Source organism: Truepera sp. (assembly GCA_032027045.1).
In the GTDB taxonomy this organism is placed as follows: domain Bacteria; phylum Deinococcota; class Deinococci; order Deinococcales; family Trueperaceae; genus JAAYYF01.
Genome location: JAVSMU010000001.1, coordinates 2,003,448 through 2,233,388, shown reverse-complemented (window position 1 = coordinate 2,233,388; position 229,941 = coordinate 2,003,448). Strand labels below are relative to the sequence as shown.

Sequence of the window (229,941 nt, the reverse complement as noted above, 5' to 3'; positions counted from 1 at the left end):
CCGCCGTGGGCGAAGGTGAACGAGGCGAAGCGGCTGGCGTCGGCCGACATCTCGTAGCCGATGGGCGAGCCCGACGCCGTGGCGCCGGAGAACGGCGTGTTAGAGGCGGCGCAGGCCGCGGCGGTGAACTGTTCCGGCGTGACCGGGGGGCCGTCGAAGTCGATCTTGCCTGCGGCCTTCAGTTCCTTGAGCCAGTCGGCGTTGTAGTACATCATCTCCATCGAACGGTTGGGCGCGAGGCCGAGTCGCTTGTTGTCGAAGGTCGGGAAGATGTCGGAGTTCCAGAAGCCGGGGAAGAAGTCGGCCTGATCCTCGGGCGATATGCCCCACTTAGGCGAGTTGACCAGCGGGCTCATGTCTACCAGGCCGTCGACCAGCTCGTAGGTGGCCGCCTGGTTCTGGTAGGCCACGACGAGGTTGGGCGTGTCGGCGGTGCCCAGGAGCGAGACCATCTTCTTGTAGATGTCGTTGTAACCGCCCTGGTACTCGGCGTCGACGGTGATGCCCCACTCGTTGGTGTCGTTGAACTCCTGGACGATCTTCTCCAGCGCCGTCTCACGGTCGCGCGTGTGCTGGTGCCAGAACGTCACCGTCTGGCCGCTTGGGTCGACGTTCTCCCAGTCTTGCGCGAAGGCCGGGGCGGCCAGCAACAGAGCCAGCACCACCCCAAGGGTCGTAACGCTTCTCTTCATCTTCTCGCTCCTTTCAGCGATCTTCCTTGGTGGCTCCGCGCCGCCCGAGACGAACGCGGTGGACGATGGTTCACGTGGTGGCCGGCGGCCGCCACGGCACGAACGGGCGCCTCGCGCCCGCTGACGCCTAGAGAGAAGGGCATGAACTCCAGCACGCTCAACCCTTGAGCCCCGAGGTGGCGATGCCCTCGGTGAACTGCTTCTGAGTGAAGAAGTACACCACGAGCACCGGAATGACAGTGATGACCGTCCCGGCCATCAGCAACTGCGTCTCGGGGCCCGCCTCCGAGATGAAGGTGTAAAGGCCCACCCCGAGGGGGCGCCACTTGGGGGTGGTGGTCACGAGCAGTGGCCAGAGGAACTCGTTCCAGCTGGTGACGAACGTGAGCAGCGTGGCCGTCATCATGACCGGCCTCGACATGGGGATGACGACCGCGGTGAGGAAGCGCAGGTGCCCCGCGCCGTCGATGCGGGCGGCGTCGAAGAGCTCGCCGGGGATGCCGACGAAGAACTGCCTGAGAAGGAAGATTATGAAGGCCGTGGCCATGAAGGGCACCGTCAGGGCCGGCAGGCTGTTCATCCAGGAGCCCCAGGGGATGATCTGGCCGCGGATGAGCAGGAGGTTCGGGATGAACGTCACGGTGCCGGGGATCATCAAGGTGGCGAGCAGGACGCTGAAGAGGAACTCCCGGCCGGGGAACTCGATGCGCGCGAAGGCGTAGCCGGCCAGCGTGCACGTGAACAGCACGCCGATGATGACGACGGCCGTGATGATGACGCTGTTGCGGAAGTAGAGCGCGAAGTGCGACTCGTTCCAGGCGATCTCGTAGTTGACGAACTGCGGCGAGGCCGGCAGCAGGACGCGGTTGATCGTCTCCCCCAGGGTCATGAGCGAGGTGGAGACCATGTAGAAGAACGGCGTGACGCTGACGATCGCCCCCACGAGGAGCAGGAAGTAGACGGGGAGGTGGGAGGGCTGGAAGTGATAGGCCTCGCGCATGCGCGGGCGCACCACGCGCTCCACGCCGCCTATGACCTCGGTGGTGGCGACGGGCGGCTTCGTGCGCCGGGAACGGGTCGGAGCGTCAGGCACCTAGGGCCCTCCTCCCGAACATGCGGCTCTGCAGGAGCGTGAGGAACAAGATGATCACGAACAGGATGACGGACTGCGCCGCCGCCAGGCTGAAGTTGTTCAGCTTGTAGAAGGTGTCGAAGATCACGATGCTGGCCGTGTCGACCGCGTCGCGCGTGGCGGGCGCCCGCATGACGTAGATGTGCGTGAACGCCTGGAACGTGCCGATGAAGCCGAGCACCGTCAGGTAGAAGGTGACGGGCGCGAGGAGCGGCACCGTGATGAAGCGGAACTGCTGGGTGCGGCCGGCGCCATCGATGGCCGCGGCGTCGTACAGCTCCTTCGAGATGCCACCCAGGCCGGCCAGGAAGATGACGGCGTTGTAACCCGTGAAGGTCCAGATGCCGTAGATGATGATGGTCACCAGCGCCAACGAAGGGCCGGCCCAGAAGCCGGACCAGTTGGCGTTGGGGAACAGGCCACCGAAGAGGAGCTGCGTGACGGGCTTCGTCTCGAACAGCCACCGCTGCGGCGGGATGCCGAGAAAACCGAGCACCACGTTAGCCAACCGCTCCTCGCGGGGGCTGAAGAGGTTGCGGAAGATGGCTCCCCCGGCCACGGCCGGAGTTATGTACGGCAAGAAGTAGAGCATGCGGAAGAACTCCTGTCCGCGGATCTTCTGGAACAGGAGCGTTGCGATCACCAGCGCCAACACGATCTGGACCGGCACCGAGCCGAAGCCGTAGTACACGGTCCTGACGAGCCCCTTCAGGTAGCCCTTGTTGCCCGCGTCCACCATCAGGCCCCAGCCGAGCGCGATCGAGACGCCGGCGCTCAGGAGCGTCAGCGCGGCCACGACCCGCAGCGCGGCGGGGACCCTGGCGCGCTCGCCCTTGAAGGCGTCGGTCCAAAGCCAGTGCGCCACGAGGATGAGGGCCAGGCCACCGAAGAACGCGAGCGCGCCCCACCAGTCGCCGATTACGGACTCGTAGTTGCGCAGGCCGATGAAGGCGCCCTTGCGCACCCTCCAGGTGTAGAGGCTCATGTACACGGAGTAGCCGATCGGGAAGAGGCCGAAGACCGCTATGAGCAGTGTGGCCGGCAGCACGAACAGGTAGGCGGTAAGCCAGTTCCTACGCTGCTGGCGCGTTGGACCCCGTGGGCTGTCCGCCGGAGCCTTGGCTACTGTCACGACCCAACTATAGCGAACCCTCTAGCCTGGCTGGTCTTTGCCGCGGCCTTGCCGGGCCAACGGTGAAGCCCGGAGCCACTGCTAGCATGTGCGGGTGGCCTCTCGTCGCTACTTCCTGGAGGTGCCGGGCGGCGTCGAGGCCGTGACGCGCGGCGAACTCAAGCGGCTGGGCGTGAGGGGGCTCCAGCTCGTGCCCGGCGGGTTCAGGCTTTCAGGCGCCGACGGCGCGGCGTTGGCCAGGGCCTCCCGGGCCGCCACTATCTCGGCCACGTACCTGTCGCTCACCTTCGACGTCCCGCGGCCCAAGGCCCTGCTCGGAGACGCCGCCTTTCGCGAACTCGTCACGGCGGTGAAGGGCGTGCTCGAGGGGGGCGGGTTCGATGGCCTCCGGGTCTCGGCGGCGGGCGCCGACTCGCCCACCTTCACGCGCTTCGCCCGAGAACTCTGCAAGGCCACCGGGCTAGAGCACGATCAGGAGGGCGGTGAACTCCTGGTGCGGGTCCGGCCCGACCCTGAAGGCGGTTGGGAAGTGCTCGTCAGGCTCACCCCGAGGCCGGCCACGACGCGCGCCTGGCGCGTGTGCAACCGCCCCGGTGGGCTAAACGCCGCCGTGGCGGCGGCCATGAACGAACTGGTGGGGCTCGGCGCCGATGACGCCTACCTCAACCTGATGGCCGGCTCCGGGACTCTGCTGATCGAACGCGCCCTGCGGGCGCCCGCGAGGCGGCTGGTGGGCTTCGACGTCGACCCCGAAGCGGTCGCGTGCGCCGAGGCGAACGCCGCCGCGGCGCGGGCACCCGCGTGCGAGTGGCGGCTGGGCGACGTGACCGATGCCGCCTTCATGAGGGGCTTGAGGGCCACGACCAGTGACTACTTCGACGCGCTCACCGCCGACGCGCCCTGGGGCGACGCAGTAGGCGCTCACGCCGCGAACCGCCGGCTGTACCCCCAGATCCTGACGGCGGCCGCAAGCGTGGCGCGGCCCGGCGCGCGTTTCTGCCTGTTGAGCCACGAGATCAAGCTCCTGCGGGCCGTGGTGGGCGGCCAGTCGGCGTGGCGGATAGAGCGCGAACTCCAGGTGGCGCATGGCGGCCACAACCCCCTCGTGCTGCTGCTCTCGAAAGCGCAGGAATGACGTCCTGGCCGGTAACGATGGCATGCTAGACTTCGGCCGGTGAGAGGCGGAAGCCGAGGGTCCCCGTGGAGCGTGATTGCCGGCGTGAAGCCAGGCTGGTACGTCCTCGTGGGCCTGTTCCTTTACTCGGTGGTCGTCACCGTGGTGTTGCTCGGCCGCCCCGCCGGTGCGGGGCCGCGCCAGACCGCTGCGGACGGCGCCACGAGCGCGTCGCAGGGCTCCGCCGGTAGTGGTGGCGTGACGCCCGCCTCGGGGGCCACCTCGGGCCGTGACGCCCAGTCGGCCTACGGGCCGGTCGGCCTCTGGTTCCCGGTTCCGGGGGCGCGCCTCCCGGCGTCGGACGACAACCTGCCCAACGCCGCGCGCCCTTATCGCCAGGGCGTCAGCCAGGGGTTCGATTTCTACGGCGACGATTCGGGGATACCGATAGTGATGGGCACTCCCGTGGTGGCCTCGCAAGCCGGTCAGATCGTACGTGCCGACGTTGCCTACACCGAGATGGACCCGCGGGCCTGGGAGGTACTGATGGCCGACGTCGCGCGTTCGGGGGCCACGGACGAGCAACTGGACCGGCTCAGGGGGCGCCAGGTCTGGTTGCGCCTCGAAGGTGGCACCGTTCTCCGCTATGGTCACCTGGCAGCCGTACGCGACGGCATCCGCACGGGCACGATGGTCTACCGCGGGCAGGTCATCGGTTTCGTCGGCAACTCAGGCACCGACGTCGCGGTGGCGGGCCGCTCCGACCAGGCGCGGCTTCGCTTCGAGGTCTGGACGACCGGCGACACCTTCTTCGGCGCCGGCATGGAGCCTGAGGCGGTTCGCATGGCGGCGGCATCGTTGTTCGTGGGACCATGAAGGGCGAGCATGACGGCTGAGGAGACACCGAACGACGTGACGCCGGCGCCGCGGCAGCCCGACCCGGGCGCCGAGGCCACCGCCATCGAGACCGTATGGCGCAACGTGTGGGTGCGCGCCGTGAGTTACGTCGCGTTCGCGATCATCCTCGTCCTCGTGCTCTGGCACCTGCGAAGCGGCTACGCGTTCGCGCTGCAGGTGGGCGTGATCGGATTCCTGATCGCTTACATCCTCAACCCGGTCGTCGGCTGGCTCATGAAGCTGCGCATGAGGCGGGCGCTGGCCGTCGGCATCACGTACGCGTTGCTGTTGCTGCTGGTGGCGTTCGGCTCGGTGATCGTGAGCCAGGTGGTCGTCGAGATGGGCAAGTTCGTGCAGTTGGTGCCCACGGCGATCGAACAGGTCACGCACTGGTCGGGCCAACTGCAGAACTGGATCGCGACGTTCTCCGACCGGCTGCCCAGCTTCCTGTCTGACCGCCTTGGCATGCCCGACGAGACGGGCGCCATCAGCATCCAGGTGAAAGAGCAGATCGCCTCGTTCCTGCAACAGCTTGGGGAGAGCCTCAAGAGGCTGCTCGAGAGCCTCGTGGCGGGCGGCCCCGGACTACTGCTCACGGGCGCCACCGCCGTCATCTCCACCACTTTCCAGGTGTTCCTGATCTTCCTCGCCGGCGCCTACTTCCTGTACGACTTCCCGCGCTTCATCGCCAACTTCCGGCGCTTCGTGCCCGTGCGCTACCGGAGCCTGGCCGCGGACCTGGGCGCAAAGGCCGACCTGGCGGTCGGCGGCTACCTGCGCGGCCAGCTTCTCATAACCTTGATCCTGGGCGTGATCATCTGGGCCGGGCTCAGCATCATCGGCATCCCGCTGGCCACCGCCATCGCCTTCTTGGCGGCCGTCTTCAACCTCGTGCCCTACCTGGGCCCGATCTTGGGAGTCACGCCGGCCGTCCTGCTGGGCTTCACGGTCAGCCCCTTGGCCGCCGTACTGGCCGCGCTCGTTTTCCTGGTGGCGAACCAGCTGGAGGCCCACCTGTTCGGCCCGCTCATCCTCTCGCGCAAGACGAACCTCCACCCCGTAACGGTGATGCTCGCAATCATGGCCGGCATCGGGCTCATGGGACTGCTCGGGGCACTGCTTGCCGTCCCCGTGGTGGCCCTCGTAAAGGTCGTGATGGAGGACTACGTGTTGTCCAGGCCCACTTTCAAGGAAGTCGCTCCGGTCGAGGTCGACGTGCCGGTCGCGCCCGACGGCGCCGACGAGTAGGACCCGCCCCGGGGGCGGCGCCTGGAGGTACCGTCGGCCGCTCGCTTCTCGGTGTACATCTTGTGGTCGGCGGAGCCCAGTAGCGTCTCGCGGTCGAGGCCGTCCACCGGATAGCTGGCGACGCCTATGCTCGCCTTCACCGGCACACCGTTGGTCTCCACCTTCTCGAGGAGCTGCCCCACACGCTTGACGGCTGCTTGGGCCTCCTCGGGTTTCACGTCCGGCAGCAGCAGGGCGAACTCGTCGCCGCCCCAGCGGAACACCTGGTCCGTGGCCCGAACGGCATTCCTCAACACACTTGCGACTGCGATGAGGACCTTGTCACCCTCGGCGTGGCCGAAGCGGTCGTTGATCTGCTTGAACTTGTCGAGGTCGATCAGGACCAGGTTCAGGCGGTGCTCGTAGCGCCGGGCCCTGGCCAGTTCCTGTTTGAAGGCCCGCTCGAACCCGGCACGGTTGCCTAGTCCGGTAAGTTCGTCCGTGACGGCCGAACGCTCGAGGTCGAGCATGTGCTCCGCCTCCCGCACCACCGCCGTCACGTGCTGAGCAAAGGCCTCGGCGATGCGCACTGCGTCGTCACTGAACGCGTCGGGGGTCGAGAAGTTGTCGACGTTCAGGAGTGCCACCACGACGTCGCGGTCGACGATGGGTACGGCCAGTTGGCACTGCATCGCGCTCACCCGGGTCTCGACCTTGTTCGCTGGGCTGTGCGCCGCAGACGAACTGGTCTCGAGGATCTCGGAGCCTCTCAAGATCCGGCCGCGCCCCGCCTCGAAGTACTCCGAGGGGTGCCGGTACCAGCCGAGCATCTCGCTGTAGCTGAACGGCCCCGCCTCGGTCTGCAGGAACTCGAGCTCGTAGCCGACGGCCGCCTCGTAATAGAAGTCGTCGCCGTGGCGGACCAGGATCGAGACGGCCTCGGCGTTCCGGACGAGTTCGAAGGCCGACTTCGCGGCGTGAAGGTAGAGGGCCTCCGGTCCATCGGCCGACCTGAGTTGCTTGATAGCGTCGAGGGTCGCGACGAGCTGACGGTTCAGGGTGGCCCGGCTGAACGCGGCGCCCAACGGCACGGAGACCGTGGCGAGGAGCTCGCGCATGTTATCTCCCCACCGTGGCAGCGGTTCGCGGTAACGAGTCATCACCAGCAGGGCCTGCATCTGACCCGCGGGGTCGACGATCGGCACGAGAGCGACCGCTCGGGCCTCGGTGCTGGTGGTCCAGGTGGGGTGTTCCGAGATGTCGTCGATGAGCACGATCTCGCGGGTTTCCCACGCGTGGCGCAAGACGCCTTCGAACGGGAAACCATCGCGTACCCGTGCGGCGAGCCCCGGCGGGGGATCGCCCCGGACCGCGGTCGGGCGCAACTTTCCGTCGTGCAGCTCGAGCAGGACGCCCATATCCAGCTCGAACATCTCGAGCACCTCGTCGAGCGCGGCCTCGGCGACGTCGTTGGAATCGACCGCCAGCAACAGGCGCTGGTTGAGCCGTGCCATGAACTGCTGGAAGGCAACCGTCTCGGCCAGGGCCGTCGTGGCGTCGATGCGCTCCAGAACTTCCTCGATCATCCTTACGAACGCCGCGAGCGCAACGTGATCGGCCTGGGAGAATGCGTCCACCTCGACGTGCTCCAGGTTCAATACTCCCCGCACGTCCTTGCCGACGATCAGCGGCAGCGCCAGCTCGGAACGCGTGGCTTCCGCCGCGGGCGCCGAGACGTAGTCCTGGTCGAGGGCCGTGTTGGCCACGTACTGCGGTTCCCGCGCGAGCAACGCGCGTCCCATGACGCTCGCCAGTGGCACCTCGAGGCCCGGGTCGGGGTGCCACCGCCAGGTGCTGGCGAGCTGGAGGCCTGTGCCCGACGGCACGAAGATCGAGGCATGGGCGAACGGCAGGATGTCGGAGAGGAGCCGCGGCGCCGCGGCGAAGAGGCCCGCCTGATCTGTCTCATGGTTCAGGTCGACCGCCGCCTCTTGTAGCAGTTTCGACCGGCGCTCCGCGTGACGCGCGAGCTGTTCGGTGCGGCGCCAAACGTCGTAGAGGCCACTGCCCGCGAAGGTGGCCACGGCCAGCCCCATCGCCAGCAGGAGATGGTCCGTCGCGTCGGGCGCCTTGCCCTCGAGCGCGGTGCGCGCCCACATGAGCAAGACGGCGAAGGGAGCAAGGACCACTCCCGCCTTCCACCCCAGGCCCGCCGTTGCAAGCAGGAACGGTGTGGCGAGCAGGAGCCCGTGCGGAACCCCCAGATGGCCGAGCGGGTAGGAGGCGAAGTACACGAAGAGGGAGATGGCGGCCCACATGACCGGGCGGGCGCTGAGGCGCACGCGCTGCCGTAGGTCGCTGGAAGCCGGGACCATCGTCCTCATGGCTACGATCTTGGTCCACGAGGTATCACGGCGTCCTTACCAATTGTCACTTGTGCCGCCGTCCGTTTCGCGCCCTACAAGCGTGGGCGGTCGGGTTCTCGGAGCGGGGTACCGCGTGGAAATGACCTCCAGGCGCGGTTGACGCGGGCGGTAGACTAAGGGAAGTGAAGAAGCGGGCCCGCCGGGAACGGAAGCGCAGCGATGGCCACCGCCTCGACATAGAGGCGGTGGGCCTCGTCGTCCTGACCACGGGTGCCTTCCTTGCGGGCGTGCTCGTCCCGCAGCTGCCTTCGGGAGAACTCGGCCGGACCGTACGCGAGGGCCTGACCGGCCGCCTCGGCGTGGGCGCCTACGCCCTGCCGCTGCCCTTCATCGTGCTCGGCGCGCTCTTCCTGGTGCGACGAAACCCGCGCTGGTGGCCGCGCGCAACGGCCGGTTACCTGCTCACGGCAGCCGGGGTGTGGGGCTTGGTCGTGGCGGGTCTGCCCGACGCGGCGGGTTCGTGGGGCGGCAACCTGCGGGCGTGGTTGGGAGGCGCGTGGGGCGCGCTCGCCGCCGTCCCCGCCGTGGTGGTGGGAAGCGTCGGGGTGGACCTCCTTGCAGGCTGGCCACCGACCCGGCTGCTGCGCATGGTGCTGGGGGCGATCATCACGGGCCTCAAGCGGACCTGGCGCTGGCTCGTCAGGACCCGCGAGACGGCCAAGCGTAAGGCGGCGTTCCAGGCCGACGTGGCGCAGGCCCGCCGCGCGCTCGCCGACCTCGGCCGCGACCTGGAGGCGTTGGCCGAACTCTACCCGGGGAGCCGCGAGCTGGAGCACTGGCAAGACGACGTGAAGAGCTGCCGGGCCCGCCTGGGTAGCGCCACGCCCGCCGTGTTGCGCGAGGCTCGCGCCGACCTCACCGCCTGGCAGGGCGCGGTGGTGGGCTTCGCGAAGGACCGCGCCGCCGAGCTGGCCATCCTGGTCGAATCCGAGTCGGCCCTGCCGCCTGCCGGTGCCGATCCGTTCGGTGCCCGCGCGGCCACCTTCGACGTTTGGGGCAACGACGTCAAGCGGCTGCTTGGCGACCCCGTGCCGGAGCGTGCCCGCGCGGCCGACGCCCTCGAGCGCCTGCGCAAGAGCCTGCTGCTCGAGGTGACGGCCCTCCTCGAGCGCAACCGACGCCTGGGGCGCGAGCGTGATCTCGACCGTCGTGCCCTCAAGGGGATGACCCCACGCCAGTTGGCCGGGGCGTCGCAGGCGCATCACAAGCGCCTCACTCAGCTGCGCGCCCTCGAGTCGGAGGCCGAAGGATCGGAGGGGGCGAGCCTGCGCTTCGACGCCTGGCGACCGCTCATGGCCGAACTGCAGGAGGCGCTCGAAGCGTTCCCGGACCACGCCCTCCTGGCCGATTTCCACTCCACCCTCGCCGCGGAGCTCGACTCGAAGGGACGCAAGCTCCTGGGCGACCTGGATCACGTGCGCGAGGCGCTGCAGGCCGTGGCCGGCCGCGCGGCGGCCGACGCCGAGGCTGCCGAGGCTGCCCTGATCCGCGAGGCGGAGGAGCTCCAAGAGGCTCTGGAGGCCGAGCAGCGTGGCTCGGCTGCGGGGGTAGCGGGCGGCGGGGGCGCCGCGTCGGTGGGCGGTGGCATGCAGCGTAGCGCCGCCGGGCACGTTGGCGGTGCCCTGCACGTTGGGGGTGCCGAGCATTCTGAGGGCGCCGGACACCTTGGCGATGGTGCGCAGGCTGGAGGCGCCGCGCAGGCCTCCGGCGCCTTCCCCCAAGCCGCCGACTTCCTGGGCGAGGGCGCCGATTGGGGTTTCGCGGAAGGGCCAAGCGCGCGAGAACCGGGGGGAGACGCCGCCTCCGCCGTGATGGCCAGGGATCCGCGGCTCGAACACGCGCTCATCCATGAGGGCGAGTTCCCGACCACCGGCTCCGAGGAAGCTCCCCAGCCCAGTGCGCGCGAGCCGCAGGCGGTGGGCGCCATCCCCATCCAGATCCCGCCGCTCGAGCTGCTCGACGAGCCCGAGGCCCCCAGCCTGGACCCGCGCGCCGTCGCCGCCGAGAGCAGGGCGCGGGCGCGCCAGATCGACGAGACCCTCGCGAGTTTCAAGCTGGGCGGACGCGTCACGTCTTCCGTGCGCGGCCCGAGCGTCACGCGCTTCGAGGTAGAGCCCGCACCGGGAGAGAAGATCAGCCGCTTCGCGAACCTGGCCGACGACCTGGCGCTGGCGATGGCCGTCGGCTCCGTGCGCATCGAGGCGCCGATCCCCGGCAAGAGCGTGATAGGCCTCGAGGTCCCGAACGCGCACCGCGAACTCGTGCGCTTCCGGGAGGCCGTTGCCAGCAACAGCTACCGGCGCTCCAAGGCCCGCATGCCCATCGTGTTGGGCCGCTCGATCGACGGTGAGATGCTCGTCGGCGACCTGACCCGCATGCCGCACCTGCTGATCGCGGGTTCGACCGGCTCGGGCAAGTCGGTGGCCGTGAACACGCTCGTGTCGTCGCTCCTCTACCGCTTCCTGCCCACCGAGATGCGCTTCTTGATGATCGACCCGAAGATGGTCGAGCTGACGCCCTACGACGGCATCCCGCACCTGCTGCGCCCCGTGGTGACCAACCCCGCGGACGCCGCCGGCGTGCTCCTGGGAGCCGTCGCGCACATGGAGCGGCGCTACAAGATGATGTCGAAGGTCGGCGCCAAGAACCTGGACCAGTACAACGAGAAGGCCCGCAGCCTCGACCTTCCGCCGCTTCCCTTCATCGCCGTGATCATCGACGAGCTGGCCGACCTCATGATCACCAGCCCCAAGGAGGTCGAGTCCGCCATCATGCGCCTGGCGCAGATGGCGCGCGCCACCGGCATGCACCTGATCCTGGCGACGCAGCGCCCGTCCGTCGACATCCTCACGAGCCTGATCAAGGTCAACGTGCCGGCGCGCATGGCGTTCGCGGTGTCCTCCAGCCACGACTCGCGGACCATCCTCGACACCATGGGCGCCGAGCGGCTGATAGGCATGGGCGACATGCTCTTCTACCAACCCGGCCTGGTGAAGGCCGTGCGCCTGCAGGGCCCGTTCGTGAGCGAGAACGAGATAGCGAGGCTGGCCGACCTGCTCCGCCGGCAGTACTTCGACGACGACTTCGTGGAGGCCTACGGCGCCGACTTCGACCCACCCTCGCCCGACGAGTCGACCGCCATGGGGCTCATCGACTGGAACGACGACAAGCTGCGCGCGGCGGCCGAACTCGTCGTGAACGAGGGTCAGGCGAGCGTGTCCAGGCTCCAGCGGCGGTTGTCGGTGGGCCACGCACGCGCGGGCAAGCTGATGGACTCGCTCGAGGCGCTGGGGGTGGTCGGATCGCACCAGGGGAGCAAGCCGCGCGACGTGCTGGTCGAGTTCGCGGAGCTGCCGGAGATCTTCGGCAAGTAGCGCAGTTGCCCGACCGAGGCACCCTCCCGCGTTGGTTACACTTGACGCGTGCGCCTCGTGCTGTTCTACCTGATTCTCATCGTGGCGCAGGGCTTCTTCGCGGCGCTGCTGGCGCCCATCCCGGCACCCGACTTCTTCCTCCTCGCCGTGCTCACGCTGCTGTGGCGCATCCAGCCCTGGCAGCTCGTGCTGGTCGCTTACGGCGTGGGCCTGTTGCAAGACGTCATCGGTAGCGGCGTGCTCGGAACCCATGCGTTCGCGCTCGCAGCGGCGGCACTGGCGGGCTCCATGGTGCGGGCGCAGCTCTCCAACGCCGGCGTGCTCGAGCGCATGCTCGTCGTGTTCGTGGCGAGCATGGGCAAGTGGGTGGTGATGGCGGGAGTCGTCTTCTGGCTTTCCGGCAGCGTCGGGCGCTGGGGCGCCGTCGGGGGCGTCGCGCTCGTCGAGAGCGTGCTCACCGTCGCCGCCGGCCTCCTCGTGCTGCCGTGGGGCTCGGCGCTGTTGGAGCGCAGCCGCGTGTTGCAGAAGGAGCTCCTCTGATGCAGGGCCGCATGAAGCTGCTCCTGGCCGGGGTGTTCACGATCCTGGCGCTGTACACGGCCCGGCTCATGTACTTGCAGCTCGTGATGGTCGACGAGTTCACGGCCCGCTCCGAGCAGAACGCCATCCAGCAGCGCCATATCGTGCCCCTGCGCGGGCGCATCCTGGCGCGCGACGGCACCGTTCTGGCCGACGACCGCGTGGCCTACGACCTGCTGTACCGCGGTGGGCCGATAGCCGACTGGGAGCACCTGAGCGCGCTGCTGGGCCTCGGGAGCGAGCCGCGGCAGCCGGACCGCACCAAGGCGGAGGAGGTTCAGAACGGCACCGTGGTCGCCTGGAACATCCCCGATCAGCTCGTCAGCGCCGTCGAGGAGCGCGTGGCCGCGAGCCCCAACCTCTACTTGAGAGAGCGCCTGGAGCGCACCTACCCCACCAACCTGGCCGCGCAGACCATCGGCTATACCTCGCAGGCCGACCCGGGGCGCAATCCCGGCTACTCGAACAACGACCTGGTCGGGGTCATGGGGCTCGAGGCGGGCCTCGAGCCCGTGCTCTTCGGCGCCCCGGGCACGCGTCAGGTGGAGGTCGACAACCGGGGAGCCGAGGTGGCCTCCAAGGTCGTCTTCACCGCCCAGCCGGGGCAGGACGTGACGCTCACGCTCGACCCGAAGATCCAACGCCTGGCCGAGGACGTGCTTGCGGGGGCGCTCGGCTACGTGAACACCGACCGCGCGCGCGTGAAGCTGCCGCCAGAGGACGTGTTGCGCGGGGCCATCATCGCGCTCGACCCTCGCACCGGCGAGATCCTCGCGATGGCGAGCGCGCCCACCTTCGACCAGAACGTCTTCACCCGGCGCCCGTCCGACCCGGAGGCCGTGACGGCCATCCTCTCGGACGCCGTTCACATGCCACTGTCCAACCGGGCCGTGGAGGCGTACGCGCCGGCGTCGACCTTCAAGATCGTCACGTCTTCGGCCCTGCTCGAGAACCACTACGTGGGCCCCAACACCGAGTACCAATGTTCCGCGAGCTTCACCTTCGGCGGCCGCACGTGGCGCAACTGGGACACCTACGGCAAGGGCGGTTACAACGTCAAGGAGGCCATAGCCGACAGCTGCAACACCTACTTCTGGCACGCCGCGGCGGTGACGCCCGACTTCGGGGTGGGCTGGGCTCCACTGATCAGCGACGTGGTGGACAGGGCTCACGAACTTGGGTTCGGGGCGCGGCTCGACATCGGCCTGCCGGAGGAGAAGGCGGGGCGCGTGCCCGATCGGGCGTGGGTGCGGGCGCAACCCCAGTACCAGCACGGCTGGTTGCCGGGGTTCACGCTCAACACGATCATCGGGCAGGGCGACGTGCTGACGACGCCCCTGCAGCTTGCCCAGCTCATCGCCACCGTCGCCATGAACGGGTTCGACGCGGAACCGCACCTGATAGCCAAGGTGGGAGACCACCCGGTCGAGACCACCACCAGGCAGATCCCCGGCGACTACTACTCGACCCTCAAAGAGGGCATGCGGATGATGTTCACCGACTTCCCCTCGCGCAACACCCTGGGGCCGCGTGTCTTCCCGGTGAGCGTCGCGGGCAAGACGGGCACGGCGCAGACGTCGCGGGGGGGCGACTACACGCACGCGTGGTTCATGGGGTTCTCACCTTACGAGGCTCCCGAGGTCGCGGTCGTGGTATTCATCGAGTACGGCGGTTCCAGCTCACGCGTCTCCGTCCCCATCGCACGGGACTTTCTCGCGGGGTACTGGAGGCTGCGTGGCGTGGAGGTGCCGGAGAAACCATGAAAGCCAGAGGAACCCGCGGCGGAATCCTGCTGAGCCTGGAAGCCGGTGACGACGTCGCCAGCGTGGCAGACTCGCTCGATGCGCACGCCGAGTTGCTAGTGGACAAGGTGTTCGTCGAGATCGGCGAGCGCACCCCATACGCGCTTCTGGCGGCCATCGCCGAGCGCGTGGGCGCCGCCGGCGGCACGCTGGTCGACGTGAGGCCGCCCACGGCCATCATGCAGGCGCGCGGCGAGACCGTCATAGTGTCTCGCACCGTGCGCAGCGGCGGCAAGGTGGACTCGACGGGCTCCGTCGTGGTGCTGGGCGACGTCAACGCCGGCGCTGAGATCCTCGCCAACGACGACATCATCGTCATCGGCGCGCTCCGAGGCCTGGCACACGCGGGCGCCAGCGGCAACGAGAAGGCCGTCATCTGGGCCGAGCGCATCCTGAGCCCGCAACTGAGGATTGGCAACGCCCTGGCCCAGGCCGGGGGCGACAGCGAGCCGGGAGGGGACGGGCCCGAAGTGGCGTACCTCAAGGACGGCGCCATCGTGGTCCGGCCCTGGCACACGAACTGAGCGCGCCTCGTCACCGTGGCACGCCGGCGCCCGCTCCCCCGCAGTAGGAGGAACACGCAGTGCACGACGTCGTCATTACCACCGCCATCCGCACCCCCGTAGGGCGCGCCCACAAGGGGATGCTCAAGGACACTCGCCCGGACGACCTGGCCGCACTAGTGATAAACGCGGCGCTCGAGCGGACCCCGGGCCTGGCGCCGACCCGCGTCGACGACGTCCTCGTGGGCAACGCCCACCCGGAGGGCGAGGCGGGATACAACCTCGCGCGCATCGCAGTCCAGATCGCCGGACTGCCCGACGAGACCGCCGGCGCCACCATCAACCGCTTCTGCGCCTCTGGACTGCAGACGATAGTCCAGGGCATTCACTCCGTGGCGCTCGGCATGAACGAGGTCGTGCTGGCCGGCGGCAGCGACTGCACCAGCCGCGTGCCCATGGGCGGGCACCACATGTCGCTCAACCGCGACCTGGTCCGCAGCAAGCCCGGCGCCTACCACACGATGGGCCAGACGGCCGAGGAGGTGGCGCGGCGCTACGGCATCACGCGCGAGCAGCAGGACCGCTTCGCGCTAGCGAGCCACGAGAAGGCGCTGGCGGCACGCGCCGCCGGCCGCTTCGACGACCAGGTGGTGCCCGTCGCCACTCGGGTGAAGGACGAGGCGGGCGCGTGGCACGACGTGGTGGTCGAGCAGGACGAGGGTCCGCGCGCCGGGTCGAGCCTCGAGAAGCTCGCGAGCCTGCCGACGGTGTTCGCCCAGGACGAGGCCGCGACCGTGACCGCCGGGAACTCGAGCCCCCTCAACGACGGCGCCGCCATGAGCGTCATCATGCGGGCCGAGGAGGCAGGCGCCCTTGGCCTGAAGCCACTCGCGCGGCTCGTGCAGGCCGCCGTGGTGGGCGTGGCGCCGGAGATCATGGGGATCGGGCCCGTGCCTGCCATCCGCAAGCTGCTCGCCAAGACGGGCATGACGCTCGCCGACGTGGACCTGATCGAGATCAACGAGGCCTTCGCCAGCCAGGCCTATTACTGCCAACAGGAACTGGGCATCCCCGACGAGAAGCTCAACGTGAACGGCGGCGCCATCGCCATCGGCCACCCGCTCGGCGCCACCGGCGCGCGCATAGCGGCTGACCTCTTCGCCGAGATGCACCGCCGCGGCTCCGAGTACGGCATCGTCTCCATGTGCGTGGGCGGCGGGCAGGGCATGGCCGCGCTCTTCCGGCTGGCTTGAGTGGCTTGAGCCGCGGGCGCTACCCCTGGCGCGTTACCCCTGGCGCCCGGGGCCCTCGGGAGGCTCCGTGTCCGCCGCGGCCAGGAGCGCGGCCACCACCTCCTCGAGGGGCACGCGGTAGGCGAAGCGCGTCCGCAGGTACCACAACTCCAACAGCCGCGTCAGCTCGGCCGGGGGCAGGCCCGACTCGCGCCACCCCGGCCGCAGGCGGTCCAGGTAGGTGGCCGCGCGCGTGACGGCAAGGGTGGAGAGTTCCGTGCGTGACATCCGCCCCGACGATAAACCGGCACCTTGGCCGTTGTTCAGGGGCCGTCCCTTGGCGCGAGAAGCCGGGCCCGCTAGCCGCCGTTCCGACTGCGGACCTCGTACCCCGCTGCGCGCAAGGACGCGGCGCCGCGCACCAGCTCGTCGGCGGTCTCGAACGCCAGCCGGATGGCGCCGCCCGCCTCGCGGATGCTCAACACCTCGATGTCCTTGACGTTGACGTTGGCGTCGCCCAACGCGTTGGTGATGCGGGCCAGCTCGCCGGGCCTGTCGGGTACGGCGAGGACCACCTCGTGCCGGGCGGGCAGCAGGCCACGGCGCACGATGGGGATGCCATCGCGCGTCCGCTTGGCGGCCTCGCCGGCAGCCAGCAGGAAGTCCGGGTCGTCGAGCAGCGCGTCCAGGTGCTCCAGCTGATGGCGATAAGCGCTCAACGCGCCGCGCACCGCCTCACGGTTGCCCGCCACCATGTCGCGGCTCATGACCGGGTCACCGCTAGCGACGCGGGTGAGGTCGCGGAAGCCGCCCGCGGCCAACAGCATCATCAGCGAGCGCTCCTCGCCCTCGTCCACCAGCGCGGTCAGCGCCACCGCGGCCAGGTAGGGAAGGTGGCTGACGGTGGCAACCAGGCGGTCGTGCTGGGCGGGACTCACCTCGATGGGCCGGGCCCCGAGCCCCTCGACGAAGGCCCTCACGAGGGACAGCGCCGCCGGGTCCGTTACGCCCTCCTCGGGCGTGAGCGCCCACACGGCGTTCTCGAGCAGTGCCGCGTCGGCGTTGAGGATCCCGCCGCGCTCGCTGCCGGCCATGGGGTGGCCACCCACGAAGCGCGGCGCGCGCATGCCGTCGACGACGGCGCCCTTCACGCTGGCCACGTCCGTGACGACGGCGTCGGGCCTCAGGTGGCCCCGGAGCTGAGCACCGAGCGCGACGACGGAGCGCGCGGGTGCCGCGAGGACGAGCAGGTCGACCTCCTCGAGCCAGGGGCCCTCCGCCAGCTGCGCCTCGTCGATGGCGCCCAGGCCGCGGGCGGCGTCCAGCACCCCCGGGTCGCGGTCGTAGCCTATGACCTTGTCTGCCAGGAACCGCTGCCGGGTGCCCAGCGCCACCGAACCCCCGATGAGCCCCACGCCGGCGACGACGACGGTGCGGAACATCGCCCTCGGGCGCACGGCCTACAGGGCCTTGCCGAGCGCGGCGACCACCCCGCGCAGGCGCGCCATCAGCTGCCCGAACTCCGCGTCGTTCAGCTGCTGGGCGGCGTCGGACTTCGCCTCTTCCGGCTTGGCATGCACCTCGATGATGAGGCCGTCCGCCCCGGCGGCGGCGCCGGCCAGGGCCAGCGACGGCACGAGGGCCCGGCGGCCGGCGGCGTGGCTCGGATCCACCCACACCGGCAGGTGAGACAGCTCCTTGAGGACGGGCACGGCGCTGACGTCGAGGGTGAAGCGGGTGCTCGTCTCGAAGGTGCGGATGCCGCGCTCGCACAGGATGACGTTGGGGTTGCCCTGGCTTAGGACGTACTCGGCCGCTTGCAGGAACTCGCTGATGGACGTGCTCATGCCGCGCTTGAAGAGCACCGGCTTGCCCGACTTGCCGACCTCGGCGAGCAGGGCGAAGTTCTGCGTGTTGCGTGCGCCGATCTGGAGCATGTCGGCGCTGGCGGCCACCGACTCGACGAGTTCGGGCGCAGTGACCTCGGTGACGATGGGTAGGCCGGTGGCCGCGCGGGCCTCCTCGAGGATCCTGAGACCCTCCGCGCCAAGGCCCTGGAAGGAGTACGGGCTCGTGCGCGGTTTGTAGGCGCCGCCGCGCAGCACGGTGCCGCCGTGTTTCTTGACGATGGCCGCAGCGTTCTGGAGCTGCTCGGCGCTCTCCACGCCGCACGGGCCGGCGGCCACCACGAAGTTCCCGTTGCCGGTCTCGACCTGACCCTGCCCTGGCCTGCCGATCGTGACCTTCGAATCGTCGTGTCGGAACTCGCGTGACGCCAGCTTGTAGGGCTGCGTGATGCGCATGACGGTGTCGACTCCCGGCATCGCGGCCAGGTGTTCGCGCACTTCCTCCGTGGGAGCGGGGCCGATGGCGCCTATGAGGGTGCGCGACTCGCCCTCGCTTACGTGCGGGGTGAAGCCGAGCGACTTCACCTCGCTCAACACACGGTCTAGGACTTCGGTGGGGGCGTTCTTGGCCATGACGATGACCATGGGGCAACTCCTGGCTGCGCCTTGGGGCGCTATGTGGGGTGCGGTCGACGGTGCACCGCGTGGGACCGGACCGCTGGGCCGGCGGGCCGCTTGGTGCGGCGTGGGCCACCAACGACCGGAGGCTTGCTGCGTGTAAGTGAGGGCGCCCCGGCGTTGAACCTAGGCGCTGCCGCCGTCTACGGAGGGTCGGGCGAGCTGATACGCGTAGCTATAGTCATAGCCATCGTCCACGGCACCACCTCCGGATAGCGAGATTCATGGCGCAGAGTCTAACAGGTGGCGTGGCTTCGTATACGGCAGGGCGGCAACCGATCCGACCAGGCTCACTGACGGGCGGCCCGAGGCCCCTTACCATCGACCGGTCGATCTTCCCCGGGGGGCGACGCGAGCAAGAAGGAAGCGAGGATTTCTCATGGCAAGGTTCGATCCTTATTTCAACTTCGCAGGTAAGGCCGAAGAGGCCATCAGGTTCTATCAGACGGTCTTTGGTGGCAAGGTGGATGTGGTCCGGTTCGCGGACTTCCCGGGGGGAACTGCCGGCTTGTCCGAGGCCGAAGGCGGCCTCAGCATGCACGCGTCCCTCCAGCTACCAGGTGGCGGGTTGCTCATGGCCAGCGACGTGCCCGAGCAACGTGGGGGTGTCACCTTCGGCAACGCCACGCACGTGATGATCGGGGCGGAGAGCGCAGCGGAGGCGCGGCAGGTATTCGAGCGCCTGAGCGACGGCGCCGAGCGCGTGACCGAACCACTGGGCGAGACGGGGTTCGCCGAGCTGTACGCCAGCCTGCAGGACCGCTACGGGATCCATTGGATGGTCTTCTTCGCCGGGAACAAGGCGCCGAGCTGAGGCGGCCTCACCGCACCTGCATATGCCGCCCCGTCGTCAGCTCTGGTCGCGTCTTGGAGCGGCCGAAGTTGTAACCTCTAGCGCATGTCGCGTGACCTGGAAACGGCCGGCCGCAACCCCGACGCCAACGGCGGCGCGATGAGCGCCCCCACGACGGCGGCGCGATGAGCGGCGCAGCGGGCGGCCTCGAAAGCGCACCCGACTGCGACCGCGACAGCGTCGCCACCTCGGACACGGAGGTCGGGTACGTTGCCCCGTCGGCCCCGGGCGCAACCAAGACCGAGCGTTACGTCACGTTGCGTGGCTACGTGCACGCCCTCACGGACGGCGAACCCGATTGGTTGGCGAACCTGGCGAACGCCGCCGCCGCGATCTTTGATCACGTACCGAACCTCAACTGGGCCGGTTTCTACCTCATGAAGGACGGCGAGCTCGTCCTCGGGCCGTTCCAAGGGCGCCCCGCCTGTGTGCGCATCAAGGTGGGGCGCGGGGTGTGTGGGGCGGCGGTCGTCGAACGCCGAACGCAGGTGGTGCCGGACGTGCGGGAGTTTCCTGGTCACATCGCGTGCGACGCCCGCTCGCGTTCCGAGATCGTGGTTCCTATCGTAAGTGGCGGGGAAGTAGTGGGCGTGCTCGACCTGGACAGCGCTCAGCCGGCGAACTTCGACATCGAGGACCGGCGGGCACTGGAGACGATCGTCCGTGACCTCGTTTCGCGCGTGGACTGGCGGGCGGCAACACACTCTCAGCGCCTGGGGACGTAGCGGCCGCCCGGGTTGAGCGCGGGGACCTGACTGCCACGCTTCCTCGGCGCGGTAGGGCAGGCAGCCCTGACCTTCGCGCGGTGGAACCTTGGTTGTCCCGGGTTCAGGCCAGGGCGTTCATGACCGCCACGGCGTCCAACAGCAAGTTGAACGGCGCGAGGTGTTCGGGATGCTCGCGGTAGGACATCTCGGGGTGCCACTGCACCGCCAACACCCAAGAACCGCTACGCTCCTCTACGGCCTCGGCCAGGCCGTCACCGGCGTGCGCCACCGCCCTCAGGCCCGCGCCGACCGTGTCTATCGCCTGGTGGTGGTAGCTGTTCGTGCGCACGCTGGTGGTGCCGAAGGCGCTCGCCAGGCGGCTGCCGGGCTCCAGCTTCACGGGGTGAAGCGGCGTCCCGCGCAGGTCCCGTTGCTCGTGCTGCCAGGCCTGGGGCAGAGCCGGGATGTGCTGGTGAAGGGTGCCACCCTCCGCGACGTTGATCACCTGGAGCCCGCGGCACACGCCGAGCACGGGCTTGCGTAGGGCGCGGAAGGCACGGTAAAGGGCAATCTCGAAGGCGTCGCGCCGCTCGTCCACGCTGCCCAGGCCCGGCTCGGGGTAAGCGCCGAAGGCGGCGGGGTCGACGTCGACGCCACCGGTCAGCAGTAGGGCGTCATTGATCGATGCGTACTCGCCCGCAAGCCTTTCGTCGAGAACGGCCACCATCGAAGGCAGCCCCCCGGCGGCCACCACGGCCTGCGAGTAGTTACGGCCGGTCAGCGCGTCCTCGCGCATGAGGCCCGTGGAACGGATGCTGGTGCTCGTGCTCAGGAGAACGCGAGGCCTGTTCGACTCGTGCATTCGCACAGGGTACTCCTGGCCGGGGCGCCGCGCTAGCCGTAACGGCACCGCCCCGCGCTAGCCGTAACCGCCGCGGCCCAACGCGGTGGCATAGCCCGGCCCGAACGTACTCCTGGTACGCTGCCTCACGGTCGACGCGCTTATGGCAACGTGATGACGCGGCGGCAGTGGAGGGTCGATGCCTGGAATCGCGATGATCGGCGCCCAGTGGGGCGACGAGGGCAAGGGTAAGGTCGTCGATGCGCTCGCAGCGGAGGCCGACTACGTCGTTCGTTACTCCGGCGGCGCCAACGCCGGGCATACGGTGGTCGTCGGGGGCGAAGTGTTCAAGCTTCACCACCTGCCCTGCGGCACGCTGCACGAGCGGCCCACCTCGGTCCTGGGCGGCGGCATGGTCGTAGACCCGTGGACCTTCCTGGACGAACTCGCGGGCCTCGAGGCCAGACGCGACCCGGGCACGGTGCTCATCTCCACCGAAGCACACCTCGTGCTGCCGCACCACAAGAAGAACGACGAGGGGGGCGGCTTCGTCGGCACCACGGGCCGCGGCATCGGTCCGGCCTACTCCGACAAGGCCCGGCGGATAGGCGTTCGTGCCGGCGACCTACTCGATGACGGGCTGCTGGGCGAACGCCTGTCGCGCCTGATCGAGGCGAAGCCGAACTCGACGGCGCGCGTGGGTTGGGTGAACGTCGAGGCGGCGCTCGCGGAACTCGAGGAGGTTCGGGGGCGCTTGGCGCCGCTCGTCGCCGACACGGGTGCGCTGGTGCGCGAGGCGCTGCTGGAGGGCCGGCGTGTCCTGTTCGAAGGCGGGCAGGGGACGATGCTCGACCTCGCCTACGGCACCTACCCGTACGTGACCTCGAGCCACCCCACTGTGGGGGGCATCCTCGTGGGCGCCGGCGTGAGCCACAAGGCCCTCGACGCCGTGTACGGGGTCGTGAAAGCGTTCACGAGCAGGGTCGGGCACGGCCCGTTCCCGACCGAACTGACCGACGACGCCATGGCCCTGCGGTTGCGAGGCAGCGGCGCCAACCAGTGGGACGAGTACGGCACCACCACCGGCCGCCCCCGCCGCGTGGGCTGGCTCGACCTGCCGCAACTCCGTTACGCCTGCGAGATCAACGGGTTCGACGCCCTCGTGATCACCAAGCTCGACGTCCTCTCGGGCATCGGCGCCGTCCGCGTTGCCGTGGACCACGGACCGGCGGGCCCCGTCTACGAGGACTTGCCGGGCTGGGGCGAGCTGCGGGGGTTGGGCAGCCGCGCCGCGCTGCCCCGCGAGGTGCTCGACTACCTCGCACTCATAGAGGAGCACACGGGCGTGCCCGTCGCCATCTTCTCGACCAGCCCGGACCGCGAAGACACCTACGGCACCGTCTCTTGGTGACGCCCAGGATGCTGCTGTGGTCGGTCGTCGCGTTGCTGGTCCTCGCCGCCGTCATCGTCGCGGGGGTGGGCTGGGTGCTGTCCGGGCGCGTCATCGTGCCCAAGCCATACGGACTCGAACCCGAGTTCGAGCTGGCCGCCGTCCGCGACCTTGGCGGCGGCGCCTACGCCGTGACCATCCCCGAGCCCGGGGACACCCCCGCACAACACGCCAACCCACGCGTGGAGGGCACCTACGCCCTCATGTGGGACGGAGGGTACGGGGCGCTGGGAGAAACGACCGCCGAGGGGGACGGAACGGTCACCCGCACGCTCACCACGCTGCATGGCGCCGCGCCGACCTCGGGAGCGCCGGCGCGGATCGACAACTTCTACTACCGGCAAGACCCCAAGGCAGACCTCGGCCTGGAGTTCGAGGACCTGACGCTCGAGGGCCCCGTCGGCGAACTGCGCGCCTGGTACGTTCCGGCCGAGCAGCGCACCGCCGTGCTGCTGCTGCATGGCCGGAGACGGGGCGAGCTGATAGAGACGCTGCGTTTCACCAAGGCGCTGAACGAGCTGGGCCTGCCGGTCCTGGCGCTCGCGTACCGCAACCACGACGGCAGCGACGAGAGCCCGGACGGCCTCTACCACTACGGTGGCAGCGAGTGGCAGGACGCGCTGGTTGGCGCGCTCGAACTCGCCAGGCGCGGCCACGAGCGCGTGATCCTCTACGGGCTGTCGATGGGAGGCGCCGTTGCCCTCGAGGCGCTGGAGCGCTGGCCGGAGGCGGCGCCCGAGGTGGTCGCGGTCGTCCTCGACTCGCCGCTCGTGAGCCCGGCCGCGGTGGTCGAGCTGGGGGCGAGGAAGGCCGGCATGCCGTTACAGGGCGCCCTGGCGCGCCTCGCGCTGCTGGTGGCGCGCATCAGGACGGGCGTCGACTTCGCCGGGTTGGAGCAGCGGACCTCGGCCCCGGGCATCGGAGTCCCCGTGCTGCTGATAGCCGGCGAGGACGACTCGACGGTTCCCATCGGGGCGGTCGACGCCTTCGCGGCGGCCGTCAGTTCCCCCATCACCTACTTGCGGTTGCCGGGCGTGGAGCACGTGGAGGCGTGGAACCACGACCCCGCACGGTACGCGCAGTGGCTAGGGGAGTTCGTCCGGTCGCTGGAGGTGCGCGCGCTAGCGGGCCTCAGCGCTCGTCGACGGGCTTGAACTTGAGCCCCATGGGCCCGGAGTAGGCGAGGCGCGGGCGCATGATGCGGTTGTCCGCGTACTGCTCGTACAGGTGCGCCATCCACCCGGAGATGCGAGCGACGGCGAAGATGGGCGTGTACATGTCGCTCGGGAAACCGAGCATGCGGTAGACGGACGCCGAGAAGAAGTCGACGTTCGGCTTCACCTGCTTGCCGCGCTGGGTCATCTCGCGGTCCATGACGCGCTCCATCTCCAGGCTCATGTCGAACCACTTAGAGTCGCCCGACTCCTCGGCCAGCTTGCGGCTGACCTCCTTGAGCACTTGGGCGCGGGGGTCCAACACCTTGTAGACGCGGTGCCCGAAGCCCATCACGCGGCCGCCGGGCTTGGCGAGGATGCTCATGACGTAACGCTCCACGGCCTCGACGCTGCCGATGCCCTCGAGCGCGTTCATGACGGCCGTGTTGGCGCCGCCATGCAGCGGTCCCTTGAGCGTGCCGACTGCCGCCGTGATCGCGCTGTAGGCGTCGGTGAGGGTGGACGCCGTGGCGCGAGCCACGAAGGTGCTGGCGTTCGAGCCGTGCTCGGCGTGGAGCACCAGGGCCACGTCCATGACGCGCGCCGCGGCCTCCGAAGGGACCTCGCCGCTCAGGGTGTAGAGGAAGTTGGCGGCAAGGCCGAGGTCGGACCGGGGGGGAACCGGGTCGAGGCCCCGCCTGACGCGCTCGTAGGCCGCAGTGAGGGTCGGGAACTGGGCGAGCAGTTTGGAGCCGATGCGGCGCACGTTCGCGTCGCCTACGTCGTCGGGATCCTCGTCGTACGACCCGAGCATGGAAGCGGCGGTGCGCACAGCGTGCATGGGCGAGTGGCCCGGTGGCAGGTTGCGGTACATGTCGTAGATCGCCGTCGGCACCTCGTAATGAGGCACGAGGTCGGCCTTGAAAGTCTCCAACTGCTCGCGGTTCGGAAGCGAGCCGTGCCACAGCAGGTAGACGACCTCCTCGTAGCTGGCCTTGTCCGCCAGTTCGTTGATGTCATACCCACGGTAGACCAGTTGGCCCTTTGCTCCGTCGATGAAGCAGACGGCGCTAGTGTCTATGTAGACGCCGTCGAGTCCTCGGTTGATGGTCTGCTCCATTATTCCTCCGCGTCTTTACCGAAGGCCAGTTTACCCGGAAGTGCGGGCTTTTCGGGCAGCCCATGGCCCGATCGGGCTAACGCCGTAGCCGGAGAGCCAAGACGGCCGCGGCCACGGCTGCGGCCAGGCTCGCGGCCAGGTACCCCCGGGCTCCCGCCGCCGCGAGCGTGACCACTGCGCCGATGCCCACGAAGGCCACCCCGAACACGAAGGCCCAGTGACCCCGTCGCTGTTCGATCCCCTCCACCATCAGCGCGGCCGCACCGACGCTCACGAGGAACGCCCCCTGCCACCTGAGGGCCACCTCCAGCAGGATGCCCACGGCGGCACCGGTCAGGAGCGCCCCCGTCAGCAGCGCGGCGTAACCGCCGCTACGCGCGTACAGGAGCAGAAAGATGACCCCGGCGAGCAGTAACCACAACCACGCGGCGCTCGAAACCAGGGCGGCGAGGAGGACCAGCCCGGCCAGCACCGCCAGGCCCAACAGTGCGCGTGCAACGTTTGACATCAGCCCCGGTACCCCGTGTTGCCCTGGCGGCCACGAACTCCGGCGGCGTCACCAGAGCCGGGGTCAGCGGTGCGGCCGGCGTGGAACTCACCGTTTAACCGCTGCCACCACGTTCGCCCCCACGTCATGCCCTCTCATACCACCGCCAAGGCCGCTCGGGCCCACGTTCGTGGGCGACCGGTAGCTAGCCGCGCCTGGCGGCGATGCACGCGCTCTCCGACCCCACGTTCGTGGGCTACCTCTGGGTTACCCCGGTGGGAAGTCTGCTACGGCCCGGATGGGGGTCGGGTGGTAAGCTTTCCTCAGCGCTCGAAGCAGCGGCCGGAGCGTGCCTGCCGGTCAACCAGGCCCGGCGGTCCGCGGAAGGTCGCCTGCCGCCCTAACGACGACACCGGAAACGGAACCCGGACATGGCCAAGCAACACTTCTCCAATGACTGCGCGCACGAACACCGCCAGGCGCCTTCGTGGACCGCGGCGTCGGTGCCGCGGGCTGTGCAGGTACCGGAGATGATCGGCCGACTACAAGGAATCAGCCTGCCTGAAGACCCGACCATGCCCGCCTCGGCGCCAACCAGCCGGGGCGTTCGCCTGTCATGGGTCGCCCCTGCGGGTGGGCAGGACACGAACGAAGGGAGGCCCGCATGATCGTCGAATCTCAGCTCTTCCAACCTTTCACGGATGAGCCGATCTCGGTCATCAGTCAGGCCGGCGAGTGGATCGCCCCGTTCGAGCTCGACCTGGGCACCGAGCAGCTGGTCGAGATCTACCGCCACATGCTCCTGGGGCGCGTGGTTGGAGAGAGGCTTGGTCGCCTCCAGCGCCAGGGCCGGGTGAGCTTCGTGGCTCCCAGTGCCGGCCACGAGGGGGCGCAGGTCGGCGTCGCGCACGCAATCAAGCCCGGCTTCGACTGGGTGTTCCCCTACTACCGCGACGTCAGCCTCCTGATGGCCATCGGTCTGCCGCCGGTCGAGTTCATCGCCCAGGCCATGGGGACCCTGGCCGATACGAGCCGCGGACGGCAGATGCCCTATCACCCGGCCTCCAAGGAGTTGAACATCTTCTCGGTGGCGTCTCCCATCGGCTCGCACGTCCCGCCGGCAACCGGGGCCGCCATCAGCATGAAGCTGCGCGGCACGGGCCAGGTGGCCATCTGCACCTTCGGCGACGGCGCCACCAGCGAGGGCGACTGGCACGCCGGCGTCAACTTCGCCGGCGCCCAGGGCGCTCCCATCGTGTTCGTCTGCCAGAACAACCGCTACGCGATCAGCGTGGGCTTCGAGAAGCAGACCGGCTCCGAGAGCGTCTACACGAAGGCGCACGCCTACGGCATGCCCGGCTACTACGTCGACGGCATGGACGTGTTGGCCTGCTACTACGTCATGCGCGAGGTGGTGCAGCGCGCCCGCGACGGCGTGGGCCCCGCGCTCGTGGAGATGCTCGTCTACCGCTACGGTGGCCACTCCTCGGCCGACGACGACTCGAGGTACCGCCCGCGCGAGGAGGTCGAGGCCTGGCGCAAGCGCGATCCGCTGGCCCGCATGCGCCGCTTCCTGGAGCGCCGCGGCGAGTGGGACGCGGACGCCGAAGAGTCGGCCAAGGCCGAACTGGAAGCCCTGGTGACGGCTGCCATCGAGCAGGCCGAGGCCGCGGGCGCGGTACCGACAGAGGTCATGTTCGAAGACGTTTTCGCCCAGGTTCCACCGCGCCTCGTAGAGCAGCGCGCAGACCTGCTCGGCTGACGGCGGAAGGTTGGTTCTCTGATGAGCGCCATGACAATGGTTCAAGCCATCGCGCGCACCCTCGACGAGGAGATGGCGCGCGACGAGCGCGTCGTCGTCGTGGGCGAGGACGTGGGCAAGCGGGGTGGGGTCTTCCTCGCCACCGATAAGCTCTTCGACAAGTACGGTCCCGACCGCGTGATCGACTCGCCGCTCTCCGAGGCGGCCATCATCGGCGCCGCGCTGGGCATGGCCGTGCACGGCCTGCGCCCCGTGGCGGAGATCCAGTTCGCCGACTACGTCTTCCCGGGCTTCGACCAGTTGGTATCGCAGGTGGCGAAGCTGCGGTACCGCTCCGGCGGGCAGTTCACCGCCCCCATGGTGGTGCGCATGCCGGCCGGTGGCGGCGTCCGGGGCGGCCACCACCACTCGCAGAGCCCGGAAGCGCACCTGGTTCACACGGCCGGCCTCAAGGTCGTCTTCCCCTCCACGCCGTCCGACACGCGCGGGCTCCTCAGGAGCGCCATCCGCGACGAGGACCCCGTGGTGTTCCTCGAGCCCAAGCGCCTCTACCGCGCCGTGAAGGAGGAGCTGGATGACGACGTCGAGCACCTCATCCCGATCGGCAAGGCGGCCGTCAGGCGCGTCGGCGACGACGTCGTGCTCGTGAGCTACGGCGGCTCCATGGCCGAGACGACCCGCGCCGCGGACGAGCTGGCGCTTCAGGGCTTCTCGCCTCACCTGATCGACCTCCGGTCGCTATCGCCGTGGGACGAGGAGACCGTGCTCGAGGCCGTCGCTCGCGTCGGCCGCGTGGTGCTCGTAAGCGAGGCGCCCCGCAGCGTGAGCGTCATGAGCGAGGTTGCCGCCACCATCGCCGAACAGCTACTCGACCAGCTGCTTGCCCCGCCGCTGCGCGTGACGGGCTTCGACACCCCTTACCCTTACGCTCAGGACCGCGAGTACCTGCCGAGCCCCGCGCGCATCATGAAGGCAGTCCAGCGCGTGCTCGATTACTGACGACCGCCGCCTGGGCGCCCCGCTGGCGCCGCGGCCCACGAGGAGTAGAGCATGGCTAGAGAGTTACGGCTTCCAGAACTGGCCGAGTCGGTCGTAGAGGGCGAGATCATCCGCTGGTTGGTCGCCGAGGGCGAGACCGTCGCGCACGACCAACCGGTGGCGGAAGTGCTCACCGACAAGGCCACCGTGGAACTGCCGAGCCCTTACGCCGGCGTGCTCATCAAACATCTGGCCGCCGAGGGGGACGTGGTGCAGGTCAACAGCGCCATCGCCCTCTTCTCCGACGCCGAGGCGCCCACCGAGGCCGCCGGCGCCGCCGCCGGTCCGAAGCGGGCACTCAACGTCCAGGCGGCGGAGGAGCGTTCCATAGTGGAGCCTGCCGCGGGGGCCGTCGAGGAGGACGAGGGTGAGCGCCTGAGCCTCTTCAAGCCCGGCGTGGGCGGGGCGAACGAGACGCTCCCACAGTTGAGGCGCGGCGCCCCGGGCGGCAGTGCGGCCGTAGCGCCGGCCCCCGCGCCGCCGGCGGTCAAGCCCGCCGCTCGCGGGGCGTTCGGGCGCGTGCTGGCGGTGCCCGCGGCCCGTAAGTTGGCGCGCGAACTCGGGGTGGACGTCGAGCAGGTCGTGGGCAGTGGCCCGCACGGCCGCGTGCGCGTCGAGGACGTCCGCGACCACCGGGCCGCGCCCGCGGCCGCCGGCGTGGCCGGCATGGCCGGCATGCCGGCGCCGGTGGCTTACCACACGCCCGCCGGCTACGAGGAACTCGAGGAGCGGGTGCCGCTGCGCGGTCTGCGGCGCGTCATAGCCAACCAGATGGTGGCCTCGCACCTGCACGCGGTGCGCACCCTGCACGTGGACGAGGCCGACGTCACCGACCTGGTCGCACTCCGCGAGAAGCTCAAGCCTCGCGCCGCCGCCCGTGGCGTGAAGCTCTCGTACCTGCCGTTCGTGATGAAGGCGGTGGCCACGGCGCTGTCCGAATACCCGGCACTGAACTCCAGCCTCGACGACGTGAACGGCGAGATCGTGCGCAAGCGCTACTACAACCTCGGCATGGCCGTCGCCACCGACGCCGGCCTGGTCGTGCCCGTGCTGCGCGACGTCGACCAGCGCACCATCATGGAGCTGGCAGCCGAGGTCAACCGCCTGGCCGAGGTGGCGAAGGCCGGCAAGCTCACCATCGAGGAACTCAAGGGCGGCACCTTCTCGATCACGAACATCGGCAGCCTTGGCGGGCTGTTCTCGTTCCCCATCATCAACGTTCCCGAGGCGGCCATCCTGGGAGTTCACTCGATCAAGAAGCGCCCCGTGGTGCTGGAGGACGACTCGATAGTGGCGCGGCAGATGCTCTACCTGAGCCTGTCGTTCGACCACCGCCTGGTGGACGGCGCCGAGGCCTCCTTGTTCACCAGCCGCGTGATCGACCTGCTCGAGAACCCCGAGACGATGATGCTCGACCTTTGAGCGGGCGCCCGACAACCGGGCCCGCGCCCAACGCACCGTAGAATCGAGTAGTGAAGCGCGGCGACCTGCCGGTACTACCGACATCGAGCGGCTGTTACCTGTTCCACGCGGAGGACGGAACCGTCCTCTACGTGGGCAAGGCCGTGAACCTGCGCAGCCGCGTCGGCAGTTACTTCGGGCGCCAGGCAGGCCAGAAGGCCCGGCTGCTCACGCACTCCGCGCACCACCTCGACTTCATCGTCACGCAAGGCGAGGTCGAGGCGCTCATCCTCGAAGCGAACCTGATCAAGGAGTACCAGCCGCACTACAACGTGCTGCTGAAGGACGACAAGAGCTACCCGTTCCTCAAGCTCACCAACGAGGAGTTCCCGACGCTGATCTTCACGCGGCGGGTGGTGAAGGACGGCGGCATCTACTACGGGCCCTACCCGAGCGCCGGGGCCGTGCGGCAGGTCCTCGACCTTGTCTACAGCGTCTTCAAGCTGCGCAAGAACAGCGGCGTCCCCATGGAGAGGCGCAAGCGGCCGTGCCTGCGCTACCACATGGGCCGCTGCTTCGCGCCGTGCATGGGCTGGGCCGACCCGGTCGCCTACGCGGAGGTGGTGGTCGACGTGAAGGCCTTCCTGGAGGGCCGGGTAGCCGACGTGGTCGAACGGCTCGAGGGGCAGATGAGAGACGCCGCCGAGCGTCGCGATTTCGAGCTGGCCGCCACCTACCGCGACCGCCTCGACGCCCTGCAACGCATCACCGGCTACGACAGCAGCATCGTGCAGACCGGCGCCGACGATCTCGACTTCCTGGGCGTGGCCAAGGCGGGCGACCTGGCCATGGTGCAGATGTTCCAGATGCGCAACGGGCGCGTGGTGGGGCGCGACAAGCGCCTCATGACCAACGCCGAGAACGCCACCGACGGCGAGATCCTGGAACGCTTCATGGGCGACTATTACGGCCTGGCCACGCAACTGCCGCCGCTCGTGCTGTTGCCGCCCTCGGACCTCGACCTGGGCGTGTGGCACAAGTTCTTCGCGGCGCGCGCGGGCAAGAAGGTCGAGGTGAGGGTGCCGCAGCGCGGCGAGAAGCTCGAGTTGGTCGAACTGGCGAACCGCAACGCCGTTACCGGCGTGGAGGCCGAGATCGCACTGCTCGAGAGGCGCGGCGAGGCGCCGGGCGTGGGCGAGCTGCAGCGCCTACTGGAGCTGGAGAACCCGCCGTGGCGCATCGAGGGCTACGACATCTCGAACCTGATGGGCACTCACACCGTGGCGAGCATCGTCGCGTTCGAGGGCGGCCGCTCCAAGAAGAGCGACTACAGGCGGGTACGCATCCGCGACCTGGACAAGCCGGACGACTTCTACAGCATGCATCAGGTGGTGTACAGGCGCTTCACGGGCGCGCTTGCCGACAAGCTGCCGCCCCCGGACCTGCTCCTGATCGACGGCGGCAAGGGGCAGATGACCGCCGCCAAGCGCGCACTCCGGGAGGCCGGCATGAAGGTGCCGCTCGTGGGCCTGGCCAAGAAGCAGGAGACGCTCATCACGGAAGCGGGGGAGGAAGTCCTCGTGCCCCTGAGCCACCCCGCGCTGCGGCTACTCATGCACGTTCGCGACGAGGCGCACCGCACGGCCGTCGGCTACAACCGGCAACGCCGCGGCAAGTCGGCAACGCGGTCGTTGCTCGAAGACGTGCCCGGGATCGGGCCCAAGCGCCGCGACGCGCTGCTGGCGCACTTCTCGAGCCTCGACGAACTCCGCGGCGCGGACCTGGAGACCCTCGCCGCGGTGGCGGGCGTCGGGCCGGCGGCGGCACGCGCGGTCAAGAACTACTTCGAGGGCGAGAGTGAGTGAGGGAGCGAGAGCTACTGAGGGGGCGAGGGCAGGTGACATTGCGCGGCGGCCGGCACTCAGACGAGGCCCGCCTTCGAGGGCCCCAGCACGCGAGGCGTGGAACCCGGGTGCCAGTCCGAGCGCGGCAGGCTCATGCGGATGTCTACGCGCCCCGTCGCGTCGACGCGCCGTTCGACCTCGTGGAAGCCGACCTTCTTGAAGGCGCGTTGGGCACGCACGTTGTCGCCGAACGTGTTGAGGCGCACAGTGTGCAGGCCCAGGACCTCGAAGGCGTAGCCGAGAAGCGCGTGCATGGCCTCGGGGCCGTAGCCGCCGGCCCAATGCGTGCGCTCGCCGATGATTATCCCCAGCGTGCCCTGGTCGCCCCGCACGTCGTAGAGCTCCGTGGTGCCGATGTACTCGTCGCGCTCGTCGAAGATGCCGAAGGTGGCGCGGTCGTTGCGCTTAGCGTCGGTCTTCAGCAGGCGCTTCAGGAGCCATAACGGCATGCGGTTTGGCGGCGTGCCGTTCAGGTAGGCGATCTCCGGGTCGCGGAAGTGGCTCTGCAGCCGCCGCCAGTCGGCGTCGGAGAACTCCTCCAGCGGCCGCAGGGTCACACGCCCGTAAGCCGGTCTCATACGCGCTCAAGTCTAACCGCAAGCCCAGGACCGCGCGGCAATTGACGAGGCAGGACGCGAGATCGCTGGCGCCGCGGCTATACTCCCCCTACTCACCGCGCCCTCCGGCCCAGCGCCGAGGCCTGCGGCATTCGAGGTAACCATGTCAGACGCCGTCACCCCCAGCACCACCGCCGGCACCAGCACCGCCCGCCTGACGGGCGAGGACTTCGCCCGCGACTTCCATGAACTCGTCAGGACGGTCTCGTCCGTCATCGTGGGCCAGGAGCGCACGGTCGAGGACCTGCTGGTAGCGGCCCTGGCTCGCGGTCACGTGCTCATCGAGGGCGTGCCGGGTTTGGGCAAGACCAAGCTCGTGCACACGTTCGCGGACGTCTGCGCGCTCGCGTTCTCGCGCATCCAGTTCACCCCCGACCTCATGCCCGCCGACGTCACGGGCACCAACGTGTTCATAGACGCGGGGCAGCAGAGCCGCTTCGAGTTCCAGCCGGGGCCGGTGTTCACCAACGTGCTCCTCGCCGACGAGATCAACCGCGCCACCCCCAAGACGCAATCGGCCCTGCTCGAGGCCATGCAGGAGCGCGCGGTCACCGTCGCCGGCAAGCGCTACGCGCTCGACGAGCCGTTCATGGTCCTGGCCACTCAGAACCCGCTCGAGATGGAGGGCACCTACCCGCTCCCGGAGGCCCAACTGGACCGGTTCTTGTTCAAGATCCTGATCGAGCGGCCGGACGCCGCCACCTTGCAGCGCATCCTGCTCATCACCACCGGCGGCGAGGAGACGGCGCTCGAGCCCGTCATCAGCAAGGAGCGCCTGCTCGGGCTCCAGGCCATGCTCCGGGCCGTGCCCATCGCCGAATCGGCCCTCGACTACGTGGTGCGCCTGGTCGAGGCCACCCACGCTCACAAGCTCGTGCGGCTGGGTGCCAGCCCCCGCGGGGCCCAGGCCGTCACGCTCGCGGCCAAGGGGTACGCGCTGGCGGCGGGCCGGCCGCACGTGGAACTCGAGGACCTGCGGCGCGCCGCCGGCCCGGCCCTGAGGCACCGGCTGCTGCTCAGCTTCGAGGCCGAGGTCGAGGGGCTCACGGCCGACTTCTTGCTGCGCGAAGTGCTGGAGCAGGTCGACAAGGGCGGCTGAGGGGTGCTGGCGGGTAGAACGCGGGCGCTGCTCGACCGTTACGCCCTGGCGTCGCGCGCACTGTCACGAGTCGGTGGCGAGCGCAGCGCCCTGGAGCCGGGGCAGAGCGTCGAGTTCCACGACTTCCGGCCCTACCAGCCCGGTGACGAGCTGCGGTACGTGGACTGGCGCGTCTACGCGCGCACCGGGCGCCTCTACACCCGCCTCTACCAGGCCGAGCGCGCCGTCCGCCTGCACCTGGTGCTCGACACCACCATGAGCATGGCCCAGGGCGGCAAGCTCGACTACGCCCGCACGCTCGTGCGCCTACTCTCCTACGTCGCCCAACGCGACGCCCCCACGCAGGTCCACTTGCTGGACGGCAGTTCCACCCCACGCGCCAGGGGGCGGCTGGGCATGCTCGAGACGTGGCGCTTCATCGACTCCGCGCCTCCGCTCCCAGGCGCCGGCGTCGGCCCCCTGACGGGCCTGGTGCGCTTCGCGACCAGCCTGCCCACCGTACAAGGGCGCGCCCTCGTGCTCGTCGTCTCCGACCTGCTCGAGGACGTCCCCATCGAGCCCAGCCTCGTGGCGCTCAGGGCGCGGGGCTTCGACGTCGGCTTCTTGCAGGTCGTCTCCGCCCAGGAGCTCGACCCCCCCGCAGGCCTGTTGGAGCTCCACGACGTCGAGACGGGCGAGCGCCTGCCCGTGGGGCCCGAAGAGGTGCGGGCTTACCGAGAGGAGGCGCGCAACTACCTCAAGCGCATCCGTGCGGCGGTCCTTAAGGCCGGCTACCGCCACCAGTTGCTCGAGCTGGCGCCGGGCGCCGAGGGCGCGGACGAGACCGCCGCGTTCGCGTCGCTGGTCCGGCTGGGGTTGCTCGTCAAGCGCTGAGCGTTCGCCGACCGACCCGACCCCGTAGCGGCGGCGCCGGCGGAACGTATGATGGCGCCCGTGAACGAACGCGTGGCAGTTGTGGTGCTGGTGGCGCTGACGGCGCTGGCAGTCGTCTTCGCGCCGTGGGCCGCGGTGAACCGCGAGACGGGCGCCCGAAGTTCCTTGGTGCTCCTGCCCAACCGCGTCGTCGACTTCACCGGCCGCACCCAGCCCGTCGACCTGCCTCAGCAGGGCGCGGTGCTGGTCCTCACCCTGGCGGGGCTGGCCATGGTCGGCGCTGGCAGCGCCCTGCGGCAGCGGCCGCGGCAACTGGCGTGGTTGCTGGGCGGCCTGGTCCTCGTCGTGGGCACGAGTTGGGGCCTGAGCCACTTCACCGCGTCAGTCGACGAGGCACGCTTCCAAGCCTTCGTGGGGGAGGTTCGAAACGCCACCCTCAAACCGAAACCCAGTTACGACGTCGACAAACTGCAGGCCGCGTTGGCAACGGTCGACGAGCGGAGCCTCGCCGAGAACCTGGCCGTGGTGGACGACGCCGGCCTGGTGATCAGGCGGTTGCCCTACACCAACGCCAGCTTCGGCCTCACGGCATTCCTCGCCCTCGTCACCGGCGGCTTCGCGCTCCTCTTCGGAAGCCGCATCCTGCCCGCGGCGTCGAAGTTCGTCGATCGCCTGCTCCATGCGGCCGCGGTGCCGGCCACGGCCATCATGTTGGCCCTGCTGGCGGCGGCCGTCGTGATCCTGGTGCTGCAACCGACGCCGATGGGCTCCGCGGCCCAGGTCGGCGGCATCTTCGATACCCTCGTGGGGCGGCTCGACACCCTCTGGTACGCGTACTATTCCATGTTCCACGACTCCCTCGGCACCGTGAACGGCTTCGCCGAGTCGCTGAAGTTCTCGACGCCGCTCATCTTCACCGGGCTCGCGGTGGCGTTCGGTTTCCAGGCGGGCCTCTTCAACATCGGCGCCCCCGGCCAGATGGTCATGGGCGCCATCTTCGCCATGTTCGCGGGCATCTACATCCCGGGTCCCAAGATCGTGGTCATGCCCCTCGCCATCCTCGCCGCCGCTCTCGGCGGGGGATTGTGGGGCGCCTTGCCGGGTTGGCTGAAGGCGCGCTTCGGCGCCAACGAGGTCATCAACACCATCTTGCTCAACTTCGTGGCCGCGTCGGCGCTGCTCTTCATCCTGTCGGCCGGCAACGTCTTCGCCGCCGCGTCGCTGCGCATCCTGAGCGTCATCGGCGTGTTCGTGCTGCTCATGATCGTGTTGGCCTTAGTGAAGCCCGTCAGGCGCGTGATCGCCAGGGCCCCGCGAGTTGCGTTCGCCGTGGGCGCGGTGGTGCTGCTCGGCGCCTCGGTGGTCGCCGGCCTACCCCGGGAGGGTGACGCTCCCGTCACCGTTCAGATGCCGTTCAAGGTGCCGGGCAACGAGCCGAAGTCCAAGCCGCTCAGCATGGGGGCCCGCATTCCGCAGCTCCCCGCCGTGTTGGGCATCGAGGGCGGCGGCGTCAACGTGGTCAAGATCGATTACGCTGCGGTTCTGGCCCCGCTCGCGGCCCTTCTCGCCCTCTTCCTGTTGCCGCGCTTCCAGCGCTTCCGCCGCTGGCCCGCTCGCATAGTCGGCGCGCTGGTGGTGGGGGGTCTGGCCTACGGGGTCGGCGCCCTCCTGGGGCTGGCGGGGTTGGCGACGGCCATCCCGCCGACCAAGCTCAACCTGTCGTTCCTGCTCGCCATACTCATGGCGGTGTTCGTGCACGTCTTCCTCTTCAAGACCCGCTGGGGCTACGAGCTGAGGGCGGTCGGGTTCGCGCCCCGCGCCGCGCAGTATGGCGGCGCGCGCATCGCCAGGAACACGATCCTGGCCATGTCCATCAGCGGGGCGCTCGCCGGCCTCACCGCCACGCACTACGTCTTGGGGGGCGGGCTGGAAGACTACTCACTGCGCCAGTCGATCCCCACCACCGACGGTTTCGACGGCATCGCCGTCGCCCTGTTGGGCTTCAACCAGCCGGTCGGCATCGTGGCGTCGGCCTTCCTGTTCGGCGTCCTGAAGTACGGCGGCTCCGTACTGAACATCACGTTCCCGAAGCTCACCCGTGACGTCGTCAGCATGATCCTCGCGCTGGTCGTGCTGTTCATCGCCGCCCGAGGCTTCCTGCCGGCGCGGCTGCTCGACCCACTCAACTGGCGCGAGCGACGCGAGGGCCCGGTCGCCGAAGCTCCCCCGCACGCCGAGGAGGTCTGACGTGGACGTCGTCCTACTGCTGGCCCTCGCCTCGTCGATGCTCCGCGCGACGACGCCGCTGCTGTTGGCAGCCCTCGGCGGCCTCATGAGCGAGCGGTCCGGCATCGTGAACATCGCACTGGAAGGCATCATCCTCTTCGGCGCCATGGCCGCCGCCATCGTCACGCAGCTCGTGGAGGCGCCCTACCTGGCCGCGAACGCCAACGCCCGCGTATGGTTCGCCCCGTGGCTCGGCCTGCTGGCTGCCATGGGGTTGGGCGCCCTGGTCGCCGGCATCCACGCGCTGGTCTCCATCAAGTACAAGGCCGACCAGATCATCTCCGGCACGGCCATCAACCTCATGGGCCTCGGCATCCCCGCCGTCGTCCTGATGGGCCTGTACCACAACACGGCCACTTCCGATACCGTTCGCAACCGCCTGCCCGAGTTCATGCTGTTCGGCGTCCCCAGCCTCAAGTTCAGCGTGCTGGTCTACGTCGCGTTTCTGCTCGTGCCCGTCGTGTGGTTCGTGGTGTTCCGGACGCCCTTCGGCCTGCGCCTGCGCTCCGTGGGCGAGCATCCCGAGGCCGCCGACTCCTTAGGCATCAGCGTCACCCGCATGCGCTACACCGGCGTCATGCTCTCGGGCGTCCTGGCGGGGTTGGGAGGCGCCTACCTGTCGATAGGCAACCTCAACCAGTTCATCAGCGAGATGTCCGGGGGCCGCGGCTTCATCGCACTGGCGGCCCTCATCTTCGGCAAGTGGCACCCGCTCGGAGTGCTGGGGGCCACGCTGCTCTTCGGTGCCTTCCAGGCCACGGAGGTCCTGTTAGGCGGCGGCAAGCTGCTGCCGCCCACAGTCGTCCAGAGCCTGCCGTACATCCTCACCATGCTCGTGCTGGCGGGCTTCGTGGGCCGCTCGGTCGCGCCCAAGGGCCTCGGCAAGGCGTGGAACGAATGAGCTTAGGCGCGCGGCGCGCGGGGGTCATCTTGCACCCCACGTCCTTGCCCGGACCCCACGGGATCGGCGAGCTGGGGCGCGAAGCGTACGCGTGGGTCGACTTCCTCGAGTCGGCCGGACAGCGCATCTGGCAGGTCATGCCGCTGGGCCCTACGGGCTACGGCGATAGCCCCTACCAGTGCTTCAGCGCCTTCGCGGGCAACCACTACCTGATAGACCTCGCCGAGCTGGAGGGCGAGGGCCTGCTGACGGCGGACGAGCTCGCGCCACTTAGAGCCCTGCCGCGCGAAGCGGTCGAGTTCGGGGGGCTCATCCCCAAGAAGCTTCAGCTCCTGGCGCTGGCGGCCGAGCGCTTCGAGGCCAAGGCCACGCCGGAGGAGCGAGGGGCGGTGGCCGCTTTCGCGACCAGGCACGCCGGCTGGCTTGCCGACTACACGCTCTTCATGGCGCTCAAGGAGCGCCACGGCGGCCGCGCCTGGACGGACTGGCCCGACGAACTGCGCGACCGTGACCCCGGCGCGCTGGCGCGCGCGGGGTCCGAACTGGCCCCCGCCATGGCCAAGCACGAGCTATGGCAGTACTGGTTCTACTCGCAGTGGCTGCGCCTGCGGGCGTACGCCAACGAGCGGGACGTGGCCGTGCTGGGCGACATCCCGATCTTCGTCGCGCTCGACTCGGCCGACGCCTGGGCTCACCCCGAGCAGTACTACCTGGGCGCCGACGGCCGCCCGACCGTCGTGGCCGGCGTGCCTCCCGACTACTTCTCGGCGACGGGCCAGCGCTGGGGCAACCCCCTCTACCGCTGGGAGGTCATGGCGCAAGACGGCTACGCCTGGTGGGTGGCGCGCGTGAGGTCGGCCCTCGAGCTGGTCGATACGGTGCGCATCGACCACTTCCGGGGATTTGCAGCCTACTGGGAGATCCCGGCCTCGGAGCCGACGGCGGAGCACGGCCGCTGGCGCCCGGGTCCCGGGCAGGCGCTGTTCGACGCGCTGGCAGCGGCCCTGGGCCGGCTGCCCCTCGTGGCTGAGGACCTCGGGGTGATCACGCCGGACGTCGACGAGCTGCGCCTGGGCAACGGCCTGCCCGGCATGAAGGTGCTGCAGTTCGCCTTCGCCGGCGACGCCGACGACCCCTACCTACCCCACAACTACGACCGCGACTGCGTGGTCTACACGGGAACGCACGACAACGACACGACGGTGGGTTGGTTCGAGACGGCCTCCGAGGCCGAGCGCGACATGCTGCGCCGCTACCTGGCCAGGGACGACGCCAACGTGGCCTGGGAACTGGTGCGGCTGGCACAGGCCTCCGTGGCGGAAACGGCAGTGGCTCCCCTGCAGGACGTGCTGGGACTGGGGAGCGAGGCGCGCATGAACACCCCGGGGAGCGCCTCGGGCAACTGGAGCTGGCGGTTCGACTGGGCGGACGTGCCCTACTGGGTGGCGCCGCAGCTCCGCGAGCTGGCGGTGCTCTACGGTCGCCTGCCGGGCAGCGGCGGCGCTGACACGCCCTACCGCCAGTCGGTCACCGACGACCTCAACTCCTGAAGATCACCGATTCGCGCTGGAAGTTCCTGAGCGCGAACCGTAACAAGATGAGGACGGCCACGAGCATGACCGCCCACGTGACGAGCATCTCGCTGCCGACGGCGGTGCCCCGCACGACGTTGTCCATTAGCAGCAAGGTGTTGAGTACTGGCACGTAGTAGACGGAGTCGGACACGCCGATGAGGTCCTTGAACTGCAGCCCGACCGCAGGCAGGATGAAGAGGAACGAGAGCGGCGCCACGTAGCTCTGCGCCTCCTTGAACGAGCGGGCGAACATCGCCACGCCGAGCAGGAGCGCCGACACGAAGGCGGCCAGGAGCACCGCGCTGACGAGGAGCTGGACGATCGCGAGGGGCCCGACGGCGATGCTGCCCCCCATGACGCTCACGATCGAGTCGGCCTGGTCACCCAGGCGGGGCACGAACACCCTCTGCATGACGAGGCTGCCCACCAAGAAGCCGACGATCGCCATGGTCGCCGCGCTGAGGCCGAAGAGCATGGTGGCGATGAACTTGCCGGCCACCACCTCCGAGCGGCGCACGGGCGCGACGAGCAGGACCTCGAGGGTGCCCCGCTCCTTCTCGCCCGCCGTGGCGTCGATGGCGGTCATCTGCCCGCCCGTGAGCGTCCAGATGGCGATGAAGAACGGGATGAGCCACGAGAGCTGGCCGCTGCTGCGCTCGGCCTTGCTGCTGGCATCGACGGTCTTCACCGTCACCGGATGCAAGACGGCCGTGTCGAGGCCGGCCGACTGCAGTCGCGCCGCCACGATCTCCGACTGGTAGGCGCTGACCGCCTGCTGCACCTTGGAGGCGTTGAGCTCGCTCTTCATGTTGCCGACCTTGGACACGAGTTCCAGCTGCGCGCTGCCGCCCGACGTGATGAGCCGCTCGATGTCGTCCGGCACGACTACGGCAACCGTGACGGTGCCGTCTTGCACGGCCTGGGTGGCGTCGTCGACCGGCTTTAGCCCGAGGTTGCCTGCCTTGAACGCCTCGAGCAGCTTGGCGGGCGCGTTCTCCAGGCCGACCACGCCCACCTCGGTGACGGTCACCTGCTCGCGCTCGAAGAGGCCGCCCAGCAAGAGTGGCAGGCCCAGCATCATCAGCGGAACGAGGAGCAGGGGGATGAGCAGGTTCGACACGATGGCGCGCGTGTCGCGCAGCGTGGAGACGATCTCCTTGCGCGCCAGGCGGGAGATGATCCCCGGCCTCACGCCGCCGCCCCCGTCGACAGGTCGAAGCGCTTGATGAGCTGGAAGAACGCGTCCTCGAGACCCTTGCCCTCGCCCGCCGCCGCCAGCTCCTTCACGGTGCCCTCGGCAATCTTGCGGCCCTGGTAGATGATGCAGGCGCGGTCGCAGAGCTCCTCCACCTCGCCCATGACGTGAGTGGAGTAGATGACGGCGCGGCCGGCGCTCGGGTATGCCTTCACGAAATCGATGACCGCGCGGCGGGCAACGACGTCCAGGCCGCTGGTGGCCTCGTCGAAGAAGATGATGGTCGGGTCGTGCAGCACGGCGCGGGCCACCACGATCTTCTGCTTCATGCCCGTCGAGTAGCCGCCGGCCCGCCGGCTCAGCGTGTCGCCCAGTTGCAGGAGCTCGTCCAGTTCCTCGATGCGGCGGTCGATGTCGGCGCGCTTCATGCCGTAAAGGCCACCGAAGTAGTGGAGGATCTCGCGGCCGGTGAGGCGGTCGTAGAGGCCCATGCCGCCGTTGACGACGCCGATGGTGCTGCGGATGGCCTCCCCCTCACGCTTCAGGTCGTGGCCCGCGATGGTGGCCTCGCCGGCGTCGGGCGTGAGGAGGGTGGCGAGGATGCGCAGGGTCGTGGTCTTGCCGGCTCCGTTGGGCCCGAGGAGGCCGTAGACCTCGCCCGACGAGACCGAGAAGCTCAGGTCGGCTACCGCCTTGACGGCGCCGAAGCTCTTGTCGATGCCGCGTACGGAGATCAGTTCGGACACGGCGGCGATGTTACCAGACGGCCCCGGCGCCACTCCCCTCGCGGGCTCCGCGGGCGCAGGCTTGCTATCATCGAGCGGTGACACAGCGCGATTTCGCCGCGTTGGACGGCTATCAGTTCCTCCCGCGCGGCCTGCACGACGTGACGAGCGTCGACATGGCCGCTCATGCCTTCGGGCTCGCGCTGTCCTCGCCGATCGTGCCGCGCCGGCGCCGCGGTGACGGCGTGGCAGGCACGCAGCTGATCGCGCTGCCCGCCGAGGTGGCGCTTACGCGCGGCGAGAGGCACCCCGCCGCCGCCACGCTCGCCGTCATGCAGCCGCGCGGGATGGCCGAGTTGCTCTCGCAGGTCAAGCTCCTGGCTGCGCAGCGCGTGGCCGCCGTGGGCATCGATCTGGCGCCCCTCGCCGACGGCGCACCCTTCGGGAGCGTGGAGTGGCGCCCGCTTTCCCGGGAGGACCTCGCCGAACTCAGGGCGGCGGCCGGCTGCCCGCTGTGGCTGTTCGGGGTGGCGTCGGCGGCCGATGCGGAGGTCGCCGCCGAGGCGGGGACCGACGGGGTCGTCGTGAGTGGCGGCCTCGGGAGGCGCGTCGGTGCCCCGGCCGCGATCGAGCTGCTTCCGGAGGTGGTGGACGCCGTAGGAGGCATGGTGACGATCGCCGCCGGGGGACCTGTGCGCGACGGCGTCGACGTGCTGCGGTACCTCGCCGTAGGCGCCGAGCTGGTGGTGGTCGAGGGCGACCGCGACCTCACCGACCTCGCCGCCGAGCTGGCGTACGCCATGCGGTTGACCGCCTGCGCCAACCTTGGCGACGTCGGCTACGACTCGCTCTTCGCGCCCCTCTTCGACGAACCGTGATCGCCTTCTTGGACGGCCAGGTGGCCGAGATCAGCGAGGTCAGCGTGACGCTGGCGGTGGGCGGCGTTGGCCTCGAGGTGCTGGCGCCAAGCTCCACACTGGCTCGCTGCGCGGTGGGGGAGACCATCCACCTGCGCACGCAGCTCATAGTGAGAGACGAGCAGCCGAGCCTCTACGGCTTCCACATGAACGAGCAGTTGCAACTCTTCAGGCGCCTGTTGGAGGTGGGGGGCATCGGGCCTAAGCTGGCGCTGGCGCTGCTCTCGCACCTGCAGGTGCCACTGATCGTGACCGCGGTGGTGAACGCAGACCCCGGCCTGCTCACGAGCGCCCCGGGCGTCGGCAAACGCACCGCGGAGCGGATCGTCGTCGAGCTCAAGGGGCGGCTGTCGGACGAGCTCCTGGCCCTGGGCGCCGGCGGTGCCGCTAGCGGGATGAAGGGAGCGGGCGAGGACGCCGCTGCCGCCCTGCTCGCCCTCGGTTACCGCGAGTCGCAGGTGCGCGGCGTGGTTGCGGAACTCGTGGCGCAGGGCCCGGACGACCCGGCGGAGGCCCTCATCCGCAAGGCGCTCGGCCGCCTGCGCTGAGGCCGGGGCACCACCGCCGGCAGGGGCCGGAGTAGGCCTAGGTGGTTACGGCCGGGGCCGGGTTGGGCCAACGCGGTCATGGCCTGAGCCGGCCTTGGTCTAGGCGGTCACGGCCTGAGCCCGGAGCGCGGCCGCGGGGTCCTGCGTCGCCGCGCCGAGCGCCCGACCGACGGCGGGGTGCGTGATATTGCCCGCGTGAACGTTGAGGCCGCTAAGGAAGGCCGGGTCGTCCAGCAGCGCGGCCGTTCCCGAGGCCGCCAGGCGCAAGGCGTACGGCAGCGTCTGGTTGGACAGGGCCCTGGTGCTCGTGTTGGGCACGGCGCCCGGCATGTTGGCCACGCCGTAGTGCACGACGCCGTCGACCTCGTAGGTGGGGTTCTCGTGCGTGGTGGGGTGGATGGTCTCGATGCAGCCGCCCTGATCCACTGCCACATCGACGATGACCGTGCCCGGTTTCATGAGGCTCAGCATGTCGCGGCTGACCAGGCGCGGGGCGCGGGCGCCGGGGATGAGGACGGCGCCGATCAGCAGGTCGGTGGTCGGGAGGAGTTCGCGGATGTTCCCCACGTTGCTGGAGAGCGTCTGCACGCGGCCGTTGAACACGTCGTCGAGGTACTGCAGGCGCGCGTGGTTGACGTCGAGGAGGTTCACCCTGGCGCCCAGCCCGAGCGCCAGCTTGGCGGCGTTCGTGCCCACCACGCCCGCGCCAAGGATGGTGATGGACCCGGTCTGCACTCCGGGGACGCCCGCCAAGAGCACGCCCTTGCCGCCGTGCGCTCGCTCCAGGAAGTGGGCGCCGACCTGTGGCGCCATGCGTCCGGCCACCTCGCTCATGGGCGTGAGGAGCGGCAGTGACCCGTTGGGCAGCTGCACGGTCTCGTAGGCCACGGCCGTGGCGCCGCTGGCGACGAGGGCCTCGGTGAGGGGCCCGTCAGCCGCGAGGTGCAAGTAGGTGAACAGGATCAGCCCTTCGCGAAGGTAGTGGTACTCCGACGCCACCGGCTCCTTGACCTTCATCACCAGCTGCTGCGCCCAGGCGTCGTCGGCCGTGCCCAACTCGGCGCCGGCGTCAAGGTACTCGTCGTCGGTGAAGCTCGAGCCCAGTCCGGCGCCGGCCTCCAAGACGACGCGGTGCCCGGCGCCGACGAGCGCATGAACGGAGCCGGGGGTGCAGGCCACGCGGTACTCCTGGGCCTTGATCTCTTTCGGAATGCCGATGTTCATCTGTCGCTCCCTGAAGCCGCTTGACGCCAACCACCGCGGCCGGCGCCCATTGCAGGCTGGTTCATTGGTCGTTACCTGAGTCTAGCGAGTGTGGGGCACCTCTTGGGCGCCTCCAAGGACGGCCGAGTATCCCGCGGGTGGGCTCAGGGCGCGAGGTCGCGCTGCCACACGCGCAGGTAGCGCATGCGCCCCGCGCCCAGCGGCTCGACGACGGCGGCCAGCGCGCCCGTCTCGTCGAACAGCGCGGTCGTGCCGGCGATGTCCAGGTCGAGCTGCTTGCCGTGTCGCGCGGCCTCGGCGGTGGCAGCGTCCAGCCGCAACTGCGGGAAAGGGAGGACGGCGGCGGGGTCGAGCGGCGTCGCCATTGCCAGCTCGTCGAGGCCGCCGCAGTCGGTCAGGTCGACGGCGCCGGCCGCCGTGCGCACCAGGCCGGACAGGTGGGCCGGGACGCCCAACGCCGCGCCCAGGTCGCGTGCGAACGAGCGGATGTACGTTCCGGCCGCCACCTTGAGGGCGATGAGGGCGGTGGGCAGCTCGCCCAGCTCGGGAGGCAACGTGGGCGTCCACCCGGCCCTGTCCGGCGTGGGGCGCCAGCCCTCCGCCACGCGCGCGAACGAGTTGGGCAGGCCCGCGCGGCGTGGCGCGAAGCCCAGGAGTTCCACCTGACGGTAGCCGACGGGCCGGGCCGGCGGCTCTTCGGCCGCGCCGCTTCTGGCCGCGGCGTAGCTGCGCACGCCGGCCCGCTGCACCGCCGAGTAGGCCGGCGGCCGCTGCGTGGTCACTCGAAGGAAGGAGGCTGCGGCCGGCGCGACGTCGGCGGCCCCCAACCGCGCGAGGTCCCGAGGCTCCGCACGGCTCAAGGCGCCCGGGTCGGCAGGCGGTTCCGCGTCGAGCGTCGGGGTGCCGAGGCCGAAGGCCACCCAAGCGAGGTACTCCTTGTCGCCCGCGCTGAGGAAAGGGGAGAGCTTGGTCGCCTCGTGCGACAACAGCACGAGCACGCCCGTGGCCAGCGGATCTAGCGTCCCAGCGTGGCCCACCTTGCGCGTGCCAAGCAGCCGCCGGCTCCGCGCCACGGCGTCATGCGAAGTGATGCCGAGGGGTTTGTCAACCGCGAAGATTGGCATCGGGAGGTTCTAGGTGCCGACGGCGCGAACGAGCGGCCGGGGGCAGGCGGGTAAGCGTGCCCGGCTAATAGAACAGTGCCCGTACCCAAGGACTCACCTGGGCGGCAACGAGCAGGCCGACGTGCAGCGTGAGCTGGGCAACGAGCACCTCCCAGCCGCTGCGCCGCCGCCGGTAGGCGTCCGCCAGCAACAGCCCGAACGGCAGGAGCAGCACCAGCGGGGTCCCGAACGTGAGCGCGTAGAGGGCCGCGGAGCCGACGGTGGCTATGGTGGCGTCGTAGCGCCGCGTGAACGGCGGGATCACGAACGACCGGAAGTAGATCTCGGAGAGCGGCACGAGCAGGGCCGCTGCCACGACCAGCGGCGTATTACGCACGTAGTCGAGGTAGAAGCGGCCGAAGGCGCCCCCGCCGCCCACGTAGTGCAAGTACGCCAGGGTTGCGGCCAGGAACAAGATGCCCCAGCCCAAACCGTAGATGACGTGGCCGGGACCGAGGAGCGTCTCCAGCGCGTCGAAGCCGTTCGCCTGCACGCGGCGCCATGCCAGCAACGCCAGGGTCACGGCGAGGACGAGGACGAAGAGCGCGCGTGTCTCGCCGGCAAGCGGCGGCGTGAGGAACGCCAGGACGTTGTCGTAGCGGACGAGGCCGTAGATGATCGTCACGAACAGGGCTACCAGCAGCGAGGCTATGAGCGTGCCGTACACCTGGCCGACGCTCCAGTCGCGCGGACCCTCCACCACTTCGAGCGTCGAGGAAGAGGCGATGCGGCTCTCCCCGATGAGGTGCGCCCCGACGAGGAAGAGCAGTAGCAGGAGCCAGAGCAGCGTGTTGCCGCGGAGGAACGACGACAGGTTCTCCCGCTTCAGCGACTCGCGCAGCGCGAGGCCGCCGGAGTCGAGGTCGCCCCTGGCGTAGGCGATGAACGCCAGTGCGCGCAGATCGAGCGCTTGGGCTTCGATGTTGCGCGCGCCACGCAACTGGTGCGCCGTGGCGAGGTTGCCGTTGGCGGCCTCCAACTCGCCCTGCGCCCACTGGGCGCGGCCCAGGAGTGACCGCACGTCGGCGTTGCGGTCGTCGCCAGTCAAGTTCAGGTAGCTCTGGAGCTGCTTCTCGGCCGAGGCGGCCTCACCGAGCCGCAGCCGCAGCGCGGCGTCGGCCAGGCGATAATCGGCGTCGAGTGGGTTGCCCAGGATGGCGGCCCGGTAGGCGTCCAGCGCCTCCTGGAAGCGGCCCTGCGACTGCATGATGCGTGCCCGGAGGAACGACACGCGCCCTTCCAACTCGACGTTGCCTTGCTGGGCAAGGCGCGCCTCGGCCTCCTGCAGCAGGGCCTCGGCGTCGGACGGGCGTTCGCTTGCAAGCGCCGCCTCGGCCAGGAGCACCAGCGGCTCCGCGGTGTCGATCTTGTCGCGGACGCGGCGCAGGCGGTTCTCGGCGCTGGCCACGTCGCCGAGCTTCAGTTCGATCCGGGCGAGGGCCAGTTCGGCGGCGGCGAAGTTCGGCCTCACTTGGAGAGCGTTCAGGCACGCCTGCCGCGCGGTCTCGAGGTCGCCGCCGGCCTCGAAGAGCAAACACTGTTGGAAGTAGCGGTTCTCGTCGAAACCTTGGGCGTGCGCCGTGTGAGCCGCGAACGCTATGAAGAAGGCGACGGCCAGCGCCAACACGGCCGCGTGCCTCGCCCTTCGAGCCCCTCCCAGGTTCATCCTCATGCGTTTCCTTCCGAGCAGCCTAGCAAAATCCTGCCGCCATGATTACGCGAAGCCTATGCCACATGGGGTTACTTCGTTCACTAATCGAGGAGGTGCGTCCTGGAGGAACGCCGTGCCGGTTAAGGTTCCCTGAAGCGCTGCCCCTTGGGCGTATCACGTGCCGCTGGTAGCATCTGTGAATGACACGGAAGTGGCCCGGACCTGGATTCGCCCGGGAGGGCCGATGAGCCTAGCCTTCTTCTTCATGCTCGCGCAGGCAGGGTTGCAGCTGCCGGCGATGCCGGAGGGGACCGAGGTGAGGCTCGTGTCGGTTGACCTGCTCACGGTTTACGTCTCGGCGCGCGTCGAGGACGGACACCTCGTGTTCCGGGAGTTCCCGCCGCCGGGTACCCGGGTCCGGGTGTTGATCTTCCCGCCGGGAGAGGACCTTCGTGGCCAGGCGGCCGCCCTTGCGGGCGCAACCGCCTACAAGGGCCATATCACCGACAGGGGCAACGACGTGCTGCTGGCGATAGACGGCATCGATCACCCGGTCTCACTGCGTGAACTCCTCCTGGAGGAGCGCGACGTGTGGCTCGACCTGCCCTTGGGAAGGATCCAGTGATGGTGACCAAACGTATCCTCATCGTCGAGGACGACGTAGACATCCTGCGCCTCCTCTCGCGCGAGCTCGAGGACGCCGGCTTCGAGGTCCTGGCCTACGATAGTGGCATGCGGGGCCTGACTGCGGTGCGCGAGTCCAACCCCGATCTGGTCATCCTCGATCTGGGGCTGCCCGACATCAGTGGCCAGGAGATCGCCAGGCGCCTGCGGCACACCGGGAACATCCCTATAATCATCCTGACTGCCGCCGACGAGGTGGGCACCAAGGTCGAGATGCTCAACGCCGGGGCCGACGATTACCTCGCCAAGCCCTTCCACGTCGAGGAGTTGGTGGCGCGCGTCAACGTTCAGCTCAGGAAACGGACGCTCGGGGTGGCGCAGAAGATCGGCGAGCTGACCATCGACCCGGCCCGCCGCCAGGTCTTCTGGGTGGCCGAGGAGATCCGCTTCAGCCCCCGCGAGTACGAGCTGCTCCACTACCTGGCGGGTCAGCCGGGGCGGGTGTATAGCCGCAAGGAGATCGAGAACAACGTGTGGGGCGAGGAGCTGCCGCCGTCTTCGAACGTGGTCGACGTTCACATCGCCAACATCCGGGGCAAGCTGCGCGACGCGGGAGGCTACGGAGTCATCCGGACCGTCCGGGGGGTGGGCTACGCCCTCAAGTCCTGAGGCGCCGCCCGCTTAAGCTCCGCCATTGCCACTCCTGAAGACCCCCCGAGTAGCGCTCAAGTGGCGCGTCGCGCTACTGGCCGCGGCCGCCACCGCGTCGCTGGCAGGCTTGACGATGGTGGTGGCGTACGAGGTGGTTAGGGGCGGCCTCTACGCCGAGGTCCGGCGAGCCCTGAAGAGCGACGCGGCGGTGGTGGCCAACCTCTACAACTCTGGTGAGGGCAGCGCGAGCACGACGCTCAGCGGCCCGACCGGCGGCGTGGTGCTGCAGGTCTACGACCCTAGCGGGCACCTGCTCGTGGCGAGCCGCCCGGAGTTCGAGCGCGCGGAGATGGCGCTGCCGGCCGCAGACGTCATCAGCGGCATGGGCGTGCCGACCTCCTGGAGCGGGACCATCGGCGGCAAGAAGATGGAAGCGGCGCTGGCGCCGTTCGAACTCGGCGTGGTCGCGGTGCTGACGGATCCCTCCTATATCGGCGCGCTGCTCACAGACCTGTCGCGCAACCTGCTCGTGGCCGCCGTGTTGCTCGTGGTGGTCAGCCTGCTCGTCGGCTACGCCGTGGCCGCAGCCTCGCTCAGGCCCCTCACGCGGCTCGCGCGGCTGGCGTCCACACTCGGGCCCGAGCGGCTGGACGTCATCGAATACGACGGGCCGCGAGACGAGATCGGCCGGCTGACGGCCGCGCTGAACGGGCTCGTGGGCAGGCTGCGCGAGGCCCTCGACTCCCAGAGGGTGTTCTTCGCCGAGACCAGCCACGAGTTGCGGACGCCGCTCACGAGCCTGAGGGGCTTCCTGGACCGCGCGGTAAGGCGCACCACGCCGGAGGCGCGCGACGACCTCATGGACGCGCAGCGCGTCGCCGGAAGCATGGCGCGCCTGGTGGAGGACCTGCTCCAACTCTCGCGCGGGGAACTCATCGTGGACCCCAACCCGCACTTGGTCGAGCTCCGCAGCGACGTCCTCGTCCACGTGGCCGACGAGTTCCCCGGAGTGGCGGTGACGGGCGGGCTGCCTGCCCTCGTGCTCGGGGACCCGCAACGCCTCATGCAGCTCGTGCGCAACCTGACCGCCAACGCGGTCAGGGCGGCAAGCGGGCCCGAGGGCGTGGTCCTCGGCCTCGAGGTGCTCGGCGCCGAGGCGGTGGTGAGCGTGACCGACGACGGGCCGGGGATAGCGCCCGAGTCGCTGGAGAGGATCTTCGAGAAGTTCTACAAGGGCCCCGGCGGCGGCTCCGGCCTGGGGTTGGCGATCGCCCGCCAGGTGGCCGAGCGCCATCATGGGTCCATAGAGGTGAGCAGTCGGCCGGGCGCCACCGTCTTCAGGGTGCGGCTGCCGCTGGCCGACGCCGACGAGGACGATTGAAGCCCTGCCGACTCAGAGCTTTGGCAACGTGACGCCCGTCTGACCCTGGTACTTGCCCGCGCGTTCGGCGTACGTCGTCTCGGGCCTCTCGCCCTGGAAGAACAGCAGCTGCACGATGCCCTCGTGGGCGTAGACCTTGGCGGGCAGCGGCGTGGTGTTGGAGAGCTCCAGCGTGACGTGACCCTCCCAGCCGGGCTCCAGTGGTGTGACGTTGGCCACTATGCCGCAGTTCGAGACGAACACGCCGGCGTCGAGCGCGAAGTTCCCGGTCTCGGGCACCGTGAGGCAGTAGACGTCGTGGTCGCCCTTCAGTTCCTGCACGCGGGCCACCTTGTGGTTCCTGTAGCGCCGGTCCTCGAAGGGCTGGTAGGTCAGCGGTCCCTCGAGAGTGGGCGTGCGGTATAGCGGCATCAGCGCGTCGCCCGGCCTAAGGTCGGCGGCCGCGGCCCAGCTGCCGTCCCGGCGCATGAAGTCGTGATCGGGCGTCGCTTCGATGCTCGCGCCGTTACCGAGGGTGATGAGCAGGAGGGAGTCGCGGCCGATGAACCGCGGGGCGCGCAGGTGCGAGGTCACCACGCGGCCGCTCGCCGCCATCGAGTAGCCGAGAGGGGGTTCGTCGCCCGCCCGCCGCGACGCCAACTCCTCGAGAGTGGGAGCCGTTCCGTCGGCCAGGGCCACGCGGGTGTCTGCGCTGAAACACCTGGCGTACGAGGACTTCCCGAGCGCGATCACCATAGTGTCGTCGGGTATGCGCAGGCGCTCGACGGACCTCGTAAGCACGAAGCTGTTGGGCGGGATGATGCAGGTGTCGCCGCCATACTCGACCAGGCTGCTGGTGTCGAAGTTCTTGGGGTCGACCACCGTGTTGAAGGCGTTGACGAATATGCGCCATTCGGGTGCGGCCCTCAGGTCGTAGCCGAAGCTCGACAGGCCGTAGCTGATGACGCCTTCGCGCACGAGGCTCTCCTCGAAGGGGACGATCATCCCCTCGCGCGCCCTCTCGCGGATCCACCAGTCCGGTTTGATGCTCATGCCGGCACTTTACCAACGGGCCTCATCCAGGAGGCACGGGCGGCATGTTATGTTGGGCCGATATCGCGCTGATATCACGCGGATATCACACGGGAGGCGTAATGAACCAAGTCGTCGAGAGAGAAGCCGGAGCCGCCAACGGCTTCCTGGGGTTGACCGTGACCGTCGTCCTGCTCCTGGGTGGAACGGCGCTCGTCGTTTACGGCGGTTCCAGCGAACTCGTCCTTCCCCTCGTCGCGGGCCTGCTGGCGCTCGCCTTGGGCGCCCTGCTTGCCTTCGGGCTCCAGGCCGTGCAGCCCAACCAGGCGCGCGTCCTCACGCTGTTCGGCTCGTACGCCGGCTCGTTGCGCAGCGCCGGCTTCTGGTGGGTGAACCCCTTCACCAGCAAGAAGCCGGTCAGCCTGCGGGTGCGCAACTTCACCAGCGAGCGCGTGAAGGTGAACGACGCCGACGGCAACCCGGTCGAGATAGCCGCGGTGGTGGTTTGGCGCGTGGCCGAGTCGGCCAAGGCCGTGTTCGACGTGGACGACTACGAGCAGTTCGTCGGCATCCAGTCCGAGACCGCCCTGCGCGGGCTGGCAACCCGCTACCCGTACGACGCCTCGGGTCAAGACAGGCCATCGCTGCGCGAGAACCCCGACGAACTGGCCGACGCGCTGCGCAAGGAGCTCGAGCAGCGGCTCGAGGTGGCCGGCGTGGACGTCATCGAGGCGCGCCTCACCCACCTCGCGTACGCTCCCGAGATCGCGCAGGCCATGCTGCGGCGCCAGCAGGCGCAGGCGGTGGTGTCGGCGCGCCGGCTCATCGTCGAGGCCGCCGTCGGGATGGTCGAGGACGCACTCAACGGCCTGTCGGAACGCGGCGTGGTCGAACTCGACGACGAGAAGCGCGCCGCCATGGCGAACAACCTCATGGTTGCCCTGGTGAGCGAGCAGGCGGTGTCGCCCATCGTCAACGCGGGCACCCTGTACAGCGGTTGAAGGGAGAGACAACGTGAACATGCGAGCACTTTCGAGTGTTTGGCGAGCCGTCAAGGTTGCCGTGGTCCTGGGAGCCGGCGCGGCCTTCGGCCAGGGCGGCGACGCTCCGGCGCCGCTGCAGTTCGACATCCTCGTCGGCGGCAATACCGTCGGGGAGGCCGGGATGGCGCTAGTGCGCGAGGAAGACGGCACCCGGTCACACGGCACCGCCAAGGTGGCGAGCGGCTTCGACCTCTCCGACGTGCTCGTCACCGATGCCACCGGCGCAGCCAAGAGTTATCACCTCCAAGGGACCGTTCACGGGACCGAGGTGGTCATCGACGTCACCTTCAGCGCCACCAGCGCCGACTTCGCCATCGAGCAGGGGGGCCAGAAGCAGAACGTCTCCTTGCCGTTGACCGGCCCCGTTCACGTGCTCGACAACAACTTCATCGATGGCTACCAGGTCCTCGTCGACCAGGTATTGAAGGATGGGGTCGGCAAGACGTTCGACATCATCGTGCCGCAAGTGGCGATGCTCGGCACCTTCGAGCTCGCTGCGCCCGTCGACGACACCGTCAGTTACGGGGGCGAGGACGTGAGAGTCCGGCGCTTGGGCGGCACCCTGAGGGTCGGGCCGCAGAGCATCGACGCGGCCGCCTACGTCGACGACGGGGGAGACATCCTGGTCCTGACCACCACGCCGGGCAACGTGCGCATGGAGCGCAGGCAGGCGGGCGAGGCCAGTGGTGCCGCGGCAACCACGGTGGGGTCCGACCGGGCCGGGGTGACCGCGGCCCTGGCCGCCGCCGCCCCTTGCCTCGTAGAGCGAGAGCTGAGCGTGAGCAGCACCGGGGCCACCCTGGTCGGCAAGCTGACGCTGCCGAAGGCCGCCGCCGACGGCAGCGGCCCGGCGGCGCCGACGCTGCTGCTACTGCCCGGTTCGGGCGCCGCCGACCTGGATGGCAACGCGCCGCCGCTGCTCACCAACAGCGGCTATGAGCAGCTCGCCTACGGCCTCGCGTGCCGCGGCTTCGGCGTGCTGCGGGCCTTGAAGCTGGGAGTCCCGCCCTCGACCGGCGACGGCAACGCGGTCACCATCGAGACCTACGCCCAGAACGCGGCCGACTGGCTGGCGGCCCTGACGCGTCAGCAAGGGGTGGACGCTCGACGCCTGGGCCTCATCGGGCACTCCGAGGGCGGCATCATCGCGCTCTACGCCACCGCGCGCGGCTACGTGAGCCCCCGGGCCCTGGTGCTGATCGCCGCCCCCGGCAGGCCGCTCGACGTTCTGGCCCGCGAACAGCTGCTCGAAGGCGACAAGCGAAGCGGCGCCACCGAGGAGCAACTGGCCACCCTCGGTCGCCAGATCGACGAGGCCTTCGCGGCCATAAAGTCCTCGAGCGGCACGGCCCTGAAGCCGACGCCCGAACTCGCCGACAACCCGGTTGCGGCCATGTTCGCCCACGCCGCCGGGCTCCTCAGGAGCGAGTTCGCCGTCGATCCGCAGGTGGCGGCGCGCGGCGTCGAGGTGCCCGTGGCCGTCATCCAGGGCAGGAAGGATCTCTTGGTGAAGGTGACGGACGCGGAGTTACTTGCCGCCGGGGCGCCCCACGCCACGCTGTTCCTCCTGGATGACCTGACGCACAACCTCGTCGACACCGCCGGACCGGCGGCGTCGTTGCCGCTGCCCGGCCCTGACGCGGTCATCTCGCCGACGCTCGTGCAGGTCATCGCCACCTACCTGGCCGGCAACCTGCACCGGGGCCCCTGAGGAAGGCGGGCCGGGCCGGCCATGGCTGAGAAGAGGCGGTACCTGCTGCGGCTCGACGCCGGCGTGCACGCCGCGATCGAGAAGTGGGCCGCCGACGAGCTGCGGAGCGTCAACTCCCAGATCGAGTACCTGCTCACCGACGCCCTGCGCCGCGCAGGGCGCCTACGGGAGCGGCGCGCGGCCGACGCTGCGGACCCCGAAGGCGACGACGAACACGCAGGCTGACGCAGCGAACCAGGGAGCGGGGGCGGCGAACCTGCGAGGTATGGCGGCGAACCCTCGAGCCACGGCAGCTGGGCCGCGAACCCGCGAGCTAAGGCAGCTGACCCGCGAGCTAGCGCGCCTGACGTCCGCTGCGCAGGTAGCGCTCCACGTCCCGGTTGTGCGCTTCAAGGTTCGTGTTCGGCCTGAACACCGAGATGCCGCCGTCGCTGCCGTGGAGGAAGTAGAGGTACGGCGAACCCTTCGCGTCCAGGCGCTGCGGTGACAGCACCGCGAGCAGCGCCGCGGTTCCCGGGTTGCAGATCGGCCCGGCGGGCAGCCCCGGTCGCGTGTACGTGTTCCAGGGCGTGTCCTTCCTGAGGTCGCCTGCTACCGCGCTCAGTTCCGGCAGCGCCTTGCCCAAGCCATACGCGACGGTCGGGTCCGACTGCAGGGGCATGCCCTCGTCCAGGCGGTTGAGGAACACGCCGGCGATGATCGGCATCTCGCCGTCGGACGCGGCCTCCGCCTGGACCATGCTGGCGAGCGTCACCCAGTCACGCACGCGCAACTCCTCGCTAGCCAGCCTGCGGACGACCGGCTCCGTCACTTCCGCCTCGAAGCGCTCGACCATCGCGCCCAGCGCCTGTGACGCCGTCGAGTGGACGGGTAGGTCGTAGCTGGCCGGGAACAGGTAACCCTCGAGCGAGTCGTCGGCGGAGAGCCACGGCGGCGCCAGCTCGCCGGGTGAGCGCACCAGCGCCTCCAGCTCCGGCAGCTCGCCCAGGCCGTTGGCCGCCAACCGGGCGACCACGGCCGCGGCCCGCCAGCCTTCGGGCACCACGATGCGCACCGTGCGCGGGCGCCCGCCGGCCGCGAGGGCGGCGGCGAGCTGGCGGCTGCTCATGTCGGGCGAGAGGTCGTACAGGCCCTCGCCGACCTTTCTGTCCAGGCCCGTGGCGCGCAAGAGCAGCTCGAAGGCCAGGCCGGAGCGCACCAGGCCCGCGTCCTCCAGCGCCTGCGCGACGCGGGCGCCGCCCCAACCCGGCAGCACCTCGAACTCGACGGGTGCGTGAGTGGCGCTCACGGGAGAGAGCACGAAGCGCACCGCGCTGAGGCCGGCGGCGACGAGCACCACGAGAACGAGGAGCGCGATCGCCCAGTTGCGGCCGGCGCGTTTCGGGGTCGGTTCCTGGGTCACTCTTGGCCCTTCACGCGCCGAAGGTACGACTCCAAGATGAGCACCGCCGCGGCCTCGTCCAGGCGGCCCTTCTCCTGGCGCCGCGAGCGGGGCAGGCCCGAAGCTCCGACCTGCCGCTCGGCGATGCGCGTCGTGAGGCGCTCGTCCTCGAACTCCACGCGCGCGCCGGCGGCCCGCAGCTCGGCCGCGAAGCGGCGCACGCGTTCCGTCTGGGCCGACTCCTCGCCGCCCAGCCTCACGGGCAGGCCCACGACCACGGCGGCCATGCCCTCGTCCGCCAGCATGGCCAGCAGCGCGGCCACGTCCTTCCTGGTGCCCTGCCGCGTGAGCGAGCCGCGGCCGAACGCCAGCAGCGAGCCCACCGTGCCCGTGGCCAGGCCGATGCGAGCGTCGCCGACGTCGAGCGCCAGCAGGCGCTCGCCCTCTTCCAGCGGAGGGGCCGGGGCCTGGTCGCTCCGGCTCAGACCGCCACCTCGTGGCTGCCGGGTGCGGCCCGCAACCAGCTCTCTATCACCATTGCGACCCCGTCCGCTAGGTTGCTGGCCGTCACCAAGTCCGCGACCTCCAGCGCCTCCGGCTCGGAGTTGCCCATGGCCACGCCGAGGCCCGCCCAGGCGAGCATGCCGGCGTCGTTGTGTTGGTCGCCGAAGGCGGCCACTTCCTCGGGCTTCACCCCGAGCAGCCGGCACAACTCCGCCAGGGCGGCGCTCTTGTCGACGGCCGCGTGGTGGACCTCGAGGAGGAACGGCAGGCTCCAGGTGGAGTAGAGGTCGAGGCCCTCCAGCACCCGCGCCAGCCGCGACGGGTGCTCGTCGTCGTAGACGGCCAGCAGCTTGATGCGAGAGCCGCCGATGAAATCCTCGAGCGGGCCGACGGCCGTCGGTGGCCCGCCGTGGAAGAGGTGCGCCACGTTGCCGACGGGCTCGAGCGGCCCGCCGCCGGCGGCGCCGTCCAGCACCCAGCCCGAGTCGGTCTCCAGCGCCAGGGTGGCGCTCGGCGCCGCAGTGCGGATGCGGCGCAGGGCCTCGGTGGCCGCGCCCAGCTCGAGCTCGCCGAGGACCCGGAAGCTCCCGGCGTGTGACATGGCGGCGCCGTTGTAGGCGATCACCGAGTCGGTCGCACCCACCTCCTGGGCGATGGGCAGGGCCGTGCGCAAGGGCCTGCCGGTAGCGAGGACCACCTTGACGCCCAGCTCCCTCACCGCGCCGATGGCGGCGCGCGTGCGCGGCGTCACGAGCTTGTCGGGTCCGAGGATGGTGCCGTCGATGTCGATGGCTATCAGGCGCGGCAACGTCAGCCCCGAAGGGAGGCGTGGCGCGGTGCCGTCGAAGTGAGCGGGAGCCGGCATGGAGCCGCGCCTCAGCTGCCGGAGGCGAGCGCGTCGCCCACGGTGGCGAGGGCCTCGGCGAGGCGCCCCGGTTCCTTCACGCCGGCCTGGGCCATGTCGGCGCGGCCACCGCCGCTGCCGCCAACGCTGGCGGCCACGCTGCGCACCAACTTGCCCGCGTTGGCACCCCTAGCGACCGCGGCGGGGGATGCCTTGGCCACCAGCGCGCCGCCCGAGCCCAAGACCACCACGTCGGCGCCGCTCTTGGCCAGCAGCGAGTCGGCGGCGTTGCGCAGGGCGCCGGCGTCGAGGCCCTCGAGCAGGGCCGTCAGGTAGCTGAAGCCCCCGGCCTCTTGCACCTCGCTGGCCGCCGCACCCGAGCTCGTCTGGGCGCTTGCGAGGCGGTCACGCAGCTGCGCCGCCTCTCTCAACGCCTCCTTGTGGTCGGCTTGGAGCTTCAGCAGCCGCTCCTCGAGCTGCGCCGGCTTGCCGCCCAGCAAGGCGGCCAGCCGCTCCTGCGACCGGCGCAACTCCTCGAGGTAACGCAGCGCGGAGGCGCCGACGCGGGCCTCCATGCGCCTGACCCCGGCCGACACGGCCTCCTCGCTCACGATGACGAAGGCGCCGATCTGCCCGGTGCGGCCCACGTGCGTGCCCCCGCAGAGTTCGGTGGACACCTCGCCCATCTTCACCATGCGCACGTTCTCGCCGTACTTCTCGCCGAAGAGCATCATCGCTCCGGCCGCGCGGGCCTCCGAGATGGGCACGACGCGCCAGTCGACGGCGAGGTCGGACTGCACCCAGCGGTTCACCAGTTCCTCCACGCGCAACTGCTCCTCGGCCGTGACCGCGTGAGGGTGGGAGAAGTCGAAGCGCAGCCTGTCGGGCGCCACCAGCGAACCGGCCTGGGCCACGTGATGGCCCAACACGGAGCGCAGCGCGGCGTGCAGGAGGTGCGTGGCCGAGTGGTGCTTCTGAGTCTCGCGGCGCGCGGGGTCCACGCGGGCCGTGACCGCCTGTCCTGCCGCCAGCCTGCCGCGCACGACCCGCGCCTGGTGGAGCGTCAGGCCCTGCCGCGACTTCTTGGTGGCGGACACCAGGGCCTTGCCGCCCGGCCACTCCAGCACGCCGGCGTCGCCCACCTGACCGCCGCCCTCCGGGTAGAAGGGCGTTCGGTCGAGCACCACCGTGCCCGCGTCGCCCTCGGTGAAGGCGTCCTGCTCCCTCGCGTCGTCGCCCGGCGTGACCAGGGCCACGACCTTCGCGGTGGCCTCCTCGGCCTCGTAGCCGAGGAACGTCGTCTCGCCGACGCGCTCGGCGACCCTGCCCAACGCGTCGCTGGCGGCCTTGAACAGCTCGCGGCCCGCGCCGCCGGCCCTCGAGAGCTCGCGCGCTCGTTGGCGGGCCACCTCGTAGCCCGCCGCGTCCACCTCGAGGCCGCGCTCCGCGGCCATCTCGCGGGTGAGGTCTAGGGGGAAGCCGTAGGTCTGCCACAGGTCGAAGGCCACGGCTCCAGGGAGCACGGCGCCGTCGAGCCCGTCGAGGATAGTGCTCACCCGCTGTATCCCGGCCTCCAGGGTCCTGAGGAACTGCTCCTCCTCGGCGTGGATGATGCCCTTCACGCGCTCGGCGCCGTTCTTGATCTCGGGGTACGCCTCGCCCATCGACTCCACCACCTGGTCGACGAGCGCGTGGAGGACGGGCTCGCGCAGCCCCAACAGCCACGCGTGGCGCGAGGCGCGGCGCGTGAGCATCTTCACCACGTAGCCGGCGCCGTCGTTGGCGGGCAGGACGCCGTCGGAGATGGCGAACGTCACGGCGCGCACGTGGTCGGCGATCACGCGGTGCGACACCGACTTGGGGCCCGCGTAGGGCACGCCCGAGAGGGCGGCGACGCGCCGGATCGTCGGCTGGAACAGCTCGGTCGCGTAGGCGTCCTCCTTGTCCGTCATCACGGCCACGAGGCGTTCGAAGCCCAGGCCGGTATCGATGTTCTGTTGCGGCAGGGGCACCAATTGCCCGCCGTCCCGGCGGTCGAACTGCGTGAAGACGAGGTTCCAGAACTCGATGAAACGGTCGCCCGACCCCGTGTTGGGTCCCGTCTCCTCGGCCGTGCCGAAACCGGGACCGCGGTCGTAGAAGATCTCGGAACAGGGCCCGCACGGCCCGTTGGGGCCCTTGCTCACGGCGTTGGCGGGCCAGAAGTTGTCGCTCTCGCCCCAGCGGCTGATGCGCGCCTCAGGCACGCCCACCTCTTCGTGCCAAATGGTGTAAGCCTCGTCGTCGTCCTGGTAGACCGTCACGAAGAGGCGTTCGGGGTCCAACCCCAGGTACTCCTTCGAGGTGGCGAACTCCCACGCCCAGGCGGAGGCCTCCGACTTGAAGTAGTCGCCGAACGAGAAGTTGCCCAGCATCTCGAAGAACGAGTGGTGGCGCAGCGTCACCCCGACGTTCTCGACGTCGTTGATCCGCAGGCACTTCTGCGCCGTGGTGACGCGGTGCCAGGTGCCCTCGTGGCCCGCGAACTTGGGGGTGGCACCCAGGAAGTACGGCTTGAACTGCACCATCCCGGCACTGGTGAACATGAGGGTCGGGTCGTCGCTCTTGACGGACGCCGAGCCGTAGACCAGGTGGCCCCGGGACTGGAAGAAGCGCAGGAACTTCTCGCGCAAATCGTTGATCTGTTGGATGCCGTCTACCACGGGTGCCTCCGAGCGTCGCCGAGGTGTAAGTATACCGAGCGGGCGGTGACACCCGGAAGCGTGCCGGGTCCGGCCCGGCGCGGTAACGTGCCTGCTGCATGGCGACCCCGAAAACCGTTTCCCGCCAGGCCATCTTGTGGTTGAGCTTCGCGGTGTTCCTCCTCATCGGGGCGCTCCAGGCGCTCTACGGCCCGTCGTTTCCCATGCTCCGGGAGCGTTTCGGGATCGGGGTCGAGGCCGTGAGCATCGTGGTGAGCGCACAGTTCCTGGGTTCTTTCCTCGGCATCGTGGTCTCGGGTTTCCTGCTGCGGGCGCTGGGTTACAAGCGCGTGCTGTTGACGGCCGCCGGCGTACTGGCGGTCGGCGCGGGCGCCATAGCCCTCGCGCCAACGTGGGTCCTGGTACTGGCGGGCGCCGTCCTGGGCGGTGCCGGGGCCGGGCTCCTCAACGTCACGTCCAACCTCATGGTGGCGGTGGCCTTCAGTCCGAAGGCGGCTCCCGCCCTGAACCTGAGCAGCGCCCTGTTCGGCGTCGGGGCCGTGGTGGGGCCCCTGCTCGTGACCGCCTTCGAGCCGCGCTTCGCGCCGCCCTTCTTGTTCATTGCCCTGGGCGCCCTGGTGCTCCTGCCGTGGGCGGCTACCATCCGTGCGCCCGAGGTCGCGCTCCCCGAGCTAGGCGCGGCGCCCGTCGCCTGGACCAGCCTGGCCGGGTTCGTGCTCCTCTACGTCTTCTACGTGTCGGCCGAGGTCGGCGTCACGTCGTGGGAGACGGAGTTCCTGACACCGCACTTCGGGGCGCGGGCGGCGGCCTTCACGTCGCTGTACTGGCTGGCGATCGTGGTCGGCCGCGTGCTGGCGGCACCCATATCCTCGCGCCTCAAGTCGCACTCGATGGTCCTGTACAGCGCCGGCGCGGCGCTGGTCTTCATGCTGGCGGCGCACCGGGTGGAGTCGGCGCCGCTCGCCTTCGTGCTTGTGGGCCTGAGCCTGGCCCCGATCTTCCCGACGACGCTCGCCTGGCTCACCGAGGTGTTCCCTCAGCGGGCCGAACAGGTCACGCCGGTGGTGGTCGCGGCGGCCAACCTGGGCCCCGCGCTGACCGCCCCGCTGATCGGCCGCGTGGTGCAGGCCGATGGCCCGCAGGTCATACCGACGGCCCTGTCTGGGCTGGTCCTGTTGCTCCTGCTGACGGTGGTGTGGCTCTGGTTCCGTACCCGAGGTCGAGCCTGAAGAGGGCAAGCAACGCGACCAGCGCCGGCCCCAGGCTCGTGATCGCCGTGGCGTAGAGGGCCCAGGGCCCGGCCCAGGCGCGGGGCCAGACCGGCGTAAGGGTCACGAGCGCCGCGAGCATCAGGGCCACGGTGGCTACGAACGCCCAGGCGCCACGGAACACGCCCGGGCCCCACGTGGACCTGACGGCGAACAGCAGCGCGAAACTCACCGCGCCCAGCAGGAACGCGTGCAAGAAGAGGATGTGGAGCGGCGCGGCGAAGAGCCACTGCCGCACCGCCGGCGGCGCCCCGGCGAACTCGACGGCGCCCTTGAGCATCAGTAGCGCCAGTGCGATCTGGCGCAGCCACAGGGTGACGCCCGCCAGCGACGGTACGGCGGTCTCGGAGGGCGGCCAGACGACGAAGACGAGCACCAGCCAGACGAGAGCCGCCAGGGCGCTGGTGGCGGCATCGATGCCGCCGGCCCAGACCCACCCCGGCCCCGCCACGGCGAAGCGCGCCGCGCTGCGCAGGGCGATGGCCGCCACCAACGTCCACACGAGAAGCCCCAGGGGGTAGCGGGAGAGCCGTGCGGGCCGTGAGAACCGCGCCGCCAGACCGACCACGCTCAGGCCGAACCAGCCGTCCGCGAACGCCGTCAGGAACCATTCGACGAGGGCGAGCATGGTGGGCCTTTGCACCTGGCCGGTGGCGCCCAGGAACGCGAGGCCTCCGATGGCGAGCGAGGCGACGACCATGAGGGCCAAGGCGCCGTCGAAGAGCCGCAAGACCGGCCAGCGCCGCACCTTCCACGTGGCCACCACGTAGGCGAACAGGAAGAGGAACCAGGCGAAACCGTTGAAGCCCGACACGAACATCGAGATGGGCAGCGGCTTGCCGCCTCCTAAGCTCATGAGGTGGTAGCCGCTCTTGAGGAACGGCAGGTAGGTTGCGAGCCCACTGAAGACGGCGATGGTGGCCGCCAGGCCGAAGGCCCTGGTTCGCAGCCCGCGGCGCCGCAGGTGGGCACCGATCAACAGCATGAGGGGCGGGGTTATCCACGAGAAGAACATCAGGTGCGAGTGAGCGTGCCTTATGTACTCGAGGACCCCGGGGAGCCGGTGGATGAGCGCGAAGCGGAAGTAAGTGCCGGTGCCGGCGGCCAGAACGAAGCTGGCGAGGCTGACGCCCCACACCCAACGGCCTTTCACGTTCCTCAGTCTGGCATCTTCAGGAGCACTCGTAGCTGGGCCAGGAACGCGGCCTCGTCCTCGCTGATGCGCGGCCTCAAGAAACCGCCGGCGGCCTTCGACACGTGCTCGGCCAGCTCGAAGAGGAACCGCTTGAACTCGGCGCCCTCCTCGTCGTCTTTCACGAGCTCGCCGACCTCGCCAAGCCGCTCGAGCAGGCGCTCGCGCGTGAGGGGCTCCTCCGAAGCGTTGGCCTCGCCGGCTTCCGTGCGCTGGAAGAGCGCCGTCACCAGGGCGTTGTCGGCGTACTTCTGCCGCGCGTCGTACAGGTAGCGACCGGCGGCCATGATCTCGCGGAAGTAGCCGACGAGACCCGTGCGGTCGGCGGCGACGGTGGCTAGCAGCACCTCCGCGGCGGCGTCGAGCAGGCGTTCTCGCGTGGCTTCGGGGTAGTCGCTCATGGCCCGATCATGCCACGCGAGCGGGCCGGTCGTAGCACCGGCCGTTCGTGGTGGTGCAGCGCCGCGGTAGCGCTCAGACGAGCCGGCGCCGGATGCGCGAACTGACGGCGTCGACCACGATGATGAACCCGACGATCACGATGATGATCATCGAGACCTCGGCCCAACGGCGGAACTGCAGGCGCTGGATGAGGGGGAGGCCGATGCCGCCCGCGCCGACCATGCCGAGGACCGCCGCGGAACGCAGGTTGATCTCCAGCCGGTAGAGGACGTTGGAGGCGAACTCGGGCAGAACCTGGGGGACCACGGCGTAGAGGAACGTTTCCAGCTGGTTGCCGCCGGCGGCGCGGATGGCCTCCATGGGGCCCTGGTCGATGCCCTCGATGACGTCGGAGAACACCTTGCCCAGGTAGCCGATGGAGTGGATGCCCATCGCCATGATGCCGGCGGTGGGCCCGGGCCCGGCAGCCGCCACGAAGATGACGGCCAGGACGATCTCGGGGAAGGTGCGCACCGCCACGAGCACGGCCTTGCCGGGCAGCGCCCAGCGCGTGCCGCCCAGCAGGTTGCCGGAGGCCAGGAACGATAACGGGAAGGCGAGCGTGGCGCCCAGCGCGGTGCCCAGGAAGGCCATGAAGAAGGTGACGACCATCGAGTCCCACGCCAACCGGAAGACGCCGGTGTCGGGACGGATCAACCCCCTCAGGAGGGGTGCGGCGTTGTTCTGCAGACCCCTGACGACGCGAGACCAGGCGGGCAGGTCCATGGTCACCAGCGCCAGCACGAAGAGCGCCACCATCAGGAGGCCGCCCAGCGCGAGCAGGTTGCGGTTGCGGCGCACGTGCGCCGGCGCCGGCGGGATCTTGAGTCGCGTCTCTTGGAGGCTGCCCGTCATTGCCTAGATGAGCCGCGACCGGGCCCAGACGCTGAACCCGTCGATGATGAGAACGACGACGAAGATCACGACGATCAGTGCCCCCAGGCCGGTGTAGTCGAAGAAGTTGAAGTAACGCTGCAGCAGCAGCCCGATGCCGCCGGCGCCCACGAAGCCGATGACGACGCTCGCCCTCACGTTGATCTCGAAGACGTAAAGCATGTAAGAAACCATGGTGGCCGCCACTTGCGGGACGACGGCGAAGGCGATGGTGCGGTTGCGGCCGGCGCCCACGGCCCTGAGGGCCTCCAGGGGCCCCGGGTCGATGGACTCGACGGTCTCGGAACCCAGCTTGGCGAGCACGCCTATCGAGAAGAAGGTCAGCGCCACCACGCCGGGCAGGGCGCCGAGGCCAAGTACGGCGACGAAGAGGGCGGCCCACAGCAGGTCCGGGATGCTGCGCAGCACCGTCAGCAGCGTGCGCGCGACCCACATGCTGGCGGGGTTGACGGCCGTGTTGGCCGACGCGAGGAAGATGAGCGGGATGGCGATCAGGCTGCCGACGACGGTCGCCACGTACGCGATCTGGATGGTCTGGAGGAGCGGCCCCCAGATCTGCGGCAGCGCCGTGAAGTCCGGCCGCAAGCGACCGAAGAAGCGGAAGAAGTCGGCCGCGCCGGTGAACAGGGCCGGCAGGTTGAACTTCGTCTGCTGGAAGGCCAGCACGAACAGGCCGGCGACCGCCGCCAGCGTGAGCCACGTCTTCAGGCGCCCGGCCGCGGGTGGCCGTGAGACGGCGGGCCTAGCCACCGCGCAGGTCCTTGTCGTCTATGGGGCGGCCGTAGATCTCCTCGAAGGAGGCGTCGGTGGCCTCGTCCGGGGTGCCGTCGAACACGACCAAACCGTCGCGCATGCCGATGATGCGGTCGGCGTAGTCGCGGGCCATGTCTATGAAGTGCAGGTTCACCACCGTCGTGATGCCGTCCTCGCGGCTGATGCGCTTGAGGTCCGACATGACGGCGTGCGAGGTGGGTGGGTCGAGGCTGGCGACGGGCTCGTCGGCCAGCATGACCGACGGGTTCTGCGCGAGCGCGCGTGCGATCCCCACGCGCTGCTGTTGACCGCCCGAGAGGGCGTCGGCGCGCACGTAGGCCTTCTCGGGGATGCCCACGCGGTCGAGGCAGTCGTGCGCGTACGCCAGGTCCTCCCTGGGAAAGGCGCTGAGGACGCCGCGCCAGGCGGGCAGGCTGCCAAGGCGGCCCGCCAGCACGTTGCGGATGACGCTCGAGCGCTTCACCAAGTTGAAGGTCTGGAAGATCATGCCGATGTCGGACCGCGCGCGCCTGAGAGCTCGGCCGCGTGCGCTGGTGACGTCGGTGCCGTCGACCACCACGCGGCCGCTCGACGGCAAGACGAGGCTGTTGACGGTGCGGATGAGCGTCGACTTGCCGGCGCCCGAAAGCCCCACCACGACGACGAACTGACCCCGGGGTATGTCCAGGGTCACGCCCTTCAGGGCCTTGAGGCCGGTCTTGTAAACGACCTCGACGTTCTCGAAGTTGATATGTCCCACGACGGCACCAACGCTACACGGAATCGGCGGCCAGGGATAGACCCGGCCGCCGCCTGACGTGCGTTTCCGCCGGGGCGCCTTGACGCCCCGACGCCACTCAGCGCTGGAAGGTCTTGGAGACCTCGCGGACGATGTCGTAGGCCGACGCGTCGATGCGAGCGAAGTCCGTGACGTTGAACAGGGTCTTGGTGAGTTCCTTGCCCTCGGGGGTGGCGGCGATGTCGATCATGGCCTGCGTGATCTGCTCGACGAGCTCGGGGTCGAGGCCCTTGCGCACGACGACGCCGTCGTTGGGGATGTAGTCGGAGTAGCCGAGGATGCAGACGACGTCCTTGACGTCGGGGTACTCGGCTTCGATGGTCTCGCGGCCGTCGGAGCCGGGGGAGCCGCCGAAGGTGACGGAGACGTCGACGTCTCCGTTGTAGACGGCGAGGGCGGCGGCGTCGTGGGAGCCGGCGAAGATGGCGGTCATGTCCTTGTCGGGGTCGATGCCGTAGGTGTTCTTGAGGGTGACGTAGGGGAACTGGTAGCCGGAGGCGGAGCCGGGGTCGACGAAGGCGATGGTCTTGCCGCGGAGCTGTTCGAAGGTCGTGATGCCGCTGTCGCAGCGGACGTTGAACTGCGCGCGGTACGAGGTGGCGCCCCTGCGCACGGAGGCGAGGATGACCTGGGCGCCGTAGTTGTCGACGGCCTGCACGAGCGCCGCCGGGCCGAAGAGGCCGATGTCGACGCGGCCGGTGCCGACAGCCTCGACGAGGCCGACGAAGTTGGTGGACACGAAGGTCTCGACGGGGATGAGCAGGCGCTCGGAAAGCATGGCGGCGATCGGGTCGAGGCTGTCGACGATGGCGTCGGCCTCGCGGCTCGGGACCATGCCGAGGACGAGCTTGCTGGGTACGTCTCCTTGCGCTTGAGCGGTGCCCATGAACAGGGTCGCGCCCAGCACGAGGGCGATCAGGGTGGAGATCAGTCGCTTCACTTGGTGTCCTCCGACGTTGGCGGTCGCGGCGTGGCAAGGCCGCCGGTACGCTGCCGGTCGTCCCTCTCCATGCCTGCGTCGGCGCAGATTAGCATGCCCGCCCGCCGGACTACCTAACCCGACGTTAAGGAATTCACAGCTTTAACGAGGCGCGCGTAACGGCAGTGGCCTGACACCCGTCCCGATGGCCACCGCGGCCGCCACCAGCGCGTCCGTCGACGACACGAGCGGCACGTTCAGGCCCGCAGCGCTCAGGTCGTCGGCGTTAAAAACGAGTGGCACCTCCGTGCAGCCCGCCACGATTGCCTCGGCGCCGGCGTCCGTCAGCTCGCGCGCCAGCGCCAGCATGCCTTCGCGGACGCCCGCGCCCGTCTCGCCCGCCTTCACGCGGTAGAGCAGGCTCATGAACCTATTGCGGCGCTCCCCGACGGGCTCGAGGACACCGACGCCACGCGCCTCGAAAGCCGTGGCGTAAAGGCGGGCGTCCTGCGCCCCGGCTGCGGCCAGCACCCCGACCCTGCGCGCGCCCGGGGCGGCGGCCAGGGTCGCGTCGACCGTCTCGCCTACGATGCTCACGAGGGGCACGCTGACCGCGCTGGTGATGGCGTCCGAGAAAGCATGCGCCGCGTTGCAGACCATGAACAGCGCCTCGGCGCCGGCCGCCTCCAGCCTCACGGCCATGGCCGCAAGCTGCGGCGCCGGACTCGGACCCGTGCCGGCTACCGCCTCGTTGCGGTTGGGCACGCCCGGGTCGGCGTCGATGATCACGTGGAGGTGGTCCTGGTCGGTAAGTGCCGGCGTCGCCGCGACGAGCTTGGCGTAGAAGTCCACGGTCGCCGCCGGCCCGAGCCCGCCGAGGATGCCCAGGATCGGCCTGGATCGCCCCATCAGCCCGCCAGCACGTCCTGGTAGGCGTACAGGGCCGGGCTGCCGCCGGTGTGCAGGAAGACGACATCGTCGTGGCGGTCGAAGGCCCCCCGGCGCACGAGGTCGATGAGGCCCGCGGCCGCCTTGCCCGTGTACACGGGGTCGAGGAGCACGCCCTCCAGGCGCGCGAAGAGCTTGACGGCCTCGACCATGCCGGCCGTCGGGATCGAGTAGCCCTCGCCCACGTAGTCGTCGAGCACTGCCACGTCCGCGGCGGTGGGTGGTCGCTCCGACCCCGCGAGTTCGGCGGTGGCGCGGGCCAGGCCCAGGATCTTCTCCTCCTGCGGCGCCCTGGGCGCCCGCACGCTGATGCCGGTGATTGGCACTCCCGCGCTGGTGCCCGTCATCCCCGCCACGACGCCGCCGTGAGTGCCGCCGCTCCCGCTGGCCGTCACGAGGTGCGTCACGTTCAGGCCCAACTCGAACGATTGCTGCATGAGCTCCTGCGCGCACGCCACGTAACCGAGCGCCCCCAGGGCGTTGGAGCCGCCGCCGGGGATCACGTAGGCTCTCCGGCCCAGCGCCGCCACCTCGTCGGCTACCTGCTGCATGGCCGCCGACAGGTCCGTGCCCGCGGGCACGACCGTGACGGCCTCCACGCCCAGCAGGCCGAAGAGGAAGTTGTTGCCGCTGGCGTGCGCGTCGTAGCTGCCCGGCACCCGTTCCTCCAGGACCAGGCGGCAGGAGAGGCCCTCGTGGACGGCCGCGGCAAGCGTCAGGCGGCAGTGGTTGGACTGCACGGCCCCCGTCGTCACCAGGGTGTCGGCGCCGTGCTCGAGCGCGTCGGCCACCAAGAATTCCAGCTTGCGGGTCTTGTTGCCGCCGCCGGCGAGGCCGAGGAGGTCGTCGCGTTTGATCCACAGGTTGGGCCCGCCCAGGTGGGCGCTCAGGCGGGGCAGGCGTTCGAGCGGCGTGGGGCCGTCCGTGTAATGGCGGCGGGGGAAGCGGGAGAGTTGCATGGTCGACCTCCGGGGTACGCGGCGGCGCGGGCCAACGGAGCGTTATCGATACGCGGGCTGCCCGTCGCCTTCGCGCCAATCATAAGTGGAGGCCGGCCAGCACCGCAGAACGGTCGGCCGGCGCGGGAAAAGCCACGGCTACCGGGGTGTATGCTCGGGAAACTGCGGTCGGTGGCGCCGTTGACGCGCCAGAGGAGAGTAGGCATGGCCATCTCACGAATCGAAGTCGAGCCCGATGCGGGCGCCCGTGGGAGCGACTCCGTGGCTAGGACGTTCGCACCGTTGCCGCGCAACGAGGGCATGGCGCTGGAGCTCGACTGGGTTGAGGGCGTGCGGGTCAACCGCAGCGCCGTCGAGCGGCGCTCCGCCACCCTGACCACGCGCCGGAGCGTCAAGAAGGAGTGGCAGGCGGCCTGGCTCTTGAAGGCGGTCACCCTCATCGACCTGACGACGCTGGCCGGCGACGACACGCCGGGCCGCGTGCGGCGGCTGTGCGCCAAGGCCCTGAGGCCCGTCAGGCAAGACCTCCTCGACGACCTCGGCATGGGCAACGCGGGCATCACGACGGGCGCAGTGTGCGTCTATCACGACATGGTGCCCACGGCGGTGGCGGCGCTGCGCGGCAGCGGCGTACCCGTGGCCGCCGTCTCGACCGGGTTCCCCGCCGGCCTCTCGCCCCTGGAGACGCGCGTCGAGGAGATCCGCCGCTCGGTGGTGACCGGCGCAGCCGAGATAGACATAGTCATCTCCCGTCGCCACGCGCTGACCCAGGACTGGGAGGCGCTCTACGACGAGCTCCGCCTCTTCCGAGAGGCTTGTGGCCCCGCGCACATGAAGGCCATCCTGGCAACGGGCGAGCTCGGCACGCTGCGCACCGTGTACCGCGCCAGTCTGGTGGCCATGATGGCCGGCGCCGACTTCATCAAGACCTCCACGGGCAAGGAACCCGAGAACGCCACCCTTCCCGTGAGCCTCACGATGGCCCGCGCCATCCGCGAGTACCTGGAGCGGACCGGCTACCACGTGGGCTTCAAGCCCGCCGGTGGCCTCAGAACGGCCAAGGACGCCCTGGCATGGTTGGTGCTGATGAAGGAGGAGTTGGGCCGGCGCTGGCTCGAGCCCGACCTCTTCCGCATAGGCGCCAGCTCGTTGCTCGCCGACATCGAGCGGCAGCTCGAGCATCACGTGACGGGCCGCTACTCCGCTACCTACCGCCACCCCCTCGGCTGATGGGGCGAGAAGATACAAGGAGCCTCCGAGCATGAGCGTCAGGGAGATCTTCGACAGCATGGAGTACGGGCCCGCCCCCGAGGCCCAGGACGTGGCACGTGCCTGGTTGAAGCGCCACGGCAACCGTTTCGGGCACTTCATCGGCGGGCGCTTCGTCAAGCCCGCGTCGGGGGAGACCTTCGCCACGCACTACCCGGCGGACGCCAGCGAACTGGCCCAGGTGGCACAGGGCGACGAGCGCGACGTCGCCAAGGCCGTGAAGATTGCCCGCGCCGCACAGTCCGCCTGGCAGGGCCTCGGTGGCCACGGCCGCGCTCGTTACCTCTACGCCCTGGCCCGCCACGTGCAGAAGCACGCGCGCCTCCTGGCCGTGCTCGAGTCGCTCGACAACGGCAAGCCCATCAGGGAGACGCGCGACCTCGACGTTCCCCTGGTGGCGCGGCACTTCTACCACCACGCCGGCTGGGCGCAGCTCTTGGACACCGAGTTCCCCGACCAGGAGGCCGTGGGCGTGTGCGCCCAGATCATCCCCTGGAACTTCCCGCTGCTCATGCTCGCCTGGAAGGTGGCGCCGGCCCTCGCAGCCGGCAACACGGTCGTGCTGAAGCCGGCCGAGTTCACGCCCCTCACCGCGCTGCTCTTCGCCGAGCTGGCAAGCGAGGTCGGCCTGCCCGCCGGCGTCCTCAACGTGGTCACGGGTGACGGCCTTACGGGCGCGGCGCTGGTGGCGGCCGACGGCGTCGACAAGGTGGCGTTCACCGGCTCCACCGAGGTCGGGCGCAGCATCCGCAAGGCCACGGCCGGCCGCGGCATGAAGCTCTCCCTCGAGCTGGGCGGCAAGTCGCCGTTCATCGTGTTCGACGACGCCGACTTGGACAGTGCCGTGGAGGGCGTGGTCGACGCCATCTGGTTCAACCAGGGTCAGGTCTGCTGCGCCGGCAGCCGCCTACTGGTGCAAGAGAGCGTGGCCAAGCGCCTCGAGGCCAAGCTCATCGCCCGCATGGAGACGCTACGTGAGGGGCCGTCGCTCGACAAGGGCATAGACATCGGCGCCATCATCGCGCCCGTGCAGCTAGCCAAGATCGAGCGCCTGGTGGCGCAGGGCCGGGAGGAGGGTGCGCGCTGTTACCAGCCGAGTTGGAGCGCGCCCAAGGACGGTTGGTACTACCCGCCGACGCTCTTCACCGAGGTCTCACCGGCCGCGGTCATCGCCCAGGAGGAGATCTTCGGGCCCGTGATCGTGAGCATGACCTTCCGCACGCCGGCCGAGGCCGTCCAGCTCGCCAACGACACGCGCTACGGCCTGGCCGCCAGCGTGTGGACCGAGAACGTCAACCTCGCCCTCGACGTGGCGCCCCGCCTCAAGGCGGGCGTCGTATGGGTCAACTGCACCAACCAGTTCGACGCCGCGGCCGGCTTCGGTGGCTACCGCGAGAGCGGCTTCGGCCGTGAGGGCGGCCGCGAGGGCATGTTCGAGTACCTGAAGCCGAAGCACGAGGCGGGCCTGCCCAACTACGCCGCGTCCGACCTGGTAGCCCCCACACCCGCCGCCGACGTGACGGCGGGCCTGGGCGATGAGCGCTCCGCCTTCGGCATCGACCGCACCCCGAAGCTCTACATCGGTGGGCGGCAGAAGCGGCCCGACGGCAACTACGTCTACCCCGTCCTGAGCGCCGCGGGCGCCAGGGTGGGCGACGCCCCGTTGGGTAACCGCAAGGACGTGCGCGACGCCGTCGAGGCCGCCGTGAAGAACGGCGGCTGGACGAAGGCCACCGCTCACCTGCGCGCCCAGGTCCTCTACTACGTGGCCGAGAACCTGGAAGTGCGCGCCCCCGAGTTCGAGGAGCGCATCAGGAGCCTGACGAACGTCAACCGCCGCGCGGCCGCTCGCGAGGTGGGCAAGAGCGTCGAGCGGCTCTTCAGCGCCGCGGCCTACGCCGACAAGTACGACGGCCGCGTGCACCCCACGCCCATGCGCAACGTCACCCTGGCCATGAACGAGCCGTACGACGTGATGGCCATCGTCTGCCCGGACGAGGCCCCGCTCCTGGCTTTCGTCTCGCTGGTGGCACCGGCCCTGGCCATGGGCAACCGGGTGGTGGCGGTGCCCAGCGCGCGCTGGCCGCTCCTCGCCACCGACCTCTACCAGGTGTTCGACACGTCCGACGTCCCCGCGGGTGCCGTCAACATCGTGACGGGCGTGCGCGACGAGCTGGCGAAGGTGCTGGCGCAGCACGACGCGGTGGAGGCCATGTGGTACGCGGGCTCGGCGGAGGGCAGCGCCATGGTCGAGCGCGAGAGCGCCGGCAACCTCAAGGCCACGTGGGTCAACCACGGTAAGCAACGCGACTGGTACGACGACGCCCAGGCGTCCGGGCCCATGCTCCTGCGCCGCGCCACGCGCGTGAAGAACGTGTGGGTGCCCTATGGCGAGTGAGCGGCAGGCCTTCCTCACGGGCCTTAGCGACCAGCTGGAGGAGTTGCGCGCGGAGGGGCTCTACAAGGACGAACGCGTCATCGTGTCGCAGCAGCAGGCCCTCATCGAGATCACCGAGGACGGCGCCAGGCGCGAGGTCCTCAACCTCTGCGCCAACAACTACCTGGGGCTCGCGAACCACCCGGACGTCATAATCGCGGCCCAGCGCGGGCTCGACGAGCGCGGCTTCGGCGTGGCGTCGGTGCGCTTCATCTGCGGCACGCAGGACATCCACAAGCAGCTCGAGGTGCGCCTGAGCGCCTTCCTCGGCACCGACGACACCATCTTGTACTCGTCGTGCTTCGACGCCAACGGCGGCCTCTTCGAGACCCTGCTGGGAAGCGACGACGCCGTCATCTCCGACGCCCTCAACCACGCGAGCATCATCGACGGCGTGCGGCTCTCCAAGGCGAAGCGCTTCCGCTACGCCAACAACGACATGGCCGACCTGGAGCGCCAGTTGCAGGCGGCGGTGGCCGCGGGCGCGCGCTACAAGCTCATCGCCACCGACGGCGTCTTCTCGATGGACGGCGTGATCGCCGACCTGGAGGCCATCTGCGACCTCGCCGACGAGTACGGGGCGCTGGTGATGGTCGACGACAGTCACGCCACCGGCTTCACCGGCGCCGAGGGCCGCGGCTCTCACGAGGCGCGCGGCGTGATGGGCCGGGTCGACATCCTCACCGGCACACTCGGCAAGGCCCTGGGCGGCGCGTCCGGCGGCTACACGAGCGGGCGCCGCGAGATCGTCGAGTGGCTCAGGCAGCGCAGCCGGCCGTACCTGTTCTCGAACTCGCTGGCACCTAGCGTGGTGGCGGCCTCGCTGAAGGTCCTCGACATGCTCGAAGACGGCGCCCACCTGCGGGAGAAGCTGGCGGGCAACGCCGCCTTCTTCAGGCAGGCCATGACGTCGGCGGGCTTCAGGCTGGCCGGCGAGGGCCATCCGATAATCCCGGTCATGATCGGCGACGCGTCACTGGCGGGGCGGATGGCCGAGCGCATGCTGGAGCTGGGCGTCTACGTGGTGAGCTTCTCGTTCCCCGTCGTGCCAAGGGGCGAGGCGCGCATCCGCACCCAGATGTCGGCGGCGCACTCGCGGCTGCAGCTCGAGCGCGCCGTGGCGGCGTTCTCTCATGTGGGAAGAGAGCTCGGGGTCATCTAGGTGAGGGCCCTGTCCAAGCTGGAGGCGCGCGAGGGCATCTGGCTCGTCGACGCCCCCCAGCCCACTCCGGGGCCCAACGACCTGCTCATGCGCGTGGTGAAGACCAGCCTGTGCGGCACCGACGTGCACATCTACAACTGGGACGCCTGGTCGCAACGGACCGTCCCGGTCCCCCTCATAACGGGGCACGAGTGGGTCGGCGTGGTCGAGGAGGTGGGCTCGGAGGTAAGTGGCTTCCGGGTGGGCGACCGCGTGAGCGGCGAGGGGCACATCACCTGCGGGCATTGCCGCAACTGCCGGGCGGGGCGCCGGCACCTCTGCCGCAACGCGGTGGGCGTCGGCGTGCAGCGCCAGGGAGCCTTCGCCGATTACTTCGTGCTGCCCGCCTTCAACGCCTTCAAGCTCCCCGCCACCATCTCGGACGACCTGGGCGCCATCCTCGACCCGCTGGGGAACGCCGTGCATACGGCCCTCACGTACGACCTGGTGGGCGAGGACGTGTTGATCACCGGCGCGGGGCCCATCGGGCTGATGGCCGCCGCCGTGGCGCGCTTCGTGGGGGCGCGCAACATCGTCATCACCGACGTCAGGGAGTCGCGGTTGGCGCTGGCGCAGCGCATGGGCGCCACGCTGGGCGTGAACGTCGCCGACCCGGCCACCGACCTGAACGACGTCATGGCGTCGCTGGGCATGGCGGAGGGCTTCGACGTCGCCATGGAGATGTCGGGCGCGCCGCCCGCCTACGCTCAGATCCTCGACACCATCATCCACGGCGGCAAGGTGGCGCTGTTGGGCATCCCGTCGGCCGACATCGCCATCGACTGGAACAAGGTCGTCTTCAAGGGCCTCCACCTCCAGGGCATCTACGGCCGCCAGATGTTCGAGACCTGGTACAAGATGCGCAACCTGCTGCAGGCGGGACTCGACGTGACGCCCGTCATCACCCACCGCTTCGCGGCCGAGGACTTCCAGCAGGCGTTCGACGTCATGCGCGCGGGCGACTGCGGCAAGGTGATGCTGGATTGGCGCGGCGGCGCGTAGCGTCCGCCGCCCCAAGGTGACCCCGGATCGTCCGGTTCCGCCTTCGAGAACGCGGCTCGCCCGCGGCGACCCTCGCTGAGCCGACGGGGCGAGCAGTGCGCCCTGACCGGCTAGGAACCGGGGTTCCGGGCTACACTCCCCTCAACGGAGGGTGCGCTTCTCCTCGCTGATCAGTTGCAGGCGACCCTAGCTTCGAGAGCCCGTCATAGGGCGGTGACCGAAGCAACGACCGACGCCTTGACCAGGCGCGCAACTCCAAACGGACTAGAGAGGGGGCAGCCATGTTCGACCACCTCTTGTTGCCCTTATCGGGCACTCGACTAGATGACGAGGCGATCCACCACGCTCGGAGCCTGGCGTTGATGACGGGCGGCGACCTTCAGTTGATCTACGTACTCGAACCGCACCGTCGGGGAAACCAGTTCGCCCCCATCGACATCCTCGAGTGGCACGCCGTACGCGCAGATGCCGAGGCATACGTGAAGCGCGTGGCCGACGATCTACGTGACGCGGGAGTGAAGGTCGATTACTCGCTGCCCGAAGGCCAGACCACGGAGCACATCATCCACCAGGCCCATCAGGGCGTCGACCTGATGATCCTTCCGACCGGGGCGTTCGGGCGGGAGCAGGTCGGAAGCCTGGGCGGCCAGGTCCTGTGGCGCAGCTACGTGTCGACCCTGCTCGTGAGGGGCCGCGGGTGGAGGCGGTCGACGGATACCGAGCCGCGCAAGCCGACGACGCGGCCGGCCGACCGCGTGGCGCCGAGCGCCACTGGGCCGGGTGCGGAAGCGCCGGTGGAAGACGTAACTTCGGCGCCGGCCGCACCGGCTGCTTCAGCCGCGTCCGCCCCCCTCTTCCGTACCGTGCTCGTCGCCCTCGACGGCTGCACCCGCGCGGAGTGCGTGCTCCCGGCGGTGAGGTTCCTGGCACAAAAGAGTGGCGCGAAGATCATCCTCGCCCACGTCGTCGAGGAACCGGCGCTGCCGCGGCTCGTGCCGCCGACAGCGGAGGAACTCGAGTTGGCGAGGCGCCTCGTGGACATCAACACGGCCGTCGCCAAGGACTACTTGCTCGACGTTCAGGCGCGGCTGGGCTTCGACGTGGAGCGGCGCCTTGCCGTCGGGAGAAGCGCTGCGGCGGAGTTGCACAAGATGGTGGACGACGCCGGAGTGGACCTGGTGATCATGAGCGCCCACGGGTACGGCGGCGATCAGGAGTGGCCGTTCGGCGAGGTGGTGACGAACCTCATCGGCTACGGCGAGACGAGCCTCCTGGTCATCCATGACGTGCCCTGGACCGAACGAGCGGGCACCCATCCTGACGTGACGGACGAGGCATGGGGAAGATGAGCGGTGCCGACTCGGCGGCAGTGGAACCGGAAGCGGTTAGTCCGGAGGCTTCCGAAACCGAGCGCCTGGCGGGTGCCTGGGCGCAGGCACAACCGGTTGCGCCCGAGGCCGACGTTGGGGCCCTGGCGGCGCCTTCGCCCCAGGCCCGGCTGAGCGCCTGCACCAAGAAGCTCGAGCGCGCCCACCAACTGTTCAGCGTGCAGTCCGCGGCCACGGAGACCGAGAGCTACGCCGCCGAGTGGTTCCTCGACAACTACTACATGATCCGCGAGGCGGTCCGCCAGGTCATCCAGGACCTGCCCCTCGACTACTTCCGGCGCCTACCCCGCTTGGCGCCCGGCGCCGAGCTGGCGGGGTCGCCGCGCGCGTACGCCCTCGCGCTCGAGCTCCTGGAGGAGTGTGGCGGGCGCGTCGACGTCGGCAGGATGCTCGAGCTGATCGAGGCCTATCAGCACAGCGCGCCGTTGACGATGGGCGAGTTGTGGGCGTTGCCGTCGCTCGTCCGGCTGGCGCTTCTGGAGTGGTTGAGCGACGCCGCCGAGGAGATAACCGCGGCTCCCCCAGACGAGGAAGCCGGTTCGGAGCGCAAGCACGCCAAGCAACGCGTGGCCGACTGCGTCGTGGGCCTGAGGAACGTGAAGACCGCCGATTGGGCGGAGTTCTTCGAAGCGGCGAGCCTGAGCGACCGTGAACTCCGCAAGGATGCAAGTGGCGACTACGCGAACATGACCTTCAAGACGCGCGATCGCTACCGCAAGGTGGTCGAGCGACTGGCGGCCCGCAGCGACGCGGACGAACTGGCGGTGGCGCGCGAGGCGGTTCGGCTGTCCGTGGCCGCTGCCGCCGACCCTGGTTCCAGGCCCCGCACCCGGCACGTCGGCTACTACCTGATCGACTTAGGCGTCGAGGACCTCGAGCGCGCCTTCAGTTACCGCCGGTCCAACTCGGAGCGGCTCAAGGCCTGGGTGCTGGCGCACCCGACCTTCGTGTACTTAGGCAGCGTCGCGCTCGTCGGGGCGGCGCTCATGCTATGGGGCCTCGCGTACGCCGGCTCGCATGGCGCCGGCTGGTGGCTGGTGTTGATAGCGGGCCTCCTCATGTTGGTGCCGGCACTGACCGTGGCGGTAGCCGTGGTCAACTACTCGGTCAGCCACCTCCTGAGCCCGAGGCTCCTGCCCAAGCTCGACTTCCGCAAGGGCATCCCTGCGGGCAACCGCACCGCGGTGGTGATGCCCGTGCTGTTCGGTAGCCGCGAGGAGGTCGATGAGCTCGTCTCACAGCTCGAGCGGCACTACCTCGGGAACCCCGACCCGCAGCTCTCGTACGCGCTGCTCAGCGACTTCCCCGACGCCGATTCCGCCACGCTGCCGGGCGACGCCGACATCCTGGAACACGCCAGGCACAGGATCGATGCGCTGAACGCCAAGTACGGCCAACCGAGCCCGCGCATCCACGCCGCTTCGAACGAGGCTAGACCCCGGCCCTTCCACCTACTCCACCGCGGGCGCCGCTGGAACCCGCGCGAAGGTGTCTGGATGGGGTGGGAACGCAAGCGCGGCAAGCTCATGGAACTCAACCGGCTGTTGCGCGGGGCGCCCGACACGACCTACGAGGTCATCGTCGGCGACCCCACCGGCCTGGCCGACGTCAAGTACGTGCTCACGCTCGACGCGGATACGCGCCTGCCCTCGGGAACGGCCCACCGCCTGGTCGGCACGCTGGAGCACCCGTTGAACCGCGCCGAGTTCGGGGAAGACGGCCGCGTGGTCGCCGGCTACAGCCTCTTGCAGCCGCGCACCGACGTGCTGCCCGAGAGCGCCAACGCCTCCCGTTTCAGCAGGCTCTTCGTCGGCGAGAACGGCCTCGACCTCTATACGCTGGCGGTGTCGGACGTCTACCAGGACCTCTTCGGGGCCGCTATCTTCGTGGGCAAGGGCCTCTACCACGTGGACGCCTTCGAACGCGCGATGGCGGGGCGCGTGCCCGAGAACAGCCTCCTCAGCCACGACCTGCTCGAGGGCATCTTCGGCGGCGTGGCGCTCGTGTCCGACGTCGTTCTGTACGAGGACTACCCACCCACCTACCTTGCGCAGGTGCAACGCGCCCAACGTTGGGTGCGCGGCGACTGGCAGCTTCTGCCGTGGCTGGCCGCCACGTTGCTCGGGGTGCGCGGTGGCGGCAGGGGAGAGCGGCTCGGCCCGGCGGGCGCGTGGAAGATCGGCGACAACCTGAGGCGCAGCTTGGTGGCGCCGGCGCTGTTCCTCCTCTTCGTCGCGGGCTGGACGATCCTGCCGGGTTCCGCGCTGGTATGGACGCTCATCGCGCTCTCGACGTTGTTCGCCCCGCTGATGGCCGGCGCAGTCATCGCGTTCGTGGCGGGCCTCATCGAGAACCAAGCCGTACCCGGACGGCGCCGGCTTGCGGCGTGGCAGCCACTCAGCCAGGCTCTGGGCCGGTTCGTCATCACACTGACCTTCATCCCGTACGAAGCGATCGCCAGGGTCCAGAGCGTGACCGTGACCCTCTACCGGCTGTTCGTCAGCCACCGCAACCTACTAAGTTGGCGCACCGCCGCGCAGACCTACGCCGAAGTGACGCCCACGCTCTGGGGCAAGGTGCGCCGCATGGCGTGGGCCGAGCTCCTGAGTGTCGCCGCAGTGGCTCTCGTCGTGCTGGTCAGGCCGACCTCGCTGGAGGAGGCCGCGGTGGTGTTGCTGCTGTGGTTGGTGGCGCCCTTGACGGCTCACCTGCTTTCGGTCGCCTCCGACGCGAAACCGAGGCCTCTCGCTGCGGAGGAGAAGCGGCGGCTTCACGGCCTGGCACGGCGTACCTGGCTCTACTTCGAGCACTTCATCGGGCCGGAGGACAACTGGCTGCCGCCCGACAACGTGCAGCTGGATCCCAACCCCGTGACGGCGCACCGGACGTCACCCACGAACATCGGACTCATGCTGCTTTCCACGCTGGGAGCGTACAACCTCGGGTACCTGGGCGTGGTCGAGCTCTCGTTGCGGCTGCAGAACACGCTCGAGGTTCTCGCTCGCCTCGAGCGCTACCGCGGTCACCTGCTCAACTGGTACGACACCCGCAGCCTCGAGCCGCTCAACCCGCGGTACGTCTCGACCGTCGACTCCGGCAACATGATCGGGTCGTTCATGGCCTTGCGTCAGGGCTGCCTCTGGCTACTCGACCAACCGCTCGACCCGGCGGCTCACCTGGGCGGGCTCTGCGATTCACTCGAGGTGCTCGAACAGGTGCTCGCAGAGGCCATGCTCGAGGGCGCCGAGCTGACGGCAAAGGCCGCCGCCGTGCGCGCCAGGGTGGAGCGGGACGAGGGCAAGCGGGAGCGCTGGGCCGCGCTAGTGACCTACCTGAGGGACGAGGCCTGGGCGGAGCTTCAACAGGGGTTGGTGGCCGCCATCGACTCGGGCGACCTCTCGGGCGCGGACTTGGCGGCGGCGCGGCTCTGGGCCGAACGGGTACATCATGGGATCAGGGTCACGCTGGGAGAGTTCGACTCGCTGGCGCCCTGGGTGGGCGCGCTGGCCGAGGCAGGCGACTGGGCCAACGGACTGGCGGCCGACTCGCCGGCAGGCGCCGCCTGGCACGACGTGAAGGTAGCCTTCTCCACCGACCCCAGCCTGCGTTCCCTGGAGGAGTGGTCGGCCGCGGCGGCGGTGAGGCTGAGGGCGTTCAGGGACGCGGCCGGTGACAAGGGCGAGGAACGGAAGAAGTGGACCGAGGCCCTGGAGGCGCGCCTGGCGTCCAGCCGCAAGGCCGCCGCTGGCCTGATCGGCTCCTTCGAGGACATCGCCGACAGGCTGCGAGCGGAGATCGAAAGCACCGACTTCGCATTCCTCTTCGACTCCGAGCGGAAGCTGCTGCGCATCGGTTACAACGTCGACGCCGAGCACTTGGACGCCAACTACTACGACCTGCTTGCTTCCGAGGCGCGCCTCGCCAGTCTGGTGGCCGTGGCGAAGCACGACGTGCCGGTCAGCCACTGGGTACACCTGAACCGGCCGCTGGGTGACGTGAAGGGCCGGGCGACCCTCCTCTCATGGAGCGGGACGATGTTCGAGTACCTGATGCCACCGCTGCTCATGCGCCGTTTCGGCGCCACGCTGCTGGAGCAGAGCTGCATGGTTGCCGTGGACGTGCAGATGGCCTACGGGAAGCGGCACGGGGTGCCCTGGGGCGTCAGCGAGTCCGGCTACGCACGCGTAGACGCAGCGGGCAACTACCAGTACCACGCCTTCGGCGTCCCCGAACTGGCGCTGGACCGCTCTTACGAGGGAGACCTCGTCATCGCTCCTTACGCTTCGGTGCTGGCATTGCCCTACCGGCCGCGGGCGACGCTGGAGAACTTCGACCGCCTGACGGCCCTCGGCGCGCTCGGGCCCCACGGCTTCTACGAGGCCCTCGACTACACGCCCTCGCGAAGGCCCCTGGGTGCGGATTTCGCGCTCGTGCGCTCGCACATGGCGCACCACCAGGGCATGGCCTTCTTGGCGCTGGCCAACGCGCTCACGGACGACGCGATGATAGAGCGCTTCCACGCCGATCCGCGCATAGCGGCCGTCGAGCTCCTGCTCCAGGAACGGATCCCGCTAGAAGTGCCCGTCGTCGACGAGGTGCGCGTGGAGGACGCGGCCACCGCGCCCGTCACCGCCGCCGAGCTGGACAAGCCCTGGCCGGTCTCCATCGACACGCCCACTCCCGTGTGTCACCTGCTGTCGAACGGCACGTACACGGTGCTCACGAGTGCCGCCGGCGGCGGTTGGTCGGCAGCGGGTGACGTGGCCATCACGCGCTGGCGGCCCGACGGCACGCGCGACCTGGACGGCACTTGGCTGTTCTTGAAGGACGAGGAGGACGGGAGCGTCTGGTCCGCCACCCGCCGGCCGCTGCCCGCCGACGCTCGCGAGGAACGCGTCGTGTTCCACCCGTTCATGGTGGAGTACCAGCGGGAGGTCGCCGGGGTCTTCACGCGTTTGGAGGTCGTGGTCGGCGAGGAGAACGCCGAACTGCGGCGCCTCGTGATCGTCAACCGTAGCGAGCGCAAGCGCCGGCTGCGGGTGACGTCGTACGCGGAGGTCGTTCTGGGGCCGGCCTCTGCCGACGCCCGCCACCCGGCGTTCAGCAAGCTGTTCGTCGAGAGCAGCTTCGACGCCAAGCGAGCGGCCCTGCTCTTCCGGCGGCGCCCGCGCTCGTCGGCCGAGCCGGCGGTGTTCGGCGCACACGCCCTGATCACGCCACGCACCGTGCCGTTCGGGGGCGAGTTCGAGAGCGACCGCGCCGCCTTCCTGGGCCGCGGCAACGAGCTGCGAGACGCCCAGGGGCCGCGGGGCCCGCTCGGGGGTGGAGTCGGGGCGACGCTCGACCCGGTGATGGCGCTCGCCCAGGCCTTCGAACTGGCGCCCCACTCCCAGGTGGAGTTCACGTTCGTGACGGCCTTCGGCAAGAGCCGCAACGAGGTCCTCGGCGTCCTCGATCGCCTGCGGGGGTCCGGCATGGTCATCCGCGAGTTCGGCCTGGCACGCATGCGCGGCAGGGTCGAGCTGAGAAGGTACGGCCTCACGCCCGAGCAGGTCGAACTCTACGAGCGGCTCTACTCCGCGATCATCTACCCGAACCCGGCGCTGCGGGCGAGTTCGGCCACGCTGGCTGCGAACACGTTGGGCCAGTCGTCACTGTGGGGTCAGGGCATCTCGGGCGACTTCCCCATCTTGCTCGTGAGGCTCGACGACCTCGCGCAACTGCCACTGGTCGCCGACGTCCTCAAGGCCCACGCGCTGCTGCGCCGCCGCGGCGTCAAGGTGGATCTGGTGCTGTTGAACGCCCGGGACACCGCCTACGATCAGGGCCTTCATGCCAGGTTGCGGTGGCACCTCAGCCGCACCGGTGGCGACGAGTGGCTCAATGCCAAGGGCGGTATCTACCTGCTGAGGCAGGACCAGTTGGCGCCCGCCGACCTTACGCTGCTCGAGAGCAGCGCGCGGGTGTTGTTGACCGGCAGCGACGGCTCCTTGAAGGAGCAGCTGTTACCCCTGCGAGAGCCCGTGCCGGTGGGCCTGCCCCGCCTCTCGGCGAGCGTGGCGCCTTGGCCCGAGCCGGACCATGAACCACCCGCCATGGAACTGGCGTTCGACAACGGCTGGGGAGGTTTCTCGCAGGACGGGCAGGAATACGTCATCCGGGCGCGGCGCGGGGCGCTGCCCCCCGCGCCCTGGACGAACGTGATCGCCAACCCCACGCTGGGTTGCCTCACCACCGAGGCCGGCATGGGTACTACGTGGGCGATCAACAGCGGAGAGAACCGCCTGACCCCTTGGAGCAACGACCCGGTCTCCGACCCGAGCGGCGAGGCCGTCTACTTGCGTGACGAGGAGACGGCGGAGATCTGGTCGGCCACCCCGCACCCTGCCGGCGCCGCCGTGCAGTTCGAGGTGCGCCACGCCGCGGGCCGTACGACCTACCGGCACTCGAGCCACGGTCTGGAGCACGACCTGGAGGTCTCCGTCGCGGCCTCCGACCCCGTGAAGCTCGTGAGGCTCCGGGTACGCAACCTCCTCGACCGACCCCGCAGGGTGACCGTCACCTATTACGCCGAGTGGGTCCTGGGCGTGGACCGTGCGTCCACGAGCCTCTACGTCATACCCGACTACGACCCCGAGCGCTGCGTGCTCCTGGCGCGCAACCCGTACGCCGCGGACTTCGGAGAGCGGGTCGCTTTCCTGGCCAGCAACAAGTCGCCCCACGGCGTCACCACCGACCGCCGCGAGTTCTTGGGCCGACTGGGCAACCTCGCGGAACCCGACAGCCTCAAACGCATCGGCCTGAGCGGGTCGACCACTGCCGGCAAGGATCCCTGCGCGGCCCTCCAACTTCACCTCGACCTGGCGGCGGGGGGCACCGAGGAGGTGCTCTTCGCCCTGGGCCAAGGCGACGACAAGGACCACGCCCTGGGCCTCGCCCAGCAGTACCGGAACATGGCCGGTTACGAGGGCGTGCGCCAGGTGGCCGATGCGGCCTGGGAGGAGCGCCTCGGCCGCGTGCAGGTCAAGACGCCCGATGCCGCGCTCGACGTCCTCACCAACCGCTGGCTCGTCTACCAGACGATCTCGAGCCGCTATTTCGGGCGCACCGCGTTCTACCAGCCGGGCGGGGCCTTCGGTTTCCGCGACCAACTGCAGGATGTGGTGGCGCTGCTCCACGCCGCGCCGGAACTGGCGCGGGAGCAGCTGCTGCGCGCCGCCGCCCACCAGTTCGAAGAGGGCGACGTGCTGCACTGGTGGCACCCCCCGGCGGGGCGCGGCGTGCGGACGCGCATCACCGACGACCTGCTATGGCTCGTCTACGTGGCCGAGCGCTACGTCACGACGACCGGCGACACCGGCGTGCTCGACGAGCAGGTGCCGTTCCTTCACGGGCCGGCGTTGAAGCCGGATGAGGAGGAGCGCTACGACGCGTTCTCGGCGGGCGACGAGGCGGGGAGCCTGCTGGAGCACTGCCGCCGGGCGTTGGAGCGCGGCGCCACCAAGGGGCGTAACGGTCTACCGCTGATGGGCACCGGCGACTGGAACGACGGCATGAACCGCGTGGGCGTGGGTGGCAAGGGCGAGTCGGTGTGGTTGGGGTGGTTCCTGATCGACGTCATCCACCGCTTCGCAAGCGTGCTGGAAGGCCGCGGCCAGGAGGAAGAGGCCGGGACGTGGCGCGCGCGGGCCAAGGATTACGCCGCCGCCATCGAGAACAGCGCATGGGATGGCGAGTGGTACTTGAGGGCGTTCTTCGACGACGGCACGCCACTGGGGAGCCACACGAACGAGGAGTGCAAGATCGACTCCATTGCGCAGTCTTGGGCGGTGCTTTCCGGAGCGGCGCCGCGGGCGCGGGCCGTGCGGGCCATGCGGTCCGTCGACGAACTCTGCGTGAGACGCGAGGATCGGCTCATCAGGCTCTTCACGCCGCCCTTCGATCGCACCACCCGGGACCCCGGGTACATCAAGGGTTATCTACCCGGCGTCAGGGAGAACGGCGGCCAGTACACGCACGGCGTCATCTGGTCTGCCTGGGCCTTCGCGGAGCTGGGCGACGGCGACGCGGCTCACTCCCTCTACCAACTGCTCAACCCCGTCATGCACACCGCCGACCGCGCCTCCGCCGGGAGGTTCAAGGTCGAGCCTTACGTGATGACGGCCGACGTCTACAGCCTCGAACCCCACGTGGGGCGCGGCGGCTGGAGCTGGTACACGGGGTCGGGGGCCTGGTTCTACAGGTTCGGCTTGGAGGGGCTCCTGGGGTTGGAGCGCGTGGCTGACGAACTCCGCCTACGCCCGCGCGTGCCCAAGGCATGGCCCGGTTTCGAGGTGCGGTACTCGTTCGGAAGCAGCACCTACGTGCTGCGCGCCAAGCCCGGCGAGCCCGAGTCGGAAACAGCTGTGATCAAGCTCGTCGACGACGGGCAGGAGCACGTCGTGGACGTGATCTACGCTACCGGGCGGCCGTCAGAGGCCGGATAGGCGCGTGTTCTTCTCGATGTACGAGGCCCACTCCTCGGGCACGTCCATCTCGGGGAAGATGGCGTCGACGGGGCACGCCGGCACGCAAGCGCCGCAGTCGATGCACTCTTCGGGGTTGATGTAGAACTGGTCGTCGGCCTCGTAGATGCACTCCACGGGGCAGACGTCCACGCACGAGGCGTCCTTGACGCCGATGCAGGGTTCCGTAATGGTGTAGGCCATTTCCGCCTTCTTCCGGGCCAGGATCGCGGCCCCGTTTGTCGCCGGGCGCTTGCCGCCCGCCGGACTCGCGAGGGCCCAGCCCTCACTAAGGCTGTTCTAGCAGGTTTATCCCGGGACAAGCAAGAACCCAGGTTCAGCCTGGGGGTAGAACGCCCCTCGGAGTTCCTGGGAACCAAAAGCGAGCAACCCCGGCTGCCTTTTCTCCGCTCCGTCGGTGCCCGTCCTCTGGTGTTCTGTGCTTGGTCGGGTTACTCGGTCGAGCCTCTAGTGGCGCTAGGGTCGCTCTTTAAGAAGTGGTCTTCTGGGATCTCTATCTCGTAGACCTCCTTCCGCCTTCACGGTACTCCGCGCGCCTGAGTATGACTAGGGCCACACGTCCTAGTTTTCGTGTGGCCCTAGCAGTAGACTGAGAACTTGGGGCCGCCGAAGGGCCCCACCCTTGGGTCCCCGGTTCAGAACAGCAGCCAACCGCCTGCCGTCGCGATGATCCCCGCGAAGATGAGCGCCACCGTGTTGATGACCTTGATGAGCGGGTTGATCGACGGCCCGGCGGTGTCCTTGTAGGGGTCGCCCACGGTATCGCCGACCACGCTGGCGGCGTGCGCTTCGGAGCCCTTGCCGCCGTGGTTCCCGTCCTCGATGTACTTCTTGGCGTTGTCCCAGGCGCCGCCGCCGGTGCTCATCATGAGGGCCATCATGAGGCCCGAGCCGATGACGCCTATCAGCAGGCCGCCGAGGGCGAGCGGGCCGAACAGGAAGCCAACGATGAGGGGCGCAGCGACCGCCATGATGCCCGGCAACGCCATCTCCCGCAGAGCGGCGGCCGTGACGATGTCCACCGCCTTGCCGTAGTCCGGCTTGGCCGTGCCCTCCATGATTCCCTTGATGGTGCGGAACTGGCGCCGCACTTCCTCGATGACGGCGCCGGCGGCCTTGCCGACCGACTCCATGAGGAAGGCGCTGAAGAGGAACGGCAGCATGGCGCCGATCAGGAGGCCTACGAGTACGATCGGGTCGTCGAGCCTGAAGGCACCTATCCCGTAGCGCTCGGGGTCGACGAGCTTCAGGCGCTCGGCGAAGTCGGCGAAGAGCACGAGGGCGGCCAGTGCGGCGGAGCCGATGGCGTAGCCCTTGGTGACGGCCTTGGTGGTGTTGCCGACGGCGTCGAGCGCGTCCGTGTTGACGCGGACCTCGGCGGGTAGGTCGGCCATCTCCGCTATGCCACCCGCGTTGTCGGTGATGGGGCCGTACGTGTCCATGGCGACGACCATGCCGGTGACGGAAAGCATGGCCACGGCGGCCACCGCGATGCCGTAGAGGCCGGCCACCGAGTAGGAGAGGAAGATGGCGAGGACCAAGACGATCACGGGCAGGGCAGTCGACTGCATGCCAACGGCCAGGCCCGAGATGATGTTGGTGGCGCTACCCGTGATGGACGCCTTGGCCACGCGCCTCACCGGTGCGTAGCGGGTGCTGGTGTAGTACTCCGTGATGAACATCAGGGCCACCGTGACGACGATGCCGATGAGGCTGGAGACGAACAGCGACCCCCAGCCCATCTCGCGGCCCAGGACCGAGAAGTCGAAGTCGTGAAACATGGCGTAGGTCAGGCCGGCGAAGGCCACTACGCTGATGCCGGCGCTCACGAAGACACCCTTGTAGAGGGCGCCCATGATGTTGCTGGAGCCCTCGGGCAGGCGCACGAACTGCGTGCCGATGATGCTGGCGATGATGGCGATCGCGCCGAGCAGGAGGGGGTAGAGCACGAGGTTCGTTACGACGCCCGTGCCCGGTAACAGGTAGCCGAGGAACACGGCGCCGATGGCGGTCACGGCGTAGGTCTCGAAGAGGTCGGCGCCCATGCCGGCGCAGTCGCCCACGTTGTCGCCGACGTTGTCGGCGATGACCGCGGGGTTGCGGGGGTCGTCCTCGGGGATACCGGCCTCGAGCTTGCCAACGAGGTCGGCGCCCACGTCCGCGGCCTTGGTGTAGATGCCGCCGCCCACACGGGCGAAGAGGCTGATCAGCGAAGCGCCGAAGGCGAAGCCTATGAGTGGCTCGACGGGGTTCTTGAGGTCCAACACTATGTGAAACAGCCAGAAGAAGCCGGACACCCCTAGGAGTGCCAGACCCGCCACGGCGAGGCCGGCTACCGCGCCGCCATTGAACGCTATCCGGAGCGCCCCCGCGAGGCCGCCGCGCGCGGCCTGCGCCACGCGCACGTTGGCGCGCACGGCGACGCTCATGCCCACGTAGCCGCTGATGGCGCTGAACAGCGCCCCCACGGCGAAGCCGGCGGTGGTCCACCACCACATGGTGCGGTCGTGGTCATTACCCGACGTGAGCGCCACGACGGCGAAGATGGCCGCGATGATCACGGCCACCACCGTGATGGTGCTGTACTGGCGGTTCATGTAGGCGCCGGCGCCCTGGCGCACGGCGTCGGAGATCTCGACCATGCGCGCGTCGCCCGTCGGCGCGGCCATGACGTTCCGCGCCAGCAGGAAGGCCGCCAGCAACGCCACTACGGCGGCCAAGGGTACTAGGGTGATCAACAGATCCATGCTTCCTCCAGCGAGATGCCCGGGCGCCGTCGTTGCTGCGCGCCCACGGACTGTTATTCGAGGCAGTCGCGTAACCTGCGCCGGCGTGAGTGATCCTCGGCCAGGAGCGGCCACGCGCCCATGAGGCAGCCGCCAGCCTACCATTCACGGACTTCTCATAAGCGCGGTGGGTTTGGTCTGACGGGGCGCCGAGGGGCAACCGTTCCTGCGGTCACTAGTGGCAGGTTGTAACGTTGAGGAACGCGTCCGCAGCGTATCGGCCAGGTTGGGTCGTTCGCTGGACCGTCTGGAGGTCGATGCATGAACCGTAGCCCACTCGCCGGTCGCAAGGCGCCCAGGTCGCTTCTTATCGACGTCCCACGGCTCGTGACGGACTATTACGCACAGGCGCCCGACCCGTCCGTCGCCGCGCAACGCGTTTCTTTCGGCACCTCCGGGCACCGTGGCACGAGCGAGGATGGCACCTTCAACGAGGATCACATCCTCGCCATCTGCCAGGCCATCGCCGATCGGCGCAAGCGTGAGGGCCTGGGCGGACCGTTGTTCCTCGGCTCCGACACGCACGCGCTGTCTACTCCAGCGCTCGTCACGGCCCTCGAGGTGCTGACCGCCAACGGCGTCTCGGTCGTGGCCGCCAAGGGCTTCGCCCCGGTACCGACCCCCGTCATCTCGCACGCGATCCTCACGCACAACCTGGCTACGGGGCAGCACCCGGCCATGGTGCCGGCATCGCGCCGCGCCGACGGTGTTGTCGTTACCCCCTCGCACAACCCCCCGAACGACGGTGGCTTCAAGTACAACCCGCCCCACGGGGGCCCGGCCGACTCCGACGAAACGGGCGAGATCCAGCAGGCCGCGAACGCCTACTTGGAGGCCGGCCTGACCGGCGTCAAGCGCCAGTCGCTCGCCAAGGCCCGCGCCTCCGGCGCGTTCGAGGAGCGCGACTTGGTAGCGCCGTTCGTCAACGACCTGGGCAGCGTCGTCGACATGGAGGCCATCAGCGCCGCCGGGGTCAGGGTGGGGGTGGATCCGCTGGGCGGCTCCTCCCTCGCCTACTGGAACCCCATCGCCGAGCGCTGGAAGCTCGACCTGACGCTCGTCAACGACGTGGTGGATCCGACCTTCTCTTTCATGCCCGTCGATCACGATGGCAAGATTCGCATGGACTGCTCGTCGCCCGACGCCATGGCCAACCTGATCCACATGCAACACGACTTCGACGTGGCCTTCGGCAACGACCCCGACGCCGACCGCCACGGAATAGTGACGCCGAGCCATGGCCTCATGAACCCGAACCATTACCTGGCGGTTGCCATCGAGTACTTGTTCACGCATCGCAGCTACTGGCCCGGCGACGCGAAGGTGGGCAAGACCCTCGTGTCGAGTTCGATGATCGACAAGGTCGCCGAGTCTCTCGGACGCGAGGTCGCCGAGGTGCCCGTAGGCTTCAAGTGGTTCGTGCAGGGGCTCCTCACGAGCGCCTACGGGTTCGCGGGGGAGGAGAGCGCCGGCGCGGCGTTCCTGCGGAAGGATGGCGCGCCCTGGACGACCGACAAGGACGGCCTCATCCTCGGCCTCTTGGCCTGCGAGATCAAGGCCAAGACCGGTGAGGATCCTGGGCAACGCTACGCGAAGCTGACCGCGCGCTTCGGAGACCCCGCCTACGCGCGCATCGACGTGCCGGCGTCGAAGGAACGCAAGAAGGTGCTCGGCGCCCTCACCGCCGAGGCCCTGGAGGCGGCCGGCATGAGCGAATTGGCCGGCGAGAAGATCGTGAAGGTGATGTCCAAGGCGCCCGCGAACGGCGAGCCCATCGGCGGCATCAAGGTCATCACCGAGAACGGCTGGTTCGCCGCTCGGCCCTCGGGCACGGAGGACGTCTACAAGATCTACGGCGAGAGCTTCGCCGGTGAGGAGCGCCTCGCGAAGTTGCAGGACGAGGCCCGCGCACTGGTGCAGGACCAGTTCGAGCGGGCGGGGGTCTAGGGCACCGTCTTCTAGCTTCGGGGGCCAGGCCTCTGGGGCTGGCTTCGGGTCGTCTGGTTTCAGACGCCTGGTTTCAGAGGTCTCGCCTCAGGGCACGGTGACGGGCACGCTGAGGATAGGCACCGAACTCGAGCGAATCAACGCATCTGCCCGGCTGCCGAGGAGGAGTCCCGCGGCAGCGCTATGGTGCCGCAGGCCGATGGCGATCAGGTCCGCCCCCACTTCTTGAGCTATCTGCGGCACTACCGTGACGGGATTGCCCGAGCGAACCACCAGGCGCGAGGCTACGCCCTGCGACAGGTCGCTCATCTGCGTGGTGACCTCGTGCATGTGGTCGGCGTCGTCCTTCAGCCTCTCGTCGTCTATCACGTGAGTCAGCACCACCTCGACGCCCCAAGGAGCCCAAGAACGTACGAGCTCCCAGGCAGCCGCGGAGGGCTCGCCGAAATCGGTGGCCACCAACACGCGCTGAAGCTGGCCGACGGTGGCCTCGTCCCTGACCGTGATCACGGGCACGTGGGCGCGGCGAACGAAGCGCCCGGCAACGCCGCCGAGGAACACTTTGTCGAAGCGGCTGGCGCCATGCGCGCCCATCACCACCATGTCGAAACGTTCTTGCATCGCCAGCAACTCCTCGACGGGGTTGCCCCACAAGAGCTCGCTGGTAGCGTCCGGGCTGGAGACGTGCGAGAGCATGCCACGCAGCCGTTCGACCTCGAGGTTGCGGTCCTCGTCGGCGCGGCGGCTCAGCTCCGGGTTCAGGCTGTCGAGTTGTGAGCGCAACCTGGTGCTGTCCGACTCGAAGCGCTGCTGAACGTGCACTACGTGCAGGCTCCCGTTCGAGCGGCGCCGAAGGTCACGCGCCAGGGCCAAAGCCAACTGGGCCGGCTGCGAGAAGTCGGTCGGATGCAGGATTCGCATGCTTACCTCCAGGCGTCCTATGCCTCGCATCATACGTTCGCGCGCGTGGTCTTGCGGCGGGGGCGAATGGCGAAACCCAGGCGTAGGTGGATTTCCCACGCCCCTGTAGGGTGTCGGCCCTGCCTTGCGGTGTGCGGAGGTCGTAACCTGGTGTCAGGCCACTGCGCCTACGGGAGGTCTGTGATGTACAAGAAGATCCTGATGCCAACCGACGGGAGCGCCTGCTCCGACTTGGCGCTCGCGCAAGGGCTGGAGTTGGCCAAGCAGCTCGGCGCCCAGGTGACGTTCCTCCACGTCCTCGAGAACCCCCTCACTGCGGGGTACGCCACCCCCGAGACCCTGCCTTACTCGGCCCAGCTCTACCAGGACTTGCGGGAGGCGGCCATAACGCTGCTGGAGGGCGCCAAGACGCGAGCGGAGAACATGGGCGTGGTGGCGGAGACCCAGCTGGTGGAGCACAACGACCCGGTCAAGGCCATCCACGAGGCCGAGACGGGCCACGACCTGGTCGTCATGGGCACTCACGGACGCCGCGGGTTCAACCGCTGGATGTTCGGGTCCGTGGCCGAGGGCGCGTTGCGCCGCTCCAGCAAACCGTTCCTGCTGGTGCGTGGCGAAGAGGACAAAGAGGGCTGACGGAAGGGCCCCTGGCCCGATCAGGAGGTAGCAAACATGAGCGCCGCCAGCAAGAGCGAGCGCGTGCGGGTACTCATCCCGCTCGACGGCTCCGAGTTCTCCCGGCAGGTCATCCCTTACGTCATCGACGTGTTGCGTCCGGAGACGCACTCCCTGACCCTGCTCAGGGTCGCGCCCGTGCCGGAGGGCCACAACCCCATCCCATCCAGGCCGCTGGTCGTCGAAGGCTGGTCGGCCAGTGACGGCTGGCGTTCGGACGAGCCTCCCGTCTACTACAGCCAGGTCTACGAGGGCGCCATCGCGAACCTCGAGGAGGAGGTCCTGGGCGAGGCGCGCCGGCTCGACGCTGCCGGCTTCGACGTAGTACCCGTGGTGCGCTTCGGTGACGCTGCTGCCGAGATCGTTGACGTGGTCAAGGAAGAAGGTTTCGGGATGGTCGTCATGGCCACGCGTGGCCGCTCGGGGCTGGGCCGGATGCTTCTCGGCAGCGTGGCCGGCGAGGTGCTCAGGCGCGTTCACGTGCCCGTGATGATGGTGCGGCCCGTCGCCGAGGGCGCGGGGGAGCGGGTGGCCGTGCCGGCCCGCGTCGCCACGCCACTGGACGACGTCGCCGGCTGAGGCCCTGGCGTGGACCCGCTCACTCCCGCCCAGCATGCGGAGCTGCTGCGCGCCGCGTTCGAAGCGCAGGAGCGCGAACGTTCCGTGGTGGCGGCGGAGCTTCACGAGGGCGTGGGTCAGTCGCTGAAGGCCATGTTGCTCGGACTGCAGAGCCTCGATGACTGCGCCGTGGCGGAGCAGCGCGAACACTTGCGGGAGCTCGCGTCCCAGGCCCTGGACGCCGTGCGGCGCATCGCGCTGGAACTGAGGCCCTCGACCCTGGACGAGCTCGGCCTTCCGGCGGCGCTGAGGGCGGAAGCGCGCCAGGCGGAGCAGCGAGGTAACGTGATGATCACCGTGCTGGCCGACGTTCCGGAGCGGCCACGCCGGCCCTTGGGCGGGGCGCCCGAGGCGGAGGTCGCGCTGTTCCGGGTGGCCCAGGAGGCGCTGGCGAACGTCGTAGAGCACGCACAGGCAGAGAACGCCTCCCTGGTGCTCACCGCAGTTCGCGGCTGGTTCCACCTGGTCGTGGAGGACGACGGGGTCGGCATCCTGGAGGGCGCCAGTGGCCTCGCCGCCCCCATCGGCCTGGCGGGCGCCAGGGCCCGGGTGTTGGCGCTCGGTGGAGAGCTGAGCGTAGAGAGTTCCCGGGGGGGAGGAACGTCCATTTACGCGCGAGTGCCGGCCCTATAGCGTAAGGGCATGAAGCGGCACACTATCAGGCTGATGCTCGTCGACGACCACGCCCTGGTGCGCTCGGGAGTGAGGTCGCTGCTCGAACTACACGACTCCACCAGCGTGAAGCTCGACGTCGTTGCGGAGGCAGGTTCCGCCGAGGAGGCGCTGCAACTCGCCGAGGCGCAGACGCCCGACGTGGTCCTGCTCGATCTGTCCTTGCCCGGCCGCAGCGGAATCGAAGCCTTGGCCGACCTCCGCCTGGCACTGCCCGAGGCCCGCTTCGTTGCCCTCTCCATGCACGAGGACCCCGAGTACGTTCAGCGGTTCCTCGACGGCGGCGGGTCCGGGTACGTACCCAAGACCTCCCTGGAGACCGAGCTGGTCGACGCCATCTTGGCCGTCGACCGGGGCGAGTACTACGTTCCCGCCAGGCTACTGGCCCAACTGTCCCGCGCCCTCGCGAACCCCGACCCGCGGCGGACCGCCCAGCTTACCGAGCGCGAACGAGACGTCGTGAAGGGGATCGCTACCGGGTTCACTTACCGCGAGATAGCCGCAGAGCTCAGCCTCAGCGAGAAGACCGTCGCGACGTATCGAGAGAGGGCCTCGGAGAAGCTGGGGGTGCGCTCGCGCGCCGAGCTCGTCAGGTGGGCGCTCGAACGCGGCCTCGTCTAGGTTCGACCGGCGGCCAGACCGGGTCCGTTCTCAGCCTTTCAACTTCTTGAACAGGCCGCCACAGAGGCCCCCGTAGCCGAGCTCCGGCACGCCTCCCCACAGGGCGTCGATGGTGGCCATGTAGATGACGGTAGTCCAGGTCGTGTTGATGTTGGGGAGCATGCTCAGGCCGGTGTTGACGCCCGAGCAGACCGTGGTGAAGATGCACTCCGCCAGCGCATCCTTGCCCTCTTGAGCGTAGCCCTGCAAGGGAAGGCTGATGGTCATGCCCAGACACCTGCCGATGGAGGCGTACTGGTTCAGAACCGTGCGCAACTGAAGTATGACGTCCGCCTGCTCCGAGTATTCGGAGAAGGCCTGGCCCCAACCTCGATCGCCCATGCCGACGACCGCGCCTGTTGCCGGGTCGAGGCTCCACCACCCCACCGCATCCTCGCCTCCGGCCGGCACCAACGCCAGGCGGCCCGCCGCCAGGTCGGCCAGCACGCGAGCGCGCAGGTCAGGCACGAGGTTCGGCGCCGCGGCGTCGAGCTCGGAAGCCGAGGCCACGACCTGCCAGGGGCGGCCCGCCACCAGGTCCGAGGCGAACGCGGTGGACACCGCGGCCGGACCCTGCGCGGGCTCGGCGGGATCGGCCAACTGCTCTTGAAGCAGGGCCTCCAAGACGGTGTCGCGCACGCCCTGCACGAGCTGAGCCCTGCGGGCATCCGCGGCGTCGCTCGTGGAAACGCCGCCCGACACCAAGTCGAAGGCCGCGGCCACGCTGAAGTCGGGCGCCAGGCTGCGGTGGTAGGCGACGACCAGGGGCGCCGTCTGGGTGGCGGTCATGTGGGCTCCGCGGAGCTGCTGGAAGCGCTCGAGCGGGGTCACCGAGCGCGCGATGCCCGCTAAACGCTCGGCGATCATTCTCGGTGGCAACGGGCCGTCGACCGCGTAGGCCTCCAACCAGGCGTTCTCGTCGCTGAGCAGGCGGCTAAGCGCCGCGGCCTCGACCGCCTCCGGCGGGAGGCCGGCGCCCGCGACGACGATGTCCGTCTGTCCCGAGAGGGCCGCCGCGCGCTCCAGGAGCTGTTCTTCGGTCAGCTCGAGGGCGGTGACGCCGGCCGCCCTCGCGGCCGGGCCGAGCAGGTCGAAGACCTCGCGGCGGTAGGTGGTCTCGAAGGCTCCCGCAGCCGTGACCGTGTAATCGAGCCAGAGTGCGGTGAACGCGCCTGCGGACTCGTCTTCGGCCCCCGCGGTGGATCCGCCGAAGCCTCCGAACATCCCGCCGATGCCGCCGCCTAACGCGCCGGCGCCGCCCCCACCTCCGTCCTCGCGGATGGTGCCGTCGGCGTTCACCGTGGACTTGCCGAAGGTGACGTCGTTAACGAACAGCGTCGGGCGCCACTCGGTGATCGCGAGGAGTGCCTCCCGGTACGCGGTGGTCGCATCTGGCTCGGCGTAGAGATCGGGGTCGGGGTAGTCGGTGGGCAGCGCGGCGAAGGCCGCGGCGTGTTCGGCGCCCTCCGCGGCGAGGAGGTCGGTGGCCGCGACCTCCGTTTCCGTCAACTCCTCGCCGTCCCAGGTTTCGGCCACCACCGCGACCCTCACGCGGTGCAGGCGGTCGCCGCACGAGAGGTCACGGCAGGAGCCGTCCACGGCCGCCAGGAGCCGCAGGTCGGTGAGGTCGAAGCGCAGCTGGGCCGGCGCCAGGCTGGTGCCGATCCGTGCGTCGGGCAGGGTGGGGTCGAGGTCGAGCCAGCCGTTGTCGCCTTCGACCTCCACCCACCAGTGATCGGCAACGGCCTCTAGAGCGCTCGGACTCTCCGCGGTGAGGAAGGAATCCTGCTTCCCAGACGCCTCGAGGGCCGCGAGCAGCGCTTCGCTCTGGTAATCGGTGCGTTCGTCGATGCTGCGCTCGAGAGCGGCGGCGGCGGTCACGGCGTGCTCCAGGCGCGCGGTCACGTCCGCCGGCTCCAGCCCGTAGAGCGCGGCAAGGCGCTCGATCGGGTCGGTCTGTGGCGCCACCGCCGGGGGCGTGGCTGGGCGCGTCCGGAGGGCCGCGACTCCCGCAGCCGCCGCGTCGGCGTCGAGCGTCGCGTGGGCAACTATGGCCCTGACGCCGTTAGCCTCGAGGAGGGCCTTGAGGAGCAACGTGCGGTCGAGGGCGTTGCCGGCTCCGTCCATCAGCACACCCGCGGCACCCTTCAGCGCACCCCGGTAGGGCACGTAGCCGAAGTCGTCACGCACGAAGTCGAAGATCGCCTCGACGCTCACCTCGCCCGGCGTCCCCAGCGTCGCGAGAGCGGCGTCCACCTGGAAGTTCGCCCTCGGCGCCTCGGCCAAGGCGCCCTCTAGGTTCGCGAACAGGACGTCGGGGTCGGGCGGGGTCTGGGCGAACGCCGTCATGAGCGTTACGCACGCCAGTAGGGCCGTGGCTCGGCGGCGAGTTCTCGAGAAACGGTGTTCGACGTTACTTCGGGCGCTCGTTCCTGAAGCCCTGCCCATGAGGTTCCTCCCGGTTGCTGCACGTGCGTCGTGGCAGTTGCATACTCTACACTCACCGCGGCGCCCTGATGATGCTCGCTAGGTGTCGGGTAGGTGAATCTCCTACGTGCAAGTAGGGGTTCTGCTCAGGTGTTGCGCGTCGGGGGAGCGTAGCCTGGTGCAGAGGCCCGGCACGGCGCAAAGCTCGGTGACTACGGCCTGACCGGGGCCCCGATGCGGAGGAATCATGAGACTAGCAGGCAAGGTGGCGCTTATCACGGGCGCAGGTTCGGGCATGGGTCGCGCCATGGCGATACGGTTCGCGGCCGAGGGCGCCAAGGTGTTCGGTGCCGACTGGAACGAGGCGAGCCTGCAAGGCGTTACCGACGAGGTCAGGGCGGCGGGCGGGGAGATGCGGGGCCTGAAGACGAACGTCGCGGTGCGCGCCGAAGTAGAGGCGATGGTCGCCGCGGCCGTCGCGGCGTACGGCCAGCTCGACATCTTGGTGAACAACGCGGGCGTCATGGACATCAATCAGGGGGCCGCCGAGATGGACGAGGAAGTCTACCGGCGCGTCATGGGCGTCAACGTCGACGGGCCAGTGTTCGCCAGTGGCGCAGGCATCAGGGCCATGGGCGAGAAGGGTGGCGTGATCCTCAACATCGCGAGCGTGGCGGGCGTCAGTGGCGCCGCGGCCGGCGCGGCGTACACGATGTCGAAGCACGCCATAGTGGGCCTCACCCGCAACACCGCCTTCCTGTACGGCCCCAAGGCGATCCGCTGCAACGCCATCCTCGCGGGGGCAGTGGTCACCAACATCATGGCTAGCGTGGACGCCGCCAAGATGGACCCGTACGGCAGCAGCCGCCTGCAGCGTTACTACGGGCTGATTCCCGCGCAGCTGCAACCCGAGGACATCGCGAACACCGCCCTGTTCCTGGTCTCCGACGAGGCGAAGATGATCAGCGGCGCGCTACTCGCGGCCGACGGGGGCTGGACCGCGGCCTGAAGCGCGCCGTTTCCGTAGGGTGCGCGAGCAGGACGCCGCGGCGGCCGCCTCACGGGGTAACCTCGGGGCGTGAACCGTACCGTGGGCAAGGCGCAGCGTCTCGCTACGTTGCGCGAGGAGCTCGAGTTGCGGCCCCGCACCGTGGTCGAGTTGGCGGCCCAGCACGGCTTTAGCCGCCGCACGATCGAGCGCGACCTGGTCACGCTCGCCGAGCACATGGGCGTCGAGCTCCGCAAAGACGACCGGCACCGCTACTGGGTGCCCCAGAAGGCCACCGCCCTCAACGAGGTGGAAGCCCTGGCCGTGTACAGCGCCACCCGGTTGCTGCTGCACACGGGCGTGGGTGAGCGGCATTACCGCACGGCGCTGGTGAAGCTGGCGAAACAAGTGCCCGAGAGGGCGCGTAAGTCGTTGCTGGACGGCGTCGAGGGCCTCAAGTCGGCGCCGGAGGACCGCGTGCTCGACCTGGTGGCGCAGGCCTGGTTCCAGCAGCGCGTGCTGCGCTGCACGTACGAGTCGGCGCACTCCGGCACGAAGCAGCCCCGAGACCTCGAGATCTACTTCTACGAACTGAACCGCCGCAACCTCGAGCCCTACGTGCTGGCGTTCGACCGCACCGTTCGCAACGACGTCGCCATCTTCAAGCTTGCGCGCATGACGCAGGTGCAGTTGCGAGACGCTACCTACGAGATCCCGGAAGACTTCGACCCGAGCGGCCGCCTGGGCTCCTCCTTCGGCATCGTCATGGGGGAGGAGATCGAGATCACCCTGCACGTCGGCGAGACGGTGGCGAGGCGCATGACGGAGAGCTTCGACCGCAACTTGCGGCTGGGGGAAGTGGCGCCCGACGGCCGGCGGATCGTATACCTCACCGGCACCGTAGACTCGAACGGCCAACCCCTCGAGTTGCTGCCCTGGCTGCTCGGCTGGGGGTCCTCCGTGGAGGTCATGGCGCCTCTCTCCGTGCGCGAGCGCATGGCAGAAGAACTGACCAGCGCGCTGGGAGCGTACGCCGACTGATGGCGGCGCGCGGCTCCGCGAAGGGCTGAACATGGAATTCGTCTGCCTGGCAGCTGGGACCGGCACCCGCATGGGGCGCTTGGGCGTGTACCTGCAGAAGTGCATGTACCCGGTCGGGCTGCGGCCGTTCCTCGAGTTGAGCATGGCCGAGGCGGCCGTGGCGGGGGCGGAGCGGGTCCACCTGGTGGTCGGTCACCTCCAGGAGCAGGTGCGGGCGTACTTCGGCGCTCGCTTTGGCGGGCTTGAGATCAACTACGTCGAGCAACCGCGGCCCCTGGGCACGGGTCACGCCCTTGGCCTGGTGGCGCCGCACCTTGACCCGGAGTCCGGTCCGGTGCTCGTGTGGCAGGCCGACGTGTTCGCCCCGCACGAGCTGTTCGCGGCCCTGCTCCACCACCGGGCCCCCAACGCCTTGACCCTGGTAGAGGAAGAGGATAGCGGCCCCGACGTGAAGGTCTCGGCCGAGGGCACGCTGGTGACGAGGGTGTGGCAGGGCGCCGGTCCTTTCTCCGACGGCGGCGTGTGGAAGTTCGAGCGGCGGCTGCTCACGGAGCTGGCCGGGCGCGCCGAGGACTCCGGCGAGTACCGGTGCCTGCCCAACCTGCAACTACTGATAGAGGCCGGCGAGGCCGAGGTCGGCTTCGTGTGCCTCGGCCGGCGGCTACACATCGGGGGCACCTTCCCCTCGGCCGAGGCGAACGTGGCCGACGTCGTCACGCAGTTACTGACGCTCAAGCGGCAGGGCTGAGCGGCATGCTCGTGGCCCGGGCCCCACTGCGCGTACCGCTCGCGGGGGGGCTCACCGACCTCAAGCCCTACGCCGACGCGCACGGCGGCCTGACGGTGAGCGCGACAATCGGCCTGGCGGCGCGGGTGACTTGGCTGCCGAGCGTGGACGGGCGCTTCGAGGTGGTCGCCGAGGGCCGGGTCGACCAGGCGAGCACCGTGGGTGAAGTCAGGCACGAGCTGGTGCGCACCGCGCTCGCATCGGTGGACCCCGTACACCCGCCGGTGCGCCTGGGTGTCTGGCTGGACGTGGAGGGGCACAGTGGCTTGGGGGCGTCGGGCGCAATCTGCACGGCCCTAGTGCACGCGGCGCTGGCGGCGAGGGGCGAGGAGGTCGACGCCGCACGCCTGGGCGCCTGGGCGGCGCGGCTGGAGGTCGACGAGCTGGCCGGAGCCTCGGGGTACCACGACGCCAACATCTCGGCCCGCGGCGGCTTGCGCTGCCTGGCCTACAGGGGCGAGAGCGTTACCGAGGTGCCGCTCGAACTCCCGGACGAGTTCCAGAGCACCTTGTTCGGCTCGCTACTGCTCTTCGCCACGCCGAGGCGGGGCGCCACTCGCACCTCCCTGGCCGCGCTGTTGGCGCGCTTCGACCAAGCGCTGCCGGTGCTGCACGACATCAAGGCCGTGGCGCTCGAGTTGACGTCCGCCCTGAGCGGCGGTGATCTCGCCGGCGTGGCGCGGTGCGTCGGTGAGCAGCAGCGCCTCAAACAGCGGCTGCCAGGCGATTTCGTCGACGACTGGGTAAGGTCGTTGGTGGTCCGGGTGAACGCCGTTGGTGCCACCGCGCAGCTTCCCGGCGGCAAGATCGGGGGTTTCGTGCTCGTGTGCTGCCCGGACGGACAGGTCGAGGCGGTGCGGGCCGCGCTGGCGGAACTGAGGGAAGTCCCCTTGGCGTTCACGGAAAAGGGTAGCTCCGTTAGTCGCGTCTGATACGCGCGCCCGGTGCGCCCGGTGCGTCCGGTGCGTCCGGTGCGCTCTATGCGGTGCGCCAGGTGCGCCCGGTGCGTCTGGTGCGTCCGGTGCGCCGCCTACGCGGGATACTCGACGCTCTCGAGCTCGACCGTAAGCGTATTCTCACCGGCCTCGAACGTCACGACCTCGCCCTCGCGCCGGCCCATCAGGGCCTGGGCAACGGGCGCGACGAAGGCTACGCGGCCCTCGAGCGGGTCCGCTTCGTCGACGCCGACGAGTGACAGCTCCGAGGTCTGGCCGGACTGCGGGCCGCCCAGGTAGCGCACGCGCACCGTGGCTCCGAGGCCGGCCAGCTTGCGGTCGTCGGGCGGCGGGCTGACCTTGGCGCTGGCTAGGCGCTCGAGCAAGAGGAGAAGCTCCTCCTCCAACGCGGCCAGGCGGCGGGTGGCTTCACCCGTGACCTCGCCGGCCTTCAAGTCCTCCAGGGAGGCGAGCTTCGCGTCGCGTTCCGCCTCCAGCGCCGCCAGGCCCGCCGGCGTGACGAGGTTGGGGACGCCGGCGGGCAGGGGTGCGCGGTGCGTGACCACCACGTCCTCGCTGTCGGCGTCCTCCTTCACGAAAGCACGGCTCATGAGGGCCACACTACCGCGGGGTGGCGGTCGGAACGGGTTCGGCTAGCCCCCGAGCCCCGCGATCAGGTCCGCTATGCGCTGCTGCAACGAGCTTAGCTCGCCACGCAGTTGTCCGACGCGCTCCAGGAGGTCGGCCAGTTGGTCTTCCTGGTCCGTGAGGTCGGAGACGTAGCGGCGGTACAGCGCCGAGTTCCGGTCGAGCGCAGCCATGTTCTGTCTGATGCGGTCCTGCTCGTTGTGGATGGTGTCGATGCTCCGCGTCGTGGTGTCTAGCTCGCGCTGTTTGGCGCTCACCTGGCGTTGGAGGTCGACGACCTGCTGGATGACGGCGCGGTCGGCGTCGCTCAACCGGACGTTCTCCAGGTAGAAGGCCAGCGTGTCGACGTTGACGTTGGCCAGCGACGTGGTGCGCAGGTCGGTGCGTTCGAGCACGACCTCCAACGTGCACTCCTCGCCCGCATTGCAGCTGAGCTGCGCCAAGAGTTCAGGGTCCGTGCCGCCGTTGATGGCCACGCCGAAGCGGTAGTTGGCGCCGGTGATGGCAGGAGGGGGAGTGGGCGAGACGACGTCGTAGCCGGCCGGGCGGGGTAGCTCGACTACGAGAAACCGCGGTTCGGTGGTGGTCGACTTGATCGCCACCTTCGTCGTTTGGCGGGTGGCGACGGTGGTCTCTACGAGCCCGCCGGCGAGCTTCACCGACACGACGCGGTCGGTGGCGTCGCCTGTCGTGCGCAGCAGCGTGAGGTCGAGATCGACGGCGTACTGCAGGATGCGGGAGTCGTTTGGTACGAGGTCGGACATCTGCGCCGTGCCGGCGAAGCCGTTCGAATCGTAGACGGTAACGGTGCCCGCCGCGAGGTGAAGGCCGGTATCGTTCGAGAGGCGCACCGCGCGTAGCGGGTGGTCGGGGATGACCGACTGGTTGAACACCGTCAGCGGCGTGGCGCCTACGTCGGTGACGACGATGGGCACCATGGCCGACTCGTAAGGGCCAACGGTGACCGGTTGTGAGACGTCGTAGCTGAACGAGGCGCCGCCGCGGCTGCCGGTGGCCATGGCCGTGACGCCGGCTCCGGTCAGGTCGGGCGCCGCCTTGGACTCCATGGCCATGTCGGCCACCCCCCGGGCGGCCATGGCCGGTGCCGGCGCGGGAGCGTACGGCATTGCGCCGGCGTCCACCTGGGCCACGACGTTGCCGGCCCGCTCGGTCTCGACGCGTGGCCGCGTCACGTAGATCGGTTCGAACAGGCTGGTGACGAACGAGATCGGCTGGCCGGCCACGAAGCTCACCTTCACGTCCTCGAGGCGCACGTCGGTCGGGTTGTCGAGGATGGCCCAGCCTTGCAGGGTGCCCTTGCCGTCGTCGCCGACGACCAGGCGGTAGGTGCTCTTCCATACGGGCATCTCGCGCAAGTAGGCAACGCGCACGCGGCGCGTCCCCTCGCCCTCGAAGCTGATGGTGACCTTGGACACGTCCTCGCCCGCGTGGGCCGCGATGGCCGCGAGTGCCTCGTCGAGCTGGGCCTTGAGCCTCGGATCGTCGAAGCGCACCTCCTCGAACTCGTCGAGCGCCACGCGCACCAGGCCGGTGCTGGTGGCGAGGGTCAGGAAGGTTCGCGGTGCCTGCTCGGGCACCTGCTCGCGCTCCACGCCCACGACCGTCCCGGTCAGCGTGCGGCCACCAACGAGCGTCACCTTCGCGCCGCGCGTCTGCGCCAGCACGTCAGCTACGTTCAGGTTCGACGAGACGTCGATCTGGTAGCTGTCGAGCACCCGCTGCAGCGGGTCCTGAGCCGTGTAACGGACCGGCCTGACGCTGCCGCCGTCGAGGTCTTGCAGCACCAGGCTCTGCAGCAGATCGTCCATCGCGTCCTTGGGCACGTCGAGGGTGAGGACCTGATCGCCGACGACGGTACCCTCGTGTTCGAAGTAGCCGACGCCGTTCGTGAACAGCACCAACCGCGTGACCGGCAGGTCGGCGGGCGTGGCGGCCGGCACCTGCTGGGCAAGGGCCATCCCACTAAAGAGGGCGAGGACTGCGAGGATCGGCAGGGCACGAGCGGCTGGCCGGGCTGGCGCGTCTTGGCTCATGTAAGAAATCTACGACACTCGGATGAGACGGTTGGTGTGGAACGCAGCTCCGGCTAGGTGTCGGTCGACTCGCTAGGGGCCCCCAGGCGCTCGTAGAGGTCGGTCAACGAGCTCGCGATGTCGTCGGCCTCCTCGGAGTCCTCGAGTTCGGCCCATTCCCGCACGTCCACGATCAGCTCGCCGAGCCGGCGCGCCAACTCGTCGCGCATGGCGATGCCCTCGTACTCCCACGTGAGGGGCGTATCGGTTACGCCGTCGCCCTCGGGCGGGTCGTCGTCCACGGTCGGCTCCTCGCCGTTGTCGTCCAGGTAATCGGGGGTGGCGGCGGCCGTCCCTGGAAACGGGTCCGGCATGCCGGTGACGTCGAAGTCGTCCAGCGTGGGGTCGTAGGCGGGCCCGCCTTGGAAGCTCGGGTCGTCGAACGTGGCGCCCGTGTCCTCAACGTCGTCATCTTGGTTCGGCCCCGATAGCGACTGGGACCCTGTCCTTCTGGTCGAGTCCATCTCGGCCTCCCTCTCGGCCGCGGCGGAGCGGGGCGTAGGGCTCGTCGCCGAGCAACGGCAGCCGCTCGCGGGGCCGACAACCGACTTCAATGTAGGTCCTGAGCGTTGGGCGCAGGTGCGCGTGCATCACGGCGGCGTGCACGCCCACGTCACTACGGCGTGCACGTCCGCGTCACGGGGTCGTGCGTGTGCGCGTCACGGGGTCGTGCGTTCCGCCAGTGCCCGCCTGCTCGCCGGCGTTCGGCTGCATGGCGATCTGAAGGCTCCATGCCCGGCTGGTAGAGTTGGCGGACATGGCCACAGACACGGATACCGTCGCTGCGCCGCTCGTCGTCACCGAACTGAATGTGCGCCTGGGCGGCGTAAGCGTGCTCGAGGACGTGTCGTTCACGCTGGCGGCCGGCGAGGTCGCGCTGTTGGTGGGGCCGAACGGCGCGGGCAAGAGCACTCTCATCCGCGCCGTGGTGGGCCTGCTGCCGCATACGGGCGACGTCGCCATCTTCGGCCGTCCGAACCGCGGCATGACAGCCAGGTCGAAGTTCGTCTTTTCACCGGACGACCCGGCGCTCTACGAGGACCTCACTTTGCGCGAGCACGTCCGGTTCACGGCCATCCTGTACGGCCGGCCAGAGGCGGACGCTAAGACGCTCGAGTGGCTCGAGCGTTTCGGTCTCACGAGCAAGTTGGACGAGTTCCCGGGCACGCACTCGCGGGGCATGCGCCAGAAGCTCGCCCTGTCGCTGGCGTTGGGGCTCGAGTTGCCGCTCACGATCCTCGACGAGCCCTTCAATGGCCTCGACCTGGCCAGCCAGGAGATGCTGGCAGCCGGCCTGCAACAAAGAGCGAGGGCGGGCGGCACGGTCTTGCTGACGGGCCACCAGCGCGAGCTCGAGTCCTTGTTGGAGGCGCGGCGCTTGGCGCTGCAAGACGGGCACCTCGAAGCGTGAACCGCGCAGTCGTATACCTGCGCCGCCGCACGGTCGTCCGCGCGTTCCACGCGTACCGGGAGTGGGTGGGCCGGGCCGTCGGGTGGTGGACGATCCTCTACCTGATCGGCTGGATCGTAGTGTTCGTGGTGGCGGGCCTCGAGGCGCTCACGCCGCTGGCCGTGCCTGCCGGCAGCCCCCGCACAGTATTGATGGTGGGTCTCGCGCTGTTCTTTCTCGGCCTGGCGCTGGCCGGCAAGGTGCCCCCGGTCATCCTCGATCGGCGCGACCTCCACCGGTTGGGCGTTGCGCCGGTGGAGCCGTGGTCGGCGCTCAGGTGGCGCTTCATGGTGCGCGCGGGGGGCGCAGCTGCCTTGGGGGCCGTCTTGGGCCTCCTGTGGACGGCGATAGCGCCGCCGCTGTTCGGAGTAAGCGCGCCTTGGGCCGCGCCGGCCCTGGCCTTGGTGTTCGTCGCGCGGTTCTCGGGTTCCTGGCTGCGCTACGCGCGCTCGACGGACGGCGTCGGCTATCAGGGTTGGGTGGTAGCCCTCGTCGGGGCGGGCCTCGCGGTAGTGCCCTACGGCCTGGCTGACGCCCTGTTGAGCCCGTCGCCCGTCGTTCTCGTTGGCCCGGCCCTGCTGGCAGTCCTGGCCCTGACGTGGGCGCGGCGCTCGCTGGCCGAGTACTGGCCGCCCAGGTTCGCCTCTCAGAGCCTCGTCCTCACGCAACTTCAGGCCATGCGCACCATGCAGCTGATGGCGGGTGTCGCCGGCTTCGTGCGTCAGGCGGCGGCGGACGGCGGAGAGAAGCGGCGCCTGTTGGCCGCCCTTCACGACACCCCGGGGGCCACCAAACCGCGGCGTTCACTGCCCCTGGTGCCGGCGAACGCGCCGCAATGGCGCGCCATCGCCTGGCGCACGGCCACCGACCTGTGGCGCAGGCCGCCCCTACGGATGGCGTTCGCCCTGCTCATCACGCTCACCGCCGCCAGCGCCGCCATCTTGGTCAACGGTGGGGCGGCCGCACTGGGGTCCGCGGCCGGAGACGCTGCCGGCGGCGTTGGCGGCGGCGGTGTTCCGGGGGGCGCCGGGTTGCTTAGCGGGGCGCTCGGCGTCTTACTTGCCGCGTTGTTGATCGCCCGCGCCGGCAGTGTTCTGCTGGGCCCCGAGTTCGCCGTGGGCGTGCTTCCCGTAGAGCCGGCCGAGCGCACGCTTGGCCGCGTGACACCCGGCGCGCTGCTGTTCCTCGTGTTGGCCGTGCCCGTGGTCACCTATCTGGGCGTGGGCTTAGGCGAGCTTCTAGGGGCCGCGACCCTCGTGCTGGTCGTGTTGCTGGCCCTGGAGAAGTATGCGTCCTGGAGCGGAAGCGGCGCTTCACGCTGGGAGGCTCAGATCGTCGCCGCCATCCTTGCCGCGCTCCCGAGCCTGGTGCTCAGCGCTTTCGGCGTCCCCGGTTGGATCGTCGGCGCTCAGGTCGGCATGTTGCTGGTGCTCCTACTCGTTCCCGCGTAAGGGTTTCTCAGCCGAGCCATATGGTTCACACGCCGGCGCGCCCTAGCATCGGTGGCGTGAGAAGGAGGGCCATATGGCTAGCTTCGATGGTTCGGTAGACGTGAACGTTCACATCTCCGAGGCCTTCATGCTCTTCAGCGACTTCGAGCGCTACCCGAGCTTCATGGAAGGCGTCGAGGAAGTGAGGCGCACCGGTGACGACACGCTCCACTGGCGGGCCGAGGTGACGGGTCACGAGCTCGAGTGGGACGCCAAGGTGACCGAACTCTCGCCCAGCGACAAGATCAAGTGGGAGAGCACGTCGGGCGCCAAGAACGAGGGCGAGGTCACGTTCGACAAGCTCGACGAGGGCAGGACCAGGGTTCACATGCACGTCGAGTACGAGCCGGAAGGCCTGGTGGAGAACGTCGGCGCTGCCCTGGGCGTGGTCAATGCACGCTTGGAGGCCGACCTGGAGAGCTTCAAACGCGCCGTCGAGGGTGGCGCGGCCGTCCACAACGGCTGGCATGACGCGGCGGGTCCGAACCGTGGTGCGACGATGAAGTCGGGCGCTCCCGGTGGGTCGGCCCGAGACTGAGCCCGTTGCGCGGCTGACCCTGCCGGGGTTCGGATGGTGGCCGGTCAGGTCAGGGCCTCGGCGGCCGCCCGGCCCGCCCTGAGTCCGGAGAAGAGGCAGCCACCCAAGAAAGTGCCTTCCAGCGCGCGGTGGCCGTGCATCCCGCCGCCGCCGAAGCCGGCTACTTCGCCGGCCGCGTACAGGCCCTGGATCGGCTCCGGGCTCCCGTTCAATACACGACCGGCCAGGTCGGTCTCGAGCCCGCCGAGCGTCTTGCGGGTCAACACCCGGAGCCGTACCGCGATGAGCGGTCCGGCCGCCGCGCTCTCCAGGCGGTGGGGCCTCGCCACGCGGATCAGGCGATCCGGTAGGTAAGCGCGGGCGCCGCGCATGGCGGTAATTTGAGCGTCCTTGGCGAAGGCGTTGGCCAGCTGCCCGTCGCGCGCCCGCACCTCCCGCTCCACTCGGGCGGGGTCGAGCAGGTCTTTGCCCGTCAGGGCGTTCATCTTTCGGACGAGTTCGGAGAGGTTGTCGGCCCTCACGAAGTCGGGCCCACGGTCAACGAAGGCCTGGACGGGCCCAGGCGCCCCTGGGAGGACGCGCTTGGCGAGGAGGCGCATGGAGCGGCCGGTCAGGTCCGGGTTCTGCTCCGAACCCGAGAGCGCGAACTCGCGCTCGACGATCTTGCGCGTGAGCACGAACCAGGTGTGATCGAATCCGGTAGCGCGGATATGCGCCAGAGTGGCCAGGGTGTCGAAGCCGGGGAAGAGGGGTGGCGGCAGTCGGTTGCCCGCGGCGTCGAGCCACAACGACGACGGGCCCGGCAGGATTCTGATGCCGTGCCGCGGCCACACAGGACTGTGGTTCTGCACTCCCTCGGTGTAATGCCACATGCGGTCCGCGTTGATGACGTTGCCGCCGACTTCCGCCGTGATGCCGAGCATGCGCCCGTCAACGTGCGGCGGCACGCCGGAGAGCATCTCCTCGGGCGGCGTGCCGAGCCGCGCGGGCCAGCGCTCTCGCACCAGCTCAGGATTCCCGCCGATGCCGCCCGACGTGACGATCGTGATGGGCGCGTGGAACTCGAAGCCGCCAACGGCCTTGCGTGAGCTGGGCCGACCGCGCTCTGCGGCGCTCGGCTCGAGCACCTCCCCCTGGACCCCGGTCACGGCCCCCGCTTGCAGGGTGAGGGCGGACACCCGGTGGCGGAACTTGAAGGTGACGAGGCCCTTCGCCTCGGCCTCTCGCAGGCGCCCAACGAACGGCTCCAGCAGGCCCGGCCCGGTGCCCCACGTGATGTGAAAGCGCGGCACCGAGTTGCCGTGACCGGTTGCCAGGGCGCCGCCCCGCTCGGCCCAGGCGACCACCGGGAAGAAGCTCACGCCCAAGCCCCTGAGCCACGAGCGTTTCTCGCCCGCAGCGAAGGCCACGTACGCCTCGGCCCACTTGCGCGGCCACTCGTCCTGGGCGCCGCTGAAGCCGGCGGAGCCCAGCCAGTCGTTCCAGGCGAGTTCATACGAGTCGCGGATGCCCAGCCGCCGCTGCTCGGGTGAGTTGACCAAGAAGAGGCCGCCGAACGACCAGAACGCCTGACCGCCGAGTGACTGCTCGGGCTCCTGGTCGAGGATGATGACCCTGTGGCCGCGCCCGCTCAGCTCTACGGCTGCCACCAGGCCCGCGAGTCCGGCGCCCACGACGATGGCATCGGCCGCAACCGCGCCTCCTGGGCTCATCATCGGCCCCTGGCGCAGGTCGCGCAGGTCACGTTATTCACGGGGTGCGGGCCAATGGTGCCCGACGCACTAGCCGGTGGCCAGTGGTATCCGCTCGGCGACGTGCTTGCCGATCGCGAGGGACGCCGTGGCGGCGGGTGAGGGCGCGTTCAGCACGTGTAAGGCGTTCTCCGTTTCCAAGAAGGCGAAGTCGTCGACCAGGCGGCCGTGAGAGTCCACGGCCTGGGCCCGCACGCCCGCGTGGCCGGGTATCAGGTCGTCGGCGGTGATTATAGGCACGAGCTTCTGGAGCGACCTCACGAAGGCCGCCTTGCTCATGGACCGGTAGTACTCGAAGGCGCCGACCTTCCAGTACTTCGCAGCCAGCCTCCAGAACCCACCGAACCCCAGCGTGCGAGCCGTCTCGTCCAGGTCGAACGTCGTGAGCGCGTAACCCTCGCGTGCCAGGGCCAGAACGGCGTTCGGTCCCGCCTCCGTCTCGCCGGTCACCGTCCGCGTGTAGTGAACGCCGAGGAAGGGCATGGCAGGGTCGGGCACGGGGTAAACGAGGTTTCGCACGAGGCCTTGGCGCTCGGCCCTGATCAGGTAGTACTCACCCCGGAAGGGCACGATGCGAAGGTCCGGCTGCAGCCCGCTCTTGCGGGCGATCTCGTCCGAGTAGAGCCCGGCGCAGTTCACCATGAAGCGCGCCCTCACTTCGAGCCCCGGGCCCCGCAACGTCACCCTGGGCCCGGCGGCGTCGATGGCCGCCACCTTCGCCCCGGTGATGACGGTTACGCCGCGCCCTTCGAGCACCTCGCGCAGCTTTCGCGCCACGGCGCCATAGTCGGTGATGGCGGTGGTTGGCGAGAGGATCGCCTTTAGACCGACCACGTTCGGTTCGATCTCGCGGAGTTCGTCGGGACCCAGAAGGCGCAGGTCGGGCACGCCGTTGGCGACGCCCTGCTCGTACAGCGTCTGCAGCGGCGCCAATTCGGCCTCGTTGGTGGCCACGATGACCTTGCCACACTCTTCGAAGGGCAGGTCGTGAAGCAGGCAGAACTCGTGCATGAGCCCCACGCCCTGACGGCACAGGGAGGCCTTCAACGAGCCGGGTTGGTAGTAGATGCCCGAGTGGACGACGCCGCTGTTGTGCCCCGTCTGATGCCGGCCGACCTCGTTCTCCTTCTCCAAGATGACAACGCGGAGGTTGGGACGCTCGTCGGTCAGGGCGAGGGCCGTGGCGAGACCGACGATGCCGCCACCCACGATGGCCACGTCGCAGTCGGCTTCGCGGAAGAGCGGAGGGGCGGTCATTCCGCGAACCGCTCCTTGTCTGACTCGCTGTGCGGGGCTACTTCGGTTGCTGCCGAAAGGGGGTGGGTATGTGCGCCGACGACCATAGGCCATTATCGCCTCGAGGGCGCATGCCATGCGGTGTCGCTACGCCCTCCCGAGAAATCCCGCCGAACGCAGCAGGCCTCTGATCACCTGGGGAACTTGGTCTCCGCCCCCTTCGACCGGGTTAAATCAGAATTAATGTGCCGCCCTCTAATCTGCCGCCAGCTAAGGAGGAGACCGTGTTCAGGTACGCATCCATGGTGGCGTTACTGCTCGTTCAGGTGGCCCTCGCCCAGCAGTTCAGTGGCAGCTTCGCCGATCCGGCCAACGGCGTGACGATCAACCTGCAGCAGGCACCGGACGGCTCCCTGCAGGGCGTGCTCGTAGGCCCCAGCGGCCAGTGGCCCCTGCAAGGGAACACGCAGCAACTGTTCGCTGCCGGCGTGGTCCAGTCGCAGCAGGGCATTCTAGGGTTTCAGGGGCAACTGAGCCAGGACGGGCAGACTCTGCAGCTGGCCTTCTACCAGATGGATGCCAACGGGCAGCCCGTTGGTCAGGGTCAGGCACTTACGCTTCGGCGTCAGGCTGGCGGCAACCCGGGGGGTGCTGCCGGGGGAGTTCCGGGTCCGGATGGAATGGCCGGCTGGCCGCCGCCGCCGGCAGGGGCCGTGCCCACGAACACGCCCCCGCCGCAGATGCCGGGCGGGCAGCCGTCCGGTTACCCGCAGATGCCGGGTGGTCAGCAGCCCGGTTACCCGCAAGCACCGATTGGTCAGCAGCCCGGTTACCCGCAGATGCCGGGTGGTCAGCAATCCGGTTACCCGCAGATGCCGGGTGGTCAGCAACCCGGTTACCCGCAAGCACCGATTGGTCAGCAGCCTGGTTTCCCGCAGGCGCCGGGTGGTCAGCAGCCTGTTTACCCGCCCGTTTACCCTCAGGGGCCCGGTGCCACGGCACCGCAAGCGCCCACCGATTGGAACGGGCGGTTCGTGGGCAATACTTCCGGCATAAGCCTCATGGTCCAGGGCTCGCAGGGAGCGTACACGGGTTACCTGCAGTACCAGGGCCAGCAGTACCAGTTCCAGGCCCACCTCGATGAGCAGACGCTGCATGGAGCCTTCATGGCCGAAGGCTACCAGTACGAGTTCTGGGCGGACCGGGTTGGCCCCGGGGCCATCCTCTACGTTGGAGACAGCGAGTACGAATTGCAGTTCGCGGGCGGCCTCTGAGAATCATGGGGCTCGCCGGGCGCACACTCGAGGTCTCGAGGGCCATAGTGGCCGCGTTACTGCTCACAGCGGCCACCGCGCAGTCATACCCGTACGGCTACCCCATGGGTTATCCGATGGGGTACCCGTACGTACCGCCCACGGAGGGGTACCAGTACGATCCGAATCTGGGTATGAGCTACGGTTACCCCGCGGGCCAGGGGTTCTATCCGAGTTACGGCGGGAACGCCGCAGGCGAAGTGGGCCAGATCATGGCCGACTTGTTGGCCGGGCAGAACTACTACATGGGGCAGATGGACCAGATGGGACAGCAGATCGATGCCCAGATAGCGCAGTACAACAAGTACTTCATCGACCTCTACCGCACTACCACCGGTGACATGAGCTCGCCCGACGCTTACGCTCTCGAGTGGGGCAAGTACATCCATTGCCAGCGATACCCGCTCGACTGCCAGCTAGCCGCCCAGGGCTCCAAGGCCAGCATGGAGGCGCAGCAAGGGAACTTCGATGCCTTCATGGCCGGCGTCCAGGCCCAGTCCGCCGCCAACGATCAGTCCTTCGGTGCTTGGATGAGCATGCAGGACTCCCAACAGGCCTCCCACGACGCTTACGTGCGTGGCGCCATTCAGGGGGTCGGGGAGTACGGCGACCCGAACACCGGCACGAGTTACTACTTGCCGTTCGCTCCCAGTCAGGGCACCTACTACCAGACCCCCGCCGGCCTCCCCCTGGTCTTCGATCCGAGCCAGAACACGTGGTACCAGATCGAGGTGGACGGGACCTTCACGCCATACTCCGAAGTGCAGTAGGTGCCAGGTCAACCGGAAGATGCCAGTGAGACCGTCTTGGGGTGGGGAGCCAGACCGGTCTCCTGGTTCAACTGCTCCTCGAACCTCCGGAACTGTTTCAGGGCTTCCCCGCGCCTGCCCATGCCCTGAAGGATGACGAGCAGGGCCTGAAGCGCCTCCTCGTGGAGGGGCTCCAGTTCCATGACACGTTTGAGGTAACTCAGCGCGCCGTCGTTCGCGGTCGTGAGTGCGGCAGAGAGTAGCGCCTGCACGACGCGTTCGCGGAGGTCGTAGCGCTGATCGGCTACGAGGCCGACCTCCACGCCCGGGGCGAGCGGTTCTTCATACATGTTCAGTACCCGCGGGGCATCGGCGGCGTCTATGGCGTCTTCGAGCTCCTGGAGGTCGGTCCGGAAGTGCCTGAGGCTCCTCTCGCCAAGGAACGTGGTGACCCCCCAGGGTTCGAGCAGCTTGCGAAGGAGGTTCAGCTGGACCCCGAGGTTGTTGCGCTGCTTCTTGACGTCGGCCTCGGGCCACATCTCCTCGCCGATCGCCTCCCTGGTCGCACCTAGGGCCAGGAGCGTGATGAGCTCGCGCTGGCGATCGGTGAGCTGCAGATCCTCACCCATCCTGGTCACGCGCACCTCACCCAGCAGGCGCACCTCGAGCGGCGGGATCTCGGCCAGGCGCAGCTTCACCGCCGCCTCCCAGCCGGCCGCCAGCACTTGTTCGAGCGGGTAACCGACGGACAGCTCCGGGCGGTCTTGCGGCAACGTCGAGAGCGGCACCATCGTGTACCGCAGCGCGTCGGTGCCGTTGCGCGTCAGGGCGAACAGGGCCTCGAGCGCCTCCGGCGTGCGCTCTACCAGGTAGTTGGCGGCGTGCCAGTGGAGTTGGAACTCACGGTACGGGTAGGCGCCGCGGGTCTCGGCGACGAGCTGACGGGCGCGCTCCAGGCCGCCCCTGTTCACCTCCGCCCAGACCAGCTCGAGTTTCGTGAATGGACCGATCTCGAGGACGTCTAGGAGGTCGAAGGCAGTGACGGGGTCGCCCGCGCGCCTCAGGGCGCGCAGCCACAGGGCGCTGACTCGCTCGCTCATCTCGAAGGTCTCCCAGCGCCGCGCCGCCGTAAGCAGGCCGGGGAAGGCTTGTAGGTCGCCCTCGAAGTAGGCGGTCATCTGGCGCAAGAGAAGCCGCGAGTAGGTCGAGGCACTGCCGCTCGCAATCCGCAGTTGCTCGAGGGCCTTGTCCTCCTCGCCCTTGAGCGCGTAACTGACAGCGAGGTTCTGCCGCAACATCACATTGGCGGTGTCGTCCAGGTCCGGCCGTGACAGGAGTTCCAGCTGGGAGGCCAATGGTTCATCGATCTCCCCGCGAACCTCCCAGGCCAGGAGGTTCAGGTTGGCGCGCAGCCTGAACTCCACATTCGTCGTCGCCTGACCGGCCTCGCTGTTCGCCAGGAAACCGAGACCGGCACGCAGCCGAGCCTCCATCTGAGCGAAGTCGCCGCGCACGAAATCGAGAGTCGCCAGGTTCCGCAGCATGGAAGCAGCCTCTAGCGGCTCGATGTCGTTCAGCAGCTCGTAGGCCTTCTTCTCGAAGGCTGCGGCCACTTCTAAGCGTTTCGCGGCCGCTAGCCTAGAGATGGCGTTGGAGACGAGCCGAGCGCGTAGCCTCGTCGGAAGACCCTCTTCCGCCACGAGCTCAAGGGCATCGGCTGCCGCGGGCTCGAACTGGTTGAGGACGAGCCGCGCGATGGTTACGTGCGCGCGCCGCTGGAGGCCGTTGTCGCTCGGCGTTGCGGTTTCCCAACGCAAGAACTCCTCCGGCGCGCTCTGATACAACCCTCCCTCGCCGCTTGCCAGCAACTGTGCGAGGCCGTCAACATCACCCACTCGTTCGAAAGCGGCCGCGCGAACGGCAGGTTCGAGGCGCCCGGCCTGGGTCGCGAGTTCCGCCACCGCGCGCTCCCGGTGCGAGCCAAGGACACTCTCGGCCATCAAAGGGTGGAGCCTGTAGCCGCCCTCGAGGTTCTGCAAGAACCCGGACCGCACGAGGTCGCCGGTGGCCGCGACGGCGGCCGACTTAGGAAGCACTTCCACGGTGGCGAGGAAGAGAAGCTCGCGCCATGCGCGGTCGCTGACGCTGCGCCTGACGCCTTCGAGCAGGCTAGCGTGCTGCGGTAGGTCGCCCGTCAAGGCCGCGAAGTGCAGGGGCAGCGACCAACCGTGGGTAAGGCGCCAGGCCTCGTCGCCGCCTGGCGTGTCCGAGAACAGCTCGGCGGCCTCCTGCTTGGTGAACGCCAATTGGTCGGAGCTCAACTGGGTGAGGCGCCGTTCGGTTCGAAGCCGCAACAGCCCCGGATACGGCAGCGACTGCCTGCTCGCAAGGAGGATGAGCCCCCCAACTTGGCCCAACACCAAGGAGAGGTCCTCGCTGCCGTCCAGATCCTCGAGCACGAGAAGGGTCTGACAACGCCAGAGCTCATCGATGATCACGCCCCAAGGGGCGTTGGCGGGTAGCTCGAGAGCCTGCGCGATAGTTGGCTTGGGCTCGCGGCCCGCCAAGGACAGCCACACGACCCGCCATCCCTCGTCCTCGAGCGTCTGCGCCCACTGGGCGGCCAAGACGCTCTTGCCGTACCCGTAAGGCGCCTCGAGCCAAACGACGTGGCCGGGCCTATCTGGAAGGCGCTCCAGCAGTCGCTCACGCCGAAGGAGAAGCGGGTTCGTCGCTGGTCTTACGTCGAACATTCGTCTCCCTAGCTGGGTTGCATTGCCAACGAGTATACGAGTGCCGGTGTCGACCCCGGCAGTTAAGCCAGGATTAAGTCACGACGCATTACATTCGGCGCGAGGAGGAGACCCGTGCCGATCACGAACCAGGGAGAAGCCTTGCCGGACCCGGGAAGTCCGAGGCTCGAGCTATTGGCCTTGTCAGAACTGGTCAAGCTGTGCGAGCGACTGGAGGAGTTCTTGGCCCAAGGCAACGCGCCGTTGGACCTGTACGGCCGGTTGGCGGCCGTCTACAACGAGATTCGCAGGCGGGCCGAGCAATGACCGCGTCCGACACGGCGTGCCCTGCCGTGCTAGGTGTTCGCCGTCCATTCGTCCCTTGCTCTGAGGTTTCTGCCGTGGGCGACCGTGTTGCGCGGTCGTGATCGGTTGACCGCGGCGCCAGCTCTTTCGTAGACTAGCGAGCGCGTTCGCACGGCGAGCGGCGTGGGTCGTTAGCTCAGCTGGTAGAGCAGCTGACTCTTAATCAGCGGGTCGTAGGTTCGAGCCCTACACGACCCACCACGAGAAACCCCGTCTTGGACGGGGTTCTTTCTTTTCCCCACATCTGTGACTAACAGGCTAGGCGCGCTCTGGGGATATGTATGGGGGATATCCAGCTCTTTGGAGAATCCCAGCGGAGTCGCGCTGGCTGGCGTTCGACAGCGCCTAGCTACAGAAAAGCACGAGTAAGGCCGTCACCGGCGCAAGAATCGCGCTCGGCGATCCGAACGCTGGTGTGCCTATGCTGTTTCAGGCTTTCTTGGGGGTCGAGGTCTCCAGGTAATGCTTCGGGGTCTTCAGGTCAAGCCTGTCCAGCACGCGCTTCTGCTCAATCGTGAGCTTGTTCGTTTGGCTGATGACTCCGTGCTGGGTGGCGTGTTCAGCCACCAACAATGGCCGAAAGAGCTTCTTGAGCTGATGCCGACTTTCGCCGGATTCGCTCTCCGCGATCCTTATAAGCAGCAGCGCCAGCCAACGCAACAGCACGTGCGCTTTAATGCGGTCGCTCCTGCGGTGGTACACGGGTCTCACATCCACCGTGTGCTTCAGGTCGCGGTTCACTCTCTCGATCTCGTCAAGCTGCTTGTAACCCAGCAGCACGTCCTCAACGGATAGGTGCTCGTCGCTGGTGCTGATCAGGTACTTCCCATCCACCTTCGCTTCGGCATCGATCTTGGCCTTGTCGAGCTTCAGGGCGCCGCTCTTGAGTTCCCGCAGGTAACGCCCGAACACCTTGTGCGCCTTAAGGTCGCAAACCGCCTTGGTGTGACTCTTGCCGCTCAGGTCACCCAGCGCGGCCAAGCTGCGCTCCGCCTCGGCGATGATGTCGGCTCGCTTGCCCGCTCGCGTTCGGCTTGCTCCGGGTTATGCACCACCACGAAGCGCCGGCTGGCGACGCTGCCCTGGTTGATGATGACCTCCTCGACCTTGAGGCCGTTAGCCAGGGTCTTGTAACGTCCGGCTCTAGTCAGGGCCTGGGGCAGGGTGACGTCTCTCCCTAAGCGCATCTTCTCGCCCAGGATGAAAGCGTCGCCAGCGCCCTGCAGGGTGCGGCGGTTCTCGGTGCTGTTGAAACCCGTGTCCATCACCATCATGACCCTGCCCAGCTTCCAGTCGTTCAGGTCACGCTTCACTTCCTCAACGACGCTCACGTCCACCGTGTTGCCGGGCCACACCCAACACCGCACGGGAATGCCATCCCTGGTCACGGCGAAACCGAGCACCGCCTGCGCCAAATCGCTGCGGCTGTCCTTGCTGTAGCCACGCTTACGCAAGCCAGCATAGGCGTCGTCGCCGGACTCCACCTCATCGTCGACCGCATCGCCATCAGCGTCCTCCCCGAAGCCCCAACCAACCCCAAGAACCGCGTCAGGCACACAACACGATTCCGGCAACACCCCAAAGTGCCTATGCGTTGTCGAACGCCAGCCCGACGAAAGAAGATCACTAACCGGCCGGGTCGCCCTCGAGCGCTCGCGACTGAAAAGCACCGTCCTCGTGCTCAGCGTCGTGAACGACGTAGAGTAGCTGCAAGGGGTGAGGCTTCAAGCGTGAGAACGGGATCGTGCGTGAAGTCGCCGAGGTCTGCCATTAGTAGATTGCGGGCCTCGATGAACGCGAGCGCAGTTCGAGTAACAGAGAGGTTCACTCCAAGATAGACGATGTCGTCTGAGGTGGGGTTCACCACGTTTCTCAATAGAAGGCTACGTGGTGATCAGTTATTTCCGGTCGGCGTCGATCTCGCGTATGTGGAACCGTACGAGGTCCTCGATCAGTTCGCCGGGCAGTGGCTTCTCCAGCGTGAACTGAATCGCGTGCTCAGAGGTCTTGTAATCCGCCAGTCGGTCCTTGAACTCCTCGATCGCCCAGGACGAAGGGTACAGACTCATGTGCTTTTTCGATGCGGTGAAATACACCAATGCGCGGTTCTTATACTTCAGTGTCGGCATGCTATAACTCATCGCTTCTTCGACGTTCGGCGCGAGCCCGGTTACGAGCGCACGAATGCGTTCGAGCTCCGGTCGGAATGCAGGGTTGATTCCACCAAGATACTCATCAATGCTCGTTGCCTTTTCCCTCATCACTTCGGTCCTCTCTGGTAGTTGACCGTTCTGCGAGCAGAACCGTGTTGCTTCCCCTTGTGCCCTTAGATTGACATGCACCTGGTTGATGCGGCGTATATCGATGCCTACCGAGCGGCTACCGCGCACGCATGCGCTCGGGTCTCAGTCGAGAGCGCGCCGAACGCAGTACGCCTGCATGCTGTAATCGTTCCGCCACTCCAGTTCGCACGCGCACACCAGGCGCCCCCACGCGCTCGCAGTACGCCCGCATCTGCGCGTCCCCCGGCCATTTAGCCGCGCACTTCGTCCGGACCGTTGCTTCCGCGCCCTGCGCGCACGCCAACGAGCCGAGCAGCACGATAACCAGTACCCCCACACGTTTGATCATGAAGGCCACGATTGCGCACCCATCACCGCACCCCCACTACAACCGGCCGGCCGTGCGGACAAATGCCACCTTCACCAGCCACAGAAGGAAGCCCGCACGCGAGCAGCCGCTCCCAACGGAAGAAACGCATGCCGACATACGCTCGCGGGAACATGTGCGCGCGCCCGTACGATTTGACCTGCATCACCGCCAACACAAGGGCCGGCCTGGTCATGGGCGCCGGCATGGCCAGAGTCGCTAGCGGCCGCCGCCCCCGCTAGTTCGTATCGCGTTGGGCTTCAGCGCGCTACAAGTCGGCTTCGTCCGAGTCGGCACTACCCGCGCGTCTGCGGTCCTCTCGGGCCGCGTCACCAACGTCACCGAGACGAGTCCTGCGCGCCGCCTCCCGCTCGCCCCGCAAGATGGCGCCGGCCTCCCGGATGCTCTCCTTAAGATCCTCGAACAGACCCTTTTCTATCCCCTCAACTGTCCCTTGCACCGGCGGGCGGCCCGTGGCGATCACGCCGCTGTCGATCTCCTCCTGAGTGAACTCCTCGAGCGGCTCGCGGGTCTCAGGCGTGATCTCCATCTCGGTCTGTGGGTGGTCGCTCTTCCGCTTAGTCACGTTGGCCCCTCCGTCCCCACGCCAGGTTAAGGCTTCCTCGGGCTTCAACCTGGACCCGACCCCGCTGACGAATTTGCAGCCAAGCCCGGTGTAACGAAACCTGAATGATGACCGGTTTACGAGACATAGATTACGAGACGGCTTTTGAAGCAATCCCGGGCCCCGGAAACGCCTTCGCGCCGGCACGCTCCAAGGGTGTAGCGAAAATGACCGGAATGCCACAGGTAGATGCAGGCGGTCCGATCTGGAACTCGTTTCAAGACTCACTCCGATGGCAGCCAGAACAAATGCCCCTCCAGTACTTGGCCGTACTCGCACGAGCCCGTTCTGACCCGGGTAATTCACGGCAGTAAGTCAAGCATCTGAGGCCGTGCTTTCATCGGGTGAATCACCAACTCGTTACCGCTGTCGAAAACGAGGACCACTGTTTCCAGCAGTCGCCCTTTCGTGTCGAAACCAAGCCGAAGTTGCCGGGCGGGACTATCCTCATCCAGGTCTTCAATCCACAGCGGCCAGCCGGCAGCCTGCAACGTATCCTCCGGACTGATTCCGTGCTTCAGCGCCGCCGGGTGTAGCTTCACCTGGCCGAGAAAAGAGCTTCGCGGATCACTTCAGAACGGGTAGTCCCCTCGCTCTCAGCTCGAGCATCTAGCTCGTCAAGCTCCTCAGGCGTGAACCTAATTGCGACAACCTGAGATGGTTGCGCACCGCGCCCAGGCCGACCACGGCCCCGCTTCTTCAGGGCCGTAACGTCATAGCCCGCCTCGGCCTCGGACACCCATCCGGCAATCTGCTCTTCCGTAACGGGAATCCCCTTGATCGTCTCGCGTGAAGTCATGACATTATTGTATTACAGAAAGGATGAGGGGTTATGAACCACCATCCCCTCAGGATCCTAGCAGCCTGTGTGCATAGTGGTTCGGCGCTCGCGTAGCTGTTCCCGTCCTGGATTCTATTGGTGCGCGCCGTGGCGGCGTCCGGTTCTGCTGGTTGGCGGGTTCGGGCGGGCCCGAGATGGGCGGCCTGTACTCAGGCTCTGATGGGCTTGCTGATAGCGTGCGGCGCGTGCCTGAAGATCTTCAGGAGGTTGTGAACCGCCGCATCGAAGTTCCACAGGCAGCGGTTCTTCTCCAGGCCGCGGTGCAGCACCTGTCTTAAGCTCCTACCGGACTTGATCTGCCCGTAGACGGGTTCGGCTTTGACCTGCCGCAGCCGGTACTTGGCTTTACCGGCCTTGGTCGACAAGAACCGCTTCATCTCCTGCCGGCGGGTGAGGTTCTTGGGTTTCTGCCCCCGGGGTGCCTTCTGGTTGCGCCACTCGTTGTGCTTGATGCGTCCCGGCGCTACCAGCGCGGTAGCGCCGGCGTCCTCGATGGCTCTTATGTTCGTGTCGTTGTAGTAACCGGCGTCAGCGCTGACCTCTTGCCGGTAACGACCGTGTGAACTGTACTGGGTTTGATGGAGACTCTTTACTCACGCAGCCTGCCTCAGCAGGTCCTGCCGGTGATTGTAATCTTCCTCGAACTCGATGGGGCTGAGGTAATCGAGGGCTGAGTGCAACCGTTGCCGGTTGAACCAGTTCACCCACGCCGCCGTCGCCGTCTCTACCTCCTGCCGGGAAGCCCAAGTGCGGCGTTCGGCATGAATCAGTTCGGTCTTGTACAGGCCGATGGTGCTCTCCATGAGCGCGTTGTCATAGGCAGTTCCAACCCGGCCGATGGAGCCGGCGATGCCGTGATCGAGGAGCTTCTGGCTGAACGCCAAGCTGGTGTATTGGCTGCCAGCGTCGGAATGATGGATGACGCCCTCGCCGGTGAACTGCGAATCGAAGCGGCGCCTCGCGGTCACCGCCTGATCCACCGCCTTCAGGACGAGATCCTCGCTCTGGCTGCTGGCGATGGTGAAACCCAGGATGCGCCGACTGCCGGCGTCCTGCAGGAACGACACGTACACGGTTCCCTCGCTGGTCCTGACGTGCGTGAAATCAGCGACCCACACGATATCCGGCGCGCCGTTATCCCATTCGCGCCGCACCAGGTCGGGATAGCGCTCACGGCCCGCTGCGCGTTTGGTGGTGATCACGCGCCTGAGCCGCGAGCGGCCCCGCACCCCAGCCATCTTCATGAGGCGCGCCACCTGATCACGTCCCAGAGCGTGCTGCAAGCGGTTCAAAGCGTGCCACATCTTCCTGACCCCGTAACAGGAGTAGTTGGCGGCGTGCACCTGCCGCACCAGCGGCACCAGGCGCTCGTCGGATAGGGCTCGCGCTGAAGGTGGGCGCTTGATGGCCGCGTAGTACGTGCTGGGGGCGATCTGGATCTCCATCTCGTTGAGGATCTCACAGATCGGCTCGACCCCGAAGCGCGCCTTGTACGCGTCGATGTAAGCGACGACTACTTGAGTTTGCGGTCGAGCTCCGCCGCCGCGAAAAACGCCGAAGCGGTCTTCAGAATCTCGTTCGCCCGCCTCAGCTCCGCGACTTCCTTGCGCAGCACCTTGATCTCCTCGCGCTCGGCCGTCGTCACGCCCGGCTTCTCTTTCGCGTCAACGCGCGCCCTATCGACCCAGCCGCGGATCGTATCGGGCGGCACGCCGACAAGATCGCTCAGGTGCCGCAAGGACGCCCTGGCAGCCTCCTGCGGCTCTGCTTCGCGGCGCTCGTAGAACACCCGGATGACCCGCTCCCTGGTTTCCTGGTCGTACTTCAATCGCATGCTCCATTCTCTCCTTTCGCGTGAGAACGGAGCCTCTACGAAACCCAGGGCAGTTCAGTGTGCTTGTGAATGTCTGTCAGTAGGCCTGGCAGGTGGGTGGTGGGCGCCGCCTGATTCGTCAAGCTGGTGGCGAGAATGACCTGGTTGGCGGCATCAACGGCTATCTGGGTGTTGTAACCCTGGATGATGGTCTTGCCGCTCAGCATGATGCGTGACTCGAGATCGGTGAAGTTGCGTTGCGCCTTACCCACCGGCGCGACCTCATCCGCGACCTTGCGCGGCTGGTAGGCTTTGCCGGCCGCTTCGGCCTCCTTACGTTTGCCCTCCAGCCGTTGTGCTTCAGCCGCTTTCGCTTCCCCCTCGAGTTCCCGCTTGGCTTAGCAGATGGCGGCCAGCCGATTGCTGAAGCGCTTCAGGTGCTCGGGCAGGCTGCGCCCGTCATGCCCACCGAACTGGTCGTCCTCGGCCGGGTCGACGTCGTCGCACTCGCCGAGGTAGTCGCTGATCTCCTGTCGTAAGCGCTGTTCCTCGGCTTGCATGCGGGCGTAACTCATGGCCTTGTTCTTACTGGCGTTCGCCTGCAGCTTGCTGCCGTCGATGGCGACGTGGCCGAGCTTCACCAAGCCCGCTCTCACGGCTAAGCGCACGCTCTGCGCGAACAGGTCAGCTAACGCTTCGCGGTGCCGGGTGCGGAAGCGGTTCAGCGCCCAGTACGCCGGTTGCTGGTTGCCGGACAGGAACCGGAAGGCCACATCCTCGACGAGGGCGGCCTGCACCTTGCGGCTGGAGCGCACCCCGACCGCGTAAGCGTAGATCCACACCGCCACCATCACGCGGGGCTCCAGCGGCGGGCGGCCGCCCACCTCCGGCGCGTAATCAGCGTAGATGCCACTCAGCTCCAGAAGCCCAACGAGCTCATGCACAAAGAACGCCAGGTGATCTTCAGGCAACCAGTCGGTTGGAGAGGGCGGCAGCAGGTACGGCTGTTCGGGATCGTAATCACCGAAGCGTTTCAACACGAGTATTCTACCACCCAGAAGTTCGTTGGGGACGGCGTTTTCACGTGATTCCGGCCGCCAACTCCGATCCAAGCTCGCCACCGCTTACCACCAGAAAGGACACCCTGGAATCAGCTCAGGGGCGAACCGGGCCCGCAAGGGTATGCACACACGCTGCTAGGAAGCGCGAGGCCTGGTGGGATGGAGTCTCGATCCCGAGGGCAGCACATGCGTCGGGTTCGACCTCGTAATGCCTCCCATGACGTCCGACGGGCCGGACGCCGCCCGGCGGGCTCGGCTCGCGGGCGTACGCGACGCTCCGCGCCGCGGAGCCAAGGGCTATCTGGCGTAATCCGCACCAGCGTCTAACGGGAAGACCCGCGCAGCATGCCCAATCCACCTTGAGTGATGCACGCTATTGGATCGAAAGCCCGTCCCTCCAGCGTCCGGGCCGCGTTTGTCACTTTGGCTATCGCGGTGTGGCATCATCGGCTCATGCCCGGCGCGTCCCAGCATCAACTTTCGCCACGTGAGCGAAGCGAGCTCGTGCGGCTGCGCCGCGTGCGCGATCGCATGGACCGCGAGTTCGCTCTGCCTCTAAGCGTCGAGGAACTGGCGCGGGGCGTGAACATGTCGGCAGGACACCTGAGCCGCTGCTTCAAGCTGGCTTACGGCGAGTCGCCATACAGCTACCTGATGACGCGGCGTATCGAGCGTGCCATGGCGTTGTTGCGAGGAAGTGACCTCAGCGTCACGGATGTATGTTTCGAGGTCGGGTGTTCGTCCCTAGGCTCCTTCAGCACCAAGTTCACAGAGCTGGTGGGCATGCCGCCGAGCGTGTACCGGGAGCAGCAGGAGTTGGCAACGGCCGGCATGCCGGCCTGCGTAGCCAAGAGGGTGAGCCGCCCGGCGTCTCGGGCGGTCCGCAGGGCCGGCAGGCAAGTGGTCAGGAATCGAGAAGCGCCGGCGCGTAACGCAGCACTAGAATGACGGCATGAACTTGACCATTCATTCGAGCTTCCTGCCGCAGGACGACCCCGACGCCGCGGTGGCCTTCTACCGCGACACGCTCGGGTTCGAGGTTCGCAACGACGTTGGCTACGGCGGCATGCGTTGGATCACGGTGGGGCCGGTCGGCCAGCCCGATACCGCCATCGTCCTCCACCCACCCATGGCGCTGCCCGACCTGACCGACGATGAGCGCCGCACCATCTTGGAGCTCATGGCCAAAGGGAGCTACTTCGGCGTTAATCTTGCCACCACCGACTTAGACGGAACGTTCGAGTTGCTCGTGGCGCGCGGCGCAGAGGTCGTGCAGGAGCCCACCGATCAACCGTACGGACTGCGTGACTGCGCCGTGCGCGACCCGGCTGGGAACATGCTCCGGATCCAGCAGGTGGACGCTCGGTCCTAATAAGCAGCCGGTACAGGTCTTGCCCGGGCGGGCGGAGCCCGGCAAGCAACACGGCCCACAGCAACGACCAGAAGGGAATCCAGGGCGACGGGATCAACAACCTCTTGCGCATGCCTAGCGCGTGGACCGCGTCGTCATGCCCACGGACAACTAACCCCTGCGGCATGAGATGCGGCCCACGCCCGAGATCCGCCGGCTGCGCGCTCGAGCGGGCATCTGAGTTTGCCCGCGCTCTCGGGCACAGCCCAAGCCAGTAGTGGCGCTGCCGAACCACTCCTTGCCCAATTAAGTCGGGTTTAAGTCCACCAGTTCTACGCTCGAGGCCGATGGAGGTTCTTATGCGCAGGCTGGTGGTCAGTTCGTTGTCGGTGCTCGTAGCTACGTTGCTTGGGATCGTGGCGGCACAGTCGTTCTCCGGCACGTTCGTCTCAACAGGCGGCGAGATGAGCGTCGCAATCCAACAGAACCAGGACGGTTCGTTGTCGGGTTTCATCACGGGCCAGACCGGGCAGTATCAACTTCAGGGGCAAGCGAGTGGCACGGGTGCTTACGGCGTGGCTGATTCACAGCAGGGCCCTCTCGGTTTTCAGGCCCAACTTAGCGCCGACGGCCAGACCATGCAGCTGATGTTCTATCAGGCCGACGCCAACAATCAGCCCACGCCCGTTTCGCCACTGTTAGTCCTTAACCGACAGGGTGCGATGGGCGGTGGCGGCATGGGTGGGATGCCGCCTCAGGCTCCCGGCGGTATCCCTGGACAGGTTCCGGGCGGTATGCCTGGTCAAGTTCCGGCGCAGGCTCCGGGCGGCTTTCCCGGCCAAATGCCGGGTCAGGTTCCCGGTGGAATGCCTGGACAGATGCCTGGCGGAATGCCCCCGCAGGCACCCGGTGGGTTTCCCGGTCAGCAGCCGGCTCAGATGCCTGGTGGGTTCCCTGGCCAGCAGCCTGCTCAGATGCCTGGTGGGTTTCCCGGTCAGCAACCCGCTCAGATGCCCGGTGGTTTTCCCGGCCAGCAGCCTGCTCAGATGCCTGGCGGCATGCCCGGCACGATGCCTCCAGGAGCGCCCGGTGCAGGGTTTGCGGGGCAGCCGGACTGGAACGGCACCTTCGTCGGCAATGCGGGCGCTACCATGCTCGTGGTGCAGGGCGGTCAGGGTGGCTACAGCGGGTACATCCAAGACGGAGGTCAGCAGTACCAGTTCCAGGCCCACTTGGACGATGAAACGCTGCATGGAGAGTTGATGGCCAACGGCCAACCATACGAGTTCTGGGCCGATCGCGACGGGACTACGGTTTACCTCTACCTCGGGGACAACACTTACTATCTCGAACTCGCCGGCGCTCCTGGTGCGCGCTAAGCAGAGAGGCGTTACAGCGTGAAACTACTGTTAGGCGCGGTGGTCGTTGCTGTAGCAGTGCTACTCGGTAGTGCTACTGCCCAGTACGGATATCCATATGGTGACTCATATGGATATCCGTATGGCTACCCTTACGGTTACGATGTCAGCATGCCGATGTACGCCGACCCTTACGGTTATCAGGGCTACCAACAGGGCACGCCGGGAGTGGGCTACTACGACCCCATCATGGGCGGATCGGACTACTACGCTACCGGCATGATCATGGGCTACGGCGACCCGGTCCTAGCAGGCATGATCCGGCAGACCGACCAGGGTATGGCTGCGATGTTGCAGGAGCTTGATGAACAAATAGCCGGGCTGCAGCAGCAGATCGACCAATCGGAGGCCTACTCCAACCAGGTTCTCGCCCAGATACGGCAGTACTTCATCGACCTTTACCGCACCACCACTGGCGACCAAGCCAGCCCGGACGAGACCGCGCAGTACTACGGCCAGGTGATCCATTGCCAGCAATACCCAAACGATTGCAAGGAAGCAGCCCGAATGGCCAGGGAAGGCGCCGACCGTGCCGCTGCCTACGGGCGCGCCATGGCGGGGGCCTGGTCGAGGAGGTAGGCGCGGGCCGCTTAGCCACCCGTTTGGTCCGGTGTCAGTCAGACTCGGGCACTGCGCCGCCATTGCCGAGTGCCGACGTTCGCCGAACCTCCTCGCGCTCCTCTTCTGCAATGAGATCGTCCAGAACGTTGATGGCAGCGAGTAGGCCGTCGGCCGCACGGTCGATCGAGTCGCTCGTCAGGTCCGTGATCTTCTCTCCGAACGCCATCCGGTAGGCCAGCGCCACAACCCTGCGAGTCAAGCGTTCGGCCTGTTGCACCGTCTTCCCCTCCAACAGGAAGATGCGGCGCTGGAGGTAGCTCACCAACGCCAACAGCGTGACATCGATGTCGTCTGCCAGTTCCGCCATGCCGACCACCTACTACCGTGTCGAGGCTCATCGTTCGCCCCGCAATTCATTAGAAGAGGGGCGTGAGGAAAAACATCCCTCACGCCCTGGCGAAGACCCCTGGCTTCAGTTCGTGCTGATGGGGATCTTGCGTGCCTTGGCGGCCGCCACCTTGGGCATGGTCAAGACCAGAAGGCCACCCTGTACCTGCGCGTTCACCTTATCGATCTCGACGCTGGCTGGAAGGGTGACGGTCCGTTGGAACTCGCCCCGCGGGATGCTCTGCAGCCAGTAGCGACGTTCCTCGCTTGACCCGGTGGGGAGTGCGCCACGGATGCTCAGCTGGCGACCTTCGATGCTGATGTCCAGATCATCCACACTGATGCCGGGAACCGCCATCTCCAAGACGACCGCATCTCCAGTTTCGAAGAGATCGACCGGGTATCCCTCTGCCCACTGCGAGCGATTGAACAGGGGCGTGGTCAACTCGTTGAAGAGCTGGTCGAAGTCGCCAAGAATGCTGGTGACGGGACGGGCGTTAGTGAGATCCCAGTTCCCCATGGCGCTCGGACGGAGTTCTTGCCTACGGACGAGTGTCATACTGCAACCTCCCTAGATGTGGATTGTTGCGGTGAGCCCATCGGCTTCCGCTAACCGGATATATAAAACATGAGCGTTAGCGTGTCAAGTCTCCTGAGCTACAAAATCACTCTCCGCGAGAGGTGCAGAGCGGTACTCGGTGGCCGATGGTATTGCTGGGCCGCATTCTCGTCCAGCACGAGAGTGCGGCCGTCGTAAGGCTTGACCCTCGTTATGTCGGCCAGGACGTTCAAGCTGAGTGCCATGGCACGCCTGGTTGTGGGGGCGTCGCAGAGATCTGGACCATCGGACGAAGGAATCGGGGAGGGTATTCTTCCCCCACGTTGCCGCCATCCGTTCTGCGACTTCATCGGTGCCTCCGCCGAGCTTCGTGCCCCCCATCGCGCCGGGGGCCCGAATCGCCGGTTGTGCACGGGACACTTGACGCGTGGCCGCGGGGCTTCTTGAACGCCACTCGTGCGGACCACGGCGAAATATCGACCGGCTCGCACGCGCGTGAGGCCGATGACGCCTAGACGAGGGGCGCCGCGGGAGCTTCGCCGTGAGGTCGGCGCCTTCGGCGCCGTCATGATGGGTCTGGGCAGCATCATCGGCACGGGGGTTTTCGTCTCCATCGGCGTGGCGGCCGGCATCACCGGTCCCTCGGTGGTCCTGGCCGTCGCCATCGGCGCGCTGGTCGCCACCTTCAACGGCCTCTCCAGTGCTCAGCTCGCCGCTAACCACCCCGTGTCGGGCGGCACCTACGCGTATGGCTACCGCTACCTCAACCCGACACTGGGATTCCTTGCCGGCTGGACCTTCCTGCTCGCCAAAGGCGCCTCGGCCGCCACCGCCGCGCTCGGCTTCGCGGGTTACGCCCTCAACCTCTTGGGCGTAGGGGGAGGCCCCTGGTCGGTGCCACTCGCCCTGGGGCTGGTGGGCCTGCTGACGTGGCTCGTGTTCGCCGGCATGCGCCGCTCGAACCAGGCGAACATCCTGGTCGTTACAGTCACGCTCGCCAGCTTGGCGGTGTTCGTCCTGGCCGGCCTGCCCACCTTGTTCCGCGAGGGGGCAGCGAACCTCGCACCGTTCTTCGCGCCCGAGGCGGGGCGAGGTGCTCCCTCGGCGTTGCTGTATGCCTCGGCCCTTATGTTCGTTGCGTTTACCGGTTACGGGCGCATCGCTACCTTGGGTGAGGAGGTGCGGGAGCCGCGCACCACCATTCCGCGCGCCATCATCGCTGCGCTCGTCGTCGTCATGGTCGTTTACGTCCTGGTAGCGCTCGTTGGTGTGGGCGCTGCCGGTAGCGAGACCCTCGGCGACGTGGGGAACCGCGCGGTGCCGCTCGAGGTCGCTGCCCAGCGCTTCGGTCTTCCCATCGTCCCGAGGATCGTGGCCTTGGGAGCCGTCACCGCCATGGTGGGGGTGTTGCTGAACCTCATCCTGGGCCTCTCCAGGGTGCTGTTGGCCATGGGTCGCCGCCGCGACGTGCCGGCGCTCTTCGGCCGTCTCGACGCGACGGGCACTAGTCCTACGGCTGCCGTGATCGCCGTGGGTGTCCTCATCGCCGGCCTGGCTGCCATCGGCGACGTGCGCACTACGTGGACTTTCAGCGCCTTCGCCGTCTTGGTCTATTACGCCATCACCAATCTCGCCGCCCTTGCCCTCGCGCCTGACGAGCGCTTCTACCCGCGCTGGGTGTCGGCTGCCGGCCTGGTGAGTTGCCTGGCGCTCGCGTTCTTCGTGGAGCGGGAGATCTGGCTCGTCGGCGTCGGACTTCTCGTACTTGGTCTCCTTTGGCGGGCCGTGCTGCGGGCTTGGCGCCAGAAGCACCACTGAGCCTCGCTGGAGCCGCACAGGTTGGAGCCGACGCTGGCGTTCAGATAACGGAGACTCTGACGGGCGGCCTTCCCACCCAAGTGACGGCCGCTCAGCTAAGTGGCCGAACCGTCAACATCTGCGACATCGCGCCAACCGGGCCGCGTCGGTCGTGGATGATGCTGGTGGTCACACCGATACCGCCGCCACCGAAGCTGACGCTGGTATCGAAGCCTATCCAGTCGCCGACCGGGACAGCGAAGAAGTGCGCGGTGAGGTCGACGTTCGGGAAGGCCACCTCGGTCGGGTCGGCGCGAACCGTCATGCCATTCGCGATATCCAGCAGGCCGGCAGCGTAGGCAAGCCGGCTGGAGGGCGTGCCCGCGACCAGTGGTACAGGGGTCCGGATCCAGAACTGGGCGCGACCCGGCTCGTGCTCCAGGCGCCGGACTTCGATCGAGTCGATCAGTCCGCCCGGCCACACTCGTGTCGGATCCCAAGGGGCGAGGTCCTCGGGCGCAGGGATGGTGCTTAGGGGCGTAGCCGCCAGCGCCTCCGTCGGGCCCGGCTTCATCAGCCACGCCCGCAGCATCACCGCGTCGCGGCCGTGCTGCGAGGCGGCCGCTTCCACCAACTCGACGTTCCGCCCGGGCCTCACGACACCCACCCGGGTCGTGACGTCCTCCATTCCGACGCGGCCGAGGATGTCGAACGACAAACGGGCGACCACGAGACCGTCGCCGCGCCGCTCGTCTCGGTCGACCTCCACCAGATGCGTAAGCAGCCCCAACATGGGTGCGATGTGCTGTTCATCCGCGAACCAAGCGCCACCGACGTGAGGGGTGGCGCCGAACCTTCCCTCCCCCAACGGTAGGAAGTATCCGTGCCTCAGCGGGTCGTCTTCCACAACGCGCCTACTGTACCGAAGCGGTCGTAGGGGGCCAGCCACGGCAAGCGTCATGCCCCAGGCCGAACGCAACCCGCAAACTGCAAACGCGGCCTTACCATGGAGCAAGGAGGTTTCATCATGACTTCCATGCAAGGCAAGAGCGGCCTGGTCACCGCTTCGGGTGACGGCATCGGGCGCGCGAGCGCCATGGCTTTCGCGGCGGTTGGGGCCAATGTCCTGGTTTCGGACGTCAACGACGAGGCGGGCCGGGAGACGGTACGCCTCATCCGCGAGGCAGGGGGCACGGCCGAGTATCTGCATGGCAACGCCGCTAGCGAGGCCGATGCCGAGGCGCTGGTCAAGAAGGGGGTTGCGCTTTGGGGGAGGCTGGACTTCGCCCATAACAACGCCGGCGTCTCGACCCAGACGCAACCGATCACCGACCAGGTTGGCGCCGACTGGGAGCGCATCCTCGCCGTCAACCTCATCGGCGTGATGTACGGGATGAAGCATCAGATGCGCCAGATGAAGGCACAGGAGGGTGGCGGCGCCATCGTCAACACTGCCTCCACTGCGGGAGTGTCCGGTTCGTGGGGCCTCTCCCCGTATGGCAGCAGCAAGTGGGGCGTCATCGGCCTGACGAAGACGGGCGCCATCGAAGGGGCGCCGGCGGGTATCAGGGTGAACGCCATCTGTCCCGGGGCCACCATGACCGCCGCCCTCAAGGGCTGGGCCGAGGAGGTGCCCGAGCAGTTCCAGGGGGTGGTGGACGCCATCCCCCTTGGGCGCGCAGCTGAACCGGAGGAACAAGCCAGTGCGGCGGTCTGGCTCTGCTCGCCGGGGGCGTCGTACGTCACTGGCGTCGCGCTGGCCGTAGACGGAGGCTCCTCGATCCCTCGCTGAGCGCCGTGACCACCAGGACGGCTGCGGTGGCCAGTTGGAACGTGGCCAACGGCGCCCACCACAGCGCGCTTTCTTGGGGGCGCACGGGTCGCCCCTGCGTTAGGATCGGCGCATGCTTCTCCAGGACGAGCAAGCGCCACCAGAGTTCGCATTTGTGGCGCCAAGTGGGGTCCTGCACGACCGGCTCGAGCGGGCCAGTCGGATGTTCCGTAAGGGCTCCCTCCCGGACCGTAGCCGCGGCAATCCTCAAGGTCGCTAGGAGCAGCTTGCGCCCTGAACATCGTCCCAAGCTGAGCCCGCGAGACGCCGAGGAGGCGTGCGCCGAGCTTTTCGGCCTTGCCGGCCGCGCCACGCCACTGCCGAGCGAGCGTGACCAGAACTTCAAGATCGACCTGCCGGACGGCGATGCTTACGTCCTCAAGGTTTTCCACGCGCGGGAGGACCCCGCGCTGGTGGAAGCGCAGCGGCAGGTGTTCGAGCACCTGGCGACGGCGACGCACGGAGCCTCGGCCACGCCGCCACGCCCCGCCGCCTTGCCCGCAACGTCGCGGAATAGCGGCTTTCACGCACGTCGCCACTCCGTTTATCCGGTATTGGTACAGACGGCGGGCGGCGAGGCATACACGAGGTTGACCGGCCCCGACGGAACCAGGCACCTGGTGTGGCTCACGCCGTTCAAGCCTGGCACGCCGGCGGAGCAGGTGCGGCGGCCGTCGCCGGCGCTGCTGAACGACATCGGGCGGACGCTGGGGGAGATGGACGCGGTCCTCGCCCGGCATCCTCAACCGGCCGCCAGACGGACCTTCGACTGGGCGGCGCAGACGGCGCCCGACGTGATAGCGGAGCACCTCCATCACCTGACGGCGCCAAGGCGAGGACTCGTCGAGGACGTGTTGGAGGCGTTCACCGCCCACGTCCTCCCGCGGCTGCCCGAGCTGCGCATAAGCCTGATCCACAACGACGTGAACGATCACAACCTGTTGGTGGAGGGCGAGCGCGTGAGCGCCGTTCTCGACTTCGGCGACATGCTCGAGTCGTACACGGCGTGCGAGGTGGCGCACGCGGCTTGTTACCTGATGCTGGACGAGCCCGACCCCGCCGCCGTAGCCTTCGAGCTGGTGCGCGGCTACCAGTCGGCCTACCCCCTCCACGCGGCCGAGCTGGCCGCCATCTACGAGTTGATCCGGCTGCGCCTGGCACTGAGCGTTACCTTGAGCGCGCATCAGCAGCGCCGCGAGCCACACGTTCCTTACCTGAGCGTGTCCGAGGCGCCGGCCTGGCGGCTGTTGGAGCGTCTGGCGCGCCAGGAGCCACCGCGCGAGGAGTTCACACGCGCCATGGCGGCGTTGGGAGGCACGGCATGAAGTCAGGCCGAAGCAAGGCGGAGCTGCTGGACGCCCGCCGCGCGCACCTGGGGCCCAGCTTGAGCGTCAGCTACCGGGAGCCGCTCAAGATCGTGAGGGGAGCCGGTGCCTACCTCTTCGACGAGGAAGGGCGCCGTTACCTGGACTGTGTGAACAACGTCTGCCACGTGGGCCACTGTCACCCGCGGGTGGTGGAGGCCGGCCAGCGCCAGATGGCGCTGCTGAACACCAACACGCGTTACCTCCACGACGGCATCGTCGAGTACGCCCAGCAGTTGACCGCCACCCTGCCAGAGCCGTTGAGCGTCTGCTACTTCGTCAACTCGGGCAGCGAGGCCAACGAGCTGGCGTTGCGCATGGCGCGGGCGCACACGAACGGGCTGGAAATCATCGCCTTGGAACACGCCTACCACGGCAACACTCAGGCGCTGATCGACGTCAGCCACTACAAGTTCGCGGGGCCCGGGGGTGAGGGCAAGCCGGAACACACCCACGTGGTGCCCCTGCCCGACCCCTACCGCGGCGAACACAAAGGCTACGGGGCGGAGAGCGGGCGCGCCTACGCCGAGGCGGTGGCCGAGGCGTGTGCCGACATCGAGCGGCGCGGCCTAAGGCTGTCGGCGTTCCTTGCGGAGTCGGCGTCTGGTTGCGGCGGACAGGTGTTCTTCCCGGAAGGGTACCTGGCGGACGCCTACGCGGCAGCCCGAGCGGCCGGCGGCGTCTGCCTCGCTGACGAGGTCCAGGTCGGCTTCGGCCGCGTGGGGCGGAACTTCTGGGGCTTCGAACTGCAGGGCGTCGTTCCCGACATCGTGACCATGGGCAAACCGATCGGCAACGGGCACCCGCTGGCCGCCGTAGTGACCACGCCCGCCATAGCGGCCTCCTTCGCCAACGGGATGGAGTACTTCAACACCTTCGGCGGCAACCCCGTGTCCAGCGCCATCGGGCTGGCGGTGCTCGATGTCATCCAGGAGGAGGGCCTGCAGCAACACGCCCTGGAGGTGGGCGCGCATTTCCTGGCGGGCCTAAAGGACCTCCAGCACAGGTTCGAGCTGATCGGCGACGTGCGCGGGGAGGGACTCTTCCTCGGCGTGGAACTCGTGGCGGACCGTGGGACCCTGACGCCCGCCGCCGAGGCTGCCACCGAGATCGTCGAGGCCATGCGGCAACGCGGCATCCTGCTAGCGACGGATGGGCCCTATCACAACGTCATCAAGATCAAGCCGCCCCTGCCGTTCACGTTTGGTGACGCCGACGCTGTGGTGACGGCCATGGTGGAGGTGTTGGGGGAGCCTGATACCTAGGCGGCGTGCGGTGAGTGGCACCGGCCGAGGGCACGGCCACCGCCCCTGAGCGCCCACACCCTCACCCACGGGGGCCCGGAGCGCTCGGTAGACTGACCAGGCGCCGGGGCAGCCAACGCCGAGATGGTTGGCCGGCAGGCGACAGGGAGGCTGGCGGGTGACGGTTCTGTTCGGCCTTGCCGCGCTGGTGTTTCTGGCGTGGCTAGTGACCAGAGGCTCGCGAACGGGCGGCAAGTCGGCGCCTCCGGTCGAGGAGGCGCGCGTCGACCTGCTGGTCGAGGCGCTCTACCGCGACGGCGTGAAGTGGGGCTACCAGCGCGCGTGGGAGCGGCAGATCGAGGCCGAGAGCCGGCGCGTGACCCTCTATGTGCGGCGGCGGGAGCGGGTGTTGCTTGCCGGCCTGGGGGGCGCCGTGGTCCTCGTGGCGATCCCGGTGGCCGGGGGCCTCGGCCTGCTGCCTGGCCAGAGCGATTGGGCCGCCGGGGTTCTCGCCTGGCACTGGCTGCTGCTGGCGTTGGGCGTGGTGGTCATCTGTGCGCTGCTGGCGCTTGCGCTCATGCCGCGCGATTACGCCAGGTTCTTCACCGCCCCGAGTGCTCGGTCCTGGACGACGGACGCTGAGGACGATGTCGAGCAGGCGGTAAGGTCGCGGCTCTCCAGGCAGCAGGAACTGACCAGGGCCTACCTGGCCAAGATGGCTGAGGGCCGGTTCGTGGCGGGCTTCGAGAAGGGGCGGCGGGAGGCCCTCGCCGAGCACGCGCGGACTGCGCGCGACGCCCAGGACGCCGGCGTCCAGGCCCGGGTGTCCTCGGCCGCCAATGCCGCGTACGTTCAGGGCCGCCGCGACGGTGTCGGTGAGGCGCAGGCCCAGGTGAACGGGCTCGTGTCCGAGGCCTACCGGCGCGGCGTGAGCGACGGGGAGCGGTCCCTGTTGGGCGGCCTGGAAGGGCGCCTGCGATCTGAACGGCAGTCCGCGTACCAGGCCGGCTACCGCGCCGGAGTGCTGGCGGGGCAGAGAAGCGGGCCCCAGACGGCGCACACCTCCGCAGCCCAGTCGGCCGGCAGAGCGGTGAGGCCGCGCACGCGCGCAGAGGCCCTTAGGCTCCTCGAGCTGTCCGAGGGATGCTCGACCAGCGACGTGGAGAACCGCTACCGGGAGTTGCGGGCGGCCGTCCACCCGGACGCCATCCGCTCCAAGAAGCTGCCCCGGGTGATGGTGGAGTTCGCCGAGGAGCAGTTCAAGCTGATAGGGGAGGCGTACGACATCCTGCGGCGCTAGCCGACGGGCGGACCCGGGGCCGGCGGACCGCCGCAGGCCCGTCAGTCGGTGAACACCTGGCCGGAGTCCGGGTCGATCATGAGGCCGCTCGCGTCGACCGCCTCGAAGTCAGCTCCTTTGATTTGCATGAGCTGGCGCAGCGAATCGTTGTCCCAGCGCTCGTCTGGCACGCCCGACAAGAACCACGGCGAGCCGTTGTCGGCGAGGATGATCCCGTAGCGCTTCATGGCAGTCACGATGACGGCAACAGCGGGCGACATGCCGCTCGCGTCGAAGTCGGCGCGGAGCCGGAAGCGCTGGCCCATGGGTGGGAATTCGGCGCCGGTATGAGGGGACGCGAAGTGCCGGGCCGGCCAGACGTAGGCCCTGCGTGTCCTGGGGGCCGTGAACCTGATGGCGTGATCGATCTCGCCCCCGGCCACCTGGTCGTAACGAACCAGGCCGGGCAGGATGGGCAGGCCGGCGGCGTCGGCCGACGTCCACCCGCGCGGCCTCAGGTCGTTGCCGTTCAAGTCGAAGACGGCCCCGGAGCCCGCCGTCCACGAACCGTCTCGCTGCAGTTCCGCCGCGTAGAGCTCGTAGAGCTTGCACTCCGACGCGTCTACGACCAGCACGTGCCGGTCGCCTTCGCTCGTCACGCCTCCCGGCGGTGCGCCCTCGACCGGGGCGTCCGGCGGCACCGGGTACGGTCCCGGGTCGGACTCGTCTACGTAGTCGAACGTCACTCTCACCCGTGGCTGGGAGGCCCCGACGACCGCGTACGGGATGCCGATCGGCCGTCCTTCCCACAAGCCCGAGCCGAAATCGGCCCGTAACGCCGCGGAAGCGCCGATGGTGGCGACGTAGTCGGGAGACTCCGGAAGCACGGGCAGGGCATCCACACGGGCGTTCCAGACGTTGTCGGCAGGGAAGAGTCGGCAGCCGCCCAGCGCCTCGGAGCGGCCGGCCCCGGGCGTGGCTGCGCATGCCGCCACGGTGAAGAGGAGGACGGCCGTTAGCGAACCCCGCAGGCGCGGGCGGCGGTCGCGGTGGTCGTGGAGGTGAGGGCGGTCGTAGTGGTCGTGGCCCCGGCCGCGGCGATGGCTCGGCATGTTCGGATTATGTGCTCCTCGAGGTGGCCGGCGATATGGTTTGGGCCCCAACTCGTCCGCTCTCGGACCTGCGGACCTCCGGGGACCGCGTAGGGCAACGTCGCGCGTCGCTTACTATTGGCGGCAGTGGACGGTTTCGTCGAACTCTTCTTGCGCGTGGCCGGCCCCAACCCCGTCTGGCAGGGCCTGTGGGGCGGACTCGTCATCACGACGTTCAACCTCGGGGGCGCCTTGGCCGTACTCGTTTGGCGCAACCCGACGCAGCGCGCTCTCGACGCCGCGCTTGGATTCGCGGCCGGGGTGATGCTCTCGGCCTCCTTCACGAGCCTGATCCTGCCCGGCATCGAGGTGGGTGGCCTGCTGCCGGTCGTGATAGGCATGGCGCTTGGAGTATTCATGCTCGACAGGGCAGACACCTGGGTGCCCCATATCCACGTGTTGGTGACTGGCAAGGTGCGCGAAGATCGGTCGCCGGAATTAACGGCGAAGGCCCGGCGGCGCAGCGGTGTCTCGGGCGTCTTGCTCTTCATCGTCGCCATCACCCTCCACAACATGCCGGAAGGCCTCGCCGTCGGTGTGGGGTTCGGCAGCGGCAACTTGCGCGAGGCCATCGCCCTCATGCTGGCCATAGGCATCCAGAACGTCCCCGAAGGACTGGCGGTGGCGGTGGCGGCGCGCAACGCAGGCATGGGCAGCCTGTCGTACGCGGCGTTCACGGGCATCAGGGCCGGCCTGGTCGAGATACCGCTGGCGCTGTTCGGCGCCTGGGCCGTGCAAGTCGCCGCGCCCATCCTCCCCTACGCCATGGGGTTCGCGGCGGGCGCCATGCTGTTCGTCATTCTCGACGAGATCGTGCCCGAAACCCACGGCAAAGGCAACGAACGGATCGCGACCCTGGGCACCATGGTCGGCGTGGTTATCATGCTCGTGCTGGACGTAGCGCTCGGTTGACCGGCCTTTCGCCCGGGCCGAGAGCGTGCCGGGCAGTACAAAGGTGCGTCTGCTGCGGCTCGGCGCTCAGCAAGGTCTAGCCTGAGGCAAACCGCGGGAACCAACCGCGAGAGGAGAAGCCATGACTTCCAAGATCGTCGACCTGTTGGGTGCAGACGCCGAAGCGCTGCTTTCGTACCGCGCGCGCGGCATCGAGCGCGACCGCCTCCACCTTCCCGGGCCGGACTTCGTCAGCCGCAGCTTCGGGCCGTCTGACCGCAACCCTCGCGTCTTGCGCAGCTTGCAGAGCCTCTACTCGCACGGGCGTTTGGCCGACACGGGCTACATGTCGATCCTGCCAGTGGACCAGGGCGTCGAGCACTCGGGTGGGGCCTCCTTCTCCAAGAACCCCGACTACTTCGACCCCGAGAAGATCGTCGAGTTGGCCATCGAGGGTGGCTGCAACGCGGTCGCCTCGACCGTCGGGGTCCTGGGGCTCACGGCGCGCAAGTACGCTCACCGCATCCCCTTCATCGCCAAGATCAACCACAACCAGCTCATGACCTACCCCACAGTTCACGAACAGGTGATGTTCGGAACGGTGGAGGAGGCCTTCGACATGGGCGCCGTGGCCATAGGCGCCACGATCTACTTCGGCAGCCAGGACTCCAACCGCGAGATCGTCGAAGTGGCCGAGGCCTTCGTTCACGCGCACGAGCTGGGCATGGCGACCGTTCTCTGGTGCTACACCCGCAACGACGCGTTCAAGGTGGACGGCGTCGATTACCACGCCTCCGCCGACCTTACCGGCCAGGCCAACCAGTTGGGCGTGACCATCCAGGCCGACATCGTCAAGCAGAAGCTGCCCGAGAACAACGGCGGCTTCAAGGCCGTGGGCTTCGGCCGCACCGACCCGCGCATGTACGGCGAGCTGGTGCCCGATGACCACCCCATCGAGATGGTCAGGTGGCAGGTCGCCAACTCCTACATGGGACGAGTCGGACTCATCAACTCGGGCGGGCCGTCGGGAGAGAACGACTTCAAGGACGCGGCCCTGACGGCGGTCCTCAACAAGCGAGGCGGCGGCAGCGGCCTGATCACCGGGCGTAAGGCGTTCCAGAGGCCGATGAAGGAGGGCGTCAAGCTCCTCAACCTGATTCAGGACGTGTACCTCGATGAGAGCATTACGGTCGCCTGAATGCCTGGGTAACGGGCGTAGTACCGGAACGTTGACACCTGGGGCAATCCCCGGCGTTTTCGCGTCGGCCGGCAGCGTCAGGCACCGTTCAGGCTGCCACAATCACGCTGACTAGAACCACGGCCTCGAATTGGGTTTCCCTGGCATCGGCCGTCGGCCTTCGGGATCGTGGTCAAACTGTTCGCCAGCGGATATGGCGTGCCGGAGGTCATTGACACGTTACGGTATCGCGTGTAGCATTGAATTACTCGGCCGCAGACTAGCTCTGCGGCCCTGTCATTCTTTGGTAGTGTTCCTTCGCGCGTTGTTGGCCAACTTTGTTCAGGACTGATACTCCGGTTCGACTTTCGAACCCTGGCGCCGTCGCTCTTTCGTGGAACTCCTCAACAGAGACTAGGTTCTCGTCAACGAATTTCTGATCTATCTTGCCAGCAGCGCCTCTAGCCAATGCGTAGACGATGCAGGTGATTTGAGATAAGACTTCGCTGTCTATCTTGTATGGGGCCAATAGTTTGGTTCCGTTTGGGGACCTGCCATTTTGGAGTAGCTCCCCAAACACGCGTTCAAAGGGTGGATCCCGCTCGTTGTGGAGCTCCAGGGTGAGCAGCCGGTTCACAGACCACGCCACTAGGTCGGCGGCCTGGACTAGACTGGATTCGGAGTAGCTCTCAACGACCTTGATTTCTTGTACGCTTTCCAATTCAGCCATCGACCGTGCAGCACGCAGGACTTCAGGTGCGCCAGCGCCATCGGTACCTGTGAAGGCGTCCACTAAGATTGAGTTCGACCTGCCCCCGCAAGCCCTGATAACTCTGTCAAGTCTCCAAGCGACCACGGGGAGGATGCGGATTATTGGTAGGGCTGTAACCGAGTGGTAGGCCCGGTAGAATCCTTTTGCGGCAGCCTTTGAGGCAAGATATCGGCGCTCAATCTTCCACTCGTCCTTTTGGTAATAGAGACCAAGGTCACGTTGGATGCTTTCGCGAGGGATTGTTGTGGATTGCATTCCGAATTGGCAGCGGCGAGCTTGGAATCGTAACAGAAGATCGCAGGCACTCCGAAGCCAGCGCGCAACTTGGTCATTAGAGGCGCCGGCCTGGTAATAGGGGTTCTTGTGCTTGTCTGGCTTATTCGTACCCCACATCCACCGGAGGTGCACGGGCGGCGGTGTCGTTAGGCCTAGTTCCTCCTGGATGCGTACTCTGAGCCGAGACCAGCTGGCCTCAAACTGCTGTTGGAGGTCCTCTCGGACCGTAACCATTGCGGCGCCAGCGATAGGGGGGCCCGTAAGCCCTTTGGGTCGTCCGTCGAATTCGAAAAGCTCTGCCGTACCGCCGGAATCATCAATTCCGGTGATGAAATGAGTCTTCTGGCTTTCCGCTCCCAACTTCTTACCTCCTCCCGTTCCGTGGATGTTTGCGTAGTCAGCGCGCGCTTACGAGCCACTGAGCGCTCTGGTCCTCGATTCGGTGCGGAGGGGCGCCAGCCTTATCGTAGCCAAGGAATGGTCGAGGCCACCCACCCTTGCGCCCACCCTCTTCTTGCTCACGTTCAGGTTTACGCTGCGAGCGATTCTGGTTCGTTTGAGGATACGCCTTGATTCGTCCTTCACCTCACTTGGCAATGCTCAGTTCGCTGCGTGGCTTCGGGCGAAGACGACTCAAGAGACGCGGCCCTGACGGCAGTCCTCGACGAGCGTGGCGGCGGCAGCGGCCTGATCACTGGGCGCAAGGCGTTCCAGAGGCCGATGAAGGAGGACGTGAAGCTCCTCAACCGAATCCAGGCTGTGTACCTCGACAAGAGCATAACCGTCGCCTGCACGCCTGGTTAACGGGTGAACGCCCGGGTTAACGAGCAAGTCGCGGCATGATCGGCAGTTCGAAAATTAGCGCAGAGAAAGACTTGGCCCACGTGGGGGACGTGGGCCGGCAATATCTTCAGCTTCTGCTGGTGGAGCCGAGGGGATTCGAACCCCTGACCTCGTGAGTGCGATTCACGCGCGCTCCCAACTGCGCCACGGCCCCGAGCAATCGGTAGTGTAAGTTCTCCGCTCGAGGGGTGTCAAACGGCGCCGGGCTTCCGGGAGGCCGCGGAGTGACGGCCACGTCGGCGCCGGGTGGGCTGTACGATTGCCGGACATGCGGCGGGAACGAGTCAAGGAGCGCAACTTCCGGCTTGGGGTGATGAACGGCGTGTTCGTGAACGCCGGCGACGCCTTCTTGCACGCGGGGCTGGTGCTCGCGCCGTTCCTCGCAGTGCTTGGCGCGCCCGCCGTCATCATCGGCCTCGTCCCCGCCATCAAGGTCGGGGGTTGGTACCTGCCGCAGCTGCTGGTGGCCAACCGCATCTCGCACGAGCCGCTGAAGCTCCGCTTTTATCACATCACCTCGACCATCCGCTCGACGGCGCTGCTGGTCATGACGGCGGCCGTCTTCTTCGTCGGCGGTGACTCACCGTCGCTGGTCATACTGATCGTGCTCGTCATGCTCACGATCAACGCGATCGCGGGTGGGGTGGGTGGGGTCCCGTTCGCCGACGTCACCGCCAAGATCGTCCCGCACTCGCGGCTAGGAACCTTCTGGGCGATGCGCAACGCCATCGGCGGCCTGCTCGGGCTCGGCGCGGGCATAGTGTTGCGGGCGATCCTCGACTCAGACATGCGTTTCCCGCACAACTTCGGGCTCATCTTCCTGCTCGGGTCGCTGCTCTCCGCCATCGCGTACGCCAGCTTCTCGTTCGTCAAGGAACCGCCGGGCGTGCCGGGCATGAAGCGGCCGCTCGTAGGCATGCTGCGCGAGATCCCGGGCATGCTGCGGGCCGACGTCGCCTTGCGACGGTTCCTGCGAGTGCGCTTCCTCGGGCTGGCCATGCTCCTCGCGGAACCTTTTTACGCCGTTTACGCCATCAGGGGCATCGGCGCACCCGACGGCGCGCTCGGCACTTACGTCATGGCCGCCACGGCCGCCGCGGTGCTCGGCAACCTCGCCTTCGGCGTGCTCTCGAACCGCGGTCGCAACGTGACCGTCATGCAGGTCGGCTACGCACTGCTGATGGCTGCACCCATCTGCGCAATGTTGATCGGTGACTGGCGTTGGTACTCGGTCGTCTTCGTGTTGTCGGCAGTGGGTAACGCCGGCGTCGGCATAGCGGCGTCCAACCTGCTCTACGCCATCGCCCCGCTGGGCGAAAGGGCCCTCTACATCGGGCTCTCGAACACCGTGCTGACCATCCCGAGCCTGGCGCCGGTGCTGGCGGGCGCGCTGCTGACCTGGTTGGTAATGCCCACCATGTTCGCGGCAGCGGCGGTATTAGGAGCCGTGACGTTGGCCTTCTCGTTCCGGTTCGGGACGCTGCGCGAGGCCGACCTGCGCGCGCTTGGCGCGAGCCGCGCGCAACTCGCCTCCGAGAACGAGAGCGCCGCCTCCGGTGACGCCTCCCCCGCGAACGCCGCGCCCCAGAATGTCGTAACCGAGGTGCCGGAAGCGGACTAGCCGGCTAGATCCGCACGAACTCGTCGGTGGAGAGGACGAACACTATCGCCCCGCCCACGGGCACTTCCATGGGCTGACTGGCGAAGACGCCCTCCAGCGCGTGGATGGGTGATCCGGCGGTGACCACCTTGGTCCGCTCGCGGCAGGTCGCGTGGATTATCTCTTTGACCTGGGCGACCTTGTGGTCTTGTACGCCAATCAGGACCGTGGTGTTCCCCTCCCGCAAGAAGCCGCCGGTGGACGCGAGCTTCGTGGACTGGTAACCGCCTTCGCCCAACGCTTCTTGAAGGCGCGCCGAGTCGGCGTCCTGCACGATGGCAAGAATCAATTTCATCTTGCGAGCATGCTAACAGACAAACCGTCGGCACCGTGCGATTAGAATGAGAGGAACTCTGGAAGGTGCGGCTTGAACGAACAGCGCTTCGTCGTCGAGATCACCCGCCCGGTGCCTGCGGATGCCGTTGCGGAAGTGTCAGCCGAGATCGCTCGGCGGCTCGACATGGAGCCCCAACGCATAGTGACGCTGCTCAGCGAGCGGGTGGGCGCCGTCACCAAGGCGGTACTCCCCGACAAGGCCAAGGCCATCGCCGATGTGTTCCGTGCTGCAGGGGTGCGGGTCGTGGTGCTACCCGCTCCAGAAACGGCGCCCGTGCCAGAGCCCGGAACGGCGCCCGAGCAAGCGCCCGGAACGACACCCGAACCAAGGCCCCAAACGGCGCCCGAACCAGGGCTCGGCACCGCTCCCGGGTTGGCGCGGGAGCCCTCGCCAAGTCCCTCCCACGAACAGGAAGCAGAAACTTGGCGCAGCGACGAGCCGGAGCGCCATGGCGTCGGAGACCCGTATCCCGACGACCCGGAACAGCGTGAGGCGGAAGAAGCGCAGTCCGACGACCTGGAACCCAGTGCCGTGGAAGAAACGCAGTCCGCCGACACGGACGAGCGTCACTTCGGTTCCAGGGATGTGGCGGAACCCAACGTGATCCGCTGGGACGCCACTCACGCCTGGGCGGTAGACGAGCCCGCCGACTGGGGCCGGCTTTCACAGCGTTCGACGGAGCCCGGGCCCGAGGCGCAGGAGGACGAGCCACACCCCGGCGCAGCCGAACCGCAAGCCGACGTCCGAGAAGTCGAGGCGCCCGACGAGCGGGAGCCCGACCGGGAGGAAGCGCCCGCCGCCGGCGCAGCCGGTGAAGCGGCCCAGGCGCCGCGCGACCTTCCCCCCTGGCGCTTCGAGGCAACCGACCCGGAACTGGAGGACGAGGCCGATCAGCTCGGGCCCAGAGTGCCCCCTCGCGAACCCTCCCCGTTCTCGACGTCCACGCGCTGGGTGCCCTCACCGCACGACGAGTACGGCTTCGATGGCGACGAGGTCCCGCAGGTGGCCACCGCCCCCGACCTCGAGGAGCAGTGGAACGACGCCCGCTCGACGTCGGCCGGGCGCGGCTTCAGGCCGCAAGCCGGTGCGTGGATAGATGACGGTCACGCGGCGGAGCCTCCCCACGAGGGACCGAGGCTGCGCGTCTACCTGATGTGGAGCCTCATCGTTTCCATAGTGGTGTTCCTGCTCTTGCAGTTCGTGATGGCCGACCGGGCAAGGTCCGGTCCTCCAGCCTCCGACTTCGCCGCGGGCCTCGCAGCGTTCCGCAACGGCGAGTTCGCCGCTGCCATGCGCGCGTGGGAACCTGAGGCGGCCTCGGGCAACCCGGTTGCCCAGTACTACCTCGGTTACATGGCGCAGAACGGCCTCGGCCAACCCTGGAGCAACGCCAGGGCCGCGAGTTACTACCGCGACGCCGCCACGGCGGGCCTACCGGAGGCCCAGCTCGCGCTGGGCGACCTCTACTTGAGGGGCATGGGGGTAGAGCAAGACGCAACGCGCGGCGCCGCGCTCTACGCCATGGCGGCAAGCTCCGGCGACGCCCGCGCGCGCTACGAGTACGGCAACCTGCTGCTGCACGGTAGGGGAGTCGCTCGCGACCCCGCGCTCGCTCTGGCTCAGTTCGAGGCCGCGGCAGCAGGCGGGCTGGCGGAGGCCGCGGACCTCGTCGCCTTCGCGAGGGAAGCCGCCGACTCCCAGCCGGGAGTTCCGGCCGCCACTCCATGAGCCGCGCCTTCATGACGCCTCAAACAGTCGTCATCTAGTGTTGATATCTTGAGTGAGATGAGAAGCCGCCACTCCCGCACGAACGAGCCTGTATTCAAGGCACTTAGGTCTACGCTGGCGTTCGCCGTGGTGGGTGCGCTCCTGGGCGCCGCCGTGGCCCAGGACGCCAACCCCATCACGTTCCGCAGCGAGATCTACATCGTGAGCCAGGTCACGCTCCCCGACGGCACCAAGGAGGAGCGGTTCACGGCAGCCACCGAGGCGATCCCGGGGCAGGTCGTGGAATACCGCATCTTCGCCACCAACTCGGGCGAGACCACGCTGCCCGCCGGAGTGGTCCGGATCTACGGGCCGGTGGCGCAGTCCATGGAGTACGTCGCCAACTCCGCCACCCCAAGCTCCGATCGGGTGCTGACCGAGTTCTCCGTCGATGCCGTCAACTTCTCTGCACCGCCCCTGCTGGTCGGCCCCGAAACCGACCGCCGGGTGGCCGACCCCACCGAGTACACGATGATCCGCTGGACGCTCCTCGTCCCGATGGAACCCGGGCAGGAAGAGCCCTTCTACTACCGCGTCATCCTGAAGTAGGCGCCTCGCGCTCCTGGTACTGCAGCTCGTAGAGCTTGCGGTAGTAGCCCTCTGCCTGAAGCAGCTCGAAGTGGGTGCCCTCCTCGATCAGTTTGCCCTTGCGCATGACCATGATCCGGTCCACGTCCTGGATGGTGGAGAGGCGGTGGGCGATGATGATGCTCGTGCGGCCCTCCATGAGCTTCTTGAGCGCGTCTTGGATCAGTTCTTCCGTCTCGGTGTCGACGTTGGCCGTCGCCTCGTCGAGCACCAGTAGGATGTCCGGGTTCTGCACCAGGGCGCGGGCGAAGGCGATCAGCTGTTTCTGCCCCGTCGAGAAGCCGGCACCCCGCTCCAGCACGGCGGTGTCGTAGCCGTCGGGCAGCTTGGAGATGAAGCCGTGGGCGTTCACGAACTTAGCGGCCTCCTCGACGCGTTCCTGGGGCACGCTGTCGTCGCCTAGCGTGATGTTGCTGCGGATCGTCCCGGAGAACAGGAACGGGTCTTGCAAGACGATGCCCACGTGCCGCCGCAGATGCACCTGCTCGTAGTCCTTCACGTCGTGGCCGTCGATCATGACCCTGCCGCGCTGCACGTCGTAGAAGCGGCTGACGAGGCTGATGATGGTCGTCTTGCCCGCACCCGTGTGGCCCACGAAGGCCACCGACTCGCCGGGAGCGATGGTGAAGTCCACACCCCGCAGCACCCAGTCCTCCTGGTCGTAGGCGAACCACACGTCCTCGAACTTGACCTCGCCACGGAACCGACCCTCGAACCTCAGCGCGTCCGGCTTGTCGGCGATCTGTTCGGGCGTGTCCAGCAGCCCGAAGATGCGCTCGCTGGACGCCATCGCCGCCTGGATGATGTTGAACTTGTCGGAGAGGTCCTGCAGCGGGCGGAAGAACATCCCCGAGTACTGGATGTAGGCGACCAGCGTTCCGATGGTCACGAACGTCGCCAGCCCGGGTATGAGCTGGGTGCCGGCGTAATAGAGGATGAGGGCCGTGGAGATGGCGCTCATGATGCCAACCGCGGGGAAGAAGAGGCTGAACCACCGCACCTGCTCGATGTTGGCGTCGAGCAGCTCCAGGTTGACCTCGTCGAAGCGGCGGGAGTTGCGCGCCTCACGGTTGAACAGCTGCACCGTCTTCATGCCGCTCAAGTTCTCGGCCAGGTAGGCGTTGGAGCGCGAGGTCCTGAGCCTCACGGCGCGGTAGGCCATGCGGATGCGCCTTCGCAGGAGGTTGAGCGTCAGGAACAGTGGCGGCATCACGACCAGCGTGATTAAGGCCATACGCCAGTTGATGCTGAACATGTAGAAGAGCAGACCGCCCATGAGCCCTATGTCGGCTATCAGGCCCACCACGCCGTCGGTCATCATCTGTTGGATGGCGTCGACGTCGCTGGTGATGCGCGTGATGAGGCGGCCGACCGGCGTGCGGTCGAAGAAGCCCATGTGCAGGCGCTGGACCTTCGAGAAGATCTCGCGGCGCACGTCGAAGATTATGCGCTGCCCCAGCCACGAGATCAGGTAGGTGTAGCCGTAGCGCACGACGAAGCTGACTAGGCGCAGGCCCATGTAAAGGGCAACGACGATCCAGAGACCCTGCAGCCGCGCGTCGATGCTCATGCTGGCGAACGGCTCGGCCTTGGAGATGATGTAGTCATCCAGTGCGCGCGCGAGCAGGGTGGGGAAAATGGGCGTGAGGGCGCTGTTGATCAGCAGTAGCGTGACGCCGACCACGAGTTGCAGCCGGTACGGTTTCAGGTAGCGCAACAGCCTGAGCATGATGCCCTGATCGAAGGCCTTCTCGAAGACCTCGCCGTCCTCGTCGCGGACGCTCTCGGCGCGCATGGCTCGGCGGCGCTCCCGATCGCGCGTGCGGTAAGCGGCCTTGGCCTCCTCGACCGAGTACTCGGGCAGGTCGGTATCGAGCAGGTCGGCGGGCCTGCGGTCGGCGGCGCGGATCATGCGACTTCCAGGTCGGACTCGAGCTGCTGGCGCCGGTCCATGTCGGCGTACCAGCCGTCCAGGGCGATGAGCTCCTCGTGCGTGCCCTGTTCGATGACCCTGCCCTCGTGTAGCACCAGCACGCGGTGGGCGTTCTGGAACGCGCTCACCCTGTGCGCCACGATGACCGTCGTGCGGCCGTGCTGCGCCTTCGCCAACCCTTCCAGGATGTGCGCCTCGGTCTGGGTGTCGACCGCCGACAGGGCATCGTCGAAGATGAGGATCGAGGGCTCGCGGACGAGCGCCCTGGCGATCGCCGTGCGCTGGCGCTGGCCGCCCGAGAGGGTGACGCCGCGCTCACCCAAGTGGGTGTCGAAGCCCAGTGGGAAGTCCTCGATGTCCCCCGTCAACTGCGCGATGTCTGCGGCGCGCAGCACCTTGGGCGTCAGCTCCTCGACCGGCGCCTCGGGCAGGCCGTAGGCGATGTTGTCGGCGATGGTGTCGGAGAACAGGAACGGCTCCTGCGGGACGAGCCCGATGTAGCGCCTCAGCACCTCCACCGGGAAGCGTTTGTGCTCTATGCCGTCGATGAGTATCTGCCCCTCGTCGGGGTCGATGATGCGGGCGATCAGGTTGACGATCAGCGTCTTGCCGGCACCCGTGCGTCCCGTGATGCCGACGGCCTCGCCGGCCTCGATCACGAAGCTCACGTCGTCGAGGGCCTGTACGCCGTCGAACGCGACACTGACGCCCTTGAACTCGATGCGGCCCTTGACCGTGCGCAAGGAGTAATCGGTGTCGGCGTCGTCACCGATGGTCGGGACGGACGTCAGGATCTCCTTCAGGCGCCCCCATGAGGTGGTGCCGCGCTGCACGATGCTGCCGATCCAGCCGAGCGAGATCATGGGCCACTGGATGCCCTCGTAGAGGAACACGAAGCTGGAGAACTCGCCCACGGTCAGGTTGCCACCGAGGCCCAGCGCCAGCCGCCCGCCGACGAGGAGGAGGAGCGACATGGTGACGCCGAAGAGGAACTCCATCATGGGGAAGAGCGGCCCATCCACTCGCGTGAGCGACATGTTGCGCTTCACGAACTCGTCGTTGAGGCGCCCGAACTTGCTCACCTCGCGGTCCTCGATGCCGAAGCCCTTCACCACGCGGATGCCCGAGAAGTTCTCCTGCGCCATCGACGACACGTTCGAGAACTGCTCCTGCACGTACTGGTAGCGGCGGTGCACGACGCGCAGCAGGAGGTAGAAGACAAGCGAGATGAGCGGCGCCGTCGTCAGGGTTATCAACGATAGCTGGGGGCTCAGGCTGAACATCCGGACGAAGGTGAAGATGAACAGAAGGAGCGTGTTGAAGCCCTGGAACACTGCGACGCCCGCGAGCATGCGCACGGCGCCCAAGTCCGCCGTGAGGCGGGCCATGAGATCGCCGACGCGGGTGCGGTCGAAATAGCCGCCGTCCAGCTTGGTGAAGTGCTTGAAGATGTCGTGGCGGATGTCGAACTGGACCTCCCAGCTCGTGTAAAGGAAGGTCCGTCTCACGAACACCATGGCGAAGGACGCTATCGCCATGACCCCCACGATGGCGCCCGCGTACAGCCCTAGCTTGCCCATCGTCATGGACTGGTTACGGAACTCGTCGATCGCCCGGCCCGGGATGATGGGGGCGAGCGTCGCGAAGAACCCGTTGACGACGATGAGCGTCATGCCCAGCAGCAGCGTCTTGCCGTGCGGCCGCAGGTAGGGCATCAGGTCTCGGAAGGTCTTGAGCACTCGACTCCTTGGGTTAAGCAACTCGGGCAGCGCACACGGTCGGCCACCCCGCGCGTGGCACGCCGTCGTGCCGTAACGTACGCGGGGCGGGAGACCGTTCGGACCGGCGGCGCGGTCAGTTCATAGGCGGCCGCCGAAAAAGCTAGCGGTAACTATACCCGCTAGGCAGAACGCTCATGGTACCAACAACCTCTCGCCATACGGAACCCCGCCGATCAAGAGTTCGAAGGTGACGGGACCCGCCGTCACCGTCGTCCAGCTGCCCCTCAAGATCTCGCCTCCCCGGACGGTCACGTTCGCGACCAGCGTGCGGTTGCCCTCCAAGTCCGAGGCCCAGACTTCGCCGCGCTGGCTGCTGATGCCGGGTTGGATCGTCCAGGCGTAGTCGACGCGCCTGATCGTGGGGCGGCGCACCTCGGCGCGCACTCCCGCCGTGCTCAAGGGAACGGGATGGGAGTTCACGGTCAGGACGAGGGTGGCCCCGTTGGCGGCGGCGCCCGCACCTGGCTGCGGTTCCTGCGCCACTACTCCCGCAGGCAGTCCGGGGTTGCCGAGCGCGACGACCGAGACGTCCCAACCGTTGGCCACCCTGCGCGCGGCCGCGAGGCTCAGGCCCACCACGTCGGGCGCGCCACCCGCCAGCGCGGGCGAGGCCGGTTCGCCGCTCTGGACGACGAGGCGGAGCACGGCCTCGTCCCGGGACACCGGAACGTAGGGCGCCAGTGACTGGTTCAGCACGGTCCCCCTCTCGCCACTCGACGAAACGATCTCGTCGACGAACACGCGGTCGACGCCGATGCCGGCCACCTGGGCCAGCGCTCGGGCCGTCTCCAGATCGAGCCCGACGAGGTCCGGAACGAAGGTCTGAACCGGCTCGGGACCCATGCTCACCAGTACCGCTACGGGCGCGTCGGTGCCCGTCCTACTGCCCGGGTCGACGTCCTGCGCCAGCACCGTGCCCGGCGGGCTGGCGGCGTGCAGGCGCGCGACCTCGCCTAGCCGCAACCCGGCTCGCTGCAAGGCCGCCCTGGCCTCATCTGGGTAAGCCAACCCGATGAGGGCCGGAACCTCGGCGGGCGCCAACTGCCCGGCGCCAAGCGCGTAACGCAACACGACGGTGCGTCCGGGCCGGAGGTAGGCGCCGACCGCCGGGTCAACCGCCAGCACCGTTCCCGGTGCCTCGTCAGAGACTATGGGGGTCGCGTTCACCCCCAGCCCGAGCGCGGTGAGATGGTCCACGGCCACCCGCGCGTCCAGCCCCACGACGGCCGGAACGGTGACGACCGCGTCGACGGCGCTCGACCTGAAAGCCACCGCGCCCACGAGGACGGCCGCCAGTGCGAGCATCCCGGCGAGGCCCCAGGAGAGCACGCGCGGGGGCAGTTGGGCGATGGCCTCCGCACCACGTTTCAGTGGAGGTCGGTGCTGTTTGAGGGGCCGCCCGCGCGCCGCGTCTTGGCCCTCGTCGACGTGCACCTGCCGCGCGCTCGGGGCGCTCGCGCCGCTCGGGCCGAACGCGAGGCCGTATAGCCCGACCTTCTGCGGCCGGGCCGGAGTCCGCCGCAGGTCACAGGCCTCGAGCGAGTAGCCGGCGGCCGCCAGCACGCCTCCCAGGTCGGCCGGGCCCGCGCCCGCGGAGCTCAGCCCCGGTAGGGTCAACGCCGCGGCAGCGGCCGAACTCACGGGCGTGGCGCCGACGGGCACCCGTTCCCAGGCCACGTAGTGAGCGCCGGGCCGACCCACGACGTCGTGCACGGCCGCTACCCCCGCCTGTTTGAGGCGCCGCAGGAGCCTGCGGTAGTTCTCGAACTCGGCCTCGCGTTCTGGCGGCAGCTCGAACCACTCGATGCGAAGCGGCGCCCCGTCGGGCGCCGTGGCTTCGAAGAGCGTGAGGCCGCCGTCCAGCGTCCGCTGCGCGATGACCTCATACCTTCCGTCTAGTAACGACATATGGCTCCGGCCGGCAACTGACCGCGAATCACGCTCTTCCGCGCACGCCTAGGTGGTGCGGTCGTCAGTCGCCCGACTCGCTGGCCGTGCGGGGTTCCGGGCGCGGTTCGACGGGCGGTCGGCCGCCCGATTCGGCGGACTTGCGGCGGCGTTCCTCCTCGGCGGCGCGCCGCTCGCGCTCCTCCGTGGCCTGCGCGCGGCGCTCGGCCTCGGCGGCCGTCTCGAGGATCCAATCGCTGATCTCCTCGGCCGACTTGCCTTCTTGCGCCAGCTCCTGGGCCCGGTGGATGAGCTTCCCGTCGATGGTCTCGCGCTTGAGCAGCGCGGTCGCCACGGCTTCGACCGAGATCCAGTTCTCCTCGATCAGCGCCTCGGAGTCGCGGTAGGCGGCCTCCAGGATGCCGGAGACCTCCTCCTCGAGCTGCCGGGCGGTCTCCTCGGAGAAGTCCTTGCGCCGCGAGATCTCGCCGCCTAGGAAGATCGGCCCCTGGTCGGAGCCCCAGGCGACGAACTCCTGCGACCCCATGCCGAGGTCGAGGACCATCTGCTTGGCGGTCTCGGTGGCCTGCTTGAGGTCGTTGCTGGCGCCCGACGAGATGGTGCCCGTGATGCGCTTCTCGGACTGGCGGCCGGCGAACGCCACGACGAGTTGCGCCTTGAAGCGGCTGACGTTGTAGAACATCTCTTCCTTGGACAGGGGTGCCATGAAGCCCCCCGCGCCACCGCGCGGCATGATGGTCACCTTGCGGATGTCCCCCAGCTCGGGCTGCGCCGCGTAAGCCACGGCGTGGCCGGCCTCGTGGAAGGCGAGGATGCGGCGCTCCTCCTCGGACGGCACCAGACTGCTGCGCCTGAGCCCAAGGGTGATGCGGTCGAGGGCCTCGTTGAAGTCGACCCAGGTGATGACCTGCTTGTTGTTGCGCGCGGCTATCAGGGCGGCCTCGTTGGTGAGGTTCTCGAGGTCGGCGCCCGAGAAGGCGGGCGTGGCCTCGGCGAGGCGCCGCAGGCTCACGTCGTCCGTCACGGGCTTGTTGCGCACGTGGACCTTGAGGATGTCCTCGCGTTCCGACATGGTCGGCAGCCCGATGGTGACCTGACGGTCGAAACGGCCGGGGCGCAGCAGCGCCGGGTCGAGGATGTCGGGGCGGTTGGTGGCCGCGATGATGATGACGGAGGTGTCCTTCTCGAAGCCGTCCATCTCGCTCAGGATCTGGTTGAGGGTCTGCTCGCGCTCGTCGTGGCCGCCGCCGATGCCGGCACCGCGGCGCCGCCCGATGGAGTCGAGCTCGTCGATGAAGATGATGGAGGGCGCCGCCTTGCGGGCCTCCTCGAAGAGGCTCCGGACGCGGCTGGCGCCGACGCCCACGAACATCTCCATGAACTCGGACGCCGAGACGGTCAGGAACGGCACGCCCGCCTCACCGGCGACGGCCCGCGCCAACAGCGTCTTGCCGGTGCCGGGGGGGCCCACGAGGAGCACACCCTTGGGGATCTCGGCGCCGATGCGCAAGTACTTCTGCGGCGTCTTGAGGAAGTCGACGACCTCGATGAGTTCCTCTTTGGCTTCCTTGTGCCCGGCCACGTCCTCGAAGGTGGTGTTCACCTTGTTCTCGCGGCCGAAGGTCTTGGCGCGCGACTGCCCGAACTGCATCACCTGGTTCGGCCCGCCCTGCGAGCGCATGAAGATGAACCAGAAGACGCCGATGAGCAAGACGACAGGCAGTATCGAGCCGAGCAGCAGGTTCAGCCACTGCGGTGGGTTGCGGATCGTGACGCTCTTGACGTCGGAACGAAGCTCGGTGAGCAGGCTGTCGGTCAGGATCGTGGTGGTGCGGAAAGACTTGATCGTCTGTGGTTCGCCGTTCACCATGACCTGCGACTCGCTGGTCAACTCCCCGGTGATCACCCCGCTGCTCCGGTCGATCACGACCGAGGCGACCTTGCCCTGGTCGACCAACCCGGTGAAGGTGGAGAAGTTGATCTCGCGGCTACCCGTTCCCGAGTTGAACTGGTTGAATACGAAGATGCCCAGGATGAGGAGCATCACGACCAGCCAGGGATTGAACGAACGTTTCAACAGCTGCCTCCAGAATCCGGGCTCCGCTTCGGTAGCTCGCGGTGAGGCTACGGGCAAGCGCCGCGGGTGCCTCGGACCAATGCGTAAAGCCTAGCATCGGACGATGAGTCATCACTGTACCGGGGGCGTCGTACCCCTCACGGCGTGGCCTCAGGAGAAGGTGAAGCCTTTGGGCACCGTCACGATGCCTTTGTCGCTCACGAACAGGCCCCGGGCGCGGTCCTGCTCCAGGTCGACGCCCAACTGCTCGCCGTCCGGCACCACCACGTTCTTGTCGATGATGGCGTTGCGCACGGTGGCCCGCCGGCCCACCACGACGTTGTCGAGCAGCACCGAGTTCTCGACGGTGGCGTAAGAGTTGACGCGAACGCGGCGGAACGCCACGGTGCGCCTGAGGGTGGCGCCGGAGATGATGACGCCGCCCGCGACCAGCGAGTTGAAGCTCTGCCCGCGCCGGCCCTCCTCCTCGTGCACGAACTTGGCGGGCGCCGAGAACTCCGCCGACGTGCGAAGGGGCCACTCCTCGTTGTAGAGGTCGAACTCCGGCTTCAGCGCCACCAGGTCCATGTTGGCCTCCCAGTAGCTGTCGAGCGTGCCCACGTCACGCCAGTACGTGTTGGGTCCGGCCTGTCCGAGGATGGGGTTACGCGCGAAGTCGTACGCGAACAAGCGCCTGCCCTCGCGCAGGGCTCGGGGGAGGACGTCCTTGCCGAAGTCGTGGTCGGACCCCGGCTCGTTGGCGTCGTCCTGGAGCATCTGCATGAGCGCCTCGACCGAGAACACGTAGTTGCCCATGCTCGCCAGGCAGTGAGTCGGCCGGCCGGGGATGGGATTGGGCTCCTCGGGCTTCTCATGGAACTCGCTGATGCGCCAATCGTCGTCGATCTGCAAGACCCCGAAGCGGCGCCCGTCGGCGACGGGCGTGGGGTAGGCGGCGATGGTCACGTCGGCCTCGTGCTCGAGGTGGTACTCGATCATGTGGCTGATGTCCATCTTGTAGATGTGATCGCCCGAGAAGATGGCGACCAGGCCGGCGCGATTGTGATCGACCAGGTGGAGGTTCTGGTAGATGGCGTCGGCCGTGCCGCGGTACCACTCGGCGCCGAGTTCCTCGTAGAGGTACATCTGCGCCGGGGCGAGGGTGATGAAGTGGTCGTCCAGGAACGTGCCGAAGCGCCAATGGCGCTGGATGTGCTCGGTGAGGCTCTGCGCCTTGAACTGCGTGAGGACGTAGATGCCGTACACGCCGGAGTTGATCATGTTGTTGAGGGCGAAATCGATGATCCGGTACTTGGCGCCGAACGGCACGGCGGGCTTGGTGCGCCGCCAGGTGAGTGGATGAAGCCGCGAGCCTTTCCCGCCCGCCAGAACCATGCCGATGGTCTTGACCTTGTGGGTTGTCATTCGTCCTCCAGGCGCTGGCCGTTCTCAGGCGTGCTGCGGTCGTGAGGAAACTGGCTTGGGGTTCACGGGGTTCACGCGTTCCCTTGTCGGCTTGGCTGCATGATAGCGCGGCGACTTTGCTGTAGCGTGACCGTCATGCAGCGGTTGGAGGCCACTCTCTACGACCATGACATCTCCGAGTTGCCGCTACCCGAGGGGGAACCACCCTTCAGGCGTCGGCAGATCGCGAGCTGGGTCTACGGCCGGGGAACCACGCGCCCGGAGGAGATGACGAACCTGCCGCTGGGGCTGCGTGAGTGGCTGAGCGCCAACCATGCCTCTCAACCCTTCGCCTCCTTCCAACGCTTCGAGTCGGACGACGGCTCGGTCAGGTACCTGTTCACCCTGCGAGACGGCAAGCAGACCGAGGCCGTATATATGCCGTACGAGGGGCGCCGCACCGTTTGCGTCAGCTCGATGGTCGGCTGCCCGGCCGCGTGCGCCTTCTGCGCCACCGGCGCGCTCGGCTTCGGGCGCAACCTGACCCGCGGCGAGATCGTCGCGCAGCTCGTCGAGGTCGCGCGCCACGAGGGCGTCCCACCCGCCGGCATCCGCAACGTGGTCCTCATGGGTATGGGCGAGGCGCTGCTCAACTACGAGAACGCCCTCGGCGCCATAGAGACCTGGATCGACCCCGCCGGCCTCGACATGTCGCCGCGCCGCATCACCCTGTCTACGGTCGGGCTGCCGGGGCGCATCCGCAAGCTCGCCGGCGAGGGGCTGCCCCTGGTGCTGGCGGTGAGCCTGCATGCCCCCGATCAGGAGACGCGGCAGCGCATAATCCCCACGGCCCACGCCCACACGGTTCCCGACATCATGGCGGCCCTGCACGACTGGCAGGACAGGGTGGGCCGCCGCATCACCATCGAGTACACGATGCTCGAGGGCACGAACGATCACCCGTGGCAGGCCGACATGCTGGCCGAACTCCTCAGGGGCCTGACGGCACACGTGAACCTCATCCCGTTCAACCCGTGGGGCGCCTCGGGCTTCCAGGGCAGCCCGCGAGAGCGCATCACGCAGTTCCAGAAGCGACTGACCGACAGGGGCGTCAGCGTTTCGGTGCGCTTCAGCCGGGGTCGCGACGCCGGCGCCGCCTGCGGGCAGCTGGCGCTCCAGGGCGCCGGGGCAGCAGCGGTGGCCGACTCGGGCGTCGTCATGCCGGGCGCTTGATCCGCGCTTGGGGCGTGCGTGGCGGCTTTCACGTGGCGCCCGAGCAGGTGGATGATTTCACAAGAAGCGCCCACTGGGTCGGTATAGACTTGGCCTCAACTCTCGCGTGGCACGCGGTGCCGCTGGGCGAGTGGGGTGCCCGGAAGCCTCCCCCAGGAGGTGGCCAGACACACCCTGTGGCGGCTCCGCACACAGCGATATGGAGGCAGGCATGATCAGAGGAACCCGCAGGTGGAGTGGCCGAGCGGCATTCGTTGCGCTAGCCGCCATGCTCCTGCTCACACCGGTGTGGGGACAGTCTGTCGCCCAGCTGCGCGCGGAAGTCGAAGCCAACCCCGACAGCGTGGTCGCCTGGGTAGCACTCGGCAACGCCTACTACGACCAGGGCGAGTTCGACCTAGCCAAGGAGAACTACCTCGAGGCCATCGCGCTCGACTACACGTCCGGTGACGCGCATTACGGGCTAGGGCTCTCCGAGTTCTCGCGGGGCGACTATCAGGCCGCCCTCTTCGAGTTCACCGAGGTCACGCGCCTCTACCCCGAGCGCTTCGATGGCCAGTTCAACCGCGCAGTCACGCTCGCGCGGCTACGTCAGCCCGCCGAGGCCGCCAAGGCGTTCGCTGAGGCCATCGCCCAGGCCGCGCCCGAAGCGAGCCCCGCCGACCGCGTCCAGGCGCAGCTCGGTCTTGCCGCGCAGCTCGAACTGAGCGGCGATTGGGAAGGCGCGGCCGCTGCCTACGCCGCCGCACTCGAGCTCGAGCCGAACAACGCCGACTACATCCTGCGCCGGGGCCAGGCCCTCTACAAGGCCGGGAAGGGTCTCGAGGCCCTCCCTGAACTCACTACGCTCGAGGCCAACAGCGGCGACTACCGCGTCAGCGCGCTCATCTCCGACATCTACGTCGGCCAGGGGCAGATCGATTACGGCGTCTGGTCGCTCGAGCGCGCGCTTCAGAAGGCGGAGAAGGCCAACGACGCCGCCGCGCAATCGAGCACCCTCGTCAAGCTGGGCACCCTCCAGCGTGGCCTTGGCCGCGACACGCAGGCGCGAGACTCGTTCGAACGTGCCGTGCTCATCGACCCCGCTTCCTGGGAGGCCCAGTACAACTTGGGCGTCACGCTTCTGGAGGGCGGACAGACGCGCGAGTCGATCGAGCCGCTGCGCACCGCGCAGAAGCTCGACCCGAACCGCGCCGAGGTCTACCTAGCACTCGCCACTGCCTACGACCAGGTTTCCAGCAGCACCGACGCCCTCTCGAGCGCGCGTGAGGCCATCTCGCGGCTCTCCGACCCGAAGCTGGTCACCGACGCGCGCCTGATCGCCGGCCGCGCCCTCTACCGCACCGGCGATTACGCGGCGGCCTCGGCGGAGTTGCAGGCCGTGTTGGCTGACCGCCCCAACGACGCGCAGGTCCAGCTCTGGGCCGGCCTCGCCGCCTACCAGCAGGGCGATTACGCCGCGGCCGTCCGCAACTTCGAGCGGGCCGTTCAGCTCGACCCGAGCAGCACCGAGGCGCGCATGAACCTGGGTGCCGGCTACCTGGCCGCGCAGCGCTACGAAGAGGCCGAGAACGTCTATGGGAAGCTCGTGAAGGAGAATCCCGACGACAGCGAGAGCATCTACAACCTTGGCTGGTCCTTGTACTCGCAAGACCGCCGTGGCGGCGCCCGCGACGCCTGGGTGACGTCCTGCCAGCAGGGCTACCAGCCCGCTTGCAACGCCATCAGTAACTACTTGTGAGGGTGGGGGTGCCCCGGCCGTCGAGCGCCTTCGGATGTCGGCGTGACGAACGCCCGGGGCACTCCCCTTCCAAGGCGAGACCGTACAAGGCCGCAAAGGTAGAATGAGACCCATGGACTGGCTTCGACGCAACTGGCCCGACCTCCTGATCGGCGTGGCCCTGGTGGCCGTGATCGCGGGAATCATCGCCACACTGATCTCGGGAGGGTCCTTCTTCCCGGTCGGCCAAGGGGCCAAGACCAACGGCTCTAGCAGCACCACCCAAAGCTCGACCACCGTTCCCGGTGCCGGCAGCGGGCAAACCGCGACCCCGTCAAGCACGGCTCAACCGAACACCACGCAACCCAGCGCCGGCCTTCCTGGCACGGCCGAGTCCGGTAGCAGCCAGCCGGCCGCCTCCGATGTCGGCGCAGCCCCGGCCGGCGGGCCGGTGGCGCAACCCGGCACTGCGGCGGGTGCCGCGGACGCCACGGCCAGCCCTCCTCCGGCCGCCCAGCCAACCGATTCGGCGCAGCCTGGCGCTTCCGGCCAATCGGGCGCCCCGATAGCGGTGCTGCCTCCGGGTGGCGAAGCGCCAAGCACCCAAGCACCCTCCACGCCGGCTCCCGGTTCTGGCGCCGCGCAACCCACCACGCCCCCGCCCAGCCAAGCAACCGCCGCGGGCGCCACGGCAGCGCCCGCCGCCGCCACGGCTCCAGCGGAGGGCAGTTCGTACCGCGTCTCCGTGGGTGCGTTCGGCAATGCCGAGAACGCGCAGCGCCTGGCGGCAACCTTCCAGGCCGCCGGCTACCCGGTATTGCTCGGAACTCAGGGCAGCCTGACCATCGTTCTCGTCGGCCCCTACGAGACCGAGGCGCAAGCGCGGGCCGTGGCCGGGCGCATCAAGGCAGGCGACTTCGGGGTTCCGGATCCGACCGTCTACCTCTACGAACCCGACGGTTCCGGCGCCGGTTCCGCCTCGGATACCCCCGCCACGACGAGCCCCGCCACCTCCGCGCCGCCGGCCGCCACCCCGCCGGCGTCAACGCCGCCCGCGCCGGCGAGCCCCCCGACCACCGCAACGAGTGACGGACGTTACCTGCAGGTGGGCGCCTACGGGAGCCGCGAGAGCGCGCTGCCGCAGATCGAGCGGCTCCAGGAACTCGGCTTCCAGGTGGTGGAGCGCACCGAGGGCTCCCTCCTCAAGCTCCTGGTGGGGCCTTACGATGCGCCCTCCCTTGCCAAAGCTCAGGACCGATTGACGGCTGCAGGCATCGAGAGCTTCGCTCGCTGATGCATAAGGACCTCCCGTCGGTGACGGTCAGCCGACTAGTGGCTTACCTGCGCGTACTGACCGACATGGAGGCGGAGGGGGTCATCTACGCCACCTCGGAGCGGTTGGGCAACGCGGCTCATGTCTCCGCTCACCAGGTCCGCAAAGACCTGCTCCTCGCCAAGGTGACGTCAGGCACGCGCGGCCGTGGCTACACGGTCGCCATCTTGCGCCGCGAGCTCAGCAGCACTCTCGGCCTCACCCGTTCCTGGCGGGTTGCGATCGTGGGTATGGGGCGATTGGGCCAGGCCCTCGCCGACTACCCGCACTTCAGTGGCTTCAATTTCGACCTGGTGTGCGGCTTCGACCGGGACCCCGCCAAGGTCGGCTCCCGCATCGGCACACTGCCCGTCTATGGCATGGACGAGTTGGCCGGCCGCGTGAGGGAACTGACGCTCGACATCGTCTTCTTGACGGTGCCGGTAGGCAGCGCGAAGGCCGCCACCGAGATGATCGTCGAGGCCGGCGTGCGCGGCGTCTTGAACTTCGTGCCCACCGTGCTCGACGTCCCCGACAGCGTTCGCGTGGAGTCGGTCGACTTCCTGGCGGGACTCAAGCGCCTGGCGTTCTACCTGCAACCTCACCAGGACCTGGTCGCGACGGCGGGCTAGTACCCGGGCGCACAAGCCCCCTTATACTGGCCGCGTGTTCGAACTCGTTGCTGAGGAGCTGGTGCGTTTCGAGGAGCGGCTCGAGGGCGAACTCCATTCCTCCGTCGCGTTCATCGAGGCCATCGGCGCCGACCTGGTGAAGGCGGGCGGTAAGCGACTGCGGCCCGGCGTGGCGTTCCTCACCGGTCGCCTCCTAGGCGCACCGCCCGAGGCGGCCATGCAGGTCGCCCTCTCGGTCGAGCTCCTTCACTCGGCGTCACTGCTACACGACGACCTGATCGACGACGCCGACACGCGGCGGGGTAGCGAGGCCGCCTTCCGGCGCTACGGTAACGTGGTGAGCGTCATGTCGGGCGACTTCATGCTCGCCCGCGTGCTCCGGCTGTTGGCCGCCAGCGGAAGCGCCGGCTTCACGTCGCTCATGGCCGAGGCGGCGGCCGACGTGTGCGAGGGCGAGGTCCTCCAGTTCCAGGTCGCGACGCTCCAGGACTACTCGTGGGAGAACTACACGCGGGTCATCGAGGGCAAGACCGCCGTGCTGCTGGCCGCCGCCAGCCAGGGCGTTGGACTGGTTGCCGGCGCCGACGACGCGGACTTGAGGGCGCTGCGCCGCTACGGCATGGCGTTCGGGCGCGCGTTCCAGCTGCGCGACGACTACCTCGACCTTCTCGGTGACCCCCAAGTCCTAGGCAAACCCGTTGGCGGCGACCTTCGCGAGGGCAAGGCGACGCACACGGTGCTGAGCCTTCTCCTAGAGCACGATTGCGAGGAGGCGCGGGCCATCCTCGCGAGGCGGGCGGCCCGGCCCGGCGACGTGGAGCGCATGGCCGAGCTGGCCACGGCGCACGGTGCCCACGAGCGCACGAGGAGCGAGATAGAGGCCCAGGCGGAAGAAGCCGTGGCGGCGCTCGGCGTCTTCGCCCCGTCACCGAGCCGCGCGGCACTGGCAGCGCTGGCGCGGCAAGAAGTCGCTCGCTTGCGCTGAGGCTCTAGCCGGGGCTCTTCGACGCTCGCCGGGCCCGGGCGTCGGCGGCTCACCGGCCGCGACCTTGCTGACGGCCCTTCGACGCTCGACCGGGCCGCGGGCCGGGGACGCGCTACACTACGCCAGATGCCAGATATCAATCCCGACCAGGTACTCAGCTTCTTCTTGGAGCACCCCGAGCGACCCTGGCACGTACAAGACATCCAGCGCCGCTTCGAGGTGGACGACCGCGCCGAGCTGCGACACATCCTTTCCGAACTAGCCGATGCAGGCCGACTGATCCGCACGCGCCGCCGGACCTACGGCCTGCCGCAGGAGATGAACATGGTCCTGGGCCGCCTGCAGGTTGCCTCGGGCGGTTACGGCTTCGTCATCCCCGACGCTGGGGGCAAGGACCTCTACATCCCCGCCGACCGCCTGGGAGGCGCCTGGGATTCCGATCGGGTGATGGCGCGCCCCAACCCCATGAAGAGCGACGACGGGCGCCCCTCCGGCGAGATCGTCCGCATCATCGAGCGCGGCTACGAGAAGGTGGTGGGCACGCTCGAGTACGCCAGGGGTTACGCCATCTTGCGGCCCGACTCCGTGCGGTTGCAGTCGCGGATCCTCCTCACCCCGGAGTCCGTGGGCAAGCTCGAGGGCGGTTCGCGCATCGTGGCGCGCATGGTCTGGCCCGAGGAGTCGGGCGAACGGGAGCCCTTCGGCGAGGTGACCGAGTTCCTGGGCACCGAGGACGACCCCGAGGTCGAGACTCGCGCCGTGATCGTCAAGTACCACCTCAAGGCCGAGTTCGACCCCGCCACGCTGGCCGAGGCCCAGGCCGTACCCGACGAGGTGACGGCCGAGATGATGGCGGGCCGCTCCGACTACCGCAAGGCGGTCACGTTCACCATCGACGGCGAGGACGCCAAGGACTTCGACGACGCCCTCAGCATCGAGCGGCTCGATTCGGCCCGGGACGGCCTGTTGCGAGTAGGCGTCCACATCGCCGACGTCAGCTACTACGTGGCCGAGGGCACGAGCCTCGACAAGGAAGCCGTGGAGCGCGCCACGTCCGTCTACCTCCCGGGACGCGTGCTGCCGATGCTGCCGGAGGACCTCTCCAACGGCATCTGTTCCCTCGACGAGGGCAAGGCGCGCCTGGCCCTTTCGCTGTTCGTGGACATAACGCGCACAGGCGAGGTGAAGGCGTTCAAGTTCAAGGAGACCGTCGTCCAGTCCGACGCGCGCCTGACGTACCGGCAAGTGCAGGAGTTCGCCGACGGCGGTCGCCTGCCCGCGGGCAAGCGCAAGCTCGAGCGCGACATCAAGGTCATGCTCAACCTCACGCAGGAACTGCGCGCCGCACGCATCGGTGCCGGGGCGCTCGACTTCGACTTCACCGAGGCCCGCGTCGAGGTCGACGACCAGGGCGCGCTTCACGTGAACCCGGTGAGGAGCAACTCGGCCCGGCAGCTGGTGGAGGAGATGATGCTGCTGGCCAACCGCCTGGTGGCGAGCGAGCTCAGCCGGCGCGACGTGCCGGCCCTCTTCCGCGTTCACGAGGACCCCAGCCCCGAGAAGGTCCAGGCGCTGCAGAAGGCCCTTGCCAGGCTGGGTTACGTTCTCGACCTCGAGCACTCGAAGCCTCAGGACCTTCAGGCCATCCTCAAGCAGGCCGCCGGCAAACCGGAGGCGCAACTCGTGAACACGCTCCTGCTCCGGAGCCTCAAGCAGGCGCGCTACTCGAGCGAGGACCTGGGTCATTACGGCCTCGCCTTCGAGAGCTACCTCCACTTCACGAGCCCCATCCGCCGCTACCCCGACCTCGTGGTGCACCGCGTGGTGCGCGCGCTCCTGCAGCACCGCCTCTCGCCGACGCTCAAGGAGCGCATGAAGACCGACTTCCCCGCGCTGGCGGAGCACGCCAGCGAGCGTGAACGCGTGGCCGAAGAGGCCGAGCGGGACCTCACGCGCTACTATCACGCGCGTTGGGCCAAGGAGCACGTGGGCGAGACCTACACGGGCATCGTCGTGGGCGTCACCAACTTCGGGGTGTTCGTCGAGCTGCCCAACGCCGTCGAGGGCCTGATGCACGTGAGCCACCTCGTCGACGACTACTACCTCTACATCGAAGAGCAGCTCATGTTGATGGGCAAGCACTCGCGCAAGCGCTACCGGATGGGCGACAGGGTGGAGATCAGGATCCTGGCCGCCAACCCGACGCAACGCCAGATCGACCTCATACCGGCCGACATGCCGATGCCCGAGTTGGAGGCGGAGGAGAAGCCGGCCGATACCCGCCGGCCCGGGAAACTCAAGACGCCGCAGCAGGGCGCCGCCGAGGGCGTGGTGACCGAGATCGCCGGTCGCAACGCGCGGGCCAAGCCGGCGGGCAGGGGCGCAAAGGCCGGCGACGCGAAGAAGGCCGGAGAAGCCAAGAAGGGCGGCGACGCGAAGAAGGGCGACGCCAAGAAGGGCGCGGCCGAGGCGGGGGCCGCCAAGGCAGCCGCGGCCAAGCCCACGAAGGAGCGGACCGGCAAGGCCAAGCAGGCGAAAGAGCAGCCCGAGGCGGCCAAGCAGGCGAAAGAGCAGCCCGCGAAGAGCAAGCCCGCGAGAGAGCAGCCCGCGAAGGGCAAGCAGGCGAAGGACCAGTCCGCGAAGAGCAAACCTGCGAAAGAGCAGCCCGCCAAGAGCAGACCCGCGAGAGAACAGCCCGCGAGAAGCAAGCCCCCGAAGGGCGGAACCGAGGCCCCGGCGAAGCCGAAGAAGAAGCGGAAGGTATTGAAATTCGGGTGAGGTCCACCCCGGTTTCGTCTGGTAGACTTCGCCAACCGCCGAAGAGCCCCGCGCCCCGTCGTCGAGCCCTCGGCCCAGCGACCACACGCACGTGATGACAGGGAGATACCGCATGGCACAGGCATACAGATACCCGCTCACACGCGTTTGCCTGAAGAGCGGGACCATGACCCTGCCGCTGGCCATGCTTCAGTTGTTCCCCGAACAGGGCCCGATCGTGGCGGTCGACAACGAGACGGGCGCGGAGTACGAACTCGAGCTGACCGCACCTCGAGTCCTCGCCGGGCTGGGCGACCTCTTCGGCGCTCACCAGCTGGAAGTCAACGACGAGCTCCACGTGACCCCGCTGGGCGACAACCGTTTCGGCTTCGACGTCATCACCAAAGCCAAGCGCGCCGCCGACTCACGACCGGCTGCGGTCGCCGCCATGCTCGACGAGTTTGCGTCTGCCGGGGTGGCCGCCACCGAGGCGGAGGTGCACGTCCTCTTCCCGACCCTGGCCGCCGGGCTCGACGTCGGTGAGTACCTGGAGGCGGACCCCCGCTTCGAGTTCCGTAACGGACGCTGGCAGAGCGCCAGGAAGGGCGATGACGCGGCGCCCGAAGGCGCGGCGGAGGAGCCGGCGGCGAGCACGCCGGCACGCATCGCCGCGGAGAGCGTCGATCAGGTCGCCGAGTTGGTGGAAACCGCCGCCGGTGTGCCACGCGGCGGCCAGGCGGCTGAAGCCGAAGCGCATGCGCAGGAGAGTGGCGGCCGGGGCGGCGAGCAACCGCCGCTGTGGTCCGGGAACCGCGGCACGGGCATCTGGCAGGACTTCGCGGCCAGCGCCGGCAAAGAAGCGGCACAGGACCGGCCGGCGCAAGGCGGCCACGTTCACGAGCGGCGCGTTCCGGCACCGCAACCGCGGCCGGACCGCGGCGCCGACAACGAGGGCTCCGACCTGCGCGTCGTCGACCTGGCGCAGAGGTTGCGTCGCGTGCTCGAGCCTCTGGGTTTCAGACTGGAACCGCTCGGCGGTGGGCAGATGACCATAGTCGCCGACATGGGGCGCAGGAAGTACCAGGTCCACGCGCAGTTGCTGCCCGCTGGGGAGCGGCTCGACTGGGCCGCCCTGTTAGCGAAGCGGCGCGGCTCGAGCGCCCGGTACTTGGCGGTGATCGGGGACCATCACGACCTCCTGCGTCTCACCAGCCCCGCCGAACTGGCGCGAGCCACGCTCTGGAGCTGGGCCGCCCTCGATCGCCTGCGCGTGCTGCACGGCACCGTGCCGCTGAGCCCCATCGACCTCGAGTCGTACTTCGAGCATGACGGCCTCTTCGAGGTCGGCCTGGAGAGGTTCGAGAACAGCGTCTCCGAGCGCGTCGCCGAGCGTGGCGCCACCTCGAGGGTCCTCACGCGGTTGGCGAACCTGCGGGCGCCGACCGTGTTCCTCCTGGAGGAGCTCGCCGCCGACGCCGACATGAGCCGCGAGGGCGTGTTGCGCATCCTCGAACGGCTCGCGGAGGCCCCGTTTCACCTGGTGGCCCGCGTCGACCAGGGCGAGTTCCTCCTACGCATGCGCGTGGCCGACGCGCTCGGGAACCTCTCCGCCTACGCCGAGTCGTTGAGGCAACACCTGCCGAATCGCAAACACGAGCGACTGACCGGCCTGGACGACGAGGTCGACGTTACGCCCGACGTAGCGGCCAAGGACCCTGATCAGGACGTCGCCGACGGCGGCGTGGACGAGAGCATAGAGGCCTGAAGCGGCCGACTTGGGCCGGCCAGCGTTGATTTCGGCGATCTTAGAGGTCTTGTAGCGCCCTCACCGGTAGCGGCCCTGCGGCGCGCGCCGCGGCCGCCGCGGCCATGGCCTTGACCGTCCAGGTCGCGGCCTCGGTAGTGGTCACGTAGGGCACCCCGTTCTCGAGGGCGCGGCGCGCCTCCGCCGTTTGTTCGACGTCGATCAACAGCGCGTAGTCGGGCTCCGAGTCAGGTGGGACGGGGCCGCGCTCGACGGCGAACCCCAGCCCCGCCAACACCGCGGCTTGGTCGTCCAGGCCCTCACCTATCAGGCGCGCACTGCCCTCGCCGGGCAGCGCGGCCCCGGCGCCGAGGGCCGCACGATAGTACGCGAGGTACGGGTCGTCGTCGATGCCCATGCTCTCACCCGTGGAGCGCATCTCCGGACCCAGGACCGGCGCCACGCCCGCGAACTTCAGGAACGGCAGCACCACTTCCTTCACGCTGTAGTGCTTGGGCCTGGGCGTTGCCACGAAGCCGAGTTCCGCCAGCGTCTTTCCCGCGGCGATGAGCGCGGCGAGCTTCGCCAGCGGCACGCCCACTGCCTTCGACAGGTAGGGGATGGTGCGGCTGGCGCGGGGGTTGGCCTCGACCACCATCACCTCGTCACCGCGCACCACGTACTGCACGTTGATGAGGCCGAGCACGCCGATGGCCTCCGCCAGCCGCCCCGTGTACTCCTCTATGAGGGCCAGCGCGGTTGGAGAGAGGCTGACGGGCGGCGTGATGCAAGCGCTGTCGCCGGAGTGGATGCCGGCCAGCTCCACGTGCTCCATCACGCCGGCCACCACGGTGGTGACGCCGTCGGATAGCGCGTCGACGTCGACCTCCGTGGCGCCGGCGATGAACTCGTCGAGCAGGATGGAAGGGTTGTCGGGCAACTCGGAGTAGACCTCGGCCAGGTAGGCCGCCAGCTCATCCGCGCTGCGCACTACCTTCATGGCGCGACCGCCCAGCACGAAGCTCGGCCTGACCATGACGGGGTAGCCGATCTCGGCGGCCAGTGCGCCGGCTTCTGCCGGCAGGCGCGCGACGGCCCCGCGGGGCTGCGGGATGCCGAGGGACTGGCAAAGGGCGTGGAAGGTGTCGCGGTCCTCCGCGGCTTCGATGGCCGCGGCGGGCGTGCCCCAGATGGGAACGCCGGCGTCGGTGAGCGGCCGCGCCAGCTTGAGGGGCGTCTGGCCGCCAAGCTGCACGATGACGCCGTCGGGCTTCTCGTGATCGACGATGTTCGCCACGTCCTCGAAGGTGAGGGGTTCGAAGTACAGGCGATCCGCGGTGTCGTAGTCGGTGGAGACGGTCTCCGGGTTCGAGTTGACCATGATGGTCTCGAAGCCCGCCTCCTTGAGCGCCCACACCGCGTGCACGGTGGCGTAATCGAACTCGACGCCCTGCCCGATGCGGTTCGGGCCCGAGCCCAGGATGACGACCTTGCGCCGGTCGGACGGCGGCGCCTCGTCCTCCCACTCGTACGTGGAGTAGAGGTAGGGCGTGTAGGCCTCGAACTCTGCAGCGCAGGTGTCGACGGTCTTGTAGACCGGCGCGCCGTCGTGCTGCAGCCGCGCGGCGCGGACGTCTACCGGGCTCGAGTCCGTGAGCAGCCCGACCTCGCGGTCGGAGAAGCCGAGACGCTTGACCTCGCGCCACCTCTCCCACGACCACCCGGCTATCCCTGGTCCGTCTTCGACCTCGCGCTCGGCCTGGGTGATCTCCTTGAGTTGGGCGAGGAACCAGGGGTCTATCCCGGTGTCCTCGTGGAGGGAGCGCGTGGAACGGCCGCGCCGCAAGAGTTCGAGGACGGCGGGGAGGCGCGCGGGATTGGCGTGAAGGCGGCCGTCGAGCTCCTGTAGCGTCAGGCCCGCAGTCTCGCTCCGGACGTCGAGTTCCAGTGACCGCAGTGCCTTGGAGAGGGACTCCTTGAACGTGCGGCCGATGGCCATGACCTCGCCCACCGAGCGCATCTGCGTGCCCAAGGTGGTGGAGGCGGTCGGGAACTTCTCGAACGCGAAGCGCGGGATCTTGGTGACCACGTAGTCGATGGTGGGTTCGAACGCCGCCTTGGTCTCTTTCGTGATGTCGTTGGGCAGTTCGTCGAGGTGGTAGCCGACGGCCAACAGCGCCGCGATCTTGGCGATCGGGTAACCGGTGGCCTTGCTGGCCAGCGCAGAGGAGCGCGAGACGCGGGGGTTCATCTCGATCACGATGACGTCACCGTCTACCGGGTTGACGGCGAACTGGATGTTGGAGCCGCCCGTGTCGACGCCGATCTCGCGGATGATGTCGATGGAGTAGTCGCGCAGGCGCTGGTACTCCTTGTCCGACAGGGTTTGGGCCGGCGCCACCGTGATGCTGTCGCCCGTGTGCACGCCCATGGGGTCGAAGTTCTCGATGGAGCAGATGATGACGACCGTGTCGTTCTGGTCGCGCATGACCTCCAGCTCGTACTCCTTCCATCCCAAGACGGACTGCTCGACGAGCACGCTGTGGACGGGCGAGTCGTGAAGGCCTTGCGCCACCGTGGCGCGGAACTGCTCCTCGTCGTAGGCGATGCCGCCGCCGGTGCCGCCCAGGGTGAAGCTCGGACGGATGATGGCCGGGTAACCGATGCTCACCACGAACTCCAGGGCCTCGTCCAGGCTGGTGACCATCTTGCCGGCGGGCGTCTTGATGCCGATCTTGGCCATGGCCTGCTGGAAGAGCCGGCGATCCTCGCCCTTCTGGATGGCGGCGTAGTTGGCGCCGATGAGTTCGACGCCGTGCTCCTCCAGCACGCCGAGCTCGTGGAGTTGCGCCGCGAGGTTGAGGGCGGTCTGGCCGCCAAGCGTGGGCAGCAGCGCGTCGGGTTTCTCCGCCGCGATGACCTTGGTGACGAACTCCGGCGTGAGGGGTTCGATGTAGGTGCGGTCCGCGACCTCGGGGTCGGTCATGATCGTGGCGGGGTTGGAGTTGACCAGCACCACCTCGTACCCGGCGCCGCGCAGGGCCTTGCAGGCCTGGGTGCCCGAGTAGTCGAACTCGGCGGCCTGGCCGATGACTATGGGGCCGGACCCCAGGATCAGGATCTTGTGGATGTCTGTACGTTTAGGCATTTGTCAGGGCCTCGCAACCACCAAAGCGCGAGTCTAGCACTCAGTTGGCGCTAGCGCCCCGACGCGGGCGGCGCCGACCCAGGGGTGCTAAGCGTCTGCCGGGCCAGCGAGCGCATGAAGTTGCGGGCCCGCGCATATTGATGGCATGTCGGTCGACCCGGGTGGCACGCCAAAGATCATGTTCGGCCGCGGTGGTCGCAGGCACAGGGGCGGCGCGGCGCGGGCTAGCGGTAACGAGCCGCAGCCCCGCCTCCTTGCCGCGGCCGGGTTCCTGGCGCACCTGCGCTCGGGCGCCGTGGCCGACGCGGGCAGGGCCGAGCTGCTGGGCGGAAGAGTGGTCTTCCTGCCGCGGCTGCTGCCCGCGCAGGCGGCCGCGGTGCTCGGCCTCCATGCTCGGCTGGCGGCGGCGCTCGGCCCGTGGTCGCCGTCCCGCAGCAGCGGGGCGGCGTACCGGCCACCCGCGGAGGCAATCAAGCGGCCGCTCCTCGGGCTCGGCCCAGAAGACCTGCTCAGGCCCGAGATCGCGGTGCTGGCAACACCTGCCCGTTGGCTCGAAGAGCCCGAGGCACTTGGCCAGCCGCGTGAGCGAGCGTTGGCAGGCGAGAGCCTCGGGTCCGAGGGCGTGGTCCTCGCCGTGGAGCTGGCCATTGCCGGCCGTAACGCCGGGGGTCGCTCGCGAACGGAGGGAGCCGTCACGCCGCGCTTGGCCGCGTACGCCCGGGCGGGCGTACGCGAGGTGTGGCTCCTCGACCTGCACCGGGGTTGGACGGAGGCCTACCGGGCGCCGTGGTCCGGTAGCTTCAGGTCGCGCACGCTCTGGTACCCAGGAGAGGAGGTGCCGTTGAGTTCGTTGCCGGGAGTGACGGCGTTGGCGTTGGAGACGGGCTGAACCTCCTTGCGCGGGTGGGCCGGGCGGTTCCCGGCGCCTACGGTGCTCGCGGTGCTCGCGGTGCCCGCGGTGCCCGCGGTGGTCGCGGTGCGAGAGCCCGCGCCGAAACTGCCCACGCGGGTGGGTCAGCTTTCCGGGGTGGGTTCGAACTCGATCACGAAGGCCTCGGCGCCCACCATCACGCTGTCCCCGGCCACCAACCGGTGCTTGCGGCGCGTCTCCACCACGCCGTTCACCCGCACCTCGCCCCGCTGGATGAGGTGTTTGGCCTGCCCGCCCGTGGTGGCCACGCCGAAGAACTTGAGGGCGTCGTCGAGGCGCAGGGAGGGGGCCTCTGCTGGGCCGCCTCGTTCTGGGCTCGGCCCCGGTTCGAGATCGGGCCTCGCTTCGCGCTCCGGCCCCGGGTCGCGCTCCGGCCCCGGGTCACCGGTATTGCCCATCAACTCACTTCCACCGGGTCGGCCGCGGCGTAGCTGCCCAGGTACTTGACGAACGCGGCCCGCCGCATGAGGTCGGCCATCGCCGCCGCCACGTTCGGCTCCTCGATGTGGCCGTCGATGTCGATGTAGAAGAGGTAGCTCCACGGCTTGTCGCGCCTGGGCCGCGATTCCAGCTTCGTCATGTTGATCTCGTGCAGCGGGAAGACCTCGAGGCACGTGACCAGGTCGCCGGGCCGGTGCCGCGTGGCGACCACCAGGCTCGTCTTGTAACGCGTCTCGTCGCCGGGCGGTCTGGCGCTCTTCGCCCTGGCGTCGGCGTAACCGAGCACGAAGAAGCGCGTGAAGTTGAAGGGTAGGTCCTCGATCTTCTCGGCCACCACTTCGAGGCCGTACTCCTGCGCCGCGCGCAGGCTGGCGATGGCGGCCTTCCCCTCCCCGCCGTTCTCGGCGAGGAGCTTGGCCGCGCCCGCGGTGTCGAAGTCGGTCACGGCCTCGAGGCCGTGCTTCCGGATGAAGCCCATGCATTGGGCCAGCGCCTGCGGGTGGCTGTACACGCGGCGGACTTCCTCGAGCTTCACCCCGGGCTTCACGAGGAGGTTGTGGTGCACGCGCACTATGCGCTCCCCCACGACGTTCATGACCGAGTCGGTCAGGAGGTCGTAGGTCTGGTTGATGGAACCCGCGAGGCTGTTCTCCACGGGCAAGCAGGCGTAATCGCAGGTACCGTCGGCGGCCGCCGCGAACGCCTCCTCGAAAGTGGGGAACCCGACGGCCTGCCCCCCGGGGGCGAAGCCGAGGGCGGCCTCCTCACTGAAGGCGCCTGGAACGCCTTGGTACGCGACGCGGGCCGGTCTGGGATCGGTCATGGCGAGGAGTCTAACGCTACGCGGTCGTCTCGACCTCGCGCCGCAGCTTACTCAGGCGACTCGTGATGGCCTCGAGCTCGGCTTGCAGCTCGTGCAGCCGCGCGAGTTCGGCCCCCACGAAGCGCGTGTAGGGGCTGATGGCCGCCGTGAGCTTCTCCTGTGAGCGCGCGAGTTCGAGGGCGAACTGCTTGCTCACCCCCTCCTCCAAGGCCGCCTGAAGCTCGCTCATCTTGGCGCGTAGGTCGCGCTTGGCGCGCGCGCGTTGGCGGGGGAAGACGAGGAGCCCGAGGCCCATGACGGTGAGCCCGACCGCCAACCCGGTGATGTCGAGAGCCGCACCCGTCATGATGGCCAGCATCGCGGCACTTAGCCCCAGGCCGCCCACCTCGAGCAGGCCCGTCTGGATCACGGCGCCCTGCAGGCGATCGGCGAGCTGCCTCGCCTCGGTGGGCGCGTCGTACTCCATCAAGCCCGATCCGAGCTGCTCGCGCATACCGCGAAGCAGCGCCTGACGGTCGTACTGGAAGCGCCCGCCTACCTCGCCGATGATGCGGTCTTGTTCGGACGCCCGCTTCTCGTTGAGGAAGCTCATGACGTCCTCCCACAACTGCAGGTTGCGTCCGATGAACCAGTCGACCAACTCGCCCAGACCCTTGTCGATCTCGGCCTCCGCGCTCTTCACCACGTCGGCCTCGAACTCCTCCTTCACCTTCTGGGTGTTCATGAGCTTGGCGATGCGGCGCCAGCGGATGGTGTCGTCGAAGAACTCCTCGCCCCGCTTCTCGACGCTCTCGAGCACCGAATTGATGGCGTCTACGTGAAGCTTGAGGTCCTTCTTCAGCTCACTCTCGAAGTGGGCGCGTTGCCGCTCGACCTCGGCGAGGGTGGCGCTGTCCTCGGTCAGCAGCCCGAGGCGGTTCTCGAGCACCTCGGCGTAGTGCTCCGCCGTGCGTTTGGCCACGCCCAGCGGCGTGAGGAGCTTCAGTTTCAGGCGGTCGGCGCCGAGGCGCTGGCGGATGGCCGCCTCCAGCTCGGGCAGGCCGGTCGCCGCCAGAGCCGCATCGTCGCCGGAGCGCCGCGCCTCGAAAGCCTGGCGGGCGCTCACGCCGAACACTTCGGGGGTGGTGCCCAGCGTCTCGCGAGCGTGCTCGGTGACGAAGTCGAGCACGGCGGTCCGCTCCGCGGGCGTGGCCAAGATGTCGATCTTGTTCACGACCATCAGGACCTTCTTGCCCCACGACTCTATGAGCTCGAGGAACTCGCGCTCGCTCTGCGTGAACGGGCGGTCGGCGCTCGTGACGAAGAGCACGAGGTCGGCGCGCGGCACGAAGCGTTCGGTGAGCAGCTGGTGGCGCTCCACGATGGCGTTGGTGCCGGGGGTGTCCACGAACGCCACGGTGCCCAGCAGCTCGCTCGGGTAGGTGCGTCGAACGAGGTCGTGGCCGTCCTCCACCTCGGTGATCTCCTCGCCATGAGTGATGACGGTCACGCGGTCGGTGGTGGGGGTCACGCCCTCGGGCATGACGCGCTCGCCGAGGAGCGCGTTCACGAGACTCGACTTGCCGGCGTTGAACTCGCCGGCCACGACCAGCAAGAAGATGCCGTCGAGGTCGTCGATGGCGGTGCGTACGTCGGCGACGTACTGCGGGTCGGCCTCGAGCTTGGCGAGCAGGATGAGGAGGTCGGTAGCGGCTCCACGCTCACGTGCCACGAGGTCGCTCAGGCCGGTCGGAAGGTCGAGCATCGCAGGCAAGATACCACGTAGCCGACGCGATTCCCGGGCAGCCGGGCCCGGTGGAAAGCCCGCCACGACCCGTGCGGGGGCCCGCTAACTTACACTTGGGCAAGGCGCCGGAGCTACTAGCCGAAGGCGCGGATCGTCGCGTGCAACCCAGACGACCACCAAGCCGCCGGCCGCGGCGTGATATGGAGATGTTCGAATGCACTCCCCAAGGCAAGTCACCCGTCATATCGCAGCGGCGTTCATTGCTACGCTCATCGCTCTGGCGCCCGGGGCCGCCCGGGCCCAGCTCGGCGACTCGCCGCAGAGCCTGCTCGACGCGCTCGTCGAGTATTCCCCCGCCCCCACGGACGGCGGCTACCTCGTTGCGAGCGGTTTCAACTTCGAGATAGAGGCGCAGGGCGACGTCGCGGTGGGAATCACCGGCTCCGGCGCGCTGAGCGACGCCAACATCCGCTTCCTCGGCGACCTCATCGGCGCCGCCAGCGGCTACGGCGCAGGCATCGCCGCGCCCGTGGCGGACTTCTTCCGTACCCGCGCCTCGGAGCTGGTCGGCGGCGGCGAGGTCGCGTTGGAGGTCATGGAGTACCTCATGTACGTCGACATCACGGCTCCTGCCGAGCCGGAACCGTCCGGCGGCGAGGCGGCGCCCGCGACGGCCGGGCCGGACGCCGTCAGCGTGCGCTTCGTGCCGCAACTCATAGAGAGCTCGCGGTTCGGACCGGCCGCTCACGCGCTGGGGCCCGCCGACGCCACGCACGTCGTGCGCCTCTTCACCGACCTGCAGTGCCCGTTCTGCGCCCAGTTCGAAAGCCTCGGCATGCCCATCGTGATCGACGAACTCCTCCCCCGCGGAGACGTGCGCTTCGAGTTTCACCACTTCCCGCTCAAGAGCATCCACCCGAACGCCGTGGCGGCCGCTGAGGCTACCGAGTGCGTATCGGACGAGGTCGCGCAGGCCAGCGGGCATCAGGCGGGCGAGGACGCCTTCTGGGCCTACCAGGCCGCGTTGTTCGATGAGCAGCAGACCTGGGCCAAGCTGCCCGACCCGATCGCCACCTTCGTGACGGTGGCCGACGACCTCGAGCTCCCCTCGGAGAACCTCGCCGCCTGCATTCGCGGGGGTGAGCAAGGAGCGAAGATCGAGGAGGCTTACCGCAGCGCGGCGCAAGACCTCCGCCTCACGGGCACACCCACCGTGTTCGTCGACGGCCTCAAGGTCAGCGATTACCGCGTCCTTGCCGACTACCTCAGGCTCATGCGCCTGAGCACCGCCTTGAGCGAGCGCGCCGCGCAAGCCGACCAACCGTGACGGTCTTAGGGCGGCGGTCGATGCTCGGGTCGAGCAGCGCGCGCCCCGTCCAACCGGGACGCCTACGTGCCGCGATGTGCGATAGTAGACGCCGAAGTAGTAACGCGTATGGATGGCGGTGAGCGGTGTAAGGCCCCGTTCCCGACTTTCCTGGGGCGCAGGAGGGGAGCTTGATGACTGAAGCGAGCCAGTATCCGAGTCTTGTGTGGCACCTCAAGAACACGGAGTTGTTCGAGGACCTGACTCCGGACGAGATCGAGCAGATGGCTCGCATCACGCCCTACAAGCGCTTCGCGGCGGGCGAGATCGTCTATCACATGGAGGACCCGGCCGACGCGCTGTACTTCATCCGCGACGGCATGGTCAAAATCTCGATGTACTTCCCGAACGGCAAGGAGATGATCCTGGGCCTGCTCGGCAAGTACGACATCTTCGGCGAGCTGCTTCTGCTGGAGAGCGAGCGGCGCCCCAACCAGGCAGAAGCGGTGACCGACACGACGCTCATCGTCATGCCCGAGATGGAGTTCCAGCGCCTCCTGCAGCAGCAACCGCGTATCGCGATGAAGTTCATCCAGGTGATGAGCACGCGGCTGTGGCAGGCGCAACAGTGGCAGGCGGAAGTCGGCGCCTTCGACGCCCCGGGGAGGCTCGCGAACCTGCTCCTGCGGCTTGCCGGCGACTTCGGAGTACCGTCGGACCGCGGCACCGTCATCGACCTGACCCTCACCCAGCAGGACCTCGCCAAGATGATCGGCGCCACGCGCGAGACGGTCAGCCATTGCCTCGCCAGGCTCCTCGAGTACGGCGCGGTTCGTCGCCGCCGCTCGCCCATCACCGTCAACGTCGACAAGCTCCAGGAGTTCTTGGACGAAGCTAGCCTCTAGGAGGGCACCAGCAGCGCGAGCACACTGCCCGACTGCTCGCGCTCCGGATCGGTGCGCTCCGAGATCACACGGACGACCTTGCCGTTCACCATGAACAGCGGCACGGCGCGAGACCCCATCTCGGTCAGGTAATCGGCGAGGCTGTACTCCTCGCTTAGCTCCTGTTTGCCGAACACCGCCCCGGCCTCGTGCAGGTCGCGCAGGCGGTTGAACGATAGCTCTTCACTCGAGAGCCAGGTGCCGCGGTTGTCCCCACCCAGGCGCCTCGTGCCGTCGTGGCGCTCTTTCGGGGCGAGTTGGTAAACGTTGGCCTTGCCGAACTCGCGCGCGTACTTGACGGCGGTGAGAGCGTTCGCCTCGTCGTTCGACGTGAGGGCCAGCAACCGTCCGATCCCTGCGAGCCTCACCTGATCGTCGCTGCGGTCCGAGAGCAGACTGCCGAAGTAGGTGGTGAGTCCCAGGGTGCGCGCCGCGGCGACGTTGTAGCGGTTGGTGTCGGCCAGCACCACGGGCAAGCCGGCGTCGGCGAGGGCCTTACCTATCTGCCGCGCCACGCCGTGGGCCCCCAGGATCAGGAAGCCCTGCGGGTTGGGATCGGCGACGCCCAGCGCCACACCCAGTGGCTTGGCGGTGAGGCTCGCGAGCAGCACCGTGCCCACGATGACGATGAACACCAGCGGCACGAGCACGCCCGCGTCGATGATGCCCGCCGCTTGCAACCTGGCCGCGAAGAGCGACGTGACCGAGGCCGCGACTATCCCGCGCGGCCCCACCCACGCGATGAACGCCCGCTCCTTGAGCGCCAGTGCCGAGCGGATGCTGCTCAAGAAGACGTCCAGCGGGCGGATCAACAAGATGATGATCCCGAGCAGGAGCAGCGTGCGCCACGAGAGCACCGCCAGAATCTCCGTCAGTTCGATATTCGCGGCCAGCGTTATGAACAGCATGCTGACGAACAGCACGGTGAGGTCTTCCTTGAACGACAACAGCGAGTCGAGGTCCGGCACCGACGCGTTGGCCACGATGATCCCCATCACCACGGCGGCGAGCAGGCCGGCCTCGGAGGAGACGAAGTTGGTGAGCGCGAAGGTCGAGAAGAGCAGCGCGAGCGCCGACACGTTGATGAGGAAGTCGGGAATGGCGCGCCGCTTGAGTAACCAGGCGAGCGCCAGGCCGCCCAGCGCCCCCAAGCCGACCCCCACGAAGACGAAGCGCCCGAGAAGCAGGGCGATGGTGGCCAGCGATTCGTCGCGGCTCTGCAAGATGATGGCCTCGAAGACGAGGACTGCGACGAGCGCGCCCACGGCGTCGATGACGATGCCCTCCCACTTGAGGACGCTGCTGACCTTCGAGTTCGGCCGCACGATCCGCAGCAGCGGCCCGACCACGGTGGGACCGGTGACGATGATCAGGGCCCCGAAGAGGAGCGACAGCTGAGGGCTGAGTCCGGCCACGAAGTAGCCGACGGCGGCGCCCCCGATCCACGTGACCAGCGCTCCCCAAGTGACCAGGTTCAAGACCACCCGGCGCGTATCGCGGATCTCGGAGAAGCGCAGCGTGAGCCCGCCCTCGAAGAGGATCAGGCCGACGGCAAGCGACACCAGGGGGAAGAACAGGCTGGCGGGGAAGAGCTCGGCCGGACGCACCCAGTTCAGGACCGGGCCGACGAGGAACCCCACGGCGAGGAGGAAGAGGATGGCCGGCACGCGCACGAACCAGGCCAGCCACTGCGCGGCTACGCCCAGCGCGATGATCGCCGCTATGGCCAGGGAGGGTGTCGCCAGCAGAACCTCGTGCATGATGTCAAGTCTCACTTGTCGTGAACGCGGTGTCGAGTCTTTGCGGCACCCGGTGGCGGGCGTGCCTCATGGTAACTTGCCGGAATGTCGGAGCCGGCCGCACCCCCCGCCAAGGGCTCCCGCGAGCCCCGCCGCTACCTCGTTCAAACGGTTCACGCCGACGTCGTCGTGACCGTCAATGCCGACGCGGGCGGGCTCGACGATGACCTGCTGTCGTTCGAGGCCGCCGACGCCGAGAACGTGGCGGACCTCACGATGTCGACGCCGTTGACGGCGTTCGCTGCCAAGGTGGTCGACCTCATCGAGTTGCAGGGGACGGATGACTTCGGTGGCAGCCCGAAACTGCTCGAGATGCTCATCAAGGAGAAGGCGACCTTCGAGCTGAGGCGGCTAGGGCGCTTCGCCGAGGCGCTGGCCTCCCGCGGCGACTGAACCGGCGGGTGAACCGCCGCCACCGCCGCGCACAACCTTCGCCGCGCGGGACCTTCGCCCTACGCGAGCTTCGGTGCACGCGACCTTCGTCGCCATCCTTCCGTCAGTCCTCTTCGTCCTCGTCCTCCTCGACCACCTCGCCGAGGTCGGCGAGGAGTCCCTTGTAGAGCCTGACCGAGAAGTCGTGGATGGCGGCGAGCGCCTTGTCGCCTCGCAGGTCCGCGGAGACGCGCCGCTCGGCGACCTCCACCACGCTGCCGAGCAGGCCCTCGAACATCGGCCAGGGCCCCGTGAACTCGGCGGCCAGGTCGTCATCCTCGAGCTCGATGGGGTCGACGGCGGCCTCGAGCGCCGGCTGCGGGCCGGCCTTGGGGGTCTTGGCGGCCGGGGCAGCGGTGCGCCCGCGGCCCCGCTGGCCGCCCCGCGACTTCGTGCCGGCGGCGCCTCCCTCCGCAGCGCCCTTCTTGACGCCGGCCTTACCGGTGCTGGAGTTCTCTCGGCGTTCGAGGGCGGCAAGGGCCTCCTCGGCGGCCACCTTCTCGGCGTCGCGTTTCGAGTGGCCCTGGCCCGTGCCAAGCACCTCGCCCTCGATGACGACGTCCGAGAGGAACGAAGGTTCGTGTTCTGGCCCCGTCTTGGCAGTGTTGAAGTCGGGCCTCTCGAGCCCGAGCTTCTGTGCCAGTTCGATCAGGAGCCCTTTGGGATGCGCCATGCGCCCTCCTTGGGGGTGTGGTCTCCGGCTTGCAGCGTCGGTCTTCAGGTTCTCCCGGCCGCATGCTCCTTTTCGGCTGCGGTCCGAGTGCAACTGCCGGGCGCCCGTCTCTGACTATGCGCGCACCTGCCATGTGCGGCGGTGAAGTGCGCACCTAGTCGGAGCCGCGTGCCCGGCAGCTGCGCCGAGAAGGCTACCACGCTCGCGGCACCCGGTGAGACGCCGAGGTGGCGGGCGGCACCACCGTGGGCCGGGCTTGCGTTACGATTGCCGCATGACTCGCCTGCTGCTTTGTGACGACCACGCCATGTTCCGGCAGGGCCTCAGGAGCATCCTCGAGACCGAGGACGACTTCCGGGTGATCGGCGAGGCCTCCAAGGGGCGCGAGGCCATCCGCTACGCCCTCGAGACCCGCCCGGACGTCATCCTCATGGACATCCAGATGCCCGAGCTTGACGGCGTGGCCGCCACCAAGGCCATCCTCGCCGAGCACCCCGACGCCCGCGTCATCATCCTCACCATGTACCGGCAGGACCGCTACGTGTTCGAGGCCGTAAAGGCGGGCGCCCGCGGCTACTTGCTCAAGGACGCCGGCGCCGCCGAGCTGGTGGACGCCATCCGCAGGGTCGCCGCCGGCGAGACCCTGCTGAACGCGGAGATGGCCGCCTCCATCCTCGACGAGTTCCGCAAGCTCGGCGACATGCCCAAGCACCCCGAGCACAAGCTGAGCGAGCTGACGGAGCGCGAGGAGGCCATCCTGCGGCTCCTGGCCCAGGGCGCCACCAACCAGGAGATCGCCACGTCGCTCAACGTGAGCGAGAAGACCGTGCGCAATCGCCTCTCCGAGATCTTCTCCAAACTGCGCCTCAACAACCGCACGCAAGCGGCGCTCTACGCCCTGCGCGAGGGGATAGCCAGCCTGCAAGACAGCCAACAGTGACCTCGCGGCGCGGCGCGTCTGCAGACGACGCTGCGTTGCGGGCCTTACTCCTGGCACTGGCACAGACCCCCGCGCCGACCGGCTCAGAAGATGCGCGCCGCGAGGTCGTCAGGCGCTTATGGACCGAGGCGGGGCTCGAGCCGCGCACCGACGCCGCGGGGAACGTGCTCGCCGAGGTCGGGGGCACGGAGGCATCCGGCGCAGGCGACGCTGGGTACGTGATCGTTGCCGCGCACCTCGACAGCGTCTTCGGGCCGGCGGTCGACGTGAGCGTGAAACGGGGCGACGGGCGCTGGAGCGGCCCCGGCATCGGCGACAACGCCGCGTCGCTGGCGATACTGACCCGTTACCTACAGACCCGCGACCAGTCCGGGCGCGCCCGGCCCGCCCTCCTGGTCGCGGCCACGGTGGGCGAGGAGGGCCTGGGGGACCTGCGGGGCGCGCGCCACCTCGTGGCCGAGGCGGGCGGTGGGGCGAGCGCGTTCATAGCCTTCGACGGGGTGCTCGGCACCATCACCGACTTGGCCGTCGGCTCGCGCCGTTACGAGGCGCGGTTCAGTGCCAAGGGCGGCCACTCGTGGGGCGACTACGGCGCCCCCAGCGCCGTGCACGCCGCCGGGTCGGCCATCGCGGCGCTCACGCGCGTCAAGGTGCCGCGCTCCCCGCGCTCGAGCCTGAACGTGGGCCAGGTCTGGGGCGGCACCAGCATCAACGCCATCGCCGAGACGGCGGGCTTCAACCTCGACCTCAGGAGCGTCGACGCCGACTCCCTGGCCTCGTTGGACGCCGCGGCCATGAGCGCCGTGCGGCAGGCCGCCGAGCGCTCTGGCGCGCTGGTGGAGTTGATCCAGGTCGGCGACCGCCCGGCGGGCAGCTCCCCGAACGAGCGGCTCGTGGCGGCGGCAAGGGCCGCCTACGGCGCCGTGGGCGTAACGGCGCACACGTCGGCCGGCAGCACGGACGCCAACCCGGCCATGGCCGCCGGCCTCCCGGCCATCGCGTTCGGCGGTTACCGCGGGGGCGACGCGCACCGCCTGGAAGAGTGGCTCGAACCCGATTCCCTGGCGGTGGGCCTCGAGGCCTTCAGCGAGCTGCTGGAGCGCCTGGCCTAGGCCCTTAACCCCTGCCGCGCGTGCGTCTGGCCGCGAGGGCCAGGGCGTCGACGGCCTCGTTCTCCGGGTGACCGGCATGACCGCGGGTCCACGACCAGCTCACCCGGTGGCGCTTCTCGAGCTCCAACAGTTCCTCCCACAGGTCGCGGTTCTTGACCGGCTGCCTGGACGAGGTGCGCCAACCGTTGCGCTGCCACTTGTCGAGCCAGCCGTCCGTGAACGCCCGCTTGAGGTACTCGCTGTCGGTCACGATCGTCACGCTGTACGGTTCCGCGAGCGCCTCCAGCGCGCGAACGGCGGCCGTGAGCTCCATGCGGTTGTTGGTGGTGCCGCCCTCGTAGCCCGACGCCGTGGTCCTGCCGGCGGGCGTTTCCAGCATGTAGGCCCAACCGCCGTGGCCGCTCGCCGTGTCGCACGAGCCGTCGGTGTACACCTTCACGTGTTCGCGGGGGGTGACTGGCGAGCCCGCCGCGTCCTCCTCGGCACCGAAGAGGGGCGCTTGCGCCTTGGTGGGCTTACGCGTCGGACACATCGCCGGGCTCCTTCGCACGTCGTTCGAGCACGACCACGGCGGCGGCGTGATCGCGGCCGTGGGTGAGCGACAGGTGCACCACGAGGTCCCGGGCCCGGCACGCCTCTGTCAGCTCGGGCGCCAAGCGCAACTTGGGCCTTAGGCCGTCCTTGACGACCCAGACGTCACGCCAGCCGAACGGCTCGCTCCAGCACTTCTGGAAGGCCTCCTTGGCCGCGAAACGCGCCGCCAGCCCGGGCACCATGTCGCCCCGGCCCGCCAGGGCCTCCAGCTCTTCGGGGTGGAACACGCGCGGCACGAACCTGTCCGGGAAGCGCTCGAGGGAGCGGCGGATGCGCCACAGTTCCACCAGGTCCAGGCCCACCGCGACGATCAAGCCACGACCTCGTCCACGCCGGTCCTGCTCGCGATGAACGCGCGTTCCGCCATGCCGAGGAACAGCCCGTGCTCGACCACCCCGGGCATGTCGGCCAGCAGTTCCGCAGTCCGCGTGGCGTCGAAAGGAGTGCTGAAGTGCAGGTCGTAGACGAGGTTGCCGTTGTCGGTCACGAACGGCGCTCCGTCCGCCAGCCGCAGGCGTGGTTCCGCCCCCAGGTCCGCCAGCAGGCGCACCAGGCGCTTCGTGCCGAAGTTCACGACCTCGACCGGCAGCGGCGCCCTCTCACCGAGGTGACCCACGCGCTTGCTCTCGTCGCCTATCAGCACGAAACGTTTGGCGGCGGCCGCGACGATCTTCTCACGCGTGAGCGCTCCCCCGAGGCCCTTGATGACCTGTAGGTCGGCGGTCACCTCGTCCATGCCGTCGATGGCCAGGTCCAGCCCCCCGGCCGGCAGCTCCGCGAGCCCGATGCCCAGGGCGGCGGCGCGTTCCTCCGTCTGCCGCGAGGTGGCCACCCCCGTCACGTTCTTGAGCGTGCCGTCCCTTAGCTTGGCGCCCAGTCCCTCCAGCAGCCAGCGCGCCGTGCTGCCCGTGCCGAGACCCAAGAGCATGCCGTCCTCGACCAGCGCCAGCGCGCGCAGGGCGGCGGCCTGCTTCATGGCTTCCATACCGGTAGGCTTTCCCGTCATGGTCGGAGCATACCGTCAGGTCGGCCGGCGGCGCCGGGGTCAGGCGGGCAGCACCAACGCCGGCGTCCGAGCTGCAGCATCGGCGCCGGAGTCCGGCCGGCACCACCCGCGGCGCGGCAGCCGTTATCCTTGGTCACGTGCTCGCCGTCAACTTCGTCCAACCTCAAGGACGCGTCACCGAACCCGGAGCGTCGCCGCGGCTGGTCCTCGCCAGCGCCTCGCCGCGCCGCGCGCAGTTGCTGGCGAGCCTCGGGCTGACCTTCGAGGTGATGGCGCCGAGCGTCGACGAGACCCCCGCCAACGGCGAGTCGCCCGCTCACCTGGTGGAGCGCCTGGCGCAGGCCAAGGTACTCGAGATCGCCTGGGAGAACCACGAGGCGCTGGTCATCGGGGCCGACACGACCGTCACCCTGGACGGCGTCGCCATCAACAAGCCCAGCGGCTTCGAGGAGAACCGCCGGTTCATCGAGCGGCTGGCGGGCCGCCGGCACGAGGTGTTCACCGGGCACGCGCTCGCCTACGGCGGGCGCCGCGAGTCGTTCGTGGTGCGCACTGTGGTCGAGTTCCGGCCCTTGAGCGAGCCCGAGATCGTCGCCTACTGCCGTTCCGGCGAGGGCCTCGACAAGGCCGGCGGTTACGCCATCCAGGGCGTGGGCGCCACGCTGGTGACGGGCATCGAGGGCTGTTACCCGAACGTCATGGGGCTGAGCCTCGTAAACGTGGTGCTGGCCGCGAGGCGCCTGGGAGTGAACCTTGTCTAGCCTGCTGCGGGCCTGGTACGTGTTCATCGCCCTTGGCCTCTTCACCGTTGCGTTCACGGCGTTCGTCGGCAGGGTGCCGGCGGACGTTACGGCGGCCGTGGCGCTGCCGCACGAACTATTGCACCGTGCCGGCACCAACCTCCGGCTGGCGCTTGAGAGCGCCGTCGACCGCCGCGACCACCGCGCCCTGGTGGCCGAGCTTCAGGTGCAGCTCGAGGCCGAGCGTGAGGCGTCGCGCCAGCTCGAACTCGAACTGGAGCGCTACCGCGACGTCGTCAACGTGGCGAAGACCCAGTCACCCGGAGTGGTCGCGGTGGCGCCGGTCATCGGGGCGGACGGCACGGCAGACCTCGGGCGCCTCCGCGTGGGGTTGGGCGAGAGTTCCGGCGTGGCGCGCAACATGCCCGTGACGGTGGCTGCCGGTCTCGTCGGCATAGTCACCGAGGTGGCAACGAACACCGCCGTGGTGCGCACGATCATCGATCCGCAGTCGCGGGTCGGCGTGACCGTGAGGGGCAAGGGCGGCCAGGGCGTGGCGATCGGCGAGGTGGGCGGGACCGTGCGCGTGTCGCGCTTCATCCTCGAGCAGCCCGTGGCCGTAGGCGACGTCGTGGAGACGTCCAGCTACGGGGGGTTGTTCCCCGCGGGCGTCAGCGTCGGCGAGGTGGTCGAGGTGCTGCCCCCGGACCCCAACGACCTGCGCCGCACCTTCCTCGTGCGCCCGAGCGTCGAGCTGGCCACGCTGCAACAGGTCGTCCTGCTGGCGCCCCAGTGAGGGTGTCTACCTACCTCAACCCTTCACGACGAAGTTGACGAGCTTGCCGGGCACCACTATCTCGCGCACGATGGTCTTGCCCTCCAAGTGGCGGGCGACGTTCGGGTCACCCTTGGCGGCAGCCAGGACGGTCGCCTGGTCGTCGGTCGCGTTAACCTCGACCTGACCGCGCAGCTTGCCGTTCACCTGCACCGCGAGCGTGACCGTGGTGGCCACCAGCGCCGCCGGATCGTAAGTGGGCCACGCCTGCAGGTGCACCGAATCCTCGTGGCCGAGGCGGTGCCACAGCTCCTCGGTCACGTGCGGCGCGATGGGCGCGAGGAGGAGCAGTAAGGACTCCAGGCCGTGCCGCCACGTGTCGGTGTCTGCCAGTCCGCCGGCGCGGGCCTTCTGCAGGGCGTTCTGAAGGGTCATCAGCTCGGCGATGGCCGTGTTGAAGCGGAAAGCTTCGAAGTCGTCGGTCACTTCCTTGATGGCGTGATGCACGGCCCGCCGCAAGTCGGACTCCGGGACGGCGGCCGCCGGCTCGGCCTTGGCGACGTCGACCACCAGGTTCCAGACGCGGGCGAGGAAGCGCGCCTGGCCGTCGATGCCGCTGTAGCTCCACGGCGCGCCCTGGTCCCAGGGACCCAAGAACATGAGGTAGGCGCGCACCGTGTCGGCGCCGTACTGCGCGACGAGGTCGTCGGGGTTGACGACGTTACCGCGCGACTTCGACATCTTCTCGTTGTCGGAGCCCAGGATCATGCCCTGGTTGCGAAGGCGCCTGAACGGCTCGCTCTCGCCCGTGAAGCCCAGGTCGCGCAGGACCTTGGTGAAGAAGCGCGAGTAGAGCAGGTGCAAGATGGCGTGCTCGATGCCGCCCGTGTAGGTGTCGACGGGCGTCCACTTGGCGGCGAGCTCGGGATCGAACGGGCGCTCCGAGTCGTGCGGGCTGAGGTAGCGGAACCAGTACCAGGAGGAGTCCTGGAAGGTGTCCATGGTGTCGGTCTCGCGCGTGGCGCTGCCGCCGCACTCGGGGCAGGTCGTCTCGAGGAACTTCTCGTGCGTCTTGAGCGGCGACTCGCCCGTCGGGATGAAGGCCACGTCCTCGGGCAGCAGCACGGGGAGGTTCTCGAACTTCTCGGGCACGATGCCGCAGGAGTCGCAGTAGACGACCGGGATGGGCGTGCCCCAGTAGCGCTGGCGGCTGATGAGCCAGTCGCGCAGGCGATAGGTGGTCTGGGCGCGGCCGATGCCCTTGCTTTCCAGGAACTCGATGGCGGCCGCGATGGCGGGGCTGTTCCTGCCCTTCTCGCCGTTATGCTCCAGGCCGTCGAGCGGCCCCGAGTTGATCATGGTGCCGGGGCCGGCCCACGCCTCCCCCAGCTCGGCGGCGTTCAGCTCACCGGTGACTCCGGGGGGCTTCACCACCGGGACGATCTCGAGCCCGAAAGCACGAGCGAACTCGAAGTCGCGCTGGTCGCCGTAGGGCACCGCCATGATGGCGCCGGTGCCGTAGCCCATGAGCACGTAGTCGGCTATCCAGATGGGGATGCGCGCGCCGTTCACGGGGTTCACGGCGTAAGCGCCAAGGAACTCTCCCGTCTTCTCCGCCCTGTCGGCCATACGGTCGATGTCGGACTTGTGGCTCGCGCCGTCGACGTAGGCGCGCACGGCGTCCCTACGCTCCGGCGTCGTCAGCTTCGCTACGAGCTCGTGCTCGGGCGCCAGCACCATGAAGGTGGCTCCCCAGAGCGTGTCGGGGCGCGTGGTGAACACGGTGATGCCGTCGCCGGTCTCGGTCTCGAAGGTCACCTCGGCGCCCTCCGACCTCCCGATCCAGTTCGTCTGCATGGCGACGACGCGCTCGGGCCAGTCGAGTCCCGAGAAGTCGAGGAGTTCCTCGGCGTAGTCGGTGATGCGGTAGTGCCACTGGGGCATTAGCCGCCGCTCGATCAGGGCGCCCGAGCGGTCGCCGCGGCCGTCGATGACCTGCTCGTTGGCGAGCACGGTCTGATCGACGGGGTCCCAGTTGACGAACGACTCCTTGCGGTAGGCCAGGCCGCGCTCGAGCATCTTGATGAAGAACCACTGGTTCCACTTGTAGTACTCGGGATCGCAGGTCACGATGCGCTTCGACCAGTCGAACATCGCGCCCATCTGCTCGAACTGCCGTGTCATGTGGGCGATGCGGTCGTAGGTCAACCTGGCCGGGTGCACGGTGGTGTCGCCCGCCCGCGCGGCCCGGACGGCGGCGTTCTCGGCCGGCAGGCCGAAGGCGTCGTAGCCCATGGGGAAGAGCACGTTGTAGCCGCGCATGCGCTTGTAGCGCGCGGCGGCGTCGGCCGGGGCCTCCGCGTACCAGTGCCCGATGTGCAGGTCGCCCGACGGGTAGGGGTACATGGTCAGGAAGTAGTACTTGGGACGGCTGTCGCCTTGCAGGTCGACCTCGTAGAGTCCCTGCTCGCGCCAGCGCTGCTGCCACTTCTTTTCGACGTTCTCGGGTGCGTAGCGCTCGGCGTGCCCTGCTGCGCCGGCGCTGGCTATCGTCTCGGTCATGGTCTCTCCAGTATAGGTCGGGTCCTGTGCCGCTCGGGTGCGGCTTTTCGTCAACCGGCCGGTCGCGGTGTCCCTCAAAGCTCGACCCCGGCAGCCTTGCCGGGGTCGACGCGCGCGGGCGTGGCGACTCGGTCCGGCGGCGCGCCTTGCCTCAGGGCTAGTCGCTCGTCAGCAGCCTTGCGCTTGGGGGCCCGGTTCATGCGCGAATGGTAGGCGGTTGGGCGTGGGCTGTCAACGCCTTGGCCGCGGATTCCACCGGGATAGCCCACACCGATCGGGCCGGAGCGTCGCCCTCGGGCTAAACTGCGGGAGCAGAAAGCCGGGCGCTCGCCTTACTTCGCCGGCGAGCGCGCCACGTTCCGCTGTGGTGTAACCCCTGGGAGGAAGCAATGGACTTCGACCTCATCGTCATCGGCTCCGGCCCCGGCGGCTATCACGCCGCCATACGGGCCGCACAGCTTGGCCTGAAGGTTGCTTGTGTCGAGAAGGACGCGGTCGGGGGCGTTTGCCTCAACGTCGGCTGCATCCCCACGAAGGCGCTGCTTCACGTGGCGTCGGAGTTGCGGGGCGCCAAGGCCGCGAGCGCTTTCGGCGTCGACTTCGGCAAACCCAAGATCGACCTGGGCGCAGTGGAGAGCTGGAAGCTGGCGGTGGTCAAGAAGCAGACCAACGGCGTCGGCATGCTCTTCAAGGGCAACAAGATCACCCTGCTTGAGGGGGAGGCGCGCTTCAAGGACCCGCATACGGTGGAGGTCGCCGGCAAGGCGTACAGCGCCGAGAAGTTCGTCGTGGCCACGGGCTCGAGGCCGGTCGCCATCCCCGGCTTCGACTTGGACGGTGAGCGCATCGTCGACTCAACGGGCGCGCTCAACATCGGCAAGACGGTGCCGGCGCGCATGGTGGTAGTCGGGGCCGGCGCCATCGGGCTCGAGTTCGCCGACGTCTACTCCTCGCTGGGCAGCGAGGTGACGGTCGTCGAGATGCTGCCACACATCGCGGGCGCCACCGACGCGGACGCGGGGAAGGAACTGCGCAAGGCGCTGGAGAAGCGCGGCATTCGCATCCTCACGTCTAGTAAGGTCGTCAGCCAGAAGGCGACGAAGAAGGGCACCGAGGTGACGGTGCAGGACGTGGACGGCAAGCAGGAAGTGATCGCGGCCGACCGCGTGCTGGTGGCCGTCGGTCGCCGCCCGAACGGCGCCGGCCTGGGGCTGGACGCCGCCGGGGTGAAGGTCGACGAGCGGGGCTTCGTGCCGGTCGTCAACGACCACATGCAGACGAACGTGCCCCACGTGTACGCCATCGGCGACGTCGCTCGGGCCCCGCTCCTGGCGCACAAGGCGATGAAGGAGGGCGTAGTGGCGGCCGAGCACGCCGCCGGCCAGCCCAGCGCCTACGACACGGTCGTTCCCAGCGTCATCTACACCTCCCCGGAGCTCGCCAGCGTGGGCATGACCGAGGAGGAGGCAAAGGCGGCGGGGTTCGAGGTCCGCATCGGCCGGTTCCCGCTGGCCGCCTCCGGGCGCGCCGCCACGCTCGGCGTCGACAGCGGCCTGATCAAGCTGGTGGGAGACGCCAAGACGGACCTGCTCCTGGGCTTTCACATGGTTGGGCCGAACGCCGGCGACATCGTGGCCGAGGCGACGCTCGCCATCGAGATGGGCGCCACGCTCGAGGACATCGCCCTCACGCAGCACCCGCACCCCACCATCTCGGAGGGCGTGATGGAGGCCGCCGAGCACGCTCACGGCAAGGCGATCCACATCGCCAACAGGCGGCGCTGAGGCCGGGCTGCCCGCGGAGTGACGGGGCCAGGGGCGAGCACCCCTTGCCCCGCGACTTCCTCAGGTCCTGTAGTCGGCGTTGATCCTGACGTAACCCTCGCTGAGGTCGCAGCCCCACGCCTCGCCCTGCGCGCTGCCCACGCCGAGGTCGGCCTCGAGCAGCACGTCGTCGGAACCCAGGGCCTGCGAGACCTGCTTCTCGTCGAAGGGTTGCGGCTCGCCGTAGTACAGCTCGAAGCCCTGCGCCAGAACGCGCACGTGCGCCTCGTTCAGCGCGACCTGGGCGCGGCCCACTGCCGCCAGGATGCGGCCCCAGTTGGGGTCGGCGCCGTGGACGGCCGCCTTGACGAGGCTGCTCCCGGCGACGGTACGGGCGGCGCGGCGCGCCTCGCCCGCATCCCTGGCGCCCGTGACGCGCACGGTGATCAGCTTGGTGGCGCCCTCGCCGTCGCGCGCCACCTGTTTGGCCAGCGAGACGGCGACCTCCAGGAGCGCCGCCTCGAGGTCGCCGGCGTCCGCTGCCACCAGGTTGGAGGAGAGCGCGATGGCCATGTCGTTGGTGCTCGTGTCGCCGTCGACCGTCAACTGGTTGAACGAGCGCTCGACGACGCGCTGCCACATCTCCCGTAACGCGGGCTGCTCGACGCGGGCGTCGGTCATGACGAACGCCAGCATGGTGGCCATGTTCGGGTGGATCATCCCCGAGCCCTTGGTCACCCCCACCACCTGTGCGCCCCCGGGCAGCATGGCCGAGGCCTCCTTGGCCACCAGGTCGGTCGTCAGGATGGCCCGAGAGAACGCCTCGCTGTCGTCGCTGCGCTGCGCCGCCGCACTGGGCAGCGCGGCCACGAGTTGGCGCAGGGGCATGGCCTGCCCGATGATGCCCGTGCTGGCGCTGAGCACCACTTCGGGGCCCGCGAGGCCCAGGGCGTTCGCGGCTTCCCTGGCGAACTCGAGATCGTCGCGCCCCCCTTGTTCGCCGTTGGCGCAGTTGGCGTTGCCGCTGTTCACCACCAGGGCCCGCACGGCGCCGCCGCCGGCGGCGAGCGCGCGGTTACGCGTGACGCAGGGTGCGACCACGGCGTTAGTGGTGGAGCTGTAGGCCCAGCGGAGCGGAGCGTCGGCGTAGATGATGCCCAGGTCGGGCCTCCCCGAGCGCTTCACGCCGGCCGAGATGCCGGCGAGTTGGAAGCCTTGTGGAACCTTCACTGCCGTCCTCCTTCGGGCAAGAACCTCACGGCCACACGCCGGCGAGGGAGAGGGCAGTCGTCTCCTCGAAGCCGAAGGCCACGTTGAAGCCCTGCACGGCCTGGCCCGAGGCGCCCTTGCCGAGGTTGTCGATGGCGCAGAAGACGAGCGCGTGGCCGGTGCGATCGTCGTAGTGGGCGCTCAGTTGCGCCCTGTCGCTGCCGCTCACGGCCTTGGTCTCTGGCAGCGTGGGGCTCACGCCGATAAGCGGGTCGCCCGCGTAGTAGGTGGAGACGAGCTCGAGGAGCGCGCCGGTCGAAGGTTCCAGCGCACCCCACCCTCGTGGCCTGGTCGAGACGGTGGCCAAGATCCCGCGGGTGAGCGGCACGATGTGCGGCATGAACGACACGGGCACGGCGTCGTAACGCGCGTGAGTCACCAGGCGCTTGCCGTCGCCCCGCGCCGCGGCGGCCACGGCCCTGCCGCCAACGGCCTCGATCTCGGCCGTGTGCCTATGGGTGCCGCTCGGCTTGTAGGGCCGGGCGTTCTCGTTCATCTCACTGAAGTGCAGCGCAGGCGAGGTCGCGCGGCCCGCGCCCGACACGCCGGCCAGAACGTTCACGACCACGGAGTCGCCCAGCAGCCCGGACGCGGCCAGCGGCGCGAGGGCTAGCGAGGCCGCCGTCGCGTTGCAGCCGGGGCTGGCCACGATGGTGGCGCCCGGAAGCTCGTGGCGGTGAAGTTCGACCAGCCCGTACACGGCGCTGCCGAGCAGTTCGGGGTGCGGGTGGGGGCCGCCGTACCAGCGTTCGTAATCGGCGGCGCCGAGGCGGAAGTCGGCCGAGAGGTCCACGACCCGCTTTCCCGCCGCCACGGCCCGCGCCACGATGGGCGCCGTGGCCGCGTGTGGCGTGGCGCAGAAGACCACGTCGGAGAGTGCCAGCACCTCGTCCGTGTCGACGAAGCGCAGCGGGCTGCCTGTGCCAGCGAGGTGCGGCCAGGCGTCCGCCAGCGGCTTGCCGAGGTAGTTGCGCGAGCCGAGCGCCACGAGCTCCACGTGCGGGTGGCGCGACAGGCGCTCGATGAGCCCGGCGCCGCCGTAGCCGCTGGCCCCGAGCACCCCGACCCTCAACCGGCCGGCCTCAAGCGTTGCGGCCACGTCGCCTCACTCGCCGGCCATGAACTGGAAGATCACGGCCTTGTGGGCATGCAGCCGGTTCTCGGCCTGGTCGAACACGACGCTGCGGTCGTGGTAGACGGCGTCTTCGGTGCACTCCTCGCCGTAATGGGCGGGCAGGTCGTGCATGAAAACGCCGCGCGGGGCGAGGTCGTCGAACCACTCCGGCGTGATGGTGTAGCCGGCGAAGGCCTTCTTGCGGTGCTCCGACTCCTCCTCCATGCCCATCGAGATCCACACGTCGGTGTAGAGGGCGTCGGCGCCGCTGATGGCTTCTCGCGGCTCATGCGATACGTGGATGACGCCGCCGGCGCTGCGGCCGGAGGCCAGGATGCCCGGCTCGGGCTCGTACCCCGGCGGGCAGGCGATGGTCAGCTCGACGCCCGCCAGGGCGGCGGCGTTCACGTGCGAGTTGGCCACGTTGTTGCCGTCGCCCACGAACGTCAGCTTGAGGCCCGCCAGTTGCCCGAACGTCTCCTTGAGGGTCACGTAGTCGGCGAGGAGCTGGCACGGGTGCAGGAGGTCCGAAAGCCCGTTGATGACGGGTACCTTGGCGTGCCGCGCGAGCTCGACGAGCGTGCCATGACCGTAGGTGCGGGCCATGATGCCGTCCACCCAGCGGTCCAGGTTGCCGGCGACGTCGCGCACCGTCTCGCGCACGCCCCAGCCGATGTAGTTCTGGCTGAGGAGGATGGCGTGACCGCCCAACTGGGCCATGGCGATGTCGAACGTGGAGCGCGTCCTGAGCGACTGCTTCTCGAAGATCATGGCGAGGGTCTTGTGCTGCATGAGCGCCGGCCTCGTCCCGTTCTTCCAGGCCGTCTTGAGCTCTATGGCGCTGTCGATCAGGCCCGCGAACTCGTCCCTGCTCAGGTCGGACAGGGACAGGAAGTCGCGACCGGCAAGACTCGGGATGCGTGATGGCTTCACCTGAGCTCCAGACTACGGATGCGTGATGGCTTCACTCGGGCTCCAATCCTACGGGAGGTTCGGCGCGGCCGGGGGCCGCGAGGGCCCGGCCATGACGAACGGGCAACATGCTAGCACCCGTCAGTCCCGGCCCACGCCGCGGGGCGGCGGTTCAGGTGACGCCCAGCAGTCCCAGGTACCAGGTGATGACGGCGTCGCCGAAGAAGAGCGCGGCCAGGCCGCCTGCCAGCAGGTAGGGTCCGAAGGGGATGAGACGTTTGCCGCCCGCCAGGCGGCCGACGATGCCGAACAGGGCGCCCAGAAAGACGGCGAACAGCACGGCCACGAGGAGCTTCTCCCAGCCGAGGAGGGCGCCTATCGCCGCGGCGAGCTTCACGTCGCCGAAGCCCATGGCCACCGGTTCGGGGTGCTGGTCCTCGGCCTCCTTCTTGCGCGCCTCCTCGGCGGCCTTCGGCCTGAAGGCGTCGTGGAGCCACCAGTAGGAGGCGCCGATCAGCGCCCAGGCGCCCGCTGCCAGCACGCTGCCGCTCAGCGCGGTCACCGTCGGCACCGTGAAGGAGGTGCTCGATAGGACCAGCGCGACCAGCCACAACCCGTACATGAGGGGCTCGCCCAGGCGGAGGGTGCGGCGCGCGGCGAGGTTGACGATGACGCTCACCGCCCCGGCGGCCAGGCCCCACCAGACGCCGGCCAAGGCGCCCACCACGGCCGCGATGTTCACCTGGTCGAGGCTGATGGGGAAGAGGCGCTCCGTGGTGTCCGTGAAACGCCTGAGGACGAGCGCCCCTACGCGGTTGATGAGCACGAGCACGCCGGCGCCGGCGAGGGCGCCCGTGAGCGCCGCCAGTGGGCCGGGCAGGTCGGTCGCCTCGCCCGTCAGGAACGCCCCGAGCACGCCAAGCGCCACGGCCGGGAGCGTGAGGACGTCGGGGAGGATGTAGTGGTCGACGTCGATGAGGGCCGCCATCACGAGCATGGCCAGCACGGCCCAGAGGGGCAGGAACGCGAGGCCGGTCGTGACCGGCGGCCAGCGCAGCGCGACCGCCACGAACACGGCGGCCATGAGCGCCTCCACGAGGGGGTAACGGGGCGATATCCGCGCGCCGCAGTGGCGGCACTTGCCCCTGAGGGCGAGCCACGAGAAGATCGGCACGAGCTCGAGTGGCCCCAGACGGTGGTTGCAGGTGGGGCAGTGGCTGCCCGGGAAGACGATCGATTCGCCGCGCGGAAGGCGCCAGATGACGACGTTGCCGAACGACCCGATGAGGCTGCCGAGGATGCCCGAGAAGACCGCGAAGATGACGGTCACTGGTGCGGGCCGACGGTTCCGCGGCGGGTTAGGGGGGTTCTCGTGTCGAACACGGGTCAGGGCCTCACAAGGCTTCTCATCATTCCGGTGGTAAGCTTCCCGGCGCTATGAGAAGACTCACCCTCCTAGGACTTGCCGCGGCCGTAGTGGTCGCCCTCTTCGCGTCGTCGCTGAGCGCCCAGTCGCGCCAGACCAAGCTAGTCTTCGTGGACGCGCAGGCCGTCCTGAGGGCGCACCCCGCCGGTCAGGCGGTCGAGGACCTGAGGGCCCAGGCCGCAACCGAGATCAAGGGCCTCACCGACAGCATCTCGGCGCTCGAGAACAAGCTCAGCAGCGGCCAGACGCTCACCCCCGAGGAGAGCGAGCGCTACTCCACGTTGCGCTCCACGCTGCAGGCGGTGCAGGCGCGCTACCTGGACGAGATCAACAAGGCTGCGGCGCCCGCCGTGCAGGCCACCAACGAGGCCATCGCGGAACTCGCGAAGGAGAACGGTTACACGGTGGTGATGGACCGCGTCGAGGCCGCCAACCAGCACCTCGTGGTCTATGCCGACGACGACCTCGACATCACCCAGCTGGTGATAGACAAGGTCAACCAGACCCCGTAAGGGCCGAACATCGCCGGGAACTGGAGGACCGCGACCGAGCAGAGGCCGCGGTCCTTCCGTTAGGGCATGACGCGGCTGCTGCGCTGCCTTTACGGTGCCTAACGAATGCCAACGGTCCGGGGTGAGGCTACGAGACTAGGGTGTTGGACCGCGCTCCGCGCGCCAGCGCGCCACTAACGCGCGCTCCTCGTCACTGAGCGGCGCGCTTTCCAGCAGCTCGGGCCGGCGCTCGAAGGTGCGTCTGAGGGCCTGGAGGCGGCGCCACGCCTCGACGTTGCCGTGGTGCCCCGAGAGCAGCACCTCCGGCACGTCGTGGCCCTGGTAGCTGGGGGGCCGCGTGTACTCGGGGTAGTCGAGAAGGCCCGAGCTGAACGACTCCTGCCGGTGGCTGTCGGCGTCGCCGAGCACGCCCGGCAGGAGCCGCGCCGTGGCCTCGAGCACGACGAGTGCGGGCAGCTCGCCGCCCATGAGCACGTAATCGCCGATCGACACCTCGCGGGTGACGAGCCGCTCCACGCGCGCGTCGAAGCCCTCGTAGCGGCCCGAGATCATGGCGAGGTGGGGCAGGTTGGCGAAGTGCTCCACGAGGCGCTGCGTGAGCGGCTCACCCGCGGGGCTCAAGAGGATGGTCTCCGTCGGTGGGGGCGTGTCTTGCGCCAGCTCGGCCACGGCCTGGCCCGCGACGTCCACGCGCATGACCATGCCCGCACCGCCGCCGTACGGGGCGTCGTCCACTCGATTGGTGCGGTTGCCCGCGAAGCGCCGCAGGTCGCGCAGCTCCACGCTGAGAAGTTCGTTGCGAAGGGCCTTGCCGAGCAGTCCCTCCTGGAGGTAAGGCTCGATGAGGCTGCTGAAGAGGGTGTAGACGGTGAAGCGCATGTTCAGCGCGCGTCCAGGAGGCCCAGCGGTGGGTCGGTGAGCTCGATGGCCGGCTCCCGGGTCACCTCGACGTAAGGCGCCGCCAGGGGCAGCAAACAGGTGCCGCCGGCCGCCAGGGCGACCACGACGATGGCGTTTGGGCCCGAGAGGTCGGCGTCTTCGACGGTCCCGACGAGCGTGCCCGCCAGGCGCACCTCGAGGCCGACCAGCGCCTCCTCCTCGCTCGGCTCGGCCAGCGCCTCCTCGAGCTCGGTCGCCAGCTCGCTCGGCAGCAGGGCGGGGTTCAACCAGACCTCGGCGTTCACGAGCCGTTGGGCGGTGGTGCGGTCGCGTACGCCCTCCAGCAAGAGGAGCGGGGCGCCGGTCTTCTGGTAGCGCAGGTCGCGCACGCGCGCGTCACCCAGGCCGGTGACGAACAGGCTGCCGGCGGCGGCCACGACCCGCGCCGCCAGCGACCGCGGCCCGGGGACGCCCTCGGACTCGAGCGCGGCCGGCACGTGCCAGCGCAACGCACCCTCCAGCTGGAAGGTGCGTCCCAGGTCACCCAGGGGAAGGTAATCGCCGGGTTGTTCCTTGGCGGTGGGGTTAGGCAGCATCCGGAGGCGCCCGGCGCTACTCCAGTAGCTGGACTTCGACGCGTTGGCGCCCGTCGGCCGCCGCTCGCGCCAGGGTCCTGACGGCGTTGATCACGCGCCCGCCCCGGCCGATGATGCGGCCCACGTCCTCGGGTGCGCACGTGATGTCGATATGCACGTTGCGCCCGTCCGAGGTGGAGGTGACCTCCAGGTGCTCGGGATCGGCTACGAGGTTCTGTAGGACGAACGTGACCAGGTCGAGGGGCATGCCGCCTCCGTTCGCGGGGTGCCGGGGCTAAGCCCTCAGGCCTTCGCCTCTTGCCGCTTGACGTACGAGCTGCGGCGCTTGGCCAGCAGGGACTGCGGGAGTTCGACGCCCGTCTTCTCGAGGAGACGGAGTGCCGTGTCGGTCGGTTGGGCGCCCAGCGCCATCCAGTGAGCGGCGCGCTCGGCGTCGACGCGCAGGTGCTCCGGCGTAGTCTCACGCGGATCGTAGTAACCGATCTGCTCGATGTAATCGCCGCTCCGCTTGGTGCGGCCGTCGACCACGACGAGGCGATAGTGCGGGTTCTTGGTCGAACCCATGCGCATCAGACGAATCTTGACCATATCTCCAATATCCTCCAAGAGCCTCGGAAGGCTGCGTACTGCCTGTCAGGCGGGCCCAGCGTCGACGATACGACGAGTGGCCTCTAGAAGCCACCTAGTGTACACGGCGTGACCCGGTCGTTCCAGCCCACCCCGGCACGAACTGGTTCTTAGTTGACACGGCCCGGCGCGCGTAAGGCCGTCGGCCCCTGCCGCCGGCGTCAGCCTCGCAGGCCGCGGCGGCCGCCGCGCCGGGGCGGCCGCTTGCCCATGCGCTTCATGAGCTTGCGCATCTCCTCGTAGTTGTTGATGACCCGGTTGACGTCCTGCACGGTCGTGCCGGAGCCGCGCGCGATGCGCTTGCGGCGCGACGCGTTGAGGATGCGAGGCGTGTGGCGCTCGCCCTCCGTCATGCTGGAGATGATGGCTTCCACCCGCAGAATCTCGCGCTCGTCGATGTTGGTGCCGGCCGGCACGATCTTGTTGGCGCCCGGGATCATGCTGAGCACGTCGGTGAAAGAGCCCATCTGCTTGATGCGCCGCATCTGCGTGAGCATGTCCTGGAGCGAGAAGTCGCCCAGGTTGCGCATCTCCGTCTCGTCGTCCTCGCCCTCGAGCGCGCGCGCCTTCTCGATCAGGGTGAGGACGTCGCCCATGCCCAGGATGCGGCCCGCCACGCGGTCGGGGTGGAACGGCTCCAAGCCGTCGATCTTCTCGCTGATGCCGGCGAAGTAGATGGGCTTGCCGGTCACGTGCTTGGCGGAGAGCGCGGCGCCGCCGCGCGCGTCGCCGTCGAGCTTGGTCATGATCAGCCCCGTGACGCCCACCTGCGCGTCGAACGCGTTGGCGACGGGTAGCGACTGTTGGCCCGTCATGGCGTCGACCACCAGGATCTTCTCCGAGGGAGCCAACCTTTGGCCCAGGTCCGCGAGCTCGTCCATGAGCGCCTCGTCCACCTGTAAACGGCCGGCGGTGTCGACGATCACCAGGTCGCGGAAGTCCTTCTGCAGGTGCTGTTTGAGGCGCGCGCTCGAGGCCGCGGGCTTCTCGCCGTCTTGCACCTCGAACACGGGCACGCCGATCTGCGCGCCGAGCACCTTGAGCTGGTCGCGGGCGGCGGGGCGCTGCGTGTCGGCGGCGACGAGCAGCACGCGCCGGCCCTGTGACTTGTAGCGGTATGCCAGCTTGCCCGCGGTGGTCGTCTTGCCGGCGCCCTGGAGCCCCATGAGGAGCCAGACGTTGCCCTCTGACTTGAGCGTCGGCAACACGGCCTTACCGCCCAACACGGCCACCAGTTCCTCTTGAACGAGGGCGATGACGCGCTGGTCGGGTTGCAACGACATGAGAACGTCGGAACCGACGGCCTTCTCTTGCACGCGGTTGGTGAACTCGCGGGCCACCTCGAGGTTCACGTCGGCCTCGAGGAGCGCCACGCGCACCTCGCGCAGGGCGGCCTTGACGTCGGCCTCGGTCAGGCGGCCGCGGCCGCGCAGGCCGTCGAAAACGGATTGGAGTCTGTCACCTAAAGACTGGAACATCGTCACTGCCAAAGGGCGCTATGGCGCGGGGTCTGTGCCGTCCGCTGCGAGCGAGGGCGGGGTGCGGCGGCAACCTAGAGGGTAGCGGCTGGGAGGGGGCAGGGTCAACCGAGGCCGGGCGGAAGTCCCTGGCGGGCGGTGCTAGACTCTGCGCATGTCAACGGCCACCCGTCAAGCGCCTGGGCCCCGCGGCTCGCGTTACCGGACCCTCTGGTTGGCTGCCCTCCTCACCTTCGCCATCGCCCCGGCGGCCCACGCCCAGCTCCTCGCAGACGTCCTCATGACCACTGCCATCTCGGCGCAGTTCGACGCGGGAGTCAGCTTCCCCCGCGGCACCATGCGAGCGGTCGGCAAGGGGGTCGACGCGCTGGTGGCGCGCATACCGGATTCCGGCGCCTGGACGGACTGGGAGGCCTACGCCCTCGGAGGAGTCGTCGTGGCCCTCGCGGGTGCCAAGGTCCACGAGATCTCGACCGCCTACGCCGTCGCCGGCTACTTCGAGCAGGAGCGGACGGAGCGCGCGGTCTCGGGTCCGCAGGGCCCTGAAACGCATACGCGGATCGTCTTCGTCGGGGAGGACGGGTCGCAGCGCTTGCTGTACCTGATCCGCGCCGGCCAGGAGGTCGTATGGCTCACCGCGAAGGCGCGCTGAGCCCCCGCTTCTCGTTGCTACTTCGCAGGTGGGCGGCGGGCGCTGGGCGCCTCGCCGCCGCCTCCTTGTTGAGCCTCGCCGCCTTCTCGATGTCCCAACAGGGCCTCCAGGTGTCCGCGGTGAACGTCGAGGCGGCAGACGCCGCTTACCACGCGGCGGAGGACGCGCTGGCCTTGGCGCTGGGCGTGGACCTCGGGCGCACGCCCAGTCCGGACGATCCGGCCTGGCACGCTGCGCTCGCCGCGGCCTCCCACGCCTCCGCTCTGGCCGCCGACGCCTTGGAGGCGTCCTCGACCGAAGAGCAAGCTGCCGCACTCGAGCTGGCGCGGCGCGCCTACCGCCTCGAAGCGCACGCCTACGGCCTCACCAACTGGTATAGCCGCGCGTTCGCCGCCTGGGACGCCTTCCTCGCCGCCGGCGGCGAGCTGACCGATTCGACGCCCACCCTGCCGTCCGGGGCCGGCGCGCACCTGAACACCGACCTCGCGGAGTTCCACCGGGTGGTCAGCCAGCTCGCCTTCTCCCGCTACGAGGCCGGCGACTATGCGGGCGCCCAAGCTTGGTACCTCACGCTCTTGGATCAGGAGCCCGACGACCCCGAGGCGCTCCGGTGGCTCGCACGCATGGCCTACGAGCGTGGAGATACGGCCGCCGCAGTGGTCATCTGGCAGCGCCTGGTGGAGGTGGCGCCCGACGACGAGGGCGCCCGCTTCTTCCTCGAGCTCAGCCGCGAGCGTGAGAAGTACGGTGTTGCGGCCAGCGAGGCGTACCGCCAAGGCCTCAGGGCCTACGACGCGGGCCGCCTGGACACGGCCTTCGAGGCGTTCCAGGCGGCCGTGGCTGCCAACCCCGGCTTCACGAACGCCGCCGTTTGGGCGGGCCGGACCGCCCTCGAGACGGAGCGGCCGGACGCCGCGGTGAAGTACTGGGAGCTGGCGGTCGCGCTGGCCCCGGAAGACTCCCGGTCGGCATGGTTCCTCGACTACGCCCGCGTCCAGCAACGCTGGGGCGTCGCGGCCGGTCGCGCCTACTACGATGGTCTGGCGCTCTACGAGGACGGTGACGTGGCCGAGGCCCAGAAGCGCTTCCTGGCGGCAGTAGAGGCGGCGCCCGACTTCAAGGAGGCGAACGTCTGGGCCGCGAGGACCACGCAGGAGTTGGGCAGGCCCGACGAGGCCATCGCCTACTGGCAGGCCGTCTTGCGGCTGGACCCGAACGACGACCGCGCGCGCTACTTCATACATAATGCTCGGCAGGCCGCTCAGTACGGTACCGAGGCCAGCGAGGCCTTCGCGCGGGGGCTGGCCGCCTACCAGGCTGGTGACGGCGATACGGCAGAGGCGGAGTTCAAGGCCGCCACGGCGGCATCCCCGGTCTTCGTCCAGGCTTGGGCGTACCTCGGGCGCGTAGCCTTTCAGAAGCGGGACTACGCCGTGGCCGCCGAGGCCTACGGCCGGGCGCTCGAACTGCAACCGGATGACGAGGACTACGCCTACTTCGCGGGCGAGGCCGCGCGACTGGCCGAAAGCGAGCAGGGCGCGCCGGTCGGCGTGCCCTGAGGCTCGAGGCAACGGCCGGGCCCGGCCGCCGAGGTTCGAGAGTGCAACCCAAAGTTCAAGCGCCCCTTGGCGCAGCGGGAGTGGATAGCATGCGGCAATTCGAGAAGCGTTTCGACGACGACGGCAACCCCTACCTGGCGACCTCGCTCTCCGGGTACCTCCTGACGCGTTTGCCGCTACTTAACAAGAGCACGGCTTTCTCGCGAGAGGAGCGCCGCGAGCTGGGCCTGGAGGGGCTCGTCCCACCGCACCGCTCCAGCATCGAGGAGCAGGTCGAACGCACCTTCGCGAACTACTCGCGCTTCTCTTCGGCGCTCGACAAGCACATCTACCTGCGCGTGCTGCAGGACCGCAACGAGGTCCTGTTCTACGCGCTGCTCGAGGCGCATCTCGAGGAGATGCTGCCCATCATCTACACGCCGACCGTCGCCGAGGCCGTCCAGAAGTTCAGCCTCATCTACCGCTTCCCCAGGGGGCTGGTCATCAGCACCGACAACATCGACGTCGTCGACCGGGTACTGGCCGACGCCCCCGTGCCGGACGTGCGGCTCGTGGTGGCCACCGACTCCGAGGGCATCCTGGGCATCGGCGACCAGGGCTTCGGGGGCATGGCCATCTGCATCGGCAAGCTCTCCATCTACACGGCCGCGGCGGGCATCGACCCGGCCACCACGCTGCCCATCGAGCTCGACGTGGGCACCAACCGGGCCGACCTGCTCGACGACCCCCTCTACCTGGGAGTGCGCCACGAGCGCCTGACGGGCAGCGCCTACGAGGAGTTCATAGAACGCTTCGTCACGGCGTTCAAGGGCCGGTTCCCGAACGCGTTGCTGCAGTGGGAGGACTTCAGCAAGCAGAAGGCCGTGGACGTCATGAACCGTTACCGCGACGTGCTGCCCTCGTTCAACGACGACATCCAGGGCACGGGCGCCGTCGTGCTGGCGGGGCTGCTCGCGGCGGCCCGCAAGACGCACCGTCCCATGACCGACGAGATCTTCGTGGTTCATGGCGCCGGTGCCGGTGGCATAGGCGTGGGGCGGCAGATCCTAGTGGGCCTGCAGCGCCAAGGCATGAGCCGCGCCGACGCGCTCGCGCGCGTGCTCATGGTCGACTCCAAGGGCCTCATACTCTCGGACCGGAGCGGCCTGGAACCTTACAAGCTCGAGCTTGCCCAGGACCCGTCCCGCGTGGCCGGGTGGCAGTTCGCCGGCAGCGTGCCCACGCTCCTCGAGACGGCGGTGAACGCCAAGGCGACGGGCCTCATCGGACTCTCGGGCCAGGCCGGGGCCTTCGACCAGGCAGTCGTCGGCGCCGTCATGGCGAACTCCCCGACGCCCATCGTCTTTCCACTGTCCAACCCCACCGTGAACGGCGAGGCCGTGCCAGAGGACCTATATGCGTGGTCGGGCGGCCGGGCAATCGTGGCCACGGGGAGCCCGTTCCCCAACGTCGAACATGGCGGTCATTCCTACGCCGTCGGGCAGGGCAACAACGCGTTCATCTTCCCCGGGTTGGGCCTGGGCACGCTCGTCGCCGGAGCGAGCAAGGTGACGGACAACATGCTCACCGCCGCCGCCGAGGCGCTTTCGGCGTACACGGATCCAGCGCGCCTGTTGGAGGGCGCCGTCTATCCACGGATAAGCAAGCTGGGCCGCGCGAGCAAGCAGGTGGCCGGGGCGGTCGTCAAGCAGGCGTTGGAGGACGGCGTGGCGCGCAACGAGCCGGACGACCCGGTCGAGGCGGTCGACGAGGCCATGTGGCAGCCGCGTTACCTGCCGATCCGGAAGGCGTAGGCGCACGTGCGCACCGTGGTGCTTCGGGTCGCCGCGCTGGCGCTTCTGCTGCTGCTCACGCTCGTCGCCGTCATCACTCTGCGCACCTTGCAACGCGTGCCGGACACCGTCGTCTACTTCGTGCGCGATGCCGGCATGACGTTCACGCTCGAGCCGGTGAACCGTCGCCTGGGGCGGACGACGGCGGAGGAACGGGCGGCCCTTCAGGTGGGGGCGCTTACGAGGGGACCCACCGCCGACGAGGCGGCGCGTGGGTTGGCAACGGCGGTGCCGCCAGACACGGCGGTGCTGGGCGCCTCCCTCTCCGGGGGCGTCCTCAGCGTCGACCTGTCGGCCGCCTTCGAACGCGGCGGCGGGACCTCGGCCATGCTGGCGCGCCTCAACCAGCTCTACTACACCCTCACCCAGCCCACGGACGTCGACGCCGTACGGCTCCTGGTCGAGGGCGAGCCGGTAGTCGTGTTCTCCGGCGAGGGCCTGATGGTGCAGCAGCCGTGGGTTAGGGGGGAGCAGCCCGAGCGTCCGACGTGGTGAGCGCGGCTCGGGGTCGTCCCTAGCTGGTCAACCTCGCCGCCGCCCAGTAGGCTAGCGCCGCGGCGGCGACGCACAAGACGACGGACAGCAGCGCGTTGGCGAGCGCCCGACCCACGAACCCGGCCCGCAGCAGGTCGACGGTCTGCAGGCTGAACGAGGAGAACGTCGTGAACCCGCCGCAAACGCCGACGAGCGCGGCCAGGCGCCAAGCTTGCGTGGCGGGTTGGCCGGCGCCGCCTACCGTGAGCTCGCCGAAGAAGACGATAGCGAACGAGCCGAGCACGTTGACGACGAGCATGCTGAAGGGGAAGCCCCGGCTGATCGGCTCCAGCCAGAGCGCGAAACCGTAGCGCAGCGCGCTGCCCACGCCGCCGCCCGCCGCCACGCTCAAGAAGGCCGTCAGGGGGTTGAGCGTCGGCGCTTGGTTCACGTGGACTTCCTGGGCCGCCGGCCATTGGGCTCGCGGCTAGTGGGGTGGGAGTTGGTGCGCCCGACAGGATTCGAACCTGTGGCCTTTCGCTCCGGAGGCGAACGCTCTATCCGACTGAGCTACGGGCGCCCGTAGCGACACTGCGCCGCTGAGGCAAAGAGCAATATAGCACCCGCCGCGCACGCGGCTCTCACTCGCCGTTCTGGTACACTTCGGGGCGTGCTCCGAGATGTTCACCGCCCGCATGCCGGTCGATAGTTGGGCCGCACGGGGCAGGTCGTGGTTCGAACGAGTCACCTTTACAGGCGCATCCGCGAAACGGCGCGGGTGGAAAGCGCGCCGGGAGGAAGTCAACTAGATGAAGCTTAGCAAACGCACGAACACCATCATCTTGTGGGGCGTGTCCATCGGCCTCTTGGCGGGCATGGTGGTCATGTTCACGCCGGGGCTCGGCGGCTCTGTCGGTGGCGCCAGCAAGGGCGCGGCTCAGATCGTCGTCAACGGGCAGACCCTATACGACGCCGACCTTCAGCAGATCCGTAGCAATCCGCTCTTCAACACCGTGACCGAGGGCGAGGTCGGCAAGGACCTGCAGCGGCTCATGGTCGACGAGATCGTGCGTAACACGGTCCTCGATCAGGCCGCCGCCCGTGTTGCCATCGGCAACGGTCAGGTGCGTGCCGCCGTCAACGACTTCCGCGCCGAGCGCGGTGTGGACGGTGCCCGCAACGACCAGGCGTACCTCCGGCTCATCGGCAGCTCGGGCTTCAACGACCAGAGCTTCCGCGAGTACATGAAGGGCCAGCTCAAGCTGCAGGAGTGGGAGTCCCGCCTCGTCAAGGACGTTACGGTCTCCGACGCCGAGGTCCAGGCCTACTACGAATCGCACCTTTCCTCCTACCAGTCCGAGGAACGCATTTTGGCGCGCGAGATCGTCGTGGCCGACAAGGACCTGGCGGAGCGTCTGCGCCGTGAGGCGCTAGCGGGCGCGGACTTCGCCACGCTGGCGCGCGAGAACAGCCTGGAGCTGGCCGATCGCGACGGCGCCATCGGCGCAGCCGGCGGCGAGACCGAGCCCAAGCCGGTGGGTCGCCCTGCACTGCCGACGGTCGTCGCGAACGCGGCCTTCTCGCTTCGGGGCGCGGGCGTGACCGATGTGATCACCTACAACGACCGCTACTACGTCATCGAGGTCGAGGGCTACGAGCCCGCCGCCGACCGGCCGTTCGACGACGTCAAGGAGACGGTCGCCGCAGACGCCCTGAACGCCAAGAAGTCGGGCGTGGTCGAGGCCGAGCTCGAGAGGCTGCGTAAGGCCGCTCAGGTCTCGTTCCCACCCACCAGCACGCTTTCCTTCGACAACCCGGTGGTCGCCACCGTGGGAGATCACGAGATCCACGCGGCCGAGCTCGACCGGGCCCTCTACACCAACACGCAGATCCAGCAGGCCCTCTCGCCGCAGACGGCGGACCTCATCGTCGGACTCTTCAAGCCGACGGTCCTCAACCAGTTGATCGATACCGAGGTCGCGTACCAGAGCGCCGGTTCGCTGGGCCAACCTTTCGTGGGTACGCGTAACGGCATCGCACAGGCGGCACTCAATTTCGTTGCCCGGGACGCCACGGCGAGCGAGGCCGACATCGAGAAGTACTACTCGGAGAACCAGTCGCAGTTCACCATCTCGGCAGAGGCCACCGTCACCAAGGCGGAGTTCGCCGAGGAGGCTGCAGCCGAGGCGTTCCGTGAGGCCCTGCTCGCCGGCGACGACGTCACCGCCGCCAACGAGACCCTGGGCGGCACGGTCACCGAGCTCGGCCGCGTGAAGCCGGGCGACCTGCCCACGGAACTCGACACGGCGCTGTTCGGGACCGACGCCTTCGACGACCTCCCGGGCGGCTCTCTGGCGGTCAGCGACGTGCTGGTGCTAGAGGAACCCGTCGAGGCTGCCGCTGGTGACGATGAGGCCGACGCGGCGGCTGCCGATGACACCGCTTCCACTTCCGCCGCCTCGGCTGCCGGCGACCAGGCGTCCGCCGGAGGCGAGGCCACCGACGCCGGCGCGACGGGTGACGACACAACTGCTGCCGACGCGACTGCCGCAGACGCGACGGGCACCGACGCTACAGGCGCCGACGCTACGGCCGACGCCGACGCCGCCGGCGACGGTGAGCCCGACGCGGCGCCTGTCACCACGAAGGACACGTACGTGGTCCTGGTGGCCGATAGGCTGCCCGCCCGTGTGCGGCCACTCGCGGACGTCCGGGCCCAGGTCGAGCAGGCCGTCCTTGCTCAGAAACGCCAGGCCGAGCGCAGCGCCTGGCTCGACGAACAGCGCGCCAAGATCGAGATCGTCGAGACCAGCAAGCCCGATCTCGTGCTGCCCACCGACACGGCTCCCGGTACCGGCGACGCTGGCGGGGGTGGCGAGGCCCCGCCCGAGCAGGCGCCGGACGCCGCGCCCTCCGGGGATTCGGCGCCCCAAGACGAGGCCGCTCCCGGCGCAGCGAACTGAAACAGGTTCGGTGCAACGTGAGGGCGGCCACTTCGCACGAAGTGGCCGCCCTCACCGTTTCATGAGAAGGAGACGACATGCCGCCTACGAGTGAAGGAAAGCGCCCCCGAGCACTGCTCAGCGTGTCGGACAAGACGGGGCTGGAGGGCTTCGCCCGAGGATTGGTCGAGCTGGGCTACGAGCTCGTGAGCACGGGCGGAACCCTGGCGGCCCTCGAGCGCTGGGGGCTGCCGGCCCTGGGGGTGTCCGACGTCACCGGCTTCCCCGAGATCCTGGATGGGCGCGTGAAGACGCTGCATCCGAAGGTCCATGGCGGCATCCTCGCGCGGCGGGACGACGCCCACCTCGCCGAGCTGGCGCGCCACGAGATAACGCCCATAGACGTCGTGGTGGCCAACCTCTACCCGTTCAGGGAGACGGTCGCGCGGCCGAACGTGACCGAGGCCGAGGCGCTGGAGCAGGTCGACATCGGTGGCCCCGCCATGCTGCGCGCCGCCGCCAAGAACCACCCCGGCGTGGTGGTGGTCGTGAACCCGGGCGATTACCCCGATGTGCTCGAGGCCCTGGAGCGCGGACCGACGCCCGAAGAGCGCCGCCGGCTGGCCCTTGCCGCGTTCGCGCACACGGCCGCCTACGACGCCGCCATCGTCGCCTACCTGAGCAAGGGGGAGGAACTGCCGCAGAACCTCGACGTCGCCTTGGAGCGCGCCGAAGTCCTGCGCTACGGCGAGAACCCGCACCAAGCGGGCGCCCGCTACCGCGAAGTCGGCGCCGACTCAGTGTGGGACGAGGCCAAGGTTCATTCCGGCCTCGCGCTGTCTTACCTGAACCTCTTCGACGCGGAGGCGGCCTGGCGCCTCGCGCACGCCCTGGCGGCCAGCGCGCCCGCTTGCGTCATCGTCAAGCATGCCAACCCCTGCGGTGCTGCCTGGGGGACCGACCTCGAGGAGGCTTACGCCAAGGCGTTCGCCGCCGACTCGAAGTCGGCGTTCGGCGGCGTCGTCGCGCTTCCCGGCTTCGTCGACCTTGCTTTGGCCGAGCGCATGGTGGCCAACCCCAAGGCCGACGTGCTCCTGGCACGCGGCTACGCGCCGGAGGCGCTGGCGCTCCTCGCGAGGAAGCGCAAGAACACGCGCGTCATCGAGCTGCCGGCCCCGCGGCCCGCCGGCTTCGAACTGCGACGCGTGGACGGGGGCTTCTTGGTGCAGCGCCCGGACGTCGTGAGCCTGGACCGGTCGGCCTGGCAGGTCGTCACCAGCAGGCAACCGACCGAGGCTCAGTGGCGCGACGTCGAGTTGGCCCAGCTCGTGTGCGCGGCCACCTCCTCCAACGCCATCGTCCTGGTGGCCGGCGGGAGCGCCGTGGGCATCGGCGCGGGACAGCAGAGCCGCGTAGACGCGGCCGAGATCGCCGTGCGCAAGGCGGCCGGCCGCGCGCAGGGCGGAGTGGGCGCGTCGGACGCCTTCTTCCCCTTCAGGGACGGCTTGGAAGCGGTGGCGGCCTCGGGCGTGACCGTGGTGGTGCAGCCCGGGGGCTCGATCGCGGACCAGGCGATCACGGAGGCGGCGGAGGAACTGGGCCTCGCCATGGTGTTCACGGGCGAGAGGCACTTCAGGCACTGATGGAGTCGAGGCCGCCTTCCAGGGCAGCGTCATCACCGTCGCGCCCGCTACTTCTGCACGGCCCGTTCGGTACCACATCTAGTAGGTGAGGCCCGCCGGCTCTCCCTTACTGGTAGCCGGATGGTACTTGGCTGCTTGCCAGGACTCGGCGGTGGGTGGTAGCCTGCCACTCGTCTTCGACGCCTGATTCACGGGGCCAGGGCCCCTGGCATTGGCGCCGCCCAGCAGAAGGTTTTCGCGTCTTGCCGGGGTGAGATATTTTGCTCAAGATGACAGCGGTGGTATGCGCTAGGGTGATCGATACAAGTGCTGGTATCTGACTAGCCGTTTACCAGGGCACGCGTCCGCGTGCAGACGCTCGAGCGAACGGGCGGCAGCGAAAAACGGGCGGGTGGCGCCGGCTACTCGCCCTTCGGGAGGAACGCAATGGTGGACAACTCGTCATCGAACCCAGGGGCCTCGAACGTGGGCTTCGACCCGCACGCCGTGAGCATCGCGAAGCGGCAGTACTTTCAACCGGGTGAGGAGTCGGTCGAGGCCATGTTCCACCGCGTGGCCGCCTGGGTGGCGCAGCCCGAACGCCCAGAGCTTCGCGACGAGCAGGCCGACCGCTTCTACCGGCTGATGGCCAGCAAGAGCTTCTGCCCCGGAGGCCGTGTGCTGGCCGGCGCCAACACGCTTCACGGCAACGTCCTCAACTGCTTCGTGCAAGATGGAAGCCCCGAGCAGCCGGGTACGGACGCGTGGGTACTCAACCTGGCCCGCAAGCTCGCGCTCGTCACGAAAGTGGGTGGCGGCAACGGCGTCAACCTCGATCCCATCGCGCCCAAACGCCACTTCACCGGCACCACCGGACGGCTCTACCTCACCGCCGGCCGCTCGCACGCCGACTACCAGAAGATCAGGAGCGGGACGTTCTTCGACGTCGCCAAGGGCGAGATGGTCACCCGCGGTTACCGCGCCGGCACGTTCGTGGAGCGCGACCACCTCCCGGCGGGCGTGAGCGTCCGCCTGGTAGGCGACTCCGTGGACGACATCTGGCAGGCTGCGGCCGACGCCGTCACGGCGATGCTCGCGGGCCGCGACATAGTCGTCGACCTCTCCGACCTCAGGGCCGAGGGCACGCCGGTGGCCGGCTCCGGAGGCACCTCCAGCGGCCCCTCGTCCTTCGCGGTCGAGGTGTACGACAACTTCGCGGTGTGGGCCGGCCTGGGCGGGGCGCGCTTCGCGGGTCCGGTGGCCACGTTGCGGCACCTGTTCGCACCCACCTTGAGGGCCATCAGGCAGGGCGGCTGCCTCCACCCCGACACACTGGTGAACACCAGCAAGGGCACCCTGCGCCTTTCCGAACTCGTGGACGCCCACCAGACCGGCTGGCAGGATCACTACCTCAAGGTCGCTACGGACGAGGGGTGGAAAGCGAGCCCCCGCGGCTTCAACAACGGCGTGGTAGAGACGCTGCGCGTGACGCTGGCAAACGGCCAGTCGCTCCGCGGGACGCGCAACCACAAACTGAAGGTGATCCGCGAGAACGGGCGCCGCGAGTGGGTCGAGTTCGACGACCTGACAACCAGCGACCGCGTCATCCAGGTCCTCGACCAGCACACCGGCGCGCCGGTCACCCTGCAGCCGGTCGACCCGCCAGAAGGAGGGGCCAAGCTCGGCCTTATGCCGGGGCGCCTAACGGAGCGCATGGCGTTCTTCCTCGGGTACCTCTGGGGCGACGGCTTCGTCGCTTCGGGGCGCGTCGGCATCTCCGTGGCCCACGGGTCACCCATGCAGACGGAGGCGCCGCGCCTGTTCGAGGAGCTCTTCGGGCTGTCGGCATCCGTGGAGCAGGGCCCCGATGCAGGCACAGTGTCGTACGTGGCCGACTGCCCGCACCTCGGCGCCTGGCTCGAGGCCAACGGCCTCGACAAGCCCGGCACGCGTGAAGCGGCCATCCCGAGGGCCGTGCGCATGTCATCTCGGCCCGTGGTCGGCGCCTTCCTACGCGGGCTCTTCGAGGCCAGCGGCTCGCTCAGCCGCGGCGTGCCCCAGGTGAGCACCGCCTCGCCGCTCCTCGCCGAGGATGTGGCCACCATGCTGGCAGGCCTCGGCATCCCAAGCAAGCTGACCGCCTCGAGCGGGACGCATGACCGTAACGCGAGTGGCAAGGTTCACCGTCTCAGCGTGGTGAGCCATAAGGGGCTGAAGCGCTTCGTCGAGCGCGTCGGCTTCCTCGAGGGCTCCCGGTTGGAGGCGGCAGAGGGAGCCGTGCCGGAAAGCGTGGAGCAGTCGTGGCAGCTCCCACACCCTGCAGCGGCGCCTGCCGAGAGCTTCAGGTCCGTGCCGGTGGGAACCACGGGCCGGCCAGCGGTTTTCAGCGCGACGCGCCAGGCCACGCCAGGCGCTACACCCGGCGAACTCCGCATCAGTGTCACGTGCCACGGGCTGCGCACCTCCTCCCACGAGGCCGACCAGCCGGAGTTCGGCCACGACGAGTACTACGTGGGTGTGGCCAGCGTGAAGCCGGCTGGGCGGGCCCTCACGCTCGACCTATCGGTGGACGAGAACAAGACCTACCTGGCCGGCGGCTTCGTCACTCACAACACGCGCCGCGGCGCCGGCATGGCCACCCTCGCCATCACCCACCCCGACCTGCAGGACTTCGTGACGGCCAAGGACCTCGACCGCGAACGCGCCGAGGGCGACATCAGCACCTTCAACATCTCGGTCCTCGTGACCAACGAGTTCATGGACCAGGGGAGCGGCGAGCATGGCCGCGGCACGCTCTGGGAGATCGCCCAGCATGCCTGGGCGACGGGCGAGCCCGGGCTCATCTACGTCGACCGCATCAACGAGCACAACCCCATGCGCAGCGCCATGGGCGACATCCGCAGCACCAACCCGTGCGGCGAGATCCCGCTCTACCCGGGCGAGCCGTGCGACCTGGGCGCCATCAACCTGGCCGCCTACGTCACGCAGCGCGACGTCGGGCTCGCCGGTTACGACTTCGACCGCTACACGGCGGACGTGACGACCTGCGTGCGCTTCCTCGACAACGTCCTCGACGTCAACAAGTTCGCGCTCGAGGACAACCGCGAGATGAGCATGAAGCTGCGCCGCCTGGGCTTGGGCGTCATGGGCCTCGCCGACGCCCTCATCCTGATGGGTTACGGCTACGACTCCGACGAGGGCCGCGACGCCGTGGCGGCCATAATCGGCGCGCTGCGCAACGCCGCCACCCAGGCCTCGCAGGCGCTCGCCGCCGAGCGCGGCGCGTTTCCCCTGTACGACGTCAGCGACCTGACCACGCCGCGCCGCAACGTCGCCATCCTCACGGTCGCCCCCACGGGTACGACCAGCATGCTGATGGGCGTGTCTTCGGGCGTGGAGCCGGTGTTCGCGCCGTTCATCTACCGCAAGATCGGCACCAGCTACCATGCGCTCATCCACCCCTTGTTCCAGGAACTGCTCGAGGAGCACGCGCCGCACCCCGATTACGAGCTGGATGGGCGTTGGGACTGGGAGAAGGTCGTCGCCGCAGTGCAGGGCAACCACGGCTCCGTCCAGGGCCTGCACTTCATACCCGAGAAGGTGCGTGCGGTGCTGGTCTGTGCCCACGACATCAGCCCGGCGGGCCACGTGCGCATGCAGGGGGTGGTGCAACGGGCGTTCGACGACGGCGACCGTGCGGCCAACTCCATCTCCAAGACCATCAACCTGCCGAACCAGGCTACGACGGCCGACGTGTTCGACGCTTACCGCTTGGCCTTCGCCACCGGGTGCAAGGGGATCACGGTCTACCGCGACGGCTCCCGTGACTTCCAGGTGCTCTCGACCTCCAAGGACGCCCAGAAGGAACCGAGCAAGGAGCCGACCATGGAGCCGACCCGGCAGGCCGCGGCTCCCGCCCCAACGACCGACCTCGGCGGCGCCTCCGCCAACGTGATCTCGACCGCCGCCGCGGGCGTATCACAACCGGCCCCGCACGCCATGGCCGCCAGCGCCGACGGCTCCAGGACGGTAACCGCCGCCCAGGACCCGACCCCGCAGGGCCGGCCGGCCACACCGGCACCGAGCGAGGATCGCCTCCCCGGCGAACCCCTGTTCAACCGCCCCACGCGCTTGTCGGGCTTCACCGACTCGGTGAAGCTCATGCTGCCGAGCGGCGAGAAGCGCGGTTTCTTCGTGACCGTCAACATGCAAGACGGGCTGCCTGCCGAGGTGTTCATCGTCTCGGGCAAGGCCGGTGACGAGGCGAACGCCGACAGCGAGGCGCTTGGACGCGTCGTCTCGATCGCGCTGCAGTACGGCGTGCCGGCGGAGGCGCTGGTCAAGACGCTGCGCGGCATCAACGGTGGCATGTTCGGGACTTACCAGGGCCGAATGGTGGCGTCGAAGGCCGACCTGCTGGCGGTCGCGCTGGAGACCGTGGGCGTCAAGAACGTCCTCAACAACGGCAAGGCCTGTCCGGACTGCGGCGCGCCGCTGCGGTTCGAGGAGGGCTGCCAGAAGTGCGAGAGCTGCGGCTACAGCAAGTGTGGGTGACACGCTGGCGCGGTTGACGCTAGCGCGGTTGACGCTGGCGCGGTTGACACGCTGGCGCAGTTGACGGCGCGGGCCCACGCCGAGTAACCCCCCGGAGAGTCCGTGACGAACGGACTCTCCTCTCTATGGCCTCGGGGCCGCCCAGCTTCGCTCGGCGCGTTGACGGGGGTACGGACCTCACGACCCCCGGGGCGAAACGGGCTTAACCTCACCACGTGGCGCTCGGTCGTCACGCGGCCGCTCCGGGGGGCGGCAGCAGAGGGAGGTCGAGTCATGAACGCCAAGGTAGCGGTCCTGGTGGGCAGCCTACGAACGGACTCACTCAACCGGCGGCTCGCGTTCGCACTCGAGCGCCATGCACCGGGGGACTGGGAGTTCGAGCATGCCAACCTCGCCGGCCTGCCGCTCTACGACGACGACCTGCTGGCCAACAGCCCACAGAGCGTGAGGGACTTCAAGGGCGTGATCGCCGGGGCCGACGCCGTCATGATCGTGTCGCCCGAATACAACCGCTCGATGCCGGGCGTGCTCAAGAACGCCATCGACTGGGCCTCCAGGCCCAAGGCCGAGAACGTGTTCGCTCACAAGCCGACGATGATCGCCGGCGCCTCGACCGGCCGCGTGGGCACGGCCGTGATGCAGGCGCACCTGCGCACCAGCCTGGCGTACCTGGACGCCCCGACGCTGGGCCAACCCGAGGCGTACATCACCTTCGACCCGCCCGACCTCATAAGCGCCGACGGCACCGTCACTGTGCCCGGCACCGACGAGTTCCTGGCGCGAGTGATGCAGCGCTTCGAGGCCTGGCTTGACGGCGTTCGCGGCTGAGGAGCTGCGTCACCCGACGCGGCCCGGGTGTCGAGGCGGGTCTATCCTGGGGCATGTTGAAGATCAAGAGAGCCTACGAGACTGCTGCCGCCAGCGACGGTACTCGCGTCCTGGTCGACAGGATCTGGCCCCGCGGGGTCAGCAAGGACGAGGCGGACATCGACTGGTGGGCGAAGGAAGTGGCCCCCAGCACCGAGCTCCGCAAGTGGTTCGGGCACGACCCCGAGCGCTGGGCGGAGTTCCAGAAGCGTTACAAGCAGGAACTCAAGGGAAACGCCGAGCTGGAGCGCCTCAAGGCCATGACGAAGAAGGGCGACGTTACCCTCGTCTACAGCGCCAAGGACGAGGAGCACAACCAGGCGCGCGTGATCTACGACCTGCTCAAGGCCTGACGCCGCCTAACGGTCGTCGCCACTCCCGGTGATCACGCCGCGCTCCTTGCGGCTTCGCAGCTTCGCGAGGTTCGTCTCGCCCACGCTTTCCAAGCTGACGCCCAGGTCGGCGGCCAGGTTCGCCACGTACCAGAGCACGTCACCCAACTCCTTCACCAGGCCCTGGTTCTGCTCCTGGGTAAGCTCCTGGCCCGCCTGGTAGCCTTCGTCTCGCATGAGCTTCCCGAGCTTCTCCGTCACCTCGCCCGCCTCGCCTGCGAGCTTAAGGGCGGGGTAGAGGATGCGGGCGTGCCGTGGGTAGACGGCCAAAGAGCGGGCGCTGGCCTGATACTCGTCGAGGGTCATGGCCGGATGCTAACCGACACCCCAGACTCGGCGCACGGGTACCAACGCCCGAGAACCCGAGGAGCCCATCACATTGGAGACGTTCAGGTGAGCCGGACGCTACTACCATGGGACATGGCGACCATCGGGCAGTTGGCTCAGCGCACGCGCGAGTCCGTCAAGACCCTGCGCTACTGGACGGATTCTGGACTGTTGGAAGCCGATCGTGGTGCGAACGGCTACCGCTACTACGGCGACGAGGCCATTACCCGCGTGGAGTTCATCCGCAGCGCACAGGCGCTCGGTTTGACGTTGAGGGAGATCGGTGACGTTCTTCAGGCTCGCAATCAGGATGGCCCTCCATGCCCAGCGGTTCGAGCGGTTCTGGCTCGACACCTGCACGCCGTCCGAGACCGCCTCGCGCAGCTGCGCCGGTTGGAGGAGGAGCTAGCCGCCCGGGTGAAGTGGGCGGAAGAGCACCCGAAGCCTGCTTGCGAAAGCGAGGGTTGCGTGTACCTTGCCGAGCCGGCCGCGTCCCATCACCACCGGGCAGCTTGACTCTCCCCCAAAGGGGAGAGCCTAGCCTGCCGGCATGGCTAATGACGAGTGGTTCGACTACGACCTAGTGATCATCGGCACGGGTGGGGCGGGCATGGCTACCGCCATTCGCGGCGACGAGCTCGGCGCGCGCGTAGCCATCGTCGAGGGCGGCGAGGAGGTGGGCGGCACCTGCGTCAACGTCGGCTGCATTCCCTCGAAGCTGCTTATCGAGGCGGCCGCTAGTTACCACGAGGCCCGCACGTGCCTCCCAGGTGCCACGGCCGATGCGTCGCAGAGCGTGTGGGAACTGGCGCTCGCGCGTAAACGAGCCGTGGTAGGGAAGCTTCGGCAGGAGAAGTACCTCGACGTGCTGCCGTTCTACGCGGGAGTGTCGCTCCTGCGTGGCCGGGCCGAGCTGCTTGGCGCCGGCCGCGTGCGGGTCGGGGACGAGGAGCTGGGGGCGCGCAAGGTGGTGATCGCCACCGGCGCCACGCCCGCCATGCCGCCCATCCCGGGCCTGGCTGAGGCGGGCGCCCTGACCAGCACAAGCGCGATGGAGATCGAGAAGCTGCCGGCGTCGATGATCGTGCTCGGTGCTGGAGCAATCGGCTTGGAGCTCGGCCAGATGTTCGCGCGGTTCGGTGTGACGGTCAACGTGCTCGACGTCGCCCCGCGAATCTTGCCGAGCGAGGATCCCGAACTCTCGCGGGTGCTCGCGGACGCTCTCACGGAGGAGGGCCTGACTTTGCGGACGAGTGTGCGGGTTACGCGTGTTGCTCGCCACGAAGCGGGTTACCGGGTGGAGGTCGAGCGCGGCGGCGCGCGGGAGACGTTGCGAGCCGAGCAGCTCTTGGTGGCAACCGGCCGCCGAGCCAACACGAGCGGCCTAGGCTTGGACCGCGCGGGGGTGGAGCTGGACGAGCAAGGGTTCGTGCGGGTGGATGAGTTCATGCGCACATCGAACCCCGATGTGTTCGCCGCCGGCGACGTCACCGGCGGCCCCCAGTTCGTTTACGTCGCTGCCGCGGGCGGTGGGATCGCCGCGCAGGCCGCCCTCGCCGACGGCATGGGGCGCGGGGCGGCCCAGCTTGATTTGAGCGTAACGCCGCGCGTGGTCTTCACCGATCCGCAACTCGCAGCCGTGGGGTTGACGGAGGCCGAAGCGCGGGCGGTGGGGCGTGAGCCTACTGTGGTTACGCTCCCCGTCGCGGCGATGTCGCGCGCGGTCGTGTCCGGCCGGGACCGCGGGCTCATCAAGCTGGTGGCCGAGGTTGGTAGCAATCACCTACTCGGGGCGCACGTCGTGTCCGCGAACGCCGGCGATATCATCGGCGAGGCGACGCTGGCCGTGCGCTTCGGCCTGACGACGGATGATCTTGTCACCACGCTCCATCCCTACCTGACGTGGGCGGAAGGCTTGAAGTTGGCAGCGCAAACCTCCAGCAAGGACGTGGCCAAACTCTCCTGCTGTGCGTGATGAGCGTGGTGGCCGCAGCGGCCTACCGCGAGTGACGGGAGGCGCTCACCAGCGGGGGTCGGCGCGAATGCTCGCGCCCCATCCGGGTGGCGTTCGGGCAACACGGCGCCTTCGGGGATTTCCTGCGCAGCATGACGACGCCGGCGGCTGCGGTTGCACCGGGCACCCGGTCCGTGCCTGCTTCAGGCGTGCAGCTTGGTGCGCCTGAGCGTCATGGCGTTTATGGCCACCACGATCGTCGAGAGGCTCATCAGCAGGGCACCTACGGCTGGTGAGAGCAGGAAGCCGGCCCAGGCGAGCACGCCGGCGGCTAGCGGCAGGGCGATGGCGTTGTAGCCGGTGGCCCAAGCGAGGTTCTGGATCATCTTGCGGTAGGTGGCGCGCGAGAGCTTGAGGGCGGCGAGCACATCGGCGGGATCGTCGTCCACCAGTACCAGGTCGGCAGACTCGATGGCGACGTTGGTGCCGGCGCCGATGGCGATGCCGAGGTCGGCCTCGAGCAGGGCGGGAGCGTCGTTGATGCCGTCGCCCACGAAGGCGGTGGGGGCGGTGCGCTGCAGTTCGCGGACCTTGGTGGCCTTGTCGCCCGGCAGGACGCGCGCGTAGTAGCGCTCGATGCCCAGCTCGCGCGCCACCGTGGCAGCCACCGCCTCGGCGTCGCCGGTGATCATCACGGGCTCCACGCCCGCAGCCTTGAGGCCGCGGATGGTGGCTTTCGCGCTCTGCCGCACGCGGTCTGCCAACCCGACCACAGCGAGGGCGCGCTCTTCGTTCATGAGGGCGATGGCGCTCTCGCCGCGCGCCTCGGCCTCCTCCAGGGCGCTACGTAAGGCGGGCGGGAAGTCGAGGCCCTGCTCCGCGATCCATTCCGGCCGGCCGACGGAGTACGTGACGCCGTCGATGCGGCCGCGCACGCCCTTGCCGGCCACGACCTCGAAGTCGCCCGAGTCGGGCACGCTGACCTCGCGGGCTCGGGCCTCCTCGACGACGGCCTGGGCGAGCGGGTGTTCGCTGCGGGTCTCGAGGGCCGCCATGATGCCCAAGGCCTCTCGTTCGCCTAAGCCGTCGGCGTGTACGGCGCTCACGCCGAACGCGCCCTCGGTGAGGGTGCCGGTCTTGTCGAAGGCGACGATGCCGATGTTGCGGGCGCGCTCGAACGCCTCGCGGTTGCGCACCAGGATGCCGTTGGCGGCGCTCATGGCCGTGGCGTTGACGATCACGAGGGGGATGGCGAGGCCGAGGGCGTGAGGGCAGGCGATGATCAGCACGGTCACGCTCCGGGTGACGGCCTGTTGCAGGTCGTTGGTGACCAAGAGCCACACGACGAACGTCAAGAGGCCTGCCCCCAGAGCGATGAAGAAGAGCCAACCGGCGGCGCGGTCGGCGAGGTTCTGGTAGCGGCTGCGCGACGATTGCGCCTCCGCCACCAGGCGCTGGATCTGCGACAGGGTCGTCTCGCCGCCGGTGCGGGAGACCTCCACCGTCAGGGCGCCCTCACCGTTCACGGCGCCTGCCACGACCTCGTCACCCTCTTCCTTGGGGACTGGACGCGACTCGCCGGTCAGGAACGATTCGTTGACGCTGCTGCGCCCCTCGAGCACGATGCCGTCGGCGGCCAACTGCTCGCCGGGCCGCACCAGGATGTGATCACCATGCCGCAGGTCGGCCACGGGCACTTCTTCGGTGGCGCCGTTGGTCAAGCGGTGGGCGGTGTTCGGCACCAGCGACGCCAGATTCTCGAGTGCCCGCGACGCGCCCTGCACGCTGGCCATCTCGAGCCAATGCCCGAGCAGCATGATGGCGATGAGGGTGGCTAGCTCCCAGAAGAACGGCATGCCCGGAACACCGAGCACCACGGCCATGCTGTAGGCGTAGGCGACGGTGATGGCCAGGCTGATCAACGTCATCATGCCTGGCTTACGGTCGGCGAGCTCGTGACGCGCTCCCTGCAAGAAGACCAGGCCGCCGTAGAAGAAGAGGACGGTTCCGAGCAGCGGGTTGACCCACTCGCTACCGGGGAAACTGACGGCCCGGTAACCGAGGATCTGCTGGACCTGTTCGCTGAAGTAGAGGATCGGCAGCGTCAGGACGAGCGAGAACCAGAAGCGGTCGCGGAACATCTCGGGCGAGTGCCCCGCGTGCTTGTCGTGACCTCCTTGGTCCCCGTGGCCGTTGTGAGCGTCGTGGGCTTGCTCGGCGCGTGAATCGTGAGCTCCGTGGGCCTGCTCCGCGTGCGCATCGTGAGCGTCATGGGATGGCTCGGCGCTGGAAGCTTCTTCGTGGTTCGAGTGATCGTGGTTCGAGTGGTTCACCTAAACTCTCCTCGGCAGCCACCCCAGGTGGGACGGGGTCCAGGCGGGACTGGGTTTCAGTGTACGCCTGGACACACTTAGGGCGGCCTCGGGCACCTTATCGGGCGGCCTCGGACACCCCATCGAGCGGCGCCGGATGGCAGGCCGTGCCCTTCCCCACGACTGCCACGGGAACCCGCCAACCGGAGCAGCCCGCTAGTAGTCGCCGAAGGCGCGTACGCCCCTCGCGTCGAAGGCGACGACCTGGAATGGCGCGGTCTTGGTGCCGTTCATGCCGGGGGAGCCCGCGGGCATGCCGGCTAGCGCGATGCCGTCAACCTTGGGTCGTTCACTTAGGAGGCGCTCGACGGCCTCGAGGGGGACGTGGCCCTCGACGGCGTAGCCGCCCACCTGGGTGGTGTGGCAACTCCAGGCGCTAGGCGGCACGCCAAACGCGAGCTTCGCGCCGGCGATGTCTTCGGTGTCGATCACCTCGACGTCCACGCCGCGCCCGCGCAAGATGGCGATGTAGTCCTCGCAGCAGCCGCACAGGGGCGACTTGGTCACGCTCACCTGCACGCCCTCGAGTGACGCCGTCGCCAGTGCCGGCCGGGTGGCCAGAACCAGCATGGCGGTGACCACCAGGACCAGGAGGGGCGCAAGCGTCAACATCCATTTCCTCGATCTCATTCTCATGTACCGTCCCTTTCTCGCCTTCGAGCGGGCCCGGCCGCTTCCGCGCGTTAGTTTCGGGCCACTTGGATCCTTCACTAGCTTCAGGTTCGCCCGGCCTCTTCCGCGCCCGACTTGCCGGCCCGGATATCGGCCGTTTCGCCGGTGGTTACACTTTCGGCCAGGACCGTACCGGGCGCTGCGCGCCGGTCGTCACTGGAGAAGTCGGGGAAGAGCGCCCGTACCAGGATGAGAACGAGCAGCACCAACGCGACGCAGGCCAGCAGCAGCCAGAAGCCGTGAGGGCCGACGTGCTCCAGGATCGCTCTCATGCCACTAACGTTAGCGGCGGGTTGTTGCGGCCGTTTAAGCGGCGCGTAAGGCTCACGTAAGGTTGGGCCGTCAGCTTGCTCGTACCGATTCCGGCGGGTGTTAGCTTGGTCGTGATGAGCCGCATCCTGGTGGTGGAGGACGACAGGGACGCCGCGCAGGTGGTGAGCGCCTATCTCACGCGCGAGGGTTACGAGGTCACCGTGGTTCACGACGGGGCCGCCGGCCTACAGCTGGCGCTCCAAACGCCGCCGGCCCTGATCGTGCTCGACTGGATGCTGCCGGGCCTGGGTGGGCCCGAGTTCATCACCGCTTTACGGCGCGAGCAGCGCACGCCCATCATCATGCTCACGGCCCGTAGCGAGGAGAGCGACCGCATCGTGGGGTTGGAGCTGGGCGCCGACGATTACGTGGTCAAGCCGTTCAGTCCCCGCGAGCTGGTGGCACGCGTGCGGGCGGTGTTGCGGCGGAGCCGGGCGAGCGAGTCGGAGGCGGGAGACGCGGTCGAGCACCGCGGTCTGCGAGTCGACCCGCTTCAGCGCCAGGCCACCTTCGGCGGGCGCGCCGTCGACCTCACGACCCTCGAGTTCGACCTGCTATACGCCCTCGTGCGTGCGCCGGGCCGCGTCTTCAGCCGCAACGACCTGATCGACCGCGTGTGGGGGCCCGATTTCGCCGGCGTCGACCGGGTGGTCGACGTGCACATCTCCAACCTGCGCCAGAAGCTGGCCAGCGTCGGCGCCGACACGTTGCTGGTCACGGTCCGCGGCGTCGGCTACAAGGTGGGCTAGGTAACGGCATGACCAGAGCACCCAAGTCGAGCCTCTACTGGCGGCTGCTGCCCGCCTACTTGCTCGTCATCGTGGTCGGCGCCGGCACCACGTTCCTGGCGGGCGAGGCCCTGGCGCCCTTCTTCTTGCAGCGGCATGTGGACGACATGATGGGAACGCTGCAAGCTGGCGGCACACAGTCGTTCGACGTCATGGCCGCGGATCTGGAGGCGGGCTTTCGCCGCGCCCTCACGCGGTCACTGCTGTGGGCGCTGTTGGCGTCCGCAGTCGCGGCCGGCGTCGTCGGGTTGTACGTCACCCGGCGGCTGGTTAGGCCCCTGCGCGCCCTCACGCACGCCAGCCGCCGCATCGCCGGTGGGCAGTACAGCCAGCGGCTCGGTGGCGGGGCTCCTGGCGAGATCGGCGAGTTGGCCGCTGCGTTCAACGTCATGGCGGAGACGCTGGAGCGTAGCGAGGAGCGCCGCGTGCAACTGATGGCCGACGTGGCGCACGAGTTCCGCACCCCCCTGTCGAACTTGCGCGGTTACTTGGAGGGCCTCGAGGACGGGGTGTTCAAGCCCGAGGAGCTGGCGGCGCCGGCGCGGCGGCAGGTACAGCGGCTCGAGAGGCTCGCCGACGACCTGAGCCTGCTGTCGCGCGTCGAGACCGGCCAGGTGCTGTTGAATTTCGCCCAGGCGGACGCTTCCGCCCTCCTGGTCACGGTAGCCGACGCCTTCCGGCCCCGCGCCGAAACCAAGGGCCTGGAACTCGAGGTGCGTGCCATGCCGAACGTCAGCGTTTGGGCCGACGCTGAGCGCACGGACCAGGTGCTGACGAACCTCGTTGCCAACGCCCTGCGGTTCACGCCGTCGGGCGGCCGCATCACCCTCGCCGTCACCGCGCTGCCGGACGGGCACGCCCGCTTCGAGGTGAGCGACACCGGCGCGGGCATCCCCCCGGACCAGCTTGGCATGGTGTTCAACCGCTTCTTCCGCGGGGACCAGGCGCGCGCCCAGCAGGAAGGCGGTGGCAGCGGCATCGGCCTCACGCTGGCCAAGCAGTTCGTCGAGCGTCAGGGTGGGGAGATCGGGGTCAGCAGCCGCGTCGGGCAGGGCAGCAGCTTCTGGTTCACGCTTCCGATGGAGCCAGGGCCGAGGTAGCCGCTTGCGCCCACTGGCCGCGCGGCATTGGCCCCGCCACATCACCGGACGCTTTACAGGAACCTTACACGGGCGTTATCCGCCGTTCATGGACAGCGCCGAACATGCCGAGGAGCTCCGCGCTCTCCCGTCATTCGGCCGAGAACACCTCGCCGGGTGCGTCGTTGGTGGTCGAACGAGCCGGTCCCGCCGGTCTCCAACTCTACGAAACGAGGTGGCCCAAGTTGGCACGAAAGCCTAAGAAGCGCGGTGCCCCGCGCTGGATGACCCTTGCCCTGGTGCTGGGCGTGGGCGGCGTCGCCGCTATCGCGATCTACTCCCAATTCGGTGCGGGTGGCGCCTCACCGCCCACGTACCCCACCTACTCGGCCGAGCAGGTTGCGCTGGGGGAGCAGGCCTTCCAAGCGAACTGTGCGACGTGCCACGGCGTCACGGGCGCCGGCGACGCACGTGCCGGCGTCCCCGCCTTGAACGGCAGCATGCACGCCTGGCACCATCCCGACAGCCAGATCGCCGGCCTGATCCGCCAGGGAGGCATGGTCATGCCCGCCATCGGCCCGGATTGGAGCGACGAGCAGATCACCGCCGTGCTGGCCTACATCAAGGAGTGGTGGCAGCCCCAACAGCGAGCCACACAGGCGCGCATCTCGGGCGGCTGACGCTCGTGGCGAGCGACCGACCACCTCTGGCCTGAGTCAGCTTTACCCTGCCTTTATTCGCGCTTAGCACCAAGCCACTACTCTTTCCTCATGCACCCGTAAGTGGTGCCGGAAGGAGTTCTTCATGAAGAACTTTAGTCAGTCCAGCATGCAGCAGCGGACGAGTACCGGAGGCGCCCGATGATGGGGTACCACGGTTGGGGTTGGGGTATGGGCGCTGGGGGCTTCGGGATGATCATCCTCTGGATCCTCGGCATCCTCGCGATCATCTGGGTCGTTCGTGAGGTGGGAGCCGGGAGGCTCTTCCCCCGCAGCGGCGGCGATCAGCGCAGCACCCCGTCGCAGGATTCCGCGCTCGCCATCCTTCGTGACCGCTACGCACGCGGCGAGATCGACGAGGACGAGTTCGAGCGGCGCAAGCGGAGCCTATTGTCAGGGAAGCCGGAATGAACCAAGGGCGGGCCTGGCGCGCGTCGCGCCCTCTCGAACTCATCGGGAAGCGTGCCAGACGCTTGTTGCCAACCCCCACCCCCTCTGGTACACTACGCTTCGCTTCGACTGCCTAGGCGCCGGAGCGCGTGTTCGGCGGTAGCTCAGCGGCAGAGCGATCGGCTGTTAACCGATTGGTCGTAGGTTCAAATCCTACCCGCCGAGCCAGACAGTTCATCCCCGTCCTGTACGGGAAACTCGAGTGAGCGGACTATCCTCCAGGGTGGCCGCTCGCTCGCTTTGTGTGCGCCCTGTGCGCGCACACGCTGACGGGCTCGTTCTCGCGCGCCTCCCTGTCCGCAAAGGACCCATGGCGACCGGCCGCCCGGCGAGTACGCTGAGGCGTGGAACCTCCCAGCGCCGTGGCCTCGATCCTTTGCGACGGAAAGAGTGCTCATGACTCACACTGAGCAGCATCGGTCCGACCGGATCGGTTGGCTTCGTGCCGCGGTACTGGGCGCCAACGACGGGATACTGTCGACCTCGAGCCTGATCCTTGGCGTTGCCGCGGCCGGTGCCTCGAAGCCGGCCATCGTCATTGCTGGGCTCGCCGGCCTGGTCGCAGGTGCGATGTCGATGGCGGCGGGTGAGTACGTGTCGGTCAGCTCGCAGGCCGATACCGAGACGGCGGACCTGGAGCGCGAGCGTGAGGAACTGGCGGCGGCTCCTGCCGCGGAGCAAGCGGAACTGGCCGCGATCTACGTGTCCCGCGGTCTCGAGCCCGAGCTGGCGGAACAGGTCGCCGTCCAGCTGATGGCGCATGATGCGCTAGGAGCACATTCCAGGGACGAGCTGGGGATTACCGAGGTTCAGAGGGCAAGGCCGCTCCTGGCAGCGGCGGCGTCCGCAGGCAGTTTCTCGCTGGGCGCGGCGCTAGCCCTGGCAGTGGTGTTGCTGGTGCCGCTGGTCCACGTCACGCTGACGGTCGTAGTGAGCACGCTCGTCGGCCTGGCAATTTTGGGTTGGCTGGCAGCCTGGACCGGTGGCTCACCAGTGGTGAAGGGAATGGTGCGAGTTACGGCGTGGGGAGCGGTGGCCATGGCCCTGACGTACGCCATCGGTGCGCTGTTCGGTACCGTCGTGTGAGCCCGCCGTGGGCCGGGGTAAGCTTCTGCCATCCAAGAACGAGAGGGGTCGCCCGCATGCGTCGCTCGACTTCACCCGCCCTGTTCCTGCTTTCGTTGCTAGCCGCTCTGCTCCTCGGCCAAGCGCACGCCCAGTACGGCGGTTGGACCAACCCCTACACGGGAAACACCTGGAACAACCCCGGCAGCTCGCTGCTGGACACCATGATCCAAGGCAGTCGGTTCATGCAGGACCCGGCCGCGGGTGCAGCCGGCAACGGCGGCGACGGTAGCGGCAGTGGCGCCGCCGGCGAGGCAGGTGCGGAGCTGCCTCGGGTCAGCGCCACCAGCTTTCGATCTGCACCGCAGCGGTTGGAGGTCGCGGCCTTCGCCCAGAGCCTCACGAACGACGCGGCCGAGCAGGCCACCTTCATCCAGGCTTTGGAGGAGGGCATGGCGCTGTTCGAAGACGCGGCGCGCGACGCGGGCCGGCCCAACAACGCGGCGATGGCGATCACTTACATGATTGCAGCCAACTACGCGGTCTACACCGGTGGGCTCGAGGTGTCGGACGAGGCGTTCGAGACGCTCTGGGGCGCTGTACATCAGATGCTCGCCGAATCGCTCGAGTTCAGACGCTCGAGTGACCGCTCCCGCCAGTCGCTCTACGAAACGGCCGTCATGATGGCCACCTTGCCGCTCATGGGTTACCTGCAGGCGGTCGAGGCGGGCGATGCGGGCTCCGCCGCCATGTACCAGGAGTTTGCCGGTCGGGTGTTGAGCAGCTCGTTGGGTGTGGCGCCCGACAAGGTGTTGTTCACGGCCACTGGGGTGTCGCTAGGAGACTGAAGGCGCCAGGGTACGGCAGTTAGCTTAGGGACGCAGTCAGTGGTGGTCGTCGGTCTCCATGTCGTGAGCGTGTGTGACTATGAATTTTCCCTGCATGCCGGCGGCGCGGTGGCCGGTGACGCCGCAGTAGTACTCGAAGGTTCCGGCTTCGTCGGCGTGGAATTTCACGGTGGAGGTTTCGCCTTCACTGAAGATGTGGTCAGCCATAGCGCCGAAGTCGGGGAACATGATGTCGTGCTCGAGCCCGCTGGCGTTGATGATGGTCACCGCAACGATGTTGCCCTCAGACGCCGTGAGATCGGGATTGAGGATGCCGTCGATGTCGCCGCCAACGCCGATGTAGCCGATGCCGTCGGCGCCGAACGTGGCGCGCAGCGTGTAGTGGACGTCCGCCGGCTCGGTGATGTCTGCACCTGAGGACATGCCGGCGTGGTGATCCTCGGGCTCGTGCTCGTGTTCTGCTTCGTGAGTGCTATCGGCGAGAGCGACGGGGAGGAGGCAAAGCAGGAGGAACAGCACGGGGAGGCTGTAACGGATGTTTCGTCTGCGAGATAGCATGTCGATTCTCCTTCCGAGTCGTGCCCCAGCTTACCTAGGCCGTGGAGCCGAAGCCCATTACTGAGACGATGGCCGCTCGCCTCCAACTCGCAATGCCGTCCCGCGGAGAAACTGCCCTAAGGCGGGAACTACCCTAAGGCGGAGATCCTGCCATTGGCATGCGTCAGGAGCCCAGGGGCCCGGTCTGTAAGACCATAATGCAGGGTAACGCAAGAACGATAGGTGTCCATGTCGGAGACGCACATTCGCGAGTCTCATCCGCGAGTCTGCGTTATCACGGCCCAGCACGGCCGAGGCGACCGTGCCGCCTGACACCACACACGCATCAGTGATTCAGGGGGCGTTCACGGCCACTGAGTTGTCGCTAGAGGACTGGGCGCCTGGGCACCGGCTTAAGCCCCGTGCCGCTTCCGCGCGGCCCCCAAGGGGTTCGACACCGCATGCCTCGCCGCCGCCCACGCCCGCTTGAGCTCCAGCTCGTGCGGATCGAGGGTGGGCTCCGAGGCGTCGGCGAAGTGCGCGACCTCGTCGCTCTTGGCGTTCAGCACCATGTTGAGGACCGCGTGCAATGACGCGCGCACGGCCAGGCCCTCGCGCAGCATGTCCTGTAGCTCCAGGACGCGGTTGACGAGGTCCTCCTGGCTCATGGCTTCGAGTTCGGCGCGAGTGCGCTGCATGGGCGCATGTTACCGCGGGCGGCCCTGCGGTCCTCGCGGTATCGTCGGGCATGCCCCAGCAGATCACGTCTCTGACGCTCACCGAGCTCGCCCGGCGCTACCGCGACGGGTCCCTCGATCCCGTCACGGTCGCCGAGGCCTACCTGGCCGCCATCGAGACGCATCCCGAGGGGAGAACGGTGTACCGGGTGGTCAGCGAGCAACGCGCCATGGCCCAGGCACGCGCGGCCAAGCGGCGCCTCGCCGACGGCCTGGGCGGCGGGCCACTGCTGGGCGTCCCGATCGCCATCAAGGACCTTGTGGGAACGGCGGGTGACGTCACCGCGGCCGGTTCCAAGGTGCTCGCCGAGCGCGCGCCGGACTCCGAGGACGCCCCGGTTGCCGCGCGGCTAGATGCCGCGGGTGCCGTCTTCCTCGGCAAGACGAACATGACGGAGCTGGCCTACTCGGGCATCGGCATGAACCCGCACTACGGCACGCCTGGTTGCGCGCTCGACCCGAGGCGGATCCCGGGCGGCTCGTCATCGGGCTCCGGGGTCGCGGTCGCCGCAGGGCTCGCCGCCGCGGCGGTGGGGTCCGACACGGGCGGCAGCGTGCGCATTCCCGCCGCCGTGAACGGGATAGTGGGCCTGAAGGTGACCGACGGCCGGGTGCCTACGGATGGCTGCGTTGCCCTGTCGACCACCCTCGACACCCTCGGCCCGCTTGCCCGCACTGCCGAGGACGCCTGGGCCCTCTACCTGGCCATGATCGCCGAGCCCCCCAGGCCGCTTGAGCCGCTACGGCAGAAGCTCATGTTCCTGGCGCCAACGACGCTGCTCAAGGACGACCTCGACGCCGCCACGGCGCGCGGCTACGAGGAGGGGTTGAGGCTGCTCGAGGAGCTGGGGCACGAGGTGCGCCGCGCGCCACTGCCCGTACTGCTAGAGGCACCGGCCGCCTACGAGCGTTACGGTTCATTCGCCAGCCACGAGGTGTGGGCGCTCTACCAGGACGAGTTCGAGAGCCGCGGGGCCGACTTCGACCCGCGCGTCCTGCAGCGCGTCCTACGCTTCAAGGGGCGCCCATCGAGCGACTACGTCAGGCTCGGTTACGCGCGTGCGAGGTTCCAACGCCGCTTCTGGCAGGAGCTCACGGGGGTAGACGCCGTGGTGGGCCCCACCATCCCTCACGTGCCGGTGGAGACGGCAGCCATCCTCACCGACGACGAGGCTTACCACCGGGAGAACGCCCTCATCCTGAGGAACACCGCGCCCTTCAACTTCCTGGGCAGCCCGGCCGTCAGCGTGCCGGTCGCGACGACGGACGGGGGCCTCTCCATCGGGCTGATGGCCGTCACCCGGCCGCAGGAGGAGGAGCTGGCGCTAAGGGTCGCGCGGGCACTCGAGGCTCAGGCCATCAAGAAGTGAGGCGCCAAGGCAACCAAGAGGTAGGGAGGCTCAGGCCACCAGGAGGTACAGGACGTCCGCCACCAGGGCGGGGGTGCTCGCGCCTTCCGCCTCGACGCGGCACGTGAGGGTGGCCAGCCAGCGGCCCTCACCCTTGGGTTCCAGCTTGCTGAGGATCGCCGTGGCCTGCACCGTCGAGCCGGCGGGCACCGGCGCCGGGAAGCGCAGCCTGTCGATCCCGTAGTTGACGATGAGGGACAACCCGGCGGGGAAGAAGTCCATGCTGGCCACCATGTCGACCAGGAGCGACAGCGTGAGGTAGCCGTGCGCCACGGTGGTGCCGAACGGCCCGGTTGCGGCGCGTTCCGGGTCCACGTGGATCCACTGGTGGTCGAGGGTGGCGTCGGCGAAGGCGTTTATGCGCGCCTGATCGATGGTGACGCGGTGCGACGGTCCGAAGGTGGTGCCGATGAGGCCCTGTAGCTCGTCGATGGAGGGGGCTGCCATGTTGGTCCTTCCGGCCGCACGAGGTCGGCGGGTTGGTTGGTGGTTCGAGACTAGCACGCGTCGCCAGGGTGTCAGGCGGCCCCGGCGTCCCGGCCCTCGCCGCCCAACACGCCCCGCAGGAGCCCGATCATCCCCAGGGCAACCGCCATGCCGCTGGCGTACTTCACGAGCACGTCGGTGACGATGACCTGGACCATCCACGAGGTAGTGGCGAACTCCTCGCCCCAGAACGCGAGCAGGGTGAACATGACGGTGTCCAGAGGGGCGCTGACGGCGTTGGACGCGGCAACCCTTGTGAGCCAGCGGCGCCGCAGGAGGCGCTGGTAGATCTCGGTGTCGGCCGTCTCGGCGACCACGATCGTGAGGAACGACACGGCCACGTACCGCAGCGGCGTGCCGAGGGAGGCGGCCAGCGCCACGTTGGCGCACGCCGCCATGAAGATCATCAGGTAGACGGCGCGGCGTCCGTGGCGGTGCACGCGGTCCCGCTGCGTGAACGTGATGCCGAAGAAGAGCGTGCCCACGTTGATCAGGAAGAACCCACCCAGTGGGATGAAGGAGTCCAGGGTGAAGTTCGCCAGCAGCGTGGCGGCCACGTAGACCGCTGCCGCCGCCAGGAGGCTTTCCAGGCGAGGGCCTCCCGCACGGTTACGGATGGTTCGCAGCAACGCTAGCGCCGCCGCCAGGCTGGCCGGGGCCAACAGGTACTCCCAGCGCGCGAGGCCCAAGACGGCGAGCGCGGCGACGACCGCCGCCCCCCCGACGACGACGACCGCGGCGCCGGCGGTGGCGCCGCGCGAGGTCTGCACGCTGCGCAGGTCGGTAAGCGCCCCTGGGAAGAGGAGCCCGAAGAGTGCGAGCGCTAGGAGCGGCAGGTGGTCGGTGGGGGTGGGGCCGAAGGTCGAGAACCAGGCGAGCGCCGACGGCCCCCCACCCAGGGCGAGCACCAACGTCGCCATGGCGGCGGGGCCGCGCCAACCGGTCTCTCGTCTAAGCATGGTCTTCATGGGCGTCTTGCACGCTCGCACGCGCAACCCACTTTACAGTCCGCGCCTCGGTGGGGGTGCGCTCCCTTCACGCGCCGGCGCGCTTGTATCCTGTGGCATGAACTCGGATGACGGCCCAGTGGTCACGGGGCAACTTGCCGATCTGAATGCGTCGTGGCCCAAAACCCTCATGGCCACCTTGGGTATCGAGCTGGGCCACGTGAGCGGCGAGCGCGTCACCGCGACGATGCCCGTCACGCCCAGGCATCATCAGCCACACGGCATCATGCATGGCGGCGCCTCGGTGGCGCTGGCCGAGACGGTGGCCAGCGTCGGCGCCACGGCGGCCCTGCGGCACAAGAACCAGCGCGTGGTCGGGCTCGAGATCAACGCAAACCACGTCGGGGCAGTGAGGAGCGGCACCGTGACGGCTACGGGCACTCCCATACACAAGGGACGCAGCACGCAGGTGTGGGCGGTCGAGATCCGTGACGACGGCGGCCGGCTCGTGTGCGTGTCGCGCTGCACGTTGGCTGTGCTGGACGGCTAGGAGCAAGAGTCGCGGGGCCCCGTTGGAGCCCCGCCAAGTGGTCGGGGCGAGAGGATTTGAACCTCCGACCCCATCGTCCCGAACGATGTGCGCTACCAGGCTGCGCTACGCCCCGACGCAACTTGTGAGTCTACCGAGGCACCGTGCCGGGGGTCAAGCGCACCGTGCGCAGCGAACGCAAACCAAGAGCGCCCCAACGCGGCTCGCACGGCCCTCTTCCGTCAGCACCCACTCGCGCGAGACGAGTGGTGGGTCGTGGCGCACGTGTTGCTGGTGCCCGCACTCCAGGAGCGCCGCCCAGTGCCCCTCGTCGTCCTTACTGAAGCCAACTATCCGGCGCGCCGGGCGCTGGTCAGTCGTCATCATCGAACCAGCCCACCGCCTCGAGAGCACCCTGAGCGGCGTCGACGGTGAACCCCCTCCTGGCCAGGAACGCGAACGCCTTGGAGCGGGCGCGCAGGCGCGCCTCGCGACGCAGCCGCTCCTCTCCGCCAGGCGGTTCCTCGGCGGCATGCGGTTCCTCCCCGGCCTGCGGCTCTTGGGCGGCCTGCGGTTCATAGCGCCAGGCGTTCTTGCGAAGGAGCGCCGTGGCGGCGGCCAGTTGCCCCTCCGGGGTCAGCTCGGTGAGGCGCTCCTCCACCAGCTCGGGGGCGACCCCTTTGCGCGTCAGTTCCCGACGCAACCCCAGGCGCCCGCGGGAAGAGGACCGCGAGTTCACGTACTGGTCGGTGTAAACAACGTCGTCTACGAGCTTCAGGTCCGCCAGCCGCACCACCAGGCGGGCCGCCTCCGCCTCGTCGATCCCGCGTCGCAGCAGCTTGTCAGTCAACTCGGCCGTGGTGTACATGCGCCTGCTCAACAGGAAGAGCAGGTAGTCCCAGGCGCGCTCGGGCGAGAGCGGACCCGGGGGGCGGCGCCGGCGACCGTTGCCCGCCATCAACGCAGGACGGCCACTGGGTCGAGCCTGGCCGCGCGGCGCGCGGGCAGCAGGCCCGCGACTACGCTGGTGACGAACGACACGCCGCACACCCAGATGACGTCCCACGCCTGCAACTGCACGGGGAGCTGGGTGATGAAGTAAAGGTCGCCCGGCAGCGGGTAGGGCTGGAACTTGAAGTACGCCGCCACGGCCAGGCCCAGCAGGGCCCCTAAGGCGGTGCCCGCTCCCCCCAGCAGGAAGCCTTGCAGCGTGAACGTGGCCAGAATCTGCCGCTCCGAGGCGCCCAGCGCGCGCAGTATGGCGATGTCCTCCGTCTTCTCGTTGACCGTCAACACCATTACGTTGGTGATGCCGAAGGCGGCGACGATGACGATGAGGAACACCACCACCCCGATGACCGCCTTCTGGAGCCTCAGCTGCGAGATGAGGCTGGCGAAGAGGCTCTCCCAGCTGATCGGCCTGAGCGAGTACTTGCCCGCCAGCTCGAGGCCGATGGAGTGAGCGGCCCCGGGGTCGGCGAGGCGCAGGTGATAGCCCGTGATGCGGCCGGCGACGCCCAGGTAATCCTGAAGGTTGGCGAGGGACATGTAAGACGTCACCGAGTCGATCAGTTCGTTGCCGACGCGGAAGGTGCCGGCCACCTTGAACTGTGCGGTGGCGCCGGAGATGTCTCTCAGCATGACCATGTCGCCCAACGAGACTCCAAGCGATTGGGCGAGCGTGGAGCCGAGTACCACGCCGCCGGCCTCGGCCAGGGCGTGCGCCTGCTCGGCCAGGACCGGAAGGTCGAGGACCGCCGTTTCCAGCTTGGTGTCTATCCCCACGACCTGAGTGAAGCCTTGCCTGGCGGTCACACCCAACGACTGGCTAGCGCGCCTGGCGATCAGGGCCTGGCCGGACAGGAACGGCGCCACGGCGGTGACGCCCGGCTCGCCTGCAAGGGCCGCCTGGAGCTCACGGTCATCGGGCAGGGTCTCGCCAGGGAGGTAGTTCTGCAGTGTGAGCATCGGGGTGGCCCTGAGGGTGCTCCGGATCAGCTCGTCGATGAACCCGTTGGTGAGCGATAGGGCCACGATGAGCACCGCCACCCCTACCGCCACGCCGGCGACCGTCAGGGCAGACTGCAGGCCACGCCTACGAACGTGGCGCCATGCTAGGTAGGGAACCAGCGCACGCACGCCCCAGGGCTCAGCGTGAGGCCAGCAGGACGGGGGCGGCCTCGAAGTCCAGGTCTGCCTTGGGGTGGGCCGTGCCCCAGCGGCCGTAGCGAACGAGTTCCACCTCGACCTTGCGCACGCCCCAATTCACGGCCTGCGAGTAGCTCTCGAACCAGACGTCCAGCTGACTGGTCTTGCGCGCGTGCATCGTGTCCTCCACGATGAACACCTGATCGTCGAGCAACGCCTGGAACGCGCCGGCCCCACGGCCGGAGTAGTAGTTCCCGAGATCGCGGAGGTACACGAGGGACCCGTAGGGCAGGTCGCCGCCGAGCAGGTCACGGCTCACCGCGACCACGCCGAACTTCGTCCGCGCCCCGGTGGACGTGATGAAGGGCGTCGAGTCCGTCTGGTTCACATGCGAGTTGTAGCCCGTCGCCCGCAACACGAAGCGCGGGTTCGCGGTCGGTCCCTGGACGGCCAGGTCGACCGGCGACGAGATCGAGGTCGCCAGGACCTCCGCGTGCGGCGCCACTTCGAGCGTGACGGGCGGTGGTAACTCGGTGCGCGGCGCACTGAAGGCGGTAATGAGGGCAGAGATCACGAGCCCGAGGGCCACGAGCTTGCCGCTGATGTGCAGAGCCATCTGCGCCTCCCAATCGCGGCATCTTAGCAAACCAAGTGTGAGAGTTCGCACACGTGCGACACTGCGGCGGCCAGCGTTCCTTAACCTCCGATCCTCGGACGCCGGCGACCATGCCTGTCACCCGCGTGGTGGCCGAGAACGCATCGTGTCGGCCACCCCCCTCGCGGGGGCTCCAAGCAGGTAACCTGTGCGCTCGGGGACCGTAAAGATCCCGTCAGTTCTTGCGTGTTACGCATGTGCTGAAGGATTACGCCTGTACTGAAGGACGACCGACTCTTGCCATTCATACCAGGGCTTCTGGCCACCCCCACCGTCATCGCCAACGCTCTACTGAGCCTTGCCAAAGACGCGTCCCTGCCCCTCAGTTGCCCCGACAGGGTAGGGGTCGTGTCGCCCATGTTCGACGAGGAGGCCGGGGCCGCCACGGCCCTCTCCTCGCTGCTGCGACAGAGCACGCCGTTCGACGAGTTGGTAGTAAGCATAAACGGCGGTTCCGACGCCACCGACCGGGTCGTGGCGCAGACCCTGAGCGATCACGGGTACCGTCCCGTGGACAGGGTTCCCGTTCCGGACGCGACCGCGACCTTCGAGCGCTGGCTCATTCAGGGCGGTCCGCCCGTGGTGGTCGTGCACCACGCGCAACCGATCTCCAAGTCCGACAGCATCAACGTGGTCCTGAGTGGCGGTCTGCTCAACTCTGAACGCGTCCTCATAGTCGACGGTGACACGATCCTCGACGACGAGTTCCTGGCCTGCCTGAGGGCGAACTTCTACCGGCTCAGGCGCGTTGGCAGGGGCAAGAACGCACGCTTCGTCATCGACGACTATGCCCTCCAGTCCGGTGCCGTCATGTCTGCGGCCCCCGGTCCGGGAAGGCCCATGGCGGGCTTCATCCACCGCGCCCGCGCCGCCGAGTACGCGATAGCCGCCGTCTTGCGTAAGGGCCAGACGGCGCGTATCGGTGAGGGGAACGTGTTCGGACGCTCACGCCTCTACACGGTCGTCGGCTGCGGCTTCACTGCCCGTCGCGAGTGCTTCCCGATGCCGGCCGATACTCAGACCGAGGATCACGACTTCACTCTCACCGTACAGAACGCTCCCAGCGTCGACGAGGCGGTCACCGTCGAGGCGCTCACGGAGCGCGGTTTCCGTGCGCTCGTAGACGGCGAGGAGGTCGAACTCGGGCCGCTGATCGGCGAGCGTCCCGTGGTCATGCGTCACGGCGGCGACGCTCGCTTCATAACCGAGGCCATCATGTTCACGGAGGACCCGCCGAGTCTCCCGGGGTACTTGCGGCAGGTGGAGCGCTGGAACGGCGGTGGCGTCGAGAACGGTCTCAAACGAGTGTTCGCTCGTGGCGCCTGGAGCAAGTTGCACGCCAACGTGCGCTTCACGGTGGCGACGGCTCACTTCGAGAACTTGTTCGGGCTTATGCTCCTGTTCCTGCTGCTGCCGTTGACTTTGGGGCTCAACTTCGCGCTGCCTGGCCACGGCACGCCCCTATGGGGCCTGCTGATCTGGTTCTGTATCGACCTCGGCGTCGCCGCCCTGCTGGCCGGCTGGGGTTTCGGGCGCCTCGGCCTGGGTCAGGGGATGCGGGGGTGGCGGCTGGCCGGGCTCGTGGTGAGGAACACGGCGCGCTCCGTGGTGGCGTTGACGGCGCTGCGCGGCTTCAACGCGGTCACGTTCGTGACCGGCGCCGTGCGCGCCACCTCACGCTTCCTCAACCGGCGCGAGATAGACGCGCGCGCGACCATCACGTGGACCAGGCCTCGCTCGAGCACCGGCCGGGGACCGCAGCTCCGGTTCTTCGGCGCGACGGCAAGCCTGCTGGCCATGGGAGGCGGCGTCTTCGTGCTCGTCGCCGCGCTTGCCGCCGACTCGCGGCCCGGGTACCGCGCCACGTGGCGCCTCATACACGAGTCGACGCCCGTCCTGCAGAGCATGCACCAGCAGGTCCGACTGCCACTCGGTGGGAGCAAGCTGCTAGACGCGGTAGTCGACGCCGGCCTGACTGCGCCCCCCTCGAGACCCGACGCCACGGCTGACGCCGGCCACGAGACCGCCTTGGGCGGCGTGAACCTGAAGGTGCGGGCGGCCGCCTCCGGCGACTACCACGTCTCGGCCTTCTGCACCGTCAACGACGTGCTGCGACCGGCAAGGGAGCGCCGCACGCTGGAGGTCCCCGCCTCGGATTACGAACCGCTTTCCGGCTGGGGGCTCTTGGTGCTGGCGCGGCTTGCGCCGTTGGTGGCCAACATCGAGGAGGCGGCGACGGCCTACGACGTGCCCGCCGACCTGCTCCTGCGCGTCCTGATCAACGAGTCGTACCTGGACCCACTCGCCGTTGGACCCACGGGCGACCTCGGGCTGGCGCAGGTCACGACCGACGCCCTTACCCTCATCAGGGCCCTCTCGACGGACCCCTTGTCGCCTTTCGCGAACCCCGGCTTGTTCGCGGGCACCTTCTCCGCCTTCGATCCCGACTTCTCTGTCTGCGCCGGCGCCGTCAAGCTGGCTTGGGCGCGGTCGCAGCCGGGCGGCAACGACGAGCACATCGCCTATGCGCGCTACATCAACCCCCTCGAGGGCGTGGTGCGCGGGAAGGTCAGCGACCGCCACGCCGCTCTGGTGGCGGCCATAACCGACCTCGAACCACTGGCGCACTCGCTGGAGGCGACGATCAGCGCCTACCGCGCCGACCCCACGTCCATCGCGGACAAGGAACGCGCCCTACTGGGCGTCACGAACCTGGTAGCCGACGGCAAGATCACCGTCGCTCAGGCGTACTTCGTCACGGCCGGGCTGGTAGAGAGCTTCGAGATCGCCGATCTGCCCTTCTACGACGCCATCCGGCACGAGCTCTACGGCGACGACGGCGCAACGCCCGAACCGCATACCGGCGGCGACGTCGGCTGAGGGGCCAGCCGCAGGCAGCGACGTCGACCGGGGGGCCGGCCGCAGGCAGCGACGTCGACAGGGGGCCGGGTGCGGGCTAGCGCGCCTCCGCCAAGCGGGCCAGGGTTCCGTCGATGCCCAACACCAGCACCTCTCCCTTGGGGCCGTCCACGATGCCCGAGACGGGCCTCGCGGTCTGCAGCAGCAGCACCACCTCACCGGAGTCGAGGTCGAGTGACCACAGCCGGCCCGTTATGAAGTCTCCGAACACGTATTTTCCGAGCAGGTCCGGTAGGGCGGCGTCGGCAACCACCGTCCCGCCCGTAACGGAGAACCCGCCTTCGGGGTCGATGTTCGGGTGCCCGTAGTAGGCCACGGGCGGCACCAGGTCGAGCTCAGCGCAGTCTGGAACTACCAGCACTCCCGTGTCCGGGTGAGCCAAGCACGTGGGGCCCTCGCGGGCCGGCCAGCCGTGATCGCCCCCTTTCACGACTACGTCGATCTCCTCCCACGTATCCTCGCCGACGTCCGACAGGATGATGGCCCCGTCGGATGGGGCGAAGGTGAACTTCCAGGGGTTGCGAAAACCGTATGCCCAGACCTCGCCCCTTGCCCCGGCGGCCGCCGCCTCCGGGTCGTTCGCCGCCGTGAAGGGGTTGTCGGCCGGGATGGCGTAGGGCTCGTCGCTTCCGAGGGGGAAAGGGTCGATACGCAGAACCTTGCCGCGTAGTGACCCAAGGTCGCGTGCGGGGTGCGGGTGGTCGTAGAGGAACCGCGGGTTGCGCTGGCCGTCACCGACGCTCACGTAGAGCATGCCGTCGGGCCCGAAGGCCACGTGACCCCCATGGTGGAACGGCTCGGGCACCCTTATCCGGAGGAGGACGGTCTCCTCGCTTGCTTCTGCGCCGCTCAGGTCGGGGAGGACGGGGTAGGCGGCGACGACCAGGTCGTTGGTACCCCGCTCCGTGAACGCGGCGATCAGGTGGCGGGGCGTGCCCCGGGCATTCGCCCGCTCGGCCGGCTCGAGCGCGACCGAGAAGAGCCCCTGCTCACCCATCAGGCCCGTGACGCGGCCGGCGAGCGACGGGAAGTACTGCGGATCGACGGCCCCGTCCTGGTAGCGCTGTATCACGCCGTCCAGCGCCACCAGGAGGAGCGCGCCGGTGTCGTCGAGCGGCACCGCGTCCACCGGCAGCCTGAGGCCCTCGGCGAGGGTGTCCAGGCGGTACTCCACGGCGCTTCGCCCGCGGGGCCTGACGTACGCGGCGGCCGGTGGTTCGGGCTCGGCGAGGGCCACGCTCAGGATCGACGCTGCGGCGAGGACCGAGAAGAGACGGCACGCAAGGGAGCCGCGGCCGAAACGGCCGCGGCTGGACATGGCGGGGAGCTGCTTACGCTTCATCGCTCGCGGAGAGTACCTCGCATGGAAAGGGAAGCCGGAACTGCCGAAGCACTGGCTGGGTCGATCTCCTGCCCAGCGGCCTCGGTGGGTTCCGTGGCGTGCGAGGCGAAGTAGTTGCGAAACGCCTCCAGGGAGCCGACGGAGCTCTCGATGCGCCAGTCGGTCTCCTTGTTTTCATTGAACCAGACCATGGCCGCTACCCGCGGGAAAGCCGTGGAGAGGAGCATGTCTTCGACCCACTCGGCCTTGTCGCCGCCCTGTTCACTGGACGCGACCTCTGCCAACCAGACGGGCTGGTCACCGAGCTTCGTGATGCGTTCGTAGCCGGACTCGAAGACTTCGTCGAACGTCCGCCACCCTATCGCCGGTCTGGCGGTGCCCCAGTTGTAGCCGTCCAACCCGATGACGTCGGCGAACTCGGCACCCGGGTAGTAGAGCTCCATCGCGTTCTCCTTGGTCCGGGGCTCGTCGGTGACGTTAGGGGTGAACACCCAACGCACGTTGGCGGTCCCCTCGGCGCGGAACACGCTCACGACGTGCCTCCACGCCGACTTCAGAGCCTCGGGGTCGCCATTCCAGGGCGTCCACTCACCGTTCATCTCGGGGAAGAGCCGAACGTATACGGTTCCGGGAGCGGCGCCGACCCCACGTGCCCAGGCCCTGATGTAGGCGTCGTACCGCCCCGCGGCTATGTCGGCGGGCGTCTGCGTATGCGACTGCCAGGTCACCAGGGGCGTGCGCCCGTGGGAAAGCAGGTCGTTCACCGGGACGGGGTCGTAGGGCACGTCCCATGACGTGTACCAGTGGGCAACGGCGAAGGTCCCTCCCACGCGGCGCTCGAGGTCTTTCAGGGGACCAAGGTCGTTCCACACCCCGGAGGGTACGAAGGCGCCTATGGCCGGCCGCCCGCCGGCCTCTCTCACGCTGCGCGCCGCGGGCGGCTCGGAACACCCGGTGACGACGGCCGCAACGAAAGCGACGGCGAGCACCAAGCGCAAGAGCGTCCTTCCGGGCCCAGGAGGGCCCTTGGGCAAGGCATTCGTCGAAAAGTGCAAGGTCAAGTCGCAGCTCGCTTCGGCGGAACGGGATCCGCTGTGAGATACCTCACGAAGCTAGCACTTGTCGGTGGTCTTACTCAAGCCGCCGGCCGGGCGTTGCCGGACCGGGCGTCAGCGCGCAGAGGCGGTGGTGGTGCCGACTGCCAACGATGCTCGGAACGCCTCCAAGGTGGCGGTGTCGGAGTCTATGCGCCAGTCGGCTTCCTTATCTTCGTTGAACCAGACCAGGGCCTCGATGCGGCCGAAGCCGGTCGTGGCGAACATGTCGCGCACCCAGGCGCTCTTGTCGCCGCCCTCGTCCGAACTCGCCAGTTCCGCCAGCCAGACGGGCTGATCGCCCAGCGCCGTGATGCGGTCGTAGCCGGCGCGGAACACGTCGCCGAACGAACGCCACCCGACCTCCGGCAGCGTGTCACCCCAGTTGTAGCCGTCGAGCGCGAGGACGTCCACGTAGTCGTCGCCGGGATAGTAGCGCTCCATGGCGTTCTCCGGCGTACGGGGCGAATCGGTCACGTTGGGGCTGAAGACCCAGCGGACGTTCGACGCACCCTCCTGCCGGAACAGCGTGACCACGCGGCGCCATGCCGCCACCAGCGTGTCCGGATCGCCGTTCCAGGGCGTCCAACTGCCGTTCATCTCCGGGAAAAGCCTGACGTATAGGACGCCGGGGGCGGTGGCGGCGCCACGCGCCCAACCGCGGATGTAATCGTCGTACAAGCCCGCGGCGATGTCGGCGGTCGACTGATGGTGGTTCTGCCAGCTGATCATCGGCCTACGACCGCCCTGCGACGCCATGGCGACCAGTTCGGGGAAGTAGGGGTTCTCCCAGTTGGTGAACCAGTGCACGACGTCGAGCCGCCGTCCAAGGTTCATCTCCAGCCTGAGCACCGGCTCCATGCCCTGCCAGATGCCGCCGTACGTGAAGGCGCCGAACATGGCGGTGCTCTCCAGGTTCTGATCGGTCATACCGTGTGGGACACTCGGGGCTGGTTCCAGGGCACTGTTGCAGGCATTGAGCAGGAAAGCGGCCGCGAGGGCCGATAGGGCCGCGCGGGCGGACACCGAGCGGGCGCGTGAGTGGCGCCTGCAGCGAGCGTACCTGCTTCTTGCCTCAAGCCGTTCGGTCATCGCATCCCCGGACCTCTCGGTCCTGGGGCGCCTGCTCGGCCGTTGCTCTAACGGTCACCCCTAGGGTGGCGTAGACGACAGTCCCTTGGCCGGTTGCGCTACTCGCTCCATCTGTTCCAAGCGCCCAAATGCAGAACAGACTTCATAGCTTCCAAGTCCGACCCGCCGAGGCCGGTCGTGGCCAGTGCGGTTCGGTGCCCGAACGACTCGGGCTGCGGGCCACGTGAGAACCCGCGCTCGGACGTTGACGGCTTGAGTAGATGAGGGGACACTCACCTTGGCCGGTTGCGCTACTCGCTCCACCTGACTCAAGCGCCCATTTACGAGCCAGGTTTCTCAGCGTCCAAGCTAGGGGCCGAAACCCCTACGGCTGAATCTTAGCACGGTACGCGTAAGCGAGCGTGAAATCCCTTCCAAGTCCGTCTGGTAGCATTACGGGCCTGCGCAAGGCGCGACCATGTCGGAACCGAACGCCAACACGCTAACGACCGTGCCCGAGGGCGGCCTGAGCTTCGAGGTGACCCTACGGCGCGGGGCCGCGCGAACCGGGACGCTGGTCACCGCCCACGGACCCGTCCAAACCCCGGCCTTCGTGGCCGTGGGTACCCAAGCCGCGGTCAAAGGGCTCACACCCGGCGCCGTGGTGGACACGAGCACCCAGTTACTCTTCGCCAACACCTATCACCTCTACTTGCGACCCGGCGCCGACGTAGTGGCGGCCCACGGAGGCCTCCACCGCTTCATGGGTTGGGACGGGCCCATCCTCACCGACTCGGGAGGTTTCCAGGTGTTCTCCCTGGGCGCCTCGATCGAGCACGGCGTGGGCAAGATCGGCAGCATCTTCCCCGGTGAGGACGCTGGTGCCGGCCAGAGGCGGCTCGCCTCGAGGACCGGCATGGTGAAGGTCGACGAGGACGGGGTGGAGTTCAGGAGTCACATCGACGGCTCGAAGCACCGCTTCGACCCGGAGACGTCGATCGGGGTGCAGCGCAAGCTGGGCGCCGACATCGTCCTGGCCTTCGACGAGTGCACCAGCCCGCTCCACGACGAGGCCTACACGCGCAAGTCGCTGGAGCGCACCCACCGCTGGGCGCGGCGGAGCCTGGCGGCGTTCAAGGCCGGTGTAGCCCTCCACGGTTACCCGCAGGCGCTATACGGCATCGTCCAGGGGGGCGCCTTCGAGGATCAACGCGTGGAGAGCGCGCAGGTGGTAGGCGGCATGGGCTTCGACGGCATCGCGATCGGCGGCAACCTGGGGTCCACCAGGGCCGACATGTACCGGATCCTCGATTGGACCCTCCCGCTACTACCCCCGGCCAAACCGCGGCACCTGCTGGGCATCGGCGACGTGCCCAGCATCTTCGAGGCGGTCGCCCGCGGCATCGATACCTTCGACTGCGTGATGCCCACCCGCAACGCCCGAACGGGCAGCCTACTGGTGCGTCCGGACTGGGCCCCGGTCGAGCCGGGCGCGCGCGCCTCGCGCCTGAACATCATCAACGCGCGTTTCCGGACCGACCTCGGCCCCATCCAGGA

At 68.6% G+C, this 229,941-nt stretch carries 198 protein-coding genes, 5 tRNA genes, 1 pseudogene, 2 riboswitches and 1 other annotated feature (2 of these 207 running past the window's edge); of the genes and pseudogenes, 106 read left to right on the top strand and 98 right to left on the bottom strand.

From position 1 onward, the window contains the following. The 3 genes from ROY82_10240 to ROY82_10230 all read right to left on the bottom strand — a co-directional run. Positions 1–692: the 5' portion of an extracellular solute-binding protein gene (locus ROY82_10240; GenBank protein MDT3682835.1), read on the bottom strand. It extends 658 nt beyond the left edge of the window; 692 of the gene's 1,350 nt are visible here — the first part of the coding sequence; it begins with the start codon at positions 690–692; the stop codon falls past the left edge of the window. A 157-nt stretch (positions 693–849) separates the two neighbouring features. After that, a complete protein-coding gene (locus ROY82_10235; protein MDT3682834.1) occupies positions 850–1,785 on the bottom strand; it encodes a carbohydrate ABC transporter permease in 936 nt (311 codons plus the stop codon). After that, on the bottom strand, positions 1,778–2,956 hold the full coding sequence (locus ROY82_10230) for a sugar ABC transporter permease (protein MDT3682833.1): 1,179 nt from the start codon (positions 2,954–2,956) through the stop codon (positions 1,778–1,780). The genes ROY82_10235 and ROY82_10230 overlap by 8 nt, the downstream gene beginning before the upstream one ends. Positions 2,957–3,050: 94 nt before the next feature. On the opposite strand from ROY82_10230, the gene ROY82_10225 reads away from it, so the two are divergent. From ROY82_10225 to ROY82_10215, 3 genes are all read left to right on the top strand, one after another. After that, on the top strand, positions 3,051–4,091 hold the full coding sequence (locus ROY82_10225) for a hypothetical protein (protein ID MDT3682832.1): 1,041 nt from the start codon (positions 3,051–3,053) through the stop codon (positions 4,089–4,091). Positions 4,092–4,175: 84 nt separating this feature from the next. Further along, positions 4,176–4,946: a M23 family metallopeptidase gene (locus ROY82_10220; protein ID MDT3682831.1), complete on the top strand. Its 771-nt coding sequence runs from the start codon at positions 4,176–4,178 to the stop codon at positions 4,944–4,946. A gap of 9 nt (positions 4,947–4,955) precedes the next feature. Beyond that, the gene (locus tag ROY82_10215) at positions 4,956–6,215 is read left to right on the top strand and encodes an AI-2E family transporter (protein ID MDT3682830.1); all 1,260 of its coding nucleotides are present in this window, start codon (positions 4,956–4,958) and stop codon (positions 6,213–6,215) included. Here ROY82_10215 and ROY82_10210 read toward each other — a convergent pair. Next, positions 6,131–8,578 carry a diguanylate cyclase gene (locus ROY82_10210; protein MDT3682829.1) on the bottom strand — a complete coding sequence of 816 codons (2,448 nt, stop codon included), beginning with the start codon at positions 8,576–8,578 and terminating at the stop codon, positions 6,131–6,133. The two genes, ROY82_10215 and ROY82_10210, sit on opposite strands and share 85 nt — an antisense overlap. A gap of 164 nt (positions 8,579–8,742) precedes the next feature. On the opposite strand from ROY82_10210, the gene ROY82_10205 reads away from it, so the two are divergent. From ROY82_10205 to ROY82_10185, 5 genes are read left to right on the top strand one after another with little or no spacing between them, the layout of a single operon-like run. Further along, the gene (locus tag ROY82_10205; protein ID MDT3682828.1) at positions 8,743–11,994 is read left to right on the top strand and encodes a DNA translocase FtsK; all 3,252 of its coding nucleotides are present in this window, start codon (positions 8,743–8,745) and stop codon (positions 11,992–11,994) included. Positions 11,995–12,042: 48 nt separating this feature from the next. Continuing rightward, positions 12,043–12,534: a rod shape-determining protein MreD gene (gene mreD / locus ROY82_10200; GenBank protein ID MDT3682827.1), complete on the top strand. Its 492-nt coding sequence runs from the start codon at positions 12,043–12,045 to the stop codon at positions 12,532–12,534. Further along, complete coding sequence (locus ROY82_10195; protein ID MDT3682826.1) at positions 12,534–14,336, top strand: penicillin-binding transpeptidase domain-containing protein; 1,803 nt, start codon at positions 12,534–12,536, stop codon at positions 14,334–14,336. The genes mreD and ROY82_10195 overlap by 1 nt, the downstream gene beginning before the upstream one ends. After that, positions 14,333–14,899, top strand: a complete 567-nt coding sequence (locus ROY82_10190) for a septum site-determining protein MinC (GenBank protein ID MDT3682825.1) — start codon at positions 14,333–14,335, stop codon at positions 14,897–14,899. Before ROY82_10195 ends, ROY82_10190 begins: the two co-directional genes overlap by 4 nt. 59 nt (positions 14,900–14,958) lie before the next feature. After that, positions 14,959–16,131: a thiolase family protein gene (locus ROY82_10185; GenBank protein MDT3682824.1), complete on the top strand. Its 1,173-nt coding sequence runs from the start codon at positions 14,959–14,961 to the stop codon at positions 16,129–16,131. 33 nt (positions 16,132–16,164) lie between these two features. Here the strand turns inward: ROY82_10185 and ROY82_10180 are convergent, their stop codons facing one another. The 3 genes from ROY82_10180 to aroF form a co-directional block, all read right to left on the bottom strand. Continuing rightward, positions 16,165–16,398: a hypothetical protein gene (locus ROY82_10180; protein MDT3682823.1), complete on the bottom strand. Its 234-nt coding sequence runs from the start codon at positions 16,396–16,398 to the stop codon at positions 16,165–16,167. A 71-nt stretch (positions 16,399–16,469) separates the two neighbouring features. Beyond that, the gene (locus ROY82_10175; GenBank protein ID MDT3682822.1) at positions 16,470–17,552 is read right to left on the bottom strand and encodes a prephenate dehydrogenase; all 1,083 of its coding nucleotides are present in this window, start codon (positions 17,550–17,552) and stop codon (positions 16,470–16,472) included. 18 nt (positions 17,553–17,570) lie between these two features. Beyond that, entirely contained in the window at positions 17,571–18,602 is a 1,032-nt protein-coding gene (gene aroF / locus ROY82_10170) for a 3-deoxy-7-phosphoheptulonate synthase (GenBank protein MDT3682821.1), read from the bottom strand. A 412-nt stretch (positions 18,603–19,014) separates the two neighbouring features. Here aroF and ROY82_10165 point away from each other — a divergent pair, with 412 nt between their 5' ends. Beyond that, on the top strand, positions 19,015–19,449 hold the full coding sequence (locus ROY82_10165; GenBank protein ID MDT3682820.1) for a VOC family protein: 435 nt from the start codon (positions 19,015–19,017) through the stop codon (positions 19,447–19,449). 164 nt (positions 19,450–19,613) lie between these two features. Further along, the gene (locus ROY82_10160) at positions 19,614–20,213 is read left to right on the top strand and encodes a GAF domain-containing protein (protein ID MDT3682819.1); all 600 of its coding nucleotides are present in this window, start codon (positions 19,614–19,616) and stop codon (positions 20,211–20,213) included. A 103-nt stretch (positions 20,214–20,316) separates the two neighbouring features. Here the strand turns inward: ROY82_10160 and ROY82_10155 are convergent, their stop codons facing one another. After that, complete coding sequence (locus ROY82_10155) at positions 20,317–21,057, bottom strand: gamma-glutamyl-gamma-aminobutyrate hydrolase family protein (protein ID MDT3682818.1); 741 nt, start codon at positions 21,055–21,057, stop codon at positions 20,317–20,319. Positions 21,058–21,235: 178 nt separating this feature from the next. On the opposite strand from ROY82_10155, the gene ROY82_10150 reads away from it, so the two are divergent. Both ROY82_10150 and ROY82_10145 read left to right on the top strand, forming a co-directional pair. Continuing rightward, a complete protein-coding gene (locus ROY82_10150) occupies positions 21,236–22,447 on the top strand; it encodes an adenylosuccinate synthase (protein ID MDT3682817.1) in 1,212 nt (403 codons plus the stop codon). Further along, a complete protein-coding gene (locus tag ROY82_10145; protein MDT3682816.1) occupies positions 22,444–23,640 on the top strand; it encodes an alpha/beta fold hydrolase in 1,197 nt (398 codons plus the stop codon). Before ROY82_10150 ends, ROY82_10145 begins: the two co-directional genes overlap by 4 nt. Here the strand turns inward: ROY82_10145 and ROY82_10140 are convergent. Together ROY82_10140 and ROY82_10135 are read right to left on the bottom strand one after the other, a co-directional pair. Next, a complete protein-coding gene (locus tag ROY82_10140) occupies positions 23,618–24,760 on the bottom strand; it encodes a citrate/2-methylcitrate synthase (GenBank protein ID MDT3682815.1) in 1,143 nt (380 codons plus the stop codon). The two genes, ROY82_10145 and ROY82_10140, sit on opposite strands and share 23 nt — an antisense overlap. A gap of 76 nt (positions 24,761–24,836) precedes the next feature. After that, positions 24,837–25,268, bottom strand: a complete 432-nt coding sequence (locus ROY82_10135; GenBank protein ID MDT3682814.1) for a hypothetical protein — start codon at positions 25,266–25,268, stop codon at positions 24,837–24,839. A 643-nt stretch (positions 25,269–25,911) separates the two neighbouring features. On the opposite strand from ROY82_10135, the gene ROY82_10130 reads away from it, so the two are divergent. From ROY82_10130 to uvrC, 4 genes are read left to right on the top strand one after another with little or no spacing between them, the layout of a single operon-like run. After that, on the top strand, positions 25,912–27,009 hold the full coding sequence (locus tag ROY82_10130) for a thiamine pyrophosphate-dependent dehydrogenase E1 component subunit alpha (protein ID MDT3682813.1): 1,098 nt from the start codon (positions 25,912–25,914) through the stop codon (positions 27,007–27,009). Between the two features lie 21 nt (positions 27,010–27,030). After that, positions 27,031–28,008, top strand: a complete 978-nt coding sequence (locus tag ROY82_10125) for an alpha-ketoacid dehydrogenase subunit beta (protein MDT3682812.1) — start codon at positions 27,031–27,033, stop codon at positions 28,006–28,008. Positions 28,009–28,059: 51 nt separating this feature from the next. Then, positions 28,060–29,469 (top strand): dihydrolipoamide acetyltransferase family protein, encoded by a 1,410-nt coding sequence (locus ROY82_10120; GenBank protein MDT3682811.1) that lies wholly within the window; start codon positions 28,060–28,062, stop codon positions 29,467–29,469. Between the two features lie 50 nt (positions 29,470–29,519). Beyond that, positions 29,520–31,313 (top strand): excinuclease ABC subunit UvrC, encoded by a 1,794-nt coding sequence (uvrC, locus tag ROY82_10115; GenBank protein MDT3682810.1) that lies wholly within the window; start codon positions 29,520–29,522, stop codon positions 31,311–31,313. 56 nt (positions 31,314–31,369) lie between these two features. Here uvrC and ROY82_10110 read toward each other — a convergent pair whose 3' ends face one another. Then, positions 31,370–31,930 (bottom strand): GNAT family N-acetyltransferase, encoded by a 561-nt coding sequence (locus ROY82_10110; protein MDT3682809.1) that lies wholly within the window; start codon positions 31,928–31,930, stop codon positions 31,370–31,372. Between the two features lie 142 nt (positions 31,931–32,072). Between ROY82_10110 and ROY82_10105 the strand changes: the two genes are divergently transcribed. Genes ROY82_10105 through malQ form a run of 5 tightly spaced genes read left to right on the top strand, consistent with a single transcriptional unit; the run spans position 32,073 to position 38,678 of the window. Beyond that, entirely contained in the window at positions 32,073–33,068 is a 996-nt protein-coding gene (locus ROY82_10105) for a MoxR family ATPase (protein MDT3682808.1), read from the top strand. 3 nt (positions 33,069–33,071) lie between these two features. Then, a complete protein-coding gene (locus ROY82_10100) occupies positions 33,072–33,941 on the top strand; it encodes a DUF58 domain-containing protein (GenBank protein ID MDT3682807.1) in 870 nt (289 codons plus the stop codon). A gap of 60 nt (positions 33,942–34,001) precedes the next feature. Continuing rightward, positions 34,002–36,188 (top strand): ABC transporter permease, encoded by a 2,187-nt coding sequence (locus ROY82_10095; GenBank protein MDT3682806.1) that lies wholly within the window; start codon positions 34,002–34,004, stop codon positions 36,186–36,188. Between the two features lies 1 nt (position 36,189). Next, on the top strand, positions 36,190–37,128 hold the full coding sequence (locus ROY82_10090; protein MDT3682805.1) for an ABC transporter permease: 939 nt from the start codon (positions 36,190–36,192) through the stop codon (positions 37,126–37,128). Then, positions 37,125–38,678 carry a 4-alpha-glucanotransferase gene (malQ, locus tag ROY82_10085; protein ID MDT3682804.1) on the top strand — a complete coding sequence of 518 codons (1,554 nt, stop codon included), beginning with the start codon at positions 37,125–37,127 and terminating at the stop codon, positions 38,676–38,678. Before ROY82_10090 ends, malQ begins: the two co-directional genes overlap by 4 nt. Here malQ and ROY82_10080 read toward each other — a convergent pair. Further along, entirely contained in the window at positions 38,668–39,894 is a 1,227-nt protein-coding gene (locus ROY82_10080; GenBank protein MDT3682803.1) for an ABC transporter permease subunit, read from the bottom strand. The genes malQ and ROY82_10080 overlap by 11 nt on opposite strands. Continuing rightward, positions 39,891–40,643 carry an ATP-binding cassette domain-containing protein gene (locus ROY82_10075; GenBank protein MDT3682802.1) on the bottom strand — a complete coding sequence of 251 codons (753 nt, stop codon included), beginning with the start codon at positions 40,641–40,643 and terminating at the stop codon, positions 39,891–39,893. The genes ROY82_10080 and ROY82_10075 overlap by 4 nt, the downstream gene beginning before the upstream one ends. A gap of 77 nt (positions 40,644–40,720) precedes the next feature. On the opposite strand from ROY82_10075, the gene ROY82_10070 reads away from it, so the two are divergent. Next, positions 40,721–41,500: an alpha-hydroxy-acid oxidizing protein gene (locus ROY82_10070; protein ID MDT3682801.1), complete on the top strand. Its 780-nt coding sequence runs from the start codon at positions 40,721–40,723 to the stop codon at positions 41,498–41,500. Further along, the gene (ruvA, locus tag ROY82_10065; GenBank protein MDT3682800.1) at positions 41,497–42,087 is read left to right on the top strand and encodes a Holliday junction branch migration protein RuvA; all 591 of its coding nucleotides are present in this window, start codon (positions 41,497–41,499) and stop codon (positions 42,085–42,087) included. The genes ROY82_10070 and ruvA overlap by 4 nt, the downstream gene beginning before the upstream one ends. 99 nt (positions 42,088–42,186) lie before the next feature. Here the strand turns inward: ruvA and ald are convergent, their stop codons facing one another. From ald to ROY82_10050, 3 genes are all read right to left on the bottom strand, one after another. After that, a complete protein-coding gene (ald, locus tag ROY82_10060; protein ID MDT3682799.1) occupies positions 42,187–43,311 on the bottom strand; it encodes an alanine dehydrogenase in 1,125 nt (374 codons plus the stop codon). A gap of 143 nt (positions 43,312–43,454) precedes the next feature. Beyond that, positions 43,455–44,435: a tRNA pseudouridine(55) synthase TruB gene (gene truB / locus ROY82_10055; GenBank protein MDT3682798.1), complete on the bottom strand. Its 981-nt coding sequence runs from the start codon at positions 44,433–44,435 to the stop codon at positions 43,455–43,457. 64 nt (positions 44,436–44,499) lie between these two features. Next, positions 44,500–46,146, bottom strand: coding sequence for a hypothetical protein (locus tag ROY82_10050; protein ID MDT3682797.1), 1,647 nt, complete (start codon positions 46,144–46,146; stop codon positions 44,500–44,502). 223 nt (positions 46,147–46,369) lie between these two features. On the opposite strand from ROY82_10050, the gene ROY82_10045 reads away from it, so the two are divergent. The 3 genes from ROY82_10045 to ROY82_10035 are packed head-to-tail and all read left to right on the top strand — an operon-like array spanning position 46,370 to position 48,781. Further along, positions 46,370–46,750, top strand: coding sequence for a hypothetical protein (locus tag ROY82_10045; GenBank protein ID MDT3682796.1), 381 nt, complete (start codon positions 46,370–46,372; stop codon positions 46,748–46,750). After that, positions 46,750–47,418: a response regulator transcription factor gene (locus ROY82_10040; protein MDT3682795.1), complete on the top strand. Its 669-nt coding sequence runs from the start codon at positions 46,750–46,752 to the stop codon at positions 47,416–47,418. Before ROY82_10045 ends, ROY82_10040 begins: the two co-directional genes overlap by 1 nt. Before the next feature lie 25 nt (positions 47,419–47,443). Then, the gene (locus ROY82_10035) at positions 47,444–48,781 is read left to right on the top strand and encodes a HAMP domain-containing sensor histidine kinase (GenBank protein MDT3682794.1); all 1,338 of its coding nucleotides are present in this window, start codon (positions 47,444–47,446) and stop codon (positions 48,779–48,781) included. Between the two features lie 12 nt (positions 48,782–48,793). Here ROY82_10035 and ROY82_10030 read toward each other — a convergent pair whose 3' ends face one another. After that, the gene (locus tag ROY82_10030; protein MDT3682793.1) at positions 48,794–49,516 is read right to left on the bottom strand and encodes a hypothetical protein; all 723 of its coding nucleotides are present in this window, start codon (positions 49,514–49,516) and stop codon (positions 48,794–48,796) included. 398 nt (positions 49,517–49,914) lie between these two features. On the opposite strand from ROY82_10030, the gene ROY82_10025 reads away from it, so the two are divergent. Genes ROY82_10025 through ROY82_10015 form a run of 3 tightly spaced genes read left to right on the top strand, consistent with a single transcriptional unit; the run spans position 49,915 to position 52,771 of the window. Continuing rightward, entirely contained in the window at positions 49,915–50,793 is an 879-nt protein-coding gene (locus ROY82_10025; GenBank protein MDT3682792.1) for an SPFH domain-containing protein, read from the top strand. A 19-nt stretch (positions 50,794–50,812) separates the two neighbouring features. Further along, positions 50,813–52,546, top strand: coding sequence for an alpha/beta hydrolase (locus ROY82_10020; GenBank protein ID MDT3682791.1), 1,734 nt, complete (start codon positions 50,813–50,815; stop codon positions 52,544–52,546). A 21-nt stretch (positions 52,547–52,567) separates the two neighbouring features. Beyond that, positions 52,568–52,771, top strand: a complete 204-nt coding sequence (locus tag ROY82_10015; GenBank protein MDT3682790.1) for an Arc family DNA-binding protein — start codon at positions 52,568–52,570, stop codon at positions 52,769–52,771. A gap of 109 nt (positions 52,772–52,880) precedes the next feature. Here the strand turns inward: ROY82_10015 and mltG are convergent, their stop codons facing one another. From mltG to alaS, 4 genes are read right to left on the bottom strand one after another with little or no spacing between them, the layout of a single operon-like run. Next, complete coding sequence (gene mltG / locus ROY82_10010) at positions 52,881–53,948, bottom strand: endolytic transglycosylase MltG (GenBank protein MDT3682789.1); 1,068 nt, start codon at positions 53,946–53,948, stop codon at positions 52,881–52,883. Beyond that, positions 53,945–54,358, bottom strand: coding sequence for a Holliday junction resolvase RuvX (ruvX, locus tag ROY82_10005; protein MDT3682788.1), 414 nt, complete (start codon positions 54,356–54,358; stop codon positions 53,945–53,947). Before ruvX ends, mltG begins: the two co-directional genes overlap by 4 nt. Positions 54,359–54,408: 50 nt before the next feature. Next, entirely contained in the window at positions 54,409–55,296 is an 888-nt protein-coding gene (locus tag ROY82_10000) for a Cof-type HAD-IIB family hydrolase (protein ID MDT3682787.1), read from the bottom strand. Between the two features lie 11 nt (positions 55,297–55,307). Next, a complete protein-coding gene (alaS, locus tag ROY82_09995) occupies positions 55,308–57,977 on the bottom strand; it encodes an alanine--tRNA ligase (GenBank protein ID MDT3682786.1) in 2,670 nt (889 codons plus the stop codon). 98 nt (positions 57,978–58,075) lie between these two features. Between alaS and ROY82_09990 the strand changes: the two genes are divergently transcribed. Then, entirely contained in the window at positions 58,076–59,206 is a 1,131-nt protein-coding gene (locus ROY82_09990) for an MFS transporter (protein ID MDT3682785.1), read from the top strand. Here ROY82_09990 and ROY82_09985 read toward each other — a convergent pair. The 8 genes from ROY82_09985 to ROY82_09950 form a co-directional block, all read right to left on the bottom strand. Next, positions 59,121–60,398 carry a hypothetical protein gene (locus ROY82_09985; GenBank protein MDT3682784.1) on the bottom strand — a complete coding sequence of 426 codons (1,278 nt, stop codon included), beginning with the start codon at positions 60,396–60,398 and terminating at the stop codon, positions 59,121–59,123. The genes ROY82_09990 and ROY82_09985 overlap by 86 nt on opposite strands. 5 nt (positions 60,399–60,403) lie before the next feature. Continuing rightward, positions 60,404–60,838, bottom strand: coding sequence for a hypothetical protein (locus ROY82_09980; GenBank protein MDT3682783.1), 435 nt, complete (start codon positions 60,836–60,838; stop codon positions 60,404–60,406). 73 nt (positions 60,839–60,911) lie between these two features. Then, positions 60,912–61,733 carry a phosphonate ABC transporter, permease protein PhnE gene (gene phnE / locus ROY82_09975; protein MDT3682782.1) on the bottom strand — a complete coding sequence of 274 codons (822 nt, stop codon included), beginning with the start codon at positions 61,731–61,733 and terminating at the stop codon, positions 60,912–60,914. A gap of 3 nt (positions 61,734–61,736) precedes the next feature. Further along, entirely contained in the window at positions 61,737–62,522 is a 786-nt protein-coding gene (gene phnE, locus ROY82_09970) for a phosphonate ABC transporter, permease protein PhnE (protein MDT3682781.1), read from the bottom strand. Next, positions 62,515–63,285, bottom strand: a complete 771-nt coding sequence (phnC, locus tag ROY82_09965; protein MDT3682780.1) for a phosphonate ABC transporter ATP-binding protein — start codon at positions 63,283–63,285, stop codon at positions 62,515–62,517. Before phnC ends, phnE (ROY82_09970) begins: the two co-directional genes overlap by 8 nt. A gap of 97 nt (positions 63,286–63,382) precedes the next feature. Beyond that, complete coding sequence (locus ROY82_09960; protein MDT3682779.1) at positions 63,383–64,264, bottom strand: phosphate/phosphite/phosphonate ABC transporter substrate-binding protein; 882 nt, start codon at positions 64,262–64,264, stop codon at positions 63,383–63,385. A gap of 141 nt (positions 64,265–64,405) precedes the next feature. After that, positions 64,406–65,152 (bottom strand): amino acid racemase, encoded by a 747-nt coding sequence (locus ROY82_09955; protein ID MDT3682778.1) that lies wholly within the window; start codon positions 65,150–65,152, stop codon positions 64,406–64,408. Continuing rightward, complete coding sequence (locus tag ROY82_09950; protein ID MDT3682777.1) at positions 65,152–66,150, bottom strand: D-cysteine desulfhydrase; 999 nt, start codon at positions 66,148–66,150, stop codon at positions 65,152–65,154. The genes ROY82_09955 and ROY82_09950 overlap by 1 nt, the downstream gene beginning before the upstream one ends. Positions 66,151–66,354: 204 nt before the next feature. On the opposite strand from ROY82_09950, the gene deoC reads away from it, so the two are divergent. The 6 genes from deoC (at position 66,355) to ROY82_09920 (ending at position 81,933) form a co-directional block, all read left to right on the top strand. After that, on the top strand, positions 66,355–67,380 hold the full coding sequence (gene deoC / locus ROY82_09945; protein MDT3682776.1) for a deoxyribose-phosphate aldolase: 1,026 nt from the start codon (positions 66,355–66,357) through the stop codon (positions 67,378–67,380). A 31-nt stretch (positions 67,381–67,411) separates the two neighbouring features. Then, entirely contained in the window at positions 67,412–69,817 is a 2,406-nt protein-coding gene (locus ROY82_09940) for an aldehyde dehydrogenase family protein (protein MDT3682775.1), read from the top strand. Next, positions 69,807–71,018, top strand: a complete 1,212-nt coding sequence (locus tag ROY82_09935) for a glycine C-acetyltransferase (GenBank protein ID MDT3682774.1) — start codon at positions 69,807–69,809, stop codon at positions 71,016–71,018. The genes ROY82_09940 and ROY82_09935 overlap by 11 nt, the downstream gene beginning before the upstream one ends. Continuing rightward, on the top strand, positions 71,019–72,059 hold the full coding sequence (gene tdh / locus ROY82_09930) for an L-threonine 3-dehydrogenase (protein ID MDT3682773.1): 1,041 nt from the start codon (positions 71,019–71,021) through the stop codon (positions 72,057–72,059). 281 nt (positions 72,060–72,340) lie between these two features. Beyond that, entirely contained in the window at positions 72,341–73,408 is a 1,068-nt protein-coding gene (locus tag ROY82_09925) for a universal stress protein (GenBank protein MDT3682772.1), read from the top strand. Then, complete coding sequence (locus ROY82_09920) at positions 73,405–81,933, top strand: glucoamylase family protein (GenBank protein MDT3682771.1); 8,529 nt, start codon at positions 73,405–73,407, stop codon at positions 81,931–81,933. The genes ROY82_09925 and ROY82_09920 overlap by 4 nt, the downstream gene beginning before the upstream one ends. On the opposite strand, the gene ROY82_09915 is transcribed toward ROY82_09920, so the two are convergent. Both ROY82_09915 and ROY82_09910 read right to left on the bottom strand, forming a co-directional pair. Beyond that, positions 81,919–82,155: a ferredoxin family protein gene (locus ROY82_09915; GenBank protein MDT3682770.1), complete on the bottom strand. Its 237-nt coding sequence runs from the start codon at positions 82,153–82,155 to the stop codon at positions 81,919–81,921. The genes ROY82_09920 and ROY82_09915 overlap by 15 nt on opposite strands. Before the next feature lie 452 nt (positions 82,156–82,607). Continuing rightward, a complete protein-coding gene (locus tag ROY82_09910) occupies positions 82,608–84,719 on the bottom strand; it encodes a sodium-translocating pyrophosphatase (protein MDT3682769.1) in 2,112 nt (703 codons plus the stop codon). Between the two features lie 300 nt (positions 84,720–85,019). Here ROY82_09910 and pgm point away from each other — a divergent pair, with 300 nt between their 5' ends. Beyond that, the gene (pgm, locus tag ROY82_09905; GenBank protein ID MDT3682768.1) at positions 85,020–86,705 is read left to right on the top strand and encodes a phosphoglucomutase (alpha-D-glucose-1,6-bisphosphate-dependent); all 1,686 of its coding nucleotides are present in this window, start codon (positions 85,020–85,022) and stop codon (positions 86,703–86,705) included. Positions 86,706–86,792: 87 nt separating this feature from the next. On the opposite strand, the gene ROY82_09900 is transcribed toward pgm, so the two are convergent. Next, positions 86,793–87,626 (bottom strand): universal stress protein, encoded by an 834-nt coding sequence (locus ROY82_09900; protein ID MDT3682767.1) that lies wholly within the window; start codon positions 87,624–87,626, stop codon positions 86,793–86,795. Positions 87,627–87,809: 183 nt separating this feature from the next. On the opposite strand from ROY82_09900, the gene ROY82_09895 reads away from it, so the two are divergent. The 4 genes from ROY82_09895 to ROY82_09880 are packed head-to-tail and all read left to right on the top strand — an operon-like array spanning position 87,810 to position 90,212. Continuing rightward, entirely contained in the window at positions 87,810–88,262 is a 453-nt protein-coding gene (locus tag ROY82_09895) for a universal stress protein (GenBank protein MDT3682766.1), read from the top strand. A gap of 36 nt (positions 88,263–88,298) precedes the next feature. Then, positions 88,299–88,880 carry a universal stress protein gene (locus ROY82_09890; GenBank protein MDT3682765.1) on the top strand — a complete coding sequence of 194 codons (582 nt, stop codon included), beginning with the start codon at positions 88,299–88,301 and terminating at the stop codon, positions 88,878–88,880. 9 nt (positions 88,881–88,889) lie between these two features. Then, positions 88,890–89,552, top strand: a complete 663-nt coding sequence (locus ROY82_09885) for a histidine kinase (GenBank protein ID MDT3682764.1) — start codon at positions 88,890–88,892, stop codon at positions 89,550–89,552. A gap of 9 nt (positions 89,553–89,561) precedes the next feature. Then, the gene (locus ROY82_09880; protein MDT3682763.1) at positions 89,562–90,212 is read left to right on the top strand and encodes a response regulator transcription factor; all 651 of its coding nucleotides are present in this window, start codon (positions 89,562–89,564) and stop codon (positions 90,210–90,212) included. Between the two features lie 30 nt (positions 90,213–90,242). Here ROY82_09880 and ROY82_09875 read toward each other — a convergent pair whose 3' ends face one another. Then, positions 90,243–92,600 carry a transglutaminase domain-containing protein gene (locus ROY82_09875; GenBank protein ID MDT3682762.1) on the bottom strand — a complete coding sequence of 786 codons (2,358 nt, stop codon included), beginning with the start codon at positions 92,598–92,600 and terminating at the stop codon, positions 90,243–90,245. A 325-nt stretch (positions 92,601–92,925) separates the two neighbouring features. Between ROY82_09875 and ROY82_09870 the strand changes: the two genes are divergently transcribed. From ROY82_09870 to ROY82_09855, 4 genes are all read left to right on the top strand, one after another. Then, complete coding sequence (locus ROY82_09870; protein ID MDT3682761.1) at positions 92,926–93,687, top strand: SDR family oxidoreductase; 762 nt, start codon at positions 92,926–92,928, stop codon at positions 93,685–93,687. 69 nt (positions 93,688–93,756) lie between these two features. Next, positions 93,757–94,707: a WYL domain-containing protein gene (locus ROY82_09865; GenBank protein MDT3682760.1), complete on the top strand. Its 951-nt coding sequence runs from the start codon at positions 93,757–93,759 to the stop codon at positions 94,705–94,707. Between the two features lie 31 nt (positions 94,708–94,738). Then, the gene (locus tag ROY82_09860; GenBank protein MDT3682759.1) at positions 94,739–95,455 is read left to right on the top strand and encodes an NTP transferase domain-containing protein; all 717 of its coding nucleotides are present in this window, start codon (positions 94,739–94,741) and stop codon (positions 95,453–95,455) included. A gap of 5 nt (positions 95,456–95,460) precedes the next feature. Beyond that, a complete protein-coding gene (locus ROY82_09855) occupies positions 95,461–96,426 on the top strand; it encodes a hypothetical protein (GenBank protein MDT3682758.1) in 966 nt (321 codons plus the stop codon). Between the two features lie 98 nt (positions 96,427–96,524). Here the strand turns inward: ROY82_09855 and ROY82_09850 are convergent, their stop codons facing one another. Genes ROY82_09850 through ROY82_09840 form a run of 3 tightly spaced genes read right to left on the bottom strand, consistent with a single transcriptional unit; the run spans position 96,525 to position 99,634 of the window. Next, positions 96,525–97,040, bottom strand: a complete 516-nt coding sequence (locus ROY82_09850; GenBank protein ID MDT3682757.1) for a GreA/GreB family elongation factor — start codon at positions 97,038–97,040, stop codon at positions 96,525–96,527. 42 nt (positions 97,041–97,082) lie between these two features. Next, on the bottom strand, positions 97,083–99,131 hold the full coding sequence (locus ROY82_09845) for a hypothetical protein (GenBank protein MDT3682756.1): 2,049 nt from the start codon (positions 99,129–99,131) through the stop codon (positions 97,083–97,085). A gap of 53 nt (positions 99,132–99,184) precedes the next feature. Next, a complete protein-coding gene (locus ROY82_09840; protein ID MDT3682755.1) occupies positions 99,185–99,634 on the bottom strand; it encodes a hypothetical protein in 450 nt (149 codons plus the stop codon). A gap of 293 nt (positions 99,635–99,927) precedes the next feature. Between ROY82_09840 and ROY82_09835 the strand changes: the two genes are divergently transcribed. From ROY82_09835 to ROY82_09825, 3 genes are all read left to right on the top strand, one after another. Continuing rightward, the gene (locus tag ROY82_09835; GenBank protein ID MDT3682754.1) at positions 99,928–100,581 is read left to right on the top strand and encodes an ABC transporter ATP-binding protein; all 654 of its coding nucleotides are present in this window, start codon (positions 99,928–99,930) and stop codon (positions 100,579–100,581) included. After that, positions 100,578–102,071, top strand: a complete 1,494-nt coding sequence (locus ROY82_09830) for a hypothetical protein (GenBank protein ID MDT3682753.1) — start codon at positions 100,578–100,580, stop codon at positions 102,069–102,071. Before ROY82_09835 ends, ROY82_09830 begins: the two co-directional genes overlap by 4 nt. 73 nt (positions 102,072–102,144) lie before the next feature. Continuing rightward, complete coding sequence (locus ROY82_09825; protein ID MDT3682752.1) at positions 102,145–102,648, top strand: SRPBCC family protein; 504 nt, start codon at positions 102,145–102,147, stop codon at positions 102,646–102,648. 44 nt (positions 102,649–102,692) lie between these two features. On the opposite strand, the gene ROY82_09820 is transcribed toward ROY82_09825, so the two are convergent. Both ROY82_09820 and lhgO read right to left on the bottom strand, forming a co-directional pair. Next, complete coding sequence (locus ROY82_09820; GenBank protein ID MDT3682751.1) at positions 102,693–104,360, bottom strand: FAD-binding dehydrogenase; 1,668 nt, start codon at positions 104,358–104,360, stop codon at positions 102,693–102,695. Positions 104,361–104,429: 69 nt separating this feature from the next. Continuing rightward, on the bottom strand, positions 104,430–105,656 hold the full coding sequence (lhgO, locus tag ROY82_09815; GenBank protein MDT3682750.1) for an L-2-hydroxyglutarate oxidase: 1,227 nt from the start codon (positions 105,654–105,656) through the stop codon (positions 104,430–104,432). A 263-nt stretch (positions 105,657–105,919) separates the two neighbouring features. Here lhgO and ROY82_09810 point away from each other — a divergent pair, with 263 nt between their 5' ends. Together ROY82_09810 and ROY82_09805 are read left to right on the top strand one after the other, a co-directional pair. Beyond that, positions 105,920–106,909, top strand: a complete 990-nt coding sequence (locus ROY82_09810; protein MDT3682749.1) for a hypothetical protein — start codon at positions 105,920–105,922, stop codon at positions 106,907–106,909. A gap of 5 nt (positions 106,910–106,914) precedes the next feature. Further along, entirely contained in the window at positions 106,915–107,718 is an 804-nt protein-coding gene (locus tag ROY82_09805; GenBank protein ID MDT3682748.1) for a hypothetical protein, read from the top strand. 8 nt (positions 107,719–107,726) lie between these two features. Here the strand turns inward: ROY82_09805 and ROY82_09800 are convergent, their stop codons facing one another. Continuing rightward, complete coding sequence (locus tag ROY82_09800) at positions 107,727–110,450, bottom strand: BTAD domain-containing putative transcriptional regulator (protein MDT3682747.1); 2,724 nt, start codon at positions 110,448–110,450, stop codon at positions 107,727–107,729. Between the two features lie 114 nt (positions 110,451–110,564). Between ROY82_09800 and ROY82_09795 the strand changes: the two genes are divergently transcribed. Further along, positions 110,565–110,756: a hypothetical protein gene (locus tag ROY82_09795; GenBank protein ID MDT3682746.1), complete on the top strand. Its 192-nt coding sequence runs from the start codon at positions 110,565–110,567 to the stop codon at positions 110,754–110,756. A gap of 164 nt (positions 110,757–110,920) precedes the next feature. After that, positions 110,921–110,996 (top strand) — tRNA-Lys (locus ROY82_09790). A gap of 228 nt (positions 110,997–111,224) precedes the next feature. Here ROY82_09790 and ROY82_09785 read toward each other — a convergent pair. The 10 genes and pseudogenes from ROY82_09785 to ROY82_09740 all read right to left on the bottom strand — a co-directional run bounded on the left by ROY82_09785 (position 111,225) and on the right by ROY82_09740 (position 117,760). Beyond that, positions 111,225–111,776 (bottom strand): transposase, encoded by a 552-nt coding sequence (locus ROY82_09785; protein MDT3682745.1) that lies wholly within the window; start codon positions 111,774–111,776, stop codon positions 111,225–111,227. Continuing rightward, positions 111,755–112,351 (bottom strand): hypothetical protein, encoded by a 597-nt coding sequence (locus tag ROY82_09780; GenBank protein ID MDT3682744.1) that lies wholly within the window; start codon positions 112,349–112,351, stop codon positions 111,755–111,757. The genes ROY82_09785 and ROY82_09780 overlap by 22 nt, the downstream gene beginning before the upstream one ends. A gap of 342 nt (positions 112,352–112,693) precedes the next feature. Beyond that, positions 112,694–113,185 (bottom strand): DUF1801 domain-containing protein, encoded by a 492-nt coding sequence (locus ROY82_09775; protein ID MDT3682743.1) that lies wholly within the window; start codon positions 113,183–113,185, stop codon positions 112,694–112,696. Positions 113,186–113,712: 527 nt separating this feature from the next. Beyond that, a complete protein-coding gene (locus ROY82_09770) occupies positions 113,713–114,030 on the bottom strand; it encodes a hypothetical protein (protein MDT3682742.1) in 318 nt (105 codons plus the stop codon). Positions 114,031–114,371: 341 nt separating this feature from the next. After that, positions 114,372–114,611 (bottom strand): hypothetical protein, encoded by a 240-nt coding sequence (locus tag ROY82_09765; GenBank protein ID MDT3682741.1) that lies wholly within the window; start codon positions 114,609–114,611, stop codon positions 114,372–114,374. After that, positions 114,608–114,868: a CopG family transcriptional regulator gene (locus ROY82_09760; GenBank protein MDT3682740.1), complete on the bottom strand. Its 261-nt coding sequence runs from the start codon at positions 114,866–114,868 to the stop codon at positions 114,608–114,610. The genes ROY82_09765 and ROY82_09760 overlap by 4 nt, the downstream gene beginning before the upstream one ends. 191 nt (positions 114,869–115,059) lie before the next feature. After that, positions 115,060–115,437 (bottom strand): annotated as a pseudogene (locus tag ROY82_09755) (transposase). Positions 115,438–115,503: 66 nt separating this feature from the next. Then, positions 115,504–116,744 (bottom strand): IS3 family transposase gene (locus ROY82_09750; GenBank protein ID MDT3682739.1). Its coding sequence is split into 2 segments (ribosomal slippage): positions 115,504–116,456 and positions 116,456–116,744, totalling 1,242 coding nucleotides; the frame shifts between segments, so codons are not numbered across the junction. Further along, positions 116,335–116,466, bottom strand: a sequence feature (AL1L pseudoknot). Its footprint overlaps the gene before it by 132 nt. 35 nt (positions 116,745–116,779) lie before the next feature. Next, positions 116,780–116,995: a hypothetical protein gene (locus tag ROY82_09745; protein ID MDT3682738.1), complete on the bottom strand. Its 216-nt coding sequence runs from the start codon at positions 116,993–116,995 to the stop codon at positions 116,780–116,782. Positions 116,996–117,121: 126 nt separating this feature from the next. Next, positions 117,122–117,760: a transposase gene (locus ROY82_09740; GenBank protein MDT3682737.1), complete on the bottom strand. Its 639-nt coding sequence runs from the start codon at positions 117,758–117,760 to the stop codon at positions 117,122–117,124. 477 nt (positions 117,761–118,237) lie between these two features. Here ROY82_09740 and ROY82_09735 point away from each other — a divergent pair, with 477 nt between their 5' ends. The 4 genes from ROY82_09735 to ROY82_09720 all read left to right on the top strand — a co-directional run bounded on the left by ROY82_09735 (position 118,238) and on the right by ROY82_09720 (position 121,132). Beyond that, entirely contained in the window at positions 118,238–118,732 is a 495-nt protein-coding gene (locus ROY82_09735) for a helix-turn-helix transcriptional regulator (GenBank protein MDT3682736.1), read from the top strand. A 4-nt stretch (positions 118,733–118,736) separates the two neighbouring features. Further along, positions 118,737–119,156 carry a VOC family protein gene (locus ROY82_09730; GenBank protein ID MDT3682735.1) on the top strand — a complete coding sequence of 140 codons (420 nt, stop codon included), beginning with the start codon at positions 118,737–118,739 and terminating at the stop codon, positions 119,154–119,156. A 338-nt stretch (positions 119,157–119,494) separates the two neighbouring features. Next, positions 119,495–120,514, top strand: coding sequence for a hypothetical protein (locus ROY82_09725; GenBank protein MDT3682734.1), 1,020 nt, complete (start codon positions 119,495–119,497; stop codon positions 120,512–120,514). A 150-nt stretch (positions 120,515–120,664) separates the two neighbouring features. Continuing rightward, complete coding sequence (locus tag ROY82_09720; GenBank protein ID MDT3682733.1) at positions 120,665–121,132, top strand: hypothetical protein; 468 nt, start codon at positions 120,665–120,667, stop codon at positions 121,130–121,132. 34 nt (positions 121,133–121,166) lie between these two features. Here the strand turns inward: ROY82_09720 and ROY82_09715 are convergent, their stop codons facing one another. Next, a complete protein-coding gene (locus ROY82_09715; GenBank protein ID MDT3682732.1) occupies positions 121,167–121,481 on the bottom strand; it encodes a hypothetical protein in 315 nt (104 codons plus the stop codon). Between the two features lie 105 nt (positions 121,482–121,586). Further along, on the bottom strand, positions 121,587–122,060 hold the full coding sequence (locus ROY82_09710; GenBank protein MDT3682731.1) for an Hsp20/alpha crystallin family protein: 474 nt from the start codon (positions 122,058–122,060) through the stop codon (positions 121,587–121,589). Between the two features lie 504 nt (positions 122,061–122,564). On the opposite strand from ROY82_09710, the gene ROY82_09705 reads away from it, so the two are divergent. Beyond that, positions 122,565–123,878 (top strand): APC family permease, encoded by a 1,314-nt coding sequence (locus ROY82_09705; GenBank protein ID MDT3682730.1) that lies wholly within the window; start codon positions 122,565–122,567, stop codon positions 123,876–123,878. A 91-nt stretch (positions 123,879–123,969) separates the two neighbouring features. Here ROY82_09705 and ROY82_09700 read toward each other — a convergent pair whose 3' ends face one another. After that, positions 123,970–124,764, bottom strand: a complete 795-nt coding sequence (locus ROY82_09700) for a thioesterase family protein (GenBank protein MDT3682729.1) — start codon at positions 124,762–124,764, stop codon at positions 123,970–123,972. A gap of 120 nt (positions 124,765–124,884) precedes the next feature. On the opposite strand from ROY82_09700, the gene ROY82_09695 reads away from it, so the two are divergent. From ROY82_09695 to ROY82_09680, 4 genes are all read left to right on the top strand, one after another. Continuing rightward, positions 124,885–125,649: a glucose 1-dehydrogenase gene (locus tag ROY82_09695; protein ID MDT3682728.1), complete on the top strand. Its 765-nt coding sequence runs from the start codon at positions 124,885–124,887 to the stop codon at positions 125,647–125,649. A 266-nt stretch (positions 125,650–125,915) separates the two neighbouring features. Then, on the top strand, positions 125,916–127,013 hold the full coding sequence (locus tag ROY82_09690) for a phosphotransferase (GenBank protein MDT3682727.1): 1,098 nt from the start codon (positions 125,916–125,918) through the stop codon (positions 127,011–127,013). Beyond that, the gene (locus ROY82_09685) at positions 127,010–128,317 is read left to right on the top strand and encodes an aminotransferase class III-fold pyridoxal phosphate-dependent enzyme (protein MDT3682726.1); all 1,308 of its coding nucleotides are present in this window, start codon (positions 127,010–127,012) and stop codon (positions 128,315–128,317) included. Before ROY82_09690 ends, ROY82_09685 begins: the two co-directional genes overlap by 4 nt. A gap of 157 nt (positions 128,318–128,474) precedes the next feature. Continuing rightward, a complete protein-coding gene (locus tag ROY82_09680; GenBank protein MDT3682725.1) occupies positions 128,475–129,596 on the top strand; it encodes a J domain-containing protein in 1,122 nt (373 codons plus the stop codon). Between the two features lie 41 nt (positions 129,597–129,637). Here ROY82_09680 and ROY82_09675 read toward each other — a convergent pair whose 3' ends face one another. After that, positions 129,638–130,687, bottom strand: coding sequence for a hypothetical protein (locus ROY82_09675; protein ID MDT3682724.1), 1,050 nt, complete (start codon positions 130,685–130,687; stop codon positions 129,638–129,640). Positions 130,688–130,813: 126 nt separating this feature from the next. On the opposite strand from ROY82_09675, the gene ROY82_09670 reads away from it, so the two are divergent. Continuing rightward, positions 130,814–131,638: a ZIP family metal transporter gene (locus ROY82_09670; protein ID MDT3682723.1), complete on the top strand. Its 825-nt coding sequence runs from the start codon at positions 130,814–130,816 to the stop codon at positions 131,636–131,638. Between the two features lie 121 nt (positions 131,639–131,759). Continuing rightward, entirely contained in the window at positions 131,760–132,815 is a 1,056-nt protein-coding gene (locus ROY82_09665; GenBank protein ID MDT3682722.1) for a class I fructose-bisphosphate aldolase, read from the top strand. Between the two features lie 259 nt (positions 132,816–133,074). Here ROY82_09665 and ROY82_09660 read toward each other — a convergent pair whose 3' ends face one another. Next, entirely contained in the window at positions 133,075–133,821 is a 747-nt protein-coding gene (locus ROY82_09660) for a hypothetical protein (protein MDT3682721.1), read from the bottom strand. A gap of 633 nt (positions 133,822–134,454) precedes the next feature. Here ROY82_09660 and ROY82_09655 point away from each other — a divergent pair. Next, positions 134,455–134,646 (top strand): hypothetical protein, encoded by a 192-nt coding sequence (locus tag ROY82_09655; GenBank protein MDT3682720.1) that lies wholly within the window; start codon positions 134,455–134,457, stop codon positions 134,644–134,646. 117 nt (positions 134,647–134,763) lie between these two features. On the opposite strand, the gene ROY82_09650 is transcribed toward ROY82_09655, so the two are convergent. Further along, positions 134,764–134,839 (bottom strand) — tRNA-Ala (locus ROY82_09650). Between the two features lie 114 nt (positions 134,840–134,953). Between ROY82_09650 and ROY82_09645 the strand changes: the two genes are divergently transcribed. Beyond that, on the top strand, positions 134,954–136,306 hold the full coding sequence (locus ROY82_09645) for a hypothetical protein (GenBank protein ID MDT3682719.1): 1,353 nt from the start codon (positions 134,954–134,956) through the stop codon (positions 136,304–136,306). A 4-nt stretch (positions 136,307–136,310) separates the two neighbouring features. Here the strand turns inward: ROY82_09645 and ROY82_09640 are convergent, their stop codons facing one another. Then, positions 136,311–136,640, bottom strand: a complete 330-nt coding sequence (locus ROY82_09640) for a cyclic-di-AMP receptor (protein MDT3682718.1) — start codon at positions 136,638–136,640, stop codon at positions 136,311–136,313. A gap of 72 nt (positions 136,641–136,712) precedes the next feature. Between ROY82_09640 and ROY82_09635 the strand changes: the two genes are divergently transcribed. Both ROY82_09635 and ROY82_09630 read left to right on the top strand, forming a co-directional pair. Beyond that, positions 136,713–138,410 carry a hypothetical protein gene (locus ROY82_09635; protein ID MDT3682717.1) on the top strand — a complete coding sequence of 566 codons (1,698 nt, stop codon included), beginning with the start codon at positions 136,713–136,715 and terminating at the stop codon, positions 138,408–138,410. A 57-nt stretch (positions 138,411–138,467) separates the two neighbouring features. After that, positions 138,468–138,998 carry a hypothetical protein gene (locus tag ROY82_09630; protein ID MDT3682716.1) on the top strand — a complete coding sequence of 177 codons (531 nt, stop codon included), beginning with the start codon at positions 138,468–138,470 and terminating at the stop codon, positions 138,996–138,998. Here ROY82_09630 and ROY82_09625 read toward each other — a convergent pair. From ROY82_09625 to glgC, 5 genes are all read right to left on the bottom strand, one after another. After that, positions 138,985–140,949, bottom strand: coding sequence for an ABC transporter ATP-binding protein (locus ROY82_09625; protein ID MDT3682715.1), 1,965 nt, complete (start codon positions 140,947–140,949; stop codon positions 138,985–138,987). The genes ROY82_09630 and ROY82_09625 overlap by 14 nt on opposite strands. Further along, the gene (locus ROY82_09620) at positions 140,946–142,709 is read right to left on the bottom strand and encodes an ABC transporter ATP-binding protein (protein ID MDT3682714.1); all 1,764 of its coding nucleotides are present in this window, start codon (positions 142,707–142,709) and stop codon (positions 140,946–140,948) included. Before ROY82_09620 ends, ROY82_09625 begins: the two co-directional genes overlap by 4 nt. Before the next feature lie 174 nt (positions 142,710–142,883). Continuing rightward, positions 142,884–144,659 (bottom strand): PASTA domain-containing protein, encoded by a 1,776-nt coding sequence (locus ROY82_09615; protein ID MDT3682713.1) that lies wholly within the window; start codon positions 144,657–144,659, stop codon positions 142,884–142,886. A gap of 64 nt (positions 144,660–144,723) precedes the next feature. Then, on the bottom strand, positions 144,724–146,736 hold the full coding sequence (gene ftsH / locus ROY82_09610) for an ATP-dependent zinc metalloprotease FtsH (GenBank protein ID MDT3682712.1): 2,013 nt from the start codon (positions 146,734–146,736) through the stop codon (positions 144,724–144,726). 150 nt (positions 146,737–146,886) lie between these two features. After that, complete coding sequence (gene glgC, locus ROY82_09605) at positions 146,887–148,140, bottom strand: glucose-1-phosphate adenylyltransferase (GenBank protein ID MDT3682711.1); 1,254 nt, start codon at positions 148,138–148,140, stop codon at positions 146,887–146,889. Between the two features lie 135 nt (positions 148,141–148,275). On the opposite strand from glgC, the gene rlmN reads away from it, so the two are divergent. The 7 genes from rlmN (at position 148,276) to ROY82_09570 (ending at position 158,523) form a co-directional block, all read left to right on the top strand. Next, complete coding sequence (gene rlmN / locus ROY82_09600) at positions 148,276–149,352, top strand: 23S rRNA (adenine(2503)-C(2))-methyltransferase RlmN (GenBank protein ID MDT3682710.1); 1,077 nt, start codon at positions 148,276–148,278, stop codon at positions 149,350–149,352. 211 nt (positions 149,353–149,563) lie between these two features. Further along, positions 149,564–151,093, top strand: a complete 1,530-nt coding sequence (locus ROY82_09595) for a tetratricopeptide repeat protein (GenBank protein MDT3682709.1) — start codon at positions 149,564–149,566, stop codon at positions 151,091–151,093. Positions 151,094–151,205: 112 nt separating this feature from the next. Then, positions 151,206–152,366: an SPOR domain-containing protein gene (locus ROY82_09590; GenBank protein ID MDT3682708.1), complete on the top strand. Its 1,161-nt coding sequence runs from the start codon at positions 151,206–151,208 to the stop codon at positions 152,364–152,366. Continuing rightward, positions 152,366–153,016 carry a redox-sensing transcriptional repressor Rex gene (locus ROY82_09585; protein MDT3682707.1) on the top strand — a complete coding sequence of 217 codons (651 nt, stop codon included), beginning with the start codon at positions 152,366–152,368 and terminating at the stop codon, positions 153,014–153,016. The genes ROY82_09590 and ROY82_09585 overlap by 1 nt, the downstream gene beginning before the upstream one ends. Before the next feature lie 34 nt (positions 153,017–153,050). Continuing rightward, positions 153,051–154,001 (top strand): polyprenyl synthetase family protein, encoded by a 951-nt coding sequence (locus tag ROY82_09580; protein MDT3682706.1) that lies wholly within the window; start codon positions 153,051–153,053, stop codon positions 153,999–154,001. Between the two features lie 126 nt (positions 154,002–154,127). Beyond that, complete coding sequence (gene rnr, locus ROY82_09575; GenBank protein ID MDT3682705.1) at positions 154,128–156,779, top strand: ribonuclease R; 2,652 nt, start codon at positions 154,128–154,130, stop codon at positions 156,777–156,779. Positions 156,780–156,945: 166 nt separating this feature from the next. Further along, positions 156,946–158,523 carry a hypothetical protein gene (locus tag ROY82_09570; protein ID MDT3682704.1) on the top strand — a complete coding sequence of 526 codons (1,578 nt, stop codon included), beginning with the start codon at positions 156,946–156,948 and terminating at the stop codon, positions 158,521–158,523. A gap of 40 nt (positions 158,524–158,563) precedes the next feature. On the opposite strand, the gene carB is transcribed toward ROY82_09570, so the two are convergent. Then, the gene (gene carB, locus ROY82_09565; protein MDT3682703.1) at positions 158,564–161,650 is read right to left on the bottom strand and encodes a carbamoyl-phosphate synthase large subunit; all 3,087 of its coding nucleotides are present in this window, start codon (positions 161,648–161,650) and stop codon (positions 158,564–158,566) included. A 145-nt stretch (positions 161,651–161,795) separates the two neighbouring features. Between carB and ROY82_09560 the strand changes: the two genes are divergently transcribed. Beyond that, positions 161,796–162,539, top strand: coding sequence for a Uma2 family endonuclease (locus tag ROY82_09560; protein ID MDT3682702.1), 744 nt, complete (start codon positions 161,796–161,798; stop codon positions 162,537–162,539). A 125-nt stretch (positions 162,540–162,664) separates the two neighbouring features. Here the strand turns inward: ROY82_09560 and ROY82_09555 are convergent, their stop codons facing one another. Genes ROY82_09555 through ROY82_09545 form a run of 3 tightly spaced genes read right to left on the bottom strand, consistent with a single transcriptional unit; the run spans position 162,665 to position 165,589 of the window. Then, positions 162,665–162,979 carry an RNA-binding S4 domain-containing protein gene (locus tag ROY82_09555; GenBank protein MDT3682701.1) on the bottom strand — a complete coding sequence of 105 codons (315 nt, stop codon included), beginning with the start codon at positions 162,977–162,979 and terminating at the stop codon, positions 162,665–162,667. Further along, complete coding sequence (gene pheA, locus ROY82_09550; GenBank protein MDT3682700.1) at positions 162,979–163,845, bottom strand: prephenate dehydratase; 867 nt, start codon at positions 163,843–163,845, stop codon at positions 162,979–162,981. Before pheA ends, ROY82_09555 begins: the two co-directional genes overlap by 1 nt. Before the next feature lie 16 nt (positions 163,846–163,861). Continuing rightward, entirely contained in the window at positions 163,862–165,589 is a 1,728-nt protein-coding gene (locus ROY82_09545) for a dynamin family protein (GenBank protein ID MDT3682699.1), read from the bottom strand. 196 nt (positions 165,590–165,785) lie between these two features. On the opposite strand from ROY82_09545, the gene ROY82_09540 reads away from it, so the two are divergent. Together ROY82_09540 and ROY82_09535 are read left to right on the top strand one after the other, a co-directional pair. Continuing rightward, positions 165,786–166,898 (top strand): thioredoxin domain-containing protein, encoded by a 1,113-nt coding sequence (locus tag ROY82_09540; GenBank protein ID MDT3682698.1) that lies wholly within the window; start codon positions 165,786–165,788, stop codon positions 166,896–166,898. Positions 166,899–167,071: 173 nt separating this feature from the next. Beyond that, positions 167,072–167,782 (top strand): Crp/Fnr family transcriptional regulator, encoded by a 711-nt coding sequence (locus ROY82_09535; protein ID MDT3682697.1) that lies wholly within the window; start codon positions 167,072–167,074, stop codon positions 167,780–167,782. Here ROY82_09535 and ROY82_09530 read toward each other — a convergent pair. Then, entirely contained in the window at positions 167,779–169,581 is a 1,803-nt protein-coding gene (locus tag ROY82_09530) for a cation:proton antiporter (GenBank protein ID MDT3682696.1), read from the bottom strand. The genes ROY82_09535 and ROY82_09530 overlap by 4 nt on opposite strands. A gap of 84 nt (positions 169,582–169,665) precedes the next feature. On the opposite strand from ROY82_09530, the gene ROY82_09525 reads away from it, so the two are divergent. Continuing rightward, positions 169,666–170,013, top strand: coding sequence for a hypothetical protein (locus ROY82_09525; protein ID MDT3682695.1), 348 nt, complete (start codon positions 169,666–169,668; stop codon positions 170,011–170,013). A gap of 103 nt (positions 170,014–170,116) precedes the next feature. Here the strand turns inward: ROY82_09525 and ROY82_09520 are convergent, their stop codons facing one another. Next, entirely contained in the window at positions 170,117–170,725 is a 609-nt protein-coding gene (locus ROY82_09520) for a putative dsRNA-binding protein (GenBank protein ID MDT3682694.1), read from the bottom strand. Between the two features lie 274 nt (positions 170,726–170,999). On the opposite strand from ROY82_09520, the gene ROY82_09515 reads away from it, so the two are divergent. Continuing rightward, positions 171,000–171,665 carry a response regulator transcription factor gene (locus ROY82_09515; protein ID MDT3682693.1) on the top strand — a complete coding sequence of 222 codons (666 nt, stop codon included), beginning with the start codon at positions 171,000–171,002 and terminating at the stop codon, positions 171,663–171,665. A 35-nt stretch (positions 171,666–171,700) separates the two neighbouring features. After that, positions 171,701–172,777, top strand: coding sequence for a M20/M25/M40 family metallo-hydrolase (locus tag ROY82_09510; protein ID MDT3682692.1), 1,077 nt, complete (start codon positions 171,701–171,703; stop codon positions 172,775–172,777). A 4-nt stretch (positions 172,778–172,781) separates the two neighbouring features. On the opposite strand, the gene rnhA is transcribed toward ROY82_09510, so the two are convergent. Genes rnhA through rpiA form a run of 3 tightly spaced genes read right to left on the bottom strand, consistent with a single transcriptional unit; the run spans position 172,782 to position 174,377 of the window. After that, positions 172,782–173,309 (bottom strand): ribonuclease HI, encoded by a 528-nt coding sequence (rnhA, locus tag ROY82_09505; GenBank protein ID MDT3682691.1) that lies wholly within the window; start codon positions 173,307–173,309, stop codon positions 172,782–172,784. After that, positions 173,293–173,685, bottom strand: coding sequence for a holo-ACP synthase (gene acpS / locus ROY82_09500; GenBank protein ID MDT3682690.1), 393 nt, complete (start codon positions 173,683–173,685; stop codon positions 173,293–173,295). Before acpS ends, rnhA begins: the two co-directional genes overlap by 17 nt. Next, positions 173,682–174,377 carry a ribose-5-phosphate isomerase RpiA gene (rpiA, locus tag ROY82_09495; protein MDT3682689.1) on the bottom strand — a complete coding sequence of 232 codons (696 nt, stop codon included), beginning with the start codon at positions 174,375–174,377 and terminating at the stop codon, positions 173,682–173,684. Before rpiA ends, acpS begins: the two co-directional genes overlap by 4 nt. A gap of 137 nt (positions 174,378–174,514) precedes the next feature. Here rpiA and ROY82_09490 point away from each other — a divergent pair, with 137 nt between their 5' ends. Both ROY82_09490 and mreC read left to right on the top strand, forming a co-directional pair. After that, a complete protein-coding gene (locus tag ROY82_09490; GenBank protein ID MDT3682688.1) occupies positions 174,515–175,138 on the top strand; it encodes a Maf family protein in 624 nt (207 codons plus the stop codon). Continuing rightward, on the top strand, positions 175,131–175,913 hold the full coding sequence (gene mreC, locus ROY82_09485; protein MDT3682687.1) for a rod shape-determining protein MreC: 783 nt from the start codon (positions 175,131–175,133) through the stop codon (positions 175,911–175,913). The genes ROY82_09490 and mreC overlap by 8 nt, the downstream gene beginning before the upstream one ends. A 15-nt stretch (positions 175,914–175,928) precedes the next feature. Here mreC and leuS read toward each other — a convergent pair whose 3' ends face one another. Both leuS and ROY82_09475 read right to left on the bottom strand, forming a co-directional pair. Continuing rightward, entirely contained in the window at positions 175,929–178,454 is a 2,526-nt protein-coding gene (gene leuS / locus ROY82_09480; GenBank protein ID MDT3682686.1) for a leucine--tRNA ligase, read from the bottom strand. Between the two features lie 74 nt (positions 178,455–178,528). Further along, positions 178,529–178,654, bottom strand: a complete 126-nt coding sequence (locus tag ROY82_09475) for a hypothetical protein (protein ID MDT3682685.1) — start codon at positions 178,652–178,654, stop codon at positions 178,529–178,531. 189 nt (positions 178,655–178,843) lie between these two features. Here ROY82_09475 and lpdA point away from each other — a divergent pair, with 189 nt between their 5' ends. Continuing rightward, the gene (gene lpdA, locus ROY82_09470; protein MDT3682684.1) at positions 178,844–180,238 is read left to right on the top strand and encodes a dihydrolipoyl dehydrogenase; all 1,395 of its coding nucleotides are present in this window, start codon (positions 178,844–178,846) and stop codon (positions 180,236–180,238) included. A 60-nt stretch (positions 180,239–180,298) separates the two neighbouring features. Here lpdA and argJ read toward each other — a convergent pair whose 3' ends face one another. The 4 genes from argJ to ROY82_09450 form a co-directional block, all read right to left on the bottom strand. Further along, entirely contained in the window at positions 180,299–181,447 is a 1,149-nt protein-coding gene (gene argJ / locus ROY82_09465) for a bifunctional glutamate N-acetyltransferase/amino-acid acetyltransferase ArgJ (protein ID MDT3682683.1), read from the bottom strand. A 25-nt stretch (positions 181,448–181,472) separates the two neighbouring features. Further along, the gene (gene argC, locus ROY82_09460; protein ID MDT3682682.1) at positions 181,473–182,585 is read right to left on the bottom strand and encodes an N-acetyl-gamma-glutamyl-phosphate reductase; all 1,113 of its coding nucleotides are present in this window, start codon (positions 182,583–182,585) and stop codon (positions 181,473–181,475) included. Positions 182,586–182,591: 6 nt separating this feature from the next. Further along, positions 182,592–183,533, bottom strand: coding sequence for an ornithine carbamoyltransferase (gene argF, locus ROY82_09455; protein ID MDT3682681.1), 942 nt, complete (start codon positions 183,531–183,533; stop codon positions 182,592–182,594). 151 nt (positions 183,534–183,684) lie between these two features. After that, positions 183,685–184,842, bottom strand: coding sequence for a prepilin peptidase (locus ROY82_09450; GenBank protein ID MDT3682680.1), 1,158 nt, complete (start codon positions 184,840–184,842; stop codon positions 183,685–183,687). Positions 184,843–184,949: 107 nt separating this feature from the next. Here ROY82_09450 and ROY82_09445 point away from each other — a divergent pair, with 107 nt between their 5' ends. Next, a complete protein-coding gene (locus tag ROY82_09445; protein MDT3682679.1) occupies positions 184,950–185,450 on the top strand; it encodes an OmpH family outer membrane protein in 501 nt (166 codons plus the stop codon). 135 nt (positions 185,451–185,585) lie between these two features. On the opposite strand, the gene trmD is transcribed toward ROY82_09445, so the two are convergent. The 5 genes from trmD to ffh form a co-directional block, all read right to left on the bottom strand. Beyond that, positions 185,586–186,329: a tRNA (guanosine(37)-N1)-methyltransferase TrmD gene (trmD, locus tag ROY82_09440; protein MDT3682678.1), complete on the bottom strand. Its 744-nt coding sequence runs from the start codon at positions 186,327–186,329 to the stop codon at positions 185,586–185,588. Between the two features lie 2 nt (positions 186,330–186,331). Then, entirely contained in the window at positions 186,332–186,925 is a 594-nt protein-coding gene (locus ROY82_09435) for a hypothetical protein (protein ID MDT3682677.1), read from the bottom strand. A gap of 16 nt (positions 186,926–186,941) precedes the next feature. Then, on the bottom strand, positions 186,942–187,172 hold the full coding sequence (locus ROY82_09430; GenBank protein MDT3682676.1) for a KH domain-containing protein: 231 nt from the start codon (positions 187,170–187,172) through the stop codon (positions 186,942–186,944). Between the two features lie 35 nt (positions 187,173–187,207). Further along, complete coding sequence (rpsP, locus tag ROY82_09425; protein MDT3682675.1) at positions 187,208–187,513, bottom strand: 30S ribosomal protein S16; 306 nt, start codon at positions 187,511–187,513, stop codon at positions 187,208–187,210. A 200-nt stretch (positions 187,514–187,713) separates the two neighbouring features. Further along, positions 187,714–189,030, bottom strand: coding sequence for a signal recognition particle protein (ffh, locus tag ROY82_09420; GenBank protein MDT3682674.1), 1,317 nt, complete (start codon positions 189,028–189,030; stop codon positions 187,714–187,716). Positions 189,031–189,184: 154 nt separating this feature from the next. Here ffh and ROY82_09415 point away from each other — a divergent pair, with 154 nt between their 5' ends. The 4 genes from ROY82_09415 to ROY82_09400 all read left to right on the top strand — a co-directional run bounded on the left by ROY82_09415 (position 189,185) and on the right by ROY82_09400 (position 193,568). Beyond that, positions 189,185–189,682: a hypothetical protein gene (locus tag ROY82_09415; GenBank protein MDT3682673.1), complete on the top strand. Its 498-nt coding sequence runs from the start codon at positions 189,185–189,187 to the stop codon at positions 189,680–189,682. Then, positions 189,658–191,241 (top strand): tetratricopeptide repeat protein, encoded by a 1,584-nt coding sequence (locus ROY82_09410; protein MDT3682672.1) that lies wholly within the window; start codon positions 189,658–189,660, stop codon positions 191,239–191,241. Before ROY82_09415 ends, ROY82_09410 begins: the two co-directional genes overlap by 25 nt. A gap of 89 nt (positions 191,242–191,330) precedes the next feature. Beyond that, the gene (locus ROY82_09405; GenBank protein MDT3682671.1) at positions 191,331–193,034 is read left to right on the top strand and encodes an NAD-dependent malic enzyme; all 1,704 of its coding nucleotides are present in this window, start codon (positions 191,331–191,333) and stop codon (positions 193,032–193,034) included. A gap of 6 nt (positions 193,035–193,040) precedes the next feature. Further along, a complete protein-coding gene (locus tag ROY82_09400) occupies positions 193,041–193,568 on the top strand; it encodes a GerMN domain-containing protein (GenBank protein ID MDT3682670.1) in 528 nt (175 codons plus the stop codon). A 19-nt stretch (positions 193,569–193,587) separates the two neighbouring features. On the opposite strand, the gene ROY82_09395 is transcribed toward ROY82_09400, so the two are convergent. Both ROY82_09395 and ROY82_09390 read right to left on the bottom strand, forming a co-directional pair. Beyond that, positions 193,588–193,998 carry a CrcB family protein gene (locus tag ROY82_09395; protein ID MDT3682669.1) on the bottom strand — a complete coding sequence of 137 codons (411 nt, stop codon included), beginning with the start codon at positions 193,996–193,998 and terminating at the stop codon, positions 193,588–193,590. A gap of 52 nt (positions 193,999–194,050) precedes the next feature. Beyond that, positions 194,051–194,127: transfer RNA gene (locus tag ROY82_09390), tRNA-Arg, on the bottom strand. A 229-nt stretch (positions 194,128–194,356) separates the two neighbouring features. Between ROY82_09390 and ROY82_09385 the strand changes: the two genes are divergently transcribed. The 5 genes from ROY82_09385 to ROY82_09365 all read left to right on the top strand — a co-directional run bounded on the left by ROY82_09385 (position 194,357) and on the right by ROY82_09365 (position 203,885). Continuing rightward, complete coding sequence (locus tag ROY82_09385) at positions 194,357–196,510, top strand: peptidyl-prolyl cis-trans isomerase (GenBank protein MDT3682668.1); 2,154 nt, start codon at positions 194,357–194,359, stop codon at positions 196,508–196,510. 77 nt (positions 196,511–196,587) lie between these two features. Further along, positions 196,588–198,132 (top strand): bifunctional phosphoribosylaminoimidazolecarboxamide formyltransferase/IMP cyclohydrolase, encoded by a 1,545-nt coding sequence (gene purH, locus ROY82_09380; GenBank protein ID MDT3682667.1) that lies wholly within the window; start codon positions 196,588–196,590, stop codon positions 198,130–198,132. A 348-nt stretch (positions 198,133–198,480) separates the two neighbouring features. Continuing rightward, positions 198,481–202,665 carry an adenosylcobalamin-dependent ribonucleoside-diphosphate reductase gene (locus ROY82_09375; GenBank protein ID MDT3682666.1) on the top strand — a complete coding sequence of 1,395 codons (4,185 nt, stop codon included), beginning with the start codon at positions 198,481–198,483 and terminating at the stop codon, positions 202,663–202,665. Between the two features lie 273 nt (positions 202,666–202,938). Next, a complete protein-coding gene (locus ROY82_09370) occupies positions 202,939–203,493 on the top strand; it encodes an NADPH-dependent FMN reductase (protein ID MDT3682665.1) in 555 nt (184 codons plus the stop codon). Between the two features lie 53 nt (positions 203,494–203,546). Continuing rightward, entirely contained in the window at positions 203,547–203,885 is a 339-nt protein-coding gene (locus tag ROY82_09365; protein ID MDT3682664.1) for a DUF488 domain-containing protein, read from the top strand. A gap of 6 nt (positions 203,886–203,891) precedes the next feature. Here the strand turns inward: ROY82_09365 and ROY82_09360 are convergent, their stop codons facing one another. Continuing rightward, complete coding sequence (locus ROY82_09360; GenBank protein ID MDT3682663.1) at positions 203,892–204,230, bottom strand: nucleoside triphosphate pyrophosphohydrolase family protein; 339 nt, start codon at positions 204,228–204,230, stop codon at positions 203,892–203,894. Positions 204,231–204,344: 114 nt separating this feature from the next. Here ROY82_09360 and ROY82_09355 point away from each other — a divergent pair, with 114 nt between their 5' ends. Then, positions 204,345–204,767 carry a MerR family DNA-binding protein gene (locus tag ROY82_09355; protein ID MDT3682662.1) on the top strand — a complete coding sequence of 141 codons (423 nt, stop codon included), beginning with the start codon at positions 204,345–204,347 and terminating at the stop codon, positions 204,765–204,767. 34 nt (positions 204,768–204,801) lie between these two features. Then, entirely contained in the window at positions 204,802–206,226 is a 1,425-nt protein-coding gene (merA, locus tag ROY82_09350) for a mercury(II) reductase (protein MDT3682661.1), read from the top strand. A 182-nt stretch (positions 206,227–206,408) separates the two neighbouring features. Here merA and ROY82_09345 read toward each other — a convergent pair whose 3' ends face one another. The 3 genes from ROY82_09345 to ROY82_09335 form a co-directional block, all read right to left on the bottom strand. Next, a complete protein-coding gene (locus ROY82_09345) occupies positions 206,409–208,538 on the bottom strand; it encodes a copper-translocating P-type ATPase (protein MDT3682660.1) in 2,130 nt (709 codons plus the stop codon). Between the two features lie 195 nt (positions 208,539–208,733). Next, positions 208,734–209,189 carry a DUF411 domain-containing protein gene (locus ROY82_09340; protein ID MDT3682659.1) on the bottom strand — a complete coding sequence of 152 codons (456 nt, stop codon included), beginning with the start codon at positions 209,187–209,189 and terminating at the stop codon, positions 208,734–208,736. A 104-nt stretch (positions 209,190–209,293) separates the two neighbouring features. Then, on the bottom strand, positions 209,294–209,521 hold the full coding sequence (locus tag ROY82_09335; protein MDT3682658.1) for a hypothetical protein: 228 nt from the start codon (positions 209,519–209,521) through the stop codon (positions 209,294–209,296). A gap of 114 nt (positions 209,522–209,635) precedes the next feature. Between ROY82_09335 and ROY82_09330 the strand changes: the two genes are divergently transcribed. From ROY82_09330 to ROY82_09300, 7 genes are all read left to right on the top strand, one after another. Beyond that, positions 209,636–210,310 carry a response regulator transcription factor gene (locus ROY82_09330; protein ID MDT3682657.1) on the top strand — a complete coding sequence of 225 codons (675 nt, stop codon included), beginning with the start codon at positions 209,636–209,638 and terminating at the stop codon, positions 210,308–210,310. A gap of 8 nt (positions 210,311–210,318) precedes the next feature. Beyond that, complete coding sequence (locus ROY82_09325) at positions 210,319–211,449, top strand: HAMP domain-containing sensor histidine kinase (protein MDT3682656.1); 1,131 nt, start codon at positions 210,319–210,321, stop codon at positions 211,447–211,449. A 224-nt stretch (positions 211,450–211,673) separates the two neighbouring features. Further along, a complete protein-coding gene (locus tag ROY82_09320; GenBank protein MDT3682655.1) occupies positions 211,674–212,108 on the top strand; it encodes a cytochrome c in 435 nt (144 codons plus the stop codon). Between the two features lie 180 nt (positions 212,109–212,288). Then, positions 212,289–212,558 carry an SHOCT domain-containing protein gene (locus ROY82_09315; GenBank protein MDT3682654.1) on the top strand — a complete coding sequence of 90 codons (270 nt, stop codon included), beginning with the start codon at positions 212,289–212,291 and terminating at the stop codon, positions 212,556–212,558. A gap of 132 nt (positions 212,559–212,690) precedes the next feature. Beyond that, positions 212,691–212,765: transfer RNA gene (locus ROY82_09310), tRNA-Asn, on the top strand. Between the two features lie 228 nt (positions 212,766–212,993). Continuing rightward, positions 212,994–213,683, top strand: coding sequence for a VIT family protein (locus tag ROY82_09305; GenBank protein MDT3682653.1), 690 nt, complete (start codon positions 212,994–212,996; stop codon positions 213,681–213,683). A gap of 56 nt (positions 213,684–213,739) precedes the next feature. Then, positions 213,740–214,510: a hypothetical protein gene (locus ROY82_09300; GenBank protein MDT3682652.1), complete on the top strand. Its 771-nt coding sequence runs from the start codon at positions 213,740–213,742 to the stop codon at positions 214,508–214,510. 36 nt (positions 214,511–214,546) lie between these two features. Here the strand turns inward: ROY82_09300 and ROY82_09295 are convergent, their stop codons facing one another. Together ROY82_09295 and ROY82_09290 are read right to left on the bottom strand one after the other, a co-directional pair. Continuing rightward, positions 214,547–215,068, bottom strand: coding sequence for a cupredoxin domain-containing protein (locus ROY82_09295; protein MDT3682651.1), 522 nt, complete (start codon positions 215,066–215,068; stop codon positions 214,547–214,549). A gap of 392 nt (positions 215,069–215,460) precedes the next feature. Continuing rightward, positions 215,461–215,745, bottom strand: coding sequence for a hypothetical protein (locus tag ROY82_09290; protein ID MDT3682650.1), 285 nt, complete (start codon positions 215,743–215,745; stop codon positions 215,461–215,463). 50 nt (positions 215,746–215,795) lie between these two features. Between ROY82_09290 and ROY82_09285 the strand changes: the two genes are divergently transcribed. Further along, positions 215,796–217,154: an amidase family protein gene (locus ROY82_09285; protein ID MDT3682649.1), complete on the top strand. Its 1,359-nt coding sequence runs from the start codon at positions 215,796–215,798 to the stop codon at positions 217,152–217,154. Between the two features lie 30 nt (positions 217,155–217,184). Here the strand turns inward: ROY82_09285 and ROY82_09280 are convergent, their stop codons facing one another. Beyond that, entirely contained in the window at positions 217,185–217,640 is a 456-nt protein-coding gene (locus tag ROY82_09280; protein MDT3682648.1) for a MaoC family dehydratase, read from the bottom strand. A gap of 71 nt (positions 217,641–217,711) precedes the next feature. Beyond that, positions 217,712–218,647 carry a VUT family protein gene (locus tag ROY82_09275; protein MDT3682647.1) on the bottom strand — a complete coding sequence of 312 codons (936 nt, stop codon included), beginning with the start codon at positions 218,645–218,647 and terminating at the stop codon, positions 217,712–217,714. A gap of 97 nt (positions 218,648–218,744) precedes the next feature. On the opposite strand from ROY82_09275, the gene ROY82_09270 reads away from it, so the two are divergent. Continuing rightward, entirely contained in the window at positions 218,745–219,176 is a 432-nt protein-coding gene (locus tag ROY82_09270) for a hotdog fold thioesterase (GenBank protein MDT3682646.1), read from the top strand. A 38-nt stretch (positions 219,177–219,214) separates the two neighbouring features. Here ROY82_09270 and ROY82_09265 read toward each other — a convergent pair. The 4 genes from ROY82_09265 to ROY82_09250 all read right to left on the bottom strand — a co-directional run bounded on the left by ROY82_09265 (position 219,215) and on the right by ROY82_09250 (position 221,919). After that, a tRNA-Pro gene (locus ROY82_09265) sits at positions 219,215–219,291 on the bottom strand. Positions 219,292–219,528: 237 nt separating this feature from the next. Next, a complete protein-coding gene (locus tag ROY82_09260) occupies positions 219,529–220,113 on the bottom strand; it encodes a regulatory protein RecX (GenBank protein MDT3682645.1) in 585 nt (194 codons plus the stop codon). Then, a complete protein-coding gene (locus tag ROY82_09255) occupies positions 220,113–221,294 on the bottom strand; it encodes an ABC transporter permease (protein ID MDT3682644.1) in 1,182 nt (393 codons plus the stop codon). Before ROY82_09255 ends, ROY82_09260 begins: the two co-directional genes overlap by 1 nt. Before the next feature lie 10 nt (positions 221,295–221,304). Continuing rightward, on the bottom strand, positions 221,305–221,919 hold the full coding sequence (locus ROY82_09250) for a hypothetical protein (GenBank protein MDT3682643.1): 615 nt from the start codon (positions 221,917–221,919) through the stop codon (positions 221,305–221,307). Between the two features lie 276 nt (positions 221,920–222,195). Between ROY82_09250 and ROY82_09245 the strand changes: the two genes are divergently transcribed. After that, positions 222,196–224,838 (top strand): transglycosylase SLT domain-containing protein, encoded by a 2,643-nt coding sequence (locus ROY82_09245; GenBank protein ID MDT3682642.1) that lies wholly within the window; start codon positions 222,196–222,198, stop codon positions 224,836–224,838. Between the two features lie 76 nt (positions 224,839–224,914). On the opposite strand, the gene ROY82_09240 is transcribed toward ROY82_09245, so the two are convergent. The 3 genes from ROY82_09240 to ROY82_09230 form a co-directional block, all read right to left on the bottom strand. After that, positions 224,915–226,219, bottom strand: a complete 1,305-nt coding sequence (locus ROY82_09240) for a PQQ-dependent sugar dehydrogenase (protein ID MDT3682641.1) — start codon at positions 226,217–226,219, stop codon at positions 224,915–224,917. Next, positions 226,216–227,208 carry a glycosyl hydrolase gene (locus ROY82_09235; protein MDT3682640.1) on the bottom strand — a complete coding sequence of 331 codons (993 nt, stop codon included), beginning with the start codon at positions 227,206–227,208 and terminating at the stop codon, positions 226,216–226,218. The genes ROY82_09240 and ROY82_09235 overlap by 4 nt, the downstream gene beginning before the upstream one ends. A 180-nt stretch (positions 227,209–227,388) precedes the next feature. Next, positions 227,389–228,243, bottom strand: a complete 855-nt coding sequence (locus ROY82_09230; GenBank protein MDT3682639.1) for a glycosyl hydrolase — start codon at positions 228,241–228,243, stop codon at positions 227,389–227,391. Positions 228,244–228,485: 242 nt separating this feature from the next. Beyond that, positions 228,486–228,567: riboswitch (cyclic di-GMP riboswitch) on the bottom strand. Positions 228,568–228,675: 108 nt separating this feature from the next. After that, positions 228,676–228,759, bottom strand: a riboswitch (cyclic di-GMP riboswitch). 103 nt (positions 228,760–228,862) lie between these two features. Between ROY82_09230 and tgt the strand changes: the two genes are divergently transcribed. After that, positions 228,863–229,941, top strand: partial view of a tRNA guanosine(34) transglycosylase Tgt gene (gene tgt, locus ROY82_09225; GenBank protein MDT3682638.1) — the 5' portion only. It continues 199 nt past the right edge of the window; the window shows 1,079 of its 1,278 coding nt (coding positions 1–1,079); its start codon is at positions 228,863–228,865; the stop codon falls past the right edge of the window.

What these genes read in the sequence shown, in the direction of transcription:
- ROY82_10215 (MDT3682830.1), top strand. Translation starts at nt 4,956, where the DNA reads ATGACGGCTGAGGAGACACCGAACGACGTGACGCCGGCGCCGCGGCAG.
- ROY82_10210 (MDT3682829.1), bottom strand. Translation starts at nt 8,578, where the DNA reads ATGAGGACGATGGTCCCGGCTTCCAGCGACCTACGGCAGCGCGTGCGC.
- ROY82_10195 (MDT3682826.1), top strand. Translation starts at nt 12,534, where the DNA reads ATGCAGGGCCGCATGAAGCTGCTCCTGGCCGGGGTGTTCACGATCCTG.
- ROY82_10190 (MDT3682825.1), top strand. Translation starts at nt 14,333, where the DNA reads ATGAAAGCCAGAGGAACCCGCGGCGGAATCCTGCTGAGCCTGGAAGCC.
- ROY82_10180 (MDT3682823.1), bottom strand. Translation starts at nt 16,398, where the DNA reads ATGTCACGCACGGAACTCTCCACCCTTGCCGTCACGCGCGCGGCCACC.
- ROY82_10175 (MDT3682822.1), bottom strand. Translation starts at nt 17,552, where the DNA reads ATGTTCCGCACCGTCGTCGTCGCCGGCGTGGGGCTCATCGGGGGTTCG.
- aroF (MDT3682821.1), bottom strand. Translation starts at nt 18,602, where the DNA reads ATGGTCATCGTCATGGCCAAGAACGCCCCCACCGAAGTCCTAGACCGT.
- ROY82_10165 (MDT3682820.1), top strand. Translation starts at nt 19,015, where the DNA reads ATGGCAAGGTTCGATCCTTATTTCAACTTCGCAGGTAAGGCCGAAGAG.
- ROY82_10160 (MDT3682819.1), top strand. Translation starts at nt 19,614, where the DNA reads ATGAGCGGCGCAGCGGGCGGCCTCGAAAGCGCACCCGACTGCGACCGC.
- ROY82_10155 (MDT3682818.1), bottom strand. Translation starts at nt 21,057, where the DNA reads ATGCACGAGTCGAACAGGCCTCGCGTTCTCCTGAGCACGAGCACCAGC.
- ROY82_10150 (MDT3682817.1), top strand. Translation starts at nt 21,236, where the DNA reads ATGCCTGGAATCGCGATGATCGGCGCCCAGTGGGGCGACGAGGGCAAG.
- ROY82_10140 (MDT3682815.1), bottom strand. Translation starts at nt 24,760, where the DNA reads ATGGAGCAGACCATCAACCGAGGACTCGACGGCGTCTACATAGACACT.
- ROY82_10135 (MDT3682814.1), bottom strand. Translation starts at nt 25,268, where the DNA reads ATGTCAAACGTTGCACGCGCACTGTTGGGCCTGGCGGTGCTGGCCGGG.
- ROY82_10130 (MDT3682813.1), top strand. Translation starts at nt 25,912, where the DNA reads ATGATCGTCGAATCTCAGCTCTTCCAACCTTTCACGGATGAGCCGATC.
- ROY82_10125 (MDT3682812.1), top strand. Translation starts at nt 27,031, where the DNA reads ATGAGCGCCATGACAATGGTTCAAGCCATCGCGCGCACCCTCGACGAG.
- ROY82_10120 (MDT3682811.1), top strand. Translation starts at nt 28,060, where the DNA reads ATGGCTAGAGAGTTACGGCTTCCAGAACTGGCCGAGTCGGTCGTAGAG.
- ROY82_10110 (MDT3682809.1), bottom strand. Translation starts at nt 31,930, where the DNA reads ATGAGACCGGCTTACGGGCGTGTGACCCTGCGGCCGCTGGAGGAGTTC.
- ROY82_10105 (MDT3682808.1), top strand. Translation starts at nt 32,073, where the DNA reads ATGTCAGACGCCGTCACCCCCAGCACCACCGCCGGCACCAGCACCGCC.
- malQ (MDT3682804.1), top strand. Translation starts at nt 37,125, where the DNA reads ATGAGCTTAGGCGCGCGGCGCGCGGGGGTCATCTTGCACCCCACGTCC.
- ald (MDT3682799.1), bottom strand. Translation starts at nt 43,311, where the DNA reads ATGAACATCGGCATTCCGAAAGAGATCAAGGCCCAGGAGTACCGCGTG.
- truB (MDT3682798.1), bottom strand. Translation starts at nt 44,435, where the DNA reads ATGCCAATCTTCGCGGTTGACAAACCCCTCGGCATCACTTCGCATGAC.
- ROY82_10050 (MDT3682797.1), bottom strand. Translation starts at nt 46,146, where the DNA reads ATGAGGATGAACCTGGGAGGGGCTCGAAGGGCGAGGCACGCGGCCGTG.
- ROY82_10045 (MDT3682796.1), top strand. Translation starts at nt 46,370, where the DNA reads ATGAGCCTAGCCTTCTTCTTCATGCTCGCGCAGGCAGGGTTGCAGCTG.
- ROY82_10040 (MDT3682795.1), top strand. Translation starts at nt 46,750, where the DNA reads ATGGTGACCAAACGTATCCTCATCGTCGAGGACGACGTAGACATCCTG.
- ROY82_10030 (MDT3682793.1), bottom strand. Translation starts at nt 49,516, where the DNA reads ATGGTGATCGCGCTCGGGAAGTCCTCGTACGCCAGGTGTTTCAGCGCA.
- ROY82_10025 (MDT3682792.1), top strand. Translation starts at nt 49,915, where the DNA reads ATGAACCAAGTCGTCGAGAGAGAAGCCGGAGCCGCCAACGGCTTCCTG.
- ROY82_10020 (MDT3682791.1), top strand. Translation starts at nt 50,813, where the DNA reads ATGCGAGCACTTTCGAGTGTTTGGCGAGCCGTCAAGGTTGCCGTGGTC.
- ROY82_10015 (MDT3682790.1), top strand. Translation starts at nt 52,568, where the DNA reads ATGGCTGAGAAGAGGCGGTACCTGCTGCGGCTCGACGCCGGCGTGCAC.
- ROY82_10000 (MDT3682787.1), bottom strand. Translation starts at nt 55,296, where the DNA reads ATGCCGGCTCCCGCTCACTTCGACGGCACCGCGCCACGCCTCCCTTCG.
- ROY82_09990 (MDT3682785.1), top strand. Translation starts at nt 58,076, where the DNA reads ATGGCGACCCCGAAAACCGTTTCCCGCCAGGCCATCTTGTGGTTGAGC.
- ROY82_09980 (MDT3682783.1), bottom strand. Translation starts at nt 60,838, where the DNA reads ATGAGCGACTACCCCGAAGCCACGCGAGAACGCCTGCTCGACGCCGCC.
- phnE (MDT3682782.1), bottom strand. Translation starts at nt 61,733, where the DNA reads ATGACGGGCAGCCTCCAAGAGACGCGACTCAAGATCCCGCCGGCGCCG.
- ROY82_09955 (MDT3682778.1), bottom strand. Translation starts at nt 65,152, where the DNA reads ATGGGGCGATCCAGGCCGATCCTGGGCATCCTCGGCGGGCTCGGGCCG.
- ROY82_09950 (MDT3682777.1), bottom strand. Translation starts at nt 66,150, where the DNA reads ATGCAACTCTCCCGCTTCCCCCGCCGCCATTACACGGACGGCCCCACG.
- deoC (MDT3682776.1), top strand. Translation starts at nt 66,355, where the DNA reads ATGGCCATCTCACGAATCGAAGTCGAGCCCGATGCGGGCGCCCGTGGG.
- ROY82_09940 (MDT3682775.1), top strand. Translation starts at nt 67,412, where the DNA reads ATGAGCGTCAGGGAGATCTTCGACAGCATGGAGTACGGGCCCGCCCCC.
- ROY82_09935 (MDT3682774.1), top strand. Translation starts at nt 69,807, where the DNA reads ATGGCGAGTGAGCGGCAGGCCTTCCTCACGGGCCTTAGCGACCAGCTG.
- ROY82_09925 (MDT3682772.1), top strand. Translation starts at nt 72,341, where the DNA reads ATGTTCGACCACCTCTTGTTGCCCTTATCGGGCACTCGACTAGATGAC.
- ROY82_09920 (MDT3682771.1), top strand. Translation starts at nt 73,405, where the DNA reads ATGAGCGGTGCCGACTCGGCGGCAGTGGAACCGGAAGCGGTTAGTCCG.
- ROY82_09915 (MDT3682770.1), bottom strand. Translation starts at nt 82,155, where the DNA reads ATGGCCTACACCATTACGGAACCCTGCATCGGCGTCAAGGACGCCTCG.
- ROY82_09910 (MDT3682769.1), bottom strand. Translation starts at nt 84,719, where the DNA reads ATGGATCTGTTGATCACCCTAGTACCCTTGGCCGCCGTAGTGGCGTTG.
- pgm (MDT3682768.1), top strand. Translation starts at nt 85,020, where the DNA reads ATGAACCGTAGCCCACTCGCCGGTCGCAAGGCGCCCAGGTCGCTTCTT.
- ROY82_09900 (MDT3682767.1), bottom strand. Translation starts at nt 87,626, where the DNA reads ATGCGAATCCTGCATCCGACCGACTTCTCGCAGCCGGCCCAGTTGGCT.
- ROY82_09895 (MDT3682766.1), top strand. Translation starts at nt 87,810, where the DNA reads ATGTACAAGAAGATCCTGATGCCAACCGACGGGAGCGCCTGCTCCGAC.
- ROY82_09890 (MDT3682765.1), top strand. Translation starts at nt 88,299, where the DNA reads ATGAGCGCCGCCAGCAAGAGCGAGCGCGTGCGGGTACTCATCCCGCTC.
- ROY82_09880 (MDT3682763.1), top strand. Translation starts at nt 89,562, where the DNA reads ATGAAGCGGCACACTATCAGGCTGATGCTCGTCGACGACCACGCCCTG.
- ROY82_09875 (MDT3682762.1), bottom strand. Translation starts at nt 92,600, where the DNA reads ATGACGGCGTTCGCCCAGACCCCGCCCGACCCCGACGTCCTGTTCGCG.
- ROY82_09870 (MDT3682761.1), top strand. Translation starts at nt 92,926, where the DNA reads ATGAGACTAGCAGGCAAGGTGGCGCTTATCACGGGCGCAGGTTCGGGC.
- ROY82_09860 (MDT3682759.1), top strand. Translation starts at nt 94,739, where the DNA reads ATGGAATTCGTCTGCCTGGCAGCTGGGACCGGCACCCGCATGGGGCGC.
- ROY82_09855 (MDT3682758.1), top strand. Translation starts at nt 95,461, where the DNA reads ATGCTCGTGGCCCGGGCCCCACTGCGCGTACCGCTCGCGGGGGGGCTC.
- ROY82_09850 (MDT3682757.1), bottom strand. Translation starts at nt 97,040, where the DNA reads ATGAGCCGTGCTTTCGTGAAGGAGGACGCCGACAGCGAGGACGTGGTG.
- ROY82_09845 (MDT3682756.1), bottom strand. Translation starts at nt 99,131, where the DNA reads ATGAGCCAAGACGCGCCAGCCCGGCCAGCCGCTCGTGCCCTGCCGATC.
- ROY82_09840 (MDT3682755.1), bottom strand. Translation starts at nt 99,634, where the DNA reads ATGGACTCGACCAGAAGGACAGGGTCCCAGTCGCTATCGGGGCCGAAC.
- ROY82_09835 (MDT3682754.1), top strand. Translation starts at nt 99,928, where the DNA reads ATGGCCACAGACACGGATACCGTCGCTGCGCCGCTCGTCGTCACCGAA.
- ROY82_09825 (MDT3682752.1), top strand. Translation starts at nt 102,145, where the DNA reads ATGGCTAGCTTCGATGGTTCGGTAGACGTGAACGTTCACATCTCCGAG.
- ROY82_09820 (MDT3682751.1), bottom strand. Translation starts at nt 104,360, where the DNA reads ATGAGCCCAGGAGGCGCGGTTGCGGCCGATGCCATCGTCGTGGGCGCC.
- lhgO (MDT3682750.1), bottom strand. Translation starts at nt 105,656, where the DNA reads ATGACCGCCCCTCCGCTCTTCCGCGAAGCCGACTGCGACGTGGCCATC.
- ROY82_09805 (MDT3682748.1), top strand. Translation starts at nt 106,915, where the DNA reads ATGGGGCTCGCCGGGCGCACACTCGAGGTCTCGAGGGCCATAGTGGCC.
- ROY82_09800 (MDT3682747.1), bottom strand. Translation starts at nt 110,450, where the DNA reads ATGTTCGACGTAAGACCAGCGACGAACCCGCTTCTCCTTCGGCGTGAG.
- ROY82_09760 (MDT3682740.1), bottom strand. Translation starts at nt 114,868, where the DNA reads ATGACTTCACGCGAGACGATCAAGGGGATTCCCGTTACGGAAGAGCAG.
- ROY82_09735 (MDT3682736.1), top strand. Translation starts at nt 118,238, where the DNA reads ATGCCCGGCGCGTCCCAGCATCAACTTTCGCCACGTGAGCGAAGCGAG.
- ROY82_09730 (MDT3682735.1), top strand. Translation starts at nt 118,737, where the DNA reads ATGAACTTGACCATTCATTCGAGCTTCCTGCCGCAGGACGACCCCGAC.
- ROY82_09725 (MDT3682734.1), top strand. Translation starts at nt 119,495, where the DNA reads ATGCGCAGGCTGGTGGTCAGTTCGTTGTCGGTGCTCGTAGCTACGTTG.
- ROY82_09720 (MDT3682733.1), top strand. Translation starts at nt 120,665, where the DNA reads ATGCCGATGTACGCCGACCCTTACGGTTATCAGGGCTACCAACAGGGC.
- ROY82_09715 (MDT3682732.1), bottom strand. Translation starts at nt 121,481, where the DNA reads ATGGCGGAACTGGCAGACGACATCGATGTCACGCTGTTGGCGTTGGTG.
- ROY82_09710 (MDT3682731.1), bottom strand. Translation starts at nt 122,060, where the DNA reads ATGACACTCGTCCGTAGGCAAGAACTCCGTCCGAGCGCCATGGGGAAC.
- ROY82_09705 (MDT3682730.1), top strand. Translation starts at nt 122,565, where the DNA reads ATGACGCCTAGACGAGGGGCGCCGCGGGAGCTTCGCCGTGAGGTCGGC.
- ROY82_09695 (MDT3682728.1), top strand. Translation starts at nt 124,885, where the DNA reads ATGACTTCCATGCAAGGCAAGAGCGGCCTGGTCACCGCTTCGGGTGAC.
- ROY82_09685 (MDT3682726.1), top strand. Translation starts at nt 127,010, where the DNA reads ATGAAGTCAGGCCGAAGCAAGGCGGAGCTGCTGGACGCCCGCCGCGCG.
- ROY82_09675 (MDT3682724.1), bottom strand. Translation starts at nt 130,687, where the DNA reads ATGCCGAGCCATCGCCGCGGCCGGGGCCACGACCACTACGACCGCCCT.
- ROY82_09665 (MDT3682722.1), top strand. Translation starts at nt 131,760, where the DNA reads ATGACTTCCAAGATCGTCGACCTGTTGGGTGCAGACGCCGAAGCGCTG.
- ROY82_09660 (MDT3682721.1), bottom strand. Translation starts at nt 133,821, where the DNA reads ATGCAATCCACAACAATCCCTCGCGAAAGCATCCAACGTGACCTTGGT.
- ROY82_09645 (MDT3682719.1), top strand. Translation starts at nt 134,954, where the DNA reads ATGCGGCGGGAACGAGTCAAGGAGCGCAACTTCCGGCTTGGGGTGATG.
- ROY82_09640 (MDT3682718.1), bottom strand. Translation starts at nt 136,640, where the DNA reads ATGAAATTGATTCTTGCCATCGTGCAGGACGCCGACTCGGCGCGCCTT.
- ROY82_09630 (MDT3682716.1), top strand. Translation starts at nt 138,468, where the DNA reads ATGAGAAGCCGCCACTCCCGCACGAACGAGCCTGTATTCAAGGCACTT.
- ROY82_09625 (MDT3682715.1), bottom strand. Translation starts at nt 140,949, where the DNA reads ATGATCCGCGCCGCCGACCGCAGGCCCGCCGACCTGCTCGATACCGAC.
- ROY82_09615 (MDT3682713.1), bottom strand. Translation starts at nt 144,659, where the DNA reads ATGTCGTTACTAGACGGAAGGTATGAGGTCATCGCGCAGCGGACGCTG.
- glgC (MDT3682711.1), bottom strand. Translation starts at nt 148,140, where the DNA reads ATGACAACCCACAAGGTCAAGACCATCGGCATGGTTCTGGCGGGCGGG.
- rlmN (MDT3682710.1), top strand. Translation starts at nt 148,276, where the DNA reads ATGCAGCGGTTGGAGGCCACTCTCTACGACCATGACATCTCCGAGTTG.
- ROY82_09595 (MDT3682709.1), top strand. Translation starts at nt 149,564, where the DNA reads ATGATCAGAGGAACCCGCAGGTGGAGTGGCCGAGCGGCATTCGTTGCG.
- ROY82_09590 (MDT3682708.1), top strand. Translation starts at nt 151,206, where the DNA reads ATGGACTGGCTTCGACGCAACTGGCCCGACCTCCTGATCGGCGTGGCC.
- ROY82_09585 (MDT3682707.1), top strand. Translation starts at nt 152,366, where the DNA reads ATGCATAAGGACCTCCCGTCGGTGACGGTCAGCCGACTAGTGGCTTAC.
- rnr (MDT3682705.1), top strand. Translation starts at nt 154,128, where the DNA reads ATGCCAGATATCAATCCCGACCAGGTACTCAGCTTCTTCTTGGAGCAC.
- ROY82_09570 (MDT3682704.1), top strand. Translation starts at nt 156,946, where the DNA reads ATGACCCTGCCGCTGGCCATGCTTCAGTTGTTCCCCGAACAGGGCCCG.
- carB (MDT3682703.1), bottom strand. Translation starts at nt 161,650, where the DNA reads ATGCCTAAACGTACAGACATCCACAAGATCCTGATCCTGGGGTCCGGC.
- ROY82_09560 (MDT3682702.1), top strand. Translation starts at nt 161,796, where the DNA reads ATGTCGGTCGACCCGGGTGGCACGCCAAAGATCATGTTCGGCCGCGGT.
- ROY82_09555 (MDT3682701.1), bottom strand. Translation starts at nt 162,979, where the DNA reads ATGGGCAATACCGGTGACCCGGGGCCGGAGCGCGACCCGGGGCCGGAG.
- pheA (MDT3682700.1), bottom strand. Translation starts at nt 163,845, where the DNA reads ATGACCGATCCCAGACCGGCCCGCGTCGCGTACCAAGGCGTTCCAGGC.
- ROY82_09545 (MDT3682699.1), bottom strand. Translation starts at nt 165,589, where the DNA reads ATGCTCGACCTTCCGACCGGCCTGAGCGACCTCGTGGCACGTGAGCGT.
- ROY82_09540 (MDT3682698.1), top strand. Translation starts at nt 165,786, where the DNA reads ATGCACTCCCCAAGGCAAGTCACCCGTCATATCGCAGCGGCGTTCATT.
- ROY82_09535 (MDT3682697.1), top strand. Translation starts at nt 167,072, where the DNA reads ATGACTGAAGCGAGCCAGTATCCGAGTCTTGTGTGGCACCTCAAGAAC.
- ROY82_09530 (MDT3682696.1), bottom strand. Translation starts at nt 169,581, where the DNA reads ATGCACGAGGTTCTGCTGGCGACACCCTCCCTGGCCATAGCGGCGATC.
- ROY82_09525 (MDT3682695.1), top strand. Translation starts at nt 169,666, where the DNA reads ATGTCGGAGCCGGCCGCACCCCCCGCCAAGGGCTCCCGCGAGCCCCGC.
- ROY82_09520 (MDT3682694.1), bottom strand. Translation starts at nt 170,725, where the DNA reads ATGGCGCATCCCAAAGGGCTCCTGATCGAACTGGCACAGAAGCTCGGG.
- ROY82_09515 (MDT3682693.1), top strand. Translation starts at nt 171,000, where the DNA reads ATGACTCGCCTGCTGCTTTGTGACGACCACGCCATGTTCCGGCAGGGC.
- rnhA (MDT3682691.1), bottom strand. Translation starts at nt 173,309, where the DNA reads ATGTGTCCGACGCGTAAGCCCACCAAGGCGCAAGCGCCCCTCTTCGGT.
- rpiA (MDT3682689.1), bottom strand. Translation starts at nt 174,377, where the DNA reads ATGACGGGAAAGCCTACCGGTATGGAAGCCATGAAGCAGGCCGCCGCC.
- leuS (MDT3682686.1), bottom strand. Translation starts at nt 178,454, where the DNA reads ATGACCGAGACGATAGCCAGCGCCGGCGCAGCAGGGCACGCCGAGCGC.
- ROY82_09475 (MDT3682685.1), bottom strand. Translation starts at nt 178,654, where the DNA reads ATGAACCGGGCCCCCAAGCGCAAGGCTGCTGACGAGCGACTAGCCCTG.
- lpdA (MDT3682684.1), top strand. Translation starts at nt 178,844, where the DNA reads ATGGACTTCGACCTCATCGTCATCGGCTCCGGCCCCGGCGGCTATCAC.
- ROY82_09445 (MDT3682679.1), top strand. Translation starts at nt 184,950, where the DNA reads ATGAGAAGACTCACCCTCCTAGGACTTGCCGCGGCCGTAGTGGTCGCC.
- trmD (MDT3682678.1), bottom strand. Translation starts at nt 186,329, where the DNA reads ATGCGCTTCACCGTCTACACCCTCTTCAGCAGCCTCATCGAGCCTTAC.
- ROY82_09435 (MDT3682677.1), bottom strand. Translation starts at nt 186,925, where the DNA reads ATGCTGCCTAACCCCACCGCCAAGGAACAACCCGGCGATTACCTTCCC.
- ROY82_09430 (MDT3682676.1), bottom strand. Translation starts at nt 187,172, where the DNA reads ATGCCCCTCGACCTGGTCACGTTCGTCCTACAGAACCTCGTAGCCGAT.
- rpsP (MDT3682675.1), bottom strand. Translation starts at nt 187,513, where the DNA reads ATGGTCAAGATTCGTCTGATGCGCATGGGTTCGACCAAGAACCCGCAC.
- ffh (MDT3682674.1), bottom strand. Translation starts at nt 189,030, where the DNA reads ATGTTCCAGTCTTTAGGTGACAGACTCCAATCCGTTTTCGACGGCCTG.
- ROY82_09415 (MDT3682673.1), top strand. Translation starts at nt 189,185, where the DNA reads ATGTCAACGGCCACCCGTCAAGCGCCTGGGCCCCGCGGCTCGCGTTAC.
- ROY82_09410 (MDT3682672.1), top strand. Translation starts at nt 189,658, where the DNA reads ATGGCTCACCGCGAAGGCGCGCTGAGCCCCCGCTTCTCGTTGCTACTT.
- ROY82_09405 (MDT3682671.1), top strand. Translation starts at nt 191,331, where the DNA reads ATGCGGCAATTCGAGAAGCGTTTCGACGACGACGGCAACCCCTACCTG.
- ROY82_09385 (MDT3682668.1), top strand. Translation starts at nt 194,357, where the DNA reads ATGAAGCTTAGCAAACGCACGAACACCATCATCTTGTGGGGCGTGTCC.
- purH (MDT3682667.1), top strand. Translation starts at nt 196,588, where the DNA reads ATGCCGCCTACGAGTGAAGGAAAGCGCCCCCGAGCACTGCTCAGCGTG.
- ROY82_09370 (MDT3682665.1), top strand. Translation starts at nt 202,939, where the DNA reads ATGAACGCCAAGGTAGCGGTCCTGGTGGGCAGCCTACGAACGGACTCA.
- ROY82_09365 (MDT3682664.1), top strand. Translation starts at nt 203,547, where the DNA reads ATGTTGAAGATCAAGAGAGCCTACGAGACTGCTGCCGCCAGCGACGGT.
- ROY82_09360 (MDT3682663.1), bottom strand. Translation starts at nt 204,230, where the DNA reads ATGACCCTCGACGAGTATCAGGCCAGCGCCCGCTCTTTGGCCGTCTAC.
- ROY82_09355 (MDT3682662.1), top strand. Translation starts at nt 204,345, where the DNA reads ATGGCGACCATCGGGCAGTTGGCTCAGCGCACGCGCGAGTCCGTCAAG.
- merA (MDT3682661.1), top strand. Translation starts at nt 204,802, where the DNA reads ATGGCTAATGACGAGTGGTTCGACTACGACCTAGTGATCATCGGCACG.
- ROY82_09340 (MDT3682659.1), bottom strand. Translation starts at nt 209,189, where the DNA reads ATGTTGACGCTTGCGCCCCTCCTGGTCCTGGTGGTCACCGCCATGCTG.
- ROY82_09335 (MDT3682658.1), bottom strand. Translation starts at nt 209,521, where the DNA reads ATGAGAGCGATCCTGGAGCACGTCGGCCCTCACGGCTTCTGGCTGCTG.
- ROY82_09330 (MDT3682657.1), top strand. Translation starts at nt 209,636, where the DNA reads ATGAGCCGCATCCTGGTGGTGGAGGACGACAGGGACGCCGCGCAGGTG.
- ROY82_09325 (MDT3682656.1), top strand. Translation starts at nt 210,319, where the DNA reads ATGACCAGAGCACCCAAGTCGAGCCTCTACTGGCGGCTGCTGCCCGCC.
- ROY82_09315 (MDT3682654.1), top strand. Translation starts at nt 212,289, where the DNA reads ATGATGGGGTACCACGGTTGGGGTTGGGGTATGGGCGCTGGGGGCTTC.
- ROY82_09305 (MDT3682653.1), top strand. Translation starts at nt 212,994, where the DNA reads ATGACTCACACTGAGCAGCATCGGTCCGACCGGATCGGTTGGCTTCGT.
- ROY82_09300 (MDT3682652.1), top strand. Translation starts at nt 213,740, where the DNA reads ATGCGTCGCTCGACTTCACCCGCCCTGTTCCTGCTTTCGTTGCTAGCC.
- ROY82_09295 (MDT3682651.1), bottom strand. Translation starts at nt 215,068, where the DNA reads ATGCTATCTCGCAGACGAAACATCCGTTACAGCCTCCCCGTGCTGTTC.
- ROY82_09290 (MDT3682650.1), bottom strand. Translation starts at nt 215,745, where the DNA reads ATGCAGCGCACTCGCGCCGAACTCGAAGCCATGAGCCAGGAGGACCTC.
- ROY82_09285 (MDT3682649.1), top strand. Translation starts at nt 215,796, where the DNA reads ATGCCCCAGCAGATCACGTCTCTGACGCTCACCGAGCTCGCCCGGCGC.
- ROY82_09280 (MDT3682648.1), bottom strand. Translation starts at nt 217,640, where the DNA reads ATGGCAGCCCCCTCCATCGACGAGCTACAGGGCCTCATCGGCACCACC.
- ROY82_09275 (MDT3682647.1), bottom strand. Translation starts at nt 218,647, where the DNA reads ATGAAGACCATGCTTAGACGAGAGACCGGTTGGCGCGGCCCCGCCGCC.
- ROY82_09270 (MDT3682646.1), top strand. Translation starts at nt 218,745, where the DNA reads ATGAACTCGGATGACGGCCCAGTGGTCACGGGGCAACTTGCCGATCTG.
- ROY82_09260 (MDT3682645.1), bottom strand. Translation starts at nt 220,113, where the DNA reads ATGGCGGGCAACGGTCGCCGGCGCCGCCCCCCGGGTCCGCTCTCGCCC.
- ROY82_09250 (MDT3682643.1), bottom strand. Translation starts at nt 221,919, where the DNA reads ATGGCTCTGCACATCAGCGGCAAGCTCGTGGCCCTCGGGCTCGTGATC.
- ROY82_09240 (MDT3682641.1), bottom strand. Translation starts at nt 226,219, where the DNA reads ATGAAGCGTAAGCAGCTCCCCGCCATGTCCAGCCGCGGCCGTTTCGGC.
- ROY82_09230 (MDT3682639.1), bottom strand. Translation starts at nt 228,243, where the DNA reads ATGACCGATCAGAACCTGGAGAGCACCGCCATGTTCGGCGCCTTCACG.